The organism is Deinococcus sp. QL22 (assembly GCF_023370075.1).
In the GTDB taxonomy this organism is placed as follows: Bacteria; Deinococcota; Deinococci; order Deinococcales; family Deinococcaceae; genus Deinococcus.
In genome coordinates, this window is the sequence record NZ_CP097151.1 from 57,672 (window position 1) to 285,846 (window position 228,175).

Genomic DNA, 228,175 nt, shown 5'->3' on the forward strand with positions numbered 1-228,175 from the left:
TGGCTTACGTTGAGTTCTGCCGGGTGCAGGCCGACGAGGCGAACGTGGACATGCGCACTCTGGATCGAGCCCTTTGGCAATACTCCAAGGAAAAGCAGCCTTGATCCACGCCCGGCTCAACCCCGTTTGAGAGGGCTACTGCTGCTGAGCCGAACCACCGGGTTAGGCCCACTGTGGAGGCACAAATTCTGCAGCCCTGAATCCCACTGGGAGGCGTAAGCGTGAACCGCAGCCTGTTGCCCAGCTCTGTTTTGAGTCACCGCCCGTCCACATTGAGCAGGTGATCGCCGTGCAGAGCGGAGGCCAGGGCGATGACCTCTTTTTCTCCAGACGCCACCGACCCCCGCAGGCCACTGGGGCCATGGCTGTCCTCGTACCAGGGCAACAGCAGCAGGCTCACCGGACGACGCAGGGTCGGCGGATCGTTGACCTCGAACAGCACGTCCGCCCAGCGGCGGTATTTTGCCGTGGGCTTGCGGTACGCCTCAAACCCGAACATTGCGTGACTGAGATCTCCCAGGTGGTAGTCGAGCCCGTACCCCCAGCGGGCAAACTTGTCGGGATTGCGCCGGATATTGGCGATGTTCTTGCTGACCTCATGCGTCTTGCCACGCCGTTCTGCCTTGCCCACATACAGAGGAATGAACGCCTGCTGCTCTCCAACCCCCATCAGGTAGACCAAGCCCGTCCAGGTTGCCTGGGTCAGCCCATCCTCGATCAGCTCGATCATGGCAGCTTCGAACACGCTGGAGTGGGTCAGGATCCGGCGGTCCCCTGCTTTCCCGCGTGGGTGCGTCCGCACCTGGAGGTCATCAGTCTCGAACAGGGGCGCGAACCGCGCGCCTGGAAACGCGTCCAGCCAGCTCTGCAGCACGCTCACCTGGCCTGCCCCTCGTGGTTCAGCAGCCGCAAGGGATAGGCGTCTGCCGCAAGGCCGACAAGCTGATACTCCACCGCGCCTATGGTGGAAGGAAAGCCTGGGAGCGGCGGAAACTGTACCTGGGTCTCCCCCACCACCAGAAGCTCCAGGTCGAAGCGAACGGTCTCGTGGCCTTCGCGCAGGAACCGCTGGCGCCAACGGGCGTAGTTGCCTTCTCCGGCCGCGAGACCTGCGAGATGCTGACTCCACCGGGTTACGGGAGAACGGGTCTTGCCCACGTAGGCAGGCGTGACCTCTTGCGGACGCCGTTCGGTCAGCACGTAGACGTATTCCGGGGCCTTTTGGCGTCCGGCCAGGCTGGTGAGGCGGGCCAACACTGTGCGGCGGTGAATGGCCTCGCCTTGCTGGGCCAGCTGCATGCTGAACGCCCCGTGCTCGGCCATCCAAGCGTCGAACAGCATCCGCTTGCGAAGGGCATCTCCATCTCCAGTCATCACTTCATTCTCCCAGACGGGGCCGCTCCCCGCTCACGGTTTGCCATGATGGGGCATGTCGGGAACCCTAGTGGTCGTGCCGTGTGGAGCGAGCAAGATCTGCTCAAGGGCTTGATCACAGCGTCTACTGCGGAGCGGCCGTGGGAACATCCAGAGCCTTTACGGCCCGTTTGAACATCTGGTAGAGGTGCGGGTACTGGCGGGGCGTGACCCGGACGTAATCGGTCAGGTTCTGTGCGTACTCTACTAGCTCAATCCCAAAGGCGAAGAAGGATTTGACCAGCTGGTCAAATCCTTTGATGGCTTTGATCGTGGCGAGGAGTCGTCGGTCTTCGGGAGACTCATAGGAAGTGCTCTGTAGGCCAGGGTAGTAATGTAACAGACGCGGTGTACGGGTCATGTGCATCCCATTACAGATACGTTAAAAATTTAAAAGACTGGGAATTCACTGGCCGGTTTCATCGGCCAAAATCCGTACCAGAGCAAGACCAAGGCCGCCCGAGCTTTCACTCAGGCGGCCCAGATGACTCGACTTACTTGAACTGGAAGTAGGCGGTCTGGGTTGTGTTGTCGAGGAACTTAACGGTCAGCTGATAACAGGAGCCAACCTTGTAAGCGGTGCTGGTCTTCCACACGTACACGTACTGTCCGGCGGCAGCGTCGTATTGCAATCCGGAAACTGTTGCGGCGGAAATTTCTTCAACGACATCGGTAGTAGCGTTGGTCGCACAGTTGACCATCAAGGCGCTGGGTGACCCTGCCAGGAAGATGTTCGGGCCTTGGTTGCCGCCCAGCTTGAACTTCACAGGAACGGCGCTTCCCACTTTGATGGTGTTGTACACGATATTGGTGCTCGTGCTCATGTCGATGGGCTGGAAGAAGCCGGTGAAGTTGTAGTTCACGGTGATCGTGAAGCTCTTGGTGGTCTTGTTGCCCGCGGCGTCGGTGGAGCTGCAGTTGACAGTGGTCGTACCAACCGACACGTTCAAAGGGCTGTCCTTGTCACAGGTGGCTGTGATTGGGCTGGTGAAGTTGTCCGTAGCTGTCGGCGCGATGAAGCTGACGAGCGCTTGGCTATTGCCCGTGGCATTCACCGTGAGGTTGCCGGAAGTCGTCAGCACGGGGAAGGTTTTGTCCATCTTCACAGCCAGGGTGGCTTCCTTGGTGTTGCCGGCAAGATCCTTACAGGTCGTGTTCACGGTGGTGCCCGCGTTGTCGTTCACGAGGTCAGGAATGGCCGTGCAGGTCACGCCGCCGCTCAGTGCATCGGTGCCAGATGTCTCGAAGCTCACGGCACTCTTGTACCAGCCACTCAGTCCGTTAGGCGCAGCCGGGTTCGGGGTAATGCTGGCGGTCGTGGGGACCGTCTTGTCAATCCGGGCGCTCAGGGTGCGGGTGGTGCTGTTCCCAGCCAGGTCAGTCACCGTGCGGGTCACGACCGTGGGGGTGCTGATGGTGGACTCGGCGCTGGCCGTGAGAGTAAAGGGCGTGTCAGAGGTGTTGGCCAGGCCAGACAGAGCGTCAGTGACGGTGAAGGTCTCGCTCAGGTCGTTGTTGCGCCAAGTGGAGTTCACCATGTCGCTGCCCGAGATCACTGGACTAGTCTTGTCGAGCTTCACGGTGACGATGTTGCTGGTCGCCGTGTTGCCAGCCTGATCGGTCACCGTGTCGCTGACAGGGGTCGTACCCTCCGCGCTGATCAGCTTGCTTGCAGGACAGGAGTCCGTTACGCCTGACATTGCATCCGAGCAGGTGAACGTGACGGTGACATTGTCGCTGTACCAGCCATTGCTATTGGGCGCGCGGTCAGCGGCGGCGCTGATAACCGGGGCGGTCTTGTCAAGCTTGATCGTCAGAACGGCTGGCACGCTGATATTCCCGGCGTTGTCCTTCACTGTTTCACTGATGGCTTTCCCGGTCGTATCAGCAGATACGGTGATTGGCTCGGGGCAAGCGTTCGTGCTGAGGCCAGAGAGGTCGTCAGCGCAGGTGAACTTGACAACGACCGTCTGATTGAACCAACCATTGACGTTCGGGGTGATGGGGGTGGTGCCGTCGGCCGCGAAGGTCGCGGCGCTGATGGTGGGCTTGGTCAGGTCGATCAGGGCACTGACCGTGCGGGTGGTCGTGTTGCCAGACACGTCGGTCACCGTCTTGCTCGCTACGGTTGGTGTGGTGGTGCTGGTCGATTGGGTGCTGACGGACAGGGTGAAAGAGGAATCAGCGGTCATTGCCAGACCAGACAGGGTGTCAGACGCAGCAAATACCTGGGCCAGCGGTTCGTTACGCCAAAGGCTGTCGCTCACGTTTCCAGGCGTCACGGTAGGAGCGGTCTTGTCGAGCTTGACATTGACGCTGTCGGGGAGGCTTTCGTTGCCAGCTTGATCTGTCACGGTAGCGCTCACCAACCGCCCGCCGAAGGGCGTGTCGGAATCGACCACGACAGCTGCTGGGCAGGTGCCCAAAGCGATATTAGAGCCGGGGGTGGCGTCCGTGCAGGTGTAGGACACCATGACATTAGCGTTGTACCAGCCAGCGGAGTTTGGCGCGCGGTCAGCGGTGGCGTTGATGACAGGCCTGGTGGCGTCGCGCTTGACGGTCATCGAGGCGTCGGCAATGTTCCCAGCGATGTCGGAGCAGGTCGTGGTGACAGTGTGGCTGGCCGAGTCGGTACGCAGGGGGGAGACAGTGGTACAGGTGGCTGGGCCGCTCAGAGCATCAGTGTTGGCGCCGACGAAGCTCACGTCCGTCTTGTACCAACCGTTCAGGCCATCCGGCGTGGCAGGAGTGGACGCCAAGCTGGGCGTCGGAGCAGTCTTGTCGAGCTTCACCAGTGCGGAGGCGCTGGCCGTGTTACCGGCACGGTCGGTGACCGTATGACTCACGGTCTGTCCGGCAGTCTCGCTGCTCACGACCACAGGAGCTGGGCAGTCGCCATCCGAACAGGTGAAGATCACTGTTGTGTTGCTGTTGTTCCAGCCAGCAGCGTTCGGCGTGGGAGAAACAGTGGCCGAGATGGTCGGTGCGGTCTTGTCCACTTTCACGGTCAGGCTCTCAAGATCGCTGGTGTTACCGGCGTTGTCTTTAACGGCGCCGCTGACGGTCTGTCCGCTGTCGCCTGTGTCGCTGTTCGCACCCACTGTCACAGCTTCTGGGCAGGCGCCCTCGCCACTGGCGACGATGCCCGAGTGAGCGTCAGTGCAAGTGAACTTGACAACCACCGGCTGTTTGAACCAGCCATTGGCGTTCGGGGTGATGGGGGTGGTGCCGTCGGCCGCGAAGGTCGCGGCGCTGATGGTGGGCTTAGCCAGGTCGATTAGAGCACTGACCGTGCGGGTGGTCGTATTACCAGACACGTCGGTCACCGTCTTGCTCGCCACAGTCGGTGTGGTGGCGTTCGCTGACTGAGCACTGGCGGTCAGGGTAAATGAGGCGTCGGAAGCAACTGCAAGGCCAGAACCGGCGTCGGAAGCCATAAAGGCTTGAGCCAACGGGGTGTTACGCCAAGTGTTCTGCGTAATATTTCCAGGGGTGACGGTCGGCGCGATCGTGTCACTGACGACCACTTGGAAGCTCGCCGGAGTGGTCAGAACCTGATCTGCCGTTCCGTCGGTGCGTCTCCCGCTATCTATGGCTGAACAGGTGATCGTGGTGGAACCTATCGGCAGGTTCAAGCTGCCCTGGTAAGCCTTCGCATCAGCTGGGGTCACGCTGTTGGGAGCATTGACCATAGGAATCGTGGTTGTTCCTACCTTACAGGTTGGGGCGAGGACACCATCTTCTTTGTCGCTGGACAACACCACGAAGCTATAGGGCGTGTTTTGGCCTGTGGCTTCTTTGCTGTCGTTGTTGGGGATGGTTAAGACCGGCGCCGTGTTGGCATCTGCACAACTCGCCACTTTCACGAACACTGTCGCCGTGCCACTTCCCCCATTACCAATTTCCAATGGGTGAGCCCCTGCTGGTGATGGCAGAGGCGTTGCTACCGTCGGCCTTTCGCTAAATGAGCTCCCTGTGTTTACAGGGGCGCCATTGATGACGATCTCAATCGGGACGGAGTATGAGGTCTGGTCATTAGGGTCCGTCTGCGCGGCTACGCTGATTCTTTTCGACGCCTCAGCTCCCCAACTTATCGTGCTACCATTCCATGTCCCAATGAACTTGCTCTTCACCTCGATGCTGTAGCCAGAGCTCTGCCTTCCCTTGACACGGAAGGTCATGGTGCCTGTGGTGGGAGCCGTAGACCCAGAGCAAACAGAAATCGACGTTGTGGCAGAAGCGCCTATCCCGTTCTGATTGTCTTGAACTATTCCCTGTGCCTTTAACGTACCGGATGACACATTTGCCACGTCCGCTACTGACGAGGTGGTCGTCGCCGTGGTGTTAGCCGCTTTCGGCGTTGCATCCTGCGAACAGCCGGCCAACGCGAGCATCGTGAGAATTGGTACCAGAGGGCTGCCTGTCTTCATAAAGGCTCCTTACTGGGCGGGTCTCACCACTCGCTCGCTTTGCCCCAGGTGACCGGATACAGGACAAAGGTCTTCGCGGCCCATCGAATGCCCACAGGGACATCCGAAATGAGGTCGTTCACACCGGGTTTACTTGTGGTTAAAGGTTACTTTAATCCTCTCCTAATAGGGTGGAATTTATCACCTTCACACATTAGACTCACCTTCATTAAGGTCATGGAGCGGGGGAGCCCAGTGTGCAGATCCGTGCCCAACTCCTCACGGCTTTCAAGTGATCTCTACTCATGTCCTCCGGCGTTGTTGCACCAAGGACCTGAATGAAACTCAGCGCCAGACGCTCAGCGATGCGCTGTCGCACGACAGCGAGATCGGCAGTTTTGTCTTTGCCGCCATGAAATACGTCGCCGTGGCTCGGTCGCTGCGGAAAACGAAATTCTCCTTGTTTGAACACCGTTATTTCCGGATGTTCAAAGAAAACGAAACGCTGATTCCCACCGCCACAGAGTGCCTGCAGGGCCTAGTGGACACCACCGTCACCCTCCGCACCGTCCGCCCCCGCCTGTTGCATACGCAGCCTGCGCTCCACGGCAGCGTCGATGTCGACATTGCCCTGAAACTCTTCCAGAACTAGCGGTTCGGTACCGGCTCGCTTCAACACAGTCCTGCTGCAGTTCACATGGGGCTTCACTCCTTGGCCCCCAGACGCCCGCGCCGCTTCTTACCCTGGGGTGCGTGGCGCCCGGCGCTCCTGCCACCTGTGCTCCCTGTGTCCTGGCGGGGATGGGATCACTGTGAACTGAGATTGAAACGGCACAAACGCACCGCCCTTTGCGCTGTCGACCCCTATTTGTAGTGAGAAGCCATACGACATCTATGAAACTAAAACGACATGTTGCTCTAAGAGGGGTTGGGAGGCTGGTTTTCCTGTGTTCGGAGGGTGGACTGTTGCACTCATCATGTCGTTGCAGGTGGAAGACACCATCAGGAGACTGATCAATCCACAAATAACTCGTGCTGGAGAGCGTTAACGCTCTCCAGCACAACGGGCGACATACTCAGTTAGACAACGACAGTTTCACTAGAATTTGACAACCGCTGCCACTGCTGAGCGAGCAGTTGATGAAGCCTGGCACCCACATGCCTCACACGACGGCACCCACAACACTTTGCAGGCGACCCTCCCTGAGCTACCGCACCACCCTGTGGCACACCTCAAAGTTGCCGTGCCAGACAACTGACTGCTTAGGTCAATGGGTTTCAAAATGGGGTTGCGACCGTAAGGCACGAACAAGGCACGCGGCCATCTGGCACTGAGAAACAAAAGAGAAAAACCCCGTCCAGGACGAGGTTTATGGTGGTGCGCCTGAAGGGATTCGAACCCCTGGCCTTCTGATCCGTAGTCAGACCAACTCAAAAAATGGCTTCAGCCCCTCGCGCAGACCCCTGCTACACGTCAAATGTATCACGCCCAGAATACGACAGAAACGCGTGGAGCAACTGATTGACCAAAGCGTGCACTGCATAACGGGATGCATAGGGCACGGGCGAAAGGCCGGCAGAAGAGCGCCCCACCCTTCCACGGGTGGGGCGCTTCAGGCAGGGCGGGCTACTCCAACACACCGTTCCGCACGACCATTGAGAAGAGCTCGTCCTCGCCGTCAGACAGCGCCAACCAGAAGTCTTCCGCGTCCGTCGGCACCCCCGCCTCCCCGTCCGTCATCAGCACTTGCAAGTCATACTCCGAGTCAGCAACCAGCATCTGCATGCCGCCCCCGGTGTCACTGGGATAGAACTCCAGATCATTGGTCAGAGTGCCCCAGTCAATGCCACGCAGGTCAAGCAGAACGGTGTCTTGCTCGTCGCCGGCAAGCTCATAGGCCCGGCAGAGGATGTCTTCTGGCACAGTCATCCCGGCATTCTACGGGTTCAGTGCGCACCAGACATATGTCCGATCGACACCACAACAAGTGCCCCCGCCTGTGCTTCAGGCGGGGGAAGGGTACGCGAGGGCAAGCTGGACGAACTCCAGAGCGCGGTCCTTCCGCGCGGGGTCACCGTTCGTCTCGCTTGGATCAGCACGACAGCCACCGCACGCACCACTGCCGCGCCGCCGTCCACCATCATCAGGCGCGCGAGCCGGGCGGGGGTGAGTGAGGAGTCACTGCTCAACGCGTGCGCGATCTCTGTGCAGCAGTGTCGACGCTCTGGCGGGCCTCTCTTACCTCTGGGGCGCTGAGATCCTGGGTGTCGGTCAGGACACTGAGCCGGGCAGCGAGGTCACCGCCGACCGCCACGAGCCTGGCCTCGGCCGGAGTGTAGTCGTCGGATACCGTTTGTTCGGTTTGGTCTTCCAAGCACATAGGTGGCACACCGTGGGTGGAGACGCCCATGCACACGTGACGCGCCCCGCTCGATCGGCGGGGCGCTGGGGCAGGCGGGGAGGTCAGCTGTAGTCCACGTGTGCTAACGGCCTCCGCAGGGGCGCGGGCGACCCCAGCGCAGCACCCAGGGCGGCGAGCGCGTCCTGCCTACCGATGAGCTACCAGAGCAGCGGCCGACGAGAGACTCGGACGGGCGATTGCAGAGAGAACCTCAATACGCCAGCGCGGCGGTCATGAAGGCGATGATCCGCGCGTCCTGCCGCGCACTCTGAGCCATGTCGGGCTGGGTGTAATAAAGCCAGATGCTCGCCCGCCGCGCCACTGCCCGAACAGCCGGACCGCCGCCACCGAGAGCCAGCAGCTGGGCGAGTTCCTCGGGCGTGATGGGGTTTCGGTCAGAATCAATACCGGACTCCAGTACACGGCACAAGTCCTCCGTCAGACGCTCCATAGTCTGTTCCGCACGCTTGCCGTTGTGAATCGCTAGCTCTTCAACGGACAAGCCCAGAGCCGCAGCTGCGTGCTCCACGGCATCAATAGCGGCACATACACCAGCCAGCTCAGCGCCAGCCAAGACGAGCCGGAGGTGTGCCGGAGACAGAGGTAGAGCAGAGTCAGTGTCGTGGCTTGTCATGCCCACAGACTTGCATGCCACCGGAGCGGAGAACCTCAATACACCAAGGCGGCGGTAATGAACTCAATTCCACGTGCAGCACGCTCTAAGGCCTCTTCCTGATTTGGGCGGGATGGGCACCGACCTGGGCGAGCAGGTCGGCGGCCGGCACGCTGAGCGCGGCTGCCAGCTGAGTGACAGCGTCAACGCGGGCTAGGGCGCCAGCGAGTTCAGCACCCTCAAGCGCGAGCCGCAGGTCCTCCGGAGAGAGCGGTAGGACCGAGGCGATGTCTTGGCTTGTCGTCATGCCATAGGTTCGCACGGCGACCCCCTGAGACATACCTGGGGCGTTCGAGAGGCGGATGCCTACATCGACGCCGATGGTGTCGTGACGATACGCGAGGGGCAGCCACCGAGGCGGAACGCGCACGGTGAAGGTCAATAGCCAGATCGCTTGACCGTCGACATCAATCTGGCAGGTGAGGTCAGCAAACCCGGCGCGGTGAGGCCGGGTCCGCTGTACCGCAGGCTGCCCTGCGCAACGGCAGATCACTGGACCGTGCAGGCGGATCAGGTCGTGCAGTTGGGTAAGAGCAGCGGGGGAACCGGCGGTGTCCGCCGTGCGGATGGTCTCCAGTTGTTGCTGCACGGCACGGAGATGGTCGTTGCCGATGCAGACGAGCGCTTCAGTAAGCCCGAGGGGAACCCGCCACAGGTCAGCTACGATGGGGTCGGGTTGCCCGGTGATATGCACGTGCATATCACCAATAGCCTGGATGTGGAGGTCCAGCGGCAGACTGGGTTCCGAGGTATACGCCGGGTCTTGCGGCCGCTTAAATCGGGTGTGGAATTGAGAAATGACGCTGGGCCAGACCCCAGGCGGAAGGCTGGCTTTCAGCGACGGGGCACATAACTTCAATAAATACTCCACCTCGTCCTGCGTGAGAGCAGGCGCACCGGCCCGGAGAGTGGTGTCGTGCAGGACCATAGTCAAAGCCTGATCTGCCTGAGTGAGCGCGGCCAACCAGGCACGAAAGTGAAAAATCTAGAAAGGATGGAGCCAACACAACAGCAGACAACCGTTAAACGGCTGTTTCGTGTCGGTCATGGTTCCCCTTTGGTTTCTTCGTCTACGTCCACAGGCACGTTTTTATTTGGAGCCATTCGTCTGGATCTGGAGAGCATGGCGTGGCTTCACGACGGCTGAGCCTCCCAAGACGCTGCTCGCGTTGCTCAGGTCTGTGGGACAGGGAACAGCCCCTCTCGCTCTATGTCACGTAAACGCCGTCCACACGGGCATTCTTTTTAAGAGTCAACGGAGTACCAATAAGTCGAGCTGTACCGACCCCGTATCCTCCTTGCCCCTGCCTCGGCATAGGATGACGATCTGATGGTCAACCTCTACGAACTCGCCCTCAGCCAGGAGTGGGAGCGCCTTCGACAGGAAGTCGCCACCCAGAGATACCCAGTCGAAGACTTGACGAACGCACTTGTTCGAGCGGTGTTCTTCCAGAACTTCGATGTGTCAGCGTTTCTCCTCACAGCCGGTGCAGACCCAAATGGCAGTTACGACGGTACTAGATTCCCGCCATTGAGCGCCGCCGTCGAGAACGCCTGGCGAGAGGGTGTGGAACTCCTGCTGGCCCATGGTGCGGATATCAATGTGCGCAAATACGGCGGTTGGACGCCCCTGATTCATGCCGTGGACGTAGAGTACGACGGCGCTGTACAAAGTGACGAACAGCCCAGCCTGGATCTCCTTCAGTTCCTGCTTGAACGTGGCGCCGACCGGAAGTTGCGCGACGATCAAGGCCACACAGCCGCTGACCACGCACGTCTTTACGCCTGGAGCGAAGGCGCTGAATTTCTCTCGTCAGTTTGAAAGTGCGCCTGACGAACAGCCGTCAGCTATAGTTGGGAAAGCTCAGCAAGTCGGCCACGGACCAAACACGTGTGGCGATTCCTCTCGCCAGGGCGGGGGAACGCTGTTGGTCCTGTCTCCTCCCTTGTGGCTCAGGCAGCCTGGTACGAAGCCCGCGCTGCTGGTTACACCAGTTGTAGATCCCCATGCACAGCTGACTCACTGCACGACGCATCAACGGTGTACGGGCAAAGGCCAAGCTGCTCCTGGCGTCAAAGGCGCTCATTCGTCTGGCGGTGCCGTTCTGTCGCTCCACGCGAAGCATTCCGGGTCTGATACCCGAGCTGCTCGACCTCAGCGTCTCCCCTCGACCAACTCATATGGGCGAGTCGTTAAAAAACTTCCACGACTCGCCGTCCTTCCCTTCGCTTTACGATCAACACATGCGCCAGCGTGCGAGGCACAGGGAAGCGAAGCTTCCTGAAGCGCCCCAGTGATCCCTTTTGGGTTGGTCGGTACGGCACCCTGAACACCTCAGGGAAGAGTGACTCGTATACGGCCCAGCCGTTGGAGCACTCCTCAAGTACAATCGTCTCGCTTTTCCGATGGTACACATGCAGTTGCAGGCGATAAGAACTCCTGCCTGAAGGAGTGAATCCATGATGACCCCTCAGCCGCTCCCTAGGCGCACCTCTACACCCCCTCATACCCCCTCCCAGCCCGCAGGTGCAGCCACGCTGGGCCTGAGCGCGACCAGCACCCGTGACCTGCACCAAGCCATCGAACGCGGGCTCCCCACCACCTCCATCAAGACCTTTGCCGAGACGCTCCAACTCACGGTCAAACGCCTGCTGGAACTGCTTGACCTCAACGAAAGCACCTATCACGACAACAGGCGCCGCGGTGGGGTGATCAAAAATGGCCTGGTCAACCGTCACTTGATTGACATGGCCCGGGCTACCGAAGCAGCACGTAGTTACTTCGGTGATCTCCAGGCCGCGCAGCGGTGGCTGACCACCCCCAGCGCGACCTTCGACGGCAAAACGCCGCTGGAGTACGCCCGCTACCCAGGCGGAACGGAATACGTGACTACGGTGCTGGCCCGTCTCGAACACGGCGTCTACACCTGACGGGAGATTCAAGTTGCTTGTTCACCGAATCTGCAAGGCCCGATTTGCCAGTCGTGACCTCGAGCCTTTTGGAATCGGTGCCGCCCGCTATGGTGGCCGTTGGAACTCCGTCAACGAACTGCGGGACCGGCGACTGATCTACACCAGCAGCCAGCTAGCACTCGCCTGCTTGGAAGTGCTGGTGCACACCGGCGGGGTGGGCTTACGCAGTGAAGCCCATGTCCGGCTCACCTTTGAGCTGGACGCAGACGCTGTACAGGAACTGCCCCTCAAGGAGGTTGGCAGCGATTGGCGCAGCTTCTCCGAAACACCGCAAAGCCAGGGCGTGGGCGACGCCTGGTACGACGGGCTGACCAGTCCGGTCCTGCGTGTCCCCAGCATTGTGATGCCCGACGAGCTGTACAGCGCAGAAGTCGGCAATTACCTGATTCACGCCCGGCATCCCCGCGCGGCTCAGACCGTGCGCCTAGTCGACACCGTCCCCTTCGTCGTGGATGACCGCCTTCGGTAGTTGTGCACCGAGCGGGTTGACAGCGAAACCGCGCAGAACGTGGAGTGAATTGGACGTTCTCGACCACCGCAGCCCGACAAAAGCTTTCCCATCTCTATCCGTCAAACTTGACAGACCAAAGTTGACGCTCCACTAGTGGACAGCCACAGGCATGAGATGAGTTAGATTTAGGGATGGGACGCCAGAAGCAGTGGGTCGTGAAGCTGAGTGACGATGAGCGGCAACAGTTGACGGACATGACGCGCAAAGGTGTGCATAGTGCGCGGGTCATGACCCGCGCACGCTTGCTCTTACTGAGCGACCAAGGGCTTCTGGATCAGGATGTGGCGAAGCGTCAAGGTGTCAATGCGGCGACTGTGGCGTCCATTCGCAGGAAGTACGTTGAGGGCGGCCTGCAGGCCGCCCTGTATGAAAAAGCGCGTCCCAAGCAGCCTCCGAAACTGAATGCTCAGCAGACGGCGATCCTAATCGCCGAAGTCTGCTCGAGTCCCGATGGGCGGGAGAAGTGGACGATGCAACTGCTGGCAGATCGGCTGGTGACCTTGGGGGTGGTGGACAGGATCAGTGATGAAACAGTGCGGCGCACACTCAAAAAAACGCGCTCAAACCGTGGCAAGTTCAAAGTTGGTGTGTCGCCCAGGTAGGTGCGGATTTTGTCTGGCGCATGGAAGCTGTCCTAGACACCTATGCCCAACCTTATGACGCGTTGCGGCCAGTGATCTGCTTCGATGAAAAGTCCTATCAATTGCTTGACCACGTTCACGACCCTCTGCCACCCGTGCCGGGACACCCGGCACGGGTGGATCATGAATATAAGCGGTGTGGCACGGTGAATTTCTTTGTGGCCTTCGAACCCCTGACGGGTCAACGCACCGTTACCGTGACCGAACGGCGAGGGAATGCCGAGTTCGCGGCGCAACTCCAGGCGCTGGAGTTGCGCTATCGCAAGGCCGAGAAGATCACGCTCGTCCTAGATCAGCTCTCGACACACAGCCCAGCGGCGTTGTACCAACACCTTGCTGCAGAGGAAGCCCGACGATTGACCCGGCGATTCGAGTGGATGTACACGCCGAAACACGCCAGCTGGCTCAACATGGCTGAACTCGAGTGGTCAGCACTGCAACGTCAGTGTCTTGGACAACGCTTAGCCAGCAAAGAAGCCGTCGAGAATGAGATACACGTCTGGGAAGCCGACCGCAATGCGCGGTCAGTTCGCGTGAATTGGCAATTCGCAACACCGGCGGCTCGGGAGAAGCTCGGGCGGCACTACCCAGCACAAGAATAACTATAGACATGCCTGTGGCTGTCCACCAGGTGATTAGCAGGAATGGACGACGTGGGAGGTTCGTGGCGGGAAGGGTGGGCCCAGGGGAAGCGTCGTCTCAGGTCTATCGGCGGCGCAACAGCTGCGGCCTCAGTAGGTCACCAGCTTCACCCTCCCCCCAGGTCAGCCTGCTGGGCCAGATGGCGTAGCTCCGGGGTGCGCCGCTTGGCGGATGGCGGATGAGCAGTCCGGTCCGTAGACTCTGTTCAACGCCCGGGAGACACTCGAGGCCGACCTGAAGGATGGTGGAAGATTATGACGACGCTCAACTGCAAACCGAATCCCGCAACCCGCACCAATACGGTGAATGGGAACCGCGGCGGTAAGCGCGTCCGAATTCCCACCATGCGAGGACGGCCCGTCACCGGAAGAACACCCGTAACGGCCTGAGCGCCGCAAGACCACAAAGTCTCTTTGGCGCCATTGGGAGCGCAGCTGGCCCTCTTAGTCAGTGGGTTGCAGCTTCGACTCCTGCAAGAGGCACCACTTTTACCGTGCCACGCACAGGTGGCGCAGCTGGTAGCGCATCCGCCTGATATGCGGGAGGTCGTGGGTTCAACTCCCTCCCTGTGCACCACCCGCCCTCTTAGCTCAGCTGGTAGAGCAGCCGCCTTTTAAGCGGCGAGTCGCAGGTTCGAGCCCTGCAGGGGGCACCATCTGCACTGGTAGCTCAGTTGGATAGAGCGCAGGCTTGCGAAGTCTGAGGCCAGAGGTTCAAGTCCTCTTCAGTGCACCACCTCTACCAGGAGGAACGTTCACAGCAGTTCCCACACACCTGTAGCTCAGCTGGATAGAGCGTCCGGCTACGAACCGAAAGACCGGAGGCGGGGGTCCTTCCAGGTACACCACGCAGGGATGATGTAGCGGTTGCATACGGGCTTGCCAGGCTCGGCGCAGGAGTTCGAACCTCCTTCCTTGCTCCAGGTCCGAAGCGGACTTTTCTAGATAGCCCCACGCGCTCTCCACAGCGCACCGCCTTCTTTCCAGTGCGCGCCTGTCGCTCAGCCGGATCTGGAGCAGTTGCCTTCTCAGCAGCGGGTCGGGGGGTCAAATCCCTCCAGGCGCTTTCGACGCGGGGTTGGTGCAGCGGCCAGCATGCCAGGCTTCCAACCTGACGACAAGGGTTCGAGTCCCTTACCCCGCTCCACACGGACGTCGTTCAGCGGTAGAACGCAGCTTTCATACGGCTGATGTCACAGGTTCGACTCCTGTCGTCCGTATCACACGCCTCGTTGGCTCAATCGGTAGAGCGCCTGCCTTGTAAGCAGGGGGTTGGGGGTTCGAGTCCCTCACGAGGCTCCATCTACAGGCGGAGTTCAGCGGTAGAGCGTCGGTGTCACATCCCGAACGTCATGGGTTCAAAACCCTCCGCCTGTACCACTTTTTTGGCCAGTAACTCAGCGGTAGAGTGCCCGCCTGTTAAGCGGAATGTCCCTGGTTCGAGCCCAGGCTGGTCAGCCAAAAGAAAGACACCTGTTCCTGGGTGTCTTTTTTCTAGGACCGTACGGCCTATCTGGCAGGGCTCAACCGGTACCATCACACTGGACAGATCAGTCTGTTGATGGAGACCACCCAGGCCGCTGTTCAGGGCCAAGCACCACGGCACTCACCACCGCTCTGAGTCAGCGTTCAGAAGATGAGATGACTATTCTGTCAACCCTGCCCCTGCAGCGCTCTGCTGGACTGCTGCTCGGCATTGGCGCCAGCCTGCTGCTGTTCAGCAGTGTGGGCATGTTCAAGATTCCATGGCCGCTCGTCTTCATGACTTTGGTCTCAGCCCTGCTCTGGTGGACCAGACCCGCATTTGCGGCCCGGATGTTTCCTGGGCTGCTGATCCTCACGGCACTGTCCGGCTCGAACAACTTCGGCGTGGCGGTGATTCCCTGCGCCGCCCTGATCGTCACCATGCTGCTCAACCATCCACGCGCCGTCTCACAAGCAGTTCAGGCAAGGGAGCATCGGCTCCTGCTGATTCCAACCGGTGAAGGCAACGCAATTGTCATCCTGTGCAGGATGTGTTATGTTGCTAACATAATTAACGAGCAGGATTAGGAGGAAGCATGCTTTACCGCCATGGAGACGTTCTGGTGCAACGCGTCGATTACCTGCCAGCTGGACTGCCACGCCCGGGTACTGTCCTGGCCCGGGGAGAGGTGACCGGCCACAGCCACCGCTTCCGCGATCCCGCGACCGTTCAGCTGTATCAAGCGGGCCTGGACACCTACGTGCGCGTGCTGGCACAGAGCGCTGAACTGATTCACGAGGAACACCGGACCATCACCCTTCCGCGCGGTGACTACCGGGTGTGGATGCAGCGCGAGTACAGTCCGCAGGCCATCCGCCGGGTGATCGACTGATGGCCGGGAGCGTGCCGGACGTCATTCCTGCCCATGAGGCGCGGACGCGGCTGCTGGCAGGCCGCGTCACCGCTCCTCTGTCCTTCCGCGGCAAGCTCGATCTGAGCGGCGAGCTGGGCCTGACCCACCTGCCGGCGGGCCTGCGCGGAGACACCCTTGACGTCAGCGGCACGGGCCTGACCAGCCTGCCCGAGAACCTGCAGGTCGGTGAGCTGATTGCCCAGAATCTGCCGATCACCTGCGTCCCCAGCAGCCTGAAGGTGGTCTTCCGCCTGACTCTGGACGGCTGCACGCACCTGCAGGTCCTCCCGGCCGGACTGTCGGTGGGGGCCCTGAACCTGCAAGACTGCCTGTCGCTGGACCGGCTGCCGGAGGGACTGGACGTCTGCTTCCTGAACCTCAACCGCTGCGACGCGCTGCGCCACTGGCCACAGCAGGGCCAGATCCGCTACGGGCACCTGAGCGTGCGCGACTGCCTGTCTCTGGACCGGCTGCCGGACTGGCTGACGCAGGTGGCCCAGCTGGACGTCTCCGGTTGCCGGGGCATCACGGCCCTGCCGCCCAGCCTGCGGATCAGCGGCTGGCTCGACGTGGCCGGCAGCGGCCTGAGCGCCCTGCCGGACGGGCAGCGCGTTTCGCTGCGCTGGCGGGGCGTGCGCATCGACGAACGGGTGGCCTTCGAACCTGGGTCCCTGAGCGGCGCCGAGATTCTGACGCAGCCCAACACAGAGGTGCGGCGCGTGATGATGGAACGGCTCGGCTACGAACGCTTTCTGCAAGACGTCCGGGCGGAGGTGATCGACCAGGACCTCGATGCGGGCGGGGAGCGGCGGCTGCTGCGGGTCGAATTGCCCGAAGACGAGCCGTTCGTGGCCGTTCAGGTGGCCTGTCCGTCCACCGGCCGGGGGTACGTGCTGCGGGTGCCGCCCACCATCCGGACCGGGCAGGCCGCCTCCGCGTGGCTGGCCGGCTTCGACGACCCGGCGAGGTATCAGCCGGCCGCCGAAGCCTGAGGCCCGGCCATCAACTGCCGGGCCCGTTCCAGGTACGCGGCCGGGTCTGCCCACTGCGGCCCCTCAGGAATCCGGGCCAGCAGGCCGGCGCCGTAGATCTCGGCGGACTGCAGCTGCGGCAGATGAACGTAGCCGATGTGGCACTCGCAGTGGGCCCGGGTGCAGGCGCGCGGCTGCAACATCGCCTCCAGCGACCCGCTGTACAGGTTCCCGAGCGGCCGCTCGAGAAAATGGCAGCGCCGCACCGTGCCGTCTCCGTCCACGCTGATGGCGCTCTCCCCTGCCCCGCACCTCTGCCCCCGGACCGGATAGTGGCGGGTGTTGACCTCAAACAGCGGGTCGATGGCGCTCAGAAAGGCCAAGTCGGCGGCGGTGTAGTAACTGCCCCCCTGCCCTGTGCCCGGTCCGGCGCCTCCCTTGAAGGCATTGACCCACAGGTACACCTGTGCGGGCAGGGCCGAGCGCAACTCGGCCAGAGCGGCAAAATGGCTTTTGTGCCCCACCACGCCCACGCTGTAGCGCACGCCCAACGCGTCAAGCTCCGCGCAGCGCCCCAGGAACCGCTCCAGGCTCACCTCCCCGGGATGGAAGGTAGCCCACAGGCCCACCTTCGAACGGTCGGCGTCCTGCAACCAGTCCAGCCGGCCACTGAGGTTGGTCTGAATCGCCACCTGCTGCAGGTGGGCCAGCCGGCTGAGCCCGCTGATGGCCTGCTGGTAACGGGGGCGCACCAGCGCCTCGCCCCACGGCGTGAACAGCACCGACAGCGCGCAGGTCTGCGCCGCCACCCAGCCGGTGAAGCGGGTCAGGGCCTGGGCGTCGTGGTGATGCTGGGCCGGGCTTTCGGTGTGTTTGGCGAACGGGCAGTACGGACAGGCGTAATTGCAGCTGCTCAGGGGCCCGCGGTACAGGATGCTCAGGGGGGCCGCTAGCGCCATGCGTAGGCCTCACTGAGGCCCTGTACCGCCGCAGAGTAGAGCCAGGGACCCAGCGCGTCGGAGAGCTCCAGACCTGCGGGCGTCAGGGTCAGCGCCGCGCCGCTCTGGTGGGCCAGGCCCTGCGCGGCCAGTTCCCCGAGTTGGGGATAATCCGCCAGTGCCGAGGAGCCGAACGCCGCCCGGTAGGCGGGAAAACTCAGTCCGGTGACGTGCAGGAGTGACTGCAGCACGAAGCGGCGGCGCTGCTCGTCGGCGTTCAGCCGCGCGCCGTGCGTGGCCAGCTGGAAGTGCCCGTCTGGCCGGGCCACGAAGTCCTGCAGGATGTCCCGGACGCCCACCGCGCCGACGGCGTACTCGCTGGAGTAGTGCAGCCCGCGCGTGTAGGAGCGTGCCCCGCAGCCGAGCCCCACCATGCCGTCCAGCTGGCAGGCGTACTCGGGCTCGCTGCCCAGCGGCAACGCCGCGCGCTGAAACCGCCGCATCGAGGTCTGCACGTAGCCGTGCGCCTGCAAGAAATCGCGGCCCAGCCGGTAGAGTTCCAGCCGCTCGTCATCCCAGGTGCGTCCCAGGCGGCCGATGCCGGTCAGGGGCCGCACATACAGCGGATACAGGAACAGTTCTTCCGGCGACCACTGCAGCGCCTCACGCAGCGAATGCAGCCAGGTGTCCGGCGTCTGGTGCGCCAGACCGTAGATCAGGTCCAGGTTCAGGTTGGCGATGCCAGCCGCGCGGATCTGAGCCAGAGCCGCGTGTACCTCGGCGGTGCGCTGCGCGCGCCCCACGCTGCGCACCTCGCTTTCCACGAAACTCTGAATGCCGATGCTGACGCGGCTGACGCCCCGCTCGGCCAGCACCTGCAGGCGCTCGCGGGTCGCCGTGGCCGGGGACGACTCGACGCTGGTGGGCAGGGTCTCCGGGCGCGCGCCGAACACATCGGACAGCAGGTCGAAGACCCGCTCGAGCTCGCCGGCCTCCAGGAAGGTGGGCGTGCCGCCGCCCAGCGCCATCCGGGAGAACGATGCGTCTCCCAGCGCGCCGCGCACGGCGTGGGCCTGCCGGGTCAGGGCGTCCAGATAGGCGGCCTCCAGGGCCTGCGGCGCGCCTACCAGCGTGAACAGATTGCAAAACCCGCAGCGCATCTCACAAAACGGAACGTGCAGGTACAGAAAGAGGTTGCGCCGGTCCTCGGCGGCCCAGACGTCTTGCAGCGGCACCGGCGGGTCCAGCAGCCGGTAGGCCGTCTTGTGCGGGTACCCGTAGGTGTAGGCCTGATACGGCCCGCCCTGCAGGTGCGCGGTGAGGGTCATGCCTGCCCCCGCAGCAGCAGTTCGGCGTAGGGCACCGTCCACACCAGCGGATGGGCCAGGCGGTGTCCCCAGTAGCCGTCTTCTCCAAAGCAGGTGCCGTGGTCGGCGCACACCACCAGCAGGGCGTCCCCGCGGGCCTGCAGGGCGGCCAGCAGTGGGGGCAGGGCCGCGTCCAGCGTGCGCAGCGCGGCCCGCTGGGTGCTGGGCGAGTCGCGGCGCGCGCCTGGCACGTAAAAATGCGTGGGCGTATGGGTGGCAGACACGTTCAACAACAAGAATACCTTCTCCGGCAGTGCGCGCAGGCGTTCGGCCGCGACCCGCGTCTGGACGGCGGCGGAGCCGGGGTTCTTCACGCCCATCGCCGGGGACCAGTGGGCCTCGTGAAACAGGGCGGGAAGGGCCGCGCCCAGCGCTGTCTGGCCATTAAAGAATCCGGCTCCGCCAACACATACCGTGCGGTAGCCCCGCGCTGCCAGGGCCGCCGGCAGGGTGGCTTCCTCAAAGGCGAAGGTGAGTTCGCGCGTACTCCGGCTGCCCTCAAAGGCGGCGGCAAACAGCCGGGGGTGACGGCCGGGCCGGGCCGGCGTGGGCAAAAAACCGGAGAGAAAGGCGTGGTGCGCGGCGTAGGTAAAACTGGCAGGCGTGTGCCGTTCCTCCCAGCGGCCTCCGGGCAGCAGGGCCGCGAGGTGCGGCGTCTCCCCCGCCTCCAGGGCCGCCAGCGCCACATCATGCCGCAGGCTGTCCAGCGTCAGCAGCACCACGTCCACCTGCCCGATCAGGTCACGCACAGGCAGCATGCTGGTCCTCCTGCAGCGCCTGCAGTTCGGCCTGATAGGTATCCAGCCCGCCGAACAGCACGCCGCGGTGGTAATCCCCGAAGGCATTGACCTCCAGCACCGCCGCGCGCCGGAAGCCGGGAGTCAGCAACAGGTCCACGCCGCCGTACAGCGCTCCTGGAAACGCCGCGAGGGCCTGCTGCGCCACCTGCTGCACCTGCCCCCAGCGGTCTGCTCCCAGCGCGCTGATCAGCGCCGGCAGGTCACCGCGCTCATTGCCCAGGTGCAGGTTGGTGATCGGGCCGCGGGCCGACCGCACCAGGGTGTGCTGGGCCCGGCCGCCGATCACCACCACCCGCAGGTCGATGGTGCGCCCCCCGAAGTCGGCTTTGGGCAGCCAGCGTTCCACCTGCAGGCCCTGACGGGCCAGGGCGTCGATCAGGGCGTGGACTTCCGGCCAGGTGCTGTAACGCACCAGTGCCCGGGAGTTGTACAGCCGGCCTCGCTCCATCCGCACGGTGGTCACGGCGGCGACCCGCGCGCCGCTCCACTGCAGCGCCACCGCGCCGGAGGCACTCGAGCCGTAGGCCAGCTTCACGAACACCCTCGACCAACCGCGGGCCCGCGCCTGTGCCAGCAGGTCTTCTGCGCCGGATACCCGGTGCAGCGCGGGCGGCACCGGCACGCCCGCCGCCTCCAGCCGGGCGTGGGTGGCGGGTTTGTCGAACATGGCCAGGAGGTGCTCGGTGCGCTGCATGCGCCGGTGCGGCGCGCAGGTCTGAAGCTGGGCCTCCAGTTCGCGCAGCGCCCCGGCAAATCCGGCGTACCAGGCGTGCGTGGGGGCCAGCTCGCCGCCCGCGAGGTCTCCGGCCTCTTCGCCGCCGCGCCGGATCAGTTCCTGCTCGGTGTCCAGGTCCTCTCCCGGCGAGTCGAACCGGACCACGGTGCCCGGGCGGACCAGGTCTTCCAGACGCACCTGGCCCCGCAACAGGTCCAAGTAGGGCACCACCCGCACCTCGGGGCCGCCCGGCCCGGCGAGAGAGGCCTGTAAGGCGCGGGCGCGGCGGCCCGTGGGCGGCGCGATCAGCAGCAGATCAGCGGCATTCATTCGCCCAGGGCCACGAAGCGCCAGTCATCGTCCCGGTCCTGGTCGTCCCCAAGGTCCACCTCGGGGCCCAGCTGCTTCAGCTGCGCCGAGAGCTCCGGCGTGCAGTAGTGGTGCCGCAGATCGAGCCGGGTCAGGCGGCGCGTCCGCTGGCTGCCCAGCAGGGCCGAGGCGCCGTCGTCGCTCAGCGTGCCCAACGACAGATCCAGGGTGTGGAGGCTGTCCAGGACTGGCGCGTCCGCGATCAGCTGCGCGATTTCGTCCTGGTGGTCGCTGTTCTTGAGGCCCAGGTAGCGGAGCTTCGGAAACAGGCGGCCGTCCAGCAGCGGCGTGAGGTCTGCGGGGCTGCTGTCGGCGCCGTAATTCTCGGTGCCCAGGTACAGCTCCAGGTGCTCCAGGTTCGGCAGGCGCGCCGTCATCACCTCCCGCACGACACTGACCGGCAGGCCGCCTGCCTGAACGATCAGCGTCTGGAGGTTGCCGGAGTCCAGCTGCCCCAGGCTGAGGTTGTTGCCTCCCCGGACCCCCAGATGCTGCAGGCTGGGATACGCGGCCAGCAGCGGCGACAGGTCCGTGTTCATGATCCACGACACCTCGTTCTCCTCGTAGGTGATGTCGCCGAAAAACAGCGCCTGCAGTCCGGGCAGGCGGGCGTGGGCGCCCACCAGCACTTCGACGACAGCCGTCGGTTCGGTCTCGCTGTCGTCGGTGCTCCACCAGCCCACCACCAGGCCGCGGGTGGCCTCCACGCCCGGCAGCGCCAGAAACGCGCTGAATTTCTCTTCCCAGGACTGGGCCTCATCCCACTCCACACTGAGGCGGCAGATGGTCGTGGCCGGGTCGGGCAGCGGCTCACCCGGCGTCCACGCCACCACATCAAAACCGCCGAACGACGTTAAATGCTCACTGATGGTCATCTATTCTCCCAGGGCGACGTAGCGCCACTCGTCTTCGCTGCCCTGCTGACCAGAGACATCGAGTTCCGTTCCCTGCGCGGCGGCCCAGGCCTGGAGCCGCGCCACCATGCCGTCCGACAGCCAGTGGAAGTGGAGGTCGATGCGGTTCAGGTGGCCGAGCTGGGTGCTGTCCAGCAGCGCCTGTGCCCCCTCGTCCGTCAGGACGCCCATCGACAGGTCCAGCACCTCCAGCTGCCGCACCACTGGCGCTGAAGCCAGAATCTGCGCGATCTGGTCCTGGTGGTCGCTGTTCTTGAGGCCCAGGTAGCGGAGCTCCGGAAACCGTTGGCCGTCCAGCAGCGGCGTCAGGTCCTCTGCCGCGTTGCTCGCGCCGTACTCCTCGGTGCCGAGGTAGAGCTCCAGATGCCTGAGCTCCGGCAGGTCAGCCTGCATCACCTGCCGCACCAGTTCCGCCGATAAGCCGCCCGCCTCGATGATCAGGGTCTGCAGCGACGCTGCCCTCAGGTCCGGCAGTTCCAGCCTGTTGCCTCCCCGGATGCCCAGGTGCGTGAGGTGCGCGAAGGCGTGAACGAGTGGGGTCAGGTTGGCGTTCTCGATCCACGACACCTCACTTTCCTCCGAGGAAATGTCGTTGATCAGCAGCACGCACATGCGGGGCAGGTGCGGCGCGGCGGCCAGGAGGGGCTGCACCAGTTCACTGTCTGGGTCAGCGTCCATCAGAATATCGTTGGACCAGTAACCGACGACCAGTCCCTGCATCTGCGCGGCGCCCGGCTGTTGCAGGTACAGGCCGAGCAGCTCGGCCCAGGTCTGGTCGCCCTCATAGTCCGTGCTCAGGCGGTGAATCTGGGTGTCGGGATCTCCCAGAGGGTCGCCGGGGGTCCACTGCACCACCTCGAACCCACCAAAGGACTCGGTGGTGCCATACCTGCGACTCATTGCGGCCATGGCTGCAGTCTACTGGGCGCCGACACACAGGCGGGCAGCATTCGGGTGGCCACGGGCAAGGTCTACATCCCGCACAGCTGGAGCGTCAGCACAGGTCTGGCCATGGGTTGGTTGACGAACGTCTCAGGAGAACGGGTTTTCGTCCTTATAGAAAAGGGTCTGGGTGGAAAACCAACGGTTTTAACCGTTGGATGCAGAACCCAGCCACCCGTAGGGTGGACAGAGCGGAAGCGCCGCCGTGTTAGTTGCTGCTTGCAGCTGACCCACCCATCTGCCATTCTGTGGTTGTGTCAGACCAGTACAAACACGCCAACACTTCGGTGTACCTGCTGAACTACCACTTCGTGTTCATTCCGAAGCGGCGTCGGAAGGTTTTGGTGGGTGCGGTGGAAGCGCGAGTCAAAGAACTTTTGTTGCAAAAATGTACCGAGTTGAAGTGGGATGTGCTGGCCCTTGAAGTCATGCCAGACCACGTTCATCTGTTCGTGGCCGCCGATCCGAACACGGCCCCCAACCAAATGATGCACGCCCTCAAGGGGTATACGTCGCGGATTTTGCGTCAGGAGTTCCCGCACCTCAGCACCTTGCCCGCCCTCTGGACACGGAGCTATTTCGTGTCTACGGCGGGTGTCATCAGTAGCGCGATGGTTGAACGGTATATCGCCATGCAAAAGACGAGGGACTGAATGCTGAAAGCCTTTCGTTACCGCCTCAGCCCCACCAAGACGCAGGAAGCCGAGTTGCTCAATCAACTCCGGCTGTGCCGTCAGTTGTACAACGGCGCGTTAGAGGAACGGATTGGGGCATTTAAGAAAGCCAAAGTCACCCGGAACTACTATGACCAAGCGAACCTGCTGGGTGAAATCAAGGAGGCGTTGCCCGAATACAAGGGCGTCTATAGCCAAGTCTTGCAAGACGTTCTGAAGCGCCTTGAGAAGGCGTACAAGGCATTCTTCCGCCGCGTCAAGGCTGGGGAGAAAGCGGGTTTCCCTCGCTTTCAGGGCCGAGACAGATACGATTCGTTCACCTATCCCCAATCGGGCTTCTCAGTGGCCGAGGATGGACGCACCGCGTACTTCTCCAAGATCGGCAATCTCCGGCTGCGCCTGAGTCGCCCGCTGGAAGGCAAGCTCAAGACCGCAACCGTCATCCATGACTGCGGGGAGTGGTACGTCAGTTACGTCTGTGAGGTAGACGCTCAACCGCTCCCCAAAACAGGAAGCAGCGTCGGCGTAGACGTGGGAACCATGCACTTTTGCATCACTTCGGACGGTGAGTTCCACGATAACCCCCGCTTTTTTCAGAGCAGCATGAAAAAGTTGCGGGTGGCTCAGCGTTCGGTGTCGCGTAAACCCAACAAGCGCAGCAAGCGCAGAAGAAAAACGGTGCAGCGTGCGGCCAAGTTGCACCGGAAAGTCAGCCGCCAGCGGCTAGACTTCCATCACAAAGTGGCTCTGAAATTGGTTCGGGAGCATGACCTGATTGCCCACGAAGCCCTGAATGTTGGAGGAATGGGGCGGGGCAATTTGGCCCGCAGCATTCATGATGTCGGTTGGGCACAGTTTTTTGGAATCCTCGCTTTCAAGGCAGAATGCGCCGGGAAGCGGGTACAGGCGGTAGACCCCCGGTACACCTCGCAACGCTGCCATGCATGTGGGCATACCGAGAAAGCCAACCGAGTGAGCCAGTCACGCTTTGTATGCTGCAACTGCGGCCACACGGCAAATGCTGACCATAATGCCGCCTTGAACATCTTGGGTCGGGCAGACCCTTTGCCGCTGAACGTAGACGGTTGCGTCATGCGTGCGGCGAGAATCCAACTGCTTTAGCTGTTGGAGTGTCAACGAGAAGACGCCCCGCGTGCGCGTCAGCACCCACCTCTCCGAGGACCGCATGACGGATCACCGCAACTGGGTGGAGGGCTTCAAAGGAGAAAGCGGCGACGACGAGGAGAGCCGCGCCTGGTGCGACGACATGCTGCGCGGGCTGGGCGCCGAGCTGCTCCCTGAAGACGGCGGCCTGACCATCACGCTGACCCTGCCACTTCAGCGCCTGGCCGGCCTCACCGCTGACCTGGTCCATACGGCCCTCGCTGAGGTGCTGGACGAAACCTACTTCACCGTCACGGGCACGGGACACCCGTCAGAACCCCTGACGCCCCACGACATGGGCCAGGTGGCGTCTCAACTGCTGACCGAAATGAAGGAAGTGCTGAACTTCGAGAACGCCCTGAGTCAGGTCAGTACCGCGCTCAGCGAGAAATCCAGAGAACTGCGCATCCAGGGCTACAACGCAGACGCGGATCAGGCCTGTGCCGGTTGGGCCGCAGACGACGGTCCTTTCAAACACGGGCGCTTGAAAGCCTACTGAGCAGAACACCGGGCTGGTCCCTTCCGGCCAGCCCCCCAACAGGTGCCGCTGTTCCGGGCGGCGGGGGCCGTTCTGGTAGGCTGACCGCGTGCTGAAAGACGATATGGCGATTCATGCTGGGATACCCGAGAAGGCCGTGAAGGCCGCATTGCAAAAACTGAGTGAAGGTGAGGGGGACGTGACCTGGGACTTCGGCAAGGCCCGAACTGGCCGTCCAATCAAGGTATACTTCGAAGCGGAAACCATGCCGCAGATTCATTCGGCCAAACGCCGCCTGGAGCAGCTGCTGACCGAAGCAGGGTTTGACCTGTACCCCTGATGGATTCATGGCAGGGCTGCTGCCCGCTGACCAAGTGAACCAGACCAGGCTGCGGCCACCCGGCACCAGGCCCCGAACCTAGTCGTCCCGCACGGCTGACCACTTCAGCACCTGCTCCACAGGGAGCCAGTCGGTCCCGTAACTGTTGTAGTGGGCCACCTCAATGCGGCCGTCCGCACCGATCAGGAATTCAGCGGGCATCCGGAGCAGTTCGCCGTCGCTTTTCAGGGCCCCCACACCCATCATCTTGAAGCCCTGCATCATCGTGGGCAGGTTGCGCAGGTCCAGCGTGCCCGTCAGACTCATGCTCAGGCCGTACCGGTCATAGGTTTCGTCGTGCGGGTCAGCCAGCACCGGGTACGGCAGGCCCAGCGCGCCGATCCCGCTGCTCAGATCAGGTAAGGTGCTGCCCCAGATGCTGACCATCTGCACGCCGCGGGCGGCCAGGGGGCCATGCAGGCTCATGATCTGGGCGTGGTGGGGGTTACACATCGCGCAGGTGCTCTGGCGGTTGAAGGTCAGCCAGACGGGTTTGCCCCGCAGGTCGCTCAGCCGCGTTTCCCCGCCGCCCAGGGCGGGAAGGCAAAAATCAGGAGCGAGTTGCCCGGCCATCAGTTGCGGCGCCGCCTTGCGGGAAACGGCTGTGCCAGCGGGCCGCAGCACGCCCAGACCCTGGAGATGCACCACATTGCGGGTCAACACGTCCCAGCGCTGGCCCAGCCGCTCGGACATCTCGCCCAGGGTCAACCCGCGCAAGGCGGCCGTGTAGACCCGGTGGGCCGGCTCACCCAACCCGCTGGGCAGCGTCCCCAATGGAGAGGCATCAAACCGGTCTGAGGGGCGCAGCGCCCGCTCGGCTGTTCCCAGCTGCTCGGCATGCAGCTGGGCCGCCTGCACGCCCTCGGCGGCGCTGAAGCTGTGCAGCGTGGGCGGCGGCGAAGCGCCCGGAAAGGTTTTGGTCTGCACGGTGCCGTTGCGCCACGCCAGGGGCAGCAGGGCGGACACCACCCGCTGACGGTAGATCGCCGTCACGTCAGCGGAGGTGAGGTACCCCCGCTCGATCAGCAGCGACAGCGCGCCGAACAGGGACTTGGTCTGCTGCTGAACTTCAGCCACGGTGGCGGGATGAACGCCGTGCTGGGTCAGCGACACACTCCATGCGGGCAACAAGGGACTGCGAATGCCCATCACCTGGCCGCCGTAGAGCTGCACCGAGGTGGTGAGTCCTGGATCGGGAAACGCGAGCTGAAGGACAGTGGGTTCGTTTTGTTCGGCGGCCTGAGTGACGGCCTGGAGAGCAGGAACGATTAACACAGCCCAAATTAGGGGGAAATGAGACCCGGCAATTGCAGGGCATCTTGCACACCCCCCGCCGTCTCAGGAAATGTTCAAGGGAACGATCCCAGCCGCTCAAGCGCTCTGACCCGACCACGCCACGCCAGAACTCTCTGGCATCAGAACACGTCAGGCACGTTTCTGAACAACCATCCCTCTGCTCAACGCGCTGCCTCTACAGGAGACCCTCCATGACCCCCCCGATCCCGCAGGCCTCCCGGTTCGTCCTCAAGCTCAGTGCTGATGACGTCACCCAGCGGAACGACGCTGCCGCACTGACCGCCGTGCAACTCACCCGGCACGCCCTGGGGCTGATCGAAGCTGTTCCCAGCAGCGCGGCCCCCTACCGGCACCTGAGTACCCCACTTCAACTGGCGTCGATCCAGTACCGCAACAACGGCACCTTCGAGAACCTCACGCGCCTGGCGGACCTCTGGGGAAGCCTGCTGCTGCCCGCTCCAGAACCCAGGGTTCTGCCGCACCATGAGGCAGGCTCCGCTGTGGCCCGGGCTTCGCAGGCGTACCGTGCTCAGGCAGGCGTGGAAACCATGAGCGCCCTGCGGGATGCCTGGATCCATTACGCAGCGACCTGCACGCACGAATGGGCCTGCTTTCAGGCCGGAACGAACGCCGGAACCTGCAGCGGCGCGCATTTCAGGCGGCTCGACAGCGAGATGAACGGCTTCTGCCCGCACTGCGCGAAATTCAGTCCCGGAACGAACGCCTGAACGCAGCTGAGACGCTGTAGATCATGTGCGGAGCCTGACCTCGCCGCTGGGGTGAAGTTCACCAACAACTGCAGCAGTGCGTACAGCTTCGGCATGTACGCCGACTCGAACAACTTCTCAGTCCCTTCCGTCCACCGGGGAGCGCGGCATGTCACCTCGGCCCCCTGGTCAACGGTTCAGGTTATGGCGCCGTGCACCATTAGGCGTCACTGCGCAGCCAGGCATTCCGGGTGCACCTCCAGACCGGCACGCAGCTCACGGCCATCGAACAACAGGGTCATGCGCTGGCCGCTGACCTTGTCAACCTGCACCTTGAGCCAGCGTGCACGGGTCAGCCGGGCCTGCTGCGCCAGAGCGAACGGATCACGGACGTTCAGCACCCGCGGCCTGTGAACCAGGCTGCCGTCCGCCGCCCGGGGCTGCTGAACCCTGGAAATCCACAGTTCCTCCAGGAACCCGTCGTCCCAGGCGTACGCGACCTGCGGTCCCAGGTTCGCCCGGGCATCCGCTGCAGACCACAGCTCGCCCCGGGCATGAATCAGGATGGAATTGGTCCTGCAGTTGGCTTTTAGGTACGTCTTGCCGGCTGTGTCCGACCGTTCATGAGCAATGATGATCACGCCGGACAGGGGCGTGGTCGCCTGGGCACCGCCGGGGAGGAACAGCACAGCGAGCAGACGGGAAACCATAAGACGCAGCATCGCATGTCGGGATCACCCGGCGACAGGACCGTACCCGGGGTATTTTCGAGTTCCTCATGACCACGCCCCTCACTGAAGATCAGGCCCTCGCGCTGGCGCTGCGCAGCGTGCAGGGCACCCACAGCTGGTGGAGTTGGATGTCCATGTTCACCGCCGTCTCCACGGCTGTCCTGACCGGCAGTGCACTCATGGGGGACAAGACCCTGCTGTTTGCCACCATGGGCTGGGTTCTGCTCTCCACCTGCGCGGCGCTGCTGCTCGCCCCACGCATGCTGCGCCTCTACCCCAGGCCCAGCTGGATCAGTGAAGTGAGGCGGCCAGCGAACTTGACGCCTCTCCCTGTCCTACGCCGGTGCTCGCCGGCCTGAAAGACCGGCTTGAAGACCAGTCTGCCCGCAGCAAGCCGGCCCGCTGGTCTCTCGGTATCCTGCCCATCCTGGCCCTCATCTCCCCGTTCCTCTCGGAGCCGGTCATGGCCGCTGTGCTGCTGGCGTACGGCCTGCTGTGCCTGTCGGACCTGCCACGCCTGCACCAAGAGATCAGCCAGGCGCTGAGCGCCCTGCGTGAAACCCTGCTGCGCCGGAAGGACCGCGACCATCACGGCGGGCCGGTCGTCCGGCCCCGCGCGGCCCTCCCCCGCGCCGCCTGAGACCACCGGCCACCGGCTGAAGAAAACGCCTCACAGAGCACGAACTTCTGAGAGACCGGCATAATGCTGCCGCCTGCCGCCTGAACAGAGTGAGCACCTCAAGACGGGGTTGATCTTCCAGGCGCAAGAAACTTGTGAGCGTCCTCCTCATAGACTCCGGACTCATGGGGAAGACGAACAGCTCTTCACGCCGCACCTCGGGCCGCCCAGATGGAGGCGTACCCGGATGACCACTGCCCTGAATACCCCGTTCCCTGAGGCACCGTTCGATTTCCAGCTGCTGTTCGAGCATGCTGGAGTGGGCCTGCTCGAAATTGCTTTTGACGGCACCATCCGCCGGATCAACCCGGACGGCGCAGCGTTCTTTGGTCTTCCCGCTGACGCGCTGGCTGGACAGAGCGTCCTGAACGTCACCCATCCAGACGACATCACCCGCACCGTGGCCGCCCTTCAATCGGTGATCAGCGGAGAAACGAGGATGGCCGTCCTGGAAAAACGCTATATCCGCCCCTGCGGCGAGATCATCTGGTCGCGGTCCAGAGTCAGCCTGCTGCCCTCCCCCGGCGGCGAGCCCAGTTCGGTGGTGGCCGTCATCGCCGACATCACGGAACTCAAACGCGCCCAGCAGGACCTCGAAGCGCTGAACCTCTCCCTGCAGGCCACCCTCGAGGGCGGCCTGCTGGGCCTGGGGATCGCCTTGGAAGCCCGCGACCTCGAAACGTCCGGGCACACCCTGCGCGTGATGCAGTTCAGCATGCAGCTCGGCGCCGCCCTCGGCCTTCACCCCGAAACACTCGCCCAACTCAAGCACGGCGCCAGCCTGCATGACCTCGGCAAGCTCACCATCCCGGACGCCGTGCTGCTCAAGCCCGGCCCGCTGGACGCCAGCGAGTGGGCCATGATGCAGACCCACGCCGTGAACGGGCATGAGATTGCCTCCCGCATTCCGACGCTCCCCCGCGAGGCGCTCGCCGTGATCCGCTCACACCATGAACGCTGGGACGGCACCGGCTACCCGGACCGCCTGCGAGGCACGGACATTCCACTGCTCGCCCGCATCTTTGCCGTGTGCGACGTGTACGACGCCCTGACCAGCGACCGGGCCTACAAGTTCGCCTGGACGCAGGACGCGGCGTTGACTGAGATCGCGGCCCAGCGGGGGCGTCAATTTGACCCTGAGGTCGTCGACGCCTTCCTGACCCTCTTCCTTGACTGACCCCTGGAGCGACTGACCCCTGGAGCGTGCATCTGATGTGGACCCATCCCCTGTGGACATCCTTCTCGCTGTCCTGGGTGGGCAGCGCGCTCGCCGCCTTCGTGGTGTTCGGGCGTCCTCCGCTTTCCCTGTCGGTGCCGCTGGCCCTGCTGGCAAGCGTGCTGCTGCTCGCCGGCGCGGTGATCACCGTCCGGCGCTTTGCCCATCAGCATCCCCGCTGGGGTCTGGACGCCGTGTACGGGCAATTGCTGGGTCTCGAAACCCACCTGATGCTGCGCTGGATCATGCTGGGCATCGGCCTGGCGACCTTCACAGGCGGGCTGATCGAACCGAACACCCATCCGGTGGACCGCCTGATGGACCTGTCGCCGCTGTGCCTGATTGCCTCCAGTGCGCCGTGGATTCTGGAGAGCCTGCGCCGCCGTCCCACCCGGCCCATGCCGCTCCTGTGGGCTTTTGATCTGGCCGAAGATCTACCAGGCAGCCTGCAGAGCCGGCAGGTGCGCGGCGTGCATGTGGGGGAGAACGGCCGCCTGATCGTCGCGTGGGCACCGAACAGGTTCAGCCCGCCCGCCTTGAGTCTGCCCGTGCGGGGCGTGCGTGTCCAGAACGGCGAGTGGGTGACGACCCTCAGCCGGGCCGTAACGCACCGGTCGACTGGGGGAAAAACCTCGACCACCATTCATGAGTTGCCGCTCGTCCGGATCGCAGTGATCAGACCACCTAGACACGGCTACGACATCTGGCGGATTCCCGCCAGCGCTGGATCAGGCAGACTCTGATCCAGCGCTGCGGCGCCCTGGACAGGCATCCTTCTTCCTTTGACGAAAAATTCGCCTGCCTGCTTTCCGCAGCTTTCTTTTCACGTGTTGAGCAGGCTCCCTGAACGCGCATCCTGCTGTCCGGTTCCCTTCGAATCAACCTTCTCCCGTGCCCGGCATCCTGAACAGGCATCCTTCTCCTTCATCCAAGAATCCCGCCTGTTCGCCCTCTGGGCCTTTGTTCTGTCTCTCTCCTAATGGGCTGGCCCCCTGGAGACGCATCCTTCTACCCCAGACTGAAAATCTATTTTCGCGTCCCCTCTTTCCAGCCCTTTTCTGTTCGACCACCTGGCAGCTTCCTCCCCGCCACAGCAGGAGCGCTGCCACTCTTTTTGACTGTCACAACACGAGAAAAATCAACTGACCTGGAGGAATGACCATGACGACCCTTGCACCCACGACCGCTCTCACCCCCCTGAACCGCGCCGCCACGCTGCTGCGCGTCCTCGGCGTGATCGAACTGCCTGCCAAGCTGGGCACTGAGCGGCCCTCTGGACAAGAGGTCGTCGGGGAGATCCTGGCCACCGGCGCGCTGCCGACGCCGGCCTTGATCGACGCGCTGCTCTCGGCCAACCCCGATGCGCGCCGCGGCGCCCTGGCGTACGGCGTGCAGGCCCTGCGTGATGCCCGTGGTGACGCACCTTCACTACCGCAGCTGCGTGAATTTGCCCTTCACCAGACGGCGGATACCGGCGCCCTGTTCCAGGAGCGTCTGGCCGCGTGGTACGGCCTGGCCGCTGACGACGCGGAGCACTGCGCCATTCGTCAGGACCTCAACGTCCTGCCCGGCACCTGGGGCACTGCGGCACTGGGCGACAAAGGCCCGCAAAGAACGCGTGCCTGCGCGACTGGCATTCTGAGCTCCGCGACCCAGGGTGCCTGCGCCATCTGCCACATGCGTGTGGGCGACGCACAGGACATGCTCAGGGCCGCCGCGAAGGATCACATGCGCCGCGCCGACCGCCCTCTGCCGGCCCGCGGTGTGGATCTGGCCCCCGTAGGCCACGCCCTGGTGACGGCTCTCCAGGGCGCGCTGGAGCAGTTGGCTGCCGCGTCCACGCCTCCTTCAGACCAGGAGCGCAGCGACCTGAACACCGTGCTGCAGATTCTGCTGGACGAAGGGGTTACTCCGGAGCGGTTGATGGCTGGTCTGGTCGCCCGCGGGATGCCGCAGCGTGAGGTACGCGCCCTGGTGACGGGACAGCTGATTGCCCTGTCGGGTGACGCCAGCATGCTGACGCAGCTGCAGGCAGGCCTCGGCCTGCTGCCCACAGACCTCCTGCGTGTCCTGGACGTGTGGGGCGGTGGCAGCGGCACCCTGGCCCGCGCGCCCATCGAGCAGGAAACGAGCGTGCTGGGTCAGGCGTTCGTCCGCCTGGGGTACAACGTCACCCCGGTCAAGCGCCTGCTCGAACCCCACGTCCGCGTGCCGCGCCTGAGCCGTCCTCAGCGCCGCGCCATTCTGAGCGCCCTGGAAAGCAGCCTGAACGAACTGGCCGCCCAGGGCGTCAGCGGCCAGACCCTGGCCTGGGAAGCCGTGCACCGTCACGCCGAAGCCTTCAAGCGCGTGCTGCGCAAGCTGCACGTGCACGAGTGGGCGCGCCACTACCCGCATGCCGCGGCCCTCGCGGGTCTGCTGGCCGCGGGCGGGAAGGTGTCCCACCTGGGCCGGCTGCATCCTCAGGCCGCCGAACTGGCGCGCACTGTGGCGCAGCAGACCCCCGGGGAAGAGAACCGCGCCCGCAGCCTGATGGGCGGCGTGGAACTGGCGATGGGCAACGGCCAGATCGGCGACGCCGCTCAGTTGCTCGCCATCCGTTCAGGTCTGCTGGGCCGCAGCCTCGACCGCCTGCTGCGCGAGGAAAGCCGGGGCAAGGCTCAGGCTCCAGCGACCCTGGACGCCCTCACCGGCGCCGCCCCGCGCATGACGGCCGCCATGGTCGCCGGCCTGCACGCCCACGTGGAGCGCCGGGCCATTCCGGACAACGCGCGTTCCTTCCGCTCGCGGGGCAAGGCCACCGTGCGCGGGCTGGGCGACACCCGCCAGGTGCTGCACAGCAGCCTGATCGGCCAGGTGCAGAACCTGCTCGAAAATGAGCTGCTGCGCCGCGGCGCCGAGGCCTCTGAACTGGGCCTGCTGGAGATCGACCCGCAGGTGCTGGGCGTCCGCGTGGCCGCCTCGGCCCGCGCTTCATCCGGCGGCCTGGAAGGACTCGCGGCAGGCAGCACACTCCCGCTGACGCCGGAAGGCGCCGCTCCCGCCACGACTGCCCGCCTGTTCATGCACTGGGCCGAAAAAGAACGCGCCGGCTCCATTGACCTCGACCTGTCCGCCATGGCCTACAACGCCAGCGGCAAGGAAATCGCGCACTGCACCTTCAGCTCGCTGCGCCAGCCAGGTATGGTGCACTCCGGCGACCTGCGCAGCGCGCCGCTGCCCGTGGGAGCGACCGAATACATCGACCTGGATCTCGCTGCCCTTCGCAAGGCTGGTGCCACCCTGGTCATCGCTTCGGTCTACTCGTTCACCTCTATTCCCTTCTCGCAGATGGAGCGTGCCTCGTGCGGCCTGATGAGCCGGGTGGATACGCGGGGGGGCGCCCAGGAGATGGACCTGTCCACCGTGCGCCTGAAGTTCGAGCTGCGCGGCGAGCAGACGTCATGCACCCTGCTGGCCATTGACCTGCGGGAGCCTGGCCACGAGCAGGTGATCTTTCTCGAGCTGCCGGGAGACCGCGGCGGCTACCAGGTCATCGAGGGCGACCCGATGAACAACCTGGCCCTGCAGATCACCCAGGCCGGCCAGGGCATGCCGCTGACCCTGCTGGTGGCGCCTCACCTGGCCCGCGCCGCCCAGGTTCGCTGCGGCGAGCAGAACTGGATCCGCGCTGAAGGTGAGAGCCGCGAGGATTTCGCCCGGCGCGTGCAGCTGGCCCTGATGGACCGCGCTGAAGGGCGGATCCAGGGTGCAGACGCCGCGGGTGATGTTCAGGCGGGCCCGGGCCTGCTGATCACCGATCAGCCGCAGCGCGCCCTGCAGCCGGGGGACACCGTCATCACGCTGCGGCACGGAGTCACTCAGCCCAGTGGCGTCGCCGTACACGGACTGCGCGGTCTGCTCGATACTCTTTAAGCTTCTCTCCCTTTCGCCAGCGGGCCGGGAGAAGATCCCCGGCCCTTTTCGTACCGGGCTGAACCGCTCAGCCAAAGGACACACCCATGGACCTGAACACCCTGAAAGCCCGCCACCTGCAAGCCCGCAAAGCCTCCCGCACAGACGCGGACTCGGCCGCCACTGCCGCCGTCCTGAGCCGGGTGCTGGGCGACGCCGAAACCCAGGCCAAGAATAAGCCGGGCACCGCCCAGATCGACCTGATTGCCGCTGTCACCACCGCGCAGCGCACCTCACTGGAAAAAGAACTCCAGGACCTGACCCGCCTGGGGCGCGATACGGCGACCACCAGCCAGGAGCTGCCGATCCTGCAGGCGCTCAACGACGAAATCCTCACGCTCAAAGCAGGTCAGGACGCCGAGAAAGCCGCCTCGCTGATGTCCGAGGACGAGCTCGCGGGCGTGATTGCCCGCGCAGTGGCCAGCGGCGCGGACAACATCGGCGCGGTCATGAACGTTCTCAAGATGGACCACGCGGGCCAGTACGACGGCAGCGCAGCCAGCCGACTGGCGAGACAAGCCCTGCTTCCCAGGTAAATCAGCACCCATCCGCCGGGGCCCACACCAGGAGTCCCGGCGTTCCCATTCTTCCTGCTCTGTTGTTCAGCGGCGCCACTTCCTGCATCTGTGCTGATCCCAGATCGCGTGGCCTGGATCAATCCGATCTGAGGTTCACCCCTCCTGTGCCGAACACCCAGGCGGTACCCCTGCGTATCCTTCCCTCCACTGCCGCACCAATCGATCATCTGGCGATTGCGGCAACGCCGCCCAGCTCGAACGGTGCGTCGTGTCAGGATCACTTCCAGCCCCCAGACGGGCCGTTGGGCCGGGTGGCCCGTTCCTGCCACGCTGGGCTCAGGCACACCGGCGACGGTGATGAAGCCTGAACCTCCCTCCGCCCGGTCAACGCCAGTGGTCTCGCCAGCACCTGGCAGGACGCCTGCTTCATCACCTGGTGCCTGTTCTGTCTGGCCCATGAGGGACCGTTCCACCTGCCGAGCTTCAGCGCGCCGTCACTCCACACGGACGGTGAACACGGGCGCGCGGGTGGGGAACAGCAGGCGACAGCCCGGCGGCATCAGAAAAGCGTGTTCACGCTGCGGAGCGACGCGGTCTTCGAACAATCCATCGGTCACGATCAGCATCGGCGTATCCGGGTGCACCCCGTCGGGTTCACCCGCCAGCTGTTCTGCGAGCTGCAGAGCCGGAATCAGCGACGTCCCCCCTCCCCCAGTCAGCGTCAGGCGGTCACCCGCGCGCCAGGGGTGTTGCCAGCCGTGATCCGTGACGCCCGCGTCGCAGGCCAGGACACGGATGCGGTCGATGCCCAGCACCTGCGCCGTCGTGCGCACGCCGCCCAGCGCTTCATTCAGGTCGCGGTCGCTCATCGACCCCGAGGTGTCCACGATCAAGATCAGGGCGTGCATGGGTCCAGGCTCCTCGCGCCCCCGGCCGGCTCTGGGTTCAAAGGGATTGAGGGAGCTGCGCCGTGACGGCCTGGAAAAGGTGCGGCGCCGGGCGCGGCGCGGCACGATCTCGCCCAGGTACGCCTGCAATGCGGGCCGCCACGGAATGGGTCTGGCCGCACGTTCACGCAGTTCACGCTCAAGACCCGCAGGCATGGTGCCCGTCCAGCGCAGCGCGTCAGCCTCCGCCATGCCGCTCGCGGCCGCTTCGCGCCAGAGGCGGTCTTCGTCTTCAGTCAGCGCGCGCGCGGCGTCCTCACCGGGGCCAAGCATGTCGGGCAGACCGCCGCCGCGCAGGGACGCCATGCGGCGGGCCAGCGTGGGATCATCGAGCAGCCGCAGGTAGATGGCTTCGGCCGAGGACAGCCTGGAGAGGACTGGATGGTACGGCGCGTGGTCGGGCCGTTCTCCATAGGCCATGGCTTCGAGCCAGCCGGCCAGCAGAAGGTCACAGGCCAGATTCCACAGCTCCGGCTCTTTGTCGGCGCCGCGGGCTGGGTGGCCCAGCAGCAAGTGCAGGGCGAGTTCGGCAATGCCGTACTGCAGGTGTTCGCGCTCCAGGCCAGCCCCGAGATTGATATAGACGGTTCTGGTCTCGGGATCGAGGGCCATGCCCTGAACCCGCAGGCGCATGCAGCGCACCGGATCGAGTTCCAGCTGGAGTTCGGAGAGTGCGGGGCGCAGATGGGGAATGTCCTGCCCGACCTGGCTCCAGGCCACCAGGACGTTGTCCACCCGCCGTTCATTGGCTCCGTTGTTCTGATTGCCGCGCACGCCCGCCAGAACCGGCCGCAGGGCGCTGGACAGGTCCTCCATGGCGCGCATCAGGCCCGTGTTGACTTCCTGTGCTCGTCCGTTCTGGGACTGGTTCAGGCGTTCAGTGGCGCGCTGCATCGCCGCTTTCCGGGCCGCGTCCCCGAGTTGATAGGCCAGCGCTGCAGCGGTGCGGTTGCGGCGGGTCTCGGCGGCGCGCGTCCAGAGCGTTTCAATCTCAGGGTGTTCATGGGGCCAGCTGGCGTTGTATTCGGGCCGCCCGTCACTCAGAGGCAGCGCCACCTGAACGCCGCGGCGTCCGGTGGGCTGGGGAAAAGCAGGAACTTCGGCCGGCGCACTGCGGGCCTGGCCCTGAAGGGAGCGCCGCAGTTGCTTGAGCTGCTCCTTGAGGCCAGTGGAGGCGCCGTCAATACCTGCGTCGGGAACAATACCCGAGACATCAAGCGACGCGCCCCAGGGCTCAATCTCCTCCAGGGTCCAGACGCCCCTCTGAACAGCTTTCAGGGCGTCTTTCCAACCCATACGCCCGAGGTCTGGGCGCAGCATCGTCTTCCAGGTCGCTGTCTCCAGGTCGGCTTCTGTGAGCCACCGGCCCCTGGCATGCAGCTCTCCATCGGCCACCACCACCATGGCCGCAGAGGCCAGGCGGCGCAATTCCGTGAGCTTTTCGGGCTGTTCGTTGCTTGCCTCCTTCCAACTGCTGACGCCAAGAGCTTTGAACTCGCCCGCGATCCACTGCGCCGCGGTTCGGGGAAGCTCCAGTTCAAGGGCAGCGGTCGTGATCTGTGCCAGGTACATCCACCACAAGCGGTTGGAAGTCAGCGAGGTGTGGAGACGAACCGGGTCGACGTAGATCCAGCCCGCGGCACTGACCAGCAGCGGGGCACCCTGATCTGCAGGGCGTGCGCCCATAAGGGCTTGGCCCACGTCCAGTTGCTCGACTTCACCGCGCCAGCTTCGGTTGAGCAGCAGTAGCCCATCCATGTCCACCCTGGCGGTGCGCGGATCAATGGGCCTGGGGAATCCCGGTGGAGGCGTCCAGATGGTCAGGCGGGTCATGGTACACGTCCTCTGATGGGTTCAGGCAGCAGAAAGCGGCTCAGTTGGCCACCGCACTCATACGGGTCATCACCCGGTCGAAGAACCAGGCGGGAATCTTCTGATCGCTCAGCAGGGAGGCGGCCATTTCCGGGGCTATTCCCGAGAGCTGCTGCATCAAGTACGTGGCCTGATCGACGAACGTTCGCGCCTCACCGCGCAGGTCGGATTCAAGGCGGGGCAACTCGCTCCCCAGGCGGGCACGCAGCAGCGCGATCAGGTGAGCCACCAGCGCCCGATCCGTGTTGGGGTCAGGCAGCTTTTCCGCGCCGCGCAGGATGGCGGTCAGAGAGATGCCCTGAGAACGGCGGCTGAGCCAGGCACCGAACTCCTCGGCTTCTTTCTGCGCCACAGCGCCCGAGATGATCCGCTGCAACAGGTGGGCATGCTCACGCGTGCCCTCGTTCTTCATGGCCGCGCTCCCCCAACCATAGACGGCGCGCGACGCAATTTCCCAGCTGCGCGGGGTCGTGGCAATCTGATCGTCGTCTCCAGGCCTGCTGCCCAACAGGCTTTTCAGGCCCGTCTCAGCGATAAATTCGTGAATCAGCGGGTGAATGCCGGCTCCAGCAGCCCAGTCCAGCCATCCCCGCGTCGAGGTGATCTTGAGCTGCACGTGGTACATGCGGTTCATCAGGGGCGCCGGAATCGGGCGGGCCACGGAGTTGTGCGAGGTGGGATTGCCGGCGCAGACGACCACCGTGCCGGGAGGAAAGTGGTGCTCGCCGATGCGCCGCTCGTTGATGACCGGGAAAAAGGCGCGCATGACATCCGGCTCCGCGCCGTTGAGCTCGTCGATGAAGACCACGCCTGGCTCCTGGCGCATCAGCGTGGCCGGGGGACAGAGCTTGGTCGTGTAGCTGGCTGGGTCAATCAAGGGCACCGCCAGGTCTTCAGGGCTCATCTGCGACCCGAGCAGCAGGCTCATGTGCATGCCCAGGTCAACGGCGAACTGCTCAATCAGCTGACTTTTGCCCACACCAGGCGGTCCCCAGATCATGATGGTCTGCACGGTTCCCATGCCGACGATCAGGTCTTTGAGGCCGTCGTGGTCCACGGCAGGAATATGGTCCAGGTTCAATGTCTTCTCCTCAGGTGCGGCGGGGCTCAGTTCGGTCAGGTCAAGTGGATGTCGGAGTGAACCCTCACGGTCGGTGGCCTTGAATAACTGGCTCCCAGAAAGGGCTATTCTCTCACCTCCACTGCAGCTCCCGTCAGTGCATTCCGGCGTAGGCCAGTCGCACTAGATACTCGAATACTTCGCGGGATGGGGGAATGAAGTGTCCTTCATGAAGAGTGATTGAGCTGGCCTTCCAGGAGGTAAGTGACGGCCCCTCCTGCCTCCCAGGCCTCATGCAGGCTATCTTCCTCAAAGGTGTGCCACCCTCGTAGGTCGGCATTGGACTCAGTATGATCAGACGGCTGGTGTCGTTCCGCTACAGAACAGCCAAGGCCGAGGCGGTAGCGGTGCTGATGAGTACCTTTGAGCAGCAGGGCGGCGAGCGAGCCTACATCCTGAACATGCTCCCGGGACTGGTGCACGAGTTCGCCGAGGCCGCGCGCGCGGTTCGGATCGACAAGTTGAGCGTGTTCGACTCCGGCTCCGGTCAGGCGACCCAGTCCGCGATGCAGAACACTGGGCGCAACATCCTGGGCATGGTCGAGCAGGTCGAGACCGTGACCGGCGTGCAGCTGCTCTCGGCACTGCGCGGGATGCAGGTGCCTGGCGCGGCGGCCACCGAAGGGGTCTCCAGCAGCAACGACTGAGCTTCAACATGACTGGGGAGGCGGAGCGGGCCGAGGAGGCTCCTGTGATGGGTAAGAAAGCCCAGCGCTTCCCGCAGACTGCCGGCTGTCTCCAGCATGGCGCCAAGCGTCGATAACCTGAAGCCCAAAGACACCAACCCCGGCCCCGGCCGTTTCCACACAAACCTCGATACCGTTGACTGAGACGAGATGGCTAAGGTCACCTGCTCAGGAAACCTCGTCGTGGGGGAGAGGGGTGGCATAGGCTGGTGTGGCTGGGCTGCTCCGTGGCTCGTTTTGTTCAGTTCAAGGGCTATCGACGGCGCCGTGGTATTCCACTCATGCCAATGTTGGACAGCGGTGGCGTGAACCCGCTTGCAGCGAAGCCGGTGGCCGCCTTGGTCTCGCCCCTGGAAGTCGTCCACCTCAGACAGACCCAGCCGTTGTTCAGTGCCAACACACTGAAACGCACGCAGGAACGGCTTGACTGCTTCCCCGGCCAGAGGCCGCAGAATCCCAGCCTGCGTGCACTGGCATGACGACGACTTCGCGTCTACGCTTGCTCTCAGCCCCTCAGCGGGAGGTCTACCCCCCCTCTTTGAGATAGAGTCTGAAACAAGCAACAAGCCGCAGGCTGATGGGGTCATCCAAACGGATCCCATGCTGGTTCCATTGATTCACGCCCTCGAATTCATCTTTGGGAGGAACACCATGCACAAGACCCTACTTGCCTTAAGCTTCGCGCTGTTCGCTGGTTCCGCTCTTGCACAAGGAACGTTGGTGTTCGGGATGGGCGGCGATCCAGTCAGCCTCGACTCGGGAACGATTACCGACGGCAACTCGGCGCTGGCACAGATCTTGACGTACGACTCTCTGGTGAAATTCAAAAAGGGAACCAGTGATGTGGCGCCGGGTCTGGCGCTCCGCTGGACATCGAATGCCAATGCGACCCAGTGGACCTTTACTCTCCGTCAGGGCGTCAAGTTTCAGGACGGCACGCCTTTCAACGCCGACGCGGTGGTGTTCAACGTCAACCGGTGGTGGGACCCCAACGCCCGCGCCGGAGCCAAGGAACAGACCAAAACGTTCACGTCCTATCAATTCATCTTTGGAGCGTTCAAGGGAGACAAGGACAGCCTGCTGAAAGAGGTTCGCAAAGACGGTCCCTACAAGGTGACCTTCGTGCTCAACCGTCCGTTCAATCCTCTGCCTGAAGCCCTCGCCACACCTTTTTTCGGCATCGCGTCGCCGACCGCCGTGACCAAAGGAGGCGCGAAATACGGTACCCCGGCCTCATTGCCTGTGGGAACCGGCCCGTTCCGGATGCGTTCCTGGACCACCGGTGACCGCATCGTCTACAGCACCAACACCGACCACTGGGGCAAGAAAGCGTCCTACGATCAATTGATTTTGCGCTTCATCAAGGATCCCAGTGCCCGGCTCAATGAGCTGCGTGCTGGAGGCATCGATTTCACGAGTGACCTCAACCCTGACCAGTTGGGGGCCGTGCGGGGCGACAAGAACCTGACGGCCGTGATCGTGCCTTCGTTCAATGTGGGCATGATCAGCATGAATGTCACCAACAAATACCTCGCCAATCCCAAGGTGCGGCAGGCCATCAGCATGGCCATCAACAAAAAGGAAATTGTTCGGGCCTTCTGGGGCAGCCTTGGCGTGACAGACGCCAGCTTTTTGCCCCCCGCGCTGAAATGGGCCAACAGCCGAACCGTGCCTGCCGATTACAAGTTTGATCCGGCGGCAGCCAAGAAACTGCTGGCCGAGGCAGGCTATCCAAACGGCTTCAGCCTCGATTTCTGGTACATGCCCGTGAGCCGGCCCTACTTCCCCACGCCCAAACCGATCGCGGAAGCAGTGGCCGCCGATCTGGGGGCCATAGGGATCAAGATGAACATCAAAACCGAGGACTGGGCCAAGTACCTCGAAGACCGCAACAAAGCCCCAGGATTTGACATGTACATGATCGGCTGGACCGGTCCGTACGCCAGTCCCTACAACTTTTACGGCTCGTACTACGGTGAGAGCGCGTCGCTGGACAGCGGTTACAACAACAAACGGCTGGATGACCTCATGGCCGCCGCCGCCGCCGCGAAGACCCGTGCAGACAGTGCCAAGGCCTACGCGGAAATCCATCAGATCACCTATGACGCCAACGTCCGGTTGCCCATCGTGCATTCCCAGCCTCTCGGGGCAGCCAAAAACTACGTGAAAGGCTGGGTCCCCGGTCCATCCTTGCTGACGCCCTTCGAGGACATCACCATCAAAGACAAGAAATGACCTCCTCCGCCCAGGGAGAGCCCGGCGGCGCCCGTGGGTCGGGCATGGCCGAGGTGGCCGCCATCGAAGAGCAGGTAATTGCCTGGCGCCGTCATCTCCACCAGTACCCCGAGCTTTCGTTCCAGGAGCACCGAACCGCCGAGTATGTGGAGACGCAGCTCCGCAGCATGCCCGGCCTCGACATCAGCCGTCCCACGCCAACGAGTGTGCTGGCTGTTCTGCGCGGCGGTGCAGGCCCAGGCCATACGGTCCTCCTGCGTGCCGACATGGACGCCCTGCCGATCGAGGAAGAAACGGACCTTCCCTATGCCTCCCAGCAGGCCGGAGTGATGCACGCCTGCGGCCACGACGGGCACACGGCGATGCTGCTGGGCGCGGCCAAACTGCTGGGTGAGCGCCAGGCGGCGCTGCGCGGAGAGATCCGTTTCATCTTCCAGCACGCCGAGGAACTGTTTCCCGGTGGCGCACAGGAATTGGTCGATGCAGGCGTCATGGAAGGCGTCCAGTACGCCGTGGGAACGCACCTGTTCTCCTCCATCCCGGTGGGGATGGTGGCCCTCAAAGACGGTCCGCTGCTGGCCGCGCCTGACGCCTTTGAGATCGCCATTGTCGGTCGGGGCGGTCACGGGGCTCAACCCAACACCGCAGTGGACCCGATTGTGATCGCTGCTCAGGTGGTGCTGGCCTTTCAGACCATTGTGGCGCGGCAGCTCGATCCCCTCCAGCCCGCCGTCCTCAGCGTCACCACCATCCACGCCGGTACCGCGCACAACATTATTCCCGAAACCGTCACGCTGACAGGCACGGTCCGGACGTTTGACGCAGAGTTGCGAACCACCATTCCGGCCCTGATGGAACGCCTGCTCAAAGGGATCACCGAGGCTTACGGGGCGTCTTACCGCTTCGAATACACCCGGGGATACCGGGCACTGCACAACGACCCGCAGGTCACGGAGGTGTTGCGTGAAGTGGTCCGCGAGACCGTCGGCGCCGGCGTCCTCTTTGAGCCACCAGCCAACATGGGTGGAGAGGATTTCAGCGCCTACCTGACCAAGGCTCCGGGAACCTTCGTCATCATCGGCGCCGGCAATGTCGATGCGGGCATCACCGCGCCGCACCACCATCCGAAATTTGCCATTGACGAACGTGCGCTGGGCACTGGAGTGGCCATCCTGGTCGGGGCCGCCGAACGGCTGAGCGTGTTCGCAGGGTCTCCAGACAGCCCCGGCCATGCACATTGAAGCCCGGCTGCGCGACCTCGGCTTCAGTCTGCCGCCCCCGCCTCAGCTGCCAGCAGGCACACGTCTGCCCTTCACCGCCGTCCGCCTGATCGGGGACCGGGCGCTGATCTCCGGTCATGGGCCACAAGCACCAGACGGCACGCTCGCTCAACCGGTCGGCAAGGTTGGCACTGAGGTCACCGCAGAGCAGGCCCATACGGCGGCCCGTCTGGTCGCGCTCTCGGTTCTTGGCAGTCTGCACCGCGCCCTGACCGATCTCGACCGCATCACGGCCTGGGTCCGGGTTCACGGCATGGTCAATGCCGCGCCGGGCTTTACGGCGCTGCCAGACGTCATCAACGGCTTTTCAGATCTCATTCTGGAGGTGTTCGGCCCCCAGATCGGCCAACATGCCCGGTCGGCGGTCGGCATGGCCGAGCTCCCCTGGAATATCCCGGTCGAGGTTGAGGCAGAAGTGATGTTCCGGCCCTGATGAAGCGTGTGCCTCTCTTTCAGGGCGCCAGCAACTCCCGGAAAAACTGAACGAGGTCGCGCCGGGCCGCTTCCCGGGCTTGTGGATGAGGGGCCGACAACCCCTCGCCTCCCTTCCCCTGATACAAGAAGGGATCAGCATAACGGTAGGGCGCTTCCAGCATATTGAACCCGTGCTCGGCGTCGGGGTAGACCTGAACGGTGACGAGCGCGCGGTCGGCCGCGTCCAGTGAGGCGGCCAGTCGCGGCGCCGTGTCTGCGTCTGCATCGTAACGGTCCCGACCTCCGGTAAAAATCTTGACCGGGGTTCCCGTCAGATTCCCAAATTCGTAGCCCGGTACCCTGTTGTAGATCCAGCAGGCCGGGTAGAAGGCGGCGTGCGCTGCGAAGCCCTCGCCTGCGGGCAGATATTGGGCGTTGTACCGCTGGGTCGCGCTCAGCATCGTGACGACACCTCCCCAGGAAAAGCCCATGATGCCGAGGCGTCCGGCATCAACCTGTGGCAGGTCCGCCAGGAAGCGGTAGGCGCCGTAGGCATCGGGCAGGTTGTCCCAGGCGGCTTGAGGCCGCCCTTCCGATCCACCTGCGAGACCGCGCGCGCCCCACATGTCAATTTCGAGTGTCACAAAGCCCGCCAGATTCAGGTCGAGGGCATGCAGGACACCCCGTGAGTCTATGCCGGCCGAGCCGTGCAGAATCACGACGGCGGGCAGCGGTTCAGGCACGCCCTGTGGCACCTGGAGTTTGCCAGAAATCCGCAGCCCATCAGCAGAGGCAGCGGGGTACGACACGAACGTGCTGTACAGGGTCGGGTAGTCGGGGAGCGAGGTGTCGAGGAGGGTCAAGCTTGGCTTGGGGCTATCAACGTCGCTCATGAACGGTCTCCTGGGGCTTGGTCACGGATGAGGTTGAGGCTCACGAGATCGGCGGGAAGTGGGGAGACTTGGAAACTCCTGCTCACCGAAGGAGTGGAGATGAGGTGCTGACCAGCGGCACAATGTCGCGGAACTCCGTCCCTGAACCGCTGCTTCAAGTTGAACGAGGCTTAGCCAATTCGTATTCAACGCTGCTGCCAAGCAGGTCACAAGGCAGTGGATTGGAACTGAAGAGGCCACAACCCTTCTCACTCTAAGGCATGGGTTCCGATCATCCAGGACAACACCTGCAGGTCGGAACCGCCCCAGCAATGCTTGACGTGTCACCCAGACACTCAGAAGCCTGGCATTGCGGTCTTGCGGGCCAGGAGCCGATCAGACCAGCGTGCTTCCATGGCCTTTCATGACGAGCGGCAATGCACATCGGCATACGCAGTCTGTTGCCACGCAGGCTGACCATTCAGGGGGTTCAGACGACCTCTCTTTACCCGCACCCAAGAAGGTTTGTCGCTGACTGGGAGTCCGTTGAGTTGTCTTGCTGCTCAGCATGCGCCGTCATCATCACGTCATTCATGGGTCTGGCCTCCTGCCCACACATGTGGCAGGGAGGTATGGCAAAGGCTGACAGACAGCAACGTCAGAACGTCACTGGCCGACGCCGCCGAGCAACGCTAGGTTTGATTTGGCTTCAGGCGGTCTTTGAGATCATCGACAAAACCCTGGGCATCAAGGGCTGATATTGCAATGCCTTCGTGGAGGATCAGTTCAGTGTGGCGCGGTGTTGCTCAAAGCGAGTCGGTGAGCGGTACCCCAAGCTAGAGTGACGACGCTCGCGGTTGTAAAACACCTCAATCCACTCAAAGACCAGATTACGTGTGTCAGCGCGGTTTCCTTGTGCTGTGTCGAGTTCCAGTTCCAGCTTGAGGGTGGCGAAGAAGCTCTCCATCGCCGCGTTGTCCCAGCAGTCTCCTTTCGGCTCATACTTTGAGCGCCTGGAGGCGCTCCAGTGCTTGTCGATACCGCGACTCGCATATTGAATTCCCTGGTCCGAATGATGGAGCAATCCTTGTCCAGGACGCCGAATCTGCTGTGCCATGTCCAGCGCAGCGACGACCAACTCGGTCTGCAGGGTGGCCCGCATGGCCCAACCCACGATTTTGCGAGAGAACAGATCCATCACCACAGCGAGGTACATCCAGCCCTCAGCCACGGGTAAATAGGTAATATCCGTCACCCATTTCTGATTGGGTTGTTCGGCAACAAATTCGCGATTCAGTAGATTTTCGGCCACTGGGTGCGGGTGTTTTGAATTGGTGGTCACGCGAAATTTCCGCTTGCAGCGAGCCTTCAGTCCTGCTGCCTTCATCAGCCGAGTAATTCGTGCTCGGCTGACCTGTTTTCCTCGTCCACGAGTGCGGCTTGACACGAGGGCACCGTAGGTGCCCCTACTGACTTGATGAATGGTTCGAATGGCCTCGGTCAGAGCGACGTCTTCCACCCGATAGCAGTTTTGGGCCTTTCCACCACGCAAAATAGCCACTGACCCCGACACCGAGCGTCTTGCACAGCCGCTCAATGCTGTACTCATGCCGATGCTGCTCAATGAACCCGTAAATTAGTGGTCTTTGGCGAAGAAGGCCAGTGCTTTTTTCAGAATATCGCGTTCCTGACGGGTAATTTCCAGCTCTCGTTCTAGCTTCTTGAACCGCGCTTCCTGCTCACTCAACGCGGCGACGCCGCGTCCGGTGAATTGGGGGCGGCCCACCGCCCCTTGTTGCTCGTGATGCTGTTTCCAGCGTACGACTAAATACGGTGGAACACCCAAGTTGCGGGCGATCTCAGCGCAGCTTTTCTGGCTGCTGATCACCAGACGCACGGCTTCTTCTTTGAACTCGGCGGTGTAGTGGTTTTTACTGGCGGTCATGTCAGTCTCCATTGTCGGTCAGACTGAACTCCTCCTCCACAGAACCCTAGCAAGATCACAACCGGGGTACCGATCCGGGCTGGATGGCGACGGCGACGGGCGGGCCTGCGAGTAGCGCCGGGGTCATGAACGCGGAAGGTTCTCAGTTCCCATAACTGCCTGGGACACGCTCGCCACCCTGCCGTACCCCTCGCGGATATGGCCGAAGACGTGCAGGCCGGGGCGCACCCGGTGGACTGTCTCCAGCAGATGGGGACACCCGACCGGCAGTCCAGTGGGCTGCAACCGGTCGAGCACGCCGCGCGGTGGGCCGTGGGTGATCAGCCCGTCCACGTCCTCTGAAATTTGGCTCCAGTGAGCCCGGATGGCTTTTTCGGATCAAGAGTTTCCACGGTTATCCCAATCGCGTGTCAGGCGGCGTGGAGTTGTTGTGGCACAGGCTGCACCTCGGTCAGGACGTACAATTCCGTGTGTTGTGCCGCTCGGCGCTGAGCCGCTTGCTACGTCAATTGCAGCTGCTCCTGACGGACGAGCAGCACCGCATGAAGAGCCTCGACCACGCACCAGGCCCAGTTGTCTTGAGCTTGGATGGTTTGGCAGCGGCAGCGTCCTAGACAGAGATGCTGCTTCATCAAGCGGTGAATCACTTCCAGGCCCGCGGCAGCGCCCGGACGGTCAAGGCAGGGTCAAACGTGCTGAATAGGAAGAAGCAACTCCATTCGCCGTGAACCCTGCGCCAAAGGATCAGCACATCGAACGCCCCGACGTCACGCGACACGGGGAGCCGACGGACACGCCATCCCAACTCGGCATCGAGAGGGCACCGTTCGGGAGGAAAGCGCTCAGCCAGAGCGTTGAGGGTGAGAGACTCACCCTCAACGTGAACACTCATGTTCCGCTTGGCGCGCTCCAGGACAGGAATCTGGGTGTCGTGACTGAAGGTCACGACCTCATCTCGTCCACACGCTCCATCCAGCAGCACTTCAGCGATGGACCCCCCCTGCCTCCCGGCACGGGGTGACGGTGTGAATCAGCTCTTGGGTCGCGGTGCGGTACGGATACGCGGGCGTCTCCAACGGGCCAGAGACTTTGAACCGCTCCAACAGCGGCGTCGGATCGGCCCCGAACTTCACCAGGGCCGCTGAGGTGAACGGATGTCCCAATTGAATCCGCACCTGACTGCTGGAGTGAAAGTTCAGATCCTCCATCTCCAGCCCCGCGTGCGGCACCATCACAAAGTCCATGGCCAAGAACGCGCCCTGTGGCGCCTTCCCAAGAAGGCGCTGAAGATCCTGGTTCGTCGTGAACGATGGCTGTGCCAGGGACTGGCACAGGACAGGGTGCTTTTCCGGACGGTACTGCAGGGGGCGATGCCACTCACACTGGTGGCACGGTTCAACAACGCGGTGACGATGCTGAGCGGTAGGCTGGAGGAGCGAGGCAGAGACACTTCGCATGAAGGCCCACGAGACCGGGGAATTTCAATCCCCACCTCAAGGGCCTTCGTTGCTGTCGCAATACATCCCTGCATGGAAACTCTTGCCCCACAGAACGGCACCTGTCACCTGGCGAGGGAGGGCGTTCATGCCGCCGAGCTCATAAGGTCTACCCTGCAGCCGGGGGGCTCTGGAATGGTCAGCCGCGTCAAGGGGGGCTAAGCCACTAAGCTGAGCGGCATGACAACTCCCGCCGCGGTGCCCGACCGTGTCCCTGGTCAATGGTCGGCGCTCACTGGGCTGGCCTGCGCCGTGTTGCTCGCCATGTCTCCGTGGTTTTCAGCAGCGGCCGTGCTGCCGCATTTCCGGGCCGTGTGGGCGCTGACGGACAGCGCGGCCGCCGGACTCACGTTGGCTGTACAACTGGGGTTCGTGTTGGGAGCGCTGCTCAGCGCGGCCCTCAATCTGGCCGACCGCGCTCCGGGCCAGCAGCTGATCTGGGCCGGAGCGCTGTTGGCAGCAGGTGCCAATCTGGGGTTACTGTTTGTCAGCGACTTTCTGCTTGCGCTGGCGGTGCGGGCCCTAACGGGGGCCGCGCTGGCCCTGGTGTATCCTCCGGCCCTTAAGGCCATGGCTGCTTGGTTCCGCACAGGACGCGGCGTCGCGCTTGGCGTGATGGTCGGTGCGCTCACGCTCGGCTCGGCCTTGCCGCACCTGATCAACGGACTGGGGGGCACCCAGTGGCAAGCAGTCATCGTCACCACCAGTCTGCTGGCCGTCCTGGGCGGCGTGCTGGCCTCGCGGGTGCCGAGCGGCCCCTACCAGAGGCCTGCTCCGGCTTTTCAGCCTGCGCGGGCATGGCAGATCCTCACTGAACGACAGCTCAGCCGGGTCACCCTTGGGTATTTGGGCCACATGTGGGAGCTGTATGCGCTGTGGGCTTGGTTCGGTGCCTTCTTTGCCCAGCTGTTGTCGGAAAACAGGGTGCCCGATCCTACAGGGACCGCGGCGTTCGCCACCTTCGCGGTGATTGGTGTGGGGGCCGCCGGGTGTTACCTGGGCGGCGTGCTGGCAGACCGCTGGGGCCGGGCGCGCCTCACCATGTTGGCCATGGGAATGTCAGGCGGCTGCGCGCTGGTGCTCGCGGGACTGGTCTGGGCAGGGGCTGAACCGCTCCTGCTGCTGGCCGTGAGCCTGGTCTGGGGGTTTTGGATCATTGCCGACTCCGCCCAGTTCTCGGCCCTTGCCAGTGAATTGGCCGACCCCGCCTACGTGGGAACGGCCCTGACCGCGCAGTTGGCCCTCGGCTTCACCCTGACGGCCGCCAGCATTGCATTGGTGCCGCTCCTGGTGCGTGTGTGGGGCTGGCCAGGAGCGTTTGCCGCCCTCTCTGCGGGGCCGCTGCTGGGCATGCTGGCCATGCGCCCGTTGACGCGCCTGACCGCCACGGCGTGAGGAGAAGGAGAAACTCCCTGGCTCCGGCTCCACCAAATCCTCCAGCCCGAAGAGCAACGGAGTGACGTCAGTCCGGGAGCCTTACACAAAGTAGGTGGCCCGGTCGGCACAGTGGTGCTCTTTTGCACTTCGGTTGGAGTGGTGGGTCAACGGAGCGCCGTGATCGGGATGAGGGCTCGGGTGATCCTGAGCGTCAACGGATCAATCACAAATCGGTGCCGCCTTGCTCCCGGGCCTGGCCTGTGGAAGAAGCCTGCAGTCAGATGCCCAAGACAGGATGAGGCCGGTACGGTTCTTCCAGCGCCTGAAGATGGGCAGGCGTGAGCTTGACGCTGAGGGCCGCCACGGCGTCTTCCAGGTGCGGCATCTTGCTGGCGCCTACGATTGGCGCCGTCACGCCCGGCTGGTGCAGCAGCCACGCCGTCGCCACCTGCGCAGGCGTGACCTCCAAGCGGCCAGCGACCTCGGCCACGCGCTGCTGCACAGCGTAATCGTCTTCAGTGCGGTACATCGCCTCACTGAACTTGTCACTGCGTGCCCGAATGGTTCGCGCCTCCCCAGCTTGCCGGTTTCCGGCCAAGAAGCCTCGGGCCAGCGGGCTCCAAGGAATCACGCCGATTCCGTCCTCACGGCAGAGCGGCAGCATCTCGCGCTCTTCTTCACGGTAGACCAAGTTGTAATGGTTTTGCATGCTCACAAAACGGGTGAGGCCATGCAGGTCTGCCACATGTTGCATCTTGGCGAACTGGTAGGCCAGCATGCTGCTCGCGCCGATATAGCGCACCGCTCCCATCCGCACCACATCATGCAGGGCGGTCATGGTTTCGAGGAGGGGCGTTTCCGGGTCAAACCGATGAATCTGGTAGAGGTCGATATAGTCGGTGCCGAGGCGTTTCAGGCTGGCCTGAACAGCGTCCATAATGTGTTTGCGCGACAGCCCGGCTTCGTTGACTCCTGGCCCCATCCGGCTAAAAACTTTGGTGGCAATAATGACCTGATCGCGCCGGGCATGCTGCGTCAAGGCCCGGCCCAGCACCTCCTCGCTTTTGCCCAGCGAGTACACGTCCGCCGTGTCAAAAAAATTGATCCCGAGCTCCAGCGCCCGCACGATAAACGGCAGGCTCTGGTCTTCGGGCAAGACCCAATCCCGCCACGCTGGATCACCGTAGGTCATGGTTCCAAGAGCAATTCGGGACACTTTCAGTCCAGTCTGGCCAAGCCGCATGTACTCCATAGCGCACTGTAAACCACAGCCGGCACTGCCCCTCGCCTCCGCACAGTTCCGTGCCCAGCAGATCCCGTTTAGGCCGGCTCAAGGTGGCACCAGACCAACTTGGGTAAAATAAGCCGTGTCTGCTTACCCGACCCTGGTTTTGCTGCATGGAGCGCTTCAGACGGGCGCTTCGTTGGCCCCACTCGCTGCCGCGCTTGCCCCGTCGGCACAGCTGGTCTCGCTCAATCTGCCTGGGCATGGCGGCAGCCCGGTGCCTGACCTCCTCCGGCTTCAAGACATGGTGGACGCGGTGATTGGTGACCTCGACCGCCAGGGGATAGAGCAGGCCCAGATTTTCGGATACAGCTTGGGCGGGTATGTGGGCCTGCTGCTGGCGCAACAGCATCCCAGCCGGGTCAAAGGCGTCTACGCGCACGCCACCAAACTCGCTTGGACGCCAGAGGCCGCGGCACGTGAAGTGCGGGGCTTAGACCCAGACCGCCTGCTGGAAAAAGCCCCTGCGGTTGCCGCTTCGCTGGAACAGCTGCATTCTCCCCAGCACTGGCGCCTGCTGACCCAGCGCGTGGCAGACCTGCTGATTGTTCTGGGTGACAGGCCAGCAATTGACGCTACCGTGCTGAGCAACCTGCAAATGCCCGTACAGCTGTCGGTAGGCGACCACGACCGCATGGTCAGCCTAGAAGAAACCGTTGCGGCCTACCGGGTTCTCCCACAAGGTCAGTTGCTGGTCATCCCCGGCAGTGCCCATCCTCTGGAGCCCAGCGTGCAGCGGCGGTTGGCCCCTGAACTCCTCCGCTTTCTCGAGTGGACGGGCGCTGCAGGCTGAACACCAGACTCAGGTGAGGGCTGGGCCTGGTTCCAGCGCATGAGGCGTCTGAGCAGCAGTGGCTGACGCTCAGACGCGTCAACCCCCGTCCCGGCACAGAGGTGGAGGGCAGGCTCTCTGGCGTCACCTGCGGCCGTGGCCCACCTTGACAGGGCGTGGTCACTGGGGCGCAGGGAACCGACTGCATGAACGAACCCAGTGGCTGCCCTGGTCAAGGAAGCCGGATGAACGTGAATCCAATCCAGCAGGCCGGTGGGCCGCTCTTCAGCCAACACGGGGTGAGAGGCACGTGGCCAGCTCTCTGCCGTCTCCAGTGAGCCGCAGACCTCTGGCAACGGGAAGGCGCCCTCCTCTAAGGCAGGAGACTTCGGCGGTGGCCCGCGAACGAACTCTGCAGGGCCAGTGGCCTGAGGACAGGCTCAGTGTTCGCCTTCTGCCACCATGACCCCCTCTGGATGATCTCTATCCAGTCCGTCCCGTAGACCCGGAGCAGCCTCCGCGTTCTGGGGGCAACCGGGAGCAACCCCCCTCAACGCTGAAGGGTTCTGGAGGGGGCCGTCATCTCCCCGCAGGGTGCGGACACTAGCTTGTGATATGGGTTCTTTCCGCATGCATAAGCAGCGTTTGCCGGATCATCTCAAGCATCTGCGCCGAGACGCCGCCGATTCAGAGTCCCCCCGTCTGGCGACAGCCCGGCCCAGCTCTGCGCCCCCCACACCACCAGCGGGGACAGATCGCCTCAGCGAATTGCTGCCCTTGATCTTGCGGGCCATGGTGGGCGGCCAGACAGACCTTGAGCCGCCCGTCGTCATCGGCCAGCCGGACATCTTGGCGGCGTTGGCTCCTTACTCCCGGCCCAAGAGCCGGTTCGAGGGACTGATGATGCGCAAGTTGGTGGGAGAGGGCTACCTCAAGCCGCACGGCGCGCGAGACAAATCCGGACTCAGCGACACCTACGGGCTCACGCCGAAAGGCGAGAAGCTGCTGGCGATGTGGCTTTAAGGAGACCGGAGAAGGGCTCCAGCCTCAGCCGAAAAAACAGTGAAAGGTCGGCGGTTAGGCAGATCAGTGGCCCGCCCCTCACTCGCAGGCTTGGCCGCCGTTGTCGCGGTCGAGGCGAGGGCGGTACCCCGGTTGCCCGCGCTGGAGAGGAGCAGCGCCCGCCGCCCGTACCGCCGTGCAGTTGGCGTAATAGACGTTGCCCGGGGCGGCAGGGGTCACGGACGTCTGAGACGTTGCCAGCGGCGCACTCCGCGTCACGGTCTTGGTGAGCGAGCGCGACACGTACCCGCCTTGCCCTGTGTAGGAGGTGCGCGATCAGTCACCGTTGCAGGCGAGGGTCAAGGCCATTTTGCGTGGGATGACCGTGACGACGGCAGAGCGGTGGCTTATGGAGCGCGGCGCAAGTTGGCGGTACTGGTGGTGATGGTGGTGGCCGCGTCTGCGGTGCCGAGAAACAGAGCGGTCACCAGAATCAATGGGCGCCTGCCTCTAGCCTGACCTACAGGTGGTCATGGAAGTGACGGGCGTGTCTTGGGACACGTGCGCGCTGACCCTTCATAAGGCTGGCTGCCCAGGCAGTGCGATCAATGAGGCGCAGATCAAGCTGTTTGCTCGGTCAGTCTTGCGACGCGGCAAGACCGACACGGTGGACGATGAAATCACTCCCGCGGTATGGCGTGGTGACGCAGCCCAGCCTCTGGGAATCTCCACTCGCCTCAGTCGAGGAATGAAAAGCCTTGATTCGGAAGCGCGGCACGTTGCTGCAAACCTTGACTCAGGAGCGCAATCGGCTGCCTGCTCTCCAGCACAAAGCCCGCGGCATCACCACAGTCATGGCTCTGGTCCAACAACGCACCACATGCTTAAAGAACAGGTGACCGCTCTCGAACGCGCCAGGCAGGCTCTCGTGCCCCTGAATACAGCGCTCTCCGAACCTTTAGCCCTGTTATTGACGGTTCCTGGTTCTGGCTTCGGAACGGCCGTCAGCGTGCTCGCTGAGACTCAGGGCTTTCACGGCCTGCAGTCCAGTCGTCAACTCTCCACCTGCGTAGGCATTGCACCAGCCCAACATCAATCAGGAGGAATGACGGGATCAGCTCACATCTCGGAAACTGGAAACGAACATTTCCGTCGCGCCGCTGACCTTGCCACCGTCGGCGCCATGAAATGTAAAGGCCCCGTGGGACACTACCGTCGGCAGATCCGTGCGCGTGAAAAGCCTCCAACAGTGGCCCTAGGTTCGGAAGTTGCTCGGATTTGGATGTGCAGTCGTCACTTCAGAGGTGCCGTACGACGAAGCCTTCAAAAGCAAGCGAAAGACTGCTTTGCAGGATCAACAGGGTACCTGCTGATTCGTTCTTTGACACCCTGCCTTTCAGACCCTCTCTAGTTGCGGAGCTCTCCAGACACGCGGCTCTCTATGATTGATGTTTTTTTTTGTTTTTAAAGAAAAATACATCATCAATCATCAGTGAGTTACAGGAGGCTTGGCACGTTTACCGTGTAGAACACGGTTTTCGCGATTATGTAAGTCCATTTCCCCCCAAACTTGACGAACGTTTCCCCCAAACTTGACGAAGAAAAAGCCCAGTTCCCCCCAAACTTGACGAACGTTTCCCCCAAACTTGACGAACGTTCCTCCATTCCCCCCAAACTTGACGAAGAAAATTTGATTGCCTTCGAAGATGCGTGTCAGTGGAGGTTTTTCCTGTTCCCCCCAAACTTGACGAATTCACTTCCCCCAAACTTGACGAACGCTTCCCCCAAACTTGACGAACGTGTAACTCGGTTTCCCCCAAACTTGACGAACTTTTATTTATCTCGTCTGTGACGTTGTTTCAAGGATTCGGGCTTCTATTCCCCCCAAACTTGACGAATGCACGCGGACTAGAGCATCACCACTCCGCGTGGGCAGACAGAGGGTGGCGCTGGCCCGCCTCACTCCGGAAGAGTTGCCCGAATCAAGCTGGCCCGTTCTTCTGGCGATTGGGCAAGATTCCGGAGCAACACCTGAAGAAGATCAACCACAGCAACCTGCCGGCCCAGCACCGCCCGTTTCAGCCGTTCCCGGTCAGCGACGGAAAGGTGCGGCGTCACCTGCATAAAGGTCAGTTGATGTTCGAGACGGGAGAGCTGCCGCGCTGGCGTCAGCGACAAGAGTTCTGCCATCTGTGCGGCTTCGACTTCCTGCTCGAGCAAAGCCGGCTGCGGCTGTGCCAGTGGGCGTGTCCGGTCTGGCTTGGACACGGGGGGGGACGCGGGCAAAGACGCGGGGTCGTCATAGCGCTCCGGATGAATCAGCATGTCGCGCAGTAAAGCTCCGGCATTTTGCTTGCGTCCGGGGTAAGCATCGAATTGCCGCAGCGCCCGCTGCACGGGGGCCGGGTCTGGGTGGTCATGCAGGTATTTCCCGGCCACGGCCGGATACATGCCGCGCCGGGTCAGTTCCTGGAGCAGTTCGGGATCTGGCAGGCGGGCAGCGGGCGCGAAGACATACGTGAGCTGCTGCGCCTTGCCGCGTCCCTCAATCTCGACGCCTATCAGAATGCCGCGCTGGGTCAATTCGTCATGGGCGGGCTGCAGCACCCGGCGAATCTTGTCCGGCTCCGCGCTGTAGATGCTGAGGCGCTCGCCCCATTCCAGCAGGTTGACCGTCACGCGGTCCTGGGCCGATCCCGAGTCCCAGCGCAGGGCGTCCAAGACCCGGTACACCGCCCGCACCGGCGGACTGCTCAGGTCGCGGTACACGCCGAGATCCAGCGGTTTGACGTAGCCGTCCCGGATGCTGCGGGCCACCTCGTCGGGCAGCCGGATTTCCAGGGCGCTGCGGATATCGTCGTCGTCTTCGCGGGTCGCCGTGACTTTCCAGAGGTAGTTGAAGGTGGCGTCTACATGGCGCTGACGGCCCTGCACCCACCAGCCCTGCACGATTTGGTAGGAGGTGCTCTGGAGCCTGCGCAGGCACTGGCGCACTTCCCGGTAATAGTGGGCGCTGCCGCTCAGCCCCGCCGCTTGCAGCAACCGGTGCATCGTGACCCGGATGGTGCCGTCTTCGGGGCAGCCGTCTTCCAGGTAGAGGTTGATGATGGCGACCATCACGTCGTTGTCGAGGCCGTGCGGCACGACATGTCCGGTGAGCGCTGTGCAGGTCACCGTTACGGTCGTTTCTCCGGCCTGATAGGTGCGTGTCCAGCTCGTGTAACTGGCCGGAACACGGGACTGGGCGCTGATCAGCGAAAGCCGCGCCACATTGAGTTCGTCGTGGCCGCCAGTGGGCACACTTTCCAGCGCCGTTCCCAGGCCCGTGCCCAGGCCGCCCGGCAACACCACATCCAGGGCCGTGACGCGTTCCGTCGCCCCCAATGCCGTCTCTTTGGCCGCCTTCTTGGTCATGCCAGATGGGCCAGATAGAACGGAGCGGCAAGAAGTGTCACGGGTCATTCTACGCCAATGCTGGCGGGCAGCGGGAGCACGGCAACTGGGCCGAGCTGCCCCCAGTTCAGCGGGGCGGCGTAGAGCATTTTTACGCCTGTTTCGAGGCTGGGCTGGTCGATGGTCAAGCGGGGGGGGAGTCAACTCGGATTCTAGATCGTAGGTTGCGCCGTGGGCGTCCCACACGTCCTTGGTCAGGTGGCAGTGCCGGCCCGCAAGTCGGCGTCAAAGGTTTCACAGAGCTGGCCCCAGCAACCTGAACGTCGACACAGAGTTTATAGGTCTTGAACCTGTCAGGACACGGGAGAGGCAACCGCTGTCACAGAACCCCGGTGGGTCAACGCAGCGAGGCCAGCCCATGGCCTGAAGGTGGAGCGGCTGCCCCTCCGGTGGGCCGGGCATTTACCGGGATGAGGTCAAAGCAGAACGCCGCAGTGGTGGTCACCCGAATCAACCCAGACCTGCCGGATCCTGACCCCTGCTCCCGAGCAACGTCTGTCCTCGCTCTCCAGCGTCCTAACCCTGATCCAGCGGGCGAATCAGCAGTTGATTCACGTTGACCCGTTCGGGTTGGGTCACGGCGTACACCACGGCTGCCGCGATGTCTTCGGCTTCCAGCGGAACCATGGTGCTGATGCGGCTCTCATAGGTGGTTTTGGTGTCCTGATGGGTGATGTGGTCGGTCAATTCGGTGGCCACGACCCCCGGCTCGATCACCGTCACGCGAATGCGGTCAAGGCGAACTTCTTGCCGCAGGCCTTCGCTAAAGCCGCCGACGGCCCATTTGGTGGCGCTGTATCCGGCACTGGTCGGGCTGGCCCCCCGCCCCGACACCGAGGAAATATTGACGATATGGCCGCTCTGCTTGGGCTTCATCACGGCTACAGCCGCCTGGGTCAGGTGCATCAGCGCCAGCACGTTCAGGTCCATCATGCGGTGCCAGTCGTCGGGGTCGGCACCCGCCACCGGCCCCAGCAGCATCAGGCCAGCGTTGTTCACCAGAATATCGAGGCCGCCCAACTGGCTCACGGTCTGTGCCACCGCATTCCGCGCCTGTTCCGGCTGGGCGATGTCGGCCACGATGACGGCGGCCCGGCCCCCAGCCTCCTGAATGCTCTGGGCCAGCTGTTCCAATCGGTCCTGACGCCGCGCCACGAGGGCCACTGCGGCTCCTTCCTGGGCCAGAGCCAGGGCCGTGGCCGCCCCGATTCCGCTGGACGCTCCGGTAACGAGGGCGATTTTGCCGCTGAGTTTTCCGGTCGTTTGCTGTTCAGTTGTTTGCTGCATGGGTGTTCCTCCTGAGGGGGGGTGGGAACCAGACCGCCGGAGCCGTCTGGATACGGGCGAACACAGCGTGGTTCAGTGTGAGGCGGCGGGAAACGAGGTGGTCTCCCCTTTCAGCCCGTACAGGTCGCTGTATTTGTCGGTCAGGTACTGGAGGTAGGGCGCGGGATCAAGGCCGCTGCCCGTGGTTCTGACCAGCAGTTCGTGGGGCGTAAACGTCCGGCCATACTGATAGATCTGCTCGGTGAGCCACTGGCGCAGAGGCGCGTAATCGCCCGCCGACAGGTGCGCCGCCAACTCTGGCAGCGCCTGTTCGGCGGCCTGATAAAACTGCGACGCCATGACGTTACCGATGGTATAGGTCGGAAAAGAGCCGAACATACCCGACGACCAGTGAATATCCTGCAAGACGCCCTGCGAATCCGAGGGCACGGTGAGGCCCAGGTCAGATTGAATCCGGCTGTTCCAGGCTTCGGGGAGATCCTGCACACTCAGTTCGCCGCCGATCAGGGCGCGTTCCAAGTCCACGCGCAACATGATGTGCAGGTCGTAGGTCAGTTCGTCGGCTTCTACCCGGATCAGGCTGGGCTGCACCCGGTTGACCGCGCGGTGGAACTCGGCCACACCCACGTCGGCCAGTTGCTCGGGGAAGGTGGCCTGAAGAAGCGGATACTGCAGATTCCAGAACCCGCGCGACCTGCCGATCCGGTTTTCCCACAGGCGCGACTGGCTTTCGTGGGTGCCGTAACTGGCCCCGGCGACCGCGTACAGGCCCAACAGGTCGCTGGTCAGCACCGAGCGGCTGAGGTCCGGGTGAACGCCCTGTTCGTACATCGCGTGCCCAGCCTCGTGCAGGGTGCCGAACAGGGCCGCCGGCAGAAAGTGTTCCTGAAAGCGGGTCGTGATCCGCACGTCCTGCCGCGTAAAACTGATTTCGAACGGGTGCGCGGATTCGTCGAGCCTGCCCCGCTCGGTGTCGTAGCCGAACAGTTGCGCCATCGCCAGAGAAAACTCTTTTTGTTGGGGGGCGGGATACTGGCGCGTCAGAAAGTCGCTGCGGGGCTGAGGTTGATCCTGAATGGCCTGCAACAGCTCCACATGATGGGCCCGCAGACGACCGAACAGCGGCAGCAGGGTCGCCACGGTCAGGCCCGGTTCATAGGTATTCAGCAGCGCGTCGTAGGGATGATCCTCGTAGCCCAGGGCGTCGGCCAACTGGCGGTTCAGATCGACCATCCGTTCCAGGGCCGGGGCGAAGGTGGCAAATTTGCCGGTGCTTCTGGCCTGTGCCCACAGCACCTGCGACTCGCTTTTGAGGAGAGCCAGATCGTGGGTCAGGGTGGCGGGTACGCGGCGCATCGCGGCTACGGCTTCCAGGGCTTGCTGGGCCGCGCGGGTGTCCACCTCGTTTCCGGTCACCTGCTGGGCGGCCTGTTCAAAGGCCGGATCCAGCAGGCGTTCACGCGCCACGCCGCTGATGGTCGCCATCTGATGGGCGCGGGCCGCCGTGCCGCCCGCAGGCATCTGGGTACGGGCGTCCCAGGTCAGCACGTTCAGCACGCACAGGAGGTCGTTGAGTTCTGCCGAACGCCGTTTAAATTCTGTCATGACTCTTCTCCTTGAAGGGGGCGGAGGGTGAAGGCAGGCGCAGAGCCGCTTCCGCTTGCAGCGCGGCCCGAACCTGGCGCAGCGTCTCCTCTGTTCTGCCCTGAGGAACGACCACGACCCCGTTGTCATCGGCCACGATCAGATCACCGGGCAGCACGGGCACGCCGCCGAGGGCCACCGGTTCCTGAATGGTGCCCTGGCCCAGCCGCAGGCCCGCGTTGGGGGTCACGCCTGTACTGAACACCGGAAACCCAAGGGCGGTGATGGCCCGCACGTCGCGGCAGGCCCCGTCGATCACTGCCCCCCGGAGGCCTCTCGCCAGCGCTGCGCGGGTGGTGCGCTCTCCCCAGAAGGCCGAGTGACGGACGCCGTGCGAATCGCTGACCAGCACGCTGCCCGGAGCCGCCGCCTCGATTCCAGCAAAGACAGCGCTCAGGTCACTGCCCAGAGTCCGGACGGTTACGGCGGGGCCAACAAACTTCGCAGAGGGCCAGACCGGGCGGAAGTCGGCTCCCAATGCGGCCCCACGCCCCAACACATCGCTGACCGTGCAGGTCAGGTCATCTTCCTGGGCCAGCAGCGCTGTCCACTCGGCCAGCAGCGCAGGTTGGCCCAATTCAGCCACGCGGCTCCTGCCCGGCGGCCAGGGCCCCCCAGTAGCGTGCCCAGGATTCCTGCCCTTCTGCCAGTCTGGCGATCCGGAAAAACTCGTTGGGGGCGTGGATGTCCTCGTCTCCCACCGCAAAACTGAAAAACACGGTATGCAGACCCAGTGTGCCCAAGAAGGTGTCCAGCACAGGGATACTGCCGCCCATGCCCACTTCCAGCGGCGGCTGACCGTAGACCTCGGCCAACACCTGCCGCGCCACCTGTCCGCCCAGGTGGCCCTGGGGCAGATGATAGGCGCGGGCCTGGTGGTCGCTGAGGCGCACGTCCAGGGTGACGCCCGGCGGCTGGTGGGCGTGCAGGTGGGCCTTGATCAGCGCCGAAATGCGGGCGGGATCCTGTCCGGGCACCAGACGGCAGGTGATTTTGGCGTGGGCCTCGCTGGGCAGCACTGTTTTGCTGCCTTCTCCGGTGTACCCGCCCCACAGGCCGTTCAGTTCCAGCGTGGGCCGGTGCCACTGGCGCTCCAGCGTGCCCAACCCTTCCTCGCCGTAGGTGGTGGGCGCTCCTGTCTGAGCGAGGTAGGCCTCATCACTGAAGGGCAGCTGGGCCGTGGAGTCACGCTGCTCGGGCGTGCGCTCTTCTATGCCGTCATAAAACCCGGCCACCGCCACCCGGCCCCGGTCGTCGTGCAGGCCAGCCACCAGCGCGGCGATGGCGTGCAGCGGGTTATGAACGCTGCCCCCGTGCCGACCCGAATGCAGGTCTTTGGCTGGCCCGCGCACCGTCAATTCCAGGGCTGCAATTCCCCGGGCACTGACCGTCAGCGACGGCGTTTCGGCACTCCACATGCCGCCGTCGGCACTCAGCACAAAGTCGGCCCGCAGCCGCCCGGCACGCTCGGCCACCAGCGCGGGCAGATGGACGCTGCCCACTTCTTCCTCACCCTCGAACAAAAATTTGACATTGACCGGCAACCGTCCAGTGGAGGACAGGTAGGCGTCCGCGACCTGCACGGTCAGCAGCAGGGGGGCCTTGTCATCGCTGACGCCGCGCCCATAGATGCGGTCTCCGACGACAGTGGGGGTAAAAGGCGGAGTGTTCCAGCGCTCCAGGGGGTCGGGCGGCTGCACATCGTAATGGCCGTACACCAGAATGGTCGGCGCACCCTTGGCCCCCAACCACTCGGCGTACACGGCGGGATGTCCGGCGGTGGGCCAGAGTTCTACGGTGTCCAGTCCAGCCTGCCGCAACCGCGCCGCCAGCCAGTCGGCGGCCCGCTGGATGTCGGGCGCGTGCTGAGACTGGGCACTGATGCTGGGAATACTGGCAAACTCGATCAACTCGGCCAGCGACGCATCGGCCCGCGCTTTCAAGACAGACAAGACCTGTGCCAGTTCAGGGGGTGCGGTACCAGCTGAAGCTTCTGAAGCGCGGCTCATTTGCCGCCGTCCACACTCAGCACTTGCCCGCTGATCCATCCAGCCTGTTCGGAGGCGAAAAACAGCACCGCGTGGGCAATGTCCTGCGGGGTGCCCAGCCGTTTGAGGGCAATGTTGTTCAGCAGACGCGCTTGGCCTTCCTCGCCGTAACTCTGCCACTGACGCTCGGTGGTGGGGTTGCTGCGGACAAACCCCGGCGCCACATTGTTGACGGTAATCCCCCACTCTCCCAGTTCATGGGCCAGCTGGCGGGTCAGGCCGATCTGCGCGGCCTTGGCACTGGCGTAGGCCTGAATGCCCGTCAGGCTGATGCCGAGGCCCGCGCCACTGCTGATGTTGATGATCCGGCCCGACTTCTGACGCTTCATGTGGGGGGCGGCGGCCTGTGCAAACAGGAAGGCGCCGTCCACATTGACGCCGAAAATGGCCCGCCAGTCCTGTGGAGTGATTTCTTCCAGCGGGCGGCCCACCTGACCCAGCACGCCTCCTGCGTTGTTGACCAACACGTCTACGCGGCCGGTGTCCAGCACCGCCTCATCCACCAGGTGTTGTACGGCGTCCTGATCGGTCACGTCGACGCGGCGAACCCGAATCGGCGTGCCTGCCCCCTCGGCCAAGCCCGCAGTTTCCTGCAAACTGTCGTCCAGCACATCGCAGGCGTAGACGTTGGCCCCCCGTTCGGCAAAAGCCAGGGCAATGGCCCGGCCAAAGCCCTGTGCGGCCCCGGTCACCAGGACGGTCTGTTCTCTAAACTGAACGTTCATAGTGTCGCCTCCTGAACCTGATCTGAGGGGTGGGGCAGCGCGGCCCGCAATTCGGCCAGGTTGCCCCGGCTCAGTTCGCGTTTTCCGTCTTCTATTTCGTGAATCAGTTCGACCAGCCGGGCCGAGAGGGGCGTGGGCACGCCGTGTTCCCGGCCGAAATGCACCACCCAGCCCAGCTGCGCGTCGACCTCGGTGCGGCGCTTGCGAACCGCCAGATCCCGCCAGATCCCGCTGTGGGTTTTGGCGCTGCGGCGGTTGAAGGCCACCAGTTCATCCAGGCTGGCATGCGCCTCGGCGGTGCTGGCCTGAGGCAAAAAGGCCGCCGGGTCAAAGCCGTTGAAGGCTTCGGGCGTCACGCCGTGCGCCACCGTGACGCGCAAGACTTCGCGGCCCAGTTCGGTGTACAGGGCACGGTTTTCCGGCTGGGCCAACGAATCCGCAATGCTGTCGTTGGTAATCGCCGTGGCAAACAGCAGCGCCCCGTAGCCCAACTTGCTCCAGAGGTACCCCATGATGTTGGGGCTGAAGACCGCCTCAGGCTCGAACAGGCACAGCAGCGCGTGAAGCTCGGCGGCGCGTTCGCTCAGCTCGCCGCCCTGCTCGCCAATCACCACCGCGCCCCGGCCGCCGTAATGGACGACGCCCGGCTCCAGATAATCTGCGCCGAAGTTGACGAAGCTGCCCAGCACGCGGCCCTGCCCCAGAATGTCATTGAGGATGAGCGGATTCAGGCCGTTCTGCACCGAAACCACCGCGCTCTGAGGCGTCAGGTGTGGCAGCAGGGCCCGGCCCGCCGCCCCGGTATCCTGAGCTTTGGTACACAGCAACACGGTGTCCCACTGCCCCTGAAGTTCGTCTGGGGTAAAGGCGGCGGCCTGCACCGCAAAATCCCCGAATGGCCCGGTGACCTGAAGGCCGTGATCGCGGATGGCCTGCACATGGTCGGCGGCGCGGTCTACGAACGTCACGTCGTGGCCTTCACGGGCCAGGTAAGCCCCGATGGTGCCGCCAATGGCTCCGGCTCCCCAGATCAGCAGGCGGCGAGGTTGGTCTGCGGGCGTATCGGCAGCGGAGGATTCGGGGGCGGTGGTCATTGGGCCCATCCCTCCTCCAACAGCGCCCGCGTTTCCAGCACAGCCGTCTCCCAGATGGCCTGCATGTCTTCATCCGGCCTCTGAAAGCGCCCGCCGTAATTGCCCTCTTCCAGATAGGTGCGGAGTTCCTGCGGCCCCAGCAGGCGCAGACGGTTCAGATCCAGCGGCGCTTTCTCGTGATCAGGCAGGGCCACACCTTCCAGCCGAGTCCACGGAAAGTTTTCCATCCAGGAGGCGTGGCTGGCGTTGGTGTCGGTGGCCTGAACCTGTGCCCACACCTGCGGCGCGTTCCACCAGTTGTGAAACTTGACGCGGGCGCCGGGATGGTCGGCCATCCATTCGCCCACAAAGCCCTGTGCGGGGGTGTTGCCGCCGTGCCCATTGACGAGCAGAATGCGGCGGAAGCCCTGTTCATACAGGCTGTCCAGCACGTCGCGCACCACCGACAGATAGGTCTGCACGCGCAGGGTCACGCTGCCGGGATAGCCCCGGAAATAGGGCGTAATGCCGTAGGGCAGCACCGGAAACACGGGGACGCCCAACGGCTCGGCGGCCTCGCGGGCCAGACGCTCGGGTAAAATGTTATCCACGCACAGGCTCAGGTAGGCGTGCTGCTCGGTGCTGCCCAGCGGCAGGACGCAGCGGTCATCGGTTTCGAGCCTGCGTTCGACCTGCATCCAGTTCATCTGTTCGATAGGGGTCATTCGGGATCCTTTCGGTGCGCCTGAACCGCAGGAAGCACCAACCGCTCCACGTCGTGGGGGTCAATGATGTGGCGGTATTCCAGAGAGGGTTTGGGAGCCACCAGCTCGCGGATCATTTCTGAGCCGGTGGCGTAAAGAACAACGTCGCAGCTGTCCAGCACGCTCTGAAGGTTGGGGGCATGGATGTGGGTGGCCCGCACCGCAGCCACGTGCGGCGCGAAGCGTTTGACGCCGGCCAAAAACGTGGGAAGAAACTCCTCGAAGGTGGCGACCACCGCCAGACGGGTCATGGGGTTCAGGGCCGCCAGCGCGGCGCGGGTGGGCTGTGAGGGGATAAAGCCGACTGGGATGACGTCCATGCCGGGAAGCAGGGCACAGGTTTCGGCCAGGCGGTGGGCCAGGGCCAGCACCACGTCGGCAGCCCGTGCCAAAACTACCCCTTCGCCGTTTCGCAGGTCGCTGAGGGTCAGGGCCTGAATGCGGTCGCCGGGGCGCAGCACCGCCTGAACATCGGCAGCGTAACTGTGGGTCGCGTCCGAAAAGAGGCCCACCAGCAGCACATTGACGCCCTCGGACGGGGCCGGATCGCCCTGAGCCAAGAGCACGTTCAGTGCGCTGCGAATCTGGCGGACGCTGTAGCCCTCCGCTTCGGCCTGCCGCAGGGCGCCGCCCAACACCTGATGCAGCCGGGTCAGATCGGGGCCGGACTGAGCAGCGGAAACATCGGCCACGAAAGTGCCGCGCCCGCGTGAGGTGACGATCAGTCCCAGCGCCAGCAAGTCCTTGTAGACCTGCGCCGCCGTGACGTGCGCCACACCCAAGCCCTGAGACAATTCGCGCACGCTGGGCAGGCGCGAGCCACGCGGCAATTCGCCGCAGGCGATCCCGTATTCCAGTTGCCCGCGCAGTTGCACCCCCACCGACACGCCCAGGCTGCGGTCAAGGCTGTACGGCCAGGTGAATGGTGTGGGCGGCAGTCCGGGGGGCGGCCCCGGCAGCTCAGAGGGAGGCGCGGCAGAGGCTTTCATTGCGGCACCTGCACAGGCTGAAGGCCTGAAGTCAGGGTCCGTGCAGGATCAGAGGCTGGATCGTAGAGGTGACAGGCGACTTCCTGCCCGCCGCCTCCCTCTTGCACCACCGTCTGCAGCGCCGGACGTTCCACCGCGCAGCGGTCAAAGGCGTGAGGGCAACGGGTCCGGAACGCGCACCCACTGGGCACATTCAGCGGGCTGGGTAACTCTCCGGTAATGGCGGGCGCGGCGGTGCGCCGACTGGGATCGAGCGTGGGGGCGGCGGCCAGGAGCGCCTGAGTGTACGGGTGCTTGGGCTGAGTGAACATGGCCTCAGTCGACGCCACTTCGACCACCCGGCCCAAGTACATCACCGCCACCCGGTGAGACAGGTGGCGCACCAGGCGCAGGTCGTGGGCCACGAACAGCACCGTGAGGCCCAGACGTTCCTGAAGCTCCAGCAGCAGATTGACGACCTGGGCCTGCACGCTGACATCCAGCGCCGACACCAGTTCATCGGCGATCAGGCATTCGGGTTCCAGCGCCAGTGCCCGCGCAATGCCGATGCGCTGGCGCTGCCCACCGCTGAACTCGTGTGGCAAACGGCCCGCTGCCTGCGGGGGCAGGCCCACCAGAGCCAGCAACTCCTGAACCCGCGCGGCCTGAGCTTCTGGCGGGCGCATCTTGTGAACGCTGAGGGCTTCGCGCAACACCTGCCCCACGGTCATGCGGGGATTGAGACTGGAATAGGGGTCTTGAAAAATCATCTGAACCCGGCGGTTGTACTGGCGCAGCGCTGCCCCGCGCAGCCCCAGCACATCCAGCTGTCCGTAGCGAACCTCGCCGCTGTCGGCGTCATAGAGGCGCACCAGCGTGCGGGCCAGCGTGGATTTGCCGCACCCACTTTCGCCCACGATGCCCAGCGTTTCGCCGCGCTGCACCGACAGGTGGACATCGGTGAGGGCCTGAACCTTGCGGACAGGTTGACCGCGCCAACGGCTCAGCAGCGACTGGCGCACCGGGAAGGTTTTGGTCAGACCGTGAATTTCCATCAGGGCCGGTTCGCGCGTGTTGGTCGGGGTCATGGGGTCACCTCCTGACCTGATGCCGCCTCGCCCAGAGGGGGCAAGCGGTCAAAGTGAACGCAGGCGCTCTGGCGGCCTGGAGCCACGTCGACCAGAGGGGGTTCGGCCCCCAGGCAGGCCTCGGTGACAAAGGTGCAGCGGGGCGCAAACGGACAGCCCGGCGGCAAGGACAGCAGGTTGGGCGGCCCCCCCGGAATAGGCTGAAGCGGGCGGCGATGTTGGCCCGCACCCGGCAGGCTTTGCAACAGGCCCAGCGAATAGGCGTGCAGGGGGCGGCGAAACAGGTCATGCACAGTGGCCGTTTCCACCAGACGGCCCCCGTACATCACGGCCACGCGGTCACAGGTCTGGGCAATCACACCCAGATCGTGCGTGACCAGAATGATGCTCATGTTCAGTTCGGAGCGCAGTTTCAGCAGCAGGCGCAGAATCTGATCCTGAATGGTCACGTCCAGCGCGGTGGTGGGCTCATCGGCCAGCAGCAGGCGGGGTTCGGACGCCAGCGCGATGGCGATCATGGCCCGCTGCCGCATTCCGCCGGAAAACTGGTGAGGATAGTCGGCCAGCCGGGCCCTGGGACTGGGAATCCCCATCAGATCCAGCAGTTCGGCGGCCCGCTCCTGGGCGGCGCGGCCCCGCAGGTTGCGGTGTTCACTCAGGTTTTCAATAATCTGATCGCCTACGGTCAGTACAGGATTCAGGGCGGTCATGGGCTCCTGAAAAATCATGCTGATCTGCCCGCCGCGCACCGAGCGCAACCGGGATTCCGGCATGGTCAGCAGGTTTTCGCCCGCGTAGCTGACCTCCCCTGACATCTTCACGGGGGCGCGGTGCAGACGCAGCAGGGCCCGCAACGTCACGCTTTTGCCGCTGCCACTCTCTCCGACCAACCCCAGCACTTCACCGTTGTTGAGGTCAAAATTGACGCCACGCACGGCATGAAGTTCGCCTGACGGGGTGGGAATCCGCACATTCAGGTCGTGGACATGCAGCAGCGGAGCTTCTGAGGTGCTGGAAGTCAGCCCCTGAGGAAGGCGCTCTGCTGTCTGCAGAGGAACACCGGTCATGCGCGGGGCCTCAGGGCGTCGGCCAGACCGTCACCGATCAGGCTGAAGGTCACGCCTGCCAGGGTCAGGGCCAGGCCAGGGAAGGTACTGATCCACCAGGCCGTCGCCATAAAGTTTTTGCCGTCGGCCACCATGACCCCCCATTCGGGCGTGGGCGGCTGTGCCCCCAGACCCAGGTACCCCAGCGACGCTCCCAGCAAAATGCCCAGACTCATATCGGTCATCAGGTACACGATGGCAGGCGTGACCGAGTTGGGCAGCAGGTGGCGAAACAAAATGCGCGAGGGGCTGTACCCCAGCACCCGTCCGGCCTGTGCGTACTCGGCCTTCTTCTGGGTCATGACTTCTCCCCGGGTGAGCCGCCAGTAGCTGACCCAGCCCACGGCGCTGACGGCGATATACATGTTGGTCAGGCCTGGCCCCAGCACCGCGACAATGGCAATGACCAGCACCAGGAAGGGAAAGACCACGACCAGATCGGCCAGGCGGCCCACCAGCGCGTCGCTCCAGCGGCCCAGGTAGCCGGTAACCGCGCCCAGCAGGGTGCCGAACAGAAACGGAAACAGGGTGGTAAACAGGGCGATTTGCAGGTCGATTCGGGTGCCGTACACGACCCGGCTCAGCACATCGCGGCCAAAATTATCGGTGCCGAAGGGATGTTTGTCGCTGGGAGCCTGCAAAATGGCTTCGTAATCAAAATCTGTGGGGCTAAACGGGGCCAGCACCTTTGGAAACAGGGCGGCGATCAGCAACAGCAGCAGCAGTGCCAGACCAATCAGCAGGGTGGGTTTGGGCCACCGGCGGCGGTTGGCCTGCGGGACGGCGACCACGGGCGGAATCTGAGCGACGGTCATGTTAATTCCTTCCTACAGGCCTGCGGCCCAGCACCAGCAACCCGCAGATGGCCCCTCATGACAGTTCCATTCGGGGATCAAGGCGGGCGTGAATCAGATCCGTGATCAGAAAGACCACCGACACCAGAAGAGCAAAAGTCAGCGTGAGGCCCTGAATCACCGGATAGTCGCGGCCAAAGATGGCGTCGACCATCAGGCGGCCCACGCCAGGGATAGCGAATACAGTCTCAGTGATGACGGCCCCGCCGATCAGGGCCCCGATATTCAGGCCCAGCAGGGTGACGGTGGGAATCAGGGCATTGCGGAGGACATGACGGCTCAGAATGAGATTGGAGCGCAGGCCTTTGGCGCGGGCAAAATCCACATATTCTGCCGTCAGTACCTCGATCACGCTGTTTCTGAGGGTACGAACCAGCACCGCCGCCAGGTTCAGGCCCAGCGTCAGGGCAGGCAAAAACAGGTGATACAGATGCTCGGAGAAGGTGTCGCCGTAACCGCCGATGGGAAACCACTGGAGACGTGCGCCCAAGAGGGTCAGCAGTTGCAGGGCCACATAGAACACGGGCAAGGAAAGGCCCACCTGAAAGACAGCCCGGATCACGGCGTCGACCCAGGTGTTGCGCTTCACGGCGGCCAATACGGCCAGCGGAACGGCCATCAGCACGCCCAGCACCGCCGCGTAGACCGTCAGAAACAGGGTGACAGGCAGGCGTTCGCCGATCAGGCGCAGCACGGGGATCTTGAGGCTGATGCTGTCGCCCAGGTCGCCCTGAAGCAGACGGCTGACAAAAATCCCGAACTGAACGGGGAGGGGTCGGTCGAGGCCCAACTGGCGGTTGGTGCGCTCCACGATATCGGCGGTGGCCCGGTCGCCCAGAATGGCGCTGGCTGGATCGCCTGGCAACAGCCGCACCAACAGGAACACCACCAGCATCACCGCCAAAAACGTGGGGATAATCTGAAGCAGGCGTTTGAGAACATAAGTGGCGTGCATCCCGCCTCCAGAGAAGGCGCTGCTCTCACGGGGAGCGTGTGGCAGCGCCAGAATCATTGTTCAGACAAGAACTGAATGGGGGGGGCGCTTACAGCCCATCTTGAAATCGGCTGAGCGGACTGACCGGGCCAGGAAGCAGAGAGTTTGCCCAAACATCGGGCAAACTCGGGGTGTGAGCTATAGCGCCCTCAGCTTTACTTTTCGAGCGACGCAGCAGAGAAAATATTGTTGCCCAAGGGAATCTGCACGAAGCCCTGTACCTTCTTGGAGAGCGCCACGGGATAGGGCGTTTCGTAGAGGTAGATGATCGGCGCGGCATTCAGGTAGATGCTCTGAATCCGGCGGTACTGCGAGGCGCGGTTGATCCGGCTCAGTTCCTGCTGGCTCTGGTCAAACAGCTTGTCGACTTCGGCACTCTTGAATCCGGTGTGCACCGACTCGATGTTGTCGAAGAGCGTGTAATAGCTGGTGATCTGGCTGGGATCGTTGATGTCGTTCGTCCAGGCCGCTGTCCGCATCTGGAAATCGTTGGCGCGGTAGCGGGCGGTCTTGGTGGCCGAGTCCACCTGCTCGATTTTGAGCCGAACCCCGATGGCCCCCCACATCTGCTGAAGCGCGGTGAGCAGGGCCAGATCGTCGGCACTGCCGCTGGTCGCCAGCACGCTGATCTCAAATCCGCCCTTGAATTTGGAAGCGGCCAGGAGCGATTTGGCTTTGGCCAGATCATAGGGATAACCCTTCTGTGAGGCGTCAAACAGCGGGGTCGTGGACGACATATAGGACTTCATGACCTTGCCGGTGCCGTAGGTCACGACCTGAATCAGGGCTTCTTTGTTGGCCGCGTAGTTCAGTGCCTGGCGCACCTTCACGTCGCTCAGTGGGTTGACGGTGCCGTTGTTCAGCGTGGGGCGGTTGTTCATCAGAATGCTGTTGACCTTGGTCGAAGGGAACAACTGCATGTTGAGGTTGGCATTGCGCTTCAGCTCTGCCACGCGGCTCAGAGGAATAAATTCCGCGCCCTGCAACTCTCCGGCCTGCAATTTCAGGATACGGGTGTTGTCGTCGGGAATAATTTCAAAACGCACGCGGTCGAGGTAGGGCAGGGCTTTGCCGTCCGAGCCCTTCTTCCAGTAATACGGATTGCGCTTGAGCACCATGTAGGAGCCGCGTTTCCACTCGCTCAGCACGAAGGGGCCAGACCCGATGGGCTTCTCGGCAAAGGCCTTGGCCTTCTCGGCGTCGTTCTTGCCGGGCGCGGCGGTAAACAGTTTCTGCGGCATGATGGCGGCATTGAAGGTGGCCAGTGCGGCAGGCAGGGTGGGATCAGGGCGCTTGAGAAGCAGGGTGACCGTGTTGCCGCTGACGGTGATGGAGTTGATGCTGGCCAGCGAGCTGCTCCAGGCTCCGGCGTCGGGCTGCCGGGCACGGTCAAGCGACCATTTGACGTCCTGAGCGGTGAGCGCACTGCCATCGGCGAACTTGAGGCCAGCACGCAGTTTCAGCACCATGCTCTTGCCGTCTTTGGATGGGGTGTAGCTGCTGGCCAGTCCAGGCTGCACGCCTTTGCCATCGGCCGTGGGCTGCAGCAGGGTGTCATACAGGTTGGTCAAAATCCAGATATCAAGATTGGCATCGTTCAGCACCGGATCCAGAAATAACGAATCGGCGTAGCGGCCGTAGACCAGCTCGCCACCACGGGTAACGGCGGCGGCGTGCCCCAACGACAAGGCGGCAACAAGAGTCAGAGTCACGTGGGTCAGTCGCTTCATAGCACTTCCTCCAGGACGAACATAACAAGAGAGATTTTTGTTATGCCTCACCATAACACTGCTTTGGGAATGCCGCAAGGCCCATCTAGACTTCCGCCCGGCGAAGTTTGGATGGGCCAGGGCCGACACTGTTGGGGCCGCGCCTGTCCAGCCTGGCGGGTGGATCAGAACAGCTGCCCTCCTCGTGAGGGGGCATCTGGGCCAGATTGAGAGGTAAGGTTTCAGTACACGGCGCCGTTGGCCCGGCAGCGGAGAACGCCCGGATTTTAGTGCCGCCCAGCTTGGGTCTTCGGCAGACCACCGGAGTGGCCCCAGCCCTCATTTACGCGTCGCAGCCTCTAGATGCGTGGAGTCCCGTAACCATCAGCATGGAACAGCCACGCAGTGAAGTGTTGCGGCTGAACGGAGCTGGCTACCCCGTCCGCGGGCCTTGCTCCACTTCCCGGTTCCGTCACGCTGCAGTGGGTCGGGTCAGCCTCTGGATTTCGCTCCACTTTGGGCAGAACGGGGCTTTCAACAGGGGGAGCGGGCAAGGCGGGACACGGCACTCAGAGATTCGAGTGCCGCCCAGAGCGCTCCCCTATTCCTTGGCTCAGCGTCGTCTCTAGCCCAGCCTGACAGGGGCGGCAGAACTCCAGCCGGGGCAAGGTCACACAATGGTGCTGGACGTCGCCACTGGAGCGGGCTTGGGCGTCCCTTCGTCATCCCGCTCGCAGCGCATCACCTTCAGAGCAGACTGGCCAACCGTTGAAACAGGGCGGGGATGACTGGTATCACAGACCCATTGGCCCACCGAAAGCGCCGATCCTGCAGTATCGCGTGCTCGCCAATTCCTACGCCTTGTTCGAACTGCGGGCAGTAGTTCAGCTGTTCTAAGTGCGGTGTCCCCCCAAACTGATTCATGACAGAGGCCACCTCGGCAGCGTGACCGATATGGAAGGCATGGAGCGTCTCCCCTGCTTGCCACACGAATCTGGAAGCGAGATCTGCGGTTTCCGAGAGCCGTCCAGTTCGGCTGTGATGGGCGTTCACTCGGCCGGGGCGAAGCCTGAGCGTGACGCTTTCAGCGTGTCCGAGTGCGCCGAAGCTGCCGACAAAGGGCCGGGTCAGGTCATAGCCCTGGACATTCTTGACCGTGCGCCCGCCCGCCACGATGCGCTGACCGCTGGGAGAAATGAACGTCAGGCCCAAGACCTCAGCCGCAAAAAAGAAGTTCTGCCCAAAGCCCCCACGACTGACCAAGCCACCCACACCACCTGGCAATTCCACGGGCGGAAACGGGGGATACAGACCTGCAGGTAAGGCAGCATAGACCGCCAACAAGGGGGTATCGCCTGTGACCGTCAGTGTCTGATCATTGGGGGAAAGCTCAAGAATCGGCATGACTGGCCCTTGGCGTGAGTGGAAAGGGGTGAGGGGTAAGTGGAAACAGCGCAGGAGTCTGAGTTTCCCTGAGACCCTTCGACCCTTGGCCCTTTGACTCTGTGTTCACGCTTCCTCTGCAGGCAAGACCTTGCCGGGATTGAGTGCCCCGTGTGGGTCAAGCGCGTGCTTGACCCGCCAGAGGGCCGCCAATGTTCCGGCATCCACGGCCTCGCGCATAAAGGCCAGTTTCATGGAGCCGATGCCGTGTTCGCCGCTCAGCACTCCGCCATGCCGGATGGCCACCCGCGCCACCTCATGGGCTAACTCATGCACGGCTTCGAGCGATTCGGTGCGCGGATCGAACAGGATATTGGGGTGCAAATTGCCGTCGCCGATGTGCCCAAATTGCACCAGATGCAGGCCTGAGGCGTCGCCCAAGGCCCGGATTTCACGCACGACTTCCGGCAAGACGCTCCTCGGCACCACGATGTCTTCATTCATGCGTTGTGGACGGATGCGGCCCAGAGCGGGCGAGACGCTGCGTCTCGCCTGCCAGAGTTGCGCGGCTTCGGCGTCACTCTCGGCGCGGCGCACCGTGCCGCCTGCATTCCGGCAAGCGGCTTCAACTAAGGCGCGTTCTTCTTCCACCGTTTCCAGATCATTCCCGTCGGTGTCGACCAGCAGCAGAGCTTCGGCCTCTCTGGGTAAACCCAGGTGCAGATAATCTTCGATGGCGTTGGTGCAGGCCCGATCCATAAATTCCAGTTTGCTGGGTACCGCTCCGGCAGCAATGGCAGCACTCACGGCTTCGGCACATTGACCGACCTCAGCAAAATGGGCCATCAGCGTCCGGGTGAACTGAGGGGGGGTGGTCAGCCGCAACGTGGCTTGGGTGATTAGTCCCAACGTGCCTTCAGAACCGATCAGCAGGCCCGCCAAGTCATACGCGTCACGGGTCAGGGAATGTACCTCGCCGTCAGCGTCCACGAATTCCAAGCCTTGCACGTAATCCCCGGTGACGCCGTATTTGAAGCACAGCGGCCCACCCGCATTCTCGGCCAAGTTGCCCCCAATCGTAGACGTGCGGAAGCTGGCCGGATCGGGGGGATAGATCAGACCAAACGGTTTGGCCGCCTCCGTCACAGACAACGTAATTACGCCTGCTTGAGCTATAGCTTCCCGAAGCACGGGGTCAATGCTGAGCTGGGTCATGCGGGTAAACGAGATCACCAACCCCGGCTCTGTCGGAGCCGCGCCCCCAGACAGTCCAGACGCCGCGCCCCGCCCGACAATCGGCATACCTGCTGCCCGTGCTGCTTTCACAGCGATCACGACATCAGCGGTACTGTCGGGCAAGACGACACACAGCGGCGTTTCCCCAAACGCAATGGCGTCGTAACGGTAATTCAAACGCTCCGACAGATTGGACAGCACCTTGCGCGGGCCTAGCAGGCGTGTCAACTCGGCGGCGAGCGAGAAAACAGGCGGCGCAGAGGGCGCTTTTGACCCGGCACGGGTGCTCATGCTGGCCTCCTGACTGCCTCAGCCGTCTGGCACATCCACACTCCGCGATCTCCGTTCCAAGTTTCTGTCATAACTGTCCCCGGTAAGCCATGTCTAACAACTCCACCGTGTGGAGCACGCGAATTGGGCTGCCCAGGCGGGTCAGGTGGCTCTGCAACTGGGTGTGGCAGCCCACGTTGCCGCTGACCACGTATTCCGCGCCCGTCGCCATCACGTTGCGGGCTTTCAGGTCGCCCAGTTGCCCGGCCAGGTCGGGCTGCTCTAGGTTGTAGGTGCCGGCGCTGCCGCAGCACAGGTCTCCCTGCGGCACTTCCAGCACAGTCACGCCGGGAATAGCCCGCAGCAGGGCACGCGGCGCAGAGCGGATTCCCTGCGCGTGGGCGAGGTGGCAGGCGTCGTGGTACGCCACCTTCAAGGGGCGGGAGGTCGGCAAAAACGGTTCCAATTCGCCCTGCTCCAGCAGCTTGCCCAGATATTCGCTGATGTCCTGCACCTGGGCGGCCAGGGCGCGGGCACGGTTTTCGTCTGCCTCCCCCTCTCCGGCCAGCAGCATCGGGTATTCCTTCAGGCCTGCCCCGCAACCCGCCGCGTTGGACACGACGGCGTCCACCTGCGTCTCCTCAAATACGTTCAGATTGCGCCGCGCCTGCTGAAGGGCCAGGGGACGCGCCCCGGTGTGCATGGCGGCGGCCCCGCAGCAGCCCTGAGTGGGCGGCACCACGACGTCTCTCCCGTTGCGGCTCAGCACCCGCACGGTGGCCGAGTTGAAATTGGGTGTCAACACCTGTTGGGCGCAGCCGCTCAGCAGGGCCACCCGACCACGCCGCACGCCCTCGGCAGGCGTGAGCGCGGGCAGCGGTTGGGCCGGTTCCAGCGTGCGGGGCAGCAGATCCAGCGGCGCACGCAGGGCTTGAGGCAGCAGCGGGGACAGCGGTTTGGCAAAGCGGCCCACACTGGCCCCCGCCCGGAAGAGGCCCGGACGCGGCAGCAGGGTCAGTACGGCGGCGCGGGTCACTTTTTGCAGCAGTGGACGCTGGCGCTGCGGCTCGCTCCAGCCGCGAAAACTGGTGATGAGTTCGCCGTAGGGCACGCCGCTGGGACAGGCCGTGACGCAGCCCACGCAGCCCAGACAGCGGTCAAGATAGGGCGTCGCCTCAAACAGCGGGAGTGCGCCTTCCAGCACCTCTTTCATCAGCACGATCCGCCCGCGTGGGCTGTCCATCTCCTCGCCCAGCAGCGCATAGGTGGGGCAGGCGGGCAGGCAAAAGCCGCAATGCACGCAGGCGTCTACCGCGTGTGCCATCAGTTCACCCTGTCCGTCCGGGTGGTGGGTGCGAATCTCGTTGTTCATCGGGGTCTCCCAGCGGTGGCCGCGGACATGTGAGGCGGAGCAGGAATACTGTCCTGCCGTTGGTCTGCTCTGACGCTGGAGGCCAGCGCCTGCACCTGCGCCATGACGGGGCTGGCGGCCAAGAGCGTGCCAAGTTCGAGGTAGGCGCTGTACAGCACGTCATAGGTGGTGTGGTGGGCGGGGCCGGGCTGCACGGTGCGGGTCTGGTGTCCGGCCAGGGTGCGGCAGGCTGCGCCGAAACTGGGAGCCGCGCCGCAGGCCACCGCTGCATGGATGGCGGCTCCCCGCGCCGACGCGGAGTCGGTCTGCGCCACTTCCAGCGGCTCACCCAATACGTCGCAGAGCAGTTGTACCAGCAGTGGATGCCGCTCGCTGAGGCCGCCCGTCAGCACCATGCGGGTGGGCTGCACGCCTGCCGCCCGGAAAGTGTCGATCACCCGCCGCGCCCCAAAACACAGGCTTTCCAGCAGGGCGCGGTACACGTCGGCCAGGGTGGTAGCGGTGCTGTAGCCCAGCAGCAGCCCGCTCAGGTCGCCCCGGTCAAGCGGGGTACGGCAACCGTTGAACCAATCCAGCCCCAGCAGGCCGTGTTCGCCGGGCCGCAGTGAGGCGGCAAGCGCGTTGTAGTGCTCAAAACTCTGGGCCTCGCTGCAACCGGGAAAGGCCGGATGGGTGCGGACGAACCACGACAGCACGTCGCCGAAGCCCGCCTGTCCCGCCTCGTAGCCGTACAGTCCCGGCACGATGCCGCCGTCGACCACGCCGCAAATGCCGGGAATGGCCCGTTCTTCCCGAGACGACAGCAGGTAGCAGGCCGAGGTGCCCAGAATCGCGGTGAGTTCGCCGTCCTGATCGAGGCCGAGGCCCAAGCAAGCGGCGTGGGCGTCGATGGTGGAGACAGCGACGATGGGGCGGCTGGACCATCCAGAACTGGGCAATCCGCACCCTGCCTGCCACTCGGCGCTGAGCCGTCCAGCCGGCGTGCCCAGCGGACGGGGCAGGCCAGTTCCCAAGCGCCCAGCCAAGGCCGAGGCCACTTTCGGTGGATACTGGCCGCCCCGGTGGTGGGCCTTGAATCCGGCGTGACTGGCGCTGCGAACCTCATTTTTGACCTCGCCACACAGCTGTGCGGTCAGCCAATCGGCGGCTTCCACAAATCGGCTGGTCTGCGCCCACAGGTCTGGGGCCTCAGACGCCAGTTCCAGCGCCTTGGCGGGCAACCATTCCGGTGAAGAACTGCCGCCGTAGTAGCCCAGATCGGTCATCGCCTGAAAGGGTGCGGTGTGTTCCACTGCCGCCCGGTGCTTCCAGAGTTTCACATAGGCGTGCGGCTCCTCCGGGAACTGGCGGGAGAGGGGATTCCCCTGAACATCAACGGGCAAAGGCGTGCTGGACGTAAAAGCGACGCCGATGCCTGCGAGTTCGGCCTCAGCGGGCAGCGCCGCGCCCACCCTGCTCAGCAGGTCACGGGCCGCCAGCAGATAATCGTCGGCGTCTTGCAGGGCGCAGGTGCGCGGCAGCGGACGCCCCTTCAGGTGCCGCTCGATCACGCCATGACGGTAGGGATGAACGGCGCTCGCCAGAATCTCCGGGTTGTCCGCCCGCATCAGCACGGCGCGGGCGGATTCGGTGCCGTAGTCGAGGCCGATCAGGTAAGGGGTGCTGGGTTGGTTGTCCAGTTGGTTTGGAAAGGCGGCGTCTGGAAATGCAGTGTCTGGGAACGTGGCGGGCGGGTCGGGTGGATTACTCATCTGCTCTCCTGTTCGGGTGTCTGTGATGGGCCACTGCTGAAGCGGGCGCGTTCCCCACTCATCTGCTGATGTGATTATTTGTGATCTTTGAGCTGAGGCGAGTGTAGCTGAAGTCTTGCCGATTGGCTACGGTTTCTCAGCAGGCAGCCGCGAGAGGAGGGGTCAGCTGCCCTGGTACACATTCTCTCTGGATCAAAACTCGATTCTGATTGTGATTCCTTGTGGCTTGACATTCAGACTTTCGCCCCGCATACTCCAAATGTAACAAAAAATCACTCATCTGCGGACGCACCGTTGCCTCCCCCTGCTCGGCCTCTGCTGAGTTGAAACTTGGCCTGTTGCTTGGCCTGAGCTGCCCTGTGCTTCCCCCGCCTGATCTGCTGGAAAGGAGACCAAGAGAAATGCCGAGTCCGTCCCGAATGGCCGATGAACGTCACAAATATGTGCTGAAGGAATTGCAGGAGCGGGGCAGCTGCAAAGTGGCTGAACTGGCCCGCGACCTCGGCGTGTCCGAGATGACCATCCACCGCGACCTCGCACATCTGGCCCGGCTGAATCTGCTGCGTAAGGTGCATGGCGGCGCGGTACTGCGCAACTACATCGAGCAGAGTTTTCAAGACCGCGCTGTGCAAAACCATGAGGCCAAGGTCGCCGTGGCGCAACTGGCCCAGACGTTGGTGCGCCCCGGCACGAGCCTGTATCTGGCCCCCGGTAGCACCGCGCACGAGTTCGCGTTGGCGCTCCACCAAGACGAGTTGCAGGTCTACACCAACAGCCTGCCCACCGCCACCGCACTGGCCCGAAGCACTCCGCAGGGCGTGAATGTGACCCTGCTGGGCGGGCAATTGGTGGGCTTCGTGGAGGCGCTGGTCGGCCCCACCACCGAGGCGGCGCTGGCGACCCTCAAGCTCAATTTCGCCTTTATTGCCGTCACGGGCGTCAGTCTGGAGGGTGGCCTGACCATCTATACCGAGGAAGAAGCGCGGGTCATTCGCGCCGTGATTCGCGCTGCCCGCAAAACCGTCCTGCTGACCGACGCCAGCAAATTCGGTCAGGTGGTGGGGCCGCAGATCGGACACTTGGAAGACGTGCATGCGGTGGTCTGCGACTCCATGCCGCCCAATTACCGCAAGTATTGCGAGCAGCACGATGTCGAGGTGCTGTTGACCAGCGAAGTGCAGGCCGCATCCCACACCGCGCCGCAGGACGCTTCGGTGCCCGACAGGAGGAACTGAGCATGACCCAGGAACATCCCGCCGTCCTGCCCACCCTGCCTCTCCTACCCACCATGAGAACGGCGCGGCTGCACGCGGCCCACGACCTGCGGCTGCACGACGAAACCCGCCCACTGGCCCGGCCCGGCGAGGTGCTGCTGAAGGTGGAAGCCGTGAGCGTATGCGGCTCGGACATGCACTACTACACCGAAGGTGGCATCGGCCCCGCCGTGATCCGCACGCCCATGACCCCCGGCCACGAGTTCGCCGCCACCGTCATCGGGGGCACCGGGGAGCCTTACGGCCTTAGCGACGGCACACTGGTCGCCGTTGACCCGGCGCAGCACTGCGGCCACTGCGAGCAGTGCTTGGCGGGCTATCCGAACCTGTGCCCCAACGTGCGCTTTCTGGGCTCACCCGGCGTAGACGGCGGCTTGGCTGAATACATCAGCGTGCCGCCGCACAGCCTCTTTGCCGTGCCGGACACCTTTTCGCCCGCGCTGACGGCTTTACTGGAACCGCTGGGCGTGGCGCTGCACGCGCTGGACATCACCCGCATCAAGCCCATGAGCGGCGTGACCGTGCTGGGAGCAGGCCCCATCGGGCTGATGTTGCTGCAAGTGGCCCGCATTTGCGGCGCGGCGCACGTGCGAATGGTGGAACCCAAGGCGGCCCGGCGGGAAGCGGCGCGGGCCATGGGGGCCGACAGCGTTCACGAACACCATTCCGAGATTCTGGAACTCACCGGGGGCCGGGGCGAGGACTACGTGCTCGAAGCCACCACCTCGCCCGACGCCCCCGAACAGGCCGCGCAGATTGCCCGTATCGGCGGACGAATTACCCTGGTGGGCATCCCCGACGGCGACACCTTCCAGATGACGGCGGCCAACGCCCGGCGCAAGGCCCTGATCATCAAAATGTCGCGGCGCATGGGCAACGTCTATCCCCGCGCCATCGAACTGGTGCGCTCGGGCCGGGTAGACATTGCCGGAATCGCCACCCACCACTACCCGATGGAGGACGCTGCCCGCGCCTTCAGCGACGCCCACGACGCCAAAGACGGGTTCCTGAAAGCCGTGATCTATCCGGGCGGAGCCGTGCCCGGTGACGATCAAGACCACACATGATTTCTACGCTGCCCCCGTCTTCCTTGGTCAACTTTTCAGACCTTTTCCATGCCCGCGCACCCCTTCTCCCGCCCACTTTTTTCCTGTTCAGGAGGCTTCCATGAAACGTACTGCCCTTGCTCTGTCTGCCGCCGTGACTGCCCTGCTGGGTGCCCAGGCCCACGCCCAATCGTGGAGTTTGGCTACTGCCGCCGCGCCTTACAAGGGCACCACCGTCAGCGCCATTTTCCTGGATCGCCCCGGCTACAAGGCCGCCGCCGCCCTGATTCCGCAGTTTGAAAAGGAAACGGGCATCAAGATCAACTTTGAAGTTGTGCCGTATGAAAGCACCAACCAGCGCTACGTACTGGATTTCACGTCGGGCGGCGGGGCCGATCTGGTGCTCAGCGACGTGGTGTGGATCGGTCAGTTTGCCGACGCGGGCTGGATGGTGCCGCTCGACAAGTTTTTCAAAAACCCCAAGCTGGCCGACCCCGCGCTGAACCTCAAGGGCTTTTTCCCCGTGCTGCTGAATTCCTTTGGCACCTGGAACAACAAGGTGTACGGCCTGCCCTTCGACAACTATTCCGGCCTGATGTACTACAACAAATGCAGCCTGAAAGCCGCCGGATTCAGCGGCCCGCCCAAAACCTGGGACGAACTGCTGAAGGTCTACGGCCCCAAGCTCACGGGCAACGGCAAATACGCGTTCGCCCTGCAGTCTCGCCGGGGTGAAACCCAGAGTGCAGACTCGTTTATGCGGACCCTGTGGCTGGCGGGTGGCAGCCTGATCGACCCCAAAACCTTCCAGCCCACCCTCGGCAGCGCCGCCTCTCAGCGGGGCCTGAAATTCCGCCAAGACCTGATGAAGTACATGCCTCCCGGCGTGGTGGACATGGATCACAACGAAGTGGTCAATGCCTTTAACCAGGGCACGGTGCCGATCATCACCGAATGGTCTGCTTTTTACCCCACCATCACCGATCCCAAGCAGTCCAAGATCGGCCTGAACTGTCTGGGTGTCACCACCGAGCCGCTGGGTTCGGCGGGCCTGAAGCCTGCGCTGGGCGGCTTCTCGCTGGGGGTCAATTCCAACTCGGACGCCAAGAAACAGGCCGCCGCGTACCTGTTCATTCAGTGGATCACGGCGGAGAAAAACGCCAAGGCCTACGTGCAGGCAGGCGGCGTCAGCGGGCGGCAGGCCGTGTACAAAGACCCCGCCATCCGGGCCAAGTACCTCTACGTCGATCCGATGGTGAAGTCGTGGAGTGCCGGAACCGCCGTCCCTGCCTTCCGTCCCCGCTTTGCCGAGTGGCCCCAGATCTCGCAGATCGTGGCTGAAAACGGCAGCAAGATCATGCTGGGGCAGCTCAGCACGGTGGCCGGAGCCAAGACCATCGACGATCAGGTACGGGCCATTCTGACCAAAGCGGGCTACTACAGCGGCAAAAAGCTGAAGCTGCAATAGGCCGCAGGGTGGAGAAGGCCAGCAGGGCCGAGTGTGCAGGTGCGGTCAGGCTGGCCTTCTCCACCACGTTTCAGTGTGACAGGCGAGTTTCTTACCAACCGCTTCCCCGTCTGCCCAATTCCTGTAGTTGATTCACCCCTGCTTTCGCCGCCCGCTGCGGCCTCAACATCAGAAGCCCAATGTCAGAAGCTTGTTTGAGCCTGAACGCCTGCCCGTCTTTTACCCGCCCCCTGCCCCCGCCACTCCTTCCTAGCTATCCATCCCAGCCCCGGAGCGTGCTGCCCTATGCATACCCAACGACGCATCACCCCATTCGTCTTTCTCGCGCCCGCCGTGCTGGTGTTGGCCCTGGTGGGCATCTATCCGCTGGTGTTTGCCGCCTGGGTGTCGCTGCACACCTACCTGTTGGCGCAGCCCAATATTCCCCACGACTTCGTGTGGCTCAGCAATTACCTGACGGTGCTCAAGGACGGCTCGTTCTGGGGTGCGATTGGGCGCACGCTGCTGTACCTGGGCCTGTCGTTGCCTATTCAGATCGCGCTGGGCCTGGGCATCGCCATGCTGCTGCGGCGCGGGCCATGGGGCAGGCTGCGCGGGTTCGCGCGGGTGGCGCTCGTGATTCCGCTTGCCATGACGCCGGTGGTCACGGGCCTGATCGGGCGCTTGATGTTCAATCAGGACTTCGGCGTGGTCAATTTCGCCCTTAACAGCGTCACCGGGCAAACGGTAGGCACCGAGTGGCTGGGCAATCCCAATCTGGCGTTCGTGACCATTCTGCTGATGGAAATCTGGCAGTGGACGCCGTTCGCCGCCCTGATTTTCCTGTCGGGCCTGACGGCTGTTCCGGTGGAAGTAGAAGAAGCCGCTACGCTGGAAACCCGCTCCTTCTGGGCCATGCTGCGGCACATCCAGTTGCCGTTTTTGCTGCCCGCGCTGACTGCCATCCTGATTCTCCGAACCGCCGACATCCTCAAGCAATTTGACATGGTGTACACCCTGACCAGCGGCGGGCCGGGCAGTTCCACCGAACTGATCAATCTCTACATCACCCGCATTGGCCTGCGCGGAGCCTTCGATCAGGGCGTGGCGTCGGCTCAGGCAATTTTGATGCTGGTGCTGACCACCGTGTTGTCGCGGCTGTACATCCGTTACCTCTACCGGGGAGACAACGCATGACGGCACACTCCACTTCCTCTGCCGCTGTGCCCCGAACCGCCGATCAGTTGGCCGTGCAGCGTGCCCGCCGCTCCAGCCGGGTCAAAGCGGCCCTGCACGGGTTCGGCCTGCTGGTCGTCCTGTTCGGCACGCTGTTTCCGTTCCTGTGGATGGTCAGCACCTCGCTCAAAACCACCAACCAGATTTTCTCCAAGCCGCCGCTGCTGTTCTTTACGGGCACCCTGGAGCATTACCGCACCATTCTGGGCGAGCAGTACAACGTGGGCGGCAGCCTCGTCAATTCACTGATCGTGGCCACCAGCGCCACCGTGCTGGCCGTCTTGCTGGGCACGCCCGCCGCCTACGCGCTGGCCCGCTTCGACTTCAAGCGCAAGGATGACCTGTGGTTCTGGTTCATCTCCAACCGCTTCATGTCGCCCGTGGTCATCATTTTGCCGGTGTATCTGCTGGCCTCGCAACTGCGGCTGATCGGCAATCCGGGCCTGCTGATCGCCATGTACCTCACGTTTTCTATTCCCGTGGTGGTCTGGATCTGCACCGATCAGTTCCGCTCTATTCCGCGGGAACTGGACGAGGCCGCCATGGTGGACGGCGCGTCTCCCGGCTTCATTTTCCTGAGAATTGCGCTGCCGCTGGCCCTGCCCGGCGTCGTGGTGTCCAGCATCCTCAGCTTTATTTTCAGCTGGAACGAGTTGCTGTTCGCGCTGTTCCTCACGCGCGGTGACGGCGTGACTTCCCCGGTTCGCGCCACCAACTTCCTCAGCGGCTACGACGTGCCCTGGGGCGCGATCATGGCGACGGGCACGCTGATCGTGCTGCCGGTGGTGCTCTTCTCGCTGCTGGTGTCGCGCCACCTGGTCAAGGGCCTGACCATGGGAGCCATCAAGTAGGGGCCGGAAAAAGCGGACAGCAGGACGGAGCGAGTGGATGCGCCGTCCTGCGGTGTTGCTGCCCAAAACCACGACATCAGCGACGCTACGAAGTCAGAAACCCGCCGTCTACCGGAAGCATCACGCCGTTGATCATGGCCGCCCCGTCACTGAGCAGATAGGCCACCGCCTGAGCCACATCAAGGGGCTGGGCAAAGCGTCCCAGCGGTATGCGCGAGAGCATCGGGGCGCTGCGGACCGGGTCGCCCCACGCCATCTGGCCCATCGGCGTGAGGGTCACGGTGGGATTGACCGCGTTGACCCGGACGCCGTGCGGCCCCAGTTCAATCGCCATCACGCGGGTCAATTGATCGAGCGCCCCTTTGGACGCGCAGTAGGCCGCGTGCAGGGGCAGCCCCACCGACGAGGACTGGCTGGACACATTCACGATAGCCCCGGGTTTCCCCCGCTCGATCATGCCCCGCGCCACCACCTGCCCGACGATCAGGGCGGCCCGCACATTCACATTCATCGTCTGGTCAAAGGCTTCGGGCGTGGCGTCTAAAAACGGCTCCAGCAGGGCGATGCCCGCGTTGTTTACCAGCAGGTCAATCGGCCCGGCAGCTTCGGCAGCCCGCCTCGCGCCGTCCACCGTGCCCAGATCGGCGGCCACACCCTCGCAGCCTGTTTCCCGGCTGAGGCTGAACAGGTCTTCGGCACTGCGGCTGACCGCCACCACCGCCGCCCCACTGCGGGCCAGCAGCGCCGCGATTTCCCGGCCAATGCCTTTGCCCGCGCCGGTGACGAGGGCACGCTGGCCGCTGAAGTCAAATTGAACGTTGGGGCGGGAAACCGGGGGCAGGTGCGGATCGGTCATAGGGGTATTGTGCGCCAGCCGTAAAACGGGCGGGGCAGGACAGCTTGCCGCTGGAGAGTGGCCGCTTGCCGTGCCTCTCATGCCAGTTCGATACCCCGCCGCCCTCAATACTCGTAGATCGAAAACTCTTCTTTGAGCTGTTCGGCTTCCTGAAGGTGACCGCCGTCCAGCTCGCGGGCCACCAGCGAGGCGATCAAGGACATCAGGCTGAGAATAGGGGCCAGAGAAGCCAGCGCCTCAGACCCCTGCGTGGGAATCCGGATGCTGTGGTGGGCGATTTTGCCGAGCGGGGACGCGCCCTGGTCGGTGAGCAGCAAGACTTGTACCCCCCGGCTCTGAAGGGCGGTGGTGACTTTGGTGGTGGCGCGGCTGTAGCGCCGGACGGTAAACACCAACACCGCGTCTTCGGCGTTCATTTCCAGCAGTTGTTCGGGCCGACTTGCCAACTGATCGGTGGAATACGCCTGCACCCGGGGCCGGAACGACGACAGCAGATACTCGGTGGTGAGCGCCAGCCCATACGTAGACCGCGCTCCGATAACCCAGACCTGCCGGGCCTGCACGAGCGCGCGGGCCACCTCCAACAACTGCTGTTCGGACACCGCCTCCAAAATGTCCAGATTGGCGCGTTGGCTGGCCCAAAAACTCGCCACCACCGCGTCCTGCCGCCCCGGTGGCTTGATGCCCAGGGTGGCCCGCAACTCTTGCCGAATGACCCGCTGCAAATGCGGATAGCCCTCGAAGCCCACCCGCTGGCTAAATCGGGTGATGGCCGCGCCGCTGACCTCCAGGGCCTCGGCCAGTTCCAGGGCGCTCAGGAACGGCAATTCTTCGGCGTGGTCTATAAAGTAGCGGGCAATAATCTGGTCACGGCGTCCGAAACCCTCCAGACCTTTCAGCAGTAAGTCCACGACGGTGGTGGGTGAGGGGGCAGGCAGCGCGGCGGGAGAGGTGGTCATGCGGCCCCCACGCTACTGCCTGCCCGGAAAGTGGGGCGGGACGAATTCTTCATTGGGGGCTGCGTTCATTGCGGGCTGCGCTGCTGGGAACCAGAAAGACGGTGACCGGGCAGGGCGCGGGTATGTTGACCGTCCCGCAACACACGTACCCCGTTGACCCACACGTCACGCACGCCGGTAGAGAGTTGGCCCGCATCGGCATAGGTGGCCCGGTCTTGAATGGTGGCCGGGTCAAAGACCACCACATCGGCAAACGCCCCCGCCCGCAGTTCGCCCCGGTCTGTCAGGCGCAGGTGCCCAGCGGGCAGTCCGGTCATGCGGTGTACGGCGTCTTCCAGGGTCAGCACGCCGCGTTCCCGCACATAGTGGGCCAGCAGGCGGGCAAAATTCCCCATCGCTCTGGGGTGTCCGGTGGTGCCGCCATCAGGTTGCAGGGCCGGGTCGTAGCCCGCCGCGTCCGATCCCAGCATGACCCAGGGTTCCAGCAGTTGGCGCTCGATGTTTTCTTCGGTCATCAGGTGCAGCAAGCAGCCCACGCGCTCCGGCTCCAGCACGATCAGATCAAGGGCCGCGTCGATCCAGTCCTGCCCCCGCGCCGCGGCAATGTCGGCCAACGATTTGCCGATGTAGGCCCGGTGTTCGGGCAGTTTCAGGCCCACTGGGAAGGCTCCGGCTGGCCCGGCGAGGCTGCCCAGCGGCTCCCAGGTGCCGTCCGGCTCCAGAATGGCCTGCCGAATGGCGGCGCGGGACTGCGGGTCACGCAGGCGCTCCACCAACTGGTCGCCCTCGCTGGCCCAGGGCGGCGCGAGGGCCGCCAACCCCGTGCCCCCGGCGGTGTACAGGTACATATCGGCGTAGATGTCCCGGCCCGCCGCCCGCTCGGCATTCACCCGCTCTATCAGCCGCTCCATCTTGGGCCAGGCCGCCTCGCCCGCCGCCTTCAGGTGATACAGATGCAGCCGCGCCCCGCTGCGCCCGGTGATCTCGAGCGCTTCTTCCAGCCCGTCCAGAATGGCGGCACTTTCGGAACGCATGTGGGTGATGTAGATGCCACCGAACGCCGCGACTTCCTCGCACAGCGAGGCGAGTTCATCGGTGCTGGCGTAACTGCCAGGCGGATAGATCAGTGCGGTGGCCAGTCCAAAAGCGCCGTCCTCCATCGCTTCGCGGACCACCCGGCGCATCTGCGCGATCTGATCGGGGGAACTGCTTCCCTCAGCGTGCCCCCGGCCTGACATTCTCACAGTTGCGCCGCCGATGAACGAGCCGAAGTTGACCGCCGCGCCCACCTGTTCTTGGGCACTTAGCCAGTCGCCGAAGCGCGTCCAGCCCTTGGAACGCTCGATCCACGCCGTGTCTTCTCCGGGCAGGCCGTGGATGGGGAAGCCGTGGGCCTCGCCCGCCACGGCCGGGGCCGGAGTCCAGCCCTCGCCCATTATTTCAGTGGTCACGCCCTGAATGACTTTGCTCACGCTCAGGCCGTCGTGCAGCAGCGTGGACACCGAGTGGCTCATCACGTCGATGAAGCCGGGGGCCACCGTCAGGCCTGTGGCGTCCACCACCTCGGCCCCAGCGGGTGCAGGGCCGCCGGGGCCGCTGATCCGGGCAATGCGCTCACCTTCGATTAGCAGGTCGGCCAGGCGTCCGGGGGTGCCAGTGCCGTCGATCAGCATGCCGCCCTTGATCCAGATCCCCGCGCTCACAAGGCGTCGACCGGCAGACTGGCCGTGCCAGCACGTTCACGCGGGTAGAGCCGGGCACCAAAGCGCATGAATTCCACCTCGCCCCCGCCAGTCAGAAACTCTACACCCAGTCCGTCAGCGTCCCCGCCCACCACGACGGCGGACTCTGGAGCGACAAAGCGCAGTGAGAGGGTCTGGGTGCCGCCCGCCGTGGTATCGGGGATGACCAGCATAACTTTGCCGTCCTCAACGCTGGCCTCGATCTTGTGCGGCTGACCCACAATGTCGTAGGTTCCCGCGAAGGCTTCAAGTGTGTCCACATTCAGCTTCACCTCCTCACGCTCCGGTTTGGTCAGGCCCAGCAGCTCGCGCTTGACCCAGTCGCTGAGTTGACGGTTGTAGGCATGGCCGTTGCTTGCATTGGCCATGGCGATAAAGCCCACTTTGCGGTCCGGCGAAACCCAGAAGTCGGACTGGTGGCCGATCGTGGTGCCGCCGTGACTGATGATCAGGGCTCCGGGGTGCTGGTCGATGAACCAACTCTGACCCACCTGGCCTTCCTCGCCCGGAAATGAATTGAGGCCGACGCCGACAGACCGGACCGGATTCCAGAGATGCGTGCGGTCCAGACCGCTCAGCGTGGAGGGTTCGGCCCCCTCCTGCTGATCGCCTGATGCCTCGGGTGTGGCCGCGGCGGGTTCCGGCATCGTTCCCGACATGATGTAGTGGGCGTACTTCGCCATATCGCTGACAGTAGACGAGCAGCTGCTCCCTGCCGGAGCGGCCGAGCGCATCATCATCCAGGGGCGCTGAGTGACCATCTCCCCCTTGATCTTGTTGTGTCCGGTGGCAAAGCGGTGGGTCATGATCTCGCCGGGAAAAAACAGGGTGTGGTCCATTCCCAAGGGCTTCAGGACCAGTTCGGTCACGGCTGCTTCGAACGTCTTGCCCGTGATCGTCTCGATGACCCGTCCAGCCACGTAGAACCCAGCATTGTTGTAGCTCCAGTGGCCCCGCAGCGGCACCACCTGCGGCGACTCGGCCAGAATGTTCAGCACCTTGGCCACCGCATCGTCGCCCTCACCGGTGTCCTCGAACAGATCGCCCTGAAACCCGCCCTGATGGGTCAAGACATCGCGGACCGTGAGAAGCGAGGCGACCGACTCATCTTTCAGCTTGAACTCCGGCAGGTAGGTCCGCACCGGCACGTCCAGATCTAGCTTGCCCTGCGCCACCAGCACCGAGCAGGTCAGCGAGGTGATGGTCTTGGTGGTGCTGCCGATCTGAAAGATGGTGTCGGAATTGATCGGCAGCGGGTTTTCCAGACTGGTCACGCCCAGGTTGACGAAGTGATCGCCGTCCGGCGTCAGCAGGCCCAGTGTGACGCCGGGAATCCTGTACTCCTCGAGCAGGCGCTTGGCCTCCTGCTCGAAGGCGGCGGCAAGTGTGGTGGTGCTTGTTGTGTCGGTCATGAGGTTCTCCTTGAACGGGGACAGGGCGGGCGGGTGCACGTCGGGCAGCACATCTGTGGGCTGAAACGCCTACTTGCTCAGCACGCGGAGCAGGTTGGTCCTGTTGAAATTCTCGTAGCCCTTGAGCGTTGAGGAGGTGGCGGCGAAGATCAGCGGCTGCGGCAGCGGGAAGGCGTACGTTTGCGCGTTCAGGTAGGTCAGCAGCGACTTGTAGAGTGGCTTGCGGGCGTTCTGGCCCACGGCGTCACGGGCGGTGTCCAGCATCTTCTCCATTCGGGGATCTTTGATGTTGGTGGCCGCAGCGAGGATGCCGCCGGAGCTGTACAGGCCGCGCAGGTTGGTGTCCGGGTCCGCGCCGCCCCAGGTCAGGGCGCTGAACGGCAACTTGCCGCCCAGCAGCGCGGCGTTGGCGGCGCTCAGTTCCACGGTGCTGATGGTCGCGTGGAATTTGGGGTTGAGCTTCTCGATGTTCTCCTTGAAGATCCCCGCCACCACCTGCGAGATCCCGCTGCCGCCAAAGGTCGACAGCGGCACCGTGAAGCCGGTGGTCCAAAGCTTACCCCCAAAGGCCTGCTTCAACTCGGCCTCGGCGACCTTGAGGTTGTAAGCGGGGGGTTTCAGGGTCTTGTCCTCGGCCCAGTTGTTGGTGGGCAGGGTGGTGTTGCGGGCCAGGCCGAACCCCTGCAAGGCGTCGCGGGTGTAGGTCTTGGTGTCGAAGAGCGCCGCGAAGCCTTTTCGAACATGAATATCGCTGAAGAAGTTGGCGGGGACGTTGTTCTCGGCCAGTTGACCGGCAGGCAGCAACTTGTCGTCTTTGATGTTCTGGTTGAAGAGCACCACGCCGGTCAGGTTCCGGGTCGGCAGATCCTCGTACACTTTCACGCCCGGACTTCCCTTGAGTTTTCCCAGCGTGTCACGGTCAGGAATCACAGCGATATCGGCGTCGCCCTTTTGCAGGGCCAGCACGCGGGCGGTGTCACTGTCCACCTTTTGCAGAATCACGTTTTTCAGTGCCGGGGCGCCGCCCCAGTACTGCGCGAAGCCCCTCAGCACGAACCGGCTGGGATCGCGCGCCACAAACTGGTAGGCCCCGGTGCCGACGGGCTTTTGCGCCAGCACAGAGTTGGACACGTCTTTGCCCAGAAACGCGCCGAAGTCCCTGGCCGTACCGCTCCAGTCGCCGCCCGCCACCAGCGTCTTCATCGGCACGATGTACACCTGCGCAATGGAATCCAGCAGGCTGGGCACATTGCGGTCCAGCGTCAGGACCAGTTGCCCCGCCGCGCTGCACTTCACCATGTTCGACAGCTTGGCGAAGGTATAGGTCTTCTTGACCTCGGGCGTGAAGCCGGGGATGCTCAGCAGGTTGGCACGAATCTGCGCGGCCAGTGAGGTTTCACTGCCGACCAGCAGCGTGCGGCGCACCGAGTACTCGGCATCCGAGCAGGTCATGGTCGAGCCGTCGTGAAACTTGACCCCTTTGCGCAGCGTGAATGTGGTGGTCTTGCCGTCCCTGCTCTGGGTGAAGGTGGTGGCGAGCAGCGGTTCGTACTTGCCGAAGTTGTCGAGGTACAACCCCTCGAACATCTGCTGGACGGGTAATACGTCAAAGGTCGCGACAGCCTGAGCGGGCTCCACGCTGGCCGTGGCCGAGGCGATCTGGTACACCAGGGCGTCTTTGGGCGTGGCCAGCGCGCTTGAAGCGAGAGCCAGGGTCAACGGAACGATGAAACGTTTCATGGGTGAACCTCCAGAGACGGGACAAGACAGAGGGGACGCGGAACAGGGTGGTCGACACTAGGGAAAAGGATCAGGCGGCATCAGCGGTTCCGGGGATCCAGGGCCTCGGCCAGGCTGTCACCCAGCAGGCTCCAGCCCAGGCTGTAGGCGAAGATGCACAGGCCCGGAAAGAGGGTGACGTACCAGTACGCGAAGGGCTCGCCGGGCGGCCCCTGAATCCATTTCTGGGCCAGGGCGATCAGTTGCCCCCAGTCGGCGTAGCCCAGCGGCGTGCCCAGGCCCAGAAAGGACAGCGTTCCGGCCACGATGGGCAGGCTGCCCATTTCCAGCACCACGATGGTGAGCAGCGGCCCGATGGCGTTGGGAAGCACATGCCGCAGGGCGACGCGCGCGCGGCTGGCCCCCAGGCTCTGCGCCGCCGCCGCGAACTCCAGTTCCCGCAGCCGCAACACCTCGGAGCGAACCACGCGCGCCAGCCCCGCCCACGACACCAGGCTCAGGGCGATGATGATGTTCAGCAGCCCCGGCCCCAGCGCGGCCACCAGCACCAGCACCAGCACCAGCGCGGGAAAGGCGAAGATCACGTCGGTCAGGCGCATCAGCAGGTTGTCGACCGCGCCGCCCAGGAAGCCGGCGGTCAGGCCCACCAGCGAGCCGATGGTCACGGTGATGGCCAGCACGGTCAGGCCCAGGAAGATGGCGGTGCGCGTGCCCCACACCAGGCCGTAACGGATGTCGTAGCCGTTTACGCGCCCCAGCGGTGCGTCGGGGGCCGGTGGATTGGGCCGGGCCGCAAAGCCCTCGCGCGGCATCTGGAGGCAAGCACCGGGCGTCGCCACCACCTCGCGCAGGTAGGCCAGCGGGCCGGGCACCGTCTGGGTTCCCTCCATGCCCAGCGCCCGGCGGCAGTTGCCCTGCGGCGGGGCCAGCACCGGGGCGAACAGCGCCACCAGCAGGAACAGGGTCACCAGCACCGCTCCCACACGGGCCAGCCGGTTGTGGCGAAACAGCCTGGCCCCGAAGCCGCCCCTGGCCTTCACATGGGCCGCGCGCACCTCGCCCCCGCTCACGCTGGTCACGCGTACCTCACGCGCGGGTCTATGACTGTATAGGCCAGGTCAATCGCCAGGTTGACGAGCACCACGATGGTCGCCGCCAGCAACGCGAAGCCCAGCACGCCCGGCAGGTCGCCCAGTGCCGCCGCCTGCGCGGCCCAGGCCCCGACGCCGGGATAGCCGAACAGCGTCTCGGCGATCACCGCGCCCTGAAGCAGCCCGGATATACTCAGGCCCGCCAGCGTGATCACCGTCAGCAGGGCGTTGCGCCGCGCGTGCTTGCGGACAATCACCCGCTCGCTGACCCCCTTGGCGCGGGCGGTGCGGATGTAATCGCTGTTCAGGGCCTCCAGCATGGAGGTGCGCGTGCCCTTGATCAGCCCGGCGCTGCCCACCACCATCAGGGTGAAAACCGGCATGATCAGGTGCTTGATGGCGTCCCAGAACACCTCGGGACGGCCACTGAGCAGCGCATCTATGGTGACGAATCCGGTCACCCGTTTGATCTCACCCGTGAGGAAGGAGATGGCGCTGTCGTTACTGAGGTTGCCGGTGCCGGGCAGCAAGTCCAGCGCGCCGTAAAAAATGACCAGCAGCCACACGCCCAGCACGAAACTGGGGGTACTGTAGGCCACCACAGCGATGACCCGGATGACCGCGTCGGCGGCCCGGCCCCGCTGCACGGCGGCTTTCGAGCCGAGCCACACGCTCAGACCGATCAGCGGGATCAGGGTAAACAGCGTCAGTTCCAGGGTGGCGGGAAAGCGCGCCGCCAGCGTGCTGAGCACCGGCTGCCCACTGGTACGCGAGAACCCCAGGTTGCCGCCTAGGGCCTGCCCCAGCCAGCGCCAGTACTGCTCGAAGACGCCCGCGTCCAGGCGGTTGGTCTTGATGATCTCCGGGATGCGCGAAAGCTGCGCCAGATCGGTGGTGTAGGCGGCGGCGCGCTGCTCGGCGGGAATGAGCTGCATCACCAGTACGATCAGGAAGGTCACCGCAAGCAGGATCAGCGGCAAGGCCAGCAGGCGGCGCAGGGTGAAGCTCAGCATGGAGTTCCCGAGTGAGAGGGGGCGCGTGTGAACAAATACTGGCTGCGGCCCAGGTTCACATCGGTCAGCGTGTAGCCGAGGCCGAACAGGGTTGTGATCAGCTCTCTGGCCTTCAGCCGCCAGTCCAGCGCCAGTTCGGGATCGTCGCGCCGCAATCCGGCAAAGTCGCGGGGCACTTCAACGGCCACAGCGTCGGCCAGGTCAGCGGGCCAGCGGTCTTCCAGCGGATGAAGAGCGGGCGTGGTGGGCCAACTCTGAGTCTCTGGCTGCCCGTTCAACTGTTGCTCCACCCGCTCACTGTCCATTTGCCAATGGGCCTCGAAGCGGTCAGAGGGCAGGCCCGCGTTGATGCCGGACATTGCGCCGTAGTAGTCGGGGAGCAGGGTGCGAACCGTGGCCCCCAGACGGTGAATATTCAGGTGGGCGTTGGCGAGCAGCAGGGGATCGAATGTCCAGCGAACCTCATGCACGCCACGCGACAGGCACCAGTCGCGCTGAAATCGTTTCAGGCGCTCGCCCAGGCCCTGCCGCCGCGCCCCCGGATGCACGCCCAGACGGTGCGAATGCTGCACGCCCGCTTCGCTGGTGGGCAGGCCGACCAGATAGGCCTGCAACGCGCCCTGAGCATCAAACGCCCCGGCCACCAGCCCGCCGATATGCTGCACCACATGCAGGAGCACGGCGTCTTCGGGCCGGTCTGTTTCTCCCCAGATGGCCCGTGCCAGCGTGGGCGTCAGGGCCAATTCAGCCAATCCAGACAGCTCCCGCACGTCAACATCCTGCACGGAAAAACGAGCGGGCGGGGTCACGCCGGGCTTCCCACCGTAGGCTGCGACACCGGATCAACGTAAATCTTCAGTTGCGTCAGGGTGTCGAGGAACGGCAGGTCGAGGCGGACGCCCGTGCCGACGCCGCTGGGGACTTTCATGACGCCGCCCGCCGTTTCCAGCGGTTCCTGAATGATGTCGCGTGCCCAGTAACGCGAAGAACTGCTGGTGTCGCCGGGCTTGGTGAAATTGGCGAGGGTCGCCAGATGAATGTTGTGCGCCCGCCCGACGCCGCTCTCGAGCATGCCGCCGCACCACACCGGGGCGCTAAACGCCGCAGCCACATCATGAATCCGCCGGGCTTCGAGGTGGCCGCCCACGCGCCCGACCTTGATATTGATCAGTCGGCAGGCCGCCGTTTCCAGCGCCTTGCGGGCGTCCTGCGCGCTGGTGATGCACTCGTCCAGGCACAGCGGCGTCTGCATCAGCGCCTGCAATTTGGCGTGGTCGCGCATGTCGTCCCAGGCCAGGGGCTGCTCCATATAATCGAGACCGAGGCTGTCCAGTGCCCGCAGCGTATTCAGATCGGCCAGCGAATACGAGGCGTTGGCGTCCACCGTGACCGGCAGGTCGGGCAGGGCCGCCTTGACTGCCCGCACCACCGCCACATCCCAGCCGGGCTCGATCTTGAGTTTGATGCGCTTGTAACCCAGCCCTGCGTGCCGCACCGCGCTGTCTACGGTGGCCTCGACGCTGCTCTGAATCCCCAGTGAAACACCTACTGCAACTTCACCACGCACGCCGCCCAGCGCGGTAGAGAGGGGCAGGCCCAGACTCCGGGTCCACAAGTCCCAGAACGCCATTTCCACCGTCGCCAGCGTCATGCGGTTGCCGCGCAAGTGGGCGAGGTGGGCCATCAGTTGCTCGGGGTTGGCCCAGTCGCGGCCCAGGACGGCAGGCAGCACGGTTTCTTGCAGCAGGGCCAGTGCGCCGCTGATGGTCTCTTCGCGGTACATGGGGCGGGCGTCCATCACACCTTCGGCAACCCCTTCTAGCCCCTCGCCAAACAGCCGCAGCAACAGAAAGGTTTTGTCGGTCATCACGGCAAAGGAGGTTTTGAAGGGGTGCAGCAAAGGCAGCGAAACGACGCGCAGCTCAGCGTGTTCGACCCTCACAGCCGCGTTCCATGTACGACGAAAAGTCGGCAACTGCATTCGCATACGGGGCGTGACATATGGAACTCCTTAGACGCAGCAGGGAACACTGTTGACGGTCAATTGAGGACTTGCACTTGCTTTGTAGGTATCTTTGCAAAACATTACCTGTTTGCAGAATGAATTGCAAGCTGCTGCAACAAGCTCGGTAGCAGTCGCCTCGACCGGGGGCAGGTAGGCGGTTCCGGGGAGCGGGCTGGCTGTGTCAAACGGGCGGTTGGCCGCGTGAGGCTCCACAACGCGTCGTCCGCGTTCTTCCTGACTTACCCGAGGGCGTATTTCCCTCCATTCACCCGAGTCAGGAGGTTAAGTTCTGCTGACTGGCGAGGCCGGAATCTCCGGGGGCGCGGCAGGTCGGATGAGGGAACGCGGCATCTCCGTGCAGGTGGGCGAAATAGCGGCTCTGGAAGGTCGCCAGGGGCATCTGAACGCCCTGACCCTGGAAGGCGGAGCCCGCCTGACACCCGACGCCTTTTTCGTGGTCGGCCCCAAGCTGCCGCGTCACGAATTAGCCGTGCAGTTGGGGCTGGAATTGGCGGCCAAAGGGCATATTCAGACGGCTTGGCACGGTCAGACCAACGTTGCGGGCGTATGGGCCGCAGGCGACGTGCCGCCGCAAACCCAACAGGTCAGTGCGGCGCTGGGGTCGGGCAACATGGCCGCCGTCATGATCGACCAAACCCTGACCCGCCTCGGGTTGCGCACCCGCTTGGCTCAGGCTTCAGCGGTGCCACTGCCTTCGCCTGATTCCCACCCCATCGCCTCCAGGAGCTTCCAATGACCCAGACCCTCTTGACCACTGCCGTTCGCCTTCTGGACGGCGACCTGTTTCCCAGCCTCTCGGCCCCGCTGGTGGGCGGCGTGCTGGAGTTGCCGGGTGCGGCGCAGGGTTACTGGAGCGTGGTGCTGCTGTACCGGGGCGACTGGCGTCCCTTCTGCCGCACTCAGTTCAGCGATTTTCAGAAGCTGGCCGAACAGTACGCTGCCGAGGACGTGCGCGTGTTTGTCCTGTCTGCCGATGCGTCAGAGGCCGCCGAAAAAACGGTGGCGTCATCATTTGACCCTCCCTGTTGGCTATGGTCTGGCACCGACTGAGGTGGCCTGGACACATGGGGCATATACCAGCGCAGACGCGGCGTATCTTCAGGCCAGCGGGTTCGTGCTGTGCCCAGACGGAACCGTGGCCTTGGCCCTGTATTCCAGCGGCGCAGTCGGCCGCCTGAATGCCGCTGATACTCTGGGCTTTGTCCAGTACCTTCGCCGCCGCTAAAGTCAAGATTCCGCCTCGCCTATGTGCCGCAGGAGCCAACCGTGCAAATTCAGGTGCAAGTCAATCAAGTCGGCCCCACCACGTCTGAAGGCGTGGCCCGCTCGCATCACGTGCTGGTCGACCGGCCGCTGGACAAAGGCGGCCACGATCAGGGCATGATGGGCGGCGAACACCTCCTGATCGCGCTCGGCGGCTGCCTGATGAGCAATTTGTTGGCGGCTGCGCAGGCCAGAGAGGCGGATATTCAAGGGGTTCGGTTTGAAATTGTGGGCACATTGGAAAGTGCGCCCAGCCGCTTTGGCGCCATCGACATCCTCGTGCAGGCTCAGGCGGCAGACTCCAAGCTGCTCTCCAAACTCGTAGAGATGGCTGACCGGGCCTGCATTGCGTCCAATACGCTGCGTTCAGCGGTGCAGTTGACCATCCGGGTCGCAGACCAAAGTTTGGCTTCTGCGTAGGACGGCAGAAACCTGACTTCGCTTCCGCACTTAAGCCTGCACGTATTGGTACTCCGTTGACTTCTGGGAAGAAAGTGCCCTACACGTGGTTCTGGGGTATTCAGACGGTGCTGTGACCCTAGCCCAGGCGGGCCAGATACGGAGCCTCGTCCGTTACCCCTTTCAGCAGGCCCACGGAGAACCCCACGTGTTTGGCGCCCACCGGGTCGATCCAGTGCACGGCCAGCGCCCGCTCGGCGTCTTTGGGCAACTTGAGATGGCCGTGGTCGTCGTAGGTCAAGCCGGTCAAGTGTTGATTCCGCAGGGACGCGATGACGTGTTCCATACGGGCGGTGTCCAGCAGGGGCAGCGCCTCACCGCTCCGCAGGGGCGTACTGAAGATCAGGGGGTGATCGCGGGCCACGCTGATGTCTCGGCCGGTGTCCAGCCAGTTCAGGCGCAGCTGCGTCACAAAAATGGCGTGGCTGTTGAGGTTGATCAGCACGATCCGGGTCAACCGCCGGTACAGATCCACGCCCAAGGGATCATCCAGCACCAGTTTTTCGCCCAGCACCAAGACGCCGTCATGCAGCGCCAGTTCGTCGAATTGAGCGGTCATACCCCAGCCTACCGCGCCGGCTGCCTGAGCGCCCTGGCCCCCGTCTACGAACTCGCGCAGTCCGGCTATGCCCTTGCCTGGAGCGGGCAGGCGTGTTCCTGTTCGACTATCACGGCAGGCCCCACTGGTTTGCTACCGACGGCGACAGCGCCATGCTCACGCCCGCCCGGCTGGACACCCTGCAAGAATGCCGGGCGGGGAACGTGTTGCCCCTTGCCCGGCTGAAAGTTTATGCCTTCACGGTGCGCGCATCGTCAGGTGCCGCAGAACGTGCGGTAGCAGGCTGTCACCTCCGCGCCGGCCGGTTCGGTGTACTCGGCCTGATCCTGGGTCTCGTCGTAGGGCCGGTGAAGGGCAGTCAGCAGGCGCCTGAATGGGGCGAGATCTTCTTTTTCGGAGGCCGCTGACAACGCTTCCTCAACCCGGTGATTGCGCGGGATAACTGCCGGGTTGACGCGGCGCATGCGCTCGGCCCGTTCGCTCCATTCTGGAGCAGACCCTTCGCTCTCGCCGCGCGATCGCCAGCGGGCGAGCCATGCGCTGGGTGCCTGTGGTTGGGGGAAGAGCGAGCGAAGCGGCATTTCGTCGCCGCCTGCCGCATCTGCAAGCCGGCGCCACCCGAGGGTGAAGTCCACTCCATGTTGATGCAGCAGTGTCAACCAGTCAGCTGCCAGCGCACGGTCGGGCTCATCGTCGCCACCTTGCAGGCCCAGCTTCTCTCTCTGGCCTTTCAAAAGCGCAGCGGCATACCACTCTGGGAATGCATCGATCACCTCGGTCGCTTGGCCGATGGCTTTCGGTACGGCGCCCCCGCTCTTCTCTCCGGCGATGAGCGGCAGCAGGGTCTCAGCCAGACGTGCAAGGCTCCAGCGCGCAATCAGTGGCTGGTTGCTGTAGGCGTAGCGCCCACCCTGGTCAATGGAGCTGAAAACCGCGTCTGGATCGTATGCTTCCATGAAGGCACACGGCCCGTAGTCGATCGTCTCGCCGGAAATCGTCACGTTGTCGGTATTCATCACGCCGTGAATGAAGCCAACATTCATCCATTGAGCAATGAGGGCCGCTTGCCGCTGTGCCACACGCTGTAGCAGGGCAAGATACCGGTCGGTTGTACCGACGAGATCTGGGTCATGCCGGGCAATGGCGTAGTCAGCGAGCTGCCGGACCCGTTCTGTTTCGCTGCGAGCGCTGAAGAATTCGAATGTGCCCACGCGCAGATGGCTCGCCGCCACGCGAGTAAGAACGGCACCAGGCAGGGGCTGCTGGCGGTAGACCGGCTCGCCCGTACCCGCCACGGCGAGTGCACGTGTGGTCGGGATTCCGAGCGCATGCATGGCTTCGGCGATCAGTACCTCACGTAACATGGGTCCAGTGGCCGCCTTGCCGTCGCCACCTCTCGAGAACGGTGTGCGGCCTGATCCCTTAAGCATGATGTCGCGGCGGCGTCCGAGCTGGTCGATGACCTCTCCCAACAGCACGGCGCGCCCGTCGCCGAGTTGAGGCGAGAACGCGCCGAACTGGTGGCCAGCATAGGCTTGGGCGAGCGGTTCGGCCCCCTCAGGAACTTGGTTGCCGGCAAAGATGGCGGCGCCTTCGGATCCGTCCAGCACTTCGGGATCCAGTCCCAGCTCGAGTGCCAGTTCCCGGTTGAAAAACAGCAAGCTCGGTGAAGGAACGGAAGCTGGCTGCCAGGGCGCGTAGAAGCCCCGCAACTCCCGCGCGTAGGTGTTGTCGAATCGGAACATGGACGCAGACATGTTAAACAGTCTGACAGCTGCCCACTGCCTTGCCGAACTCAGCTCACAGTCCCAATTGGTTCTATTAAGTATATGCTTGCTAAGCTTTGAGGAATGACTCCTCCAGCCCGACATCTGTCGCTGAGTTCCGAAGAAGACGTGGCCCTGCGCAGGCTAGAACTGGGCGCTGGGATCAACGTGAAAGTTCGTTTGCGAGCGAGCATTGTCCGTCTGAACGCCAGTGGAATGACCGTGCCGCGCCTGGCACAGCATTTCGGGCGCAACCCACAAAGCGTTCACAACGATCTGGATCGCTATGAACAGCAGGGAATCCCTGGATTGATGGACGGCCGGTCTTCGGGGCCGCGGCGCCGGATCACTCCAGAACTGGATCAGTATCTTCAGGAGCGACTGGCGGAGCAACGGCTCTGGAACAGCGACCTCCTCGCCGAAGCGCTCCAAGAGCGCTTCGGGATCACGGTCAGTCGAGACGCGGTTCGCGTTCGACTGTTGGCCTTGGGCTATTCGTGGAAGCGGGGACGCTACGCCCCGGGTCAGGTGCCTGACCCGGATGTCATTCATGAGCATCAGGCGTCGATTGAGACCCTAAAAAAGGGGCACTGGACGGCAAACTCACCCTCAAGTTTTTAGACCAGACCGGTCTGTCGCTGATGCTGTCGGTCGGCAACTCTTGGTTCCCACGCGGTTCCGGACGGCAGTTCAAAGTCCCCACGCGCTGGGGATCTCAAGGACGACTCAACTTGATCGGTACGCTCGCCGTGGACGCCCAAGGTGAGCACTTGGCGGTGCGACAGTTGACAGCGTCCTGCACGCAAGATGATGTCACCGCGTATCTCGACACCCTCGCTGAACAGTCTGACGACGCGCAGCGTCGTTCAGGCACAGCACGGTTGACGGTCGTGATTTTAGACAACGCCTCGTTCCATCGCGGTAAAGCGATTCGAGCACGAGAGCCGATTTGGGCGGCCAAAGGGATGCTCCTCCGATATCTCCCGCCGTACTGCCCCATGCTCAATCGCATTGAAACGACCTGGCGCAAGTTGAAAGGATTTCTAATGCCTCGGCGCTGTTACGACACTGTCAGTGAACTCCAAGCAGCCTTGTTGATCGCCCTTCAGGCCCTTGGAGCCACTGTGATCTAAAACTTAACAAGGATATACTTAGGTTAGTTATCCAGCGTCTCATGTCACTTAATTTCTGTATGCTTGATACTAAAACGCAAAATGAAATTTAGCGAAAGACAGAATCCTGAGCAGTGAGGGGATGATTTCTTGATCGCTCATGACTTTGTCCTGACCAAGCTGATGTTTCATATGACTTTTGTTTAACCTGACGGAACCGTCTCATGCCGTCAAAGGTTGGATTCATCTCCTTCAGCTAAGTACGACGCATTTAACATGTAGATTTAAGTATGGCCCGTCCTGCCCGCCGCATTGACATTTCTGAAGACGCTGATGAGCTGCTTCGGGAACTTGAGACCAGTCCATCTACCCACCCAAAGGTTCGACTGCGGGCGAGCATCCTCCGGCTTCATCGACAGGGCTGGAGCATTCCCCAGCTCTCCACGCATTTCGGCCGAAATCATCAGGCCATTCACCACGACTTCACCCGTTTCGAAGAGCGCGGCATTCCCGGATTATTGATAACGGCCAAAGTCTGAGTCGGTTTTCGGCATCAAGTGAACGTGCTAGACATAGTCTAAGAATTTGGAAAAGCTTGGGACTAACGTGAATTTACGCCATCATCAATAAGGTGCATGATATCAGGTAACGGAAAACTCCTGGGTTAGACTACCTCAGCCCCGTTAAATCAACACGACCCTTAGTTTAGATCAGTGAGCTACTAATGAAATTCAAGTTTTCAGATTCTGTACCAGCGCACGCAACTTGTAGCGAGCCATGGTGAGATTGGACTGCTCTTTATGCAATACCACGTACACAAACAGTTTTTGACCGGGAACAGGATAAATAATATGGTACTGATGCTCTAAGGTCATAAATATGTCTTCAATAGCGCCAGGAGTGCCAAGGGACTCCATAGTCCGCATCTTGGCACATAACACTTCTGTATCACCCGCTGCGGCGATGTCTAAATTTACACCACTACCAACTACTGCTAGAGCCACTCCACTCTGATAATCCACGAGAGCCGCAGTGACAACGCCATCAACAGTCTGTGAAATGCTATTCAACACCTCTTTGACATGGAATGCATCAATATCCATAAACGTTGTGAGAAATTTGGGGTCTGAAATGGAGCCGGAAGGCTTTTTTACCACTGGACGGGGGGAAAGAGAGTTTACCGCCCGCAATGCTAGCGGGCTCATGGGGGTTCTTTGCGGCTCCTTATTTTCCTCAGAAGGCACATTCTCGTCAGCAGAATCATCCAGGATAAAATCCTCTGGAATAATTGATCCAGACTTAGCTGTTTCATCTCGACGTTTCATGGCTTCCATCAGAAGATTTGCAAGCGGTTGCTTGATGACATCGATTTCATTGCGGTAGGATCGCTCTAAAGTAATAGAGACGTTATCCCATCTCAGAATTTCTAAAAGTGCCATTTCTCCATAGGATTGATGGTTATGGACATAAGCATCTACCAAGTGCCCCCGGTTTAGATGGAGGCGTCCCCAATTTTTTTCCGACTCCACTCGAACAGCCATGCTCTTGGCTTCCCATTCCAGCATCTGAAGCAGACTGGGCAGGGAAAGGCCCCGAAGAGAACCATAACTGAGATGTTCAACTTCGTAAGCGATTGCCGAACATAACTGGTGGGGATTGGGCGAAGATATTGACATATCACCATATTGTAGGAACAGTGGTTTTAATTCCTCGTGGCAATAAAAGGTTGCTGCTAGAAACGATGCCATAGGCCAAGTGTCTCGAGCATGTACAAAAAGAGGATGCTCTCCTTGGACAATCTCCGTAAGTTCGAGAACAATCAAGTCAGGGTGTGGTAGAGGAAGCAGATGAATAGCATCGTTAATAGTGTTACAGGCAACAATGTGCCACTTCGCTGCTTCGGGAACATAACGTCTCAGTTCCTGTTTGAGCAGACTCGCATTTCGCAGGACTAGAAACACGTTGATTACACGATTATCATTGCTTAGTGTCACCTTGTTTTCACCCGTCCTTTGCCTATCAGCACATTTCCTCTACGATGTCATTATCGAAAGTTACGCTTAATGATTTATTCTGATTAATATCACATCTCCCGAAAGTCATGGTTCATTCAGAAGTCGACAACTTCACTTTTTGATTGTCCCAGTAAGGTAAAAGGGCTAGGGTCGGGCCCCCGTGCCCTACCAGCACGTGGATGGCGTCTGCAAAACGGTGGAGCAATCCAGGGAAGCCAGTACGCTCAACTCTGCTTCATGGGCTCGGGTCAACAACCATCAGCACGACCCATCCCGGAAGACCTCAGCTGAAGGTCTGGAACAACTGACGTGTTGATCCCCTCGGTTTTTGCCCCACGGAAGCCGCCATATCAACGAGGAGCCAGGGCAGCGGGCACCGTTCACGCCTGCACGACGTCCACCCACGTTCCTATAGTCGACGAGCGCTCCCATGCCTGCAGGACGGCCTGGATCCGGACCCCCATGCTGAAGTCGACCAGGTTGCCGGGTCCGCCACGCACACGGCTCACGAGCGCCTGCACCAGTCGTGCCCCTGCAGGCACCTGCGTTCTCTCGACCGGCACGGGTTCAAGCGGCGCCTGACCCACGGCGGCCACCGGCACCGCCCAGTTCACCAGGCCGGCCGTGCCACTCGATCCATACACGGTCAAACTGACCTGTTCAGGACGCGGCACGTTCGTCAGGCACGACACGACTACCAGGAGCCCACTGGCAAGCTCAAGCGTGCCGAGCGCGGCGGTTTCACACGCGACGGCGTCGTCCGCGGGGTACTCGGTGTGCGCCCACACCCGCGTGATCGGTCCGAGCGTGGTCAGGATGACGTGCAACAGGTGCGGGCCCACTTCGCGGATTGGTCCGCCCTGTTCCCGCCCACCGATCCAGGGATTGTGCTGCCACCCTCGCGGCCACTGCGGAAACACCAGCGTTAACTCGGCGCGGCGCAGTGTCCCGAGACGGCCATCCTCGACGAGCCGGTGAAACGTCTCGATCCCCGGATCGGCGTGGAGGGGCAGGTTCAACGCGTGAACGACGCCCGCCGCCTGCACCGCACGCTGCATGTCCTGCGCTTCGCTCAGCGTCAGCGCCAGGGGTTTCTCACAGAGGAGATGCCGACCCGCTGTGATGACATCCAGGGCGATGTCGTGATGGTGCCGCGGCGGGACCGCCACATACACGAGATCCAGCTCGACCTCATCGAGCATCTGGCGGTGGTCTGTCCAGGCCAAGGCCGTCAGTGGGCGGGCGGTCGTTTCAGCGAGAGAGGCATCCAGATCGCATACGGCTGCCACCTGCACGTCGGGGTGCGTCGTGAACGCCTTCAGCAGGCTCTGACCGATGGCGCCAAGGCCAATCACGCCGACTCGAACAGAACTGGTCATCTGGTTCTCCTTTCGTTCCGGGAACGCCCCTTCCCCTTCACGGTCTTGCTCCACGGTTTGGGCATCTGTCAGGGGTTCTGGGCCCACACGGCACGTTGTCCGCACAGGTTGACCCATTTTATTCTGACGGATGACGCCCTTCTTCCGGCCGCGTTGCCAGTTCCCTCTCGAACGTTTCGGTCAGGTGATCCCACCCTAAATGATGTGGTCTACCGTCCATCACCGGCCTTTCACCCCAGTCTTTATCGTCTACTGCGCCAATAGACCCTGCAACGGAGCGATGAGCTGCTCAAGGGCTGGCCTCGATGACGCTCCGCTGGGCGGAGTTGCCAGCAGTTGATCCAGTGAAAGTGCTGCGGAACGTCGCTGATCCTCGTACGGATACGTGTACACGCTCAAGGTAAAGGCCACATCTGCGTGGCCCAAGCGATCACTGACCACTTTGGCCGAGATGCCTTGCCGGATCAGCAGGCTGGCTGACGTATGCCGGATGTCGTGAAAGCGAATCCGGGGCACGCCCGCCTCTTAAGAAGTGTTCTGGACGACGAGGTGTCCCTGATGTGTTCCAGACGTTGTCCTCCCGACGATTCAGCATGCAGGGATCTGCTCAGGTTTCGATAGCGTCCTTATGGGTAGGACTGGCCACTTGGCCTCTTGCTCCGCCTGACCTTTGGCCCCGTCCATATGAGGAGGCTTGGGGATGTTCTGCCGAACAGACAGTCGCGAGCATTCCTCAACTTGGAACGCTCAGGAGCTTCATAAATGCGGTGAAGGTGCCAAGGGCGTGCCCATGGCGTTCAAACAGCATCTCCGGGTGCCACTGCACCCCGAGAAGTCCGTCACCCTCCAGGCCTTCCACGACCCCGTCAGGTGCAGTTGCCGTGACTTGCAACGTCGGCGCCACCAGATCCACGCCCTGGTGGTGGTAGGAGTTCAGGAACGCGCTCCTCCCATGGACGCGCTCCAAAAGACTCCCTGGAGAAAAAGCGATCTCGTGGCCAAGGATGGGAGGTCGCGCGACCTGGGCATGATCTACCCAGACCCCGGGCACGTCAGGCAGGTGTTGATGAAGTGTGCCGCCTTCAAACACGTTCAGCAGCTGCATCCCCCGGCAAATCCCCAGGACAGGTTTGCCCAGCGCCCTGGCGGCCTGGTAGAGGGTGAGTTCAAAAGCGTCGCGTTCCTCGTCCACCTCGCCCAGGCCGCGCCTGGGCACCTGCCCGTAGTGACGGGGATGGGCATCGACCCCGCCGGTCAGCAAGACGGCGTCTACCCGCCGGGCATACTCGGCTGCCGACTCCACCAGGTTGGGCAGCAGGACAGGCAGGCCCCCCACGAGTTGCACGGCTTCGGCATAGCGGCGTGGCGTGCCATTCACGCCCCGCGATAACGCGTCGGAAGACTGCGAAGTGCTCAGGCCAATCAGGGGGCGAACAGGCATATCTGACAGCATACAAACTCCACCTTCAGGAGAGCAAAAAGGCCAGGTGGGTTTTCAGCCCTCGTCGTTCAAGCGCAGCCCAGGAGCCGTGGGCCGACAGGGAGGGCAGGGATCCGAGACCTCCGAGGTGGCTCTTCAGCCTTCCGTGAAAGCGTCAGCTGGAACGGAGAGTCAGCACCATCAGCGGCTCTGGAGCACCCTCGGGTTGAAGAGCCACGAGGCGGCGTTCCCATCCGCGGCGGGCAGATCCCCTCCTCGCAGAGTTCACCGGCAAGAACATCTACACTGCCCAGAACGTGGACAAATCCCGACGCGCCGAACCTATGAACGACTCCCTGTTCGTCCCTGCTGGTTCCATCGTGCGGCGCATCTGGGGAGATGCGGATCTCGTGCTCCTTGTCTTCGCGGGGGCTGCGTCCGAGTTCGCGCTCAACCGTGCAGTCGACTGGCTGTTCTTCACCGGGAAAATTCCTCAGGATCCCCTGGGGCGGCTGTTCTCTACCGCAGCCTACGCCCAGCAGATCGTGATGGCCGATCAGGCGGGAGCGGAGCGAACCCTGGCACGGATCAGGGCGGCGCATGGGGCCGTTGAGGGAGCACGGGGGGCGCGTATTCCCGACTGGGCCCACCGGGACGTGCTGTACCTGTTGGTGGCCTACTCGGAAGCAGCTTACGAAACGCTCCACCCTCCGCTGACCCTGCTGGAGCGTGAGGAATTGTGGAGCGTGTTCCGGCGCGTAGGCCTTGGCCTGGGCATTCCAGAGTTGCCGGTCAATTACGCCGGGTGGCAGGAGGATCGCGAGCGGCACCTGCAGAGGGATCTGGCTTGTGGGGCGCACACCAGGGCCCTGTACGCCGCTTACCGCCAGCATCTCGGCCCCTGGCGCTACCTCCTGCTGCGGCAGGTGCAGGGGGTGCTGGTGCCTGGGCACGTCCGCGCCCTGCTCGGCCTTCCCAAGACGCCCTGGCTGCGGGGTCTCCTCCCCCTCTATCCCCTCGCCACGCGGCTTGGACTCCGCGCGACCCTCCGGCGAACCCTCATCCCCCCCGCCCACCTTGCCTCCGTTCAAAACCTCGACCTGGCCTCGCCATAACCGCCGAATCTGCGACTCAGTCGCTGAAAACGGTCGAGAATCTAGGCTAGGAAGGCATCTCGGCCTGCCTGATCGGAAGTCGAAGCTGCCTCCGCCCTTTCTCTGTTATGGCGAGATCAGCGTGCTCTGCTCTGCCTCCTCGACCATGTTTGACCGGGAGGTCGAGACACTGGTTAGCGTGAGTGCCGCCACGGCCAGCGCCACCTTTACCCTGGCCTGCCGGGATCGGGCGACCTTCGACAGCCGCGTCTGGAGTGGCGTGACTGAGCAGGATGTCGTTGACTGTTCCCACTGGCATCAATCAGACGCCACATGCTGCGCTCCGAACGGCTGAGCGTACTGGACGGTTGATCAGGAAGGAGCCAGTATGGCCGAGGCGACCCCCACGCCCGAAGGCCAATCACTTTACACCATAGCCGCGAGCGCTGATTCAACCGCCCTTGCTGGCCCGAATTTTAAGTTTTTCAGTATGCCATCAACAGAAAGTGCTGGACGGCGCCACACTGTGGGCACTCCAGACCGTTCACCTATCATGCTCAGAAATCCACAACCACCACGGCAGAAAAGTTGACAGAAGCAGTGTCAATCGCGTATTATTAGGATCCTGCGCGGTCGACTCCGCTGCACAAGTCAACGAATCTCCCTTGCGATGCACGTCTTCGTAAGCTCGAATGTCCACCCTTATCTTCGTAGCGTCTGCAGAAATTGACTGTAGACCGTGGCCTGACTGGCCAGACAGCGCTCTCCAGTGTACGGCGACCGCGCCCTGAGATCGCACGCTTTGTTTTTGAGTTGTTGAGGACGTCAGGACTGTTGCGGCTCTTTTGTTCTCCTGGCCGCCTTTCCCGTCACGTCGCGCCTTGCCACCTCCGGCCTGCCAGGTTTAGATCCTCGGTTGGGCAGAGCAGCGGCAGACGTCGAACCAGAACACGAGACAGAACGGCACTCCGCTGTTCTTTTAGCACACTGTCTTTTCACCTGCCTGAGGGGTAACTCCTCAGTCCATTTTACAAGGATCACCGATGACCCACATGCCATATCCGTCAGAGATGTCTGCTGATGTGCATGCCGTGGTGACAGCCGCCCAGGAACTCCGTGCTGCAAAACAATTCTTGCAAAGCGGACATCTCATCAAGGGTGTCCAGAGGCACGAACGCGCCAAACGAGAGCTGTACCAGGCAAGCCATACCCTCATGACCAGCGGTGCTGATCAATCGGGATTTCAGAACCTCAAGCAGGCCGAACCCTTCACTACATTCCTCCAGGCCCTCGTTGACTTCCGCGGCGCCTACGAACAACGCCGCGCAAACAGCACGGACAGTCAGGCCGCAAGCGCCCTGGTGAACGCCATAAAAAACGTGATTAGCGAACTAGATCACGTCGAGGGAAGTCTGAATTGACCCCCGGGAAGCGGCTGCACCACTCGTGTGCTTCCCAGCGGCCTCCCACTGACACCCACCTCTCGCCCTGTTCCGGCGGCCAGCGCCGCCTGGGCACCATGGAGACGATCATTACCATGCCAGCAGAATCCAAATCCACACTGAATTCCTCCACGCTCATTCCCAAGCGCGCACGCGCACCCCGGCAGGCCCGAACCACAATCCCCAAGTCTGCTGCCCACGAACCCGCCACCGAAGTAGAACTCGGTCAGCCTGCAGAGTTCACCGCACTGGATCAGTTGGCCGCTCCCGTTGACCCGGACGTGCTGGACGATGACCTGAATCTGGAAGTGGATCTGGATCCAGCTCCAGTTGGCGCCAGTCAGGAGGCTGAGGAACTGGAAATTCAGATCAGCGCGGACGCCTACCAGGGTGATTCGCTCCGGCAGTACCTGCACGAGATTGGACAGATCGAACTGCTCAGCGCAGTGGAAGAACTGGATCTCGCGCGCCGGTACGAGGAGGGCGAAACGGCCCGCACTGAATTGGAGAGCAACCCGGATCTTGACGACCGCCACCGCCGGCACCTGCATCGGCTGGTCGAGGACAGTGAGGCGGCCAAGAAAGCCCTGATTGAGGCGAACCTCCGTCTGGTGGTCAGTATTGCCAAGAAGTATGCCAACCGTGGACTGAACCTTCTGGACCTGATTCAGGAAGGCAACCAGGGCCTGATTCGCGCGGTCGAGAAGTTCGAATACCGCCGGGGCTACAAGTTCTCAACCTACGGGACTTGGTGGATCCGTCAGGCCCTGACGCGCGCCATCGCAGACAAGTCACGTACCATCCGCGTTCCTGTCCACATGGTGGAGACCATCAACAAGCTCAGCCGCGTCAGCAGCCAGCTGGAGATGGAACTCTCACGTGAACCTCTTGCGGAGGAGATGGCCGAAGCGATGGGGTCGGATTGGGACGCCGAAAAGGTGACGGATACGCAGAAGGTAGGCCATGAGCCGATCTCTCTGGAAACACCCATCGGGGATGAGGGCGACAGCTTCTACGGTGATTTCCTTCCGGACGAGCGCTTCGGCTCGCCCGTGCAAAACGCCAGCCAGACGATCCTGAGCGAGGCGCTGGAACGCGCACTGAACTCGCTGGGTGAACGTGAAGCGCTCGTCCTGAAGCTGCGCAACGGTTTCGTGGACGGCCACGAACATACGCTTGAAGAAGTGGGCCAGCTTCTGGGCGTCACACGTGAGCGCGTGCGCCAGATTGAAAGCAAGGCGCTGCGTAAACTTAAGTACGGCGAGAGCCTGAACGCCGGCCTACGCGATTTTCTGGACTAAAGCGCCTGCCTGACCCTGGCTCTACCTTGGCCTGAAACAGCCCTCCTGCATGGGAGGGCTGTTGTGCTGATCTAGGGAATTGAACTTCATAGATCGGCACTTCTGCCGCCAGTGCCCAGCCGAATCGCGGTCGGGGCAGGTCAGGCCGCGTCCACTTCAGCCCGGGTCGAGGGTTCAAGGTAATGACGCATGGTTCTGGCAACTTTGTGTGTTGAGCCAAGCCGTGGGAAGCTTGGTTCGTCACTCCCACTCGAGCCGACAAGCCTGCTGGCAACTTTGGTCATCCAAGACCGTGAGTTAAATCCTGGCCGGCTCGAGGCCCTTTCGATCAGGCGCAACAGTATTCGAGGCGTACGAGCCTGCACACAAAATTCCGCCGACCGGATCCGGGTAGTGACCCGCTTTTCCTTTCTGGGGGGTTGTATGTTTGTTTTGGGTCTTGACGTCGGTAAAAGCGAGCTGTACGCCCGTCTTCTCCAGATTCCTGAACCGGGGAAGTTTGTCCCTTTGGGAACGGGGAAAAGTGTTCCCAACACTGCCAAAGGGCATGAACAACTTCTCGCATGGATGAGGAAGTCTGGTGCGGGTGGAGAAGGGACTTCAGTCGTGATGGAATCCACGAGTGTGTATTGGGAGCGGGTCGCCATGACCTTGTACGAAGCAGGGTGTCGTATCAGTGTTGTCAATGCAGCACAAATCAAATTTTTTGCAAAGAGCACGTTGCGAAGAGGAAAAACTGACAAGCTGGATGCAGACTTGATCGGTAGGTTTGGAGCGGTGATGCATCCAGCACGCTGGATGCCCCCTGCAGCAGACCTAGTCGAACTCCGTGCCCTGCTGCATGCTCGGGACAATATTGTCGAGCTCTCGACGGTCGAGGCGGGCCGTCATCACGCCATGGATCACCGGTATCAACCCTCTTCCAAAGCACTCGGCTTTTGTGAAGCACGTCAAGCACTCCTCGCTCAGCAACTGGTTGAAGTGAACGAGGCGATCAACGCGCTGGTTCTCACGTCGGTCCGTCTTCAAACGGACGTGACGTTACTGCGTTCCATTCCTGGGATTGGTTCATTGACTGCGGCAGTACTGCTCGTGGAGACGATGCATCTGAGCCAGATGGAAAGCTCGAACCAGTGGGCAGCATATGCAGGCCTTTCCCCCGTTCCAAGACAGTCGGGCAACTTCACCGGCCGAACGCACATCTCAAAAATAGGAAACGCACGTCTCAGACGTGCATTTTATCTCTGTGCGCTGACAGCCTCTCGAATGAAAAATGGGTTTGGGAACTTCTACCGACATCTGACATCACAAGGCAAACCTAAAAAGGTCGCCCTCATTGCCCTAGCTCGTAAGTTGCTCCGAGTCGCCTTTGCGGTTCTGAAGTCGGGCCAAAAGTTTAATCCGGATTACCAACGTCCCTCGCCTATGGCCGCTTGACGTTCCTGAACCAACACAGTATTTAATATTGAGCAGGCCAAATCTAGCCAGTGGCGGTCTGAAGTTCAGACCGCTGCATCAACGGCGTGTTGCCAAGCCAGGTGGGCCTTGGACTGATTCGATCTTCGATTGAGCGCGGGGACAGTGGTGCGGGTGGGCTGGTGGAGAGTTGAAACGCGGGCATGTCTGGCCAAGAATTCCTGTGCTCGTCGAGGTTTCCTGAAGCCTAATTGACTTCGCTCCTGTTCCCGGGGAGGCCGATGGGATTGCCAGGTCAAGGTATGGCAGCGCGCCGTTGAGATGACCTGGATGTGCTCCACAGCGTGGAGTACGGGAAAGGTTGTGTGGCCTTCACTTGACCTGTGGCAGACGGAGGGCAGGGGTGGCCTGAACTTCAGGCCACCCCTGCTGAGAGCATTGACCACGTTGGGAACGCGTGCTGTTGATGGCTTCGTCTGTGGGTCGCGGCAACGCCCCTTCGGGTGTGGTGATGAGGGTTTGCCACTCGGGCGTGCAGCTTCAACACCTCCTGCGCGCGTTTCTTCCGCCCCATCCCCTGTTGACCTCGCTCTTGGCGCCGTGTGGGACGGTGTGATTGTTCAACCAAGTTGTTGCCGCGTGCCAGGGAGATCACCTGTTGGTGGTCGACGCCCAACAGACTTGGGCGCGCTCGAATCGCCGCCCCATAACTGCGCAACTGATTGTTGTGAATGACCTCTGGGACGTCATATTCACCCAAGAGCTGAGTCAGAAAGGTTTTTGCGGCATCAGTATCGCGATGCCGCCCAAGCAAGATGCCCTGCACGAAGCCGTGCTTGTCCACGGCCCTCCAGAGCCAGTGTCGGACGCCATCGACACTCGTACCCACCTCAATCAGATGCCACCGGGTCCCCCGCCGGGGGACCCGGTGGCGCAGGGCTTCCGTGAAGAGGGAGCCGAATGGAAGGCACCACTCGCGGAGCGGCTCGTGACTGACCCCGATGCCCGGCTGGTGCAACAATTCTTCGACGTCCCGGTCGCTGAGTAGGACACGGTGAGAGAGCCAAATCGCGTGCTGGATAATGCTCACCCTGAATCGGTGACGGTACGGTTTGATGTCGGTCACGGACGGTCAGCGTACCCCTATCCAGTTAAGGCAACACAACCCTCTTGGTTGTTTTCGGGTGTAAAGACGGCGCAAGCGGCAGCGTTGACCCCGTACTGCTTAACTGCATGACTTGATTGGGCACAAAGAGAGGGAGGAGGCCGAGCAGCTCTGGCCTTCTCCCCTTGTGCTTGATGTTGCCGGAAGCTGCCTTAGCGCGCGGCGTCCCGCTTGCCATCGGCAACCTGCTTGGCAATGGCGGTCTGGGCCTCGTCCAGAGCAGGCTTAGGATCCTTATCACGCAGGAGCACATCGTCCACGGCCTTGTTGATCGCCGTTTCATACGAGGGCGCGTACAGTGGCACGGTGTCCACGTAGGTGTATTTCAGGTTGTTGGCCAGCTTGATGAAATTGGGGTTTTTGTTGCCCAAACGCGCCACCTGATAGCCGGGGAGGTCGTTTTGCTCGGCAGCCCAGACCTTGGCTCCCTCGGTGGTCAGGTATTTGGCAAAAGCAAAAGCCTGTTTCGGGTATTTGGTGCTGCGGGGAATCTCGACGTTGAAGCCGCCGCCCCATGAACTTGTACCGTCCTGTTTGCCGTCTTCGGTGGGCACCGCCACAAACCCGTACTGCAGGTTGGGGGCGTTCACCCGGAGCGTGGTCAGGTAGTTGCCGTTTTTCACTACCATCGGCACCTTGCCCGACATGAACTCGTCCTGTGCGCCGCCACCAAACGACGCCTTGAAGGCAGCGTAGTTGTTCGCGCCGTACTTGTCAGTCCATTTCTTCATCCAGGCCAGCACTTTCACAGCGCTGGCATTATTGGCACGCGCTTCTTCGTTGTTCTTATCAAAGAAGGAATCGCCCGCGTTGGTGAGCCAGCCGGCGTAGCCGAAGTCTCCGAAATTAGGGTGGAACCCTATACGGGTCCAACGGTTGCCGTCTTTTTTGTCCAGTTTCTGGGCGTAGCTCCAGAGCTCGTCCCATGTTTTCGGTGGCTTGTTGGGATCAAGACCCACTTCCCGGAAGGCGGCCTTGCTGTAAAACAGCACGCGGGTATCCGTGACAAAAGGTAGGCCGTACTGTTTGCCGTTGTAGGTCGCGGTGCTCCAGAGGTTAGGGTAGAACCCACTCTTAATGGTGTTTGCGCCTAGCGCATTCAGATCGAGGATCTGATTTTTGGCTGCGCGCTGCTTGGTGGTCCGAATATCCAGCACAACCACATCAGGCGCGTTGCCCGCGGCGACTCCAGCAATGGTTTTGGTGATGATCTGATCAAACGGAACGCCCGTGTATTCCACCTGAATGTTGGGATTTCGTTGATTCCAGGTGTCGATAATTTTGGTGATCGTGGGGCGACGCTGCTCACTCAGCCAGTGGGCCGAAAACTTCAGGGTGACCTTTTGGGCCAGAGCAGGTGCTGCAAGCGCGTTGAGCACGACCAACATGCCGGTGACAACGAGGACTTTCCGGTTCATAACTTGCCTCCTGCGACTCTCGTAGCGACTATTCAGTTCAGTGGTTCTTTAATAGTATAAAAAAACTCGCCCTCAGTCAAGATTTGGGAATAACGCTTTCCTCATCCATTCTTCCCCATTCTTATTGAGGCGGGTTTGCTGTGTGTAGTGCGGTTTCAATCACAAAGGTGGCTGTGACAACAGCCGTGAGGCCCAGCCGAATGACGTTTTGGCTTTTAAAGTTGACGCAGTGTTCAGCCCACGCCATTCTCAAGATAAGAGATGATGCCAGACGTGTTCTCGACCCTCTCCGTCACGGCTCCTGAAGCACTTGGTCTGAATGGCCGTGTGCTTGCAGCGCTTGAGCGCCGAATTGCCCTCGCTTTTCCGGATGTCACCAGTCTGCTGGTGGCACGGCATGGACAGCTGGCCTTCGAGCGTTACTTTGATGGGAAAGCTGCTGACCCACGCGATACCCAGTCCGTCACCAAAAGTATCCTGTCGTTTTTGACGGGAACCTCGCTCCAACGCGGCCTGTTGTCCAGCCTGGAGCAACCCGTTTTGCCTCTGCTCTCCCGCATTTCGGCCACCATTCAGGATTCGCGTTGGGCAGAGGTTCAGGTGCGCCACCTGCTGACGATGACCTGCGGCTTGCCCTCTGAAATTACAGATGCCAGCTATGACGACGCCTGGTTTACCAGTCAGGACCCTGTTCGCTTTGCGCTGGAGTACCCCTTGCTCGACGCGCCTGGCACCACTTTCCGTTACTCCAACGCAGGGGTTCACGTGCTGGGTGCCGCCCTAGCCGAAGCGGCGGGACAACCTCTGGCAGCCTTTGCCCAGGAGACGCTGCTCGGCCCGCTGGGGGTGGTGGCCCCGAATTGGCCTGCTGATCCCTATGGCCGCCCCTTCGCGTCGGGCAGCCTGCACCTGACCTCCCGCGAGATGCTGCGTTTTGGTCAACTGACACTTCAGCGCGGCTGGTGGAACGGCACTGAACTCATTCCAGCTGGCTGGATTGAGCAGGCCACCCGGCCTCAGCTGAAGGGATTTGAGTGGATGGAAGGCCTTCCCGACTACGGACTGCTGTGGTGGGTGACCCACGAAAGCGGCACGGCAGGCTGGTACGCCACAGGCTACGGCGGCCAGTACGTCGCCGTTTTTCCGGAACACGGTCTCGTTGTCGTCATGACCGGACGGGTGAGCGACCACCCGCCGCACCGCCAGCTTATTCCAGAGCTGTTGGGGACAGTGTTGGGATGAGGGGCAGCCCGTCAGGAATCCATATTTTTAAAGCTTTAAAATATTAGAAAGCCCTCGTCGGTAGGATGACGTGATGAGCGGCCGCAACGTCTGGAGCGCCCACGCTCAGAGGAGAACCGCATGGAAGAACTGTGGATCAAGGATGTCCAGATGGTGACTGAAGGTGGCCTGAGTGAGCGTGGCTGTCTGCAGATCAGGGACGGACGTTTGGCCCGCGTGATGGTCGATGTGTCACCGCCCACAGGTCAGGCCGAGGTGCTGGACGGGCGAGGGCAATTGCTGATTCCGGGCATGATCGACCTTCATATTCATGGGGCCAACGGCCACGACATGATGGACGGCACCAGCAGCAGCATTGAAGAAGTTTCGCGGGCCTGTGCGGCCACGGGCTGCACCTCGTTTCTGGTCACGTCCGTCAGCTCGTCTCTGCAAGACCTGCTGCGTCTGATCGACCGCGTTCGGGAAGTTGCGGGACAAGAACCGGGCGCACGGGTAGCGGGTATTCATGCCGAGGGGCCTTACCTGAACGCGGCCCGCAAAGGCATGCAGAACGAGGCCTTTTTGCGCCACCCTAACCTGAGCGAAATGCGGCAGGTCCTCCAGCACGCTGGATCGCTGCTCAAGATGGTCACTCTGGCCGCGGAACTGCCCGGCGGCTTGGCCCTGACGCGCCACCTCAAGGAACAGGGCGTTATTGTGGCCCTGGCCCATTCGGACGCCACCTATGAAGAAGCGCTGGCGGCCTTCCGGGAGGGGGCGAGCCATGTCACACACTGTTTTAATGGCATGCGCCCCATTCATCACCGCGACCCCGGCCTGATCGTGGCGGCCTTTGAGCAACAGCATGTCAGCGTGCAGGCCATCGTCGATCAGGTGCATCTGCACCCTGCCATCGTCCGGCTGATGCACCGGATCAAGGGGCCGGAGCGGATGGTACTGATCACCGACGCTCTGCAGGCGATGGGGCTGGGCGACGGAGAGTATGTGTTTGGCGGGCACACCGTGGCGGTTCGGGAAGGCGTGGCCCGGCTGCCTGACGGCACGCTGGCCTCCAGCACCGTGACCATGAACGAGGCGCTCCGGAACACCGTCGAACTTGGTATTCCACTGGCCGACGCCGTAATAATGGCGTCCACCACGCCCGCAGACCTGCTGAACCTGCCCCACAAAGGGCGCATCGCTGTTGGAGCCGACGCCGATCTGGTGCTGCTGGATGACCAGTATCAGGTGGTCTGGACGATGATCGGAGGCCAGATGGTCTTTGGCTCAGGGGCTTCAACTCAGGAGCAACAGACCGGGTCAATGACCTGCGACTAAAGTCGCAGGCTTGTGTCTGAGCTCCACCGCAGCTCTGAGTACCGTTGCAGGCGCTCAGCTTTGGCTTCAACGCTCGACACATCAGGGCGCACTGACAAGGCACCCGTAGCGGTCCAGTCCTGCCGGACCGCCAACGCTCTGAGAGTGACATTTCTCGCTCCAAGCAAATCTGAATGCACCTGGTACCCGCAGACCTCGCAGACGAACATCAGTCCAGCTTGAGGTCTATTCCCCTTGCTGGTATGTCCGCACTTGACGCACTGTTGCGAGGTGTAATGGGCATCCACCCCAAGGGCCATGCTGCCGACCAGACTGGCTTTATAGGCCAGAAAAGTCTGCAACTCGGCAAAACTCCACTGCGAACGACGCCGCCTGGCCCGCTTGGCCTTCAGGCTGGCCTGCGGGTTGCTGCGTCCTTCGGTCCGGGTGCGGATGTCTTTCAGGTTCTCCAAGCCGATGATGGCCTGGGGATAGGTCTTCAAAATCTGGGAAGCGAGGGAATGATTGCGGTCAGCGATGAACCGTCTTTCCCGGCCCGAGAGCAGAACAAGTCTGCGTGTCGCGGAACGGGTGCCTTTGCGCTGCAACGATTGACGAACACGGGCAAAGCCCTCTTTCTGGTGATTGGTTTGCTGGCCTGAAAAGAATGTGGTGCGGTTGCGGGTATTGGTCACGACGGCATGGAAGCGCTGCCCCACATCTACGCCCACGACGTTCTTATGGTCTGCAGGCTGAGGATCAGGCAAGTCCACTTCCAAGCTGACCAACAGAAAATACTGCTTTTTGGATTTCTGGTAGGAGAGCTTAGCGCCGCCGACTTCACAGCCGGACTGGATCAGCTCGAGGTGCTTGGAATAGCCCTGATAGGTCATGATTTGACGGCCTTCCAGGGTAAGGACGCTGACTTTGCCGTCTTTTTTCCAGGTGTAGTCCTTGCCGTACTGGTATTCCAGGGTGCGGGAGACGAACTTGGCGGGTTGCTCGAAGCCACGAAAAGGACGCGGCTGATGGCCGGGCTTGACGCTTTGAATGAATTTCTGGCGGGTGTGATGGTCTTTGCACTTGGTCCACAAGCCCTTATAACAGGCGGCCACCTGACGTGGAGCGCTGCAAGCCATCTGAGAGGGCAAACCGATAACTTCGCGCAGATGGGTGTAGACCTCTTTTTGAATCTTGGCGGCTCCGGAACACTTGTTCATGTCGAAGGCCCGCTTGGACGTGTAGTTGAGCGCGTCACGGAAGGCCAGCGTGGCCGCATCGAGGGCGGCTTTTTGCGCCTCGGTGTGGTTCAGCTTGAGCTTTGCAGTGAGCGTAACTTTCACAAGAAATAGAATAGAACCATATCCTTGAAAAAAGTAAGAAGCTTGAGCTTGGAGCGAAACGCTTCAGCACTCCGCCCTCACGGTCGGCTGGGCTATCCCTTACACGACTGAAGTCGCGTGCTTCCCGCCCAGACCCAGTGAACCCGTGAGGGCATATCCCCACAGGCTCAGGGAACGCTGGACAACCCAGCAAGCCTCAGAGCATCTGGCCAAGTGGAAGCGCCGGGAGTCATTTCCCCGGCGCTTCCATTCTCCAAAATTCACTCCGGGCGGCTGACGGCCTGACACAATTTATGAGGGAGAGCGAAATCTGAGCACCCAGCCGCCTTCTAAAGCGTCCACAGAACTGACATGCGATTTCTTGCGACGTCCGGGAGGCGCCGGATCGGCGCCTCCTTGGAGCGTCAGGCGGTTGAGTACTGCCTGCCCCCGGCTCAGCGCGAAGTGGACGCCGCGTAAACCAAGTTTCAAATAGCTCAGGGCGCGGTTCCAATGGGGATCAATGGTTCTGCGCACACCCTGCTGCACGAGCTGGAGTCCTTCGGAGACGAGCAGGAGCGTGGCCACAGAGATCACCAGGATCAGGCGTTCGAGGCTGGCGGCATCACGCAGTTTGGAGTCCTCCAGACCGAAGAGGCCACTCTTATCATCCAAGAATCCTTCCTCTATTTGGAAGCGCTCGCCGTACTCAGCAAACGTTGCACGACTGGTGGGTTCATCGCTCACCACCTGCCACTGCTCTGGGCCGTCCGTGGGACGGCCCAGAAACCATGCACCGGCCCAAATCGGTGTCCGGTGATCGTGACGTTGTGGAAGCAGCGCGTTTCGCGCGCTGCGAGTTTGATTTCCCGATGGTGCAGACCCGTTGCCCGTCTGGAGCGGCCAGAATCAGGCTCGATTTGATGCGGATGCGGAAGTGCCATCCGCAGACGCGGAGCCAGCCCATCAAGGCCGTGTCGCAAAAACCCCGATCCGCCAGGAGTCGAACATCGTGCAGCCCAAGAAAATCCAGCAGGCCTTTGACCTCGGCGAGGACAGGCAGGAGTTGTTCGGTGCCGACCTGAGCACTGGCATGCTCTAGGACGCGGGAGACGAGCGGTACCGCGCGTCCCCGGTAGAGGACGGCCACCCGGATCAGACAGAAGCGTCCGAACAGGATGCTGGTGTCCAGCGCCAGCGTCAGGGAATGCGGGCCCCAATCCCGCAAGGCTCGGGTAATCAGGGGGCCATACACACTGCCAGGGGCGATGGCTGGATTCTCCAGCCACCGTCGGCAGCGACGTTCGGTGCTCTGGGCGACCGTGGCCTGGGAGTGGATGTGCGGCAGCCAGGAGGGAATGGAAACGCTCTGGGACAGCACCAAGCCGCTGACCATCCAGGCCAGCGTACGGGCGTTGCGGACGTCGTTCCACAGGGCGGGGTGGAGGTGGGGCAGGATCGCTTGGTACAGTCGGGGGGCGTCCCCGGTGGCATTTTCGGTCTTCACAAACAGAAAGTGTCCCCTACCGGGGACGCTTTCTCATAAATTGTGTCAGGCCATCAGCTCCGGGCGGTCAACAAACACCATTCTTGACGACTGCTTTATTCGTCATCACGTAAAGGTCTGATGGGACCAAGAGGCACCTCCGGCGTGCTGGCCCCCAGGCCCGTCTGACTCGACCACGTTCCTGTGGAATTGATGGGCGGCACGGCGGGAACCGCGTCCTGTGTGGTTCCTTCCAGTGCGGGCGGATTCACCCGGTTCTGGCTGTCGCGCTCAATTTCCTCGACCGACTTGCCAAGCGGCTTCAGCGTGTCCAGATCGTTGCGTTTCTGGGTCATGCTCCATCGTAAAAGCCGTGCCGTGCCATTGCATCTGGGTGCTGTGCCAATGTCTTAACCTGTGCCTGCCAGCAGGCTTGCCCCCGGCTCAGAGGGTCAGGGGTGCAGGCCGTTCGGCGGTGGTGCTGAGGGTCAGGGTCCGGCCCGCCTCGGCACTTTCCAGCGTGCTCTGCATGGCGTCCAGCACGTGCAGCGCCAGTTGACCGCTGGCCCGTGGGGCGCGGCCCTCGCGCACGCTGGCCAGCAGATCGCTGAGGCCCAGGCCCCGGCTGTTCTGGCTGTAGGGGCGCTCTACAGGCACGTCGCGCCATTCCTTGTCCTGCGCCAGCCGCATACGAACCGGGCCGCCAAAGGTATTGGGATCGGGCAGGCTGAGGGTGCCCTCACTGCCGTAGATTTCTATGCGCGGCACCTGGGCGTGCCACACGTCGAAACTGGTGGTCAGAGAGGCAGCTACCCCCGAGCCGAACCCCAGCAGGGCCGTAACGTGGGTGGGAGTCCGCACCGGAATGCGTTCGCCCAGGCGCTTGGCCGTGGTGATGGTGCGTTCCTCAAAGCCGCTGACCGCCTGACCGGTGACGGTCTGAATTGGCCCCAGCAGGCTGATGAGTGCCGTGAGGTAATACGGTCCCATATCGAACATCGGGCCTGCTCCGGGTTGATAAAAAAAGTCGGGGTTGGGATGCCAGGTTTCGACGCCGTGGCTCATCATGAACGCGGTTGCGGCCAGGGGGCGGCCAATCACGCCCTCATCGATCAGCTGGCGGCAGGTTTGCAGGCCCGCGCCCAGAAAGGTGTCGGGAGCGCTGCCCAGGCGCAGGCCCCGCGCCCTGGCCAGTTCGACCAGGGCGCGGCCCGCCTCCCGGTCAAGCGCCAGCGGCTTTTCACCGTACACATGCTTGCCCGCTTCCAGCGCCGCCCGGCTCACCTCGGCGTGCGCGGCAGGAATGGTAAGGTTCAGAACCACATCCACGTCTGGATGGGCCAGCAGTTGGCTGGGCGTCAGCACGTTCGGGATGCCAAACTCTCTGGCGCGTGCCTGGGCCCGCTCGGCAGACAGGTCGGCCACCGCCACCACTTCAAAGGGAACCAATTCAGCGGCATTCTTCAGGTAAATGCTGCTGATATCGCCCACGCCGATGATCCCAACGCGGGTCATCCCAGTCTGGGTCATGCGAGCCTCCCGGCGGCCCACAGCAGACCCCGGCGGTGCAGTTCGGCCACCGTGGAATGCCCGAACTCGCGGGGGTCGTGGCCCACCGACGAATAAAACACCCGGCCCTGCCCGTAAGGACGGGTCCAGGCCACCGGCATCACGGTTCCGGCAATCCAGGGCAAGACCTGATCGTCGAACGTGGTGGTCGCCAGCACGGTGTTCGATGGGTCCACATGCATGTAGTACTGCTCGCTCTCGATCTCAAATCCGCCCAGGCCACGGGTCACTGGATGGTCGAGGGCCGTCACCTCCACGCGGTAGCGCCGGATGTTGCCGGGGTGAGAGGCAAACTGGCCGCCCACCATAAATTGATAGTCGGTGTCTTCGCGGAAGGCGTCGCCCATGCCGCCGTGAAATCCACCCAGACCTGTGCCCGTTTCCACGGCGGCGCGGAGGTTGCGGCTCTGCTCGCCAGTCAGCTTGTCCATGGTCCAGTTCGGCACGATCAGGGCGTAGTCGCGCAGGGCGTCGGCATCTTCGAGCGCTTCCAGGGTCGTGGCGTCCGTGACCTCCAGACCCGATTCTTCGAGCATCCCGCGAATCAGGGCAGCGAATTGATGGGGCTGGTGGCCGGGCCAACCGCCGGACAGGATCAGGGCGCGGGCGGGGGATGTTCCAATGGGGGTTTCCGTCATGGTAAATCTCCTGTTTGAACCGTGTGGATATCGGCGAGGGTGGGCGCATGTGCGCCGGGGCGGGTACAGGCGGCGGCAGCGCAGGCCAGAGCAAAGGCAAGCTGCTGGGGCGGAGGCAGGGGGGGAGCGCGGAGGGTGGCGTACAGCAGGGCGGCAATACTGGCGTCGCCCGCGCCCACGGTATCGGCCACTGGCACCCGGTAGCCCGCATGAACGAGGTCGGCCTGCGGGGTCAGCAGGCGCGCACCTCCCTCGCCCAGGGTGAGCAGAATGGTGGCCTGCGGGTTCAACGCCCGCAGATGTTGCAGGCCTTCTGCGGGCGTCAGCTTCGGCATCAGGCCCGTCAGATCGTCACCCGACACCTTGATCAGGTGTGCCAGCGGCACATAGTCCAGAAAGGATTCGCGGTAGGCCCCCGCCAGTTGAGACCGGAAATTTGGGTCATAGACCACCGTCAGGCCGCGTGCCCGCGCTTCACGGGCCAGCGGCAGGAAGGCGGCGCGGGCACGGTCGCGGACCAGGGTGATGCCTCCAAAATAGGCAGCGACGGCCGGGGCTTGATCCCCTGACTGACTCCATAGGGGCGCAGCGGGGCCGCCAAACTGCGAATCGGCGGCTTGCTGGGCATAAAACATGTACTGAGCCGGGTCGGTGCGGTGAAGCAGAGACAGCGCGGTGGGGGCCTCGGTGCGCGGCGCAAAGTGCAGATCAAGCCCGCCTGCCTCTCCCTCCCGGGTCAGGCGTTCTCCGAAAGGATCGTGACTGAGGGTGCCCACGAACGCCGCCGACAGCCCCAACGAGGCCAGAACGCGCGCCACATTCCAGGCACTGCCTCCGGCCCGCACCCGCCACTCGTCGGGGCCAGCGGGCACAAAGTCCATCACCGCCCCACCGAAACACAGTACGCGGGTCATGGGCGGTCCAACGGGCTGCGCTGCAACGAGGCGATGGCCCGCAGCAGAAAGTCGGGCGGGCCGAACGAACCGCTTTTGAGTACCAGCAACAGATGTTCGGCGGGGGCGTAGGTGCTGGGCAAACCGGGGGCCAATTCCTCGACCAGCACGGTATGGGTGACCCCGCAGGCACGCGTCAGGGCTGCCGAGGTGTCGCCGCCCAGTGCGATCAGTTTTCCGGTGCCGGACTGACGCGCCACCTGCACCGCTGCCTGAGCCAGCGTGCTGGAAATCCGCTGGCTGACCTCCACGCCGCTGAGGCCGAGACTGGCCCCCAGAGCCCGCGCCCCGGCCACCTGATCGGGACTGTTGGGCGAACGCAGCAGGGCCGTGCTGTGAACCTCCACCGTTGGCAGGACGCGGGCCGCCAGTTCTTCAGCCGCCCGTTCTGGCGTCTGCAACGTCAGTCCCAGATCCAAATCATGCACATGGCCTCCTGCCAGAACGTACTGCTCAATCTGGGCGCGGGTCTGCGGCATCACGGATCCGGCCACCAGAATCACGCGGTCAGGGTGACTCCACGGAGCAGCGGCCCGCACCGCAACAGGCTCGGCGGGGGGCCACACAGCGGGCAATTCCTCGGCCAGTCCGCTGGAGCCCAGAAACACGGGTTCATGGGCAAACGCCTGGGCCAGTACCTGCAAATCCTCCTGCGTTTCGGCGTCCAGCAGGATATAGCGTGCGCCTGCCCCGGCCAACGCGGTCCGGGCAGCCTGCACGGCCTCGGCTCCGGCCCGCACAGTTTCGATGGGCAAAATCTCGGTACGGTGCGGGGTCTGCGCTGACAGACTGAGCCGCAAATTGCGCTCGCGGAGTGGATGCACGGGGTCGGCTCCAAACTCGCTGTCGGGCAGGGATATGCCCCGCACAAAGTGGTCGCCGTGCAGGGTGGTGCGCCCATTTTTGGGGAAAGCCGCAATCACCACGCCGGAAGCCAGGCCCAGGGTGTCCAGCATGGCGTCAAATTCTACGCCCACGTTTCCCCGGAACACCGAGCAAGTCTTTTTCCAGAATGCAGCGCACCCGGCGGCCTGAAGCGCTCTGGTGGCCCGCACTACCCGCGCCCGCGCCTCCTCGGGGGCCAGAAAGCGCGAGTCGGTGTCGATGATCAGCACGTCGGTCCGGGCTTGGGGCAGCTGAACACACAGGCCCTCCCAGTCGGCCTCTGCCGAAAGAATCCGGACGGCGTACCCATGCTTGGCCAGCAGCCCGCCAATATCGCCCGATCCGGTGATGTCGTCGGCCACGACCCCCAGGCGCGGCCTCATGGCGTCCATCCCTGAACGTGCGCCAGCAGACGTGGACGCTGTTCACCGGGCGCAATGACTGCGCCGTGCGTGGCGCGGGCGTTGGCATTCAGCAGTTCGGCATCGTCCAGCACGCGGGCCTGCCCCTGCGACCTCAGCCACACCCGGACATTTTGTTCCAGTTCTTCCAGAATATCCCCCGCTTCCTCCAGGCTGCGTCCATAGCTGACAACCCCGTGATTCTGCAGCAATAAGGCCTGCACGCCCCGGCAATTCCGCTCTACGGCCTGGGCCAGCGCCGCGCCGCCAGGGGGCAGATACGGCAGCAGCGGCACCCGCCCCACTCGCGTCACGGCGTAGCTGGAATGCACCGGCAACACGTTGCCCCCTTCGGTAGGAGCCGCCAGACACGAGAGGGTCAGCGAATCGGTGGCGTGCAGGTGCAGCACGGCGCAGACCTCTGGCCGGGTGCGGTAGATGGCTGCATGAAAGGCCGCCTCTTTGGAGGGCCGGGCTTGAGAGTGGGCAGCCTGGAAGCCGCCGTGCAGGTCACATTCGGCAAAGTCCTGGGGCTGCTGCCGGGCAAAGGCGGTGTTGGTGCCACTGACCAGAAAGCCCTGAACTTGCACCGAGTTGGCCTGTACATGGCCGAGGCGGTGGCTGAGGTTGCCGCCCGTAGACGTGGTCAGGCCGCGCCCGGCCAGGTCCCGTGCCGCCTGAGCCAACTGGCTGCGGAGGGCGCCGGTCATGTCCAACCGCCAGCGGCGCTGAACACCGGACACGCTCCGCGCTGCACGCAGGCGTGGGCGTAGATGAACATAGCCGCCGACCAGCTTTGACCCCGGAATCCGCTGGGACGGCCCGAAACCCCGTGATGCCATTCGTTGAAATCCCATTCCAGACCCGGCGTGCGCGACAGGCGGTTCATCTGGGCGAGGCGTCCGAGTTGCGCGGCAGCCTGTTCCAAACGCCCCGCCTTGACCAGTGCGGCCACATAGAAGCCGCCGAGAAAGGGCCACAGACCGCCGTTGTGGTACTGGTGCGGCAGATTCAGATTCCGCAGGCGGTAATACTCGCGCCAGTCGCGTTCACCGGGTTGCACAGGCGGATAGATGGCCTTGACGGGCCACGGCTCGTTGATGCCCGCCGAGTCGATGTAATCCAGAATCCTGGCAGTCTGAGTCTCGTTCGCCAGACCAAACAGCACCGCCACCAGATTCCCGAAGGTGTCGAAGCGGTCGCTGTACTCGCGGAAGCCCATGTACGGCAGGTAGTAGGGACGTTCCTGCAACACCGTCTGGGTCAGGCGCACCGGGTACAACCACTCTTTGCGGTGCTGCTCAATCCAGGTCAGGTCAGGCTGAACTTCGGGGCCGACCCACAGCAGCGTATTGATCTTGAAGCGAATGTCCTCGGCGCGGGCCAGATAAGACGCGCCGTCCCCTCCCAGTGCCCCACTGATGGCGGCCATGCAGCGCTGAGCAGCGAACCACAGTGCATTGGGCCACAGGCTGTTGTAGCGGTTGGCAAACAGGTCGGCCCAGTCCATCGCCTCATGCACTTCCAGCAGCCCACACTCGTTGCTGTCCTGATACTCCAGCCACAAATAGGCGCGTTGCAGGTGCGGCCACAGGGCCTGCAGGCGGTCGCGGTCGCCGTCTGTCTGGTACACGTAATAATTGCCGATGATAAACCACAGGCTGTTGTCGATGCAGCCCGCGTGGGCGCTGTCTACGACCACCGTGGGGGCCTGCTCTCCCACGTGCAGTGCCCCGCCGTGGGCGAAGAGGGCCGGGTCGGGAATTCCGGTAAAGCCCACATTGTGCGGAATATTGCCCAGGCGGGACTGGTAGGCAGCCAGGGTACGAATCGACTGGCGGGCGATCTGCTGTCCCTCGGGGTCGCCGCACAGCATCAGCCCCAGCGAACAGATCATGCTGTCGCGGGCCCACACCTGTTTGTAGGCGGTGCTGGACCCCAACAGCCCAATAGGACTGCCGTTGCCCAGCACGGTCTGCTCGGCCTGCACCCGTGCGGTGTCGGCCAGAGCGGTGGGCTGAAGAGTCATCCCGCCGGCTCCGGTGGGGTGGCGGCCCGCGCGGTGGCCCTGGCCTCGGCTTCGGCAGCCCAGACACAGCGCCGCGCAAACAGATCGAAGGTGTCGCCTGCCACCCAGTGAAAGTTCTCCCGGACCACAGGCAATTCCTCCAAGACGTACTCGCGGGCACGGAGATCGTGGGGATGATCGAGTGCGCCCAGCGCGGACTTCAGCACCCGGCCCCAGCCCGCAAGTTTGGCAGTCCACGGGGCGAGGTTGGCCCGCAAAGCTGGGTCGCTGAACCGGGCCAGCGTTTCGGCGTGGCGTTCGATGTCTTGTGCCAGAGAACGCAGGGGCGCTTCATCGGGCGTGATGGGCTGCGGCGGAGGCCGTCCGGAAAGGTCCGGGCCTGCCACAGCTGGGGGGCTACCTCGCGCCGCCCAGAACGCATCTATGGCGGGCCAGAGAGCGTGGTGCAGTTCTTCTGTGCCGATCAGCGGTGTGCGGCGGGCCAGATCGGCCAGAAACGTCAGGGCGGCGGCTTCCTGGGGCGTGGAGGTGCTGGCCTGGGCACTGGCCCGGAAGGCCCCGGCCGGGTCGTAGACGTGCGGATCATGCAGATAGGCCGCCGTGGTCCGCATAGCCACCTGACTGGCGGCGGCCAGAGCCCCGGCTGCTGCAAAATAACCTGCGGTGGCGGCCAGCAGCTCAGGCGTGCGGCCCGTCAGCGGGGCAATATGCAGATCCATCTGCATGTCCAGGTCATTGACTGGAAAGTTATCCCAGATCACCGGGGCCCGGCGCAGCGCAGCGGTCACGTTGCGCAGGTCGGCGGCAGAGATGGTGGGGCTGCACACCTCGCGGCCCGTCCATAGCACGGGAACCCGCAGATCCAGCACCGAACCGAGGGCCCACAGGTACGCGGAATTGCCGCTGCCGTGGTATTCGGTGGGGCAAAAATACAACTCGCCGCCCGCTTCAACGTCTTTCAACAATTCATTGGTGAGCCAGCCCTGTGCGCGGGCCAGATCCGGGAAGGCCGCTGCGTCTTCACTGCTCTCGAAGCGGCTGGGCAGATCGTCCAGCAGCAGGGCAAACGAGCGAATGCCCTGAGCTTTGGCGGCCCGCAATTTGGACTGCATCAGGGCCAGATGGGCGGGGTCGCTGTACCTAAAACCCACCGCGCTCAGGCCAAAAATGAACTCGGTGCCGCCTGCGCGGGCGTGGGCCGACAGTTGGCCGAAGGCCGCCCATTCGGTGGACGTGTACGGTTCCTGCCAGCGGTTGCGGTGAATGGGGTCGTTTTTGGGAGCGTACAGATAGGCATTGAAGCCCGTCTGCTGCATAAAATCCAGCATGGCGTGCCGCTCGCTCCACGACCACGGGCGGCCATAAAAGGCTTCGAGAACTCCACGTCGTTCAGGCCGTATCGTCTCGGAAGGCAGGGACTCAGGAAGCATCTTCATCTCCAGAAGGGGCACAGGGGCCAGAGAAGGCCAGGGACGGCGCGGCGGGAGCAATGGTGACGTGGGTGAACTGGCTTGGATCACCGGGCGGGCCACGCAACTCGAAGTGCAGGCGCGTGCCGGGCGGGCCGCGGGGTGTAAAGATCAGATTCTGCGTACTGCGGGGCGGCAACTGCACAGGCAGGCGGTGGATGAGCGCGTCGTTGGCCCGGCCACTGAGCAGCACTTCGCCCTCAAAGGCAGCGCCGGTGGGGTTTTCAAGCGTCAGCGTGACTGGATCGCCACAGACCACCGTGATGGGTTCGGCCTGCACCAGCAAGCGGGCCGTGTGCGGTTGCAGGCTGGCGTGAAGGGCCTGAAGCTGCTGCCCGCGCTCCAGCAGCGCCTCAAAGTAGCCTTCGGGAGGAACGAGCGGCGCATTGTGCCCGCTGAGAATCAGTTGGGGCCGCAGGCGGGCGTACAACTCGGCGCTCTGCACATAGTCGCCCTCCCGGAACAGGTTGGGATAGGTGTAATTCAGGTCCAACCCGTCCGCGCCGCTGTACTGGTCGCCGCCAAACAGCACCCGCTCTCCGGCAGTTTCGACCAGCAGTGCAGCGGCGTAACGCGCATGGCCGGGCAGCTCATAGGGCGTGATCTGAAATTCTTCCCATGCAAAGGGCTGGCCCAGCGGGAGCGACCGGTCAGCGGCCATGCCTCCAAACCACAGGCAGGGCAGGCGGTGGCGCTCTGGAACAGCCAGCACCTCCACCATGTTTTCCGGGGCCCACAACTGCACTCCGTACACTTCCCGGAGCAGCGGAATTCCGGCCACATGGTCATCGTGGTAGTGGGTGGGAACGACCGCGTCAATGCCGCTGACACCGTACTGACTTAGCAATCTGGGCAGGGTATACAGCCAAGGGCGGCGGGCATTCTGGGACGTGCTGTTGGCCTGACCGAAGCAAAAATCGTAGCCGAAATCAATCATCAGCGCCCGTCCGCTCTGGGCCCGCAGCACGTAGGCGCAGGACAGGCTGGTGCGGTTCATCAGCAGCCAGGGGCGCAGTTCGGCGTAGGGCTGATCCCTCAGCGCCCACAGCCGGGGGTTGTGGCGGCGCAAAGCCAACAGAGGCCGCAACGCTTCTGCGGTGATCATCAAGGCTTCCGGTTCCATGATCTCGCCGTGGGCAGGCAGCACCTGGGCGGGATGTTGGTCGGCCAGATCCAGCAATGACAGAACCGTTCCGGCAAGGCCTTCGCCGCCGTTATAGGTCCACTGGGTTGAGGCCAGACGCGCCACCTGACCCGGCGCGTAGAGCAGGCTTCCGGTAAACGCCAGCAGCCCGCCCGGTCTGTCCAGCAACAAAGAAACCGCGCTGGGGGTCGGGCCGGGCGTGGGGCGCACAGTGAATCTCAGCGCCCCGAAAGTGCAGGTCTGGTAGGCCCGCAGAGGCCGCGTCTGCGCTCCTTCGGACACCGTCCACACCGAGGGTCGGCCGTCGTAATTGTTGCGGAGATCGGCCTGGCCCAGGGCTTCCTGCGGGTTCAGCAACCCCGGCCCCTCCCCTTCCGGCGCGTACACGGGAATGCCCGCCTGCACTGCACGGGCGGCCCCAGCAGCCACATCGCGGTGGTGGTGGGTCAGCAGCACGGCCCGCACCTGCCGGATGTGCGGCGGCAGATTGTCCAGCACGCTGCCGTCACCGATGTTTACCAGCACCGCGCTGCACTGATTTCGGCTGGACTGACCGGACACGGCGTACACGTGCGCCGAACTGGTATGGCGGTAGATGCCCGGCAGAACCTCAATCATGGGAATACTTCCGGGCTCCGGTGAGGGCCGGAACCGTCGTTGCTACCAGAACACCAGAGGATCAAGACCATACGCGCAACCTCCTGGGAGAGTGATTCAGGGGCGGGGAAGCTGTCCAGCAGAGTCGCTGGATTCGGATTCGGCAAGTTCGGCGGGTTCAGGTTCGGCGGGTTCGGGCTGCTCGGTGATGGGCCGCACCTGCACCGCCGCAAAGGTCAGGGCAATGCTGACCAGGATCACCAACCCAAACGTTCGGAAGAAAAAGGCCAGCAGCACGACCAGCAGAGGAATCAAGACATACAGGTGGGCCGAGACTGGAGTTCGGACCAGCCCCAGCAAGGCGGCCTGCCACGCCCGCCTGTAAGAGAGGCGCTGCACGCTCAGGGCTTCCAGGAGGTAAGGTTGCAGCGCCACGAACAGCCACGATAGGTACAGCGCCAGCAGGCTGACCAAGGCGTCTCCAAAATTGCCCAGAAGCCGCCGCCAGAACACCAGATTGCTGTACATCAGGAAGGCGAACACAGCCACCGTGAGACACCACAGCAGGCCCGGCAGCAGGTTGTGGCGTAGGAGGGATGGAAAGAGGCGCAAGTCGGGTTCGCGGTCTTCGCGCATGGTGGTGGCGATCAGTGCGTAGCTGGCCAGGGTGGCCGGGCCAGCCAGCACCAGTGTCCACGACAGGGCCAGCCAGATCAGGTTCAGCCACACCAGCGGCAGCAGGTAGCGCCAGGTCAGCAGGCCACCTTCCCGGTATGCACGCGGCAACAGGCTCATGTGTGGCCCCCGCCTTCCGCCCAGACCTGTTCGTCCCAGAGCATTTCAACAGGGGCGGCATTCACACTCCGGGCAATGAGTCCGCTGCTCCACGCCGCTCCCTGCACCGCCCCAAGAGAGACTTGCAGTTCCCGCGTTTCTCCGGGCAGCAGGGCAAATCCGTTGTCGCTGAACAGTTCGGTGGCCCCGGCAGGTGCTTCCAGACTGACCCAGGGCGCGGCCACGGTGCCGCTGTTGTACACAGTCAGTTGTTTCCCGCGCTGGCCCACCGTCAGAGTGGTGCGCGGCAACTGGGCCAGCTCGGCAAACGGCTGCGGTTGGGCCCGCGCCACCCAATGTTCGGCGCGGGCCAGCAGGCGGGTTCCGGTTCCGTCATACAGTTCGGCCCGCAGCAGCGCGGGTTGATCGGGCAGGGTCAGAGTCTGAAGCGCACCGGAACCGTGGGCCGCGGCGGGCCACATGATCGGGCCAGTATGTTGATACAGGGACATTCCCGATACGGTATGCAAAGTCAGGGTCAACTGACCAGTCCCCGCCGCATCTGCCAGCACCTGTGGCCGCAAAATCAGCTGTTGGTCGGCCACCGGAGCCGCCAGCCCCAGATCGAGGGCGAGGGGCGCGTTGGCTTCCCGGCAGCGGTAGTAGGACAATTTGGGTTTGAGGTCGTAGTCGATCACGCTGGTGTTGTGGGCATTGGGCCACGGTTCATTCAGCTGCCAGACCAGCGAGATGCTGCATTCATCCCGGCGTGCCCGGTTGCGCAGCAGGGCGTGACGCAGCACGTCACCCTGCACCGCCTGGGTCAGCTGCACGTACAGGCTCAGGTCGTCCACCGGACCAAACACCTCTTCGATGCGGTGGTGCATCAGCCACCACTCGCCGTGATGAACCACCTGCGGATTGCGGTCATCCATTGGCCAGAGGGGGCCAGCCGTTAGGTAACGCTGCAGGGTCGCCTCACGCGGGGCTGCCTGACAGCCGAATTCCGTGTGCGCCAGAGCGCGGTTCACGGTGTGCAGCGCGTAGCTGTCGGTGCCCCGGTAGTGCCACGGCCCATGCACATCGTGCAGGTCGTGTGGGCGGTTCGCGGCCACCTCTGCCGACAGGTCGTATTCCGGACCACTGGGCGAACTGGGCAGCCAGGGGCGGGTGCTGTCGTGCAGGTCAACGATCTGGGCCATGCGCTGCAAGGTCGGTTCTGTCCCGGTGACGGGAACGCGCCGTTCGTCGGTCAGTTCGTTGCCGCCGCCCAACAGCGCCACACACGGATGAGGGCGCAGATGGCGCACCAATGCGGGCAGATCGCGCTCCAGGTGGGCCAGAAAGGTGGGGTTGTGCGGCGGAACATTGTCGGTGCCGCTGGAGGTCAGGGGCATCTCCTGCCAGATCAGCAGGCCGCCTTCATCGCAGGCGTTCAGCAGGGCGCGGGAAGCCACCGGCCCGACACCGTTGACCCGCAGCAGGTTGGCGTGCGCGGCCAGAGCGTAAGCGACCAGAACGCGTTCGCGGTCATCCATCCCATCACGGCCCGGAATCAGGTCGGTGGGGGCCAGATTGAAGCCCCGCAGATAGAGCGGCTGACCATTGACTTCCAGCGTGTAGGGACGCGCTCCCCGCGCACTGGACGCGGCATTGTGAATCAGGGCGACCTGCCGCACCCCGAAGCGCCGCTGCCGGCGCGTGCCGCCGGGAACGCTGGCCCGCAGGGTGTAGAGCGGTTGCGCCCCCAGTTGGGCAGGCCACCACAGTCGGGGGTCAGGCAGGTAAAAGGAGGCCAGACGTCCTCCTTTTACCTGCAAGCCCGCCTGCATTTCGGTGCGCCCATCCGGGTGAATCAGCTCGAAGGTCACTGGAACTGCCGAGTTGCCCTCCAGTTCGGCCAGAACCTCGATCTGGGCTGAGTTCAGGTCTGGAGCCAGCGTCACGCGGGGCCACACCTCCAGCAGCGCCGTGCCCGCATCGGCCTGCAGGCTCACGCCGCGCCACAGGCCCACATGCACCAGCCGCGCCCCGAAATCCCACCAGTAGCCGGAGCGTGGCTTGAGCGTCTGCGTCTGACTGGTGCGGCCCAGTTGACCGGCCGCGGCAGGCGGCTCCGCCAAAATGACCACCAGCAGATGCTCGCGGTCTGGATCGAGGCCGCTGACGTCGAGGCGCACGGGCGTATGCGTGCCCGCCAGCGACCCCAACCACTCGCCGTTCAGGTACACCTCGCCCCCATGATCGGCTCCCTCGAAACACAGGTGCAGGCGCAGCGAGGGCTTCAGGCCCAGGCGGAAGGTGCGGCGGTAGACCCACTGCCGCGCACTGACCCACTCGGCTGCCAGACTGGCGAGGCCGAAGTTGGGGTCGTCTATGGCTCCGGCCCGGATCAGGTCGGCGTGCACACTGCCGGGCACACGCGCCGGAATCCACCGGGGCCGCGCAAATGCGCCCACCGGATGCGCCCGCGCCGTGTGGAGGCCCAGAAAACGCCACGCCTCGCTGATCGACGGGGCCAGTTGCCACTCGCCGCCCAGGTCTTGAGAGGACAGGTCATGCTGGACGGGGTCGGCCTCTGGCGGGGCCATGTGAACTGGGTCTGGAATGGGCATTGTCACCGAATCAGGAGGCTGGGGAAGCCGCCGAATCTGCCCGGCCCGCCGAGCGCACAAAGTTCTGGATCTTGTCGCAGGCTTCGGCATACACGGCGTTCAGTCCCAGAGTCCGCAGGGCCGGATCCTGCGCGTCGAGTTCGGCACTGGTCAGGCGGCCTATCCCACCCATGGCCGCCAGCAACGCCTGTTCAAGGTCAGTGGCGATATTCATCTTGCTGATGCCGCCGCCCGGCAGTTCTACGGCGCGGTGCACGGTTTCGGCAGGCAGGCCGCTGCCCCCATGCAGCACGAGGGGTGTTTTGGGCAGCAGGCGGCGAATGGCGGCCAGACGGTCAAAGTCGATCCTGGGATTTGCCACCGGATACACGCCGTGCGCTGTGCCGATGGACACCGCCAGCACGTCGCATCCGGTACGTTCCACAAACTCCAGCGCCTCTTCCGGCACGGTGTACAGGGCTTCGTCGCCTTCTGTTTCCATCTGGTCGGTGGTGGTCAATTTGCCCAGTTCGGCTTCCACGCTCACGCCGCGTGCATGGGCGTACTCCACGGTGTCGCGGGTCTGCCGAATATTGTCTTCAAAGGGCTGGGCACTGGCATCAATCATGACGCTGGTAAATCCCGCCTCAATGGCGGCCCGGATGACCTGATCTTCCCAGCTGTGATCGAGGTGCAGGCACAGCGGCACGGTGGAACCCAGATCGTGCGCCGCCTGTTCTACGGCGTCCCGAAAATCGCGGGGACTCAGCCCAAACCAGCCCAGTTCGCGCTGGCTGATCTCAATGATCACCGGGCTGCGGAGGTCCACGGCGGCTTGCAGCACGGGCCGCACGCAGGCGCGGTAGCGGGCACTGAAGGCGGCCACCGCGTAGCCGTCTTGCTGGGCAGCGGGCAGGAGTTCATTCAGGGTCAGCGCGTGCGGCAGGAGTGTCATCTCAGGCTCTCCAGAGCGCGGGCCAGCCCACTGCCGGGGCTGCTGAGAACCGGGACAGACAGTTCGCCCAAGGCCGGAATCAATCGGGCCATGCTGGCCTGAGCCAACACCACCACGTCGGCACGCTGCGTCAGGCCAGCCAGGGCCTCTGTGACCAGTTCATCGTGCCGCTCCGGCTCGCCTGCCATCAGGGCGTCGTAGGCTCCGGCCACCAGCACCCGCTCCACCTGTACCGGGCGCGTGGCACGCTCGGCAGCCCGTTCGATCAGGCGGGCGGTGGGTTCGAGGGTGGTCGCCACAGTGGCGATCACGCCGACGCGCTCGCCCAAGGACACCGCTTCCTCGGCCATTGGCCCATCGATCCGTAGGAACGGAACAGCCAGATCCGCGCCCACGGCCTCTACCGCCTCGCCCACCGACGAGCAGCAGCACATCACAGCGTCGGCTCCCGCGTTCACGGCGGCCTCGGCGTAGGTTTTGAGGCGATCAGTGACCGCTGGGGTGAGGTGCCCGGCAGCCATCACATCGGGCAGCAGGCTGTCGTCCAGCAGATTGATCAGGCGGACCTGAGGGTCGGTCTGCGCGGCCAGCGCTTTCATGGCGGCCACCGTGACGGGGGTGGTGTGAATCAGGGCCAGCGTTTTCATTTTGGACCACCTTCTGAATCTTTTAGCGCTGAATCGTCTCGGGGCAGAGGCTCAACGGGCTTGGGCCGCATCTGCAAGGCCACCGTCACGATTTCCCAGGGGCGGGCCGTGAGGGCCACTGTTCCGTCCACGACTTCCAGCGGGTTCACGCTGTTTTCGCGCAGATTGACCTGTTCGGCCCCCGTCAGGGCAACCCCCAGCTGCGCCGTGCCCAACCGCACGCTGACAGGCTGCGGCCCGGAGGTCAGATTGACGAAGCGCACGATCAGGGCCTCCCGGTCTTCGGCACGCTTGATGGCCGTGACCAGCACGCTCCCCTGCACGTCGATCAGTTGACCGCTGGGCGGCAAACTGGGCAGCGGGGCGCGGTGTCGGTTGCGGATCGGCACCACCTGAGAGGTATGGGGCGCGGTGTGCAGCGGCGCATTGAAATCGTGGGCCGCACGCCAGGCTCCCGCTTCGGCCCACGATCCAACATGGGGAAACAGGCTGTAATCGGCCACCACTGGCCCCAGCATCTGGGCTTCGGGTGTGGCAGTGGTGGGGCCTGCGCCGCCGACTCTGGTCAAAAAATCCTCGCGCGAGAGCCAGCCCACAGCACGCAACACCGTCAGCGACAGGGTTCCGTCCTCACTGGCACTGAACTCCGGCAGGCCCCGGTTGAGCAGGGTCAGGCCGCGCTGTCCATCGGTCAGGCTGACGAACGTCATCTGTGGGTGCTCGTGTACGGCGGGTTCACTGCTGCCGCGCTGGTCGTCGGGCAGGGTCACCGGGCGGTCGACCACGCCGAACTGGGTTTCGGCACTGGAAACCGTGACGGGTGCGCCCAGCGGAAACCGGGCACGCAGGCGGTGATCCCGCGCCGTGTTTTCAAAATGGGTGCGAAGATCGACCCGCCGCACGCCCGCCAGCAGGGTCACGTCGCTGTGCAGGATGAAGGGCACATGCTCGGGGCTGCGGCTCTGGCGGTCTCCAGTCAGGGCAGCGGGCAACGACCAGACCCAGGTGATTCGCAACGTGGCCCGCACCGGCCCGACCTCCACCCAACTCAGGCGGGGCTGCACGCCCCGTGTAGAGAACACCTGATCGCCCAGAGGCCAGGCGTAGTTGTAGGTGTCGCCGTTGTCGCCGCCATCATCAAAACTGTTGAGGCCGCTGTAGCTGAGGCCAGTGGTTTTATCGAGCAGCTCGAGACTACCGTTGTCGGGGTTCACCGTGACCCGCAAAAAGGCGTTTTCCAGCTTGCCGGGGCCGACCATCAGGTCGCTGACCGCCGCCGCACCCTTGTCGAGGGCCACGTTACCCAGCACCTGATAAGGGCGAATCCGGTGGGAAGACAGGGGCACCTCGCGGCGGCGCAGCGCAAACGTCCGGTAGCCCAGACCGGGCACATCCGGGGCCAGGAAACTGATTTCGGTAAATTCGTTGGCGTCGTGGGGGCGGGTCGGAGCCGTGCCCAGCCACGCAAACGGCTCAGCTTTCTCCACGGCGCTGTACAGCGTCCGGGCCTGAAACGGGTGTTCCTGTCCCTGATGATCCACCAGTGCCCACGTCTCCGGCGTGATTTCCAGAAAGCCGTTCATCTGCACGCGGGCCTCGTCGGTACGGGGCCAGTTCAGCGGATTAAAGACACTCAGGGCCGCGGCTCCAGCGGCAAACGACGTGTCGATCTGCGCCGCCAGCGAGGCGTGCGCGTCTTCGGCCAGCAGGTCGGCCATCTGCTGGGCCTCATCAAAGCGGGTCACCATCTCGCGGTGCACCTGATCGATAGAACAGCCGCAGATGCTGTCGTGCGGGTGGTTCTCGATCAGGCGTTCCCAGGCCGTCCAGAGGTAATCGTGTTCATAACGTTCGCCCAGCAACCAGTGCAGCGCCTGAAGCGGTTCGGCGTAGCGTTCCAGAGCCGTCTGAACCTGAGCATTCTGCTGCTTGAGGTACAGCCGGGCACTCAGCACACCGGGCAGCAGATGTGCCTTACGCCCAAAGGCACGGCCCTCGCCCTGCCAGACCACCCCTACGCGGCCTTGCTGCCGCCGCACCTCCTCTACAAAGGCGTCCAGCGAACTGATCTGATAAGTCACGCCCTCACCCGCCAGCGCCCCGTTGATCTGCTGAAGCAGGCCCGGCAGCCGGGGATCGACGGGCAGGTGGTCGCCCCCCATCGGTTCCAGCAGCACGTCGGTGGCCGCGTAACTCGCCAGATACTGGCTGGTGCGGCGGGCACGACCAATGGTCTGGTCTTCGGTCAGGGCGGGGTCTTCGGGGCGCACCTTGTAATGGCTGCGGTAGTACTCCAGCGGCAAAAACACGCCCAGGATGCGTGTGCCGTCCAGCGCCTCCCACCAGAATTCGTTCTGCATTTCGGCAGGAAAGCGGCTGTCGCGGGCGCGGGGGTACAGATACGAATCCCGGCCCACCTCGGCCTCGCCCGCTTCTCCTCCCAGCGGCGGGCCACCAAAGCCGCGCCAGACGATGGCGCTGTCTATTTCGAACCCGGCCAACAGTTGCGGCATCTGGGCAATGTGCCCAAACTGGTCGGGCAGATACCCGGCGCGGCTGACCTCGACGCCCAGTGACCGGGCCGTGCGCTCACCCAGCCACAGGTTGCGAATGGTGGCTTCTCCGCTGACCAGAAACTCGTCGGGCAGGACGTGCCACGGGCCCACGAACAGCCGCCCCGCACGGATCTGCCCTATCAGTTCTTCCCGGCGAAACGGGCGCACCTGCAAATAATCCTTGAGCACCAGCGTCTGGCCGTCCAGCACAAAGCAGGCCAGCTCCGGGTCGGCGGCCAGGGCGTCCAGAATGGCGTCCACGGTATGCACCAGCCGGAAGCGGAAGCGTTCGCGGGTCGACCACCATTCGCGGTCCCAGTGGGTGTGGTGGTACATATGCACTGTCAGGCGGCGGGCCTGGGTCAGGGTGCTCATGCTCGGCTCCTCAGCCCGTTCCTGATGGTCGTCCAGTGCGCCCAGGTATTGCGGATCAGGTCATAATCCTGCTCGGTCAGTGCCTGGCCGTCGCCGTCGATGTGGGTGGCGAAGTACAGGCTGGGAATGCCCAATTGCGGTTGCAGGCGCGTATAGCTGCGCCACGCCTCCAGGCTGGGCATCGGCCAGTTGTCGGTGTCGATGAGGTGGTGCGGCAGGGCGGCGCGGGCCACGCGGGCGCGGTGAATCATCTGTTCATTCACATCTGCCCCCGTGTTCACGTCGTTCAGGCGAATCATGTCGCTGACGTTGCCAAAGACCGGATGAGGCGTGTGGGTCATGATCAGGGCGTCGGGCTTGCAGCGTTTGGCCTCATCGCGCAGGATCCACAGCAGGCGGTGCAGCAGGTGAATCCCCCAGGCCTCGCCGTGCCGTTTCAGGCCGGGGCCGCTGGGCGTGCGGGCGCTGAAATCCACCTTGAAGCCGTCTGCGCCGTACTCCAGCAGTATTCGGCGAATCGACTGGCGCAACAAGTGTTCGTACATGGGGCTGGTGGGGTCGGCGGCCACGGGCTCGCCCAGATCATTGAGCACGCAGGCCTCTGGTGGAAGGCCTTCCGGATCCCACGCTTTCCACCACAGCAGCACCCGCTGACCGCGCTCATGGGCACGGGCAATCCAGCCGGGCAGGTCGGGCCACTTCTGCGTGTCTACCTCGCTGGTGCCGTAGGTCGCGCTCCATTTGTCGTCCAGCACCAGAATTCCGGGCAAGAGCCGCTGGGCCGTCAGCACCTCCAGAAAGCCGTCGTAGTTGGCCTGCGTGCAGTGGTCGGGGGCGCGGCCACCCTGCACGCGGCTCAGGTAACACTGCGATCCCCAACCGCACTGAATCGGGCTTGACCACCAGTCCGGCTGGTCGCCCGTCTGAGGCTGCCTATACCCCAATTCGGCGTGGCGGGCGCTGTTCTGGGCAATGGCCTCGTAAGGATCTGAGGCAAAGGTCAGCCGTAGGGTCGGGGTCCTGAAGGCTCCGTTCACGGGAGTCTGTCCCTCGTAGACCAGTCGGAAAGCAAAGGCCCCTTCCGTGGCGTCGTACTGAAAAGAGGTGAAATTCAGCGCCTCGACGGGGGCAACCACAGAGGCGCTGAGCCAGCCTGCCGCAGTATTGGGCTGGGGCGTGGGCTGAGTGCTGGCCTGCTCTGCCGCCTGCCCCACTGCATCCACTTCCGGCGCGCCGCCCTGATCTGCGCCGAGGTTGGGACCAGCCCCTCCTTCCCCGAGCCGGAAGGCATACACCAGCGGAGCAGGCGTGAAAAACCAGTGTCCCTTGCCCGGCAGACTCGTCCCCATCACGTCGATGGCGCTGGACTCGCTGGCAGGCAGCAGGCGGCGCTCCCGGCCATACGGCTCGGGATTAAAGACCTGTGCAAAGTGGGCTCCGCTGCTAAAAAAGCCGCTGCCCCAGCGCAGATGGCCGCTGTACTGGCCGCCAAACAGCACCGCGTCCGTCAGGTGGCCCTCGCCCTTCACTTCCACATGGCTGTCGATGCCCAGGGGGTCGCAGCGCAGCACCAATTCCTTGTGCTCCCAGATGCCCCCTTCCAGCCGGAAGCGCAGGGTCAGAGCGTCCGGCTCCTGCTCCAGCGTGGGCGGATTCAGGCGGGCTGTGCGGTCCAGACCACCTGTGGTGTTGAGGCTGGGGGCCAGAAATAGATCGGCGTAAGGATGGCCGTCTGCACCGGAGAGCAGCGCGAATGGCCGGGCGTAGTCGAGTGTCAGAGCGTAAGTCCGCGTCTGAATCTGCAGGCCGTGGGGCCGATGTTCGGCGGCCACCTGCCCCGGTTCAATGTCCGAAATCGTGTCCATGGTCACCTCTTGCGTCGTCTTCAGTGCCACACTACTCTATTCCTTAAAATATTTAAATAACCCTGCACGTCTGGAGAAGCGATGAACAATCCCCGCAGCAAAGCCCTGACCTTTCACCTCATTGGACACGCCCACATCGACCCCGTCTGGCTCTGGGACTGGCGAGAAGGGCACGAAACGGTCAAGGCCACCTTCCGCAGCGCCCTCGACCGGCTGCAGGAAAACCCGGATATGGTGTTCGTCCATTCCAGCGCGGCCCAGTACAGCTGGATGCAGCAGCATCCGAAGTTGCTGGCCGAAATTCGTGAGGCCGTTCAACGTGGCCAGTGGGAACCGGTGGGTGGGTGGTGGGTCGAGCCAGACGTGAATCTGGCTCACGGAGAGGCCATCGCCCGTCAGGCCCTCCTGGGGCAGCGCACCTTCCAGCGGCTGCTGGGTCGCCGCGCCCGCATCGGCTTTTTGCCCGATTCCTTCGGCCATCCGGGCACGCTGCCGCAGCTCCTCGTTCAGTCTGGCCTGGACGCCTTTGTGTTTATGCGTCCGGGGGCCAATGAACTCGACCTGCCCTCCAACCTGTTTCAGTGGGAGGGCGTGGACGGCACCCAGATTCTGAGCGCCCGTGTGGAGTGTTACAACAGCAGCCCGAACCAGATTCACACCAGTCTGGAGCGCAATCTGGCGTGGCGACCAGAACACCTCACGCACTGGCTGGGACTGTTTGGGGTGGGCAACCACGGAGGCGGCCCGACCAAACGCGCCATCGCCAACATCCGCGAACTGGCCCAGCATCCCGATTGGCCCACCCTGAAGATGAACTCGCTCAGCGGCTTTTTTGAGCAGATGCGGGGCGAGCAGGTTGCCGCACAGGTGCCGGTCTACCGGGGTGAGCTTCAGCACCATGCGCGGGGCTGTTACGCCGCCGTCAGCGACATGAAACGGCTGAACCGCCGGGCCGAACACGCCCTGTTGCGGGCCGAAAAACTGGCGGTGCTCGCAGCCCCGGCAGGCTACCTCTATCCGCATGGGCCGCTCACTCAGGCCTGGGAGGGGCTGCTGTTCAACCAGTTTCACGACATTCTGGCAGGCAGTTCTCTCGAAAGTGCCTTTCAGGACGCCTTTCACCAGTTGGGCGAAGTGCTGAGCATTGCCAGCCGGGTCACCTTTGCCGCCACGCAGGCAGTGGCCGATCAGGTGGACACCCGCCGCAGTGGGCAGGAACCGGACGAGGTGATTCGCAGCCTGAACTGGACTGGGGCCACCTGGGTCACCGACTACGGCGACGGCGTGCCTGTGCTGGTCTTCAATCCATCGGGCACGGCACGCGACGAGGCCGTCGAACTGGAACTGAACGACTGGCACACCGAACACCTGCGCCTGATCGACGACACCGGACAGGATGTGCCCACCCAGCGCCTGCGCCCCGAAAGTGTGAACGGGGCTGGACGGCCCCGCTTCGTGTTCCGGGCACAGCTGCCTGCCCTCGGCTACCGCCTGTACCGCGTGCTGGATGAGCCGACCCCACCTGAAGCAGCCTCCCCTCCCCTGCTGACGGCCACCACCGAGCGGCTGGAAAATGCCTTCTGGGCGCTGCACTTCGAACCTCAGACGGGCGGGCTGCGGCGCTTGATCGACAAGGCCAGCGGGCTGGATCTGCTGGCCGGAACCGGGGCGCAGCTTCAGGTGGTGCGCGACGAAACCGATACCTGGGGCCACGGCGTCCGGGCTTTTCGCCAGATGGTCGGCGTATTTGGCGGGGCCACGCTGGAGGTGCTGGAGCAGGGACCAGTGCGGGCCACGGTGCGGGCCACCACCCGCTACGGGCAGTCGGTGGCCGTACAGGACTTCACGCTGTATGCCCATTCACCAGAAATTGGCGGCCAGCTGCACCTCGACTGGCACGAAACCCAACACGCCGCGCAACTGGTCTTTCCTGCCGCCCTCAGCGACGTGACCGCCACCTACGCCGCGCCCTACGGCTTTATGGTGCGCCCCGCCGACGGCGAGGAAGAACCCACTCAGGCCTGGATGGACGTGACCGGACTGACCCGCGACGCACGCGGTGTGCAGCGGCCTGCGGGTCTGGCGTTGCTGAACGACAGCAAATATTCGGCCAGCATTCTGGGCGGGGAATTGCGGCTGACCCTGGCCCGCAGCCCGGTCTATGCCCACCACGACCCCGCCGTACTGGCCCCCGGCGTGGCCTACACCCACACCGATCAGGGCCTTCAGCACAGCCGCTGGACCCTGGTGCCGCATGGGGGCAACTGGCAGGCCGCCCGCGTGCCCGTGCTGGCCGAGCAACTGAACGAGCCTGCCGTGCTGACCCGCGAATATGTGCACGCCGGAACGTGGGCGGGAACCCACAGCGCCCTGCATCTGGAAGGCCTGCCCACCGTCAGCGTCAGCGCGGTCAAGCAGGCCGAAGACAGTCCTGGCGGCGGGGACAGTCCCGACCTCATCGTGCGGCTGCACGAGTGGGGAGGTCAGACCAGCGCGGGCACGCTGCACGTTCAGAGAAACGGGCAGGTTCAGCAGATCCCCGTGCAGTTGCGGCCACAGCAGATACTGGGGCTGCGAATCACGCCTGCTGGCGGGGCGCAGACCGTCAATTTTCTGGAAGAGGCCCATGACTGACTCCGTGCTGCCTGACTCTGTACTGACTGAGACGCAAGAACAGGACACCTCGCTTGAGACCCATCCCCGCCCGCATCTGCGCCGGGCCTGGCGCTCGCTGGACGGCTGGTGGGACTTCGCTGTTGATCCGGCAGAGGACACGGACGACGTGCAATTTGCAGACCGGATTCGCGTTCCTTACGCGCCCCAGGCTCCAGCCAGCGGGCGGACGGCGGGGATAGGTCTCACAGAAACTACGCTCTGGTACCGCACAGTGGTTCATCTGAGTGCCGACGAAGTGCCCGGCCTGCATGAACGGTTGCTGCTGCACTTTGGCGCGGTCGACTGGGCGGCGGAAGTCTTTATTGATGGCGTTTTTGCTGGAAGCCATACCGGGGGCTACACGCCGTTTACCGTCAACGCGACCCGCGCCGCCCGCAACAGCACCTTTGAAGTGATGGTGCGGGCCGTGGACGATCACTCGGATCTGGCCCTGCCGCGTGGCAAACAGGACTGGCGCTCCGAGCCGCACGCCATCTGGTATCCCCCCACCAGCGGCATCTGGCGCAGTGTGTGGCTGGAAAAAGTGCCCCGGCAGCACATCGAGGCGCTGAGCTGGACTCCCGATCTGGCCCGCTTTGAGCTCACCGCGTCGGTCACGCTGGCCCGCCCTCCTAGGCCTGGCACCCGCCTGAGGATCGAACTGCTGGACGGCGACCGCGTGCTGGCCGACAGCGACACCCTCATCACCGGCCAGCGGGTCACGGTGTCGCTGCGCCTGCCTGATCCGGGCGTGGACGATGCCCGCAATGAATTGCTGTGGACACCGGATCATCCCAAGCTGCTGGACACGCGGCTCACCCTGACCGAAGAGGGCCGACATACCGACAGCGCGGCGGGCTATGCGGCCCTGCGCTCGGTGGACGCTCGGGGCCGCCGCTTTCTGCTCAACAGCATTCCCTTTCCGCTGCGAATGGCGCTGTATCAGGGCTACTGGACCGACACAGGCCTGACGGGCGACGACGAACGCTTCCAGGCCGACCTGCTGCTGGCCCGCCAGATGGGTTTCAATGGCCTGCGCCTGCACCAGAAGATAGAAGACCCGCGCTTTTTGTACTGGTGTGACCGATTGGGCCTGGCGGTGTGGGTGGATCTGCCCAGTGCCTACGCCTTCACTCCGCTCAGCATCGAGCGGCTGACCCAGACCTGGCTGGAGGTGCTGCGGCTGTACGCTTCCCATCCGAGTGTGGTGGTGTGGGTGCCGTTGAACGAGTCGTGGGGGTTGCCCGATATTCCGAACGAGGCGGCGCAGCAACAGGCCCAGCACGCGCTTTACGCGCTGACCCGCACGCTGGACAGCACCCGTTTGGTCAGCGGCAGCGACGGCTGGGAGCAACTGGTGACCGACCTGTTTACCGTGCACGACTACACCCAGGATTCCGCCGTGCTGCTGGCGCGGTACGGCAGCAAACCCGCCATAGAGGAAAACCTGTGGCGGCTGTGGCCGGGGGGCCGCGAGCAGGGACTCAACGGCCTGACCCCCGGCGAGCGCCCCGTGATACTGAGCGAATTTGGCGGCACCTCGTGGGTTCCGAACGGCGAGGAAGGCTGGGGCTACGGCGTGGTGCGCGACGGGGCCGCCCTGATGGAGCGCGCCGAGGCATTGTTGGTCGCCGCCGACCAGGCAATTCTGGGCAAGGGCATTCATGGCTACTGCTACACCCAGCTCACCGACACCTATCAGGAACTCAACGGGCTGACGGAGATGAACCGCACCCCGAAAGTGGATGTGACGCGGCTGTCGGAGGCGGTGCGGGGAGAGGGGCGGAACGCCGCCAATCCGCTGTGGTACTCCAAACGCTGGCTGAACCGGATCAGCCCTGAGGGGCCAGTCACGGGGACGCAGCCATGACCCGCATCGTGACCACGGGCGCGGGCGGCATGACCTTTCCCCTGACCCCCCTGATCCTGAATTACACCAACCCGATGACGATGAACTGCCTGTACCTGCAGCGCCTCGGCCTGCGTGTGGTGGGGCTGTATCACAGCATTCCCGGCACGGCGCACGTGATCTCGGACTTGCTGGGTCTAGACGGCCAGCACCTGACCTACCGGGCAGCGGGCATCAACCACCAGGCCTGGTTTGTACACCTCAGCAGCGGTGGGCAGGATCTTCAGGGGCGACTGCGAGACACCTTACGCGAACGCTTTTTGCCGTCCTGGGGCGGCACGGCCCCTGGACGGAAGGCGCGGCCACCTACAGCGGCGGACAGGAGCGCGTCCGGGCGGAATGGATGGAAACGTTCGGGTATTTCACCAGTGAAAACAGCCACCACGCCTCAGAATATGTGCCCTCCTTCTGGGCCTCTCCCGCGTCTTCTCCGGCCCATCTTCCCCGGCGCTGGGACTATTTACGTACCACGCAGGCCCTCGCTGGGCAAGAAGAAAACCTGACCAGAGAGGCAGGCAGCCGACTCTGCACCCAGCTGGAGCCTTCCGGGGAATTCGGCATGCCGATCATTGCCGCCCACATCGGGGGGCCGCCCGCCGAAATTTACGTGAATGTCCGCAACGACGGCTCGATCGGAAATCTGCGGCCAGAAGCCTGCGTGGAAGTGCCTGCCCGTGTGGAGAGAAGCGGAGTTCATCCGGAAAAGATGGGCCGCTTGCCCGGTGTCTGTGCTGGCCTGAATCTGACCGGAATTGCCCTGCAAAAGGCGGTGGTAGACGCGGTCATGTAGCCTGATGTTCAGGCCCTGATGGGCTCGTTTGCTCTGGACCCCCTGACGGCTCGAGTTCTGGACCTGCCCCGCATTCGCCATATGGCCCGCGAATTGATGTGAGCGCAGGGGCCCGCTGGATGCCGCCGTGGGTGCAGGCGACCTCGCTCTGAATCACGGGACTGAATTCCCGCGCCATAACGCCGTTCCCCCACGGCAGAGTAGACTTGCATTCTAAAGAAGGCGGGACACAGTCCTTGCCCACATTGGGGAGCAGGATGAATCAGCGCAAAGTGAGAACCATTCGGCAGGGCCGGAATTTGCCTGAGGTTCGGGCCGACAATCTGAGCGTGGTGGTCGAAGCCATTCAGAAACTTCAGCCGATTTCCCGGAGCGAGCTGGCCGACGCCACAGGCCTGACCGCCGCCTCGATCACGCACATGGTCAATGAGCTGGAGGCCTTTAACCTGCTGGTCGAAACGCCGTCCAGCGTGCGCAACATTGGCCGCCGCCCCACCCTGCTGACCTTCAATCAGAACCGGGGACAGGTCATCGGCGTCGAAATCTCGCGCTCTGGGGTACAGGCCATTCGCTCTGATTTTGGGGGCCGGACGCTGGCCCGCCTGGAACGGCCTTTTCAGCCTTCCTCGTCTGTGGAAAAGGGCCTGGCTGTGGTACGTGAAGTCATTGCGGACATCATTGATGTTCAGTTGCCGTTGCTGGGGATCGGCGTCGGCGTGCCCGGCCCCGTGGACAGTACGGCGGGCATCGTGATCGAACCTCCCAACTTCGGCGGATGGCGCAATGTAGCCCTGACGGCCAGCCTCAGCGAACATTTTGGCGTGCCGTGCTGGCTGGACGACGACGCCAAAGCCGCCGCCTTTGGAGAACGCTGGTACGGGGCGGGCCGGAACGAGGAAACCCTGCTGTACATCTCGCTGCGGTCGGGGGTGGGTGCGGGCCTGATTCTGGGTGACCGCGTGTACCGGGGCGCACACGAGCTGGCAGGCGAAATCGGCCACACCACCATTCATGTGGACGGTCCGCTGTGCGAGTGCGGGAACCGGGGCTGTCTGGAAACGCTGGTGAGTGTTCCGGCGATTATGCAGGAGGCGCGGCGCCTGGGCCTCAACGCCCGGAATCCGGCAGAGCTGCATCAACTGGCGCTGGAGGGCAATCTGGTCGCCCAGAACATCAAAGAACGGGTGTATCTGTACCTGTCGGCGGCACTGGTCAATGCGGTCAACCACTACGACCCCGCCGTGATCGTGCTAGGCGGCCAATTGGTGCGGTCCTGGCCCGAACTGACCGATACGCTGGCCGTCAAGGTCAAGGGGCGGTCGTTCGGCTACCTCTCCAAAGACATCCGGATTATTGCCAGCAGCCTGGGCACGGATGCCGTGGCGTTGGGGGCAGTGGCCATTGCCATCCACAACATTCTGCGCGACCTGCAGGGCACGCTGACCACCCCGGCGGTGACCGCACAGGCCGCCGTCAACGCCGCTGCCGTGCAGTCCCAGAAACACACAGAAATAAATACATAGATTAAATGTATAAATACAGAAGCCCGGCCTATTCACCGGGCGTTCTGGATTTCAGACAAGACTCTGGGGTTTGCTCAGCCTTTCACGCCCCCGCTGACGGCGGCCCCTTCCACAAAGTATTTCTGGAAGGAGAAAAACAGGATGATCACGGGCAACATCACCAGCAGCGCGGCGGCCATCAGGTATTGCCACTGAACGGCGGTGGCGGTGCGGAAAAATTGCAGGCCCACCTGCAGGGTGTAGAGCTTTTCGTCGTTCAGGTACAGCAGAGGACCCACGTAACTGTCCCACGCACCCTCGAAGGTAAAGATAGCCACCGTGGCCAGCGCGGGCTTGGAGAGCGGCATGATGACCCGGCTCCAGATCCACCAATCGCTGGCCCCATCGACTCGGGCGGCTTCCGAATATTCGTTGGGAATGCCCAGAAAAAATTGCCGCAACAAAAAAGTGAAGAAGGCTCCGGCAAAAAAGCTGGGCACCACCAGAGGCAGATACGTGCCGACCCACTGCAATTTTGAAAACAGAATGTACTGCGGGATCAGGGTCACCATGCCGGGAATCATCATGGTAGAAAGCAGGATGGCAAACAGAAAATTGCGGCCCGGAAACCGCAGCTTGGCAAAGCCGTAAGCGGCCAGCGACGACGACAAGACCGTGCCCACCACCACAGCAAAAGCGTACAGAGCGGTGTTGATGGCGTAGCGCGTGAAGGGAGCCAGCGACCAGGCTTTGGCAAAGTTGTCGAAGCGCAGCGGGTCGGGAATCCAGATGGGCGGGTTGGCATACACCTGCGTGTCGGCTTTCAGGGCGGTGGAGAGCATCCAGGCCGCCGGAAACAGCACCGCCACGCTGATGGCGCACAGCAGCGCGAACGCCATCACTTTCCAGAAGAGGTTTTTGCCGATGTGGCCGTTAAAGCGGGGCCGATTGGCCGCAGGCACAGTGGTCGCAGGCGGGGTTTGTTGAATGGTCATTCGCGGGCCTCCCCTTCGTAGTACACCCAGCGGCGAGAAATCCAGAACTGTAGGCCGGTAATCATCAGCGTAATGAGCAGCAGAACCCAGGCCATTGCGCTGGCGTAGCCCATCTGGTATTCACCAAACGCCTTTTGCCACATGTACAGGCCGTAAAAGAGTGTGGAGTAGGAGGGGCCGCCTTTGCCGCCTTCAGAAATAATGAGCGAGGTTTCCCAGAACTGAAAGGCCGCCGCGATGCCCGTGACCAGTTTGAAAAAGATGGTGGGCGACATCATGGGCACCGTAATGCTCCAGAACTGCTTGACAGGAGAAGCGCCGTCGAGCATGGCCGCCTCGTACAGGTGCCGGGGAATGCCCTGCAACCCGGCCAGATAGATGATGTAGCCGCCCGCCGCGCCCCACATGCTCATGATGACCAGGGCAGGCTTGGCCCAGGTGGGATCGGCAAACCACAGCGGCGGATTTTCTACGCCGATGGCCCGCAGGAACACGTTGATGGGGCCAAAGTCAGGGTTAAAGACCCACAGCCACAGCAGCAGCACCGCTACCCCAGTCAAGACTTTGGGCAAGAAGAAGATGGTGCGGAAGATACGCTGACCCGGAATCTTTTGGTTGAGCAACACCGCGATCAGTACGCCTGTAAAAACGCTGAGCGGAACCGCGAACAGCACGTAAAATCCGGTGTTGTACAGCGAGATCCAGAACAGGTCGTCATCGAAAAAGAGACGTCTGTAGTTGTCCCAGCCTACCCAGCGGGCCTGTGAGGTGATGTCGTAGTTGGTGAAGCTGGCATACAGCGACCACAGCATCGGCCCAGCGATAAACAACAAAAACCCGAGTAGCCAAGGGGCAATAAACAGGTAGCCGTTGATGGCTTCTGTGCGACGCGCCTGACTCATACGTGCCATGTAAACCTCCTGTGGGATGGCGATTCTGATAAATGCTCGGCAACAACAGAACTGAGGTGAAAGGAGGCAAAACGCAGTTGGCGTCTCCAGCCAGCGAAGGCCCACAGGGTGCAGCTTGGGGTGAGTTGCTTAAATATATAAAAAAACTGCGGGTTTTGGTATATGCTGATGTCCAAGGCCACCGCCCCAACCCAAATCCATCCGACCGCAGAGGAGCCACCCATGACGACGCTGCCGACGCTGCCACTGGAGGCCACACCGCGTCATGTCTTGGCCATCGATATAGGCGGCACGAAACTTGCCGTTGGAATCGTTGCCGAGACCGGAGAACTGATCGACTCCGTCCGTACCCCCACCCACGCCGAACAGGGGCCAGACAAGGTGCTGGAACGTATTCTCGACCTCAGTCACTCGTTGTTGCGGCGCAGTCCCGTGTCTATCGGGCGCGTCGGCGTGGGCTGCGGCGGTCCACTCGACACCCGGCGAGGTCTGATTCAGAATCCGCCCAACCTGCCGGGCTGGATCGACTATCCGCTGGTGCGCCGTCTGCAGGAGTCGTTGGCGCTCCCTGTCGCCCTCGATAACGATGCCAATGCTGCGGCACTGGCCGAATTTCATTTCGGAGCAGGCCAGGGCACCCGGCACATGGTCTACCTCACCATCTCGACCGGGGTAGGGGGCGGCCTGATTCTGAACGGTGAACTGTACCGGGGCAAGCGCGGCAATGCCGGAGAACTGGGGCATATTCAGGTCAAATACGACGGTGACCCCTGCAACTGCGGGGGCCGGGGATGCCTTGAAGGCTATGCCTCGGGCACCAACATTGCGCGGCGTGCCCGCGATTTGGCGGCGCTGCACCCGGAATCTGTGCTGGCCCGCACCTCCCAGGCACACATCACCGCCCAGACCGTGCTGGCGGCGCTGCGGGCAGGCGACGCGGTGGCCTGGCACCTGTGGAATGACACGCTGGATTTGTTGGCGGCGGGGGTAGCCAGTATCGTGAATGCCTTTGATCCAGAACGGGTCGTGATCGGCGGCGGCATCACCAATTTCGGTGACCTGCTCTTTCCGCCCCTGCGCGAACGGGTAGCACAACGGGCCATGCCTGCACTGCTGAGCGGTGTGGACATCTGCCCCGCTGCCTTTGCCGAGCATGTGGGGATTCTGGGCGCCGCTGCCGTCGCTTTCCGGGAACGCGTGGGGGTGGTCCGGTGAGTGCTGCCGACCATCTGACCGGGTATATCGAGCGGCACCGCGCCGCCCTGGAGCGCCTGTCTACGCTTGGCCCCGAGGTCGAAGCCGCAGCTCTGGCCTGCATCACGGCTCTGCGCGGCGGGGGCAAACTGCTGACCTGCGGCAATGGCGGCAGCGCGGCAGACGCCCAGCATTTTGCTGCAGAACTGACGGGCCGTTACCGCCGTGAGCGCCGTCCCCTGCCCGCGCTGGCCCTGACCACCGATTCCAGCGCCCTGACCTGCATCGGCAACGATTACGCTTTTGAGGAAGTGTTTGCCCGGCAGGCGCAGGCGCTGGTGCAGCCCGGCGACGTTCTGGTGGGCATCACCACCAGTGGAAACAGCGAAAACGTGATCCGTGCCCTGCAGGTGGCGCGGGAACGCGGGGCCATCACCATCGCCTTTACAGGCGAGGCGGGAGGACGCGCCGCCGAACTGGCCCACATAGCCCTGTTGGCCCCCAGCGACCGCACCGCGCACATTCAGGAGATGCACATCCTGCTGATTCACGTGCTGTGCGAAACCATCGACGACGCATTCGTAGAGGCAGCGGGAGAGGACACTTGAGGATGACGACCCCCAATCCACGCGGCGTATTTCACATGATCGGCAACGCGCACATCGACCCCGTCTGGCTCTGGAACTGGCAGGAGGGCTTTCAGGAAATCAAGGCCACCTACCGTTCTGCACTCGACCGACTGACGGAACATCCAGACTTTGTGTTCACCTGTTCCTCTGCGGCGCACCTGTCCTGGATTGCCGACAACGAACCCGAAATGTTCGAGGAAATTCGTGGGCGGGTCGAGGAAGGGCGCTGGGCGTTGGTAGGTGGCTGGTGGGTGCAGGCCGATTGTGCGCTGCCCAGCGGTGAAGGATTTGTGCGCCAGGGCTTGTACGGGCAACGGTTCTTTCAGGCCCGCTTTGGCCGCACTGCGGATACGGGCTACAACCCGGACTCGTTTGGGCACGCCGGAACCCTGCCCCAGATCCTGCTCAAAAGTGGGCTGAAAAACTACACCTTTATGCGTCCGGGGCCACACGAGCAGGCCCTGCCCAGCCGCCTGTTCTGGTGGCAGGGTCCAGACGGCTCGCGGGTGCTGACCTTCCGGATTCCATATGAATACTGCACCTGGGGCAAAGATTTGGAAGCCCATGTCCGCAAATGCACCACCGAACTGGGCGGCCCGGTCAATGAGCTGATGTGCTTTTACGGTGTCGGCAACCATGGTGGCGGCCCCACCAACGAAAACCTCGCCTCTGTGGCCCGGATGAACGCGGAGGGCGGTCTGCCAGAGCTGCGGCTCAGTGACCCCAGCCGCTACTTTGAAGCCGTTGGGAAGCTGGAGGTTCCGGTCTGGTCCGATGAACTGCACCATCACGCGGTGGGCTGCTACGCGGTGCATTCCGGCGTCAAACGCTGGAACCGTAGCGCCGAACTGGCCCTGATCCGGGCCGAGAAATTCGCGGCGCTCGCGGCAGCCGTTACGGGCCTTTCCTATCCACGCGCCGATCTGGAACGCGCCTGGAAACGGGTGCTGTTCAACCAGTTCCACGACATTCTGGCGGGCACCTCTATAGAAAGCGCCTATGAAGACGCCCGCAATGAATACGGCGAGGCGCTGGCCACCGCGCAGCACATCACCAATGCAGCCGTGCAGCGCCTCAGCTGGCGCGTGACCGTGCCCCACCGCGAGGGCAGCAAGCCGTATGTCATTTTCAATCCTCATCCGTGGCGCACCCAAGTGCCCATCGAGCATGAGACGGGCGGCGTGCCCGCAGAGTTTACCGTGACCGACGAACAGGGCACACCCATTCCTGTGCAGCGCATCCGGTCAGAGGCCACCGTAACGGGTTGGCGCAAGCGCCTGACCTGGATGGCCGACCTGCCGCCCTTTGGGTACCGCACCTATACCATTCTGCCCGAAGCTGCGCCAGAAACCCCGCCTGTGGAGGCCAGCCACCTGCATCTGGACAACGGCCTGCTGCGGCTGGACATCGATCCCCAGACAGGCGGCATTTCGCGCCTGCTTGATCAACGCAGCGGCGCAGAAGTCTTTCAGGGAACAGCCGCTGTAGGCACCGTGATGCGCGATCCGAGCGATACCTGGAGCCACGGCGTGTTCCGGTACGACGACGTGGTGGGTCACTTTGCAGACGGGCACAGCACGCTACTGGAGCAGGGCCCGGTTCGCAGCACCATTCGCACCACCGCCCAGTTTGGTCGCAGCACGCTGACGCAGGAATTTACGCTGTATGCCGACCAGCCGTATGTACAGGTGCGCGTGCAGGTCGCCTGGCACGAAGCCCAGCAGGTGCTCAAGCTGATCTTTCCCACCCATCTGCACTTTCCACAGGTGACCTACGAAGCGCCTTACGGGGTCACGGAGCGGCCCACCGACGGCAACGAGGAACCCGGCCACCGCTGGGTTGACCTGACCGGCGTACACCGGCCCAGCGGAGCCGTTCGCGGTCTCAGCCTGATCAACGATGCCAAATACAGTTATCACGCCCTTGAGCATGAACTGGGGCTGACGGTGTTGCGCTCGCCTATCATTGCCCACCATGATCCCTACGTGCCCACGGAAGGCGGAAACTACCGGTTCATGGATCAGGGCGAGCAGCAATTTACCTACTGGCTGTATCCCCATGACCTCACCTGGCGCGACGCCGAGACTCCCCGCTGGGCCGCCGCGCTGACCGAACGGCCCGTGACGATTCCCGAAACCTTCCACGAAGGCCCCCTCGACTCAGCCGCATCCTTTATGCGAATCGAACCCGCCAACGCTCAGATCACGGTGGTCAAACGCGCCGAAGACGACCACGGCTACGTGCTGCGCGTGGTCGAAACACACGGCCAGCCCACGCAGGCAGTCGTGGATCTGCTTTTTTTGAACCGCAGCCTGCATCTTCAATTGGGCGCTTATGAACTCAAAACCATTCTGATCCCAGACGGTGGCGGCCCCCCCCTAACCCTGAATCTCACCGAGCTGGACATCTGGGGAGAGATCTAGACCCTGATCCCTATCTAGCAGAGCGGCTCTGAACAGTGTAACTGACCTCTGTGCCTGACCGAGAGTGCTTGGCAGCAAAGGTGACTGACATTAATTTGCCGGAAACTGCTGGCCTTATCCGGTTCCCCCGGACTCCTTGTGGGGCTGGCCGTGATGAACGATCATCTCGCAGACGCGACCGGGTTTCCGGCGTTCCTGCACGTCTCGGTAACTCAGGGGAAAGCGATGGCACAGCCAAACCGCGTGCTGGATGATCGTTCATTGAGAAGCGGTGGCGGTAGAGTTTCCGGTCAGTCAGGGCAGGCCAGCCTACTCCGACTCCGGTTAAGGCAATACAACCCTCAGGCCTGCTTCAGCGCGGCCCGTGGTTAAAGGTGGCGGTGCAGCCACCGTCTACCGTGACAATAGATCCGGTCATAAAGGAACTGTCGTCAGAGGCCAGAAAGGCGACCACGCGGGCCACTTCATCCGCCTGTGCCTGCCGCCCCAGGGGTTGCAGCGCAGCATTGGCTTCACGCCGTGCCCGTGCGGCGGCTGCCTGCTCGGCTGGCAATTTGGCCACGCTGCCGCCCATATCGGTATCGATGTACCCCGGACAAACGGCGTTGACGCGGATGCCCTGGGGGCCGTAGTCCACCGCAAGCTGCCGGGTCAGATTGACCAGCGCGCCTTTAGAGGCACAGTACGCTGGCGCCCGCAACGCCCCGATCAGGCCATAGGTCGAAGCAATATTGATGATGGCCGCCTGGTGGCCGGTGGCAAGCAGATGCGGCATCGCTGCTTTCACGCACAAAAAGGGACCCCGCACGTTGACCGCCATGACCCGGTCCCACAGCTCTATGTCCATCTCATGGGCCAGACTGGACCCCCCTGAAATTCCAGCATTGTTGACCAGGATATGCAGCGCGCCGTATTCCTCAACGGTCTGTTTGATCAGGCGGGCTACCTGTGCGGGTTCCGAAACGTCACAGGCCACAAAAACAGCCTGACCACCTGCCGCGCGGATCAGTGCAGCGGCGGCTTCGCCCGCCTCAAGTTGCATGTCGGACACCACCACCCGTGCCCCCGCCTGTGCCAGTGCCAGCGCCGTTGCGCGCCCGATGCCGCCAGCCGCCCCGGTTACCACTGCCACGCGTCCTGTCAACTTGCCGTGTTCACTCCTCTGGAGTTCTTTGTCAGATAAAGGCATAGGGCCAATGTACACGTGCCGCAGCCCTCTCCTGTTGCTAAACCCTTCAGGCAAAAAGCTGTGCCTCAACCTGTTTTTGCTCTGACCCGCAAGTGGCGTGGGTGCAGTCGCTGAACCGTATCGAAGATGGATCAGTTCAGCAAAGGGAGCAATCTACCTGTCTCGACTGCACTGAGGTCACAGGGGCTTCATAGGTTTCATGGGTGTCATGGGTTCTATCGGCTTCATACCCTGACCGTCCGGCACAGCCTTCAACTCGACCGCCCCGTGTTTGCCCAGGTCGGGGGCCTCGCCCAGCGACTGAACCTGGTTGCCGTGCAGCGCGAAATACACGGGCGGGTTGGTCCGGAGTTCCACCACAAAGCGGTCCTGGAGGCGGTGGACCTGAGGCGGAGCGGTCCAGGTGCCTGTTGTGGTGCCGGACGCTTGGGCCTGTCCCTGCTGCTCAACAGAGATGAGGGTCTGCTCGCCGTGCTGCTCAAGCGTGAGGGTCCGGCCATCATCGAGCTGCGCTTGGTAAGCCATGCCTCAGCCTATCTGCTGGATGTCGGAGGTTTGTTGGGTTCAGCTTTACCAATGGATCAAGTGGGCTTGTAGGCGCTTCAAACGGCCCTCAGACCCTACAGAACCGGCGACCGGGCGCCGACAGCTTCACCTCTGTACCTTGCAGGAGGCCGAAGAATAAAAAGGACGGGCGGGCGGCGTTGATGCTCGTCCACGGTCTGTTACAACTGGAGGTGGGGTTTCCGATAACTGAGTTCTTCAGCAAGAAGCGGCGAGAAGTTGATGTTCCACTGTCTCAGCGTGTCGTGACTTACCAACATACCGCGTTTGTATCTTAGGAGAGTCGAAGAAACTCGACATTGCTCAGGGACGCTTGGGTGCTGGGAGGGATGAACACGATTTTCACGGTGGGACTTGACCCCGCTCAGGAGATGCGCTCGCCCTCCCCCAGCTCTGGTGGTCGAACGGAATCGATGGCCCTTCTTGAGGAGTGAGCCTGCAGGTGCAAGCGAGACCGTGGAGCACGTCCTTTCCCGGCGTCGGGAATTCTCTGTCCCTTGGAATCGACATCAGCCAGTCTACTTTTGATGCGGTGTTCCTTCAGGGGGCTGTTCAGCGCCACAAGGTGTTTGCCAACACCGCTGCTGGGTTCAAAGCGCTGACCACTTGGCTGACCACCCATGCGACGCCGACTTGCCACTTCTATATGGAGGCCACCGGCCGGGATCAACTGCCGTTGACCACGTACCTCCATGCCGCTCTCCACACGGTCAGTGTGGTGGACCCAGCCCGCAGCAAGGCCTATGGGCTGAGCCGAATGAGCCGGAACAAACCGGACAAGACCGAAGCGCTGCATCTCGCGCAAAATGCAGCTTGGGACCCAGCGCCCTCCGAATGCCAAACCTTGACTGCTTTGGTTCATCTTCTGGAGGAGCTCGAGGCGACCCGGCAGCAAGAACTCAACCATGTGGAAGGCACAGAACATGTCTATGCTCGTCCTTCTCTTGACGCTCATATCGCCGACCTCGATCTGGAAATTCAGGAGGTATACCTGCGTCTGCACGAACACGTCCTGGCGCATCATGAGTTGCGACGTCAGGAAGAGTTGCTCACGAGGATCCCGGGGGTGGGCAAACGCACCGCCCGGAGAGTGCTGGCCGAAGTTCAGATCATGGACTTCGAGCATGCCCAAGCAGGTCGCTGCATCTGCAGGTCTGACCCCACAGCAGCGCACTTCAGGGTCATCTCTCCGACGAGGGCGCCTCTCGAAGATGGGCAACGCCAGTGTACGCCGAGCGCTCTCTTCCCCTGCCCTTTCAGCGATGCGAGGGAATCCCATCGTCAAAGCGTTCTGTCTCGGTCTTCCAGTGAAAGGCAAGCCAAAAATGGTGATCGTAGGCGCCGCCTTGCGGCAATTGTTGCACCTCCTGTACGGGGTCTTGGAGCATGGCGTTCCCTGCTCACCAGCGGCGTGGGTCATCGACGCTTGACTTTGAAGACGGAATCTCCTGAAGCAGTTCCTGCACATCCTGGGCCCAGAGCGGGAAGCGCTAGTACAGCTAAGGCCCAGCCAGATGGCATGCTGGATGCTGCTGCTGAAGACGCGATGGCGGTGGGGCGTTGGGTCAGTCACCAGCGCCACCCTACCGGTTAACCTGACAGCACCTTTCGAAATGCTGAACGCGCCCGACCAGCGTTCTGGTTTTGCTCCTCCCCGCGACAGCAAGGACGAGGGCATATGTGTCCGTATGTTCAACGATGCCCTGCTGATCTGTGCTGAACATTATCTCGGTGATGTTGGAACCGCCGGATGGCCGAGGGGGCGAAGGTGTGCGGGAGACCTGGAAGAGATCTTGGCTCCAGTACTCTCAATATGCTGACTCGTTGTGCCGAGCGGGTGATCCGACTGATGGTAAATGGCTGTCCAGAGTTTCGGGAGTGTCATCAGCCTGCAGGTCAATACGGCGGTCTGCAGCCAGATCCAGACTGGGCACTGCCTCGGCCACACATAACGTTATGTGTGGTTCAGGTAAGCTGGCAGAGTCATGACCATTTATACGTTTTTCAATCACGCTGGAGGAGTGGGAAAGACATCGGCGACCCGCGATTTTGGCTATGAGCTGGCCTCCCGTGGCCACCGAGTCCTGCTGGTCGACTTCGATCCACAAGGAAATTTAACCTCCTTTCTTGGTGCTGACAAATGGAAGCTAGCGCCAGAGTCGACACTCTTGGCTGCCCTGCTGGAAGACGATCCCAAAAGTGTGGCGGGCCGCTTGCCGCCCACCATCGATGTGCACGGCCTGTCCCTGTACCCTGCCACCATTGATCTGGCCATCGCCGAAGCGCAGCTGATCGCCAAATTGGGCCGGGAGCGGCGGTTGGCCAATATTCTGGCCCAATTGCCCCAGCCGTACGATTATGTACTGATTGACTCGCCTCCCAGTTTGGGTACCCTCACGGTGAACGCCCTGGTGGCGGCTGACGCCCTGATCGCGCCGGTAGCCACCCGTTTCAAGGCCATTGACGGTTTGCCGGGCCTCACCCGGATGGTGAGCGAATTGGGGTGGGTCAAGCCTGGGCTGGGGTTCGCTGCCTTCCTGCCCACCATGTACGATCAGCGCAACCGCCACGATTCTGAGGTGCTGGAGATGATCCGCGAGCAGCTGCAGCCCCTGGCACCGGTCCTGCCTGCGGTGCGCTACCGGGCAGCCGACCACAACGACGCCAGCATGAGCGGCCAGCCGGTGCAGGTGTACAAGCCGGGCAGTGAGGCCGCCCGGGATATGGCCCAGGCGGTGAGCGCTTTTCTCGCTTTGGAAGGCGTGCCGTCGTGAGCCGCAAAGAGCGGCCCAAACTGCAGATCGGGCCCTTGAAGGCTGCTGGGCAGCCCAGCGAATTGATGTCCGGATTTACCGGCAGTCAGGCTCCCCTGGCCCAGTCGGATCTCGCGCTTGACCTGATCCAGCCCCGCACCCAGCAGCCCCGGCGCTTTTTTAATGCCGAGACCCTGACCCGGCTGACCGAGAGCGTCCGCGCACACGGCATTTTGCAGCCGCTCTCCGTTCACCAGACGCCCGAAGGCCGCTACGACCTGATTTCAGGTGAACGGCGCTTGCGGGCGGCTCAGGCGGCGGAGTTGTCGACCGTTCCTGTCAAGATTTTTACTGGCCTCAGTGAACGACAGATTCAGCAACTCGCCGCCATTGAAAACCTGCAGCGGGAAGACCTCAACCCGGTGGATGAGGTCGATGCCGTGCTCGATATCCTGGCGGCTGAGCTTGACCTGCCGCGCGCTCAACTGACGCCCAGACTGGAGCGCTGGAAATCGATGAAGATGCGCGATCCGGCCCTGGGGCGGGCCAGTGAAGAAGACCGGGAAGCCATTGCCAAACTCGATACCCTCTTCCGCGGGCTGGCGAGGGGTGAGTGGGCGTCGTTCGTCGCCAACCGGCTGCCCGTCTTGCGGTTGCCGTCCGCACTTTTGGAGGCGGTTCGGGAAGGCAGGCTCGAATACACCAAAGCCATCGCACTCCGGCGTGCACCTGAACCTCTGCAGTCGGCCTTGCTGCGCGAGGCCCCCTCATTGTCGGTTCAGCAACTGCGGCAACGGGTGCGGGCCGACGCCTCCACGCCGGAGGTCGCTGAGGGAGTGAGCCAGGCCATCACCACCCTACAGGGATTGCTCAAGGTCGAGCGCCTCGCGCAGCTCGGTGCGGCCGACCAGAAGCGGCTCGTTGGGCTGCTGACAGAAGCGTCGGCCCTGTTGACGGGCGAGCAGGAGTTGACAGGGCAGGGGAGAGGTTCCCCGAAGACGGGACGGCGCCAGGGGAACGTCAGGCCAGACGAGTAAGGTGGTCTACACCTTCGCCGGTGCTGTACAAGGCGGTTCACCTTGACATCTCCTGCCTGTAGAGCACGGCTTGAAGGACGGCGAACCTTTGGGCGGCGCCTTTAGGCAATCCGGCGCCCTTGCCTACCTCCGCCTCATCCTGTTTGGGTTGTGTTGCCTTAACTGGGTTGGGGTAGGCTGGCCGTCCGCGACCGACCCAAAACCGTACCGCCACCGATTCCCGATGACATCATCCAGCACGCGGTTTGGAAGTACCACCGCTTTCCCCTGAGTGACCGAGACGTCCAAGAATTGCTCCACCAGCGCGGTATCGAGGTTAGCCACGAGACTCTCCGCGAATGGTGCATCAAATTCACTGTTCCAACGCTCTGGTCTGAAGCCATGTACTGGAGTGCAAGCGGCTGTGAGATCAGGCATTTCGGCAGAGGAGGTAAAAACTACCCTGCAACCGATACCGAATGACAGGCAACTCGTCCAAGAGAGGGACGTAGGTGTCATGGCGTCAAGGCGACTTTAGTCGCTCCCAAACCCCTGTCCTTTCAGTGTAGGGTTGTTTAGTCCACCGTGTCATGGTGCCACTCGTCCAACCATTCCATGAGCGCGGCGTGGAACGCCGCGCCACGGTTGTTCACCTACGTGCGCTCGCCCTCCAGGCCGCGCACCAGTTGTTCTCCGAGCGCTGCGGCGGGCAGCAACACCCGTCCCGCTGGCTGCTGGCCCCGCACCTCATCCACAGACTCTCCCAGCAGCGCTGCGCGGCTCCGCGCTGAGGTTGCTGCAAGATTCCCCTCGACACCGGACGGCACCAGCAGCGTCACATGAATGCCTTCTGGAGCCAGCGCCGCGCGGAGGACGCCAGCGTAGCCCGTCAGCGCGTGCTTGGTCGTGGCGTACAGCGCCGACAGGGGATCCGGTTCCCGAATGGCCAGACCAGAGCCTGAACCCGTCAGGACGATGCCTGCACCCGGTTGGCGGCGCATGAGTGGAAGAAAGGCCTGAACGGCTAGGACGCTGGTCATCACGTTCAGTTTCCAGACCCAGTGCCAGTGGGCTTCCGTGAGCTCGTCCAGGGGGCGCATATCCAGCACACCGACCGTTACTACGAGCAGGTGCAGCTCTGGGAGGCGACGGGCCAGATGCTCAAGTGAGGAAGGCAACACGACCGTCACGGATCACAGGGCGGCCCGTCAACTCTCGCCGCGGAGGCCATGGCCACCTTCTTCTGATGGTCGCCAGTGGTGTCCATCCGGCAAATTCCTGAACGCCAGTCCTCAAGACCGCGTCCTCAACTTCTGCGGCCCTGGATGCCCGATCATGCCCCACAACAGACCTGGCCAAAAGGAACTGACGAAATCACGCTATTTCGTCAGTTCCTTTTGGCACAACTGCTCTTTCTTAGGGCAGCGGGTATTCGGTGATGTACACGGGAATCCCCACTTTGCTGGTGTCGGCGGCGGCACCCACACCGTTGACCACATGATCAACCGTTCCCGCGCTCAGATTCACGGTCATGATGTGCCGGAGCTTGACGCCAGGTGTCTGCGGAACCTCAAACCCGTTTTCGGTGTGAATAGAGGGGTTGTTCTGGTTAAACACGTACACGCCGCCCCCGAACAGCTGGTGGGTCTTGACCTGGTTCCCGACCTTGTAGCCGGCCCACCCTTCCACGCTGCCGTTCATCCAGTCGGCTTGGGTCGGGGGGTCGTAGGGAAGCTCGTTCTGATACAAGACCGTCGTTCCGTTTTCACCATTCCAGATCGTGTTGTATTCCTGAAAATGCTCGACGAACAGACCTGTGGCCGTGACGTGATCGCCGTTGATGATTACCCCGTTGCGGCCCCTGTTGGTGTTCCAGCGCTCTGTATCGCCAGAAAAGCCTTCAATGCCGTGATCGGCCCGCCAGACCCAGGTGTGATCGATCAGGACGTGGTCGCTGTTGACCTCCAATGCAGTTTCAGCCTTGCCGATATGGGGGCCGCCGACCCGGAAATACACGTCGCTGAGGGTCACCGGGTCGGCTGGGTCGACCTTACGCGCCCCATTGTTGCCATTTTTCTTGCCCACTTGCAGCAGCACCGGAGAGGTGGTGGTTCCTGCATCCACCGTCACGCCAGCAATAATGACGCCCGGCACATCGGCCACAGTCAACGGAACCGCGCCGCCCACCGCTGTGAGGGTGGCATGCCCGATGCCCAACACCACTGTGTTGGCCCGCTTGACCGAGATGCTCTGGGCCACGTCATAGACGCCCGGGGTCAGCAGCAGGTTGCGCCCACGCGTCAACTGGTTGTTGATGACCTGCACCGAATCTGCGGGAGTGGCGACATAAAAATCGCTGAGCGGCAGGCTTTGCCCCGGCGTCATTCCAGCGGCCCAGGACGTGCCCCGGCTGTTGGTCTGCGCCGAGGGCACGCGCACCTGGTAGTTGCCCTGCGCGTCCAGATACAGGTAAGGCTTTTCGCGGCTGACTGGAGTAGCGGCCAGCGTGGTGTACGGCGGATTGGGGAAGGTGGTGTCGTCCGGTGCGCCCTCTACTCCCGCAAACACCTGATTCCAGACACCATTCGACCAACCGCCGATGGTGCTGTTGCGGGTCAGCCACTGCTGCTGGGACCCGTTGATGATGAACGCGGTCTTGCTGTCGGCCAGAAAGCCGCCGCTGGCAAATTGCGGGCCTGCCGTGCAGTAATCCATCAGCGACAGGTTGCCGCCCTGAATGTTGATCCGGCGCATAGACACTGCCTGCGACACGGCCCAGAAATTGGCCGAGCCGCGGCAGCCGTCTTGCCCTGCGCCGTTGACCTGCACGGTGAGATTGGACACCGTGCGCCAGAAGTTGACCAGCGCGATGCAGTTGCTGGTGCCTCCATCGCCGAGGCAGCGGTTGTAGACCTCGACCTTGCCGTTGATGACCACATCCTGCGGCGACGCGCCCAGACCGGAAATTTCGGTGTAATAGCCTACCTTGATCTGAAGGGGCTGTTCGGCGGTGCCGTAGGTACCAGGCCTGAACAGGTAAGCGTACCGTTCGCTGCCCATCTCGTTGTCGACCTGCTTGGCATAGGTTTCATCCAGAATGGCCTGAATCTTGGCCACAGGCATCGATGGATCAAAGACCGTGACGCGGGTGCCGAGGTCTGTGCCGCCGTTCACGCTTTTCTGGGTGGCAGAGAGGCGGCCCAGTTCTGCGGCCTGTTCAGGTGGAGTCGGAGAACCGCAGGCGCTCAGCAGCAGCGTCACAGTGGTCAGCAGCAGCAGAGGCCTGTGCACAGGGCGGGACGGAAGGGGAGCGGCCAACGGGGCGGGTTGCTTCATGACTCTCCTGGTGTACTGATGGTGGACTGAGCCGAAGGTAGTGATCCGAGTGGGCTGAAAGGGGATGGTGGCCGTGTGCCGTGCTGTCTTGGCCTGCTGACCGCCGATGGGCCAGCCAGGAGTAGGCACCCCATGAGCCGGAATGGACTCGGAAAGCCAATCGAGTGCCTTCCAAAGGCACGTGTCGGTGAAGGGGTGATTGACGGGCGTCAGCAGAATTCAACAAGACATATAGCGCTACAATTTTGTTAGGCAGAAGGGTACCGGGACGTGTGAGCTGCCGGATTCAGGCCAAATCAGGGGGAAGAGCCTCCTCTACAGCTGCGAAATAGGAAGTCGGAGATTGAATTGTTTGTACACTCCAAATGTAGCGCTATAAATTATGAAAAAACAAGTGAATGCGCCTTCATACTAGACTCCGAGTTTGGAGGATTTCAGGTCGATATGCTCTCTAAGAACGTCCCCGCGCCCGCCGCCCTTACCCTGAATGACGTCGCCCAGCGGGCAGGCGTATCTCCGATGACCGTTTCTAACGTGATCAACGGCAAACAGGGCGTGCGTGCCGCGACCCGGCAGCGGGTGCTCGATGCCATCGCCGAGACTGGCTACCGGGTCAACCCAATGGCCCGCATGTTGGCTGGAGGCCGCAACCGGATCATCAGTGTCCTGACTCCTCAGATGAATCAGCCTTACGCTTCGGAAGTGGTGCAGGGTGCTGCGGGCGCGGCGCAGCGCCTCGACTACGACCTGATCGTGATGATGTCGGGCAGCTCGGATTTTTCGGTCATGACTCAGCTTTCTGCTGGGGTACTGCTGATTCAGCCGCCCAGTGAGGGCTATGACCCGAGATCAGATTTGCCGTCCCATGTCGTCAGCGTGGATGGGCCGTCCGATTACCCCTTGATAGTGGACAACTACGGCGGAGCTTGCCTCGCCATGCAGCATCTTCTGGTGCTGGGCCACACCCGAATAGGCTTCATCAGCGGTTTGCAGGCCGAACCCGGCGTCATTGCAGCGGCGCACGCAGCTCAGAGTGGACAGCGCAACGATGCCCACGAGCGGTTTCGTGGCTACCGCGAGAGCATGGCATCGGCCGGGCAAAGAGTTCTGCCGGAGTATGTGCAGCACGGTGATTTTACCAAAGCAAGTGGGGAAAGGGCCGCCCAAGTTCTGTTGAGGTTACCGACCCCACCCACAGCGCTCTTCGTGTCCGGTGACGCGATGGCTCTGGGGGCGATTCACGTGGCCCAAGACCTTGGCTTGCAAGTGCCGAAAGACCTGTCGGTGGTGGGATTCGATGACCTGCCTCTGGCTGCGGCGGCTCGCCCCGCCCTGACCACCGTGCGTCAGCCTCTGCAGCAGATGGGCGAAGCGGCTCTGGAACTGCTGGTGGCCCTCGCCGAACACCGCCCTATGGTGTTGCCCACGCCTTTTCCCACCACCTTGATCCAGCGGGAATCCACAGCTTCACCCTCCTGACGCCGGAGACTGTACTTGAACCTCACACGACTGAAGTCGCGTGATTCTCACTTCGCAGACCGTTGCCCAGTATTGCGGGTCTCACACAGCCTCCATGAGCGTTTAAGGTGTTCGGCATTCCGACGACCACCAAGCCTTCACGCCGGATGTTGAGTGCGGCGTTCTCATCGCGGTCATGCGTCTCGCCGCAATTCGGGCAAGTCCACTCTCGGACGGCGAGATTCTTGACTTCGGAGTTTTTGAAGCCGCAGTCATGGCACATCTGGCTGGACGGGAAGTACGGGCTGATCTTGGAGACTAACCGTCCATACCACGTCGCCTTGTACTCCAACTGCCGGATGAACTCCCCCCAGCCTGCGTCAGTAATGCTCAGCGCCAATCGGTGGTTTTTGACCATGTTGCTGGGCTTGAGATGCTCGGTGCAAATGATCTCGTACTCACGTACAAGGGAGGTGGTGAGCTTATGCAAAAAATCCTGACGTTTATTGGCGACGTGCTTGTGGATGCGGGCCAGCTTGGTTTTCGCTTTCCCGTACCGCGCACTGCCTTTCTTTCGTCTGGACAGGGTTTTCTGAGCCTTGCGGACAGCTTTCAGGGCACAGCGGTAGTATTTGGGGTTGGCATGATGTCTGAACTCCTGTCCATCGGTGACGATGGCAAAGTCTTTGATGCCGACATCCACACCCGCTGCATACCGGGGCGCGGCGGGCAGATAGGGATGTCCACTTCGCAGAGAACGGACGCCTCGTAATGAGTCTCATGGATGCGGCGGACGGTGACGTTCAGAATCTTGCCCGCAATCCCCGGTTGGCCTTTGGTCTTGATCCAGCCCAGTTTCGGGAGCTTGAGTCGCCCCTCACCCACTTCGATGTTGTTGTTGGTGAACTGGGTGCGGTATGCCTCCCCCGTGCGCTTCTTCTTGAAGTTCGGGAATCCAGCCTTTTTGCCCGACTGCTTGAGAGTGCGGAAGAAATTCTGGTAGGCCCGTTCCAGATCACGCAGGGATTGTTGGAGGGCGAATTTGTCTACCTCTGCGAGCCATGCGGTGGCTTCTTCCCGTTTCAGCAGGGTCAGCGCCTTGTCGGTGGCCGCGTAGGTCATGCCTTTGCCATCTTCGCGGTACGTTTCGATCCGGCGGGCAAGGAAATGGTTGTAGACAAATCGGGCGCACCCCAGCGTGCGGTTGATGCGCTCTTGCTGGGCCGCGTTGGGGTACAGCCGGACAACGAACGCCTTATTCCTGATCATGCTGGCTCTCGATGTACTGCTGAATCTGTGTGCGAGTCTGCTCGGAAACGGTCAGGACGCAGTAGGACGGGTTCCAGAGATTGCCGCCCCAGAGTTTTTGCTTCAACTGAGGGAAGGCGGCAAACATTCGGCGGGCCGAGGAACCCTTCAACGCCTTCACAAAATCAGGGATGGCGTGCTGCGGTGTGGCCCCCAGCAACAGATGAACATGGTCAGGCATGACCTCCATCGCGGCGATCTCCAGTTTGTTCTGGGCAGCGATATCGCGCAGGATGTCCTTCAACCCATCGGCCACGTCATCCACCAACACCTGATGACGGTACTTCGTCGCCCAGATCAGGTGGTATTCGATTTGGTAGACGTAGCCTCGGCCTTTTTTCATCGCTACAAGGAGGCTAACATATGTTGAGTCTGTTCCATAGGGTTTCCGCTCTACGTCGCCCTACTCAGGGCGAGAGGGCGAACTCATGACTGAAGTCACGAGCACGTGCCCCTCACCCGTCAACACCATCACAGAACGCAAACCATCAGCATACGGCTGTGTTCCAAAACTGGTCTGTGCTGTCTCTCTGCGCTGCCGTATCGGGCAAGTTTAGAAATTTCGGCAGGTGTGTCAGGTCAAACCGTTGTGTGACCAACCTCAACCGAGGCACAGCATGCTTGATGGGGCAGAACTCCTCGCTGAACTACAGGTTCACCTTTCGAGAGGAGAGACGCCGCCCCAGAGGCGCCCACCTTAGTTCAGCTCACTGATCTATTGCCGAGCTCCCTTCGTTGGGCCAGCAGCTTCTGGCTCTCAGTGTCAACAGCGTGGCCTACTCAGCACCGCCGCTATCCGCCGCCCAGCGGCGGCATCATGCGCAGAATGTGGACATCCAGCAGTTGTCCAGATTGGGCAGAGACGTTGCGGTAAAGCCGCTCACCGGTGGTGGAAATGCCCAAGGTCACGAAGCGTAGCAGCGCGCTGCCCGGCGTCAGGTGCAGCGCGGCCGCCGTGGTGTCGTCGGCGCTCACCGCGGAAATGCGCGTGGAGGTGTGGGCCAGCGGGTGGGGCAAATAGGGCGTTAAAAAGTCGATGACGCCCTTGGTCGGCTCGAACGAGTCCCAGGTTCGGATGGCCCGCGTGACCGGCGGGGCCAGGGCGTAGGTGACCTGCACGGCCGGGCGCTGCCCCGCCAAGTACAGCAGGTCGATCAAGGTGACCTGCGTGCCGGGGGACAGGCGCAACTCGCGCTGGGTCTCGGCATCGGCTGGAGTGAGGCGCCGCGTCCAAGTGTCCACCCGCGGCTCAAATCCAGCGGCCCGAATCAGATCAGGAATCGGCAACACGCGGCCCAGCGGGGCATGCAGCGGCGGCTCGGCCGTGAAGGTGCCCAGCCCCTGCTGCCGCACCAGCAGCCCTTCACGTTCAAGGGCGGCCAGACCGTCGCGCACCGTCGTGCGGCTGACTTGGAGCTGTTGGCTGAGTGCCGTCTCACTCGGCAACCGCTCGCCAGGGGGCAAGTGGCTCATCAGCTCGCGGAGATGGGTCACGACCAACTGAGGGCGGGTGGGGTGCGGCTTAGAAGAGCGCTGTATATTCATGATCGTCTCGCCTGAGTGTATAGCGCTTAAGATGTTGGACGTCCAACAACCTTTTCCCTCTCTTTGTTGTCCAGGAGTGTCCATGAAGATCCACCGCTCTGCCCGGCTTCTCTTCACGTTGCTGCCCCTTACTCTCGCTGCCGCCCACGCGCAAAAGGCCACGCTGGTGGTGTCGGGCTTCGGGATCGCTCAGGACAAGATCGACAAAAATATCACCCGGCCCTTCGAGGCCAAGTGCGGCTGCAACGTTGTCTTCGAAGTGGGGAACAACGCCGACCGGTTGGCCAAGCTCGGCGCCCGCCGGGCCAACCCCAACGTGGACGTGGTGCTGTTGGCAGATTACTTTGCCAAACAGGCCAGCGCTCAGGGCCTGCTCGAACAGCTCGATCCGGCGCTGCTGACCAATTACAGCAAGCTCTACGACTTCGCCCGCGATCCGCTTAAAGACGGCACCTCCGTGGCCTTCACCGTCTATTCGGTGGGCATCGTGTACCGCACGGACAAGATCACCAAGCCGATCACCTCCTGGAAGGATTTGTGGCGGCCTGAGCTGGCCGGCAAGGTGGCCCTGCCCAACATCACGACCACCCAGGGGCCGCCCACAGTCTGGCTGGTCAACCGCGCTTACGGCGGCAAGGACAGCAATGCCTCTCCCGCCTTCATTCAGCTCGGCAAACTCAAGGTGCTGACCTACTACAACCAGTCTTCTCAACTGACGTCTCTGTTCGCGCAAGATGAAATTTGGGCGGCGCCGGTGGGCCGCTTCGCGTGGGGCGGACTGCTCAACACCAAAAAACCCTTGGCTTGGGCCCGCCTATCGGACGGCCAAGCTGGCCTAGTCAACGTCGCCTCTATCGTCAAAGGCAGCAAAAACGCGGCGCTGGCCCACCAGTTCATCGACTTCATGCTCTCCACCCCGGTACAGACGGCCCAGGCCCTCGATCTGGTGGACTCTCCCGCCAACAAACAGGTCAAGCTGCCCGCGGCGGTGGCCGCCCAACTGACCGTTGGGGTCAGCCAAGTGGCAGGACTGCGCTTCATGGACACGGCCTACGTCTTAGCCAACCGCGACAACTGGATTCAGCGCTGGAACCGTGAAGTCGTGCGGTGATGGCCGGACGCCTCTTGACGCCGTGGCTGTTGGTGACGCCGGCCCTGGCCTTTTTGGGTGTGGTGTTCTTGTACCCGGTCGTGACCCTGTTGTTCAGCAGCTTGCGGGTAGACGGCGCCCTCAGCTTCGGCAATTACGCTGCTTTCTTCAGTGACGGCTTTAATTTGCAGGTGCTGGGGCGCACCCTGCGGGTGGCCTTGGTCGTCACCTTGATCAGTGCCCTGGTCTGCTACCCGGCCGCGTACGGCATGCAGTCGGTGCCGCCACGCTACCGGGGACTGGTCACCGCCCTGATCATCGTGCCGCTGATGACCTCGCCGGTCGCCCGTACCTACGCCTGGTTGGTGCTCCTCGGTCAGACCGGGATCGTGAACTCCACCCTGGTGGGCAGCGGCCTGGTCCAGGAGCCGGTGCGAATCTTGTACACCGAGTGGGCCGTGTATATCGGATTGGCCCAGCTGTTCATTCCGCTGATGCTGCTCACCCTGATCAGTGCAATGGAAAATCTGCCCCGGGACGTGGTACCGGCGGCGCGCAGCCTGGGCGCGACGTCCCTGCAGTCGTTTACCCGGGTGATTTTGCCGCTGACCCGTGAGGGTCTCGTCGTCGGGGGAACGCTGGTCTTTACCGGCTGCATCACGGCCTACGTCACGCCCGCGCTTTTGGGCGGCGCGCGGGTTCAGTTGCTGGCCACGCTGCTCTACCAAAAGGCCGGCGTCACCGTCGACTACGCGGCTGCAAGCGTCATCAGCGTCATTATGTTGGCCCTGACCTTGACCGTGGCCGGCGCGCTGCGTGGGCGGACGGGGCGGGGCCGGTGAACTCCAGCCGCCTGCCCCGCGTGGTGCTCTACCTCACCTTGCTGTTTTTGGTCGGCCCTTTTCTGGTGGTTTTCGTGGCTGCCTTCGGGGGCGAACCGACCCTCAAGTTTCCGCCGTCGAGTTTTTCCACCCAGTGGTTCGGGCGGGTGCTCGGCGTGGAATCGTTCCGGGCCAGTTTCTGGATCAGTCTGTGGTTGGGGCTGGTGTCCACCGGGCTGGCCCTGCTGCTCGGCGTGCCCGTGGCCTACGCCCTGAGCCGCTACCGGTTGCCGGGTGCGGCGGCGGTGCAAACCCTCCTGACCAGTCCGGCCTTGGTGCCGGGCCTGGTGGTGGGGCTGGCCCTGCTGCAGTACTTCGTCAACCTCGGCGGCTCGGTCTATCCGTCACTGTTGGCCGCCCACACCGCGCTGCTGCTGCCGTACGTGGTGCGGGTCGTCTCGACCAGTCTGGTCAACCTGCGGCCCGACATCGAAGAGGCGGCCATGAGCCTCGGCGCGTCACGCTTAACCGCCTTCCGTTTGGTCGTCTTGCCCAACATCCGCGGCGGCGTGGCGGCGGCGGCGGTGCTCGCCTTCATCACCTCGTTTGACCAAGTGGCCGTCTCGCTGTTTCTCACGGGGCCGGGCGTGTCGACGCTGCCCATCACCATGCTGACCTTTATGGAATACAACTATGATCCCACCATCGCCGCGCTGTCCACCCTGCTGATCGTCTTTTCCGTGGGCTTGGTGCTGATCTTTGAACGGCTGCTCGGACTGTCGAGGTACGTGTGAGTCAGCTGCTGCTTCAGAACCTTCACCTCCGCTACGGCGCGGCCCCAGCGGTGGCCGACCTGAATCTCGAGGTGCAAGACGGCGAACTCGTCTCGTTACTGGGCCCGTCCGGCTGCGGCAAGACGACCACCATGCGGGCCGTCGCGGGACTGCTGACGCCCAGTTCAGGCCGGATCATGCTCGGAGGGCAAGACATCACCCAGCTGCCGGCCAACAAACGCAACATCGGGTTGGTCTTCCAGTCGTACGCTCTGTTCCCTCACCTGAGCGCGTTTGAAAACGTCGCGTTCGGGCTGCGCCTGCGCCGCGTTTCAGATCAGGAAGTGCGCCGGCGGGTGGGGAGCGCGCTGGAGGTGGTCGGCCTCACCGAGCTGGCTGGCCGGCTGCCTGCCAACCTGTCAGGGGGGCAGCAGCAGCGGGTCGCGCTGGCCCGGGCCTTTGTCATTGAGCCCCGGCTGCTGCTGCTCGACGAGCCCCTCAGCAACCTCGATGCCAAACTTCGCCTCGACATGCGCGGCGAACTGCGGCGGATTCAACGTGAACTGGGCGTGACCATGCTGTACGTGACCCATGATCAAGACGAGGCGCTGGCCCTGTCAGACCGCATCGTGATTATGCGGGCCGGACGGATCGAGCAGCAGGGCACGCCTGAAGAGGTGTACGCCCGGCCCACCACGCCGTTCGTCGCCGATTTCATGGGCTGGCAAAACATTCTCGCCGCCGCCGCCGTTCCAGAACCCCTGCGCCGCAGCCATCCTGAGGCCAGCCACTTCGCTTGGCGACCCGAAACCGTGACCCTCGGTCAAGGTACCACCGCGGGGCGCGTGCTGGCCCGAACCTACCAGGGCGAACACCTCGAGTACCTGCTGGACAGTCCCTTGGGCCGGGTCAAGGCCTTCGCGCCCATCGGGGCCGCTTGGCTCGAGGGCAACGAAGTCACCTTCGAGTTGCCCCTCGGGCGCGCCGCCGCGCTGCGGGACGCGTGATGCTCGACCTGCTGCTGACCCACGCCCGCGTGTTCGACGTGACCCGCGACCGGGTCTTTGACGGCTGGCTCGGCATCCGCGCTGGGCGGTTGCAGTACGTCGAGGAGGGAGAGGTGCCCGGCGGACTCTTGGCCCGCCAGACGCGCGACCTGCGGGGGGCCCGCGTGGTGCCCGGCCTGATCGACGCCCACATGCACATCGAGTCGAGTCTCCTTACGCCCCGGCGCTTCGCGGAGGCGGTCTTGCCGCACGGTACCACCACAGTGATGACCGATCCGCATGAACTGGCTAATGTGCTTGGGGTGGCGGGAGTACAGTACACCTTGGAGGCCAGCGAGGGGCTGCCGCTGCGGGTCTACGTGGCCGTGCCCTCCTGCGTGCCGGCCACTTCCCCAGACCTAGAGACGGCCCTCGGACACATCGGTGCGGACGATGTGCGCCGCTTGGCACTGCACCCCCGGGTCTTGGCCCTCGGTGAGGTGATGGACTATCAGGGCTTGGCGGCGGGCGTGACCCAGTTGCCGGCCTTGATCGAGGCCGCCCAGGCCGCTGGGCTGCTCATTGAGGGGCATACGCCGACCTTGGGCGGCATGGTCTTGTCCGACTATACGGCCTACGGCATTTTGTCGGACCACACGCTGTCGACGCCTGAGAAGCTGCTCGAGCAGCTCAGCAAAGGCTATACCGTGATGCTGCAGGAAAAGAGCCTGAATGCAGAGGTGGTTCGGGCCGTTCTGGAGCTTCCGGACCGTTCGCGTGTATTACTCGTCACCGATGACGTGATGCCCAACCGATTGCCGGGGGGTCACCTGTCCCGGTTGGTGAACTTGGCTGCCTCGCTGGGCTGGCCCCTGGTGGACGCCGTGGCCGCCGCCAGCCTGCGGCCCGCCATGTACCTGGGGCTGCGGCATGTGGGGCTGCTGGCCCCGGGCCGGGCTGCCGACCTGTGTGTGCTGGGTCCGGGCGAGGACTTCCAGGTGGACGAGACGTACGTCAATGGCACCCTGGTGGCCCGGCAAGGGCGCTGTGTGACGGAGCTGCAGGCGTTTCCAGCGCCGGTCGGTGGGCAACTGCTGCGTCCAGAGGTTGACGCCTCCGCGCTGCAGTTCGGCGTGTCGACCGGCCTCCACCTGACCAATACCTTGACCTGCAATACGCGCAACACCTTTACCCGTTTGGAAACGGTCCCCGTGGCCTTCCAGGACGGTTGGCCAGTTGACCCGGCGCTGAATGCGGTGGCTGTGTTTACCCGCCAGGGCAGCGCGCCGCCGGGGCTGGGTCTGCTGCGGGGCTTTGGCCTGCAGGCCGGGGCTTTTGCCAGCACGCTCGCCCACGACAGTCACAACCTGCTGGTCGTCGGTCAATCCCGAGAAGATATGGTGGCCGCTGCGCGCACGCTTCAGCGCGCCGGAGGCGGGATGGTCTATGTCCGCGGCGATGAGGTCATTCACCTGCCTCTGGAGGTAGCTGCCTTGATCAGTGACGCGCCCCTCGGCGAGGTGGCCGGGCAGGTGGAAGCCATCGAGGCGGCGCTGCGGCGTGGCGGCGTCACGCACCTCCATCCCATTTTGTTCCTCACCATCTTGCCGCTGACCGTCAGCCCGCAGGTCAAGGTCTCAGACCGGGGCCTCGTCGACGTGGAGCGCCGCGCGCTGCTCCCCCTCTTTCCGTGACCCGCCCTCAACTTGTGTGGCTCGACATCGACCCTGGCTTCGACGACTTGGCCAGTTGGCTGATGCTGAGCGCCGCGCCGGGCGTTGACCTCCAGGGCGTGAGCACCGTCGCTGGCAACGCGCCCCTGCCCGATACCTTTGACAATGCCGTGCGGGCCCACGACTTCTTCCGGCTGCCGCACCCGGTGTATCCCGGGCGAGACCGCCCGCTGTCGGGAACCCTGGTCACCTCGCAGCACCTCTTGGGCCGCACGGGGCTCGCGTCGGTTGACCGCACCCTGCCGCGCGGCCGCTATGCCGGCGAACGGCAAGACGGGGTCGAGGCCCTGATCGCGGCCGCACGCGCCCTCCCGGGTGAGCTGCGCGTCTTGGCCCTCGGCCCACTCACCAATCTGGCCACGGCCCTGCAACGTGCGCCTGACCTCGCCCGTCTCCTGCGGGAGGTGGTCTGGATGGGCGGCTCCAGCGACCAGGGCAACCACACCGCCGCCGCGGAATTCAACGCCTTTGCGGATCCGGAAGCAGCCGACGCGGTGCTGACATCCGGCGTCCCCTTCGTCTTGGTGGGACTCAACCTCACCCGGCAGGTGGTGCTGGATCCCACCCACTTGCAGCTCATGCGCTCGTGGCCGGGAGAGCGGGCGCAGCTGCTGGCCGATCATCTCGAGTTCTACCTCAGCATTCGCACGCCGGGTCGCCCCGGAGCCATGCCGTTCCACGATCCCTGCGCCGCCCTGTGGCTCCTGCACCCTGAGCTGTTTGAAAGCGTCCCGGCCCACGTGCGGGTGGAACTGGACGGTACCCTCACCCGCGGCATGACGGTTTGTGAGTTCAGGGTACCGGCCCGGGCAGTCGCCAATGCCACGGTGGTGACCCGCGCTCAGCTGCCGAGTTGCCAGACCGCGATCACGGGACTCCTCTACAGCGCCTTGACCAGCGGCTGAAATTGCACCAACTCAACCGGAGCAACTTCACTCGCCGACAAAAACACCGTCTTGCTGAAAAACCTCGCCGTCCAGCAAGATCTGCCCGCCGGGGCGCAGGTCGCGGATCATGTCCCAGTGCAGGGCGGAATGATTGGTGCCCCCAGTTTCCGGGTAGCTTTTCCCCAGGGCCAAATGCACGGTGCCCCCAATCTTTTCGTCGAACAGAATGTTCATGCTGGGCAACTGAATGCCGTGGTTGGTGCCGATCCCCAGTTCGCCCACAAAGCGTGCGCCGTTGTCGGTGGCCAGAGCCGCCTGAAGCGCGTCGTCTCCTTCGTCGGCCCGAGCTTCCACGACCTGCCCCTGCTCGAAGCGCAGGCGAATGCCGCTGACCCGGCGGCCCTGAAACGTGGTGGGCAGATCGTACAGGATATGGCCCTCCACACTGTCTTCTACCGCTCCGGTAAAGACTTCGCCGCTGGGCATGTTGCGTTTGCCGTCGCTGTTGACCCATCCCCGTCCCTTGACACTCATGCGCAGGTCCGTTTCTGGGGCCACAATCCGCACCTCATCCGCACGGCTCAGGCGCTCGATCAGGCGGGCCTGTCGAGTCCGAATTTCGCCCCACGCCACCACCGGATCAGGTCGATCCAGAAATAGGGCGCTGGCCACGAACGCCTCGTAATCGGCCTGGGAAAGCCCTGCCATCTCGGCCCCCTGCGCGGTGGGAAAGAGGGTCAAAGTCCAGCGGCGCTGGGCACGCGCCGAAGCCACCGGGCCGATGGTGCGGGTATAACGCGCCTGGCGGGTTGGGTCAGAAGCGCCGAAAGGATGTTGCGGCGTCAAAATCCGGATACTGGCCTGCACGCTTTCCATATCGGCCAGATCAGCGGCATGCAGGGTATCCAGCAGGTCATCCGAGGCCAGGCGCAGAAAATCTTCCTGCTGACTGGGATATTCCAGCCGCAGCACAGGCCGGGCACCACGCATCAGCAGCGTGCGGTGAATGGCTTCGACCAAGGGGAGAGCCAGCGTACTGGAGGCGACCAGCACTCGGTCTCCCGGCTGGGCGCTGACGCAGTAATCCACCATCAGAGCGGCGTGTTTTTCGGGATCGTAGACCGACCCAGAGGGCACAGACGAAAATGAGGTCATAGGTTGGTCACGGCTCCTCCATCCACCAGCAGCGTGCTTCCGGTCACGTAGGACGCGGCAGAAGAGCACAGGAAGGCCGCCACCCGGCCAAATTCGGCGGGTTCGCCCAGTCGGCCCAGCGGCACTTCCTGTTCGGTCTGGGTGCGCACCTCTTGCCAGGAGCGGCCTTCGCGGGCCGCGCGAGCTTCATCAAGTTCCTGAATGCGTTCGGTCAGCACCCGGCCCGGCGCGATACAGTTCACGGCCACCAGCGGAGCCAGTTCTATACTCAGCGACTTCATCAAGCCGTGTACGGCCGGCCGGAACACGTTGGACAGGGTCAGGTTGGGCAGGGGCCGCCTGACGCTGGAACTCACGATGGTGAGCACCCGGCCTCCATGCTCCCGCAGATGGGGCAACGCCGCGCGGGTCAGGCGCACCGTGCTCATCAGGGTCAGTTGGAAGGCCGCTTCCCACAGGTCGTCATCAAATTTCTCGAAGCCGCCGGGAGGCGGGCCGCCTGCATTGCAGACCAACACGCCCAGTCCACCCAGGGCATCGGCGGCCCTCTGGACAACATCACGGCAGGCCGCTGCCTCACGCACGTCGGCCTGCAGGGCCAGCACGGCCTGCCCCGTCTCGGCTTCAATGCGCTGGGCCGCCGCCTGTGCCCGCTCTAGATCACGCGAACACAGGGCCACACGGGCTCCCTCACGTGCCAGTTCCAGAGCCGTGGCGTAGCCCAAACCGCTGCTGGCCGCCGTCACCAAGGCGGGGGTTGCGTCCGGGAAAAGATTCATACGTGCCCGTATTTGGCCAGCACTTCAGGCAAGGTCGCCCCCTGATCCAGGTCTTCGCGGATGCGCTGTTCCTGTGCGGTCAGGGCTTCGGCCTGCTCCAGCACCTCCAGCACCAGTTCTGCCGGAACGACCATCGCTCCGTCAAAGTCGGCCAGAATAAAGTCTCCGGGACGCACGATCACACGCTCACTGGTGGCTCCTGGGAGATACACCGGAATCTGCCAGGCATTGACCTGCCAGCGCCCAATGGACTGAACAGGCGTGCGGTAGCGGGCAAATACAGGGTAATTCATACGGGCCAACCACTCGATGTCACGGATGCCGCCGTCGACCAAGGCGCCCACACTGCCCCGGTGCTGCATGCCCCGCGCGATCAGCTCGCCGAAAAAGCAGATGCCTGTGGCTCCGCCGCCGCTCCAGACGCTCAGTTCATCAGGGCCAATGCCGCTGACCGCTTCCATTTTTTTGGGATCGCCCGTGCCCGGATAGGGAGTCATCTGACCGCGAATGGTGTAGGCCCAGCCGCCCATCTTTTCCAGTCGCTCGCGAATGGGCCAGAAGTCGGAGCTGAGGCCGTATTCCGTGCGTCCCAGCTGATCCAGCACATCGGCTACGTTGGCGGTATCGACTTGAAGGTAGCGTTGCCGCAGATCGCGGCGTTCATCAGCGCTGAAGGTCATGAGACTCCTGAAGTGGGTTGAAGTGGGTCAGCAGCCTGCGGCATGCTGAGCCAGTGAAGGGGCGCGTGGCCGTGTGCCAGCAAGTGATTGTGAAATTCACGGGCAGGCAGGGGAGAGGCCGCACGGAGACGGCGAATCTGTTGGGTGCCCAACCAGTACATGAGCCGGGTGGCGGGCAACATGCTGTTGCGGGTGCTTTCGCTCCAGACCCGCGCTTCAGGAAAGCCCACCTCGTCGCGGTAAAAAGCCCGCATCTGTTCCAGACTCCACTGCCCGAGATGCAGCTTGATGTCGGCGATACAGCAGGCCGCATTGCGCCGTTCAAAACTCTTGAGCAGCAGCCCCTCTTCGGGCGTGTAAAAGCCGCCGGCTTCCAGCAGCAGGTCTTCGGCGTAGCAGGCCCACCCTTCCACAGCCGTGCCCGAACTCAAAAAGGTGAGGCCCAGTGCCCCGTCCGTACCGCCCAGGCGGGCCAGCTGAGATGGAGACTGCCGCGCCCGCGCATTCTGGGTGTGGTGGCCCACCGATCCGTGGTGAACAGCATGCACCAGCTTGATAAAGCTGACGCTGGGCGGCGTGCCGTCTTCTACGACCCAATACACGCTGCCAGTCCCCGCACGGGCCGCGGCAGGCGAGCGGTAAAACAGGAAATACAGGTCGCGCGACACCTGCCGCGCCCAGTCGGGCATCGGCCGGAAGGCCAGCCCATAGTCGCTGGCCGCCGTGACCAACTCCGCGTCTTCCGCTGCCTCGAGCGCGCGTTGGTGCCAATGCTGGTAGGTGTTGGCCAAGTCGGCTGGGTCGGGCCGAACAGCGTCTAGACCTGCCAGAACGGTCTGCCAGTCGGTGCCAAAAGGCAGGGCGTCTTGCTCCAACTCTGCAGTGAGGTGGGCAAACGCGGCCTCGGCCTGGGCCAGGGCCTCCTGTGGCCCAAAAGGCAGGCCGTGGACGCGCCGCATCAACAGATCCAGATGGGCTTCTCCACAGGCTGTGGATACGTCTTGGGAACCACCCAGCGGCCCTTGTACGTTCAGGGCGAAGACCTCAGCGGCTTGGGCGGCTTGCTCTGCCGCGTTTGAGAGTGCCGCGTCCCGCGAATCGGCATGGGGGTGAAGCCACAACTCTTGCCTCAGGAACCCCACCAAAGACGCGGCTTCGGTGGCGGCCCGCTTCGACCAGTCGGCTGGAATCTGCTGGGCTGAATGCAGATAGGTCAATCCTTCATTCAGAAAGCGTGGCATGTCGCTCAGGCGTGCCGTGAGGGCCGTGCGTATCTCCTCCGGCGTTTTTCCGGGTTGGGGCAGCAGCAAAGAGATGATTCCAAACGCGGCCTCGCCCGTGTACCACGCGGGATTCAGTACCCGTGGCGCCCGGTTCAGTTCAGCGGCAGCGTGGGTCAATTGTGCGTCCAGCAGGCGGACGTCCAACTGCTCGCCTGCGTGCTGAGGCGGGACAGCAGCGTCCAGAGCGGCACGTAACCTCTCCAAGCCCTCACGTTCTTGCTCCACCACCTGCGGGCCGGCCGGAGGCAGGCGGTGATCGTGGCCGGGCAGTCCCATAAAGGTCAGATCCACGGGACGAAACTGGGCGTGTAGTTCCAGATACGCATCAACCAGCGCTGCTATCCCGCTCGCAGTCTGGCTCATAGGGCAGGCGTGCCGTGTTGAGCCGCTTGTGCTTCTTTTGCCTGGGTTTCTTCCGGGTACAGAGGTAGATCAATCCAGCGGCGCTCGGTATTCGACTGCACGATGGCGTTGACCACTTCCTGACTCTTGGCCCCATCATAAAAAGTGCATTCCTCGGGTGTGCCGTCCAGAATCTCGTCTACGAAATGGCGAACCAGGTTGCGGTAGTACAGCTCGGGCCAGGGCGTATGCAGGGTCGTGCCGGGAGGATAAGCGCTGTCAGGCAGCGACACCTCGCGGAATTCCACCTGATCGGGCGTAGCGAACCGCAGCGTTTCGGCCACACCGTTTTCCTCGACCAGACGGGCCACCGCCGCCCCCTTGCTGCCGTACACCCGCAGTTCTACGCCGGGGTAGTTGCCGATGGCAATGTAACTGGTCTGTAAGATTCCCTGTGCCCCGCTGGCAAATTCGGCCAACGCCACGGTGCCGTCTTCCACCTGAATGCGCTGCAAGCCCTCACCGTAGCCGCGCACCACCCGCTCGGGCACAAAGTTCTTCATGCTGCCGATCACGCTGCTGTATTCGCCCACGCACCAACGCACCAGATCCAGCAGGTGCGAGCCATACCCGACCACCGAAGAGGGAATCAGCGTACCGAAATCTGCGCCTGCCGTCACCTGCCGCAGCGGAAATTGGGGATCCAGAAATTGGCTGTTCTGTTCCAGGCCATGCACATGGAAAATCTCGCCCAGGGTGCCGTCCTGAATCCAGCGCTGCACCTGCCGGATGGCCGGTGAATAACGGAAGGTGAATCCCAACTTGGTGCGGACGCCTGCCTCGCGGGCTTTGCGGGCGGCCATAAAAGCGTCGGCGGCGTCGTGGGCCAGCGGTTTTTCGCTCAGGACGTGCTTTCCTGCGGCGATGGCGGCCAGGCTGAGCGGCAGATGCGTGTCGGTGGGCGTGCAGACATCCACCATCTCGATGTCCGGATCCTGAAGCATCTCGCGGTAGTCGGTGTACACCCGCCGCGCCCCGAACATCTGGGCCAGGCGGTGGGCCCGTTCCGGCACGCTGTCGCAGATGGCCACCAGATCGACGCGGTCATAGGCGGCGTAGCCCGGCAGGTGGGCCGATTCTGCCCAAGCATGTGCGCCGATCACACCGACGCCGAGTTTTTTGGAAGAAGTCATGGCAGGGCCTTCCCGATGCTGTTCACGTAGGTCTCCAGTTCGTCGTAGTTGTGGAAGCCCAGCTCGCGCTGACCGTCCTCAATTTCGTAGATCATTTCGCAGAGTCGGGCGTTCAGGCGGGTGTCGGCCCCGACCCGCTCACCAAAGGCAATCAGCTTGCCGTTGCTGGAACGCACTTCGCTGGGACGGTTGCGGTACACGATGTCCCACCAGATGCCGCTGCCTTTTTTCTTGAAGGTGTGGGCCTGCGGTTTCTGGTCTTTTTTCAGCAACCAGATGGCGTGCTGAATGTTGTCCAGCAGCTTTTGCGTCTCGCTGGAGGTGGTGGGCTTGTAGTTGGCCGGATCAAAAAAATCGAAGGCTTCGACCTCAATGCCGTTGGCTTCGGCAATTTCAAGGGCTTCCCGCACCACCGCGCCCGCCACACGGGCGTAGCGTTCCGATCCCAGGCTTTCGGTCACGGGGGCGTTGACCAGCGCGCTGAACACCACCTGGGCGCTGTACACCTCTTTGGCCCAGATCTGGCCCCAGATGTTGTCGGAGAGTTGCACCTGCGTCAGCGCTTCCAGGCAGCGGGCCAGTTCCAAGAGGCGGGGCGTGCGCTCGCCGGTCATTTCGCCCAATTGGATGGGGCCTTCGTGCACAAATTCGATATGACCGGGATTGACCAGTGCGCCGCCGTAATTGGGAATACTGCCCATCACGCGCTCTGCACCGCCCAGCCCGGCCTGTTCCAGCCGCGCAATCAGATCAGGTTCATTGAAGCCGTTCTGATATGACACCACAAACGTATCTGGTCCAAATAACGGCAGAACACTTTCCAGTGCCTCTAGGCTGTGCTGCGATTTGGTGGCGATCATCACGCATTCCAGTGGGCCAGTCAGTTCGTGTGGATGCAGGGCCTTCACGTCAAAGTGCAGCTCGCCCCGAACGCCGTCTACTTGCAGTCCGTTGGTCTTGAGGGCGTCGATATGTTCGGCCCAGCGATCCGTCAGGGTCACGTCGTGGCCCATTTTGGACATGTAAGCCCCTGCGAGGCCGCCGATGGCACCGGCCCCAATGATGGTTATCTTCATGGCTGTTTCCTCAGGTCAAAGAGATGGAGTTGAAAGGGGAGAGGTGATGGATGGGCTGCGGATCAGTTGCGGGGATCGAGCGCGTCGCGCAGGCCATCGCCCAAGAAGTTGACGGCCAGAACGGTGATCAAGATCATCAGTCCAGGGAAAATCGCCAGCCAGGGAGCGCCGCTCAGCCACTGGCTGGCGTTGTTCAGCAGATTGCCCCAGGTGGGCGTAGGGGGTTGTACGCCCATGCCCAGAAACGACAACGCGGATTCAAGCATGATGCCCGAGCCAACCGCGAGGGTGGTCGACACAACGATCGGCCCGACGGCGTTGGGCAGGATGTGCCGGAACATGATGCGGTTGTTGCTGCCCCCCAGCGCGCGGGAAGCCTCGACGTACTCGCGTTCACGCAAGCTGAGGAACTGCCCCCGAACCAACCGCGCAGTGCCCATCCACCCTAGACCGCCAATGATGCACACCAGGAGCCAGATGCCTGGGCGAATCATGCCCGAAAGCAGGATAACGAGGGGCAGCAACGGGATGCTCAGGATGATGTCTGTGAAGCGCATCAGCAGGGTATCGATGGATCCACGGTAGTAACCGGAGAGCGCGCCCACCAGTACCCCGAGGCCCGTGGCGATCAGCGCGCTGAACACGCCGACCATCAGGGAGATGCGCGCGCCGTACAGCACCCGGGTGAATGCGTCGCGCCCAAGCTCATCTGTGCCCATCAGGTGCGCACTGCTGGGCGGCTGCGGTTGGCCGATGATGTCGAAATCCTGCCCGTCAAAGGTGTACGGCGTGAGCAGCGGCGCGGAAGCGGCCAGGATGCCCAAGGCCAGCAGGGTCACCAGTCCGATGACTGCAAGGCGGTGTTTGAAAAAGCGGCGGGTAAAGCGGTGCCAGGGAGAGTCAGCTGGGCGTGGCTTCTGGAGGGCCGTCGGGTGAGTTGGGGCCAAGTCATTCATACCGGATCCTCGGGTCGGCCAGGGCGTAAGCCAGATCGGCGATCAGGTTACTGATCAGCAGCGCCAGCGAGCCAATCATCATCAGGGCCATGAGCACGGGGTAGTCGCGTCCATTCATGCTCTCGATAAACAGCCGGCCGATCCCTGGCCACGCGAAGATGGTTTCGGTGATGACCGCGCCCGAGACAATCCCAGCGAAATCCAGCGCGACGACCGTGATCATGGGTGCCAGCGCGTTGCGCAGCGCGTGACGGTAGACCACCTGTCCGCCCGGAAGACCTTTGGCCCTGGCCGTGCGAACATAGTCTTGGCTCAGGACTTCGACCATGCTGGAGCGCATGTACCGGCTCCATCCGGCGATACTGGCAAATGCCAAAATACAGGCGGGCAGGATCAGGTGCCGTGCCAGATCCAGCACGGAGCCGTCACCGATGGTGCTCATCCCAGCAGAGGGCAGCAGCCGCCACTGGACTGAGAACAGCAGTTGCAGCATCAACGCCAACCAGAACACCGGCATGCTGATGCCCAGAAAAGCCCCGAAGGTAATGGTGTAATCGACGGCGCTGGAGCGGCGCAGCGCGCTGATAACGCCCAGCGGAACCGCCACCAACAGCGCGAGCAGGAAGCTGACCCCACCCAGCAGCATGGTGGGCCCCAGGTGCTGAACCACTTCCAAGGTCACCGGCTGACCGGTTCGGATGGAGTAGCCCCACTCGCCGGTGAGAAAGCCGCGGATCCAGTGAAAATACTGAATGTGGGCAGGCTGATCGAGCCCCAATGCCAGCCGCATCTGTTCGAGCGCTTCTGGGCTCACACTGGGATTGTCGGCGTAGACGTCCAGAGGTGTGCCGGGCGCGAGGTGCAACACGCCGAACAAAATCAGGGAGACGCCCAACAGGAGCGGAAGCATGCTGACGAGTCGTTTGAAGAGATAACTGACATTCACTCTGGCACCCCAAACAGGCGCGGGAGGGTTTCCCCTCCCGCCCGGTCAAGTCACTTCCGCAGGTACCACGATGCAACATCGACGAAGTTCGTCATGTTGGTGGGATTGGGCGTAAAGTTCACGAGCTTGTTCGTGAACGCGATCATGGAAATGTTGGTGGTAATGGGCAGCGTCGGCAAATCCTTCATCAGTTCGGTCTGAAAGGTGAACAGCGTCGCCCGGCGGGCGTCATCGTCCAGGGTCGTTTCTGCCTGCGCCAACAGCTGATCGATGCGCGGGTTGCTGTAACTCTGGCCGTTGTTGACGCCTTTGCTGCCAAAGAACACACTGTAGACCGGGTCAGCGGAGGTGATCCACCCACCGTACCAGAGGTCATAGGTGCCGTTGTAACGCGCTTCGCGGAAGGCGACTCCAGACTTGTTGTCGGGTTTGAGTTCCACCCCGATGCTCTTGAGGTTGGCAATGATCACCTGCTGCGCGACCTCATCATTGGGGCGGCCCGCCTGCACCATGATATTGAAACTGAGACGCGCGCCGTTTTTGGCACGGATGCCGTCGGAGCCCCGGCGGTAGCCCGCTGCATCAAGAATGGCGTTGGCCCGGCTCAGGCTGTAGGGGTACTTCGGGACGTTTTTGTTGTACGCATCGAAGACGGGGACGACCACGCTGTCAATCGGCACCGGATAGCCACCCAGGGCTTTGGAGACGGCGTCACGGTTGATGGCGTGCGCGAACGCCTGACGTACGTTTATGTCACGCAGCGCCGCTGGGCCTTTGAAGTTAAAGTCGAGATGCTGCCAGGACAGCACCTTGTTCTGCACGACATTCATGTTCGGAAGGGCGTCAAGCTGTTTGACCTGCGCGTAGGGCACGTTGTAGGCCAGTTGAACTTCGCCGGAACGCAGCTGGGTGACCAGGGTATTGCTGTCCGGAATAATTTTGAAGTTCATGGCGTCGAGGTACGGCAATTGCTGACCTTTGGCGTCCTTGCGCCAGTAGTTGGGATTGCGCGTCAGGGCGACATACTGGCCACGGCGGAACTCTTTGACAATGAATGGTCCGGTACCGAGGGGTTTTGCGTTGTACGGGTCGGTGTTCAGGTCCTTGCCTTCCAGCGCATGCTTGGGAAGCATGCCGAAGGTAAACAGGGTACTTGCAAAGTCTGGGGCGATGCGTTTGTAGTGCACCACGGCGGTCAGGGGGTCCGGCGTGTCGATGCGCAGAATGTCCTCGGTGCCAGACTTGCTCTCGGCGATGAATTTCGGGTTCTTGACTGCTTCCCAGGTAAACCGCACATCGGCTGAGGTAAAGGGCTTCCCGTCGTGCCATTTGACGTTCGGACGCAGCTTGTAGGTGATGATCATGGTTTTCCCGTCCGGCGCGACCTTGATGCCTCCGTTTTTGACGGTGGGCACTTCGCGGGCCAGGACAGGCACGTACTTGGCGTTCTTGTCAGGGGCGAGCAGACCTTCGATGACAGGTGCGACGGCGTCATGCAGGAAGCCGGTGCTGTAGACGTTCAGCGTGTCGATGTCGTAGCTCAGGCCAACGGTGAGTGTTCCGCCGCGTTCTTGTGCCAGAGCAGTTCCGCACAGCAGAACGCTGGTCAATGCCAGCAGAAGACGGCTTTTTCGCGATACGGAATGCTGGCTGATCGGGCTTAACTTCATGGGAACCTCCTGAATAGGGGACACAGAGCGTTTTCGCGGCCATTTCTTAACTACAAGCGTTGTTTGCTTAGCTGTGAGTGTGAGGGTGCTGGCAGAGAAATGTCAAGCACGCAACAGGTGTTTATTCCGTCAGATAGAATAAGTTGTCTAGATATAGGTTCCACATCGTGGAATTTCTGTTTAGGATGGAGGTCAAGGAGAAACCAAATGACTACCAGTACGCCGCAGGATCACGAGATCGGACGTCGCCTCACCGCCCTCACCATAGGAATGGATCATTTGGAACGCCGCCTTTCGCGGGGTCACGGCGTGCTGGACAGTGAAGGGCTGGTGCCGATCTACCTGGGCGACGCGTTGGTGCCCGCAGCCCCCCTCGAAGACTGGGACGCGGTGCAGCACGAACTCAGCTCGCTGGAGCAGGCAGCGTCAGGCCTGCAAGCCGGACCCAGACGGGCCTTTTTGGATGACATGTTCCGTTCGTTGCGCACTGCTGCCCGCCTCTTTGAAGGTGAAGAGCTGAGCTTCAAAGAAAAACTGGAAGGGTTGGTAGGTGTCCCGGCACGGGCCGTCGACACCGAGCAGGTCGAAAGCATGAAATTGGATGTAGACCGGGTGCTGCTGGACGCTGGATACCGTCAGGGCACGGTCGCAGAGCGAGTGGCCCGCTGGGAAGAGGAACAGGCCATTCCACCCGAGCGCCTGGAAGCCGAATTTAAGCTGTTGATGGACGATGCACAGGCCCGCACAGACCGCCTGATCTACGCCACCGGCGATTATCAGATGCAGCTCAACACCCTGCGCGGCGTTCCCTTCACCGCCCGCTGCAACTTCAATGAAGGCCAGATGGACTTGAATGTGGATCTCAGCTTTACCCGCAGCGCCCTGAAACATCTGGTGGCGCATGAGGTGTTCCCCGGCCACTCGACCCAACTGCTGCTGACCCGCGACTGGGCCGAGCAGGGCAAGAGCACCGCCGATGTGCTGCTGTGTACCACCAACGCGGTGACTGGGTGCGTGCAGGAGGGCATCGGAGATCAGGGTGTTCATCTGATCGACTGGATCGAAGACGAGGGCGATCTGCTTCACCGGGCGCTGCGGCGGGTGCGCAGCGCCACCGCCACCAGCGCCGCCTGGTACCAGATGGGCGAGGGCTGGTCCGAAGCCCGCGTGATCGAGTATCTGGAACAGCACAGCTTTGGTCAGCGGCCCTGGATCGAAGGGCGCGTGCGCTTTGCCAGCTATCCCTTCCGTGGCCCCTTCATTGCCAGTTACTGGTTTGGTGACGAAGCGGTGCGGGAAGTCCGGGAACGCACACGGCCCGAAGACCGGGCAGCCTTTGTGGAATACCTTTATGGTCAGATGCACTCACCCCGGAGCCTCCTGATGTTTGACCCCCAACGACTTGCAACCACATGAGCGAAAATGTTCAGAGCGTTGAGCGTGCCCTCGACATTGTGGGAACCATCGTTGCCGCACACCGTCCCCTGAGCATTGCCGAACTGTCTCAACAGATGCAGCTGCCCCCCAGCACCATTCACCGCATTTTGCAGACGCTGTCGGCCAAGGGGTATGTTCATCAGGACACCCTCAGCAAGCGCTACGACATTGGTCCCGAAATCGTAGAGATCTCACGGTCTCTGTACCTGCGCTACGACCTGGTGCGCCGGGTGCGGCCCTACCTGCAGGAGTTGGTGGACTGCACGGGTGAAACCGCGCACCTGGCCGAGCTGTACGGTACGACGGCCATGTACTTGAGCCAGCTGGAGCCCCTGACTATGATGCGAATGTTTACCACCCCCGGCAGCATTACGCCGCTCACCTGCTCTGATGTGGGCAAACTGTTTTTGGCGGATCTGCCGCCCAGCAGCGTAAAACGAATTGTGGACAAGGTGGGGCTGATTCCGCGCACGCCCCATACCCTGATCAGCTGGGAGCACCTTCAAGACGAACTCCAGACGGTGCGCGATCAGGGCTACGCCGAAGACAACGAGGAGCGTGAGTTGGGGGTGCGCTGCCTGTCGGCCCCACTGACCAACGGAGCGGGCAAAGTCATCGCCGCTCTAGGCATTGCCGGGCCCTCGGGACGGCTCACCAGAGCGCGCGTTCCGGAACTGAGCGAGAAGATTCGCGCCATTGCCCGCCGGGCCGCCCACGACCTGATGCTGGTCACCAGCCCAGTCCTTGAGCCTGTTCCCCTGGAGGCGCTGCCCTCATGACCACCACCCTCCGGCTTGAAATTCAGCCTGCCGAGTACCGCGCCCGCCGGGAAAAGTTGGCGGAGGCGCTGCAGCAGCACGGCTACGACCTGATGTGCGTGTTTGGACCCACGCGGGTGGCGTACCTCACCGGATTTTTCTTTGCGGCCACCGAGCGTCCCGTGGCAGCCATCATTACCGATGACGGCGAGTGCAGCCTCCTCATTCCGCAACTGGAAACCGATCATGTGCGGCAACAGTGTCCAGAACTGGTCAACTTTGCGGTCTATCCAGAGTACCCGGGGGGGGGCAGCGGCCAGCATCCGCTCCTGACGCTGGCGGCGCATCTGCGAACCCTGAAACCAGTGGCGCGGGCCGTGGCTGCTGATCTGGACGGCTACGAACACCGCTGGGGCTACCGGGGCCCCAGGCTCAGTCAGGTTCTGGAAGTTCCCATTCACGAGCGGCTGGATTTGATTGACGACGCACGGGCCATTAAAAGTCCAGCTGAAATCGCGTTGATCCGGGAAGCCTGTGTGTGGGGAGATCACGCCCACCGACTGATGCAGGACGCCATCAGCCAGGGCAGCGATGAGCTTTTGGTCTCGCACGGAGCGAGCTTGCAGGCCACCCGCACCATGCTGGCCAGTTTGGGTGACCGCTACGTGCCCAAATCGCGTGAGGGTCTGCCCGCCAACGCCATGTTTATCCGGGGGCACAATACCGCCAATCCACACGGACTTCATCAGCAGGGAGGGGTTCAGGCTGGCGACACGTTGGTGACCGGGGCATACGGCGTGGTGGGCGGCTATGAGAGCGAATTGGAACGAACCATGTTCGTTGGGGAGCCCTCATCCGAACAAATCAAGTATTTTCAAGCCATGCTGGACGCACAGGACACAGGCTTCGCGGCACTGAAACCCGGTCGGCGTTGTTCAGAGGTAGAGCAAGAGGTGCGCCACCTGCTGGAGGAGCGCGGCGTTTTGGCCCTCACCCGTCACCATACCGGGCACGCCTTCGGCCTGGAGGGGCATGAACATCCGTTTCTGGATCTTGACGATCACACCGAATTGGCTGCCGGCATGATTTTTTCCATCGAGCCAGGATTATATGTGCCTGGGCTCGGCGGGTTCCGGCACTCCGATACCCTGGTGATCACTTCTGACGGAGCCGAGCGGCTCAGCCTCTACCCACGCGATTTGGAGAGTTTATTGATTGGGCTGGTCTAAATTCCAGAAAGGCACGCTCGTCAACGCACACAGTAATCAAATTGCCCAAGACAATGCAGTCAAGGTCTTGCATCCGGAAAGCGGGAGACATCGACCTGTGGGTGCGGAGCATGGAAGCCGCCGGGAAATCCCCCGTCTCTATCGGCGCCCTACTTGCCGGATCACGCGCCCTCTACGCCGCCCTGCGGTGGAGCCGGGCCACTCAGAACCTCTCCGGAAGATCTGTTCTACTGAAGTCAAGTGACAACGCAACCCCATCAAGACCAGATCAGTCACCAGGACACGCTTTGGGAGGTCTTGGACGACCTCTGGATCCGCCTCGTCCCTGTCCTGGTGATCGACAAGCCCAGGAAATAAGAGTGGGCGTCCCGCGTGGGACGCCCACTCCATGTTCGATGGACTGATCTGGCTGGCCCGAACCGGCCGTCAGTGGAATCAACTTCCCCGCTGATACGGCCCAACATCGACCGTCCACGAGCGGTTGAGTGCTTGGGTGGAACACGGATGGTCCCGTGCGGCGTGGGCCATCGTGCTCGAAGAGTACGATCAGGCAGTCGGGATCAACTGGGCATGGCAAGCCGCCGACGCAAGCATGGTGAAAGCCCCCCTGGGGAATAAGGAGGGCGCCGGTGCGCCGGAAGCCACGGGCAGCAACCCCACCGACCGAGGGACAGCCGGATGTCAACGCACGCTGCTGACCGATGCCAAGGGCATTCCGCTCTCGGTGGTGCGGTGTGGGGCCAATCGCCATAACAGCAAGATGCTCATGGATGTCTTGGATGCCGTCGTCGTCTCTATTCCTGCTCTTGTGGAGCAGGAATAGAGACATCTGCTGCTCGATCGTGGGTAAGACACGCCCGCGGGTCGTCAACGGGCCGTGGATGAAGGCCTGGTCGCGCATATCCCTAAGAAAGCGAAGGAGGAACAGCCCATTCCTGCCCCAAGCCAACCGGAACGCCATCCAGCCCGGCAGTGGGTCGCCCTCGGTGGGTCACAGTTGGTTCAATCGCTTCCGCCGCCTCCAGACCCGCTGGGAAAAGCGTCAAGACCTGTCTCTGGGGTTTGTCGAGTTGACTGCTTGCCTCATCATCTGGCGCAAACTTGTGCCCGTCGCCGTACTCCGAAGACCTTCCGGATAGGCTCTTAGTGGACAGGCTTGCTCTGCGAGTCTTCTTTCCTGGTTAGAACCCGGTCACGATACGCCTGTGGGGTCATGCCCGTGACCGTACGGAACTTGCGGGTAAAGGCGCTGTGGTCAGCGTAGCCGCAGGCGTGGGCAATTTCAGAGATAGACAGTCCAGGCTTGCGAAGGAGTTCTACAGCGGCATTGAGCCGCGCCTTGATCAGGAATTGCTGCGGCGTTACCTGGCACACCCGCCATATCAACCGCTCAAAGGTATCTTCCGATAAGCCAATATGGGTAGCCAGAACCGGGATCCGCAAGGGCTGATCGTAATGCACCTGCATATAGCTGAGAGCCTCTGCGATCCGCGCGAAGTCCGCATGCCTCTCCATGGGAACGGGGACGTCCCGCGAGACTCCTGCTAACCCCACCACCTCACCCGCCGCATTTCGCACGGGGATCTTATGCGTCAGGCACCAGATTGGTTCGCCCCGTGGGCCGAAATACATTTCCAGCACGTCCCGCAGTTCCTGGCCCTCCCGCAACGTCCGTACGTCTTGCTCATTGAAACGCTGTCCGGGGTCGCCCATGAAAACCTCGGCAGCAGTGCGGCCCAGCACATCGCGCTTATGCAGTACTCCAGTGCGCTGCCGTAGGGTGTCATTCACACTGACATAGCGGCCTTGAAGATCCTTTACAAAAAAGATCAAATTGGGCACGCCGTCCAGCAGGGTCTCTATAGGCCAGCTTCCATCTGGTGCGGGGCGCAGCCAAGCCCTGGGATCGTCCATAGGCATAGTCTGTCATACGACCCTTTCCTAAAAATATGCTGACTTCCGCGGGGGAAGTCATGGGATCAATCAAGACGGCTGTGTTGCCTTCACTTGGCGTACGGCAGCAGGGGGAGCCCAGGGGTGGCCTGATCCTCAGGCCACCCCTGCCGCAACCATTCCCCCTGTCTGGAATGCATGCTTCTGATTGTTTCTTCTGGTGGGGGCGGAAACGCCCCTTCGGGAGGGATGGTGACGATTCTCAATTCGGGCGTGCAGACTCAGACATTCCTGCGCGCGTTTCGCCGTGTTGAACGATGTTCTTGCTTAACCATGTGGTTGCATCGGGCGTTACGAATCACCTGGTGGTCAACGTTCACCCGGCTCAGAACCTCTTGAATTGCGGCTCCCTCGCTCCGCAGCCCATCCGTCTGTGTGACCTCCGAAACAGCGTCTTCACCAAACAACCTCGTCAGAACGGTCTGTGCAGCGTCGGGAGCGCGGTGGCTTTGACGGAGGGTATCCTGCACGAAGCCGTGCTCGTCCACGGTCCTCCAGAGCCAGGGGTAAATCCCATCAGCGGTGGTACAGACCTCATCCAGAGGCCACCCCGAACCCCGACGGGGTTCAGGGTGACGCAGTTCCTCTGCAAAGAGGGGGCCGAACTGGACGCACCACTCGCGGAGGGTCTCATGACTGACCTGTTGGGCCACGGTGGTGGGTGAATTTTTGAATGTCCCAATCACTGAGCGGAAAGCGGTGGGAGCGCCAAACCGCGTACCCGATGATGGCCAGCGGGAACCGATGACGATACGGTTTTGGGTCAGTCCTGGAGAGTCAGCCAACCCCAAACCAGTTAAGGCAACACAACCGTTGGGACAGCCTCTCCCCTGCGGGGCTGCAGCGCAACGGCCTCGGTCGGTCGCAGAATCAAGTCGCGGTAGATCTCCCCCATGCGCTCCGGCCCATACGGCATGCCGTGACCCAGCCACCACTCAATCAGGCTCAAGAACGAGCGGATGAAGTGGTAGGCCACGATGTCCACGGGCACTTGGGCCGCTGGCCGGGCCTCGTAGGTCTGGAGCAGACCCTGCACACCGATCTCGACAATCTGATCGAGAAGCCCCAGCGAACGATCGGCACTCAGCAACAGTCGGTAGAGCCCAGGATGATCCCGGACGTGCTGGAAGACCAGCGCACCGGCCTGTTCGGGCACCTGACCAGCCAGTGGAGGCAGCAACGTGAACAGATCGCTGCGTAAATCGTCGACAGCACCCCGGAGCAACTCTTCAATGCTGGTGTAATGCCGGAAGAAGGTGGCATAGCCCACCTCGGCACGTCCGGTCAGGTCGCGCACCGTGATGGATTCAAGCGGCTGCTCGTGACTCAGATCAATCAGGGCCTGGGTCAGCAGACGGCGAGTTCGCCGGATCCGCAGATCAGTCTGGGGAAGGGGAGGCGGGATCAAGTCTGACATGGGGAGATCCCTCAGTCTAAGCCATTCTATCTCATGAGACTTCGTCACTCATATGATACATAGTGGATCATAAGTCTGCTCAAGGAGATCAACCATGACTGCTGAACCTGTCGCCCACTGCCCCTTCCATGCGCCTGAACGCAAGACCGGTTTCGGTCACGACCATCTCGCCCCTGAGATTGAGCTTCAGGGAGACGTCTGGCATTTGCGCTCTTACGCTGCAGTCAAGCAAGTCCTGCGCGATAGTGAACGTGTCCGCCAAGGGGCCACCACCGACAACGTGCTGGTCACCCGTCTACGGCCAGCCGTGATTTTTCAAGATGGCGAGGAACACCGCGAGCAGCGTACGGCCATCGCGCGCTTCTTTACGCCCAAGACGGTGCAGGACGCCCACCATCCGTTCATCGAGGCTCTGACAGAGCGTTTAATTGGCCAGCTGGAACAGGCGGGTGGGGCGGATCTCAGCGCACTGAGCATGCAATTGTCGGTTGACGTGGCTGCGCGAGTGGTAGGGCTCACGAACTCGTCAAAGCCGGGCATGGATCGCCGCATTGATGAATTGTTGTCGGACGGAGAGATCAATACGGGAGGCAGCACGGGGATGGTCGCGCGTCTTCAGGGTGTACTGACGCAATCTAAGGGCTTGCTTCGGATGTCGAAGTTTTACCGTGTAGACGTGCGCCCTGCTATTCAGGCCCGGCGCCGGAAACCGCAGGAGGACGTGATCACCCACCTGATTGGCAAGGGCTACAACGACTTAGAAATCCTGGTGGAGTGCCTCACATACGCTACGGCCGGCATGGTCACCACGCGCGAATTCATCAGCGTGGCTACCTGGCACCTGCTCGAAAACCCGGAGATACGTGAGGCGTATCTTGCCAGCGACCGCAACGAACGTCACCGCTTGCTGCATGAAATCCTGCGCCTTGAACCCGTGGCCTCGACCCTCTGGCGGCGAGCGGAACATGACATCACACTGGAACAGGGCGGCGTTGTCCACGCGATCCCGGCAGGGGCACGGATGATCCTAGACATCCGCACGGCCAATGCCGATTCAGCCGCTGTGGGGGCCGAGCCACTCAGTCTCTGCCTGGGCCGTTCTTTACCGAGCGGCGTGCAGGCGCAGGCAATGAGTTTTGGGGACGGCGCACACCGCTGTCCGGGAGCCTTTCTGGCGATTCACGAGAGCGATGTTTTTCTGCAGCGCCTGCTGAGCTTGCCCCTGCGCATTGCGGGTTCCCCACAGCTAACCTTCAACGAGATGCTGATGAGCTATGAGATCCGCGAGTTCAAGATAAAACTTGAGCGGCCTGCCGAACGGGAACTGCCGAATGTGTTCTAGAGCAGCAGAGTGAAGTGCTAAAGAGCGTGACGTAACGGTTGAAAGGGTTGTGTTGCCTTAACCAGACCGGGATAGGCTGACCGTCCGTGACCGATGCCAAGCCCTACCGCCACCGTTTTCCCATGACCATCATCCAGCAGGTGGTTTGGCTGTGCCGCCGAGTTTCAGTGGGCCATCAGGATGGTTGTGTTGCCCCAACTGCCGGGAACCTGGACAGGTTCTGTCGTATAAGGGGCTGAATTTCTACACAAGCGCATGTATATTTATACGATGACAGTCCTCACCAACACCCAGCGCTGGCTGGACAGCGAGCACCGCTATGACAGCGGTGTCTTCAACAAGCACCCGCTCGTTCTCGTGCGTGGTCAGAACACCACGGTCTGGGACGCCGAAGGCCGCGCCTACCTGGACTGCGCTACAGGCGCCGGCGTCGCCTCCGTCGGCCATTGCAACCCAGACGTGGTCCGCGCCATCCAGCAACAGGCCGCAACGCTCCTGACCGTCGCTCAAACCATTCCCAATGACAAGCGCGCTGAGTTCCTTGAGGTCCTCACCAGCCTGCTCCCCGATCCTCTCCACCGTGTATTCCTATGCAGTAGCGGCACAGAAGCCATGGAAGCCGCGAAGAAGTTTGCGGTCACTGCTACACGCCGCAGCAAATTCATCGCCATGAAACGGGGCTTTTCAGGACGCAGCCTGGGTGCCCTCGCCTTTACCTGGGAACCCGCGTACCGTGAACCCTTCGGCGCCATTCTTGACAGTGCAAACGTCGAATTTATCGCGTACGGTGATACGGAGGCCCTGCAAGCGGCTCTTGACGACTCGGTTGCTGCCGTGATCCTCGAACCTGTACAGGGGGAGGGCGGCGTCCGCCCCGCGGACCTCACCTTCATGCAGGTCGCGCGTGACCTGACCCGTCAACACGGCGCGTTGTTGATTCTCGACGAAATTCAGACCGGGTTCGGCCGCACAGGCAAGATGTTTGCCATGGAGCATTTTGGAATCGTTCCAGACGGCATTACACTCGCCAAAGCGATGGGAGGCGGCATTCCTATCGGCGCCTTTGTCACGACGGCGGACGTGGCGTCCCGCATGCCGAAGGGCGGGCACGGTGGGACGTTCGGTGGCAACCCCCTGGCCATGGCAGCCGGTACGGCCGCAATGCGGTTTACGGCACGGGAACACTTGCCGGAGCAGGCCGCAGAGAAGGGGGCGTATTTCCTGCAGCAACTGCGCGCCATCACCAGCCCTAAAATTCGCGAGGTGCGTGGGCTGGGCTTGATGATAGGCGTAGAACTCAAGCAAAAGAGCGCGCCCATCATCGCTGCCTTGGAACAAGATGAGGGGGTGCTGGCTCTGCCGGCGACCTCGCTGGTGGTTCGATTTCTCCCCCCTCTGACCATCACGCATGACGAAATTGATCAGGTGGTGACAGCATTTGAGCGGGTCTTGCAACGAAGCTGAGCCCAGCTGCACGTTGTGCAGTGGCCAGCAGATTCGCATTGAAAGTGTCTTCCTGTCGGCCGAGCACTTATGACGGAAGGCATGGGCAGGTGCAGCAACTCAGTAGGGTTGCGGCCTCTACGAATGACAGTCCAGTACGCTTGGGACGGCCCATCACGCCGTCCTTTTGGTGTTTTTTTCCTCTGGTGGAACGACACTGCAGGCGATGAGCCGGCCAGATTGAAACACGTGGAGCAACCCCTGACGGCCTGAACCTGGTATGTCAATTCGGCTGAGAAAAAGATCCTAAGAGGGGGCTGGGCGGAGGCCGTCAACATGGCTGGTCTGCAATGTTCGGTATAACTCCCAAGCCAAGTGAGTCTTGAGCGCGCGAAGTGCAGCCCGTTTCGTTTTTCCTTCTTGCTCCTTCTTCGTCACGAATGTTCTGGTGCGCTCTTCACACCTCAACCGGGTGAGCGCCATCAGGTGAAGCACTCTATTGAGTTGCCGATTGCCGCTGATATTGACGCACCAGCGCGTGTTCTTTCCGCTCCCCCGCTCCACTGGTGCAGCGCCGCAATCACTGGCGAAGTGATGGACATTCTCAAACCGCTTGACATCACCGACTTCAGCCAACACGGTGCCTGCGAGCACCACGCCGATCCCCCGTAACGTCAATAGGGCGGGAGCAACCTGGGCCACCAATGCCGCCATGGCTTGCTCCAGTTCCTTCAGCGCTGCTTCCAACGATGTCAGCACGGCCTGAAGGGCAGTGCGGAGCGCGTCTGTCGTTGTGTCTGGAAGAGCTTCAAGCATCATTTGGTTGGCCTTGCGCTGCGGGACAATTCCTGCAACCGGGTGCGCTGCTGACACGGCCGGTAGGGCGGAAGTTGCGGGTTGGCCAACAGCACCCGAGCGACGTTCTCGGCATCGACCAAGTCGTTCTTCTTCTTCCCCCGACGCGCTCGGTATTGGCTGGTCAGGCTGGGATGGATGTGATACACCGATGCGTCCCTGGCCAAGAGCAACGCCAGTAGGGGAGCCACATCACGGTTGCCTGCGCCTTCAATCGCCCAGCAAGGCTGTTTAAAACGACCCGACCAGAGCCACAACTGGTGGAGACCGTCGGCGTCGTTTTGGACGCTGAGGCTGTCGAGAATGACGCCACGCGAGTCGAGAGCAATGGCGGTGTGAGTTGTTGGGTGGGGATCAAGTCCAAGAATGATCATGACGCCCTCCAGCAGATGTTCGGCGTTTCACCACCACCCGCGCAGGTCTGTTCTGGATTGGGCCCTGGGGCAGCCTGATATCAAGCGAAGAGCGATGGTGGAGCGCCGTTGAGGAAGAGAACGCGCCATTCAGGCCGAGGCGATTTCCGCAGACACAAAGAGGACGACGTTCTCTCCTCACCTCATTCTGGACATACAGACACAATGTATGAGGGAGAGCGGAATCTCAGCACACACCCAACAAGAAACCCGCCCTGTTCAGAGCGGGGCGCCGTGGCGTTTGGGGAGACTTGCTCCCGCCGAAGCGTGTGGGGAAGATAGCAGACTGGCCTGAGTCCGTGCTCTCACCCACGCTGATGCGTGGGCCAAGGCTTTTCATGGGTAGGTCAGAGCCGTTCTCTGGGCCTTACTCCCTACCAACAAGCCCAACACACCAGACTGCATTACACAGTCCAACGGCCGAACCAAGGCTTCCGGTAAGACCGCCAAACGCCAGAAGCCTCAGCCCGCCGTGACGCCAGTTAAGGCAACACAACCGCCACACCCCCTTGCCCCACCACTAAAACATCAATGCCCCGAAGTATCAGGTGCTGAGGGAACAGATTCTATGCCCGGATCAAGTTAGTCCAGTTCAGTTTGAAAGAGCCTGCTGGTTGACCAACGCGCGAGGAGCGGCGGCGTGAGCCGCATCCCCACATCCCGGAGCCTCCGCAATCCGTCTGCTTCCAGTTGGCCGACGCGCCCCAGGAAGTGAGAAGCGGTTTGAACTTGGTTCACCCGGCGCCGCCGGAGGGCCTCATACCGTGCCAACGCTGCAGGCACGTTCGGAGCAGCCTTCAGTTGTTGACCCAGAACCCAGGCGTCCTCCAAGCTCATGGCGGCACCTTGGCCGAGGTTGGGCGTCATGGCGTGGGCGGCGTCGCCCAACAGAGCGACGCGGCCCTGCACCCAGCGGGGCAAGTGCACCTCATGAATGTCAGTTCGAATCACTGGGATGTCCGTCTGAAGGGATGACAGCAGTTCGGGGCCAACGCCCCCGAACTCGGTGCAGCGCGCCCGCACCTCCGCGGCGCGGTTCAGGGAGTCGCCAGATTGCCCTTCCAGGGCGTTGGCCGTGACGTACCCGTAGGTTTGCCCGCCTCCAAGGGGAACCAGCCCCAGTCGACAGCCCCGGCCCCACATTTCAACTGCGTGCTGGGGGCCAGAGGAGCTGACCACAAAGCGCCAGCTGGTGTAGCCTGCGTACTGCTTCGGCAAGTCCCCAAATACAAGGTGCCGGACGGCCGAGTGGAGGCCGTCGGCCCCCACCACAACGTCAAACTGATGTGCCGATTCGTCACTGAGGGTGACGTCCACACCCTCAGTGGTCTGATGCAGCGCCTGCAGTGTGGTCGCGAAGTAAATCTGTTCTGTCAGACCCTGGCTCAATACCGCCTGCAGGTCGGCACGGCGCAAGGCAACAGCACCCCCAGAGGCCCCATACGAGATGGTCTGAAGGAGTCGGCCCCCCGCGTCTGTGAGCGAGGCGGCCGCGAGTGGATGGCCGACCTGCATGAGCGATTCGGACAGTCCCAGCCGGTTCATGACCCGCAGGGCATTGCCACTGAGAATCAGGCCAGCGCCCACCGGCCGCCAGCAGGCCACCTTTTCGATGATTTTGACCTGCATTCCAGTACGAATCAGCGCCTGAGCCAGTCCCAGCCCTCCAATACCAGCACCCACAATCAGAACACGGGGTGTCATGGTGTTCCTGCACCGGGGTGTAGTGCCCGAACCTGCAGCTGCAGCAGCGCCTCCAGTTGATGCCGGGTGTCAATCAGCGTGGCTCCACCGCTCAACCAGTTCACCAGACAGGCCTGATACAGCGAAAAGACCGCGACGGCTGCGATGTGGGGGTCGACATCGGCCGAAACCTCGCCCCCCTGTTGCCGCTGCTTGAGCAGTTCGGCCAACTGCTGCACAAAAGCCTGGCCCTGCTTTATTTCCCGAGTACGCCACGGACTCTGGTGAAAGAGCACCAGGCGAAGAAAATCACTGGCCAGGACCTGACGCGTCTCGTAAAATGCAAAAAAAGGATCGAACACTTGGGGAAGCACTTGCATCAGCGGTCCCTCCAGGCGGCCCGGGTGCAGGGCTAACTTGATCGTCTGGGCAATAACATCATGGAAGACCATGAGCAGCAGATCGGCCTTATCGGAGGCGTACCGGAAGACAGTCCCGGTGGCGACATCCGCTTCTGCAGCAATCTGACGTACGGTGGTGGCCTCGTAACCCTGCTGGGTGAAAAGCGCTAGTGCTGCGGCGTGGATCCGCTCCAGTTTGTCTTGCTTATGACGTTCACGGCGGCTCAAGTGCTGCGGATCAGGCGGGCGCGTCACTGGGTTGCCTGATCCGCGCAGACGCCCCTGGCTGGAACGTCACCGGACATCAGCAGCAAAGCAGGAATGAAGTTGACCCAAAATCCACTGAGCGGAGCCAGAGTGACCTGAACGGCCGTCAAGACCAGCAATGCCAGTCCGGTGCCTCTGGGAAACCGGTGTCCCGCTCGGGCTGTGGACATGATCCAGATGCCCCATAACAGCTGTGTGCCAGCAAAACTTCCGAGTGAACTCCAGAAGGCGGCCTGTCGGTCCAAGTGTGGCGGGTGCCAGGGCGCGCCTATGACGCCCAGGAGTCCGTCTGGTGCCAGGACGGCCAGATGAGGAATGACGCTGGCCAAGGCCAGGCACAGGTGGATCAAAGCCACGCCGATCAAGAGACGTCCTGCCCATAGGTACATGCTCAGCTCCTTTTGAATGTGTTCGATAATGAACGTGTTCATTATCATGGTCTGAACCAAGAGCAGCAAGGAACAAAGTCCCTTACCCGGATGGACTGCGCGCAAGGCGTCTGGTGACGCTCATGAACAACCCCATTTTGGTTCGAGAAGAATGCATCCGGTTGCTCCTCATCTGAACGCTTCACCTCTGAACTTGCCCACTGAATCATAAGGATGAGGCAGAGAGGGAGAGCCGTCTGCTCGTTGCCTTCTAGCGCTTCCATATGCTGAATGCTCATCCTCCTGGTGAACCAGCTTAAGACGCCTTGAAGGTTGCCAAATAGAGCAAGCATGTCTCAGACGCATACTTTCGATGCGAAGGGAAGCGTCCACCTTCTGAAAAACGGACGTGCGAGTGGGGCGGAAGCAGGCCCTCACACTGGTTCGAGCCCAGTGACCCACACCCTCACAGGCGGCCCAAGCGGTCGCCTTCTCCTTTGCCTCGGCCAGTTGGATTGAAGAAAAGTTCAGCTGTTCAGCTCACTGAGGGCGGATGATGGCGTTCCTCTTGGACAACAGGAATCCCTCTTCAGCGCCTGTCCTGATCACTGATCAGTTACGAAGTGACGAGGCTGCGATTCGGGAGATCTCGAGCCTGAAGGGCGTCGACTACCGGCAGGTGATCTCCACAACGCGGTGCAACAACTTGGTCGGACAGTCTCACCGTCCCGCACGACGTCAAGAGCGATATCAACTTGGAGTCAAACGGTGAAGACGAGCGCAGGAATTTCTGAGCCTGCACGCCCGTCTTGAAAAGTTCCGGTGCCGTTACGCTTCAGCGAAGAGGAACCGGTAAGCCTGTGGATTCCTCAGAGTGCAGAGCGTTGCCGTGGGCCGCATGTACCGCATCCGCCGCACGACCTTCCCCATCGGCAGAGCAGTCGAAGTCCCTCGCTACCAGATTGAAGCTGCTCCGGGCAACAAGCTGGAATTGATCCAGGAAGTGCGCCGTCTGCGGGTGGATTTTGCCACCTTCGGTGCCCGCGCTGTCGCCTGTGCCACGGACATTCAGCCGGAAGGCTGGGAGATTCGGGGCCTCATCGCCGTGGATGCCGTCGCCTTTGAACACGCGCTTCAGCAGGCGATGATCAATCACACCTCGCGCAAGTTCGGGGCCGTCATCGGAAACGAGTGATATCTGATGGCCCCCATTGAATGGCACGCGCCCCCACGGGCGGGACAATTCGTGGTGGTGGGCCTGTACCGCTAGCCCCGCGCCCCGCTGGTGCAGCAATTCCTGAACGTTCCGGTAGCTTAGTGGGAAGCGGTGATACAGCCAGACGGCATACTGAATGATGTTCATGGAGAAACGGTGGCGATCTGTTTTGGGTCAGTCACAGTGGGCGAGCCTCCCCAGCCCGGTGAAGGCAACACAACCGCGTGATGCCCTCACGCGCTCTACACTCAACGCATCAACGCCAGAAATGTGTCGACGGTCTCTGGACAAAACTGCCGTCCCCGTTGCGCCTCAATCTCAGCCAAGGCCGCCTCACGACTCCAGGCCGCTTTATACGGGCGCTCACTCACCAAAGCATCAAACACATCACAGACCGCAAATAGGCGACCCAACAACGGAATCTGCTCGCCCACCAAGCCCGTGGGGTACCCGGTTCCATCCCAGCGTTCATGATGCGACGCAATGAGTTCCAGCACAGCCAAAGGCAACCCGGGCAGGCGGGCTGCCAGTTCTGTTCCCTTGACGACATGGGTTTCCATGACCTGCCGTTCCTTGGGCGTCAAGTGGCCAGGTTTGAGCAAGATGGCGTCTGGAATCATCAACTTGCCCAGGTCATGCAGGTAGCTTCCTTGCCGCAAGTGGTGTAAGTCCTCTTCAGAAAGGCCGGTGGCTTGTCCCAGGCGGGTAGCCCAGGTGGCCACCCGCTGGGTGTGGCCATGGGTCTCAAGATCCCGGGCTTCCAGCGCGGTTCCCAAGGCCAGCATTCCGGCTTCTAAGGTGGCGCGCAGTTGGGTCACGACCCGCTGAAGTTCGAGGGCGTGTCCCAGGCGCAACGCAGCCAATTCCAGCAATTGCTGAACCTGGGGGGTAATGGCACGCCAGCGGTGCAGCGTCACCAAGTTCAGGATGCCGACCATCTGCCCTTGGTGCCACACCGGCGTCAGAACGACGCTCTTGATCCCGGCCTGCACGAGTTCAGGAATCGGGTTGACGGTCGTGGGATAATCCGTGGCAAAAACCGTTTGACGCTGCTGCGCAATCGCGTCCGAAAGGCCGCCTTGTGGGAGAGTACCCGTGACGGGAGCAACCGAACGCAAGCTACTCAGGTCCATCCCAGGCTTGCTCATCACCGTCAAGCCGACAACTTCTCCATCGTGCAGAGGAATATACGATGCCAGATCAAAGTCCAGCAGATTCATCAATCGGTGCAGACTGCCCTCAAGCACGTCCGTCGGTGGGCCCAGCGTTTCGAGATAGCGTGAAAACTCCCCAATTTCCAGAGCCACTTGGGCGTCTTGCCTTGGATTGCGCTGGCGGTGTTTGGCTGTGTGCAACTGTTCATCAGCGACTGCGAAGGCCTGTTCAAAAGGAGTCTGGCGAGTTTCGAGCCTGGCCAGTCCAAACTCAAAGGCAGCCATCTCTGAATTGTTGAGCATCTGCAACATGACCGGTTGAAGGTCTTGCTTGAGTTGGGCCAGGCCAAGAGCGAGGGGGTCGGTCGTCTCGCCTGGGGTGACCAGCACGAACTCATCGCCTCCCCACCGGCACAGCAAGCTACCAGGTGGCAGGTGCGCCCGCAAAGCTTGGACGAAGGCGCGGAGGTGGCGGTCACCGCCCACATGGCCATGCAATTCATTGATGGCTTTCAAATGATTGAGATCGACGACGGCGACGGCTGCGGGCCGAGACAGGTGAGCCAGGGCCTCCAGAAATGGGGAGCGCAGCAGAGCGCCCGTCAAGGCATCCTGCTGGTTGGCCCGGGAAGGGAGCAGGCGGTCATGTTGCTGAACCCGGATCAATACGCCTTCGGGGTGGGGATAGAAACAAAGGCGGATCCAGAGCTTGTTCTGGTGTGCGGATGCTTCCAGTTCTGTCGGAGCGGTGGTGGCCATGGCTAGGCGCAGAGGGGGCAGGAACTCATCGAGCTGCGGCGCAGAGAGCAGGTCAAACAAGGACATTCCGAGAACGTCCCGGGCTTCTCGTCGGAGGAACCGGAGGGCGGCAGCGTTGGCAAAAGTGACCTGCAACTGTCGGTTCAGCCCGTAGATGGCTTCAGAAAAATCTTCCAACACCTGTTGGGGGATGGACGGGGCAGATCCGGGCACGAACACTCCTTGTCAAACCCACATGGCTGGGGATGAGCGCCATCTTACGGTGAGGCGCACTGCCCGGGCGGCGCACTTCTGGGGGAACAACCTTCACACGTTGGAGGGGATGAGGAGCTGTGGGCCGGAGTTGAAGTGCAGGTGATGACACCGAGCCAGTGGCAGATCTGGATCATCCGTCTGGCAGGAGAATGCAGGAGATCGTCAGGTGGAAGCACCGATGTGCACAGGGTGGGTTCTGGCAACTTTGTGTGTTGAGCCGAGCCGTGGGAAGCTTGGTTCGTCACTCCCACTCGAGCCGACAAGCCTGCTGGCAACTTTGGTCATCCGAGACCGTGAGTTAAGTGCACCGCATCTAGCATCTAGACAAACTTTGCTCCAAGAATCTTCAGCCCAGTCACGAATGCGGCCCGGAGTTCAGTCACGGAGTTGTAACAACGACGAGGCATGAGGAGGCCCTTGAGCTTCCGCCACACCTGCTCGATAAGGTTAAAAAGGGCACATAGGGGGTCGTGGCTTCAACGTAATGACGCGTTGTCGCGGTGAATGAACATCCAGATCAGGAGTTCGAGATGCTCTTGTGTGCGGCTCAAGGACAGGCTCTTGCGTACCAAATGAGCGATACGGAGCCGCAACGTGGCATTGAACCGTTCGATATGTTGTGTCCCACCGATGACGTGCAGCGCACCGAACACCACGCCTTTATAGGCGCTGAGGCCGTCGGTATGACACACCGCATCGAGATAAGGGGCAGGGAGGCTCTGCCACAACCCGAAAGCTCCAGCGGCATCTCGGTTTCCGATAAAACAGCCGACGATCTGGCGGGTGGTGCGGTTCATGGCGAGCCAAATCCAGATGTTCTTCGTCTGCTGCGCCACAAAGGTGCATCGCTCGTCGCACTTTTTTTGCGACAGGTGATTCGAGCTCGATGGTGTGTGGCACGGTCTTAATCAGGGAGTGGAGGTGGCGGCGGAACCAGCTTCGACTGACCCCGACGACGCGGCAAATGCCCCGGTGAGACAGGCGTTCGGACAGCAAACGGTCAACCAGGGTCACGGTTTGGGGCGAAACCGGCGTTCGGGTATGGTTCAGGGTGAACTGATGTCGGCATACACGGCACAGATACCGCTGTTTGCCGGTATGGGCGTGACCGTTTTTGACGATATAGACGCCCTCGCACGCTGGACACGTCAGGTCGTTCATGCTTTATTAAACGGCAATTATTCCTAAGAAGCCACAACCACCCGATGCATATTGGGAACCGGACAAAACTCAACGCGCGCCTAAAAGGCGATCCAGCACATCGTTTCCAGAGACTTCCTGTCCCCCTTGCCGGGTGGTCTGGGTGGTGAGGTATGCAGCCGCCAGCCGCTGCAAGCCGAGGAGGAGGGTTTTCTTGCCAGGTGGGCGGTTCTGATGAGGACATCGCCGCCCAGATGGGCGAGCAATCGAAGTTCTGGCGCGTCTAGCGTTTCACCCAGCGTGAAGACGTCAGAAGCCACCACCCAGCTCATCGCCACCAGGGTGCGCAGGGCCTGGACATCGTGAATGCGCACGTCCTCCCAGCCTAGGGACGTCTTTGTCCACGCAAAAACGTCCTCAATGGACCAGCGGCGCAAGTACAGGCGCACCACCTGCCCGGCGTCCACGCCGGGCGACACCGGCAGGCTGGTGAGCAGCACCCAGCCCTCCTCATCCCCTTTGGGACGCGTGGGAAAGCTCAAGTGCACGGCCTGAACGGGCAGCCGGCCCTCGTCCAGCCAGACCTGCTGCGCACGCAGTTCTGTGCGCGTCGGGCGCCAGATCAGCCGCCGACCCTGCTTGACCGGCCGAGCCAGTTCAAAGACATGACGGACAGGAGCACGGTGCAGCGCACCGTGCAGCGGTTCCCCCTCACCGGTTGGACGAAGGCGCGTCTGGCGATCCAGATGGCGTGCACGGATCACGAAATCAACGTGCAATCTCCGTAAACGGCGCAGAATCCGGAGGCTGTCGAACCCGCGATCCAGCACGAAAATGATCCGCAGCACCCCCGCTGCCCGCAGGGCGCGGGTGATCTGGGCGAGTGCCTGGAGGACGACCGTGTTCTCACTGGTGAATCCTGGTGCCAGAGCGCTGTACAGCGTGTGATACAGCAGGGTTTGACGTCCATCACAGGTCAGGCCAATGGCGTTGAGGGTGCGGTAGCCCGCGACCGGCTGGCCGTTCAGATCCCGCACCGTGTCCAGATATTCCAGCGTCTGGCTGTGCGGCTTGCGGAGGTCAGAGCCGTCCAGAATGACGATCACCTCATCCGACCCGGCAACCCGCGCCCTGCCCTGCGCTTGAATGTGGTCCAGCAGGGTGTCGGCGCTGAGGTCACTTCGCCGATGCTCATGGTGCACCAGTCGTCTCAGTCGGCGTTCCGCCTGCGGGCACGCCCCCGTACCGGGGGCGACGCGCGCCATCTGTGCCAGACGCGTCGTGCCGCTCGCCAGGATGCCGCTCAGCGCCGCCTGAAACGCCCTGAAGAGGCGCCGATCTTGGAACAGCGTGTGGTACGGCTGCACGAATTCGCTCAGGCCACCGATATTCACTGTCGCTGAGGGCGTCATCCCCTGAATATGCAGACTTTTGTCCGGATTTCAATGGGTCGTGGCTTCAACGTAATGACGCGTTGTAGCGGTGAATGAACATCCAGATCAAGAGTTCGAGATGCTCTGGTTTGCGGCTAAAGGAGAGGCTCTTGCGTACCAAATGGGCGCCTCGGAGCCGCAAGGTGGCATTGAAGCGTTCGATGTGTTGGGTGCCGCCAATGACGTGCAGTGCGCCAAAAACAACGCCTTTGTAGGCACTCAGGCCATCGGTGTGACACACGGCATCGAGATACGGGGTGGGGAGGCTCTGCCACAGACCAAAGGCTCCAGCGGCATCTCGATTTCCAATGAAACAGCCCACGATCTGGCGGGAGGCGCGGTTCATAGCCAGCCAGATCCAACGGGTGTTTGTCTGCCGTGTCACAAAAGTGCATAACTCGTCACACTCCAGCACCAGTGGGGCTGGTGCTGGAGTGTTCACGCTTTTTTTACGACAGGTGATTCGAGCTCGATGGTGTGTGGCACGGTCTTGATCAGAGATTGGAGGTGGCGACGGAACCAACTTCGGCTGACCCCGACGACGCGGCAAATGCCTCGGTGAGAGAGGCGTTCGGAGAGCAACCGGTCAACCAAGGTCACGGTTTCGGGCGAAACCGGCGTTCGGGTGTGATTCAGGGTGAATTGGTGGCGACAGACCCGGCACAGATAGCGCTGTTTGCCGGTGTGGGCGTGACCGTTTTTGACGATGTAGACGCCCTCGCACGCTGGACACGTCAGACCGTTCATGCTGTATTAAACTGCAATCATTCCTGAGAAGCCACGACCTTTCAATGCATACCCTAGACATGGGCTGCATACCGCGCTATACTGAAGAAATCAAAGGCGACCCCCACGGATCGCCTTTCTTCATTAGGACATGTTGGGTGTTCAATTAGGGCAACGTACTTTAGTTGCAGCGAAAAGCCCGACCTCACCCATAGGCTGGACTCCATTCCAAAGCCTCCCCGACTGACTGCCTAATTAACCCTTATAAGAGGGCGGTGCAATTGGGGGGGTCACGGTATCGTGCCCCATGCCTGACCCTGCCCCGCCTGCCGGACGCGAGTCACTCAGCGAGCGGCTGCAAAGCGTGACGGAATCACTCGCGGCAGCCACCAGTCCCGCCGCAGTGTTTCAGATTGTGTTAGAGCCTGCCCTGCAAGCCCTCGGCGCGATTGCTGGGGCGGTGCTGTTGGTCAAGGAGAATGAACAGGGGTTGCAGGTGGCCGCCACGCAGGGGTACGCCGAAGGTGAACAGACACTCTGGCAAGACGGCACGCTGGACGCGTTCTCCCCAGTTCAAGATTGCCTCCAGCAGCGGACGGCCCTCTATTTCGAGCATCAAGACGCGTTCTTGACTGCTTACCCCCAGCTCACGGCACCGCCGCTTGGGGTCACGGTGGTCGCCAACGCGGTGGTGCCGGTGCTGCTGATCGACCGGCCCCTCGGGGTCATCGTTTTGGTCTTCGGTGAACCCCATCACTTCAGGGCTGAAGAGCGCCGCTTTCTGCGTATTCTCGCGGCCCAATCCGCCCTGGCGCTTGACCGCCTCACCCTGAGCACGCGGCTGCACCAACAAGCTGAAGCTTTGAACGCGTTCGCAGCTTTTACGGAAGCCGTGGGTCTCGATACCGACCTCGAAACCCTGACCCGGCGGGCCAGAGAGGTGCTGCAGGCCAGCTGCCCCGACCTGCTCCTGTCCTACTACGTGCTGGAGGGCGGGTTGTGGCGAACCGCCTGGTTGGATGATGTCCCCGACGACCTCGAACGCCTGCTGGTCGCCGGGCTGCCGCTGGACACACCCGCCTATCTCCAAGCCGTCCAGACGGGGGCACCCGTTTTCATCGAACACTGGGACGGGGAGGTGCAGCGGATTCCGCATACGGAATCCTTCCGTGCGGGCGCGTTTGCGCCCTACTTCCACCAAGGGCAACCAGCGGGAATGTTGGTGGCAGGCTCGCAACACCAGCCCCTGTGGACGCCGCAGCACCGGGCCGTGTTCACCGCGCTGTGGCGCAGCTTGGGCGGCGCGCTCGACCGGGCGGAGCAGGCGCGGCAACTCGAGGGCCGGGCTGCTCTGGACGCCTTCGTGGCCCTGACCGAGGCCATCGGGGTGGAAACGGATCTGAGTGTTCTTGCCCTCCGGGCCATCGGGGTGATGCAGGCGGCCCAACCCGAGATGGGCGTGATCTATTACGAGTTGGCAGGCGCGCTGTGGAAACCCAGGGTGATGTCTGAAGAGATCCCACCCGAGGTCGCTGCCGTCCTGCGCGCCGGGCTGCCGCTGGAGACCCCCAGTCTTCTGGCCGCCATCCAGACCCGTGGGCCGACCTTCATGGAAGGCTGGGACGCAGAGACGGAGGGTGTGGCGCAGACCGAGTCTTACGGGGCTGGAGCCTTCTACCCCTATTTCAGCCAGGGGCAACCCATCAGCCTGTTCTGCATTGGAACGCAGCAGTCCCGAACCTGGACGACGCGCGACCGAGCACTGTTTACGGCGGTGGGCCGCAGTCTGGGGCTGGCCCTGGAACGGGCCGAGGGCGTGGCCCAACTTGCGGCGCATGCCCAGGAGCTGGAGCGCAGCAATGCCAAATTGGAAGCGGCCAACGAGGAACTCGAGGCCTTTGCCTACAGTGTCTCCCACGACCTGCGGACGCCCGTGCGGCACATCAAAAGCTTCAACGATCTGCTGAGGAAAAAGCTTGACCCACACGCGCAATCGGATGCCCAGATCACCCGGTACCTCAGCATCGTGGACACCGCCGCCACGCAGATGAACACCCTGATCGACGCGATGCTCGACCTGTCGCGCACTTCCCGTCAACCGCTGCTCATTCAGCTGGTGGATCTAGAGAACCTGGTCATGGCAGCGCGGTCAGAACTGGAACCGGAAACGCCTGAGCAGCGGGTGGTGTGGACGGTGCAGCCCCTCCCACTGGTCGAGGCCGACCACATCACTCTGCGGCAGGTGATGGTCAACTTGCTGTCCAACGCGCTGAAATACAGCCGGACCCGCCCGGAGGCTCAGATTGAGATCTGGGCGGAGGAACGTCCACAGGAATGGGCGGTGTTTGTGCGCGACAACGGGGTGGGCTTTGACCCCCGGTACGTAGACAAGGTCTTCGGCGTGTTTCAACGCTTGCACCGTCAGGAAGAATTCGAGGGCACCGGAATCGGGCTGGCGAATGTGCGCCGGATCATCACCCGGCACGGCGGCACAGTGTTTGCCCAGGGGAGCTTAGGCGAGGGCGCGACCTTCGGCTTCACCTTGCCCCGCTCACCTTGAACCGGGTCTGGGCGGTGCCGCAGTCCGAAGTGGCCGGAGCGGGTCTCGTTCCAATCGCCGACTCCGCCTTTCGAGAAGCGGTTGTTTCCAACAGGCGGGGAAGACGTGAGTTGGCCCAGGGTCAGGGAAGCGGTCGTTGATATCCAAAGGGGGTCAGATTCGTAGTGTTCTGACGCGGCCTGTTGCGCCGCTCTGATCTCGAGTGGATAGGCACGTCTGGAAGCGAGAAACTCTGTTCCGACTCTGGTGCGACCTCGTGTCTTGTGCAGGTGGCGGAATGTACGCCTGCGACGGGAGAGCGATGAGTGACGCTCGGTCGTGCAAAAGCCTTCCGATTCTGCTGGCGAATTCCCAGGGGAGAGCGCACCATGCGCAATGTTGCGTCCCACCGCAATTCCAGAGAATCCAGCCTAAACGACTCGCATTGCCCGCGCGGTGTTTCCCAAGGGTGCGCCATTTCTTCGCCTCCGCGACGAACTCGGCGTCTACCTCACGGATCAAGATTTCATCGACCTGTATCCCCGGCGGGGGCAGCCTGCGGCTGCCCCGTTGCTGACCTTAGAACGCTGTTGGCAACGTCAATTCACTGGTCTGGATGGCGCGGTTCGTTTCCGGCTCCGGGACGAATGGGTCAAAGATCGAGAGCTGCAGTTGGAGTCGCCTGATGATCCCGAAGCACGCTACAGCACGAAACGGGGGCAAGCATGGTCAGGCGACAAAGTGCACGTCCCGGAAACCTGCGATGACGACTTGCCCCACCTCATCCCCAGGTCTCGACCACAACAGCAGAAGTCCATGACGCCCCACTAGGACAACCCCCATTCAGGCAGATCTGTTTCGGCGTGATCTCCAGCCCACCCAACATGGGGTCGATGCGGGCGACAACGCTGCAGAGCTGATCGTGCGGGCAAAGGAGCAGTATGGACGGAAATCATTGGGCCGGTCCAGCCCAATACTTCCCAGGCCCACCGAACGCCTGGTGCATTCACGTTGCGCGACTTTCAGATTGATTGAGACAGACAAGCCATCTGCCCACAGGGCCAGGAGAGTGAGCGTTGGCAGGCAACGAAGCGGAAAACTGGCCAGCCCATGATCACCACGTTTGCGGAGAAGACGTGTCAGCAGTGTCCAGTCCGGAGAGAGTGCGTGAAAGTTGAAACCAGACCCAAATTGTTGACGTTTCAGCCCCAAGCCCAGCAAGACGCGCTGCATGCGGCCCGAGATGCGTTGGTTGATCCAGACGCGCAGCGCCGATATCAGCGGCGCGCAGGCATTGAGGGCACCCTTTCACACGGGGTTCGAGCCTTCGGACTGAGGCATTGTCGGTATCGGGGAGTGCAAAAAACGTCTCTCCAGCATGTGTTGACTGCCCTGGCAATCAATGTGGTTCGGCTCTGTGCCTGGCTGGATGGGGATCAGCCCGTCAGAACAAGGCGCTCGCGCTTCGCTCCACTGCGTGCCGCCTGAATTCGCCAGCAGAATCCCTTCCCTTTTGCACCAAGTTAAGGGTCTGACAACAGCCACCAAAGCCCCACCCGGTATGTTGACGCATGATCTCGCTGCCCGGGGCCGACCTCGGCCCCTTCGCCTATTTGGCCCAGAACCTTCAGGAGATCACTGAAGCGCTGGCCGCAACCACCACCCAGCGCGAGGTGATCGAGATCGTCCTGACGCCTACTGTCCAAGCCATCGGTGCCAGTGCCGGGATCGTGCTGCTGGTCAATCAGACCGACCAGCAACTGAAGATCGCCGGCAGTCAGGGCTACGAAGATGGCCCCCCTACCCTGTGGCAGGAAGGGCCGATCAACGACCATGTGCTGATCGCTGACATCCTGCGCATGCGTGAGGCGCTGTACTTCGAGGATGCGGGCGCGCTGAAAGCGGCCTACCCGGAGCTCGAGCGCCGAACCGGCGGGTTGCTCCCGGTCGCCAATGCGACGCTGCCGATGTTTCTGGACGGCCAGCCGCTCGGCGTAATCGTGCTGGACTTCACGGAACCGCACCACTTCACCCTCGCGGAACGGCGCTTCCTGAAGATCCTATCCGCCCAGTGCGCGGTCGCTCTGGGGCGTGCGGAGGCGACCGTCCAGCTCGAGGCACGAGTCGAGGAGCGCACGCGGCAGCTCAAGGACGAGCAGACGGCTCAGGCCGCCTTCGTGACCTTCACGGAGGCGGTGGGCAGTGAGACCGACCTGCCCACACTGATCCAGCAGGCGATCACCCTGCTTCAGCGACGCTTTCCAGGAGCGAGCATCGTCTATTACGAGCAGGAGGGGAAGCTCTGGAGGGCGCGCGTCTGGAGCGAGGACATGCGCCCTGAACTCGTGGCGGTGATCACGGCCGGACTTCCGGTGGAAACCCCGCTGTTCGCGGAAGTGGCTCACACCCGGCAACCGGTGTTCACGGACGTGTGGGACGCTGAACGGGAGGGCGTGGCAGCAAGCGAGGAGTACAGCGCCGCTGCTAACTATCCGCTTGTACTGGAAGGTAAACTGCACCGCTTGTTGTCCATCGGTCTCCGAGACACTCGAACTTGGAGCGAGGCGGACAAAGTGCTGCTGCGGTCGGTTGGGCGAAGCCTGAACCTCGCACTGGAACGTACGGAGACCACCCGTCAGCTGGCGCTGCAGAACACCGAATTGCAGGCCCGCACCCGGGCGCTTGAAGCCTTCGCAGAACTGACCCGTGACCTGGCGCTCACCACCGACCCACTCCTGCTGATCCGGCGCGCCCAGGAAGTGGTGGTTTCGATGCTCGCGGACGGCGCAGCGCTGTATTACGTTCCTGAAGGCGACCAGTGGTACAACCGGGTGCAGCACGGCGCGCTCCGCTCACCCGAGTTGCAGGCCACGATCGATGGCGGCCTGCCCTATGCTGAAACCCACAACCTGTTGATCCCCTGGACGACGGGGCAACCGTACTATCAGGATGTTTATGACCAGGACACCGACAACCTGCCCTCACTCACGGGCCACATCGGTGCGACCGCCGCGCTGCCTCTGCGAGTAGAAGGAACGCTGACCGGGATCCTAGTCTTCGCCCTGTTCGACCAGCGCCGCTGGTCGAACGTGGATCAGGTGGTGCTGGAAGCCGTCGTTCAGAGTCTAGAATTAGCACTCAGGCGTGCAGAAAGCGTTGCTGAACTGGAGATGCGCTCGCGGGAGGTCACCGAGTGGCGTGAGCGTTATGAAGTAGCGGTGCAGGGCTCGGGCGACCTGCTCTACGACTGGGATCCAGCGACAGATGTCATCCTCTACGGCGGCGCAGTCGAGCAGATCACTGGGTATGCAGTGCAGGAGTTGAAGGGCAACCTCGCAGACTGGACAGAGCGCTTAATCCATCCGGACGACCGCGAGCCCTTCGCTCAAGAGATTGCGCGGGCGGTCGCGTCAAGCGGTGAAGCGCATATGGCCTTCCGCCTGCTGCATAAAGACGGCAGTATCCGTGAAGTCGAGGATGACGGCTATTTCAAGCGCGATGCCCAGGGGGAGGTGACCCAGATGGTGGGCTTCGTCAAGGACGTCACCGAACGCAAGCAAGCGGAACGGGCCCTGCTGCGGCTCAACGAGGAACTGCGGCGCAGCAACAAGGAACTCGAGCAGTTTGCCTATATCGCGTCGCATGACCTGCAGGCGCCGATCCGGGCAGTGACGAGTTTTGCGGGGCTGATCGGCAAGCGTTACGGGGACAAGCTCGATGAGCGCGGCCAACTGTATTTGCAGCAGATCGTGGACGGCGGAGAGCACATGAAGCGTCTGGTGGATGATCTGCTGACCTTTTCGCGGGTGCATACCGAGCAGCGCCCACCTGTGCCGACAGACACGGAGAGGGTCTTTGACACTGTAGCAAGCCGCCTCCAAGCCCAGAGTCCAGGGGGAGCCATCACTCGGGGCGAGTTGCCGGTGGTGCAGGCGGATGCGCAGCAACTGGATCAACTGCTGCAAAATCTGATCAGCAATGGACTGAAATACCGCCGAGCGGACGTGACGCCCGAAGTGCAGGTGTCCGCCGAGCGTGACGGTGAGTTGTGGCGCTTTGCCGTATCAGACAACGGAATTGGGGTTGAACCGCAGTACTTCGAACGTATCTTTGAGATTTTTCAGCGGCTGCATGGTCGGGAAAGCTTCGAGGGGACAGGGATCGGGCTGGCGGTGTGCAAGAAGATCGTGGAGCGGCATGGTGGGCAGCTGTGGTTGGAAAGCAGCCCAGGACTGGGCAGTACGTTCTTCTTCACCCTTCCCAACGGAGAAGGGTAACCGCCGCCGGATCACAGGGGAAGATTGGGTAAGCCCAATGTCCGCTTTTTGGTCAGGCTCCACTATGCGTGTAAATGGGAAGCGATTCTGCTGGCGAATTCAAAAATCTTTCCAGTTCATCGGTAAGTGCAAACAGCCCAGTCGCAAAAAACGCTGTTTTGGATACCCTGATCTAAATTCGCCAGCAGAATCGGAAGCCTTTTGCACAAGAGGTGAGGCTTTGATAGACACGACCTTTTCTTGTTGCAAAACTCCATTGCTTTTGTGATTATTTTTTCCATAGGGATTCGCAATGAGCCTCGTCGCTTTTGCTCACGCCTCCACGGATGATCAACCAATGGCATTTCAACTCAGTGAAAAGCAGGGGTTCTGCAAATCGTTGAAGAGGAGGCGAATGGACAACGTTGGGATCGCCCCAGATGACACGCGATATTCGCCTCCCTGCGGGCAGGCCACGACGATAAAAACAACGATCCAAAGCCGGGTGACGAGATGCGAAAGCGAATGACATCCCATCCGAGCAAGTGGAGGATTGAAAACTGCGGTACGCAACAAAGCGCGCTATGTCCTTCTCACGTCCCTTTCCCTGTGCCAGAAAAGTGGTCGTCTGAAATTCAGACGACCACTTGGCTCACGGGTCTCTCCCGAGCTTGACCCGTTCAGCGGGCGAGGAAATCGAGCAGTAGCGTATTAAACATCTCGGTATGCGTGGCGTTCAGGCCGTGTGGCGCGCCCTTCATCACGTGCAGTTCTGCGTTCGGCTGATACTGAGCCACACGCTGTCCACTGGCCTCCAGCGGCACGATCCGGTCACTGTCGCCGTGAACGACCAGCAGTGGCACCGTCAACTTGGCCAGATCCGCGCGGAAATCGGTCATCCCGAACGCCCGCACACATTCCTGTGTGGCCACTGGAGACGCCTGGAAATACAAGGACGCCGTGAAGTCCAAAAACTCATCTCCGAGTTTCTGCGCCGTATCCCCTTGATCCCAGTTCAGGAAGGTCTTCGTGAATCCAGCCAGAAACTGCGGGCGGTTCTGGGCGACTTGCTGCACCATGCCTTCTACGTCACCTTCGGTCAACCCGCCACCAGGGTTATCAGCCGTCTTCAGCAGGTAAGGAGCAATGGAAGAGATCAGCGCCGCGCTGCGGAGATACTGCGTTCCAAACAGCCCGGCGTAGCGGCTGACTTCTCCACCGCCCATCGAGAAGCCCACGACCGTCACGTCGTTCAAGCCCAGACCCTCGATCAGGTCGTGCAGATCAGCCGCGAATACGTCGTAGGTATATCCAGTCGCGGTCTTGCCAGACTGCCCAAAGCCGCGTCGGTCATAGGCGATGACCTGATATCCGGCGTGCCGCAGGGCATCGATCTGGGGTTCCCACATGCGGCCCGACAGAGGCCAGCCGTGAATCAGGACGACAGGGCGGCCCTGACCGTAGCTTTCGTAGTACAGCTCGGTCTGGGGGGCGTGGGCATGTTTCGTTTGAATGGTCGGCATGGCAACCTCCTGAGGGAAAGGGCAAAGAACAGCTTTGGTCTTTAATTCAGTGCGCGGGTTGTGGCGGGCAGGGTGCCGCCCTGCAGCAGACCCACTGCAGCGTCTTGCAGAGCGGTCAGGGCGACACGTTGGGTAAAGGGCCCAGTCGAGACACGCGCCACCCCCAACGCTTGCAGGTCACGGGCCGGGAGACTGCCCCCAGGGACGCTGATCAGCGTGAGCTTCCGCGCTCCGAGAGCGTCACTGACCTCCCGAATTTCTTCGCGCACCAGCAGTCCGGGCACGAAGACGATGGGGGCCCCGGCTTCCAGGAACGCCTTGCCCCGCAGGATGACCTCGGCGATGATGTTTGAGCGGCTTTGGTCTGGCTTGGCACGCACCACGGCGTCGGTGCGGGCATTGAGCACGAAGTCCAGGCCCGCTTCACGCCCCGCCGCCATCACGGCTTCCACGGCTGCCACGGCCTCACCGAGGGGCTTCATCTGATCTTCCAAGTTGCCGCCGACGACCCCCATCTCGATGGCCCGGCGGACGGTGTCTCCAGGGTTGCCGTAGCCCGCTTCAAAATCCATCGAGACGGGGAGGGACACCGCGGCGACGATGCGGCGCACCATATCGAGGTGCAGCTCCAAGGGGATCTGTTCTCCGTCTGGATAGCCGAAGGTGGAAGCGATGGAATGGCTGGCGGTCGCCAGCGCCTGGACACCCGGTGTCGCCGCGATGACCTGGGCAGACACCACGTCCCAGACATTGGGGAGAATCAGGATGTCGGGGGCCGTGTGGAGGTCTAACAGGCGGCGGGCCAGGTCAGCGCGGGTGGTGGGCGTCATCCTGGTCTCCTTGAGGGCGACGATGTCTTAACGATGTGGCAAACAGCCATCAGCGGAAGGTCTTGGCCCAGTTGATGATGGCGGTGTTGGCTGCCGCCGCCTTCTCAAAAATGGCGGCGTGGGCGGCACCAGGAATAATGACCAGCTGAGAGCCGGGGATGTTCTGCTGCATTTTCAGGCTGAACTCAGGCGGATACACCGTATCCTCCCGGCCTTCTAGGATCAGAGTCGGCACCGTGATGGTCTTGAGGGTCGGGAGGGAATCCGGACGGGTCGCCAGCACGTTTGCTCCGGCCACATCGCCCGCCACGCTGGCCTGCTTCACGATATTCGTCAGAAAAGCGGCGTCGGCAGGTCGCTCGGCCCGTGTTTGGCCGGTCAACATGTCTTTCAGCAGTTCGGGGGCCAGCGACTGCGGCCCAAACGTCACGGCTTTCTGGGCCATGCCCTTCCAGATGTTCTGCTCGACGATGCCAGCTGGGTTGGCCAGAGTATTGATCAAGATCAGGCCGAGGAAGCGTTCCGGTGCGGTGCGGTACATCTCGAAGGCGATGGGGCCGCCCATCGACATACCGCCGATGATGGCTTTGGGAACGTTAAGTTGATCCATAACGGCCAAGGCGTCTTGGGCATAGGTTGCCAAGCTCCCGGAATCGCTGGCAGGGGCAGTGCTCTGCCCATAGCCTCGGTGATCAATGGTGATGACGCGGTACCCGGCTGCGGACAACGCGTCACGGTTGCGGGCGAAGAGCTCACCGGAGAGAGGATAGCCGTGGAGCAGCAACATGGGCGTGCCGCTTCCCTGAGAAACGTAATGGATTTGCGCGCCATTGACGCTCAGCATCCCTTCCTGACGGCCTTCACTGCCCCCAGCGAGAGCAAATGTGGTCAGCAAGCCTAAGGTCAACCCCGCAATTCTCAGTGCATTCATAGAACTCCTTTAAGATCCATTCTGAATCTTCTCCAATCTTAGTTGGATTTCTGACTTATACTAATGGCAGCGCTGCAGACGAACGTGTACCTGCGCTTCATGGCATCTTGGGAGCTTTGAAAACGGAGGGGAGATGCGCGGCAAACGGATTCAGATCATCAACGCGGCCCTGAAGCGGTTTCGAGGCTTTGGAATAGGCGGCACCACCCTCCAGGATGTTGCTGAAGCTTCTCAGGTGCCTTTGGGGAATTTGTATTACTACTTCAAAAGTCGGGATGATCTGATCCTAGCTGTCCTTGAGGAGTGTGAACGGGAGCTGACGGCGCTGTTGACCCAACTTGCCCCTCTGCCCTCAGCGGCTTGGCTGGCTGCTTACTTTGATTGGCTGCTGGCTGATCCTGAAGCTGCGATTCAGTTGGGGTGCCCCTTTGGTTCACTGGCCACCGAGCTGCGAGCCCTGGGTCACCCGGCGGCTCCACGTGCCGCAGAGACCGTGCAGACCTATCTAATGGCGGTGAAAACCCAGGTCGAAAGTCTTCCTCTGCCTGCAGGAACAGGTGAAGATGTGTTTCTCACGGTGCAGGGCGCATATGTCGTATCGCGGGTGTCCGCAGACACCACTCTGTTCCGAACCAGTATCGAGCGCCTTCGGTGGCGCACCCTGGGGAGTTGAGTACAGCGAACAGATTGATTTCGAGCAGCAGAACTCTATCTCAGGGGGTTTTGACTGGCCACCCATGAAGTGAGGCCTTGATAAATACGGGCAACTCCGAAACCACCGCTGTGGGCAGAGACTAGGCAGATGCCTCTCTTCCCGCTTGCCAACACTGCTCAAGAGGAAGCATTGTCCAGCTTGGCACAGGGGAAGCGTCAGGCGATGCAGACCTGTATCCAGGTGTTTGCACCGCTGCTCTTCACATTGGCGGAGCGTGCTCAGGTCACGGATCAGGAAGCGGCGGTGGCCGCGGTGTTACAGAAGCTTCAACTTCATCATCAGGGGTGGCGCCGTTCTGGATTGTCCGCGCAGGTGTGGGTCACAGGCATGGCTCAACGGCACTTCCACATCTGGGAGCGATCACAGCTAGGCACGGATGGACTGTTTTAGACCCTCTGAACTCCTGTGGAAAATGGCGGAAGTCAGCATCAATGGGGATGGGGGAGAAGCAGGGTGATCGAAACTGACCTCGACCCTTTGCCGCGAGCCTGAATCATCCCAGGCAGCTGCAGGGGGCGTGTTACGCCAATATTTACATTCCATTGCTTTTAAAGAGTCTTCAACGAGAGTTCAAGCGCTCTTAGGCATCAATCGGGCCTCTTATAACGTCTCTCGATCGTTTGATCAAGAGCTGTTCATTGGCTGAGCAAAATCTGTGTTGGCTTGTATAGAGGAAAAAGAACTGCTCTCAGATGCATACATTAGGCGCCTCTGCTCTTGATGTGCTCCACAGCCGGGACGGCAGCAGGAAACTTGGCAAGTACCGTTTCCATTTACAAATTCGGCATTTCATGGGGCTGTGACCGTTGAGCTCTCAGGCATCTTTCGCAGCTTCCAAATCGGCGCGAAGAAGAGGGGTAGGAAACAGAGGAGCCCACCGATGCACAAGAGGATCAGCGACCGCCTGAGGCCGAGTCCCGTCGCCAATACTCCGCCGAACACGGCCCCCAGGGCCTGGGCTCCGTCGATAAGGAAGCGGTTGCTGGCGGAGACGCGCCCCCGCAGGTGTTCCGGCGTCACGATCTGCCGCAAGCTCCACTGCTGCACGTTCGCTACCGTGAACGTCAGTCCACTCACCACCCTTGCCAGCGCGAGCACGCCCACGACAACTCCCAGCGGCCCACTCGCCAGGGGCACCACCAGCAGGCTCAGCACCCACACAAGCGTGCCAAGGATGATGGTCGGGCCGACGGGAAGCCACTGGGCCACCCTGGTCGTCAGGAACGCGGCAGGCAGGGCAGCGACGCCCCCGGCCGCCGCGATCAAGCCGATCCAGCCGGCGTTCAAATTCAGTTCGCGCGTGGCATAGAGGATGTACTGGGCCTCGAAAGCCCCGGTAAAGAAGACGATGGCCGTGCCGCACATGGCCCAAGCCCCCAACAGGCGTTGACGTAGCAGCGCGGAGAGCCCTTCCCGCACGTCCTTCACAACGCCCTGTGGTGGGAAATTGCGTAAAGGCGGTGCCTCTGCACGAATCCTGAGGAGGAAGAACGCCGAGGCGAGGTAGGTCAGCGCGTCGAAGATCAGGGCAAACGGCGCCGTGAGCCACTGCACGATCAATCCCCCGAGTCCAGGGCCAGCCGAACTGGCGGCGGAGTGGCTGACCTGTAACTTACTGTTCCCGTCCAGAATCTGTGAGTCGGGCAGGATGACAGGCACGTAGGCGTAGTGGGCGACCTCGAAGAACACCGTCAGAGTGCCGAGCAGGAAAGCCACCACGTAGAGCTGGGGCAGGGTGAGGACACCCAGGATGGCTGCCAGGGGAACGGAGAGCAGCAACACTGCCCGGAGCACGTCCATCCAGATCATCAGGAGACGTTTGCGCCCGATACGGTCCACCCAGACGCCGGTAAACAGGCTGAAGAGCAGCGAGGGGAAGCGTTCGGCCGCAGCCAGGTAGCCCATTTGCAGCGGGGTGGCATTCAGGGTGAGGGCGGCAAGCAGGGGAACGGCGAGTGAGGTGATCTGTGAGCCGATCAGGGACACGCTCAAGGCAGACCAGACGTTCCTGAAGTTCGGATTGGCCCAGGCAGATTGGGGTGGCGCACTCTCCTGAACGTTCATACAGCCTCGGCCTCCTCCAGTCTTACCTTCAAACTGAAATTTGAAGGTAAGACACTCTCGAACCTTACCATGCAGGCATACCATGACGGTAAGGACGTGAGATGACGAAGCTAAAGCTCAACCAGCAGACCCGAGCCCACGGCAGATTGACAGGACTCCCACGTCTGCTTGGGGGTCGGCTCTGCCTTGATTTCGTTAACACGATTGAGGGCCGCATCAGCTCGCAGCCCGAGGAATTCCTGACCGACTCTTCCGGCCTGATCCGGTGGGCCTACCACGTCGGTCTGGTCTCGGAAGAGGCACGAGAAGACTTGTTGGAACAGGCTAGGCAACAGCCCGACCGGGCTGCTGCCCGGCACCGAGAGGCCGTCGCGCTCAGGGAGGCGATTTACCGCGTCTTCCTGGCCTCAGCTCAAGGACAACGCCCCTTACCCGAGGATTTGAATGTTCTCCAGGAGGTCTACGTTGAAGGGCTGAGTCGCGCTGAGCTCAGCGCGAGCGAAGCGGGCGTCGAGTGGATCTGGGCGACCACCCGGGAGTTGGCGGGGGTAAATTGGACCGTTGCCCGGTCAGCGGTGGAAGTGCTCACCTCCCTGGACGCCCGGCGCGTCAAGCGGTGCCCGGGGTGTGGGGACTGTGGCTGGCTCTTTTTCGACGCGACCAAGAGCGGAACCCGGCAGTGGTGCAGCATGGAGGGGTGCGGCAGCCGAGCGAAAATGCGGCGTCAGTATCAGCGTCATCATGGGCTGGGAGGAGCGTAGGACCAACGCTGCTCGTGAATCTGCTCATTTTGCCTCTGGTATCAGCTTCCTTAAACCTCCCCCGGTCAGGGTATCTTCCGGGCGCTGGTTCCGGAAGCCTACGGACGCCGCTGCGCCAGCACTGGGGAAAAGACCCTCCCGGTGCTGGAAGCCGCTCACGTTCAGCCGTACGCCAGGGGTGGCCTACACGAGGTGAGCACTGGCCTGTTGCTGCGCAGTGATCTGCACCGTCTCTACGACCGGGGCTACATCACGGTCGACCCAGACGGCGCTTGCGGGAGGAGTTTGACAATGGGCGTCATTCCTACGCGTTGGAAGGCCAGCCCTTGGCAGATCCGCAGCAGACCTTCTCCCCCATCACTCGGGAGCGTCTGCTGTACCATGCCAACAACGTGTTCCGTGGCTGAGGGCCAGAGGCTGCTGGCGACCGTGCTGCGCCACGAGTACAAGACCAACGCCTACAAGTTCGCCCTGATCCGTACCCTGAACGACCTTCTAAACTTGGCAAGCGTGCAATCAGAGCAAGCCGTGATGATGGATGGCCACCGAACAGGCTGCGAAGTACGTGAGCGCCGAGCAATGGCGATCAGCGTCGGCTACTCTGGGTGTGCTTTCACTCTGGCCTTAAACCTTGACGAACTCCTGCACACCCATCACGAACATGACCGCGCCGCCTACGGGCACTTCCACTGGGTCACTGACCAGGCCCTCGTTCCGTTCGCCCATCGGCATGCCGGGGGTCACGAGGCGGGTGCGGGCGCGGCAGGTCTGCTGGACATGCCGTTTCAACTCGGCCAGCCGTTCATCGGTCACGCCGATCATGAGGGTGGTATTGCCTTCGCGCAGGAAGCCGCCGGTGCTGGCGAGTTTCGTGACGTCAAACGCGTTCGCGGTCAGCACCCGAACCAGCGCAGAGGCGTCTGCATCTTGAATCACGGCCAGCACGAGCTTCATGAGGCGCAGGATACCAGAGCGGCGGTGAGGGCGGCGTCAGGGGCACGGGACTGTGGGTGATATGGCTGGGGCATCTCTTGGTCGTCCGTTGACTGAGTCTGGCGAACGAGTCAGAGGCCTTGTTCATTGCCGAGGTCAATCGATCCAAGCTGCCAAGGACAACGTGCTTCTGGGAGCCTCAAGACCACTCAACGGACGACCAATAACGCAACCAAGCTCGAAACTCCGACGTGGCCTGCCGTTCACCAACCTGCGAGTGCGTCCTCTAGGGCTTGGTCACTCCATTTGGCGTAGACGCGGGTGGTTTCGATGCTGCTGTGGCCGAGATGGCGGGCGGTGTACTCGAGGCTGCCGGTCTGCCGAACGGGGCGGGAGCCCGCGTAATAGCGGAAGGCGTGCCCCGGTAACGGGTTTCGGCCCGGTTGGCGATGACCTGGAGGCGCCGCCGGGCGGCAGTCTGGGTGCCACCAAAGACCGTCCCCTTTCGGGGCAAGGCCTGCAGAGCAGCGATCAAGGTGCGAGTCAAGGTCACGCGGCGGCTTGTACTGCCTTAGCCGTGACGAACGATCAGAACGCCGCCGGGCAGGTCGTCAAGCTCGTTCCAGGTTAACTGCAGTGCTTCCTTGATGCGGAGGCCCCTATGGGCGCAGAGAAGAATCAAGGCGCGGTCGAAGCGTTCGGAGAGCAAACAGTCGACTCAGGTCACGGTTTCGGAAGCAACGGGGTTCGGGTGTGATTCAGGGTGAACTGATGCCGACAGACCCGGCACAGATCCCGCTGTGTCCCTGGAGAGGCATGACCGTTGTTGACCATGTAGACCCCCTTGCACGCTGGACACGTCAGGCTGTTCATGCGTTATTGAACTGCGATCATTTCAAGAATCCACAACACCCAGAGCATGAGAAAGCTAGAATCTCATCATGCTCACTGCAGTGTTATGGGGCTTGGCGGGTGGAAGTTCTCTGGTGGTCGGTGCCCTGTTAGGCTTATTCGCGCCGATCAAGAAGAAGATTGTCGCGCTGATTATGGCCCTTGGGGCTGGTGTACTGATCAGTAGTGTCGCCTTCGAATTGATGGACGAGGCCTTCAAGCAGGGCGGATTTGACGCTGCAGCGACCGGATTATTATTGGGAGCAGTCACATTTTTTTTAGGCGACCTGGCGATCAACCGTGCAGGTGGAAAGCACCGCAAGCGGAGCGAAGGTCAACAGGAAGAAGGCAATGCTTCCGCCATCGTCCTCGGGACATTGATGGATGGAATACCCGAATCTGTTGCGATCGGCGTCAGCCTCTTGGCCGGGGGAACAGTCAGCTGGGTCTTCCTCGCTGCAGTGTGCATGAGCAACATCCCAGAAAGTTTGAGTGCCACGGTTGGATTAACACGTGCAGGCCATCGACCGCTCCGAATTATGCTGATGTGGACGGCCATCGCGCTCCTCAGTGGGGCCGCATCCGGGTTGGGCTACATGCTGTTGAACAACGCCGATGCGAACTTGACGGCTGGAATTCAGGCGTTTGCTGCTGGGGCGATTCTGACCATGCTCTCGTCGACGATGCTTCCAGAAGCCTACGCGGAGGGTGGAGCCATGATTGGATTGGCGACCACGTGCGGGTTTTTGGCAGCGTTCGTTCTTGGACATTTGTAGTGGCCAACGAAGGTGGTTGTGGGCAGTGGACTGAGGATGAGATAAGGGGGCTGACGGCCTGACACAGAGTATGAGAAAGCGTCCCCGGTAGGGGACACTTTCTGTTTGTGAAGACTGAAGATGTCACCGGGGACGCGCCCCGACTGTACCAAGCTCTCCTGCCCCACCTCCACCCCGCCCTATGGAACGACGTCCGCAACACCCGTACGCTGGCGTGGAGGGTCAGCGGCCTAGTGCTGTCCCAGAGCGTTTCCATCCCCTCTTGGCTGCCGCACATCTACTCCCAGGCCACGGTCGCTCAGACTACCGAACGTCGCTGCCGACGGTGGCTGGAGAATCCAGCCATCGACCCTGGCAGCGTGGATGGCCCCCTCATCACCCAAGCCCTGCGGGATTGGGGCCCGCATTCCCTGACGCTGGCTCTGGACACCAGCATCTTGTTCGGACGTTTCTGTCTGATCCGCGTGGCCGTCGTCCCCCGCGTCCTTGAGCATGCCAGCGCTCAGGTCAGTCCCGAACAACTCCTGCCTGTCCTCGCCGAGGCTAAAGGCTTGCTGGATTTCCTCGGGCTGCACGATGTTCGACTCTTGGCGGATCGGGGCTGTTGCGACACGGCACTGATGGGCTGGCTGCGGGTCTGTGGCTGGCACTTCCGCATCCGCATCAAATCGAACCTGATTCTGGCCGCTCCAGACGGGCAACGAGTCTGCACCATCGGGGAAATCAAACTTGCAGTGCGCGAAACGCGCTTCTTCCACAACGTCACCCTCACTGGATACCGATTCGGGCCGGTGCATGTCGCTCTGGGCCGTCTCACGGACGGCCCAGAGCAGTGGCAGGTGGTGAGCGATGAACCCACCGGTCTTGGAACGTTTGCTGCGTCCGGCGAACGCCTCCAAATGGAGGAAGGATTCTTGGATGACAAAAGCGGCCTCTTCGGTCTGGAGAATGCCAAACGGCGTGATGCCGCCAGTCTCGAACGCTTGATCCTCGTCATTGCCGTGGCGACGCTCCTGCTCGTCTTCGAAAAACTCCACATCGTGCAGCAGGGTGGTCGCAAAACCATCGATCCCCATTGGAACCGCGCCCTGAGCTCTTTGAAGCTTGGTTTACGTGGCTGCCTCTTCGCGTTGAGCCGGGGTCGGGCAGGACTCAACCGGCTGACCCTCCAGGGGCGCCGATCCGGCGCCTCCCGGACGTCGCAAGAAATCGCAAGTCAGCCCTGTGGACGCTTTGGAAGGCGGCTGGGTGCTCAGATTTCGCTCTCCCTCATAAATTGTGTAAGGCCGTCAGGATAAGGGGGACACAGCGGGGCTGAAACGCACCCATTGCTTGGATCAGGCCACCCAGAAGGTGCAGCTTCACCAGCCTGCGAAGGCTTTATCCAGGGCTTAGTCGCTCCATTTGGCGTAGACGCGGGTGGTTTCGATGCTGCTGTGGCCGAGATGGTGGGCGGCGTACTTGAGGCTACCAGTTTGCCGAACGAGGCGGGTTCCGGCGGAGTGACGGAAGGCATGCCAGCCTCGGTAACGGGTCTCGGCCCCTCGCACCGGCTGCGCTGGTGCTGGAGTGCGACGAGTGATGCACCTTTGTGGCACAGCAGACAAAGAACATCTGGATTTGACTCGCTATGAACCGCGCCACCCGCCAGATCGTCGGCTGTTTCATCGGAAACCGAAATGCTGCTGGAGCCTCCCTGCTTTGGCAAAGCCTCCCTACCCCTTGTCTCGATGCCGTGTGCCATACCGACGGCCTGAGTGCCTCCACGGGCGTGGTGTTCGGTGCGCTGCACGTCATCGGCGGGACACAACGTCTCGAACGGTTCAACGCCACGTTGCGGCTCCGGATCGCTCATTTGGTACGCAAGAGCTTGTCCTTGAGCCGCAAACAAGAGCATCTTGAACTCCTGATCTGGTTGTTCATCCACCGCGACAACGCGTCATGACGTCGAAGCCACGACCTATCGCACGCTCGTGTGACCCCTTGCAATCCTTGCATTTCCAGTGCTTAGAAATCCTCCTGATATTGTCCCTTTGTGCGCACAAGAGCTGTCTCACCTCACCTATGAGTTCTGAGTTCCTGCTTGTCAGCGGTGTGGTGGCGTTGAGCGCCGTGATTCAGGGCGTAGCAGGAATGGGATTTGCACTGCTCTGTGCACCGTTCCTCATTCAGGTTTTTGGGCCGACGGAGGGGGTCAAACAAGTGGTCTTGCTCTCCCTTGTTCTCAACGCGGTGTATTTCGGACGTGAAGTGAAGGGCGCACGCCTCAAAGACGCGTTAAGTCTCCTGTTGCCGTCCTTACTGGTGGCCCCCCTCTTGGCTTCTTGGTTTAGGAAGTTCAGTCCGGATGTATTGCTGGTGATCGCAGGGACAATCACGATTATTAGTGCGATCCTCCTGGCCTTCGGTGTCCGGACGACCCAACTTGAGGGCAGGGCAGGTGCGCTTGGTGCAGGCGTGATGAGTGCTGCCATGAACGTGGCAGGGGGGCTCTCTGGGCCTGCTGTGGCAATGTATGCCGTCAGCGCCAGATGGCCTGTGACAAGCATTCGACCGACGCTTCAACTCTTTGGCATCGGGGTCAATACCGTGACGCTGTTAAGTTTGGGCAGTCCAAATATGCAGCACCTGCCGTGGATTGGCTTGATGCTTGGTGTAGTGGGAGGATTCATCCTCGCTCCTAAGATTTCCTCAGAACGAATTCGGCCTCTGATCCTGAGTCTGGCGTTCATAGGAGGGGGTTGGATCGTACTTAAAGGCTTGTGGTGAGGCGCGAAATCAAAGGCTGGCAGCCAGCACAGCCCACGCCACATCCTCATTCGGCATCGGGTGTTGAGCTAAGTACTTGAGCAGGTTACTCAACACTTCACCGGGTGGTCTGCCCTGCTTCACAGCGGCTTCAGCCGCGGCGTAGGCAAAGGGCACGAAGGCAGGGGGGCAAGCCGTCAGCAGCGCGATGCCCGCTTCTGCCGCCGTGCAAAAGCCCGTGTCTACGGCGTCCAGTATCCTGAAATAGCGCCGATGCTGCGCTCGTTCGCTGGGCTGCTGGAAGACATAGTTACCGCAGGCATTACAGCGGCGTACCCGTTGGCCGTCAAGCGCAAGGAATACCGGACAGCTCCGGCAAGCTTGACGCCCTCTGTGAGCCTCAACACTCAAGACCGCTTTACGGGGTTTGCATCCTCTGACAAGGTGAACAGAGGACAATCGAAGTCTCAGAGGAAATCAAATTCCAGAGGAGGTGACAGATGACGCGTCATGACGAAGAAGAGCAGCGTACAAAGACCCGTCCGCCTGAAGCGGTGCCGGAAGAGCACGGTCAACCTGAGCCCACAGATCACCAAGGTCAGGAACGCCCGAATCCCAGCACAGGGCCGGGCACGCATGGTCGGCCTTCAGACGATGCAGATCCCGGCCACAGCTGAGTACCGGTCTCCTCTAGCGAATCCGCCCCCGCTTCGTGTGCGCGGGGGCATTTTTGCTTGACCCTCGTCCCATGCATCGCGTGCCCTCACGCCTGTCGAACTCGCCGGTTCGGACGCTGCTGGGCACTGAGTATGCTTCAACCCCACACGCTTACTCCGACCACCAGTGGATGTTCAGACGCTCATCTGCATAAACACATCGGCCCGGGCAAACCGTGGAAACGGCCATTCGTCAGGGCTCAAGCGTTCAAACCCCACCGATTCGTACAAGCCAATGGCGGAGACTAGGCTGCGGCTGCTGGCCAGGAAGAGCTTGCATGCGCCCAATGCCCTGGCCTCTTCAACCGCATGCATCATTAGTTGCCGGCCGATTCCCCGCCCACGGTACTCGGGCGTTACGGCCATCTTCGCGATCTTGTAAGTGCCTGAGCCGTACGCCATCAGAGCGACACCCCCCACCGTCTTGCCCTCACAGTGAGCCAGGTACACCTGCCCACCGGGCTCGATCACCACACGCTCGGGGTCGTTCAGCAGATCCAGATCGCTCTGCTCCAACTCAAAATAGGCCGTGATCCATTCGACATTCAGATCACGGAACGCCTGTGCCTCAGAGGCACCGCTCATCGGGGCAATCATGACGGCCTCACGGAGGTGTTGGTCTCTCCCTCTGATACTGTTGCTGGTCATTTTTGGTTCCTCCAAGGGGCACAATAGAAAAATCTGGTGCCACAAAATAGAACCAGTCTTGATACGATGGCACCATGACCCAGCGCAAAATTGCTGCGACCGTATTAGCGCAGCTCCTTGGCGGCTGGACTGGCCGAGGCCCGGCTTACCTCAACCTTGCCCACAGTCTTCAGCACCTGATTCTCGACGGACGCCTTCCCCTGGCGGCGTACCTTCCCAGCGAACGCACGCTCGCCGAAGCCTTAGGGCTCAGCCGCAACACCATCAAAGCTTCGTACAACGTCCTTCAAGACGAAGGATTCCTGTACCTCCGCCCAGGCGTACGCGGAGTCATCCGCCTTCCTGCAGGTGCCAGCACACCCGGTGTCCCGCTTCCTCCCCTGACCCATCCCCACCTGCTTGATTTCGCTTCTGCCGCTCTCCCGGCGCCGGAAGGCCTGATCCATGAGGCGTATACCCACGCCCTGACGGCTCTGCCGACCTATCTCCCGACCCATGGCTACCTGCCACTTGGCCTGCCGGCGCTGCGCAGTGCAGTTGCGGCGCGGTATGCAGCCCGCGGTCTACCCACCACGGCCGAACAGGTCGTGATCACCTTCGGCGCGCAGCACGCCCTCAGTCTGATCGTCCGGGTGTTCACCAGTCCGGGAGACCGGGTGCTTGTTGATCAACCCACCTACCCGCACGCGCTCGATGCGTTGAGGGGGGCGAGCTGCCGAATTGTGCCCGTCGCCCTGACGCCCGAGGGGTGGGATCCTGACGCGTGGGCTGCGGCCGCGCGGCAGACCTCCCCCCGTCTCGCGTACCTCATTCCCGACTTCCACAACCCCACCGGGCATCTGATGCCTGACGCAGTCCGGACGCAGATCACCCGGCTGTGTCGTGAAACGCGCACCCTCCTCGTGGTGGACGAAACGCTCACCGATCTCGCCCTGGACGTCCCGGTGCCGTCGCCTTTCGCCGGCAATGACCGATATGACACGGTGGTGAGCATCGGTTCGATGAGCAAGTCGTTCTGGGGGGGTTTGCGCCTGGGGTGGATCCGCGCGCCGCGGGACGTCGCCGAACGTCTGGGGGCGGCGCGCTCGTCCGTTGATCTGGGCACACCAGTCGTGGAGCAGCTGGCGGGGGCCTGGCTCCTGCAAGACCCGGGCCCATTCTTGGAGCGGCGCCAACAGCAACTCCGCGAACAACGGGAGGTGCTGACCGAGCAACTGAACCTGCAGCTGCCCGAGTGGATCTACCGCCTTCCCGAAGGAGGGCTCTCGCTGTGGGTCACGCTCCCGCAGCCGATTGGACCAGCCCTCGTGGCGCAGGCCACTCGTTTTGGCCTGCGCCTGACCGCTGGAGAGCGTTTCGCTCACGACGGCCTCCTCGCACGCCAGTTGCGTCTGCCGTTTACCCGTCCGGCGGCCGAATTGCACGAGGGGGTCACGCGGCTCGCTACCCTGTACCGGGAACTTGTGAGCGATGATTCCCGGCGCAACGATCCAAGAGTCAATGTCCAGCTCGACATGTATTGAGATCAGTCTAAGTGGTTGTGTTGCCTTCACTGTCCCAACCCGCTGGTCTTAAGCCATGCACTCTAGGGCGGTGTTGCCTTCACGCGGTTGGGGTCAGGTGACCGTCCGTGAACGACGCCAAACCTCACCGCCACCGATGCCCGACGAGCATCATCGGGGACACCCTTTGGTTGTCCCACCGCTTGCCGTTGAGCGACCGAGACGTCCAAGAAGTGCTCCACGGGCGCGGCACCCTGGTCAGCCATGAGACCTTACGCGAATGGTGCATCCCGCCCATTCAGCTCTCTGTTCACTCAGGACCTGCGTCACCCTGAACCCCGGCGGGGTTCGGGGTGGCATTTGATTGAGGTCTACACCACGGTGGACGGCAGCGGACACTGGCGCTGGAGAGCGGTGGATGAGGACGGGATTGTGCAGGGCATCGTGCTTGGGCAGCACCGAGACCGAGGAGCCGCGAAGACCTTCCTGACCAAGCTGTTCAGTGAAGATGACGTCCCAGGGGTCATCCACACCGGGTCAGCTCTGGAGCTATGGGGCAGCGATCCGGGAACTCCCGAGCGTGAGGGGCGTCAATCACCAGCCGGTGGTCGCCACGGCACGCGGCAATAACCGAGTTGGACAATCACACCGTCCCACACGGCGCCAAGAGCGAGGTCAACAGGGGATGGGGCGGAAGAAACGCGCGCAGGAGGTGTCGAAGCTGCACGCCCGAGTGGCAAACCTTCATCACCACCCCCCAAGGGGCGCTGCCGCGACACACAGACGAAGCACTCAACAACACGCGTTCCCGACGTGGTCAATGCTCTCGGCAGGGGTGGCCTGAACTTCAGGCCACCCCTGCCCTCCGTCTGCTACAGGTCAAGTGAAGGCAACACAACCCCGGGGCCTGATGGCCTTCGCGCACGGGCAGTGACAGGCTTAAAAGCCACACGTGAGGCGGCCCCAGGAACACTCCTGGGGCCGCCTTTGAGATTCGTTTAGTAGCGGTAGGTCGTGGTTTCGCTGACGTTGACGCGCACGGTGCGGTTGGCACCACGGTCCACGGTCAGGGTGACGGTGCTGCTGCCGCGAACCAGGGTACCGGTGAAGCCGCTCCCCGTGGCGCGGGTCTGCTGCACCGCGTAGCCGTCAGCCTGAAATTCACGAACCTTCTGGTCGTAGGCGCTGCGGGCAGGGTCCTGCATAGTGTTGCCGGCTATGGCGCCCAGCAGATTGCCGATGAAGTCCAGCACAGGGCTGCCGGTGCTCACGGGGCCGGTGTTGACCGGACTGGGAGCAGGCACGACCGTCAGGGGCCGGGCAAACTCCACGTTCAGGTTGGTGGTGCCGCCTGCACGGATGGCGATGGTGGTGCTGTAGTCCGAGTAGCCAGGAGCCTGCACAAGCACGGGGTAGGTGCCAGCGCGCAGAGTGCTGTAGGTGATGTTCGCGCCGCCCAGTCGCTGCCCATTGAGCAGCACGGTGGCGTTATTGACGTTGGTGCCCACAAACAGGCTGCCGGTCGTCACGGGAGTCTGCGCCGCCACGGTGTAGAAGGCGGTATCGCTGACCCAGCTGTTCTGGGGCAGTGGATTGACCACGATGCTCAGGGCCTGGGCCAGACCGGCCTGTCCGCCCTGGGTGTTGACGGTAGCGAACTGATCCTGGGTGCCCCGGAACGAGCTGATCTGGTCCAGGTTCAGAGGGGTCAGGCTGGCCAGCGCCAGCACCTTGTTCTGGCCGATGGGGCCGTCCACCGAGTAGGTGAAGTTGTCGCCGGGCGCAGGAAAGCTCTTGGTGGTGTTCGCCTTGACGAAGTTCTCGCCGCTCAGGCGGTTAGGCAGCACCTGATCCACAGTGCCGTCGGGGTTGACGTTGAACAGGTAGACGTAGGCGTCGCGGTTGACGCTGGCGCTCACCATGATGTTCTCACCAGTGCGGTAGGCGGGGTTCTGGGCACCGCTGGCGTCCTTGTCCACCCGCACGCTGACCTGAAGGTCAGACTGGATGGGATTGACGATGATGCTCTGGGCGCTGATTTTGGCCTGGGCACCAGCGACGCTGAGGGTCGTGGCGGTACCGAGGGCCAGCAGGGCAGTCAGGGTGGATTTGGCTTTCATGACTGGCAGTGTGCCGCGCGTCCATGACCGCGCGCTGATGTCACCTGACGGCAGTGTTCACAGTTCAGAGGCTGTCTGGAAGGTTGTGTTGCCTTCACTGTCCCAACCCGCTGGTCTTCAGCCATGCACTGGAGTGCGAGTCTTTCAGATGCTGGAACGGATCAGGCCACCGGGTAGCGTTGAGCAGTGCGCGGGAGTCGGTCAGGAAGTCATACGGTCAGTCGGCTGACGGTATATCTGGTGTGGGCGACAACGTACCGGTATCACGTCTTAGTCGGTGAAGTGAACCTTCGATGCCGCGAACTCCTGATTCACATTGGCGGTGCGGAAGACGTTGGCATGTTGAAGGGCGTCGTGAGGTGCGATCCGGTGCAGCTGCACTTGGAAGATCCACCTGCGCGGTCGGGGAGTGCTCTGGTGAAGCGGCTCAAGGGGCGCACTTCCCGGGTGCTCCAGAAAGAATTCCCCCATCTCGTTTTTCGAGATGGGGGACGACACTGTTGGGGCGTGGGATACGGAGCATGGAGTCCGGGGAACATCACCGAGGGGCTGGGGCAGGATGATCTCGAACATCACCAGAGCGGTTCCAATCAAGCGCAAGACACGTTCCTGCTCTCAGATGGAAGGCGACCCCCGTCGCTCCCAAACCCCTGCACTGAAAGTGCAGGGTCGTTTAGTGGTTTGTGGGGTAGGCTGACTCTCCAGAACTGACCCAAAACCGTATCGTCATCGGTTCCCGATGGCCATCACGCAGTACGCGGTTTGGCTCTCCCACCGCTTTCCGCTCAGTGACTAGTACAGCGTTTTGCAATTTAGTAGAGTTAGTTATGCCTCGCCCTCTGCTGTACAAAGTGGAATTGAGCCCTGAGCAGGAACAGACTCTCAAAGCCATCACAACGAAAGGGACCCACAAGGCGCGGGTCATGACCCGCGCTCAGATCTTGCTGATGGCCCATCGGCAGATGGGTGATCTCGCGATCAAGGAAGCCCTGGGGATCAGTGTGCAGATGGCGCAGTCGATCCGAAAACACTTCGTGCTCGGAGGGCTGGACGCGGCGCTCTATGATGCCCCACATACGGGTCGACCCGCGAAATTCACTGGCCAGGATCGGGCGGCGATCACGGCACTGGCGTGCCGTGAGGCTCCCACAGGCCATGCCCAGTGGAGCGTTCGCCTGCTCGCCGAAAAAGCCGTGGAATTGAACGTGGTAGACGGCATTGCGCCGTCCACGGTGTTCTACATCCTGAAAAAAACGCGCTCCAGCCGCACCGCAAAAGGCAGTGGTGCATCGCGCAACTGACGGCAAAGTTCCTGTGTGAGATGGAGCGTGTCCTGGACGTGTATGCCCGGCCCTATGATGAACGCTTCCCCGTGTTGTGCTTCGATGAGCAGCCTTGTTTCCTGATCGGCGACGTGATGGCCCCGGTTCCGATGGAACCGGGACGAGTCGCCAAGCAAGACTATGAATACGAGCGATTTGGAAGTGGCGCGGTGCTGCTCGCGGTTGAACCCCAGACTGGTCGTCGGTTTGTGAACGTGTGCCCGACGAACGGCCGAGGAATACACGGCATTCATGGAGGAGCTGGAACGGGCCTACCCAGCAGCGGTACAGATCACCCTGGTGCAGGACAACCTCAATACCCATCATGGGGGCAGCTTCTACAAGTGGATGTCCCCAGAACAGGCCCACCGGTTGGTGGGCCGATTCGAGTGGATCTACACGCCGAAACACGCCTCTTGGTTAAACATGGCGGAGTTGGAATTCAGCGCTCTTCAGCGGCAGTGTTGACATCGGCGGATTCCTTCGCTGGAACGACTTCGTTCCGAAGTCGAGGCCTGGGTGGCCGCGCGTTCACGCGCGGCCATCACACTCAACTGGCAGTTCTCGACTCAGGCCGCCCGACGAACCCTCGGACGCCACTATGAAACCATTCGTATTAATTGAACGCTGTACTAGGACGTTCAAGAATTCACCCACCACGGTGGCACCCTGGTCAGTCATGAGACCCTCCGCGAGTGGTGCATCAAGTTCGAACCCCTCTTTGCAGAGGAACTGCGTCACCCTGAACCCCGTCGGGGTTCGGGGTGGCCTCCGGATGAGGTCTGTACCACCGTTGATGGGATTTGCCCCTGGCTCTGGAGGGCCGTGGACGAGCACGGCTTCGTGCAGGCTTCCCTCCTTCAACGCCACCGCTCTACCGACGCTGCACAAACCGTTCTGACGAGGTTGCTGGGTGAAGACGCTGTCCCAGAGGTCATTCAGACGGATGGGCTGCGGAGCGAGGGAGCCGCAATTCAAGAGGTTCCGAGCCGGGTGAACGTTGACCACCAAGAGGTGATTCGTGACGCCGGATGCAACCACATGGTTGAGCAAGAACATCGTTCAACACGGCGACACGAGCGACGTCAGCAAGGATTGGGGCGGCGAAAACGCGCACAGGAATGTCTGAGTCTGCACGCCCGAACTGAGAATCGTCACTGGAGTGACACCCTCTGACAGGACCATAGACCAAGACACTTCGCCCCAGTCAGCGGATACGCTGATTGCATCGCGAAGGAGATCGTATGCCCGGACGGAACCACAGCCGCGAATTCAAACTTGAGGTCGTCAGCCAGATCAACAGCGGCCAACAGACGACCGCCCAGCTCAGTCGCACCCACTCCCTGGCACCGGGTCTGATGTACCGATGGCGCAAAGAGGTCGAAGCACGTGGTGAAGCTGCGTTTACGGATGGGGCTACCACGGATCGCAGCGACGAACTTCGCATTGCCGAGCTGGAACGGTATTGCGGTCAGCTCGCTCTGGAGAATACGATCCTGAAAAAATCGTTAGCGACGTACCGCTTGAAAAGCGGCACCAAATGATCACGGATGCGCGCTGCGCGCATCCGACGGTGTCGGTACGTCGCTTGTGTGAGTTGCATGCGGTCAGTCGGTCTTGGTATCTGGGTCAACAGACTCGGACAAGGGTGAATCCAGATTTGGATCTCACGAAAGAGATTGAAGCCATCGTGTTGAAGTGGAATGGTTACGGCTACCGACGCGTGACCCATGAGTTGGCCCGTCGGGGACATCGAACCAACCACAAGCGCGTCTTACGGGTCATGAGGGCACAGGGGTTGTTATGTCGTCCCAAACGACGGTTTCAGGCCACCACGGACTCGACGCACAGCGAACGTCGTTTTGAAAATTTGCTGCCGACCGTGGTTCCGACTCACCCCAACCAAGTCTGGCAAGTTGATCTGACCTATGTTCGGGTGAAAGGTGGTTTTGTGTACCTGGCCTGCGTGTTGGACAGCTTCACCCGAGAAATCGTGGGCTGGGCCATGTCCAGGTGCATTGACGCGGCGCTGGCCTTGAAAGCACTCAACAACGCGCTTGGGGCGCGCTGCCCAAGCCCAGGCTTACTGCACCATTCTGACCAAGGGTCTCAATATGCAAGTCGCGTCTATGTCGATCGGCTTCGGGAGGCTGGGTTAATCCCGAGCATGTCCAGAAAGGGAAACCCATACGACAACGCCCGCATGGAAAGCTTTTACAAAACCCTGAAAACAGAAGAAGTCGATCTGCAGGACTATCTTGATTTCGACGACGCACATTGCCAGATCAACCACTTCATCGGTCGGCTGTATAACCAGGAACGTCTGCATTCCAGTTTGGGGTATGTCCCACCTGCCGAGTTCGCCACTCGGTATCATTGCGCCTAGAAGTGACTTGACTGCTGGCCCGGTACTTTGGGTTCATTCCATCACCATCCCTCCCGAAGGGGCGTTTCCGCCCCACCAGAAGAAGCAATCAGAAGCATGCATTCCAGACAGGGGGAATGGTTGCGGTAGGGATGGCCTGATCCTCAGGCCATCCCTGGGCCGTACGCCAAGTGAAGGCAACACCGCCGTTCCTAGACATCCCGGTAACTCAACGGGAAGCGGTGTCGGTAGGGCGTTGGGTCAGTCACTGTCCACCACCTTACTAGTTAACCTCAATGCTAGTAAGTTAAGAAGGTAGTGTGGCACTGGCACGCACTTTTCTTGGGTAACGGGTCATCTTAATTTTAACGACTCGAGGGTATGAGCGAGGTCGCCTGGCAGGAAGAACGAGCAATGCAATGTCGCTGGTCAGTTGCTCCAGATACTGTGGCAGACGACCAGCAGCCACCACCCGCGCGCTGAGCCATAACGTCCGGATCAGCAGCAGGCTGGTTCGGTACGAAATTCGTAAGGGACTGACCTCCAGAAGCCCCGCCACTCGGGCCATTTCCAGGCGCACCAGGTTGTACACCACGGCCAACGCGAACAGTTCCTGCTGAATTCGGTCTGGGGTTTGAGAGCGCAACGCCTCCAATCGTTCCAGGGTATGCGTGTGCAGTTCATCAAACCCCGTTTCGAGTTCCCAGCGCTGATGGTAGAGCTCAATGATCTCGGTCGCTGAGTAACGCTCGGCGTCCAACATGGACGTCAGCAGCCACTGTGGTTTGAAGCCTGGGAGCTGATAGCAGATGACACGGATCTGCATGCTGCGGGGCAGCGTGGGGTCAGACCTGCGCGCAGGTCTGCGAAAGGGAACCTCAGAGGGTGACCTGATTTGGCCCCAGGATCTCCAGCACCGTCCACACCAAGTTGTTCCTGGCCCGGACAAGCCAGTGGCGCTCCTCCCCTCGCTTCTGGTGGCGGTAAAACCGCCCGTAGTCCATCAGCCCCCGGTCGACCAGCAGCACACAGTGATCGGGCAGGTGCTCATCGAAGCTGCTGGAGAGCGATTCCTCGCTCTCCGTATACGCGCCGACCTTTAAGTCCAGCAGGAAGTGCGACCCAAGCGCCATCAGGCCGACGACCCTTGCTTGCGGATAGGCGCTCTCACGGTGGGCACCACTGGGAGGCAGACTGAAGTGCGCCCGGTTCTCATCGCTGTCCGGGACACGGATGGTCGTGCCATCAATACCCAGTACCGCCAAACCACACCAACGGTGGGCGTCAAGCTGCTCATGTCCATGACGGGTCACAACGGCATCGAACAGGTGTTTGAGAGGGGCCGTCCCCAGTCGGTCTCGCGCCTGCACCAGGGCCGCCGAACTGATGATGATCTTCCCGTTGGGATCAGGGAGAACCAGATGCAGATGGTCACACACCGCCTGAATCGATCGGTCGCGCAGGAGCGCCATGCCCAGCATCAGCCAGACGGCCCGTTCTGCAGGAAGCTTCCTGCGACGAACCGAAGCGGTTCCCGTCGCTTCAAGGGCTTGCGTCACCAACGCAGCGTCGAGGCTCGTGGCGAAGGTGCTGAGGTGATCGAGTGGCTGATCGCGGGCCGTGGTCAGCAGTGCGGTGCCAAGATTCATCCTTCATCTTGACACCTTCGACATGGCCCCTAAACCCCTTAACTTACTGGCATTGTAGTTAACCTGACAGAACCGTGTGAATTACGTCTGGCACGTCATCATTCATCAAGAGTCTTCGGAGAGAGGTCTTTGCTGCCTGGGTAGCTCGCCGAGCTTGGACAAGGAGGTCGAGAACAGCACCGGATTCGTCGATGGCCCGCCACAACCAGTGTTTCCTGCCACCGATCTCGATGCACACTTCGTCCAAGAACCACCGAGAACCCCGCCGGGGTTCCCGGTAACGCAGGTCTTCAGTCAGGAGCGGTGCGAACGGGATGTTCCACTGGTGCAGGGGCTCGTGACTGACCAGGGCGCCGCCTCCTCTTCATGCGGTGGTAAGCAGTTCACGAGGTCTCTTCAGCTGTCTACTCGGTTCACCTCAGTACACCTGACCATTGGCAAAAGTCCGGGCTGGAGGAAGATCCGTCCAGTGAATCCAGACCTGATGAGGGTCAAGCTTCAGGTGCTCCACCAATACCCCAGCGATATCGCTCATGGCTTGGCGTACAGTTTCGTCAGGTCGGGGATTGGCCATGACCGTGACCACGAGATGAGGGGTATCCACGGTGCCGTGTAAGCCCTCCTGAAGGTGAGTGAGAGGGGTAACGTGCACCCACAGCAGCTCGGGCGGTACCTTTAACCTGGGAGACAAGCGCTGTACCAGTGCGTCTGCCAGACGCTGAACCTGTTCTGAAGAGTGAAGGTCTGGCGTGTAAAGGGTCAATACAGGCATAGATCTCCTTGCAGCGGTCATCGCCAGAGCAGATGGCATCAGCAATCATCAACAGGACTGAGGAACAGGCGTGCAAGCGGGCAGTCTGGTCAGTGACTGACAGTTGCTCCGGTGTTCCACAACAAGACCGGCCGGGTGT

General features: G+C 62.5%; 212 protein-coding genes, 10 tRNA genes, 13 pseudogenes and 1 riboswitch (2 of these 236 only partly in view). Of the genes and pseudogenes, 106 read left to right on the forward strand and 129 right to left on the reverse strand.

From position 1 onward, the window contains the following. A protein-coding gene (locus tag M1R55_RS19625) for a hypothetical protein (protein WP_249395119.1) crosses the window boundary here: on the forward strand, positions 1-104 show its 3' portion. Its footprint begins 295 nt before the window's first position; only the last 104 of its 399 coding nucleotides appear in the window; the start codon falls outside the window, past its left edge; it ends in the stop codon at positions 102-104. 152 nt (positions 105-256) lie between these two features. On the opposite strand, the gene M1R55_RS19630 is transcribed toward M1R55_RS19625, so the two are convergent. The 4 genes from M1R55_RS19630 to M1R55_RS19645 all read right to left on the reverse strand — a co-directional run bounded on the left by M1R55_RS19630 (position 257) and on the right by M1R55_RS19645 (position 5,594). Further along, a complete protein-coding gene (locus tag M1R55_RS19630; RefSeq protein WP_249395120.1) occupies positions 257-880 on the reverse strand; it encodes a hypothetical protein in 624 nt (207 codons plus the stop codon). Then, the gene (locus tag M1R55_RS19635; RefSeq protein ID WP_249395121.1) at positions 877-1,374 is read right to left on the reverse strand and encodes a GIY-YIG nuclease family protein; all 498 of its coding nucleotides are present in this window, start codon (positions 1,372-1,374) and stop codon (positions 877-879) included. Before M1R55_RS19635 ends, M1R55_RS19630 begins: the two co-directional genes overlap by 4 nt. Before the next feature lie 124 nt (positions 1,375-1,498). Next, on the reverse strand, positions 1,499-1,774 hold the full coding sequence (locus M1R55_RS19640) for a hypothetical protein (protein WP_249395122.1): 276 nt from the start codon (positions 1,772-1,774) through the stop codon (positions 1,499-1,501). Positions 1,775-1,907: 133 nt separating this feature from the next. Beyond that, positions 1,908-5,594 (reverse strand): PxKF domain-containing protein, encoded by a 3,687-nt coding sequence (locus M1R55_RS19645; RefSeq protein ID WP_249395123.1) that lies wholly within the window; start codon positions 5,592-5,594, stop codon positions 1,908-1,910. Between the two features lie 255 nt (positions 5,595-5,849). Continuing rightward, positions 5,850-5,933: riboswitch (cyclic di-GMP riboswitch) on the reverse strand. Between the two features lie 181 nt (positions 5,934-6,114). Between M1R55_RS19645 and M1R55_RS19650 the strand changes: the two genes are divergently transcribed. Next, entirely contained in the window at positions 6,115-6,474 is a 360-nt protein-coding gene (locus M1R55_RS19650) for a hypothetical protein (RefSeq protein ID WP_249395124.1), read from the forward strand. Between the two features lie 975 nt (positions 6,475-7,449). On the opposite strand, the gene M1R55_RS19655 is transcribed toward M1R55_RS19650, so the two are convergent. From M1R55_RS19655 to M1R55_RS19670, 4 genes are all read right to left on the reverse strand, one after another. Beyond that, the gene (locus M1R55_RS19655; protein WP_249395125.1) at positions 7,450-7,752 is read right to left on the reverse strand and encodes a hypothetical protein; all 303 of its coding nucleotides are present in this window, start codon (positions 7,750-7,752) and stop codon (positions 7,450-7,452) included. A gap of 256 nt (positions 7,753-8,008) precedes the next feature. Further along, positions 8,009-8,197, reverse strand: a complete 189-nt coding sequence (locus M1R55_RS19660) for a hypothetical protein (RefSeq protein ID WP_249395126.1) — start codon at positions 8,195-8,197, stop codon at positions 8,009-8,011. Positions 8,198-8,435: 238 nt separating this feature from the next. Then, entirely contained in the window at positions 8,436-8,675 is a 240-nt protein-coding gene (locus M1R55_RS19665; RefSeq protein ID WP_249395127.1) for a hypothetical protein, read from the reverse strand. A 268-nt stretch (positions 8,676-8,943) separates the two neighbouring features. Further along, positions 8,944-9,825 carry a hypothetical protein gene (locus M1R55_RS19670; protein WP_249395128.1) on the reverse strand — a complete coding sequence of 294 codons (882 nt, stop codon included), beginning with the start codon at positions 9,823-9,825 and terminating at the stop codon, positions 8,944-8,946. Between the two features lie 402 nt (positions 9,826-10,227). Here M1R55_RS19670 and M1R55_RS19675 point away from each other — a divergent pair, with 402 nt between their 5' ends. From M1R55_RS19675 to M1R55_RS19760, 18 genes and pseudogenes are all read left to right on the forward strand, one after another. Continuing rightward, the gene (locus M1R55_RS19675; protein WP_249395129.1) at positions 10,228-10,719 is read left to right on the forward strand and encodes an ankyrin repeat domain-containing protein; all 492 of its coding nucleotides are present in this window, start codon (positions 10,228-10,230) and stop codon (positions 10,717-10,719) included. Between the two features lie 638 nt (positions 10,720-11,357). Then, complete coding sequence (locus M1R55_RS19680; protein ID WP_249395130.1) at positions 11,358-11,828, forward strand: antitoxin Xre/MbcA/ParS toxin-binding domain-containing protein; 471 nt, start codon at positions 11,358-11,360, stop codon at positions 11,826-11,828. Positions 11,829-11,841: 13 nt separating this feature from the next. Further along, complete coding sequence (locus tag M1R55_RS19685) at positions 11,842-12,339, forward strand: RES family NAD+ phosphorylase (RefSeq protein WP_249395131.1); 498 nt, start codon at positions 11,842-11,844, stop codon at positions 12,337-12,339. Positions 12,340-12,512: 173 nt separating this feature from the next. Further along, on the forward strand, positions 12,513-12,983 hold the full coding sequence (locus M1R55_RS19690) for a helix-turn-helix domain-containing protein (RefSeq protein WP_249395132.1): 471 nt from the start codon (positions 12,513-12,515) through the stop codon (positions 12,981-12,983). A gap of 5 nt (positions 12,984-12,988) precedes the next feature. Further along, positions 12,989-13,624 (forward strand): annotated as a pseudogene (locus tag M1R55_RS19695) (IS630 family transposase); the annotation flags it as partial. 447 nt (positions 13,625-14,071) lie between these two features. After that, positions 14,072-14,149: transfer RNA gene (locus M1R55_RS19700), tRNA-OTHER, on the forward strand. 15 nt (positions 14,150-14,164) lie between these two features. After that, a tRNA-Ile gene (locus tag M1R55_RS19705) sits at positions 14,165-14,240 on the forward strand. Positions 14,241-14,243: 3 nt separating this feature from the next. Then, positions 14,244-14,319, forward strand: a tRNA-Lys gene (locus tag M1R55_RS19710). A gap of 3 nt (positions 14,320-14,322) precedes the next feature. Continuing rightward, a tRNA-Arg gene (locus tag M1R55_RS19715) sits at positions 14,323-14,399 on the forward strand. Between the two features lie 113 nt (positions 14,400-14,512). Then, a tRNA-Gly gene (locus tag M1R55_RS19720) sits at positions 14,513-14,586 on the forward strand. 67 nt (positions 14,587-14,653) lie between these two features. Further along, positions 14,654-14,729, forward strand: a tRNA-Arg gene (locus M1R55_RS19725). Between the two features lie 6 nt (positions 14,730-14,735). Continuing rightward, a tRNA-Gly gene (locus M1R55_RS19730) sits at positions 14,736-14,810 on the forward strand. Position 14,811: 1 nt separating this feature from the next. Beyond that, a tRNA-Met gene (locus M1R55_RS19735) sits at positions 14,812-14,883 on the forward strand. Between the two features lie 6 nt (positions 14,884-14,889). After that, positions 14,890-14,965 (forward strand) — tRNA-Thr (locus tag M1R55_RS19740). Between the two features lie 84 nt (positions 14,966-15,049). Further along, a tRNA-Asn gene (locus M1R55_RS19745) sits at positions 15,050-15,124 on the forward strand. 180 nt (positions 15,125-15,304) lie between these two features. Beyond that, positions 15,305-15,715 (forward strand): hypothetical protein, encoded by a 411-nt coding sequence (locus M1R55_RS19750; protein WP_249395133.1) that lies wholly within the window; start codon positions 15,305-15,307, stop codon positions 15,713-15,715. 8 nt (positions 15,716-15,723) lie between these two features. After that, complete coding sequence (locus tag M1R55_RS19755; RefSeq protein WP_249395134.1) at positions 15,724-16,020, forward strand: hypothetical protein; 297 nt, start codon at positions 15,724-15,726, stop codon at positions 16,018-16,020. Between the two features lie 11 nt (positions 16,021-16,031). Further along, entirely contained in the window at positions 16,032-17,033 is a 1,002-nt protein-coding gene (locus tag M1R55_RS19760; RefSeq protein WP_249395135.1) for a DUF6745 domain-containing protein, read from the forward strand. Here the strand turns inward: M1R55_RS19760 and M1R55_RS19765 are convergent. The 6 genes from M1R55_RS19765 to M1R55_RS19790 are packed head-to-tail and all read right to left on the reverse strand — an operon-like array spanning position 17,012 to position 23,024. Continuing rightward, the gene (locus M1R55_RS19765; protein WP_249395136.1) at positions 17,012-17,971 is read right to left on the reverse strand and encodes an STM4011 family radical SAM protein; all 960 of its coding nucleotides are present in this window, start codon (positions 17,969-17,971) and stop codon (positions 17,012-17,014) included. The two genes, M1R55_RS19760 and M1R55_RS19765, sit on opposite strands and share 22 nt — an antisense overlap. Continuing rightward, positions 17,962-19,278 (reverse strand): STM4012 family radical SAM protein, encoded by a 1,317-nt coding sequence (locus tag M1R55_RS19770; RefSeq protein ID WP_249395137.1) that lies wholly within the window; start codon positions 19,276-19,278, stop codon positions 17,962-17,964. Before M1R55_RS19770 ends, M1R55_RS19765 begins: the two co-directional genes overlap by 10 nt. After that, a complete protein-coding gene (locus M1R55_RS19775) occupies positions 19,275-20,075 on the reverse strand; it encodes an STM4013/SEN3800 family hydrolase (protein WP_249395138.1) in 801 nt (266 codons plus the stop codon). Before M1R55_RS19775 ends, M1R55_RS19770 begins: the two co-directional genes overlap by 4 nt. After that, on the reverse strand, positions 20,059-21,162 hold the full coding sequence (locus tag M1R55_RS19780) for an STM4014 family protein (RefSeq protein ID WP_249395139.1): 1,104 nt from the start codon (positions 21,160-21,162) through the stop codon (positions 20,059-20,061). Before M1R55_RS19780 ends, M1R55_RS19775 begins: the two co-directional genes overlap by 17 nt. Next, positions 21,159-22,076, reverse strand: coding sequence for an STM4015 family protein (locus M1R55_RS19785; RefSeq protein WP_249395140.1), 918 nt, complete (start codon positions 22,074-22,076; stop codon positions 21,159-21,161). Before M1R55_RS19785 ends, M1R55_RS19780 begins: the two co-directional genes overlap by 4 nt. Then, complete coding sequence (locus M1R55_RS19790; RefSeq protein ID WP_249395141.1) at positions 22,077-23,024, reverse strand: STM4015 family protein; 948 nt, start codon at positions 23,022-23,024, stop codon at positions 22,077-22,079. It abuts the gene before it with no gap. Positions 23,025-23,311: 287 nt separating this feature from the next. Here M1R55_RS19790 and tnpA (M1R55_RS19795) point away from each other — a divergent pair, with 287 nt between their 5' ends. The 4 genes from tnpA (M1R55_RS19795) to M1R55_RS19810 all read left to right on the forward strand — a co-directional run bounded on the left by tnpA (M1R55_RS19795) (position 23,312) and on the right by M1R55_RS19810 (position 25,713). Continuing rightward, entirely contained in the window at positions 23,312-23,710 is a 399-nt protein-coding gene (gene tnpA, locus M1R55_RS19795; RefSeq protein WP_249395142.1) for an IS200/IS605 family transposase, read from the forward strand. Continuing rightward, on the forward strand, positions 23,711-24,853 hold the full coding sequence (locus M1R55_RS19800; RefSeq protein WP_249395143.1) for a transposase: 1,143 nt from the start codon (positions 23,711-23,713) through the stop codon (positions 24,851-24,853). Positions 24,854-24,884: 31 nt separating this feature from the next. Next, on the forward strand, positions 24,885-25,394 hold the full coding sequence (locus M1R55_RS19805; protein WP_249395144.1) for a hypothetical protein: 510 nt from the start codon (positions 24,885-24,887) through the stop codon (positions 25,392-25,394). An 88-nt stretch (positions 25,395-25,482) separates the two neighbouring features. Next, positions 25,483-25,713, forward strand: a complete 231-nt coding sequence (locus tag M1R55_RS19810; protein WP_249395145.1) for a hypothetical protein — start codon at positions 25,483-25,485, stop codon at positions 25,711-25,713. Positions 25,714-25,791: 78 nt separating this feature from the next. Here M1R55_RS19810 and M1R55_RS19815 read toward each other — a convergent pair whose 3' ends face one another. Beyond that, positions 25,792-27,027, reverse strand: a complete 1,236-nt coding sequence (locus M1R55_RS19815) for a peroxiredoxin (protein WP_249395146.1) — start codon at positions 27,025-27,027, stop codon at positions 25,792-25,794. Positions 27,028-27,239: 212 nt separating this feature from the next. Here M1R55_RS19815 and M1R55_RS19820 point away from each other — a divergent pair, with 212 nt between their 5' ends. Then, positions 27,240-27,776 carry a hypothetical protein gene (locus tag M1R55_RS19820; protein WP_249395147.1) on the forward strand — a complete coding sequence of 179 codons (537 nt, stop codon included), beginning with the start codon at positions 27,240-27,242 and terminating at the stop codon, positions 27,774-27,776. A 206-nt stretch (positions 27,777-27,982) separates the two neighbouring features. Here M1R55_RS19820 and M1R55_RS19825 read toward each other — a convergent pair whose 3' ends face one another. Continuing rightward, positions 27,983-28,465 carry a hypothetical protein gene (locus M1R55_RS19825; RefSeq protein ID WP_249395148.1) on the reverse strand — a complete coding sequence of 161 codons (483 nt, stop codon included), beginning with the start codon at positions 28,463-28,465 and terminating at the stop codon, positions 27,983-27,985. A 68-nt stretch (positions 28,466-28,533) separates the two neighbouring features. On the opposite strand from M1R55_RS19825, the gene M1R55_RS19830 reads away from it, so the two are divergent. The 6 genes from M1R55_RS19830 (at position 28,534) to M1R55_RS19855 (ending at position 34,871) form a co-directional block, all read left to right on the forward strand. Further along, a complete protein-coding gene (locus tag M1R55_RS19830) occupies positions 28,534-28,845 on the forward strand; it encodes a hypothetical protein (protein ID WP_249395149.1) in 312 nt (103 codons plus the stop codon). After that, positions 28,830-29,126 carry a hypothetical protein gene (locus M1R55_RS19835; protein WP_249395150.1) on the forward strand — a complete coding sequence of 99 codons (297 nt, stop codon included), beginning with the start codon at positions 28,830-28,832 and terminating at the stop codon, positions 29,124-29,126. The genes M1R55_RS19830 and M1R55_RS19835 overlap by 16 nt, the downstream gene beginning before the upstream one ends. A gap of 226 nt (positions 29,127-29,352) precedes the next feature. Further along, complete coding sequence (locus M1R55_RS19840; protein WP_249395151.1) at positions 29,353-30,342, forward strand: HD domain-containing phosphohydrolase; 990 nt, start codon at positions 29,353-29,355, stop codon at positions 30,340-30,342. Between the two features lie 35 nt (positions 30,343-30,377). Beyond that, entirely contained in the window at positions 30,378-31,124 is a 747-nt protein-coding gene (locus tag M1R55_RS19845; RefSeq protein WP_249395152.1) for a hypothetical protein, read from the forward strand. A 418-nt stretch (positions 31,125-31,542) separates the two neighbouring features. Next, complete coding sequence (locus M1R55_RS19850) at positions 31,543-34,296, forward strand: TerD family protein (protein ID WP_249395153.1); 2,754 nt, start codon at positions 31,543-31,545, stop codon at positions 34,294-34,296. An 86-nt stretch (positions 34,297-34,382) separates the two neighbouring features. Then, positions 34,383-34,871, forward strand: coding sequence for a GatB/YqeY domain-containing protein (locus tag M1R55_RS19855; RefSeq protein WP_249395154.1), 489 nt, complete (start codon positions 34,383-34,385; stop codon positions 34,869-34,871). 476 nt (positions 34,872-35,347) lie between these two features. Here M1R55_RS19855 and M1R55_RS19860 read toward each other — a convergent pair whose 3' ends face one another. After that, complete coding sequence (locus M1R55_RS19860) at positions 35,348-37,633, reverse strand: VWA-like domain-containing protein (protein WP_249395155.1); 2,286 nt, start codon at positions 37,631-37,633, stop codon at positions 35,348-35,350. Positions 37,634-37,673: 40 nt separating this feature from the next. Then, positions 37,674-38,729, reverse strand: a complete 1,056-nt coding sequence (locus M1R55_RS19865; protein ID WP_249395156.1) for an AAA family ATPase — start codon at positions 38,727-38,729, stop codon at positions 37,674-37,676. Positions 38,730-39,082: 353 nt separating this feature from the next. On the opposite strand from M1R55_RS19865, the gene M1R55_RS19870 reads away from it, so the two are divergent. The 4 genes from M1R55_RS19870 to M1R55_RS19885 all read left to right on the forward strand — a co-directional run bounded on the left by M1R55_RS19870 (position 39,083) and on the right by M1R55_RS19885 (position 43,426). Then, positions 39,083-39,439: a hypothetical protein gene (locus tag M1R55_RS19870; protein WP_249395157.1), complete on the forward strand. Its 357-nt coding sequence runs from the start codon at positions 39,083-39,085 to the stop codon at positions 39,437-39,439. A gap of 690 nt (positions 39,440-40,129) precedes the next feature. Further along, entirely contained in the window at positions 40,130-41,713 is a 1,584-nt protein-coding gene (locus tag M1R55_RS19875; protein ID WP_249395158.1) for an ABC transporter substrate-binding protein, read from the forward strand. 44 nt (positions 41,714-41,757) lie between these two features. Further along, positions 41,758-42,954: a M20 family metallopeptidase gene (locus M1R55_RS19880; protein WP_249395320.1), complete on the forward strand. Its 1,197-nt coding sequence runs from the start codon at positions 41,758-41,760 to the stop codon at positions 42,952-42,954. Then, positions 42,944-43,426 (forward strand): RidA family protein, encoded by a 483-nt coding sequence (locus tag M1R55_RS19885; RefSeq protein WP_249395159.1) that lies wholly within the window; start codon positions 42,944-42,946, stop codon positions 43,424-43,426. Before M1R55_RS19880 ends, M1R55_RS19885 begins: the two co-directional genes overlap by 11 nt. 19 nt (positions 43,427-43,445) lie before the next feature. On the opposite strand, the gene M1R55_RS19890 is transcribed toward M1R55_RS19885, so the two are convergent. The 3 genes from M1R55_RS19890 to M1R55_RS19900 all read right to left on the reverse strand — a co-directional run bounded on the left by M1R55_RS19890 (position 43,446) and on the right by M1R55_RS19900 (position 46,224). After that, positions 43,446-44,300 carry a dienelactone hydrolase family protein gene (locus tag M1R55_RS19890; protein ID WP_249395160.1) on the reverse strand — a complete coding sequence of 285 codons (855 nt, stop codon included), beginning with the start codon at positions 44,298-44,300 and terminating at the stop codon, positions 43,446-43,448. Positions 44,301-45,060: 760 nt separating this feature from the next. Further along, a complete protein-coding gene (locus M1R55_RS19895) occupies positions 45,061-45,888 on the reverse strand; it encodes an IS3 family transposase (protein WP_249395161.1) in 828 nt (275 codons plus the stop codon). A 27-nt stretch (positions 45,889-45,915) separates the two neighbouring features. Further along, the gene (locus M1R55_RS19900; protein WP_249394272.1) at positions 45,916-46,224 is read right to left on the reverse strand and encodes a transposase; all 309 of its coding nucleotides are present in this window, start codon (positions 46,222-46,224) and stop codon (positions 45,916-45,918) included. Between M1R55_RS19900 and M1R55_RS32260 the strand changes: the two genes are divergently transcribed. Continuing rightward, positions 46,223-46,339 (forward strand): excalibur calcium-binding domain-containing protein, encoded by a 117-nt coding sequence (locus M1R55_RS32260; protein WP_371827260.1) that lies wholly within the window; start codon positions 46,223-46,225, stop codon positions 46,337-46,339. The two genes, M1R55_RS19900 and M1R55_RS32260, sit on opposite strands and share 2 nt — an antisense overlap. 528 nt (positions 46,340-46,867) lie before the next feature. Here the strand turns inward: M1R55_RS32260 and M1R55_RS19905 are convergent. Continuing rightward, on the reverse strand, positions 46,868-47,170 hold the full coding sequence (locus tag M1R55_RS19905) for a hypothetical protein (protein ID WP_249395162.1): 303 nt from the start codon (positions 47,168-47,170) through the stop codon (positions 46,868-46,870). A gap of 37 nt (positions 47,171-47,207) precedes the next feature. Further along, on the reverse strand, positions 47,208-47,468 hold the full coding sequence (locus tag M1R55_RS19910) for a hypothetical protein (RefSeq protein WP_249395163.1): 261 nt from the start codon (positions 47,466-47,468) through the stop codon (positions 47,208-47,210). Between the two features lie 432 nt (positions 47,469-47,900). Here M1R55_RS19910 and M1R55_RS19915 point away from each other — a divergent pair, with 432 nt between their 5' ends. Continuing rightward, complete coding sequence (locus M1R55_RS19915; protein ID WP_249395164.1) at positions 47,901-49,115, forward strand: MFS transporter; 1,215 nt, start codon at positions 47,901-47,903, stop codon at positions 49,113-49,115. Between the two features lie 259 nt (positions 49,116-49,374). Here the strand turns inward: M1R55_RS19915 and M1R55_RS19920 are convergent, their stop codons facing one another. Then, positions 49,375-50,349 (reverse strand): aldo/keto reductase, encoded by a 975-nt coding sequence (locus tag M1R55_RS19920; RefSeq protein WP_249395165.1) that lies wholly within the window; start codon positions 50,347-50,349, stop codon positions 49,375-49,377. Between the two features lie 115 nt (positions 50,350-50,464). Between M1R55_RS19920 and M1R55_RS19925 the strand changes: the two genes are divergently transcribed. Together M1R55_RS19925 and M1R55_RS19930 are read left to right on the forward strand one after the other, a co-directional pair. Beyond that, the gene (locus tag M1R55_RS19925; RefSeq protein ID WP_249395166.1) at positions 50,465-51,175 is read left to right on the forward strand and encodes an alpha/beta fold hydrolase; all 711 of its coding nucleotides are present in this window, start codon (positions 50,465-50,467) and stop codon (positions 51,173-51,175) included. Between the two features lie 594 nt (positions 51,176-51,769). Continuing rightward, positions 51,770-52,177, forward strand: coding sequence for a hypothetical protein (locus M1R55_RS19930; RefSeq protein ID WP_249395167.1), 408 nt, complete (start codon positions 51,770-51,772; stop codon positions 52,175-52,177). 78 nt (positions 52,178-52,255) lie between these two features. Here M1R55_RS19930 and M1R55_RS19935 read toward each other — a convergent pair whose 3' ends face one another. Beyond that, positions 52,256-52,459, reverse strand: a complete 204-nt coding sequence (locus M1R55_RS19935; RefSeq protein WP_249395168.1) for an excalibur calcium-binding domain-containing protein — start codon at positions 52,457-52,459, stop codon at positions 52,256-52,258. Positions 52,460-53,036: 577 nt separating this feature from the next. Between M1R55_RS19935 and M1R55_RS32265 the strand changes: the two genes are divergently transcribed. Further along, the gene (locus M1R55_RS32265) at positions 53,037-53,567 is read left to right on the forward strand and encodes a transposase (protein WP_371827275.1); all 531 of its coding nucleotides are present in this window, start codon (positions 53,037-53,039) and stop codon (positions 53,565-53,567) included. A 548-nt stretch (positions 53,568-54,115) separates the two neighbouring features. On the opposite strand, the gene M1R55_RS19940 is transcribed toward M1R55_RS32265, so the two are convergent. From M1R55_RS19940 to M1R55_RS20025, 19 genes are all read right to left on the reverse strand, one after another. After that, positions 54,116-55,570, reverse strand: coding sequence for a replication initiator protein A (locus tag M1R55_RS19940; RefSeq protein WP_249395169.1), 1,455 nt, complete (start codon positions 55,568-55,570; stop codon positions 54,116-54,118). A gap of 44 nt (positions 55,571-55,614) precedes the next feature. Beyond that, a complete protein-coding gene (locus M1R55_RS31790; RefSeq protein WP_256566033.1) occupies positions 55,615-55,737 on the reverse strand; it encodes a hypothetical protein in 123 nt (40 codons plus the stop codon). 388 nt (positions 55,738-56,125) lie between these two features. Next, a complete protein-coding gene (locus M1R55_RS19945; RefSeq protein ID WP_249395170.1) occupies positions 56,126-56,896 on the reverse strand; it encodes an SDR family oxidoreductase in 771 nt (256 codons plus the stop codon). A 72-nt stretch (positions 56,897-56,968) separates the two neighbouring features. Then, entirely contained in the window at positions 56,969-58,501 is a 1,533-nt protein-coding gene (locus M1R55_RS19950) for a carboxypeptidase M32 (RefSeq protein WP_249395171.1), read from the reverse strand. Continuing rightward, complete coding sequence (locus tag M1R55_RS19955) at positions 58,488-59,126, reverse strand: RraA family protein (RefSeq protein WP_249395172.1); 639 nt, start codon at positions 59,124-59,126, stop codon at positions 58,488-58,490. Before M1R55_RS19955 ends, M1R55_RS19950 begins: the two co-directional genes overlap by 14 nt. Further along, positions 59,119-60,549 carry a dipeptidase gene (locus M1R55_RS19960; protein WP_249395173.1) on the reverse strand — a complete coding sequence of 477 codons (1,431 nt, stop codon included), beginning with the start codon at positions 60,547-60,549 and terminating at the stop codon, positions 59,119-59,121. The genes M1R55_RS19955 and M1R55_RS19960 overlap by 8 nt, the downstream gene beginning before the upstream one ends. Then, positions 60,546-61,313 carry an SDR family NAD(P)-dependent oxidoreductase gene (locus M1R55_RS19965; RefSeq protein ID WP_249395174.1) on the reverse strand — a complete coding sequence of 256 codons (768 nt, stop codon included), beginning with the start codon at positions 61,311-61,313 and terminating at the stop codon, positions 60,546-60,548. Before M1R55_RS19965 ends, M1R55_RS19960 begins: the two co-directional genes overlap by 4 nt. Beyond that, a complete protein-coding gene (locus M1R55_RS19970; RefSeq protein WP_249395175.1) occupies positions 61,310-62,407 on the reverse strand; it encodes a ketopantoate reductase family protein in 1,098 nt (365 codons plus the stop codon). Before M1R55_RS19970 ends, M1R55_RS19965 begins: the two co-directional genes overlap by 4 nt. Further along, positions 62,404-63,111, reverse strand: coding sequence for a creatininase family protein (locus M1R55_RS19975; RefSeq protein ID WP_249395176.1), 708 nt, complete (start codon positions 63,109-63,111; stop codon positions 62,404-62,406). Before M1R55_RS19975 ends, M1R55_RS19970 begins: the two co-directional genes overlap by 4 nt. Further along, complete coding sequence (locus tag M1R55_RS19980) at positions 63,108-64,139, reverse strand: GntR family transcriptional regulator (RefSeq protein WP_249395177.1); 1,032 nt, start codon at positions 64,137-64,139, stop codon at positions 63,108-63,110. The genes M1R55_RS19975 and M1R55_RS19980 overlap by 4 nt, the downstream gene beginning before the upstream one ends. After that, a complete protein-coding gene (locus tag M1R55_RS19985; protein WP_249395178.1) occupies positions 64,136-65,206 on the reverse strand; it encodes an ABC transporter ATP-binding protein in 1,071 nt (356 codons plus the stop codon). Before M1R55_RS19985 ends, M1R55_RS19980 begins: the two co-directional genes overlap by 4 nt. Beyond that, complete coding sequence (locus tag M1R55_RS19990; protein ID WP_249395179.1) at positions 65,203-66,273, reverse strand: ABC transporter ATP-binding protein; 1,071 nt, start codon at positions 66,271-66,273, stop codon at positions 65,203-65,205. Before M1R55_RS19990 ends, M1R55_RS19985 begins: the two co-directional genes overlap by 4 nt. Continuing rightward, positions 66,270-67,127: an ABC transporter permease gene (locus M1R55_RS19995; RefSeq protein ID WP_249395180.1), complete on the reverse strand. Its 858-nt coding sequence runs from the start codon at positions 67,125-67,127 to the stop codon at positions 66,270-66,272. Before M1R55_RS19995 ends, M1R55_RS19990 begins: the two co-directional genes overlap by 4 nt. A gap of 55 nt (positions 67,128-67,182) precedes the next feature. Beyond that, positions 67,183-68,121 carry an ABC transporter permease gene (locus M1R55_RS20000; RefSeq protein ID WP_249395181.1) on the reverse strand — a complete coding sequence of 313 codons (939 nt, stop codon included), beginning with the start codon at positions 68,119-68,121 and terminating at the stop codon, positions 67,183-67,185. 194 nt (positions 68,122-68,315) lie between these two features. Further along, positions 68,316-69,890: an ABC transporter substrate-binding protein gene (locus M1R55_RS20005; protein WP_249395182.1), complete on the reverse strand. Its 1,575-nt coding sequence runs from the start codon at positions 69,888-69,890 to the stop codon at positions 68,316-68,318. A 726-nt stretch (positions 69,891-70,616) separates the two neighbouring features. Continuing rightward, a complete protein-coding gene (locus M1R55_RS20010) occupies positions 70,617-71,273 on the reverse strand; it encodes an FAD-binding oxidoreductase (protein ID WP_249395183.1) in 657 nt (218 codons plus the stop codon). Between the two features lie 105 nt (positions 71,274-71,378). After that, positions 71,379-72,779: an FAD-binding oxidoreductase gene (locus tag M1R55_RS20015; protein WP_249395184.1), complete on the reverse strand. Its 1,401-nt coding sequence runs from the start codon at positions 72,777-72,779 to the stop codon at positions 71,379-71,381. Positions 72,780-72,846: 67 nt separating this feature from the next. Next, complete coding sequence (gene glcF / locus M1R55_RS20020; RefSeq protein WP_249395185.1) at positions 72,847-74,130, reverse strand: glycolate oxidase subunit GlcF; 1,284 nt, start codon at positions 74,128-74,130, stop codon at positions 72,847-72,849. Beyond that, on the reverse strand, positions 74,127-75,881 hold the full coding sequence (locus tag M1R55_RS20025) for a ribulokinase (protein WP_249395186.1): 1,755 nt from the start codon (positions 75,879-75,881) through the stop codon (positions 74,127-74,129). The genes glcF and M1R55_RS20025 overlap by 4 nt, the downstream gene beginning before the upstream one ends. Before the next feature lie 401 nt (positions 75,882-76,282). Between M1R55_RS20025 and M1R55_RS20030 the strand changes: the two genes are divergently transcribed. The 5 genes from M1R55_RS20030 (at position 76,283) to M1R55_RS20050 (ending at position 81,735) form a co-directional block, all read left to right on the forward strand. Continuing rightward, positions 76,283-77,116, forward strand: a complete 834-nt coding sequence (locus M1R55_RS20030) for a DeoR/GlpR family DNA-binding transcription regulator (RefSeq protein ID WP_249395187.1) — start codon at positions 76,283-76,285, stop codon at positions 77,114-77,116. A 2-nt stretch (positions 77,117-77,118) separates the two neighbouring features. Beyond that, positions 77,119-78,222, forward strand: a complete 1,104-nt coding sequence (locus M1R55_RS20035) for a zinc-binding dehydrogenase (RefSeq protein WP_249395188.1) — start codon at positions 77,119-77,121, stop codon at positions 78,220-78,222. Between the two features lie 100 nt (positions 78,223-78,322). Further along, positions 78,323-79,669 carry a sugar ABC transporter substrate-binding protein gene (locus tag M1R55_RS20040; protein ID WP_249395189.1) on the forward strand — a complete coding sequence of 449 codons (1,347 nt, stop codon included), beginning with the start codon at positions 78,323-78,325 and terminating at the stop codon, positions 79,667-79,669. A gap of 285 nt (positions 79,670-79,954) precedes the next feature. Continuing rightward, entirely contained in the window at positions 79,955-80,845 is an 891-nt protein-coding gene (locus M1R55_RS20045; protein ID WP_249395190.1) for a carbohydrate ABC transporter permease, read from the forward strand. Beyond that, the gene (locus M1R55_RS20050) at positions 80,842-81,735 is read left to right on the forward strand and encodes a carbohydrate ABC transporter permease (RefSeq protein ID WP_249395191.1); all 894 of its coding nucleotides are present in this window, start codon (positions 80,842-80,844) and stop codon (positions 81,733-81,735) included. Before M1R55_RS20045 ends, M1R55_RS20050 begins: the two co-directional genes overlap by 4 nt. An 85-nt stretch (positions 81,736-81,820) precedes the next feature. Here the strand turns inward: M1R55_RS20050 and M1R55_RS20055 are convergent, their stop codons facing one another. The 9 genes from M1R55_RS20055 to menC all read right to left on the reverse strand — a co-directional run bounded on the left by M1R55_RS20055 (position 81,821) and on the right by menC (position 92,490). Further along, a complete protein-coding gene (locus M1R55_RS20055; RefSeq protein ID WP_249395192.1) occupies positions 81,821-82,591 on the reverse strand; it encodes a glucose 1-dehydrogenase in 771 nt (256 codons plus the stop codon). 104 nt (positions 82,592-82,695) lie between these two features. After that, positions 82,696-83,550, reverse strand: coding sequence for a MurR/RpiR family transcriptional regulator (locus tag M1R55_RS20060; RefSeq protein WP_249395193.1), 855 nt, complete (start codon positions 83,548-83,550; stop codon positions 82,696-82,698). A 65-nt stretch (positions 83,551-83,615) separates the two neighbouring features. Further along, on the reverse strand, positions 83,616-85,253 hold the full coding sequence (locus M1R55_RS20065; RefSeq protein ID WP_249395194.1) for an amidohydrolase family protein: 1,638 nt from the start codon (positions 85,251-85,253) through the stop codon (positions 83,616-83,618). Next, positions 85,250-86,704 carry a serine hydrolase gene (locus M1R55_RS20070; protein WP_249395195.1) on the reverse strand — a complete coding sequence of 485 codons (1,455 nt, stop codon included), beginning with the start codon at positions 86,702-86,704 and terminating at the stop codon, positions 85,250-85,252. Before M1R55_RS20070 ends, M1R55_RS20065 begins: the two co-directional genes overlap by 4 nt. 69 nt (positions 86,705-86,773) lie before the next feature. Next, entirely contained in the window at positions 86,774-88,444 is a 1,671-nt protein-coding gene (locus M1R55_RS20075) for an ABC transporter substrate-binding protein (protein WP_249395196.1), read from the reverse strand. 80 nt (positions 88,445-88,524) lie between these two features. Then, positions 88,525-89,523 (reverse strand): ABC transporter permease, encoded by a 999-nt coding sequence (locus M1R55_RS20080; RefSeq protein ID WP_249395197.1) that lies wholly within the window; start codon positions 89,521-89,523, stop codon positions 88,525-88,527. Continuing rightward, positions 89,520-90,548, reverse strand: a complete 1,029-nt coding sequence (locus M1R55_RS20085; protein ID WP_249395198.1) for an ABC transporter permease — start codon at positions 90,546-90,548, stop codon at positions 89,520-89,522. The genes M1R55_RS20080 and M1R55_RS20085 overlap by 4 nt, the downstream gene beginning before the upstream one ends. Further along, complete coding sequence (locus tag M1R55_RS20090) at positions 90,542-91,357, reverse strand: GNAT family N-acetyltransferase (protein ID WP_249395199.1); 816 nt, start codon at positions 91,355-91,357, stop codon at positions 90,542-90,544. Before M1R55_RS20090 ends, M1R55_RS20085 begins: the two co-directional genes overlap by 7 nt. Beyond that, a complete protein-coding gene (gene menC / locus M1R55_RS20095; protein ID WP_249395200.1) occupies positions 91,354-92,490 on the reverse strand; it encodes an o-succinylbenzoate synthase in 1,137 nt (378 codons plus the stop codon). The genes M1R55_RS20090 and menC overlap by 4 nt, the downstream gene beginning before the upstream one ends. Before the next feature lie 373 nt (positions 92,491-92,863). Between menC and M1R55_RS20100 the strand changes: the two genes are divergently transcribed. Genes M1R55_RS20100 through M1R55_RS20115 form a run of 4 tightly spaced genes read left to right on the forward strand, consistent with a single transcriptional unit; the run spans position 92,864 to position 94,257 of the window. After that, positions 92,864-93,310 carry an FAD-dependent oxidoreductase gene (locus M1R55_RS20100; RefSeq protein WP_256566043.1) on the forward strand — a complete coding sequence of 149 codons (447 nt, stop codon included), beginning with the start codon at positions 92,864-92,866 and terminating at the stop codon, positions 93,308-93,310. Further along, positions 93,307-93,624 carry a redoxin domain-containing protein gene (locus M1R55_RS20105; protein ID WP_249395202.1) on the forward strand — a complete coding sequence of 106 codons (318 nt, stop codon included), beginning with the start codon at positions 93,307-93,309 and terminating at the stop codon, positions 93,622-93,624. Before M1R55_RS20100 ends, M1R55_RS20105 begins: the two co-directional genes overlap by 4 nt. Beyond that, complete coding sequence (locus M1R55_RS20110; protein ID WP_249395203.1) at positions 93,587-93,799, forward strand: hypothetical protein; 213 nt, start codon at positions 93,587-93,589, stop codon at positions 93,797-93,799. The genes M1R55_RS20105 and M1R55_RS20110 overlap by 38 nt, the downstream gene beginning before the upstream one ends. A gap of 41 nt (positions 93,800-93,840) precedes the next feature. Further along, positions 93,841-94,257, forward strand: coding sequence for an OsmC family protein (locus M1R55_RS20115; RefSeq protein ID WP_249395204.1), 417 nt, complete (start codon positions 93,841-93,843; stop codon positions 94,255-94,257). A 118-nt stretch (positions 94,258-94,375) separates the two neighbouring features. Here M1R55_RS20115 and M1R55_RS20120 read toward each other — a convergent pair whose 3' ends face one another. Both M1R55_RS20120 and M1R55_RS20125 read right to left on the reverse strand, forming a co-directional pair. Further along, a complete protein-coding gene (locus tag M1R55_RS20120) occupies positions 94,376-94,855 on the reverse strand; it encodes a hypothetical protein (protein WP_249395205.1) in 480 nt (159 codons plus the stop codon). Between the two features lie 254 nt (positions 94,856-95,109). Continuing rightward, positions 95,110-96,612: a YdiU family protein gene (locus M1R55_RS20125; protein WP_249395206.1), complete on the reverse strand. Its 1,503-nt coding sequence runs from the start codon at positions 96,610-96,612 to the stop codon at positions 95,110-95,112. Between the two features lie 93 nt (positions 96,613-96,705). Here M1R55_RS20125 and M1R55_RS20130 point away from each other — a divergent pair, with 93 nt between their 5' ends. From M1R55_RS20130 to M1R55_RS20140, 3 genes are all read left to right on the forward strand, one after another. Continuing rightward, on the forward strand, positions 96,706-97,242 hold the full coding sequence (locus M1R55_RS20130) for a helix-turn-helix domain-containing protein (protein ID WP_249395207.1): 537 nt from the start codon (positions 96,706-96,708) through the stop codon (positions 97,240-97,242). 20 nt (positions 97,243-97,262) lie between these two features. Further along, entirely contained in the window at positions 97,263-97,754 is a 492-nt protein-coding gene (locus M1R55_RS20135) for a transposase (protein WP_249395208.1), read from the forward strand. Positions 97,755-98,023: 269 nt separating this feature from the next. Beyond that, positions 98,024-98,272: a helix-turn-helix domain-containing protein gene (locus M1R55_RS20140; RefSeq protein ID WP_249395209.1), complete on the forward strand. Its 249-nt coding sequence runs from the start codon at positions 98,024-98,026 to the stop codon at positions 98,270-98,272. Positions 98,273-98,464: 192 nt separating this feature from the next. Here M1R55_RS20140 and M1R55_RS32270 read toward each other — a convergent pair whose 3' ends face one another. From M1R55_RS32270 to M1R55_RS20165, 4 genes are all read right to left on the reverse strand, one after another. Then, the gene (locus tag M1R55_RS32270) at positions 98,465-99,727 is read right to left on the reverse strand and encodes a DUF4388 domain-containing protein (protein WP_371827263.1); all 1,263 of its coding nucleotides are present in this window, start codon (positions 99,725-99,727) and stop codon (positions 98,465-98,467) included. A 401-nt stretch (positions 99,728-100,128) separates the two neighbouring features. Further along, the gene (locus M1R55_RS20155) at positions 100,129-101,127 is read right to left on the reverse strand and encodes a Gfo/Idh/MocA family protein (protein WP_249395210.1); all 999 of its coding nucleotides are present in this window, start codon (positions 101,125-101,127) and stop codon (positions 100,129-100,131) included. A 249-nt stretch (positions 101,128-101,376) separates the two neighbouring features. Beyond that, on the reverse strand, positions 101,377-101,643 hold the full coding sequence (locus M1R55_RS20160) for a tyrosine-type recombinase/integrase (protein WP_249395211.1): 267 nt from the start codon (positions 101,641-101,643) through the stop codon (positions 101,377-101,379). A 217-nt stretch (positions 101,644-101,860) separates the two neighbouring features. Next, positions 101,861-102,568, reverse strand: a complete 708-nt coding sequence (locus tag M1R55_RS20165; RefSeq protein WP_249395212.1) for a gamma-glutamyl-gamma-aminobutyrate hydrolase family protein — start codon at positions 102,566-102,568, stop codon at positions 101,861-101,863. A 296-nt stretch (positions 102,569-102,864) separates the two neighbouring features. Between M1R55_RS20165 and M1R55_RS20170 the strand changes: the two genes are divergently transcribed. The 5 genes from M1R55_RS20170 (at position 102,865) to M1R55_RS20190 (ending at position 107,821) form a co-directional block, all read left to right on the forward strand. Further along, the gene (locus M1R55_RS20170) at positions 102,865-103,662 is read left to right on the forward strand and encodes an oxygenase MpaB family protein (RefSeq protein ID WP_371827264.1); all 798 of its coding nucleotides are present in this window, start codon (positions 102,865-102,867) and stop codon (positions 103,660-103,662) included. A 178-nt stretch (positions 103,663-103,840) separates the two neighbouring features. Then, positions 103,841-103,996 carry a hypothetical protein gene (locus tag M1R55_RS20175; protein WP_249395213.1) on the forward strand — a complete coding sequence of 52 codons (156 nt, stop codon included), beginning with the start codon at positions 103,841-103,843 and terminating at the stop codon, positions 103,994-103,996. 715 nt (positions 103,997-104,711) lie between these two features. After that, positions 104,712-105,062 carry a hypothetical protein gene (locus M1R55_RS20180; RefSeq protein ID WP_249395214.1) on the forward strand — a complete coding sequence of 117 codons (351 nt, stop codon included), beginning with the start codon at positions 104,712-104,714 and terminating at the stop codon, positions 105,060-105,062. 98 nt (positions 105,063-105,160) lie between these two features. Next, on the forward strand, positions 105,161-106,384 hold the full coding sequence (locus tag M1R55_RS20185) for a sigma-70 family RNA polymerase sigma factor (RefSeq protein WP_249395215.1): 1,224 nt from the start codon (positions 105,161-105,163) through the stop codon (positions 106,382-106,384). Positions 106,385-106,777: 393 nt separating this feature from the next. Further along, positions 106,778-107,821 (forward strand): IS110 family transposase, encoded by a 1,044-nt coding sequence (locus M1R55_RS20190; RefSeq protein ID WP_249395216.1) that lies wholly within the window; start codon positions 106,778-106,780, stop codon positions 107,819-107,821. A 394-nt stretch (positions 107,822-108,215) separates the two neighbouring features. Here the strand turns inward: M1R55_RS20190 and M1R55_RS20200 are convergent, their stop codons facing one another. After that, entirely contained in the window at positions 108,216-108,926 is a 711-nt protein-coding gene (locus M1R55_RS20200; protein WP_249395217.1) for an IS6 family transposase, read from the reverse strand. A gap of 191 nt (positions 108,927-109,117) precedes the next feature. Further along, complete coding sequence (locus M1R55_RS20205) at positions 109,118-110,383, reverse strand: ABC transporter substrate-binding protein (protein WP_249395218.1); 1,266 nt, start codon at positions 110,381-110,383, stop codon at positions 109,118-109,120. Between the two features lie 261 nt (positions 110,384-110,644). On the opposite strand from M1R55_RS20205, the gene M1R55_RS20210 reads away from it, so the two are divergent. Both M1R55_RS20210 and nagA read left to right on the forward strand, forming a co-directional pair. After that, a complete protein-coding gene (locus tag M1R55_RS20210; protein WP_249395219.1) occupies positions 110,645-111,625 on the forward strand; it encodes a serine hydrolase in 981 nt (326 codons plus the stop codon). A 120-nt stretch (positions 111,626-111,745) separates the two neighbouring features. Beyond that, a complete protein-coding gene (gene nagA, locus M1R55_RS20215) occupies positions 111,746-112,942 on the forward strand; it encodes an N-acetylglucosamine-6-phosphate deacetylase (RefSeq protein WP_249395220.1) in 1,197 nt (398 codons plus the stop codon). Here nagA and M1R55_RS20220 read toward each other — a convergent pair. The 18 genes from M1R55_RS20220 to M1R55_RS20305 form a co-directional block, all read right to left on the reverse strand. Continuing rightward, positions 112,939-114,264, reverse strand: coding sequence for a transposase (locus M1R55_RS20220; RefSeq protein WP_249395221.1), 1,326 nt, complete (start codon positions 114,262-114,264; stop codon positions 112,939-112,941). The genes nagA and M1R55_RS20220 overlap by 4 nt on opposite strands. Positions 114,265-114,555: 291 nt before the next feature. Then, positions 114,556-114,990: a hypothetical protein gene (locus M1R55_RS20225; RefSeq protein WP_249391324.1), complete on the reverse strand. Its 435-nt coding sequence runs from the start codon at positions 114,988-114,990 to the stop codon at positions 114,556-114,558. Next, on the reverse strand, positions 114,980-115,750 hold the full coding sequence (locus M1R55_RS20230) for a hypothetical protein (protein ID WP_249395222.1): 771 nt from the start codon (positions 115,748-115,750) through the stop codon (positions 114,980-114,982). The genes M1R55_RS20225 and M1R55_RS20230 overlap by 11 nt, the downstream gene beginning before the upstream one ends. Before the next feature lie 95 nt (positions 115,751-115,845). Continuing rightward, a complete protein-coding gene (locus M1R55_RS20235) occupies positions 115,846-116,085 on the reverse strand; it encodes a hypothetical protein (RefSeq protein WP_249395223.1) in 240 nt (79 codons plus the stop codon). Positions 116,086-116,173: 88 nt separating this feature from the next. Next, positions 116,174-117,259 carry a Gfo/Idh/MocA family protein gene (locus M1R55_RS20240; protein ID WP_249395224.1) on the reverse strand — a complete coding sequence of 362 codons (1,086 nt, stop codon included), beginning with the start codon at positions 117,257-117,259 and terminating at the stop codon, positions 116,174-116,176. After that, positions 117,256-117,936, reverse strand: coding sequence for a ThuA domain-containing protein (locus M1R55_RS20245; protein WP_249395225.1), 681 nt, complete (start codon positions 117,934-117,936; stop codon positions 117,256-117,258). The genes M1R55_RS20240 and M1R55_RS20245 overlap by 4 nt, the downstream gene beginning before the upstream one ends. Further along, entirely contained in the window at positions 117,933-118,850 is a 918-nt protein-coding gene (locus M1R55_RS20250) for a PfkB family carbohydrate kinase (RefSeq protein WP_249395226.1), read from the reverse strand. Before M1R55_RS20250 ends, M1R55_RS20245 begins: the two co-directional genes overlap by 4 nt. Beyond that, a complete protein-coding gene (locus M1R55_RS20255) occupies positions 118,847-120,157 on the reverse strand; it encodes a four-carbon acid sugar kinase family protein (RefSeq protein WP_249395227.1) in 1,311 nt (436 codons plus the stop codon). The genes M1R55_RS20250 and M1R55_RS20255 overlap by 4 nt, the downstream gene beginning before the upstream one ends. Continuing rightward, the gene (locus tag M1R55_RS20260; RefSeq protein WP_249395228.1) at positions 120,154-120,885 is read right to left on the reverse strand and encodes a class II aldolase/adducin family protein; all 732 of its coding nucleotides are present in this window, start codon (positions 120,883-120,885) and stop codon (positions 120,154-120,156) included. The genes M1R55_RS20255 and M1R55_RS20260 overlap by 4 nt, the downstream gene beginning before the upstream one ends. Then, a complete protein-coding gene (locus M1R55_RS20265) occupies positions 120,882-122,204 on the reverse strand; it encodes an amylo-alpha-1,6-glucosidase (protein ID WP_249395229.1) in 1,323 nt (440 codons plus the stop codon). Before M1R55_RS20265 ends, M1R55_RS20260 begins: the two co-directional genes overlap by 4 nt. After that, a complete protein-coding gene (locus M1R55_RS20270; protein ID WP_249395230.1) occupies positions 122,201-123,634 on the reverse strand; it encodes a beta-N-acetylglucosaminidase domain-containing protein in 1,434 nt (477 codons plus the stop codon). The genes M1R55_RS20265 and M1R55_RS20270 overlap by 4 nt, the downstream gene beginning before the upstream one ends. Beyond that, a complete protein-coding gene (locus M1R55_RS20275) occupies positions 123,624-125,435 on the reverse strand; it encodes an MBL fold metallo-hydrolase (protein ID WP_249395231.1) in 1,812 nt (603 codons plus the stop codon). The genes M1R55_RS20270 and M1R55_RS20275 overlap by 11 nt, the downstream gene beginning before the upstream one ends. A gap of 96 nt (positions 125,436-125,531) precedes the next feature. Continuing rightward, the gene (locus M1R55_RS20280) at positions 125,532-126,209 is read right to left on the reverse strand and encodes a DUF624 domain-containing protein (protein ID WP_249395232.1); all 678 of its coding nucleotides are present in this window, start codon (positions 126,207-126,209) and stop codon (positions 125,532-125,534) included. Continuing rightward, positions 126,206-128,779 carry a glycoside hydrolase family 2 protein gene (locus M1R55_RS20285; protein ID WP_249395233.1) on the reverse strand — a complete coding sequence of 858 codons (2,574 nt, stop codon included), beginning with the start codon at positions 128,777-128,779 and terminating at the stop codon, positions 126,206-126,208. The genes M1R55_RS20280 and M1R55_RS20285 overlap by 4 nt, the downstream gene beginning before the upstream one ends. Positions 128,780-128,813: 34 nt before the next feature. Then, positions 128,814-129,737, reverse strand: a complete 924-nt coding sequence (locus tag M1R55_RS20290; RefSeq protein WP_249395234.1) for a class II fructose-bisphosphate aldolase — start codon at positions 129,735-129,737, stop codon at positions 128,814-128,816. Next, positions 129,734-130,384: an aspartate/glutamate racemase family protein gene (locus M1R55_RS20295; RefSeq protein ID WP_249395235.1), complete on the reverse strand. Its 651-nt coding sequence runs from the start codon at positions 130,382-130,384 to the stop codon at positions 129,734-129,736. Before M1R55_RS20295 ends, M1R55_RS20290 begins: the two co-directional genes overlap by 4 nt. Beyond that, positions 130,381-133,314 (reverse strand): glycoside hydrolase family 38 C-terminal domain-containing protein, encoded by a 2,934-nt coding sequence (locus M1R55_RS20300; RefSeq protein WP_249395236.1) that lies wholly within the window; start codon positions 133,312-133,314, stop codon positions 130,381-130,383. The genes M1R55_RS20295 and M1R55_RS20300 overlap by 4 nt, the downstream gene beginning before the upstream one ends. Further along, positions 133,311-135,179, reverse strand: a complete 1,869-nt coding sequence (locus M1R55_RS20305) for a hypothetical protein (RefSeq protein ID WP_249395237.1) — start codon at positions 135,177-135,179, stop codon at positions 133,311-133,313. Before M1R55_RS20305 ends, M1R55_RS20300 begins: the two co-directional genes overlap by 4 nt. Before the next feature lie 81 nt (positions 135,180-135,260). Between M1R55_RS20305 and M1R55_RS20310 the strand changes: the two genes are divergently transcribed. The 4 genes from M1R55_RS20310 (at position 135,261) to M1R55_RS20325 (ending at position 142,056) form a co-directional block, all read left to right on the forward strand. Beyond that, entirely contained in the window at positions 135,261-137,813 is a 2,553-nt protein-coding gene (locus M1R55_RS20310; protein ID WP_249395238.1) for an alpha-mannosidase, read from the forward strand. Continuing rightward, complete coding sequence (locus M1R55_RS20315) at positions 137,806-139,704, forward strand: glycoside hydrolase family 2 protein (protein WP_249395239.1); 1,899 nt, start codon at positions 137,806-137,808, stop codon at positions 139,702-139,704. The genes M1R55_RS20310 and M1R55_RS20315 overlap by 8 nt, the downstream gene beginning before the upstream one ends. Positions 139,705-140,086: 382 nt before the next feature. Next, a complete protein-coding gene (locus M1R55_RS20320) occupies positions 140,087-140,533 on the forward strand; it encodes a hypothetical protein (RefSeq protein WP_249395240.1) in 447 nt (148 codons plus the stop codon). A gap of 257 nt (positions 140,534-140,790) precedes the next feature. Further along, positions 140,791-142,056: an ROK family protein gene (locus tag M1R55_RS20325; RefSeq protein WP_249395241.1), complete on the forward strand. Its 1,266-nt coding sequence runs from the start codon at positions 140,791-140,793 to the stop codon at positions 142,054-142,056. A 74-nt stretch (positions 142,057-142,130) separates the two neighbouring features. Here M1R55_RS20325 and M1R55_RS20330 read toward each other — a convergent pair whose 3' ends face one another. Both M1R55_RS20330 and M1R55_RS20335 read right to left on the reverse strand, forming a co-directional pair. Next, positions 142,131-143,030, reverse strand: coding sequence for a carbohydrate ABC transporter permease (locus M1R55_RS20330; protein ID WP_249395242.1), 900 nt, complete (start codon positions 143,028-143,030; stop codon positions 142,131-142,133). Further along, complete coding sequence (locus M1R55_RS20335) at positions 143,027-143,932, reverse strand: carbohydrate ABC transporter permease (RefSeq protein WP_249395243.1); 906 nt, start codon at positions 143,930-143,932, stop codon at positions 143,027-143,029. The genes M1R55_RS20330 and M1R55_RS20335 overlap by 4 nt, the downstream gene beginning before the upstream one ends. Positions 143,933-144,163: 231 nt before the next feature. On the opposite strand from M1R55_RS20335, the gene M1R55_RS20340 reads away from it, so the two are divergent. The 3 genes from M1R55_RS20340 to M1R55_RS20350 are packed head-to-tail and all read left to right on the forward strand — an operon-like array spanning position 144,164 to position 148,187. Further along, positions 144,164-145,156 (forward strand): ROK family protein, encoded by a 993-nt coding sequence (locus M1R55_RS20340; protein ID WP_249395244.1) that lies wholly within the window; start codon positions 144,164-144,166, stop codon positions 145,154-145,156. Next, positions 145,153-145,743 carry an SIS domain-containing protein gene (locus M1R55_RS20345; protein WP_256566034.1) on the forward strand — a complete coding sequence of 197 codons (591 nt, stop codon included), beginning with the start codon at positions 145,153-145,155 and terminating at the stop codon, positions 145,741-145,743. Before M1R55_RS20340 ends, M1R55_RS20345 begins: the two co-directional genes overlap by 4 nt. 2 nt (positions 145,744-145,745) lie before the next feature. After that, complete coding sequence (locus tag M1R55_RS20350) at positions 145,746-148,187, forward strand: alpha-mannosidase (RefSeq protein ID WP_249395245.1); 2,442 nt, start codon at positions 145,746-145,748, stop codon at positions 148,185-148,187. A gap of 192 nt (positions 148,188-148,379) precedes the next feature. Here M1R55_RS20350 and M1R55_RS20355 read toward each other — a convergent pair. The 3 genes and pseudogenes from M1R55_RS20355 to M1R55_RS20365 all read right to left on the reverse strand — a co-directional run. Next, positions 148,380-148,449, reverse strand: a pseudogene (locus tag M1R55_RS20355) (IS6 family transposase); the annotation flags it as partial. A gap of 90 nt (positions 148,450-148,539) precedes the next feature. Continuing rightward, on the reverse strand, positions 148,540-149,376 hold the full coding sequence (locus M1R55_RS20360; protein ID WP_249395246.1) for an SDR family NAD(P)-dependent oxidoreductase: 837 nt from the start codon (positions 149,374-149,376) through the stop codon (positions 148,540-148,542). 177 nt (positions 149,377-149,553) lie between these two features. Further along, positions 149,554-149,901: a hypothetical protein gene (locus tag M1R55_RS20365; protein ID WP_249395247.1), complete on the reverse strand. Its 348-nt coding sequence runs from the start codon at positions 149,899-149,901 to the stop codon at positions 149,554-149,556. A 571-nt stretch (positions 149,902-150,472) separates the two neighbouring features. Between M1R55_RS20365 and M1R55_RS32275 the strand changes: the two are divergent. The 5 genes and pseudogenes from M1R55_RS32275 to M1R55_RS20385 form a co-directional block, all read left to right on the forward strand. Continuing rightward, positions 150,473-150,775, forward strand: a pseudogene (locus M1R55_RS32275) (transposase); the annotation flags it as partial. A gap of 289 nt (positions 150,776-151,064) precedes the next feature. Next, positions 151,065-151,370 (forward strand): transposase, encoded by a 306-nt coding sequence (locus tag M1R55_RS32280; RefSeq protein ID WP_371827276.1) that lies wholly within the window; start codon positions 151,065-151,067, stop codon positions 151,368-151,370. A gap of 555 nt (positions 151,371-151,925) precedes the next feature. Continuing rightward, complete coding sequence (locus M1R55_RS20375; RefSeq protein WP_256566035.1) at positions 151,926-152,714, forward strand: ParA family protein; 789 nt, start codon at positions 151,926-151,928, stop codon at positions 152,712-152,714. Then, positions 152,711-153,730, forward strand: coding sequence for a ParB/RepB/Spo0J family partition protein (locus tag M1R55_RS20380; protein WP_249395250.1), 1,020 nt, complete (start codon positions 152,711-152,713; stop codon positions 153,728-153,730). The genes M1R55_RS20375 and M1R55_RS20380 overlap by 4 nt, the downstream gene beginning before the upstream one ends. A 223-nt stretch (positions 153,731-153,953) precedes the next feature. After that, positions 153,954-154,108 (forward strand): annotated as a pseudogene (locus M1R55_RS20385) (IS6 family transposase); the annotation flags it as partial. A 254-nt stretch (positions 154,109-154,362) separates the two neighbouring features. Here the strand turns inward: M1R55_RS20385 and M1R55_RS20390 are convergent. Beyond that, positions 154,363-154,899 carry an SDR family oxidoreductase gene (locus M1R55_RS20390; protein WP_249395251.1) on the reverse strand — a complete coding sequence of 179 codons (537 nt, stop codon included), beginning with the start codon at positions 154,897-154,899 and terminating at the stop codon, positions 154,363-154,365. A 226-nt stretch (positions 154,900-155,125) separates the two neighbouring features. Next, positions 155,126-157,045 (reverse strand): glycoside hydrolase family 55 protein, encoded by a 1,920-nt coding sequence (locus tag M1R55_RS20395; RefSeq protein WP_249395252.1) that lies wholly within the window; start codon positions 157,043-157,045, stop codon positions 155,126-155,128. A 444-nt stretch (positions 157,046-157,489) separates the two neighbouring features. On the opposite strand from M1R55_RS20395, the gene M1R55_RS20400 reads away from it, so the two are divergent. Continuing rightward, complete coding sequence (locus M1R55_RS20400; protein WP_249395253.1) at positions 157,490-158,524, forward strand: LacI family DNA-binding transcriptional regulator; 1,035 nt, start codon at positions 157,490-157,492, stop codon at positions 158,522-158,524. A gap of 22 nt (positions 158,525-158,546) precedes the next feature. Here the strand turns inward: M1R55_RS20400 and M1R55_RS31800 are convergent, their stop codons facing one another. The 4 genes from M1R55_RS31800 to M1R55_RS20415 all read right to left on the reverse strand — a co-directional run bounded on the left by M1R55_RS31800 (position 158,547) and on the right by M1R55_RS20415 (position 161,356). Then, complete coding sequence (locus tag M1R55_RS31800; protein WP_256566036.1) at positions 158,547-159,206, reverse strand: transposase; 660 nt, start codon at positions 159,204-159,206, stop codon at positions 158,547-158,549. Next, complete coding sequence (locus M1R55_RS31805; RefSeq protein WP_256566037.1) at positions 159,116-159,772, reverse strand: transposase; 657 nt, start codon at positions 159,770-159,772, stop codon at positions 159,116-159,118. The genes M1R55_RS31800 and M1R55_RS31805 overlap by 91 nt, the downstream gene beginning before the upstream one ends. After that, positions 159,759-160,154 carry an IS200/IS605 family transposase gene (gene tnpA / locus M1R55_RS20410; RefSeq protein WP_249395254.1) on the reverse strand — a complete coding sequence of 132 codons (396 nt, stop codon included), beginning with the start codon at positions 160,152-160,154 and terminating at the stop codon, positions 159,759-159,761. The genes M1R55_RS31805 and tnpA (M1R55_RS20410) overlap by 14 nt, the downstream gene beginning before the upstream one ends. Positions 160,155-160,603: 449 nt before the next feature. Beyond that, positions 160,604-161,356 (reverse strand): GntR family transcriptional regulator, encoded by a 753-nt coding sequence (locus tag M1R55_RS20415; RefSeq protein WP_249395255.1) that lies wholly within the window; start codon positions 161,354-161,356, stop codon positions 160,604-160,606. 82 nt (positions 161,357-161,438) lie between these two features. Between M1R55_RS20415 and M1R55_RS20420 the strand changes: the two genes are divergently transcribed. From M1R55_RS20420 to M1R55_RS20445, 6 genes are read left to right on the forward strand one after another with little or no spacing between them, the layout of a single operon-like run. Then, the gene (locus tag M1R55_RS20420; protein ID WP_249395256.1) at positions 161,439-162,467 is read left to right on the forward strand and encodes an ABC transporter substrate-binding protein; all 1,029 of its coding nucleotides are present in this window, start codon (positions 161,439-161,441) and stop codon (positions 162,465-162,467) included. Beyond that, the gene (locus tag M1R55_RS20425; RefSeq protein ID WP_249395257.1) at positions 162,467-163,288 is read left to right on the forward strand and encodes an ABC transporter permease; all 822 of its coding nucleotides are present in this window, start codon (positions 162,467-162,469) and stop codon (positions 163,286-163,288) included. Before M1R55_RS20420 ends, M1R55_RS20425 begins: the two co-directional genes overlap by 1 nt. Continuing rightward, complete coding sequence (locus M1R55_RS20430) at positions 163,285-164,061, forward strand: ABC transporter permease (RefSeq protein ID WP_249395258.1); 777 nt, start codon at positions 163,285-163,287, stop codon at positions 164,059-164,061. Before M1R55_RS20425 ends, M1R55_RS20430 begins: the two co-directional genes overlap by 4 nt. Next, positions 164,058-165,047 carry an ABC transporter ATP-binding protein gene (locus tag M1R55_RS20435; protein WP_249395259.1) on the forward strand — a complete coding sequence of 330 codons (990 nt, stop codon included), beginning with the start codon at positions 164,058-164,060 and terminating at the stop codon, positions 165,045-165,047. Before M1R55_RS20430 ends, M1R55_RS20435 begins: the two co-directional genes overlap by 4 nt. Beyond that, positions 165,047-166,720 carry an adenine deaminase C-terminal domain-containing protein gene (locus M1R55_RS20440; protein ID WP_249395260.1) on the forward strand — a complete coding sequence of 558 codons (1,674 nt, stop codon included), beginning with the start codon at positions 165,047-165,049 and terminating at the stop codon, positions 166,718-166,720. Before M1R55_RS20435 ends, M1R55_RS20440 begins: the two co-directional genes overlap by 1 nt. Then, on the forward strand, positions 166,717-167,664 hold the full coding sequence (locus M1R55_RS20445) for a nucleoside hydrolase (protein WP_249395261.1): 948 nt from the start codon (positions 166,717-166,719) through the stop codon (positions 167,662-167,664). The genes M1R55_RS20440 and M1R55_RS20445 overlap by 4 nt, the downstream gene beginning before the upstream one ends. A 27-nt stretch (positions 167,665-167,691) precedes the next feature. Here M1R55_RS20445 and M1R55_RS20450 read toward each other — a convergent pair whose 3' ends face one another. From M1R55_RS20450 to M1R55_RS20490, 9 genes are all read right to left on the reverse strand, one after another. Then, entirely contained in the window at positions 167,692-168,801 is a 1,110-nt protein-coding gene (locus M1R55_RS20450; protein ID WP_249395262.1) for an aminopeptidase, read from the reverse strand. After that, a complete protein-coding gene (locus tag M1R55_RS20455) occupies positions 168,798-169,580 on the reverse strand; it encodes an SDR family oxidoreductase (protein ID WP_249395263.1) in 783 nt (260 codons plus the stop codon). The genes M1R55_RS20450 and M1R55_RS20455 overlap by 4 nt, the downstream gene beginning before the upstream one ends. Then, entirely contained in the window at positions 169,577-170,260 is a 684-nt protein-coding gene (locus M1R55_RS20460; protein ID WP_249395264.1) for an RraA family protein, read from the reverse strand. The genes M1R55_RS20455 and M1R55_RS20460 overlap by 4 nt, the downstream gene beginning before the upstream one ends. Then, the gene (locus tag M1R55_RS20465; RefSeq protein ID WP_249395265.1) at positions 170,257-171,906 is read right to left on the reverse strand and encodes a DUF885 family protein; all 1,650 of its coding nucleotides are present in this window, start codon (positions 171,904-171,906) and stop codon (positions 170,257-170,259) included. The genes M1R55_RS20460 and M1R55_RS20465 overlap by 4 nt, the downstream gene beginning before the upstream one ends. Continuing rightward, complete coding sequence (locus tag M1R55_RS20470; protein ID WP_249395266.1) at positions 171,903-173,078, reverse strand: Gfo/Idh/MocA family protein; 1,176 nt, start codon at positions 173,076-173,078, stop codon at positions 171,903-171,905. The genes M1R55_RS20465 and M1R55_RS20470 overlap by 4 nt, the downstream gene beginning before the upstream one ends. After that, on the reverse strand, positions 173,075-174,154 hold the full coding sequence (locus tag M1R55_RS20475) for a ketopantoate reductase family protein (RefSeq protein WP_249395267.1): 1,080 nt from the start codon (positions 174,152-174,154) through the stop codon (positions 173,075-173,077). Before M1R55_RS20475 ends, M1R55_RS20470 begins: the two co-directional genes overlap by 4 nt. A 62-nt stretch (positions 174,155-174,216) precedes the next feature. Beyond that, a complete protein-coding gene (gene opp4C / locus M1R55_RS20480) occupies positions 174,217-175,110 on the reverse strand; it encodes an oligopeptide ABC transporter permease (protein WP_249395268.1) in 894 nt (297 codons plus the stop codon). Further along, entirely contained in the window at positions 175,103-176,056 is a 954-nt protein-coding gene (locus M1R55_RS20485) for an ABC transporter permease (protein ID WP_256566038.1), read from the reverse strand. Before M1R55_RS20485 ends, opp4C begins: the two co-directional genes overlap by 8 nt. Before the next feature lie 50 nt (positions 176,057-176,106). After that, positions 176,107-177,726, reverse strand: coding sequence for a peptide ABC transporter substrate-binding protein (locus tag M1R55_RS20490; protein WP_249395270.1), 1,620 nt, complete (start codon positions 177,724-177,726; stop codon positions 176,107-176,109). A 207-nt stretch (positions 177,727-177,933) separates the two neighbouring features. On the opposite strand from M1R55_RS20490, the gene M1R55_RS20495 reads away from it, so the two are divergent. The 4 genes from M1R55_RS20495 to M1R55_RS20510 all read left to right on the forward strand — a co-directional run bounded on the left by M1R55_RS20495 (position 177,934) and on the right by M1R55_RS20510 (position 181,973). Next, positions 177,934-179,142, forward strand: a complete 1,209-nt coding sequence (locus M1R55_RS20495) for a hypothetical protein (protein WP_249395271.1) — start codon at positions 177,934-177,936, stop codon at positions 179,140-179,142. Beyond that, the gene (locus M1R55_RS20500) at positions 179,139-179,942 is read left to right on the forward strand and encodes an IclR family transcriptional regulator (protein ID WP_249395272.1); all 804 of its coding nucleotides are present in this window, start codon (positions 179,139-179,141) and stop codon (positions 179,940-179,942) included. The genes M1R55_RS20495 and M1R55_RS20500 overlap by 4 nt, the downstream gene beginning before the upstream one ends. Continuing rightward, the gene (locus M1R55_RS20505; RefSeq protein WP_249395273.1) at positions 179,939-181,150 is read left to right on the forward strand and encodes a Xaa-Pro peptidase family protein; all 1,212 of its coding nucleotides are present in this window, start codon (positions 179,939-179,941) and stop codon (positions 181,148-181,150) included. Before M1R55_RS20500 ends, M1R55_RS20505 begins: the two co-directional genes overlap by 4 nt. A gap of 493 nt (positions 181,151-181,643) precedes the next feature. After that, on the forward strand, positions 181,644-181,973 hold the full coding sequence (locus M1R55_RS20510) for a hypothetical protein (RefSeq protein ID WP_249395274.1): 330 nt from the start codon (positions 181,644-181,646) through the stop codon (positions 181,971-181,973). Between the two features lie 320 nt (positions 181,974-182,293). Here M1R55_RS20510 and M1R55_RS20515 read toward each other — a convergent pair whose 3' ends face one another. From M1R55_RS20515 to M1R55_RS20525, 3 genes and pseudogenes are all read right to left on the reverse strand, one after another. Further along, complete coding sequence (locus M1R55_RS20515) at positions 182,294-183,064, reverse strand: AraC family transcriptional regulator (protein ID WP_249395275.1); 771 nt, start codon at positions 183,062-183,064, stop codon at positions 182,294-182,296. Between the two features lie 135 nt (positions 183,065-183,199). Then, a pseudogene (locus M1R55_RS20520) lies at positions 183,200-183,838 on the reverse strand (DDE-type integrase/transposase/recombinase). 61 nt (positions 183,839-183,899) lie between these two features. After that, complete coding sequence (locus tag M1R55_RS20525; protein WP_249395276.1) at positions 183,900-184,520, reverse strand: TetR/AcrR family transcriptional regulator; 621 nt, start codon at positions 184,518-184,520, stop codon at positions 183,900-183,902. A 94-nt stretch (positions 184,521-184,614) separates the two neighbouring features. Between M1R55_RS20525 and M1R55_RS20530 the strand changes: the two genes are divergently transcribed. Together M1R55_RS20530 and M1R55_RS20535 are read left to right on the forward strand one after the other, a co-directional pair. Then, positions 184,615-185,862, forward strand: coding sequence for a cytochrome P450 (locus tag M1R55_RS20530; RefSeq protein WP_249395277.1), 1,248 nt, complete (start codon positions 184,615-184,617; stop codon positions 185,860-185,862). 270 nt (positions 185,863-186,132) lie between these two features. Next, positions 186,133-187,326, forward strand: coding sequence for an aspartate aminotransferase family protein (locus tag M1R55_RS20535; RefSeq protein ID WP_249395278.1), 1,194 nt, complete (start codon positions 186,133-186,135; stop codon positions 187,324-187,326). Between the two features lie 285 nt (positions 187,327-187,611). Here the strand turns inward: M1R55_RS20535 and M1R55_RS20540 are convergent, their stop codons facing one another. The 5 genes from M1R55_RS20540 to M1R55_RS20560 all read right to left on the reverse strand — a co-directional run bounded on the left by M1R55_RS20540 (position 187,612) and on the right by M1R55_RS20560 (position 191,355). Then, a complete protein-coding gene (locus M1R55_RS20540; RefSeq protein ID WP_249395279.1) occupies positions 187,612-188,064 on the reverse strand; it encodes a transposase in 453 nt (150 codons plus the stop codon). A gap of 56 nt (positions 188,065-188,120) precedes the next feature. Then, positions 188,121-188,534: an IS110 family transposase gene (locus tag M1R55_RS20545; protein ID WP_249395280.1), complete on the reverse strand. Its 414-nt coding sequence runs from the start codon at positions 188,532-188,534 to the stop codon at positions 188,121-188,123. 621 nt (positions 188,535-189,155) lie between these two features. Then, positions 189,156-190,277, reverse strand: coding sequence for an FAD-dependent monooxygenase (locus tag M1R55_RS20550; RefSeq protein WP_249395281.1), 1,122 nt, complete (start codon positions 190,275-190,277; stop codon positions 189,156-189,158). Beyond that, on the reverse strand, positions 190,274-190,885 hold the full coding sequence (locus tag M1R55_RS20555) for a TetR/AcrR family transcriptional regulator (protein WP_249395282.1): 612 nt from the start codon (positions 190,883-190,885) through the stop codon (positions 190,274-190,276). Before M1R55_RS20555 ends, M1R55_RS20550 begins: the two co-directional genes overlap by 4 nt. Positions 190,886-190,908: 23 nt before the next feature. Next, positions 190,909-191,355 carry a DUF6463 family protein gene (locus M1R55_RS20560; protein ID WP_249395283.1) on the reverse strand — a complete coding sequence of 149 codons (447 nt, stop codon included), beginning with the start codon at positions 191,353-191,355 and terminating at the stop codon, positions 190,909-190,911. 811 nt (positions 191,356-192,166) lie between these two features. On the opposite strand from M1R55_RS20560, the gene M1R55_RS20565 reads away from it, so the two are divergent. Further along, on the forward strand, positions 192,167-192,487 hold the full coding sequence (locus M1R55_RS20565; protein WP_249395326.1) for a hypothetical protein: 321 nt from the start codon (positions 192,167-192,169) through the stop codon (positions 192,485-192,487). 269 nt (positions 192,488-192,756) lie between these two features. On the opposite strand, the gene M1R55_RS20575 is transcribed toward M1R55_RS20565, so the two are convergent. From M1R55_RS20575 to M1R55_RS32290, 6 genes and pseudogenes are all read right to left on the reverse strand, one after another. Further along, positions 192,757-194,634 (reverse strand): HD domain-containing phosphohydrolase, encoded by a 1,878-nt coding sequence (locus M1R55_RS20575; protein ID WP_249395284.1) that lies wholly within the window; start codon positions 194,632-194,634, stop codon positions 192,757-192,759. Between the two features lie 518 nt (positions 194,635-195,152). Beyond that, positions 195,153-195,548 carry an IS1 family transposase gene (locus tag M1R55_RS20580; protein WP_256566044.1) on the reverse strand — a complete coding sequence of 132 codons (396 nt, stop codon included), beginning with the start codon at positions 195,546-195,548 and terminating at the stop codon, positions 195,153-195,155. 229 nt (positions 195,549-195,777) lie between these two features. Beyond that, positions 195,778-195,837 (reverse strand): annotated as a pseudogene (locus tag M1R55_RS32285) (hypothetical protein); the annotation flags it as partial. Between the two features lie 80 nt (positions 195,838-195,917). Further along, the gene (locus M1R55_RS20590) at positions 195,918-197,228 is read right to left on the reverse strand and encodes a transposase (protein WP_249395287.1); all 1,311 of its coding nucleotides are present in this window, start codon (positions 197,226-197,228) and stop codon (positions 195,918-195,920) included. 46 nt (positions 197,229-197,274) lie between these two features. Next, positions 197,275-197,691 carry an IS1 family transposase gene (locus tag M1R55_RS20595; protein ID WP_371827268.1) on the reverse strand — a complete coding sequence of 139 codons (417 nt, stop codon included), beginning with the start codon at positions 197,689-197,691 and terminating at the stop codon, positions 197,275-197,277. Further along, a complete protein-coding gene (locus tag M1R55_RS32290; protein ID WP_371827269.1) occupies positions 197,688-197,996 on the reverse strand; it encodes an IS1 family transposase in 309 nt (102 codons plus the stop codon). The genes M1R55_RS20595 and M1R55_RS32290 overlap by 4 nt, the downstream gene beginning before the upstream one ends. Positions 197,997-198,282: 286 nt before the next feature. Here M1R55_RS32290 and M1R55_RS20605 point away from each other — a divergent pair, with 286 nt between their 5' ends. From M1R55_RS20605 to M1R55_RS20610, 3 genes are all read left to right on the forward strand, one after another. Beyond that, positions 198,283-200,535 carry an ATP-binding protein gene (locus M1R55_RS20605; protein ID WP_249395290.1) on the forward strand — a complete coding sequence of 751 codons (2,253 nt, stop codon included), beginning with the start codon at positions 198,283-198,285 and terminating at the stop codon, positions 200,533-200,535. Between the two features lie 1,026 nt (positions 200,536-201,561). Further along, a complete protein-coding gene (locus M1R55_RS32295) occupies positions 201,562-202,002 on the forward strand; it encodes a transposase (protein ID WP_371827277.1) in 441 nt (146 codons plus the stop codon). 83 nt (positions 202,003-202,085) lie between these two features. Continuing rightward, entirely contained in the window at positions 202,086-204,791 is a 2,706-nt protein-coding gene (locus M1R55_RS20610; RefSeq protein ID WP_249395291.1) for a GAF domain-containing protein, read from the forward strand. Positions 204,792-205,450: 659 nt separating this feature from the next. Here the strand turns inward: M1R55_RS20610 and M1R55_RS20615 are convergent. From M1R55_RS20615 to M1R55_RS20625, 3 genes are read right to left on the reverse strand one after another with little or no spacing between them, the layout of a single operon-like run. Further along, positions 205,451-206,293: an alpha/beta fold hydrolase gene (locus M1R55_RS20615; protein WP_249395292.1), complete on the reverse strand. Its 843-nt coding sequence runs from the start codon at positions 206,291-206,293 to the stop codon at positions 205,451-205,453. A gap of 41 nt (positions 206,294-206,334) precedes the next feature. After that, positions 206,335-207,123 (reverse strand): isocitrate lyase/phosphoenolpyruvate mutase family protein, encoded by a 789-nt coding sequence (locus M1R55_RS20620; RefSeq protein WP_249395293.1) that lies wholly within the window; start codon positions 207,121-207,123, stop codon positions 206,335-206,337. Positions 207,124-207,172: 49 nt separating this feature from the next. Beyond that, entirely contained in the window at positions 207,173-208,054 is an 882-nt protein-coding gene (locus M1R55_RS20625) for an alpha/beta fold hydrolase (protein WP_249395294.1), read from the reverse strand. 133 nt (positions 208,055-208,187) lie between these two features. Between M1R55_RS20625 and M1R55_RS20630 the strand changes: the two genes are divergently transcribed. Both M1R55_RS20630 and M1R55_RS20635 read left to right on the forward strand, forming a co-directional pair. After that, a complete protein-coding gene (locus M1R55_RS20630; RefSeq protein ID WP_249395295.1) occupies positions 208,188-208,727 on the forward strand; it encodes a TetR/AcrR family transcriptional regulator in 540 nt (179 codons plus the stop codon). A gap of 129 nt (positions 208,728-208,856) precedes the next feature. Next, entirely contained in the window at positions 208,857-209,159 is a 303-nt protein-coding gene (locus M1R55_RS20635; RefSeq protein WP_249395296.1) for a hypothetical protein, read from the forward strand. 399 nt (positions 209,160-209,558) lie between these two features. On the opposite strand, the gene M1R55_RS20640 is transcribed toward M1R55_RS20635, so the two are convergent. After that, positions 209,559-210,833: an MFS transporter gene (locus M1R55_RS20640; protein ID WP_249395297.1), complete on the reverse strand. Its 1,275-nt coding sequence runs from the start codon at positions 210,831-210,833 to the stop codon at positions 209,559-209,561. A gap of 101 nt (positions 210,834-210,934) precedes the next feature. On the opposite strand from M1R55_RS20640, the gene M1R55_RS20645 reads away from it, so the two are divergent. After that, positions 210,935-211,594 (forward strand): ABATE domain-containing protein, encoded by a 660-nt coding sequence (locus M1R55_RS20645; RefSeq protein WP_249395298.1) that lies wholly within the window; start codon positions 210,935-210,937, stop codon positions 211,592-211,594. An 84-nt stretch (positions 211,595-211,678) separates the two neighbouring features. Continuing rightward, positions 211,679-211,843 (forward strand): annotated as a pseudogene (locus tag M1R55_RS20650) (HNH endonuclease); the annotation flags it as partial. 375 nt (positions 211,844-212,218) lie between these two features. Here the strand turns inward: M1R55_RS20650 and M1R55_RS20655 are convergent. The 3 genes from M1R55_RS20655 to M1R55_RS20665 form a co-directional block, all read right to left on the reverse strand. After that, a complete protein-coding gene (locus tag M1R55_RS20655; RefSeq protein ID WP_249395299.1) occupies positions 212,219-212,548 on the reverse strand; it encodes a cyclic-di-AMP receptor in 330 nt (109 codons plus the stop codon). A gap of 265 nt (positions 212,549-212,813) precedes the next feature. Beyond that, complete coding sequence (locus M1R55_RS20660) at positions 212,814-213,080, reverse strand: hypothetical protein (protein WP_249395300.1); 267 nt, start codon at positions 213,078-213,080, stop codon at positions 212,814-212,816. An 18-nt stretch (positions 213,081-213,098) separates the two neighbouring features. Beyond that, positions 213,099-213,236 (reverse strand): site-specific integrase, encoded by a 138-nt coding sequence (locus M1R55_RS20665; protein ID WP_249395301.1) that lies wholly within the window; start codon positions 213,234-213,236, stop codon positions 213,099-213,101. 232 nt (positions 213,237-213,468) lie between these two features. Here M1R55_RS20665 and M1R55_RS20670 point away from each other — a divergent pair, with 232 nt between their 5' ends. Continuing rightward, positions 213,469-214,194: a ZIP family metal transporter gene (locus M1R55_RS20670; RefSeq protein WP_249395302.1), complete on the forward strand. Its 726-nt coding sequence runs from the start codon at positions 213,469-213,471 to the stop codon at positions 214,192-214,194. A gap of 107 nt (positions 214,195-214,301) precedes the next feature. After that, a complete protein-coding gene (locus tag M1R55_RS20675) occupies positions 214,302-215,492 on the forward strand; it encodes a transposase (protein ID WP_249395303.1) in 1,191 nt (396 codons plus the stop codon). A gap of 93 nt (positions 215,493-215,585) precedes the next feature. On the opposite strand, the gene M1R55_RS20680 is transcribed toward M1R55_RS20675, so the two are convergent. Next, positions 215,586-215,744: a tyrosine-type recombinase/integrase gene (locus M1R55_RS20680; RefSeq protein ID WP_249395304.1), complete on the reverse strand. Its 159-nt coding sequence runs from the start codon at positions 215,742-215,744 to the stop codon at positions 215,586-215,588. 80 nt (positions 215,745-215,824) lie between these two features. On the opposite strand from M1R55_RS20680, the gene M1R55_RS20685 reads away from it, so the two are divergent. Together M1R55_RS20685 and M1R55_RS20690 are read left to right on the forward strand one after the other, a co-directional pair. Beyond that, positions 215,825-216,139 carry an IS1 family transposase gene (locus M1R55_RS20685; RefSeq protein ID WP_249395305.1) on the forward strand — a complete coding sequence of 105 codons (315 nt, stop codon included), beginning with the start codon at positions 215,825-215,827 and terminating at the stop codon, positions 216,137-216,139. A gap of 158 nt (positions 216,140-216,297) precedes the next feature. Continuing rightward, positions 216,298-216,963, forward strand: a complete 666-nt coding sequence (locus M1R55_RS20690) for a TSUP family transporter (protein WP_256566039.1) — start codon at positions 216,298-216,300, stop codon at positions 216,961-216,963. A 9-nt stretch (positions 216,964-216,972) separates the two neighbouring features. On the opposite strand, the gene M1R55_RS20695 is transcribed toward M1R55_RS20690, so the two are convergent. Continuing rightward, positions 216,973-217,353, reverse strand: a complete 381-nt coding sequence (locus M1R55_RS20695) for a hypothetical protein (RefSeq protein ID WP_249395306.1) — start codon at positions 217,351-217,353, stop codon at positions 216,973-216,975. Between the two features lie 89 nt (positions 217,354-217,442). Here M1R55_RS20695 and M1R55_RS20700 point away from each other — a divergent pair, with 89 nt between their 5' ends. Next, a complete protein-coding gene (locus M1R55_RS20700) occupies positions 217,443-217,619 on the forward strand; it encodes a hypothetical protein (RefSeq protein WP_249395307.1) in 177 nt (58 codons plus the stop codon). Positions 217,620-217,793: 174 nt separating this feature from the next. On the opposite strand, the gene M1R55_RS20705 is transcribed toward M1R55_RS20700, so the two are convergent. Beyond that, a complete protein-coding gene (locus tag M1R55_RS20705; protein ID WP_249395308.1) occupies positions 217,794-218,255 on the reverse strand; it encodes a GNAT family N-acetyltransferase in 462 nt (153 codons plus the stop codon). A gap of 125 nt (positions 218,256-218,380) precedes the next feature. On the opposite strand from M1R55_RS20705, the gene M1R55_RS20710 reads away from it, so the two are divergent. Further along, positions 218,381-219,829 carry a PLP-dependent aminotransferase family protein gene (locus tag M1R55_RS20710; RefSeq protein WP_249395309.1) on the forward strand — a complete coding sequence of 483 codons (1,449 nt, stop codon included), beginning with the start codon at positions 218,381-218,383 and terminating at the stop codon, positions 219,827-219,829. Between the two features lie 107 nt (positions 219,830-219,936). After that, positions 219,937-220,652 (forward strand): annotated as a pseudogene (locus M1R55_RS20715) (IS6 family transposase). 154 nt (positions 220,653-220,806) lie between these two features. Here the strand turns inward: M1R55_RS20715 and M1R55_RS20720 are convergent. After that, positions 220,807-221,928 carry a DUF4384 domain-containing protein gene (locus tag M1R55_RS20720; protein ID WP_249395310.1) on the reverse strand — a complete coding sequence of 374 codons (1,122 nt, stop codon included), beginning with the start codon at positions 221,926-221,928 and terminating at the stop codon, positions 220,807-220,809. A 186-nt stretch (positions 221,929-222,114) separates the two neighbouring features. Between M1R55_RS20720 and tnpA (M1R55_RS20725) the strand changes: the two are divergent. From tnpA (M1R55_RS20725) to M1R55_RS20750, 7 genes and pseudogenes are all read left to right on the forward strand, one after another. Further along, positions 222,115-222,549, forward strand: a pseudogene (tnpA, locus tag M1R55_RS20725) (IS200/IS605 family transposase); the annotation flags it as partial. An 88-nt stretch (positions 222,550-222,637) separates the two neighbouring features. Continuing rightward, positions 222,638-222,718, forward strand: a pseudogene (locus M1R55_RS20730) (IS6 family transposase); the annotation flags it as partial. A gap of 37 nt (positions 222,719-222,755) precedes the next feature. After that, complete coding sequence (locus tag M1R55_RS20735; RefSeq protein ID WP_249394927.1) at positions 222,756-223,229, forward strand: helix-turn-helix domain-containing protein; 474 nt, start codon at positions 222,756-222,758, stop codon at positions 223,227-223,229. A gap of 255 nt (positions 223,230-223,484) precedes the next feature. Then, positions 223,485-223,718, forward strand: a pseudogene (locus tag M1R55_RS20740) (transposase); the annotation flags it as partial. A 180-nt stretch (positions 223,719-223,898) separates the two neighbouring features. Next, positions 223,899-224,426 (forward strand): annotated as a pseudogene (locus M1R55_RS32300) (DDE-type integrase/transposase/recombinase); the annotation flags it as partial. Between the two features lie 68 nt (positions 224,427-224,494). Then, positions 224,495-224,794, forward strand: coding sequence for a transposase (locus M1R55_RS20745; RefSeq protein ID WP_249394620.1), 300 nt, complete (start codon positions 224,495-224,497; stop codon positions 224,792-224,794). Beyond that, entirely contained in the window at positions 224,791-225,636 is an 846-nt protein-coding gene (locus tag M1R55_RS20750; protein WP_249394621.1) for an IS3 family transposase, read from the forward strand. The genes M1R55_RS20745 and M1R55_RS20750 overlap by 4 nt, the downstream gene beginning before the upstream one ends. A gap of 286 nt (positions 225,637-225,922) precedes the next feature. Here the strand turns inward: M1R55_RS20750 and M1R55_RS20755 are convergent, their stop codons facing one another. The 5 genes and pseudogenes from M1R55_RS20755 to M1R55_RS20775 all read right to left on the reverse strand — a co-directional run. After that, a complete protein-coding gene (locus M1R55_RS20755; RefSeq protein ID WP_371827248.1) occupies positions 225,923-226,564 on the reverse strand; it encodes a transposase in 642 nt (213 codons plus the stop codon). Next, entirely contained in the window at positions 226,494-227,264 is a 771-nt protein-coding gene (locus M1R55_RS20760) for an IS4 family transposase (protein WP_249394876.1), read from the reverse strand. The genes M1R55_RS20755 and M1R55_RS20760 overlap by 71 nt, the downstream gene beginning before the upstream one ends. Positions 227,265-227,337: 73 nt before the next feature. Then, positions 227,338-227,520: pseudogene (locus M1R55_RS20765) on the reverse strand (DDE-type integrase/transposase/recombinase); the annotation flags it as partial. Between the two features lie 162 nt (positions 227,521-227,682). Next, positions 227,683-227,868 (reverse strand): hypothetical protein, encoded by a 186-nt coding sequence (locus M1R55_RS20770; protein ID WP_249394877.1) that lies wholly within the window; start codon positions 227,866-227,868, stop codon positions 227,683-227,685. A gap of 257 nt (positions 227,869-228,125) precedes the next feature. Further along, positions 228,126-228,175, reverse strand: the 3' end of a protein-coding gene (locus M1R55_RS20775) for an NAD(P)H-dependent oxidoreductase (protein ID WP_249394878.1). Its footprint extends 637 nt past the window's final position; the window shows 50 of its 687 coding nt (coding positions 638-687); its start codon lies off the right edge, out of view — the gene reads right to left on this strand; its stop codon occupies positions 228,126-228,128.

Bases quoted from the DNA above. Each gene is read 5' to 3' on its own strand.
- M1R55_RS20210 (WP_249395219.1), top strand. From the start codon at position 110,645: ATGATGCCAGACGTGTTCTCGACCCTCTCCGTCACGGCTCCTGAAGCA.
- M1R55_RS20630 (WP_249395295.1), top strand. From the start codon at position 208,188: ATGCGCGGCAAACGGATTCAGATCATCAACGCGGCCCTGAAGCGGTTT.
- M1R55_RS19690 (WP_249395132.1), top strand. From the start codon at position 12,513: ATGGGACGCCAGAAGCAGTGGGTCGTGAAGCTGAGTGACGATGAGCGG.
- M1R55_RS20015 (WP_249395184.1), bottom strand. From the start codon at position 72,779: ATGAGCACCCGTGCCGGGTCAAAAGCGCCCTCTGCGCCGCCTGTTTTC.
- M1R55_RS19855 (WP_249395154.1), top strand. From the start codon at position 34,383: ATGGACCTGAACACCCTGAAAGCCCGCCACCTGCAAGCCCGCAAAGCC.
- M1R55_RS20240 (WP_249395224.1), bottom strand. From the start codon at position 117,259: ATGACCCAGACTGGGATGACCCGCGTTGGGATCATCGGCGTGGGCGAT.
- M1R55_RS20155 (WP_249395210.1), bottom strand. From the start codon at position 101,127: ATGACCAGTTCTGTTCGAGTCGGCGTGATTGGCCTTGGCGCCATCGGT.
- M1R55_RS20505 (WP_249395273.1), top strand. From the start codon at position 179,939: ATGACCACCACCCTCCGGCTTGAAATTCAGCCTGCCGAGTACCGCGCC.
- M1R55_RS20400 (WP_249395253.1), top strand. From the start codon at position 157,490: ATGCTCTCTAAGAACGTCCCCGCGCCCGCCGCCCTTACCCTGAATGAC.
- M1R55_RS20375 (WP_256566035.1), top strand. From the start codon at position 151,926: ATGACCATTTATACGTTTTTCAATCACGCTGGAGGAGTGGGAAAGACA.
- M1R55_RS19845 (WP_249395152.1), top strand. From the start codon at position 30,378: ATGTGGACCCATCCCCTGTGGACATCCTTCTCGCTGTCCTGGGTGGGC.
- M1R55_RS20030 (WP_249395187.1), top strand. From the start codon at position 76,283: ATGCCGAGTCCGTCCCGAATGGCCGATGAACGTCACAAATATGTGCTG.
- M1R55_RS19900 (WP_249394272.1), bottom strand. From the start codon at position 46,224: ATGACCGCCAGTAAAAACCACTACACCGCCGAGTTCAAAGAAGAAGCC.
- M1R55_RS20535 (WP_249395278.1), top strand. From the start codon at position 186,133: ATGACAGTCCTCACCAACACCCAGCGCTGGCTGGACAGCGAGCACCGC.
- M1R55_RS20140 (WP_249395209.1), top strand. From the start codon at position 98,024: ATGGCCCGTCCTGCCCGCCGCATTGACATTTCTGAAGACGCTGATGAG.
- M1R55_RS19960 (WP_249395173.1), bottom strand. From the start codon at position 60,549: ATGAGCCGCGCTTCAGAAGCTTCAGCTGGTACCGCACCCCCTGAACTG.
- M1R55_RS20590 (WP_249395287.1), bottom strand. From the start codon at position 197,228: ATGACGCCCTCAGCGACAGTGAATATCGGTGGCCTGAGCGAATTCGTG.
- M1R55_RS20710 (WP_249395309.1), top strand. From the start codon at position 218,381: ATGACCCAGCGCAAAATTGCTGCGACCGTATTAGCGCAGCTCCTTGGC.
- M1R55_RS20545 (WP_249395280.1), bottom strand. From the start codon at position 188,534: ATGATCATTCTTGGACTTGATCCCCACCCAACAACTCACACCGCCATT.
- M1R55_RS20475 (WP_249395267.1), bottom strand. From the start codon at position 174,154: ATGAAGATAACCATCATTGGGGCCGGTGCCATCGGCGGCCTCGCAGGG.
- M1R55_RS20635 (WP_249395296.1), top strand. From the start codon at position 208,857: ATGCCTCTCTTCCCGCTTGCCAACACTGCTCAAGAGGAAGCATTGTCC.
- M1R55_RS19930 (WP_249395167.1), top strand. From the start codon at position 51,770: ATGGGTTCTTTCCGCATGCATAAGCAGCGTTTGCCGGATCATCTCAAG.
- M1R55_RS20070 (WP_249395195.1), bottom strand. From the start codon at position 86,704: ATGACCGACACAACAAGCACCACCACACTTGCCGCCGCCTTCGAGCAG.
- M1R55_RS20560 (WP_249395283.1), bottom strand. From the start codon at position 191,355: ATGAACACGTTCATTATCGAACACATTCAAAAGGAGCTGAGCATGTAC.
- M1R55_RS19965 (WP_249395174.1), bottom strand. From the start codon at position 61,313: ATGAACGTTCAGTTTAGAGAACAGACCGTCCTGGTGACCGGGGCCGCA.
- M1R55_RS19800 (WP_249395143.1), top strand. From the start codon at position 23,711: ATGCTGAAAGCCTTTCGTTACCGCCTCAGCCCCACCAAGACGCAGGAA.
- M1R55_RS20310 (WP_249395238.1), top strand. From the start codon at position 135,261: ATGAACAATCCCCGCAGCAAAGCCCTGACCTTTCACCTCATTGGACAC.
- M1R55_RS20515 (WP_249395275.1), bottom strand. From the start codon at position 183,064: ATGGACGATCCCAGGGCTTGGCTGCGCCCCGCACCAGATGGAAGCTGG.
- M1R55_RS20645 (WP_249395298.1), top strand. From the start codon at position 210,935: ATGACGAAGCTAAAGCTCAACCAGCAGACCCGAGCCCACGGCAGATTG.
- M1R55_RS20005 (WP_249395182.1), bottom strand. From the start codon at position 69,890: ATGAAGCGACTGACCCACGTGACTCTGACTCTTGTTGCCGCCTTGTCG.
- M1R55_RS20465 (WP_249395265.1), bottom strand. From the start codon at position 171,906: ATGAGCCAGACTGCGAGCGGGATAGCAGCGCTGGTTGATGCGTATCTG.
- M1R55_RS20620 (WP_249395293.1), bottom strand. From the start codon at position 207,123: ATGACGCCCACCACCCGCGCTGACCTGGCCCGCCGCCTGTTAGACCTC.
- M1R55_RS20340 (WP_249395244.1), top strand. From the start codon at position 144,164: ATGACGACGCTGCCGACGCTGCCACTGGAGGCCACACCGCGTCATGTC.
- M1R55_RS19895 (WP_249395161.1), bottom strand. From the start codon at position 45,888: ATGAGTACAGCATTGAGCGGCTGTGCAAGACGCTCGGTGTCGGGGTCA.
- M1R55_RS20315 (WP_249395239.1), top strand. From the start codon at position 137,806: ATGACTGACTCCGTGCTGCCTGACTCTGTACTGACTGAGACGCAAGAA.
- M1R55_RS20365 (WP_249395247.1), bottom strand. From the start codon at position 149,901: ATGGCTTACCAAGCGCAGCTCGATGATGGCCGGACCCTCACGCTTGAG.
- opp4C (WP_249395268.1), bottom strand. From the start codon at position 175,110: ATGAATGACTTGGCCCCAACTCACCCGACGGCCCTCCAGAAGCCACGC.
- tnpA (WP_249395254.1), bottom strand. From the start codon at position 160,154: ATGAAAAAAGGCCGAGGCTACGTCTACCAAATCGAATACCACCTGATC.
- M1R55_RS20425 (WP_249395257.1), top strand. From the start codon at position 162,467: ATGGCCGGACGCCTCTTGACGCCGTGGCTGTTGGTGACGCCGGCCCTG.
- M1R55_RS19645 (WP_249395123.1), bottom strand. From the start codon at position 5,594: ATGACCTTCCGTGTCAAGGGAAGGCAGAGCTCTGGCTACAGCATCGAG.
- M1R55_RS20180 (WP_249395214.1), top strand. From the start codon at position 104,712: ATGTCTGCTGATGTGCATGCCGTGGTGACAGCCGCCCAGGAACTCCGT.
- M1R55_RS20655 (WP_249395299.1), bottom strand. From the start codon at position 212,548: ATGAAGCTCGTGCTGGCCGTGATTCAAGATGCAGACGCCTCTGCGCTG.
- M1R55_RS19820 (WP_249395147.1), top strand. From the start codon at position 27,240: ATGACCCCCCCGATCCCGCAGGCCTCCCGGTTCGTCCTCAAGCTCAGT.
- M1R55_RS20640 (WP_249395297.1), bottom strand. From the start codon at position 210,833: ATGAACGTTCAGGAGAGTGCGCCACCCCAATCTGCCTGGGCCAATCCG.
- M1R55_RS19885 (WP_249395159.1), top strand. From the start codon at position 42,944: ATGCACATTGAAGCCCGGCTGCGCGACCTCGGCTTCAGTCTGCCGCCC.
- M1R55_RS20075 (WP_249395196.1), bottom strand. From the start codon at position 88,444: ATGAAACGTTTCATCGTTCCGTTGACCCTGGCTCTCGCTTCAAGCGCG.
- M1R55_RS32260 (WP_371827260.1), top strand. From the start codon at position 46,223: ATGTCAGTCTCCATTGTCGGTCAGACTGAACTCCTCCTCCACAGAACC.
- M1R55_RS20530 (WP_249395277.1), top strand. From the start codon at position 184,615: ATGACTGCTGAACCTGTCGCCCACTGCCCCTTCCATGCGCCTGAACGC.
- M1R55_RS20025 (WP_249395186.1), bottom strand. From the start codon at position 75,881: ATGAGTAATCCACCCGACCCGCCCGCCACGTTCCCAGACACTGCATTT.
- M1R55_RS19985 (WP_249395178.1), bottom strand. From the start codon at position 65,206: ATGACCCCGACCAACACGCGCGAACCGGCCCTGATGGAAATTCACGGT.
- M1R55_RS20705 (WP_249395308.1), bottom strand. From the start codon at position 218,255: ATGATTGCCCCGATGAGCGGTGCCTCTGAGGCACAGGCGTTCCGTGAT.
- M1R55_RS20035 (WP_249395188.1), top strand. From the start codon at position 77,119: ATGACCCAGGAACATCCCGCCGTCCTGCCCACCCTGCCTCTCCTACCC.
- M1R55_RS20250 (WP_249395226.1), bottom strand. From the start codon at position 118,850: ATGACCCGCGTACTGTGTTTCGGTGGGGCGGTGATGGACTTTGTGCCC.
- M1R55_RS31805 (WP_256566037.1), bottom strand. From the start codon at position 159,772: ATGATCAGGAATAAGGCGTTCGTTGTCCGGCTGTACCCCAACGCGGCC.
- M1R55_RS20270 (WP_249395230.1), bottom strand. From the start codon at position 123,634: ATGCTTCCTGAGTCCCTGCCTTCCGAGACGATACGGCCTGAACGACGT.
- M1R55_RS19975 (WP_249395176.1), bottom strand. From the start codon at position 63,111: ATGACCCCTATCGAACAGATGAACTGGATGCAGGTCGAACGCAGGCTC.
- M1R55_RS20120 (WP_249395205.1), bottom strand. From the start codon at position 94,855: ATGACCGCTCAATTCGACGAACTGGCGCTGCATGACGGCGTCTTGGTG.
- M1R55_RS20460 (WP_249395264.1), bottom strand. From the start codon at position 170,260: ATGACCTTCAGCGCTGATGAACGCCGCGATCTGCGGCAACGCTACCTT.
- M1R55_RS20125 (WP_249395206.1), bottom strand. From the start codon at position 96,612: ATGTCTGCGTCCATGTTCCGATTCGACAACACCTACGCGCGGGAGTTG.
- M1R55_RS20335 (WP_249395243.1), bottom strand. From the start codon at position 143,932: ATGAGTCAGGCGCGTCGCACAGAAGCCATCAACGGCTACCTGTTTATT.
- M1R55_RS20750 (WP_249394621.1), top strand. From the start codon at position 224,791: ATGATCACGGATGCGCGCTGCGCGCATCCGACGGTGTCGGTACGTCGC.
- M1R55_RS19915 (WP_249395164.1), top strand. From the start codon at position 47,901: ATGACAACTCCCGCCGCGGTGCCCGACCGTGTCCCTGGTCAATGGTCG.
- M1R55_RS20185 (WP_249395215.1), top strand. From the start codon at position 105,161: ATGGAGACGATCATTACCATGCCAGCAGAATCCAAATCCACACTGAAT.
- M1R55_RS19675 (WP_249395129.1), top strand. From the start codon at position 10,228: ATGGTCAACCTCTACGAACTCGCCCTCAGCCAGGAGTGGGAGCGCCTT.
- M1R55_RS20450 (WP_249395262.1), bottom strand. From the start codon at position 168,801: ATGACCTCATTTTCGTCTGTGCCCTCTGGGTCGGTCTACGATCCCGAA.
- M1R55_RS20685 (WP_249395305.1), top strand. From the start codon at position 215,825: ATGAACCGCGCCACCCGCCAGATCGTCGGCTGTTTCATCGGAAACCGA.
- M1R55_RS19910 (WP_249395163.1), bottom strand. From the start codon at position 47,468: ATGGACTTTGTGATGGTGCCGCACGCGGGGCTGGAGATGGAGGATCTG.
- M1R55_RS19640 (WP_249395122.1), bottom strand. From the start codon at position 1,774: ATGACCCGTACACCGCGTCTGTTACATTACTACCCTGGCCTACAGAGC.
- M1R55_RS20135 (WP_249395208.1), top strand. From the start codon at position 97,263: ATGCTGTCGGTCGGCAACTCTTGGTTCCCACGCGGTTCCGGACGGCAG.
- M1R55_RS20105 (WP_249395202.1), top strand. From the start codon at position 93,307: ATGACCCAGACCCTCTTGACCACTGCCGTTCGCCTTCTGGACGGCGAC.
- M1R55_RS20130 (WP_249395207.1), top strand. From the start codon at position 96,706: ATGACTCCTCCAGCCCGACATCTGTCGCTGAGTTCCGAAGAAGACGTG.
- M1R55_RS20050 (WP_249395191.1), top strand. From the start codon at position 80,842: ATGACGGCACACTCCACTTCCTCTGCCGCTGTGCCCCGAACCGCCGAT.
- M1R55_RS20700 (WP_249395307.1), top strand. From the start codon at position 217,443: ATGACGCGTCATGACGAAGAAGAGCAGCGTACAAAGACCCGTCCGCCT.
- M1R55_RS20320 (WP_249395240.1), top strand. From the start codon at position 140,087: ATGGAAACGTTCGGGTATTTCACCAGTGAAAACAGCCACCACGCCTCA.
- M1R55_RS19840 (WP_249395151.1), top strand. From the start codon at position 29,353: ATGACCACTGCCCTGAATACCCCGTTCCCTGAGGCACCGTTCGATTTC.
- M1R55_RS20500 (WP_249395272.1), top strand. From the start codon at position 179,139: ATGAGCGAAAATGTTCAGAGCGTTGAGCGTGCCCTCGACATTGTGGGA.
- M1R55_RS20280 (WP_249395232.1), bottom strand. From the start codon at position 126,209: ATGAGCCTGTTGCCGCGTGCATACCGGGAAGGTGGCCTGCTGACCTGG.
- M1R55_RS19945 (WP_249395170.1), bottom strand. From the start codon at position 56,896: ATGCAGCAAACAACTGAACAGCAAACGACCGGAAAACTCAGCGGCAAA.
- M1R55_RS20255 (WP_249395227.1), bottom strand. From the start codon at position 120,157: ATGAGGCCGCGCCTGGGGGTCGTGGCCGACGACATCACCGGATCGGGC.
- M1R55_RS20395 (WP_249395252.1), bottom strand. From the start codon at position 157,045: ATGAAGCAACCCGCCCCGTTGGCCGCTCCCCTTCCGTCCCGCCCTGTG.
- M1R55_RS19920 (WP_249395165.1), bottom strand. From the start codon at position 50,349: ATGGAGTACATGCGGCTTGGCCAGACTGGACTGAAAGTGTCCCGAATT.
- M1R55_RS20045 (WP_249395190.1), top strand. From the start codon at position 79,955: ATGCATACCCAACGACGCATCACCCCATTCGTCTTTCTCGCGCCCGCC.
- M1R55_RS20615 (WP_249395292.1), bottom strand. From the start codon at position 206,293: ATGCCGACCATTCAAACGAAACATGCCCACGCCCCCCAGACCGAGCTG.
- M1R55_RS20235 (WP_249395223.1), bottom strand. From the start codon at position 116,085: ATGACCCAGAAACGCAACGATCTGGACACGCTGAAGCCGCTTGGCAAG.
- M1R55_RS19980 (WP_249395177.1), bottom strand. From the start codon at position 64,139: ATGAAAGCCTCTGCCGCGCCTCCCTCTGAGCTGCCGGGGCCGCCCCCC.
- M1R55_RS20440 (WP_249395260.1), top strand. From the start codon at position 165,047: ATGCTCGACCTGCTGCTGACCCACGCCCGCGTGTTCGACGTGACCCGC.
- M1R55_RS32265 (WP_371827275.1), top strand. From the start codon at position 53,037: ATGCTTAAAGAACAGGTGACCGCTCTCGAACGCGCCAGGCAGGCTCTC.
- M1R55_RS20735 (WP_249394927.1), top strand. From the start codon at position 222,756: ATGCCTCGCCCTCTGCTGTACAAAGTGGAATTGAGCCCTGAGCAGGAA.
- M1R55_RS19680 (WP_249395130.1), top strand. From the start codon at position 11,358: ATGATGACCCCTCAGCCGCTCCCTAGGCGCACCTCTACACCCCCTCAT.
- M1R55_RS19755 (WP_249395134.1), top strand. From the start codon at position 15,724: ATGCTTTACCGCCATGGAGACGTTCTGGTGCAACGCGTCGATTACCTG.
- M1R55_RS20350 (WP_249395245.1), top strand. From the start codon at position 145,746: ATGACGACCCCCAATCCACGCGGCGTATTTCACATGATCGGCAACGCG.
- M1R55_RS19785 (WP_249395140.1), bottom strand. From the start codon at position 22,076: ATGACCATCAGTGAGCATTTAACGTCGTTCGGCGGTTTTGATGTGGTG.
- M1R55_RS20470 (WP_249395266.1), bottom strand. From the start codon at position 173,078: ATGACTTCTTCCAAAAAACTCGGCGTCGGTGTGATCGGCGCACATGCT.
- M1R55_RS19990 (WP_249395179.1), bottom strand. From the start codon at position 66,273: ATGACCGGTGTTCCTCTGCAGACAGCAGAGCGCCTTCCTCAGGGGCTG.
- M1R55_RS20265 (WP_249395229.1), bottom strand. From the start codon at position 122,204: ATGACTCTTCAGCCCACCGCTCTGGCCGACACCGCACGGGTGCAGGCC.
- M1R55_RS19655 (WP_249395125.1), bottom strand. From the start codon at position 7,752: ATGACTGTGCCAGAAGACATCCTCTGCCGGGCCTATGAGCTTGCCGGC.
- M1R55_RS20760 (WP_249394876.1), bottom strand. From the start codon at position 227,264: ATGAATCTTGGCACCGCACTGCTGACCACGGCCCGCGATCAGCCACTC.
- M1R55_RS20360 (WP_249395246.1), bottom strand. From the start codon at position 149,376: ATGCCTTTATCTGACAAAGAACTCCAGAGGAGTGAACACGGCAAGTTG.
- M1R55_RS19870 (WP_249395157.1), top strand. From the start codon at position 39,083: ATGATCAGACGGCTGGTGTCGTTCCGCTACAGAACAGCCAAGGCCGAG.
- M1R55_RS19775 (WP_249395138.1), bottom strand. From the start codon at position 20,075: ATGCTGCCTGTGCGTGACCTGATCGGGCAGGTGGACGTGGTGCTGCTG.
- M1R55_RS19995 (WP_249395180.1), bottom strand. From the start codon at position 67,127: ATGACCGTCGCTCAGATTCCGCCCGTGGTCGCCGTCCCGCAGGCCAAC.
- M1R55_RS20415 (WP_249395255.1), bottom strand. From the start codon at position 161,356: ATGAATATACAGCGCTCTTCTAAGCCGCACCCCACCCGCCCTCAGTTG.
- M1R55_RS20205 (WP_249395218.1), bottom strand. From the start codon at position 110,383: ATGAACCGGAAAGTCCTCGTTGTCACCGGCATGTTGGTCGTGCTCAAC.
- M1R55_RS20490 (WP_249395270.1), bottom strand. From the start codon at position 177,726: ATGAAGTTAAGCCCGATCAGCCAGCATTCCGTATCGCGAAAAAGCCGT.
- M1R55_RS20525 (WP_249395276.1), bottom strand. From the start codon at position 184,520: ATGTCAGACTTGATCCCGCCTCCCCTTCCCCAGACTGATCTGCGGATC.
- M1R55_RS19950 (WP_249395171.1), bottom strand. From the start codon at position 58,501: ATGACAGAATTTAAACGGCGTTCGGCAGAACTCAACGACCTCCTGTGC.
- M1R55_RS20455 (WP_249395263.1), bottom strand. From the start codon at position 169,580: ATGAATCTTTTCCCGGACGCAACCCCCGCCTTGGTGACGGCGGCCAGC.
- M1R55_RS20165 (WP_249395212.1), bottom strand. From the start codon at position 102,568: ATGCCTGTTCGCCCCCTGATTGGCCTGAGCACTTCGCAGTCTTCCGAC.
- M1R55_RS20295 (WP_249395235.1), bottom strand. From the start codon at position 130,384: ATGAAAACGCTGGCCCTGATTCACACCACCCCCGTCACGGTGGCCGCC.
- M1R55_RS19670 (WP_249395128.1), bottom strand. From the start codon at position 9,825: ATGGTCCTGCACGACACCACTCTCCGGGCCGGTGCGCCTGCTCTCACG.
- M1R55_RS32280 (WP_371827276.1), top strand. From the start codon at position 151,065: ATGCCCAAGCAGGTCGCTGCATCTGCAGGTCTGACCCCACAGCAGCGC.
- M1R55_RS20055 (WP_249395192.1), bottom strand. From the start codon at position 82,591: ATGACCGATCCGCACCTGCCCCCGGTTTCCCGCCCCAACGTTCAATTT.
- glcF (WP_249395185.1), bottom strand. From the start codon at position 74,130: ATGAACAACGAGATTCGCACCCACCACCCGGACGGACAGGGTGAACTG.
- M1R55_RS20720 (WP_249395310.1), bottom strand. From the start codon at position 221,928: ATGAAAGCCAAATCCACCCTGACTGCCCTGCTGGCCCTCGGTACCGCC.
- M1R55_RS20305 (WP_249395237.1), bottom strand. From the start codon at position 135,179: ATGGACACGATTTCGGACATTGAACCGGGGCAGGTGGCCGCCGAACAT.
- M1R55_RS19940 (WP_249395169.1), bottom strand. From the start codon at position 55,570: ATGACCAAGAAGGCGGCCAAAGAGACGGCATTGGGGGCGACGGAACGC.
- M1R55_RS19890 (WP_249395160.1), bottom strand. From the start codon at position 44,300: ATGAGCGACGTTGATAGCCCCAAGCCAAGCTTGACCCTCCTCGACACC.
- M1R55_RS19780 (WP_249395139.1), bottom strand. From the start codon at position 21,162: ATGAATGCCGCTGATCTGCTGCTGATCGCGCCGCCCACGGGCCGCCGC.
- M1R55_RS19635 (WP_249395121.1), bottom strand. From the start codon at position 1,374: ATGACTGGAGATGGAGATGCCCTTCGCAAGCGGATGCTGTTCGACGCT.
- M1R55_RS20300 (WP_249395236.1), bottom strand. From the start codon at position 133,314: ATGAGCACCCTGACCCAGGCCCGCCGCCTGACAGTGCATATGTACCAC.
- M1R55_RS20550 (WP_249395281.1), bottom strand. From the start codon at position 190,277: ATGACACCCCGTGTTCTGATTGTGGGTGCTGGTATTGGAGGGCTGGGA.
- M1R55_RS19765 (WP_249395136.1), bottom strand. From the start codon at position 17,971: ATGGCGCTAGCGGCCCCCCTGAGCATCCTGTACCGCGGGCCCCTGAGC.
- M1R55_RS19875 (WP_249395158.1), top strand. From the start codon at position 40,130: ATGCACAAGACCCTACTTGCCTTAAGCTTCGCGCTGTTCGCTGGTTCC.
- M1R55_RS19860 (WP_249395155.1), bottom strand. From the start codon at position 37,633: ATGACCCGCCTGACCATCTGGACGCCTCCACCGGGATTCCCCAGGCCC.
- M1R55_RS20000 (WP_249395181.1), bottom strand. From the start codon at position 68,121: ATGCACGCCACTTATGTTCTCAAACGCCTGCTTCAGATTATCCCCACG.
- M1R55_RS19665 (WP_249395127.1), bottom strand. From the start codon at position 8,675: ATGGAGCGTCTGACGGAGGACTTGTGCCGTGTACTGGAGTCCGGTATT.
- M1R55_RS20495 (WP_249395271.1), top strand. From the start codon at position 177,934: ATGACTACCAGTACGCCGCAGGATCACGAGATCGGACGTCGCCTCACC.
- M1R55_RS19880 (WP_249395320.1), top strand. From the start codon at position 41,758: ATGGCCGAGGTGGCCGCCATCGAAGAGCAGGTAATTGCCTGGCGCCGT.
- M1R55_RS19750 (WP_249395133.1), top strand. From the start codon at position 15,305: ATGACTATTCTGTCAACCCTGCCCCTGCAGCGCTCTGCTGGACTGCTG.
- M1R55_RS19825 (WP_249395148.1), bottom strand. From the start codon at position 28,465: ATGGTTTCCCGTCTGCTCGCTGTGCTGTTCCTCCCCGGCGGTGCCCAG.
- M1R55_RS20745 (WP_249394620.1), top strand. From the start codon at position 224,495: ATGCCCGGACGGAACCACAGCCGCGAATTCAAACTTGAGGTCGTCAGC.
- M1R55_RS20330 (WP_249395242.1), bottom strand. From the start codon at position 143,030: ATGACCATTCAACAAACCCCGCCTGCGACCACTGTGCCTGCGGCCAAT.
- M1R55_RS19850 (WP_249395153.1), top strand. From the start codon at position 31,543: ATGACGACCCTTGCACCCACGACCGCTCTCACCCCCCTGAACCGCGCC.
- M1R55_RS32290 (WP_371827269.1), bottom strand. From the start codon at position 197,996: ATGAACGGTCTGACGTGTCCAGCGTGCGAGGGCGTCTACATCGTCAAA.
- M1R55_RS20260 (WP_249395228.1), bottom strand. From the start codon at position 120,885: ATGACCGGCGCCCTCCGCAGCCAGTTGGCTCAGGCGGCACGGGACCTG.
- M1R55_RS19790 (WP_249395141.1), bottom strand. From the start codon at position 23,024: ATGGCCGCAATGAGTCGCAGGTATGGCACCACCGAGTCCTTTGGTGGG.
- M1R55_RS20420 (WP_249395256.1), top strand. From the start codon at position 161,439: ATGAAGATCCACCGCTCTGCCCGGCTTCTCTTCACGTTGCTGCCCCTT.
- M1R55_RS19830 (WP_249395149.1), top strand. From the start codon at position 28,534: ATGACCACGCCCCTCACTGAAGATCAGGCCCTCGCGCTGGCGCTGCGC.
- M1R55_RS20610 (WP_249395291.1), top strand. From the start codon at position 202,086: ATGATCTCGCTGCCCGGGGCCGACCTCGGCCCCTTCGCCTATTTGGCC.
- M1R55_RS20605 (WP_249395290.1), top strand. From the start codon at position 198,283: ATGCCTGACCCTGCCCCGCCTGCCGGACGCGAGTCACTCAGCGAGCGG.
- M1R55_RS20290 (WP_249395234.1), bottom strand. From the start codon at position 129,737: ATGACACTCCTGCCGCACGCGCTGACCCTGAATGAACTCCTGCCCGCT.
- M1R55_RS20085 (WP_249395198.1), bottom strand. From the start codon at position 90,548: ATGCTGAGCTTCACCCTGCGCCGCCTGCTGGCCTTGCCGCTGATCCTG.
- M1R55_RS20625 (WP_249395294.1), bottom strand. From the start codon at position 208,054: ATGAATGCACTGAGAATTGCGGGGTTGACCTTAGGCTTGCTGACCACA.
- M1R55_RS19970 (WP_249395175.1), bottom strand. From the start codon at position 62,407: ATGACCACCGCCCCCGAATCCTCCGCTGCCGATACGCCCGCAGACCAA.
- M1R55_RS20245 (WP_249395225.1), bottom strand. From the start codon at position 117,936: ATGACGGAAACCCCCATTGGAACATCCCCCGCCCGCGCCCTGATCCTG.
- M1R55_RS20325 (WP_249395241.1), top strand. From the start codon at position 140,791: ATGAATCAGCGCAAAGTGAGAACCATTCGGCAGGGCCGGAATTTGCCT.
- M1R55_RS20285 (WP_249395233.1), bottom strand. From the start codon at position 128,779: ATGGCCCCGCCAGAGGCCGACCCCGTCCAGCATGACCTGTCCTCTCAA.
- M1R55_RS20670 (WP_249395302.1), top strand. From the start codon at position 213,469: ATGCTCACTGCAGTGTTATGGGGCTTGGCGGGTGGAAGTTCTCTGGTG.
- M1R55_RS20060 (WP_249395193.1), bottom strand. From the start codon at position 83,550: ATGACCACCTCTCCCGCCGCGCTGCCTGCCCCCTCACCCACCACCGTC.
- M1R55_RS20275 (WP_249395231.1), bottom strand. From the start codon at position 125,435: ATGATTGAGGTTCTGCCGGGCATCTACCGCCATACCAGTTCGGCGCAC.
- M1R55_RS20010 (WP_249395183.1), bottom strand. From the start codon at position 71,273: ATGCCGATTCTTGAGCTTTCCCCCAATGATCAGACACTGACGGTCACA.
- nagA (WP_249395220.1), top strand. From the start codon at position 111,746: ATGGAAGAACTGTGGATCAAGGATGTCCAGATGGTGACTGAAGGTGGC.
- M1R55_RS20040 (WP_249395189.1), top strand. From the start codon at position 78,323: ATGAAACGTACTGCCCTTGCTCTGTCTGCCGCCGTGACTGCCCTGCTG.
- M1R55_RS19770 (WP_249395137.1), bottom strand. From the start codon at position 19,278: ATGACCCTCACCGCGCACCTGCAGGGCGGGCCGTATCAGGCCTACACC.